We start from the raw sequence: 230,686 nt of genomic DNA, 5'->3' as shown, positions 1-230,686 counted from the left end.
GGCTCGGCACCGCGCTGCTGCCCCTGCGGGTGGCCGGCCGGACCGCCGGGCAGCGTCAGGTCCTCGCCGCGGTCGAGCAGATGGTGGTCGCCCTGCGGTCGGTGTTCGCCTGCGGGCCGCTGCCCGGCCGGATGCGAGCGCCGGTGCCCGCCGGCGCCGGGCGGCTGACGCGCGACTGCGGCAACCTCGCCGCCGTCCTGGGGCGCACCCGCGCCGAGTGCGCCCGGCGGCACGGACTGCTCGTGGAGGCGGTGCGGGCCGGGTGCGCGGGCCCGGTGGCCGATGTGCTCGCCGAGCCGTCGGGCGACGGGCGGGTGCGGGCGGTGCTGGACCGCGGGGACGGGACGCGCACCGGGTTCGAGCGGCTGGGCGACGGCGAACTGCGGTACGCGGCGCTGGCACTGGTGCTGCTGACCGGGCCCGGGGTGCTGGACGTGGACCCGGCGGGCGAGGTGCCCGCGGCCCTGCAGACGCTGACGGTGCTCGCCGACGGCTTCGACGCGGGCCTGGATCCCCGGCAGCGCCTCGGCCTGCTGCGGCTGGCGGCGCGGATGTGCGAACGCGGGCACATCCGGTTCACCGGCGCGGTGAGCGACGGTTCCTGGGCGGGTGAGGTGGGGGCGGCGCGGGTGGTAGACCTGGAGCCGTGACAGATCAGTACGACGACTCCGCGCACGCCGGGGGTTCGGAGCGGCCGGACCTGGACGGCCTGCGGCGCCGGCTCGCCGACTTCGCCGCCGCCCGGGACTGGCAGCCCTACCACACCCCCAAGAACCTGGTCGCCGCGCTCAGCGTCGAGGCGTCCGAACTGGTCGAGATCTTCCAGTGGCTGACGCCGGAGGAGTCCGCGCGGGTCATGGCGGACCCGGAGACCGCGTTCCGTGTGCGGGACGAGGTGGCGGACGTCCTCGCGTACCTGCTGCAACTGTGCGAGGTGCTCGACGTCGACCCGCTGGCGGCGCTGGCGGCGAAGATCGCCAGGAACGAACGCAGGTTCCCGGCGCCGGGCAAGCCGGAGCAGTAGCCCCCGGCGGCCCGTTCCGGCGCGCCGGAACGGGCCGCACGTTCTGCGCGCCTGTTCCGGCCCGCACGTCCCGACCCGGCGAGGCAGGCCCGGGGCCCCGGCCCGGCGGGGCAGCCCGGGGCCCCGGCGCCGTGCGTCTTTGGGCATGAGCGGTCCGGCCCCGGTCGGTTCGGCGGACGCCGGTGGCTCCGGGCGCCCCGGCCGGTTCGGCGGCGGCGACCGCATCCGGGTCGCCATGCCGATCGGGGCACCGCGAGGGCGCGACCAGTCGCTCATCACGCTCCGTAGTTGACTCATGAGTCGAAACCGAATTGTTGTCCGAAGATTTCCGTCTTGCTCTGGCTTTTTGCGTCACCTGCCTTCACTCTGGGTAGTGAACAAGGGGAGTTCGGGCGGACGTGCGAGAAGCACGTCGGGAGAGACGGGGGCAGCGCATGGACGCGGTGCGGCTCATCCTGGCGAGCAGGCGTGCCCTGGCGGGGAGCGGCGACACCCCCGCCCTCTTGGCGGAGGTGTGGCAGGCACAGGCCCTGGCGCAGGCGATCGGCAGCCGTCTGGCGGTCTCCGGGCCACCCGAACTGCGCGGCGAGGCGCTGGGGTTGACTGAACTGGCGGGCCGGGGCTGCGGAGTCCTGGACGCGCCGGACCTGGACCCCGGGGACCTGCGGGCCGCACAGCTCACCGAACTGGCCGATGCCCGCCGGACGTTGCTGTGCCTCGGCGGCCTGCTGGGCGAGGTCGGCATAGCCCTCGTCGGCGTCGCCGGCTCGGCCGTGGACGAACGCACCTACTGGCAGTGCGTGGAGGCCATCGACGCGGCCGACGAGTCGAGGGACAGGGTCCGCGAGATGCTGCGGAAACTGGCGGCCCGGGACGCCTCGGCGCTGCCCGAGCGGGAGGCTGGCTAGGGCCCGCGTCCGGCCCCGGCGGATGGGCGACCGCCGCACTCGGGTCTTCCCGCCGGCCCCTCAGGTCTTCCCGTCGGCCGGGGGACGGAGCCGGGTCAGGGCGGCGGTGACCAGGGCGCTCACGCCGGTGTCCAGGGTGGGCTGGACGACCGGTGCGAAGCGGCCGCTGTGGTTGACCGGGACGTCCTGCGCGATCGTGCCCCGCCGCTGGGCCGTCCGGTAGGTCCGAGGGTCGACGCAGCCGATGCCCCAGTAGGTGTAGGGAACGCCGAAGGCGTCCGGGAGGCGGCTGAAGTCCTCGCTGGCGCTCTGCGGCTCCGCGGTCACCGCCCGCTGCCCGAAGCGGGCGGTGAAGGCGGCGGCGACCTCCGCGGTGACCGCCTCGTCGTTCACGGTGGGCGGGAACCGGCCGCCCGGCTCGAAGTCCGGCTCACGGGTGGCGCCGGAGGCGTCGCACTCCGCCCGGACGATGCGCCGTACGTCGTCGAGCACCCGCTGCCGGCTGTCCTCGTCGTAGGTGCGGACGTTGATCAGCAGTTCCGCCGAGTCCGGGATCACATTGGCGCTGCTGCCCGACTGGATCGAGCCCACGGTCACCACGGCCGGCCTGGTCGCGGCCAGCTCCCGGGACACGATCGTCTGGAGGCGGACGACGGTCATGGCGGCCATGACCACCGGGTCGATCGCGGCCTGCGGGGCGGAGCCGTGGGCGCCCCGCCCGTGCAGGGTGACCGTCAGGTTGTCCGCCGCGGACAGGAAGGACCCGGCGCGGGTGCCCACCCACCCGGCCGGGTAGGGCAGCACATGCTGCGCGAAGGCGACGCCGGGGCGGGGGACACGGTCGGTCAGCCCGTCGGCGAGCATGCGGTCGGCCCCGTCCCCGGTCTCCTCCGCGGGCTGGAAGAGGACCACCAGGGCTCCCTGCCACGGCCCACGGCCGGCCGCCATCAGCCGGGCCGCGCCCAGCAGACAGGTGACGTGCAGGTCGTGGCCGCAGGCGTGCGCCACCGGCACCTCCCGGCCGGAGGCGTCCGTGGCCGTGACGGTGGAGGCGTACGGCAGACCGGTGTCCTCCCGCACCGGCAGGGCGTCCATGTCCGCGCGGAGCAGGACGGCGGGCTCGTCCCCGCCGGCCAGCACGCCCACCACGCCCGTCCCGCCGACGCCGGCGCACACCTCGTAGCCCCAGCCCTCCAGGTGTTCCGCCACCCGGGCCGCGGTGCGGTGCTCCTGGTGGGAGAGCTCGGGGTGGGCGTGCAGGTCCCGGTGGAACGCCTCCAGCTCGGACCGGATGTCGTCGAGACCGGTCAGGACACGGTCCGCGGCGGCCTTGGAGTCCATGACGGTGTGGTCCTCTCTCGCGATGAACCGAAGCCTTTTCCGCCGTTCAGCCGTCCTGGCGGCGCGAGCCCCCGGGCCGCCAGTCGCGGTGGTCCGGCAGCCGCCACCCACGGGACAGCGCGGCCGGCCGCAGCAGGGTGCCGGCCACGACTGAGGCGACCATCCCGACGACGGGCGCGCCGAGGCGGCTGCCCAGCACCAGCACGCCGCTGACCAGCGCGGCGACCGTCGCGTACGGGGTCCTGCCGCCGAGCACGCCGGGCGTCGCGCCGAGCAGGAGATCCCGCACCGCGCCGCCCCCGACCGCCGTGATCGTGCCCAGCAGCACCGCGGGGAGCCGGCCCAGGCCGACAGTGAGGGTCTTCTGCGCTCCGGCGACCCCCCAGACGCCGAGCGCCGTGGCGTCGAGCAGCTCGAACGCCGGACCGGAGGCGTGGCGGCTCATGGCGACGAGGAAGGCCGGCAGGGTCCCGGCGAAGGCCGCGGTGAGATACGCGTAGCCGGTCAGGGCCACCGGAGTGCCGCGCTGGAGCAGGGTGTCGCGGATGATTCCGCCGCCCAGCCCGGAGACGACACCGATGACCAGGAAGCCGAAGAGGTCGAGGTCGCGCTCGCGGGCCCGGACGCCGCCCGGCATGCCGTTGGCGAAGACCCCGGTCAGGTCCAGCGCGCGGGTGGCCTCCGTCACCTTCTCCGGCGACAGCAGACCGGCCATGGACCCGCACCTCCCTCACCCCCTCAGCGAACCATCGGGGCGGCCCGCCCGCTCGCCGAGCGCCCCCGCTGACCGCCGGAGGGGAACCCGCCCCGCCGAGGACGGGAACGCCGCCCCGGCCGGTGCGGCCGGTGGGCGCGGCGGAGTGCAGGATGGAGGCATGGATCTTCGCATCTTCACCGAGCCCCAGCAGGGGGCCTCGTACGACACACTGCTCACCGTGGCCAAGGCCACCGAGGACCTCGGGTTCGACGCCTTCTTCCGCTCCGACCACTACCTCCGCATGGGTGACGTGGACGGCCTGCCCGGCCCCACCGACGCCTGGATCACCCTCGCCGGACTCGCCCGCGAGACCAAGCGCATCCGCCTCGGCACGCTGATGACCGCGGGCACCTTCCGGCTGCCCGGTGTGCTCGCCATCCAGGTCGCCCAGGTCGACCAGATGTCGGGCGGCCGGGTCGAGCTGGGGCTGGGCGCCGGCTGGTTCGAGGAGGAGCACAAGGCGTACGGCATCCCCTTCCCCAAGGAGAAGTTCGGCCGCCTGGAGGAGCAGCTCGCCATCGTCACCGGTCTGTGGGCGACCGAGGTCGGCAAGACCTTCGACTTCCGCGGGAAGTACTACGAGCTGACCGAGTCGCCCGCGCTGCCCAAGCCCGCGCAGGGCAGGATCCCGGTGCTCATCGGCGGCCACGGCGCGACCCGCACTCCCCGGCTCGCGGCCCAGTACGCCGACGAGTTCAACATCCCCTTCGCCTCGATCGAGGACAGCGAACGGCAGTTCGGCCGGGTCAGGGCCGCGGCCGAGCAGGCGGGCCGCGGCGCCGACGACATCGTCTACTCCAACGCGCTGGTGGCCTGCGTCGGGCGGGACGACGCCGAGGTGGCCCGACGGGCCGCCGCCATCGGCCGCGAGGTCGACGAGCTGAAGGCCAACGGCCTGGCCGGCTCCCCGGCCGAGGTGGTCGACAAGATCGGCCGGTACGCAGAGATCGGCTCCCGGCGGATCTACCTCCAGATCCTCGACCTCGCCGACCTGGACCACCTGGAGCTGATCTCCGCCCAGGTCCAGTCGCAGCTGTCGTAGCGCGACGACGGCCACACGTCCCGGTCCGGGCGGCGAAGTCCGGACCGGGACACGCCCCGTCGCGGATGCTCAGGTCCACTACGAGAAGGAGGCACCGGGCACCCGGCCTTTGACCTCAGCCTTGTTCCTCGGTCTCGGCCCTCAGCCCCGGCCCTCGGCCTTGTTCCTCGGTCTCGGCCCTCAGCCCCGGCCTCCAGCCTTGTTCCTCGGTCTCCGCGCCCAGCCTCGGTCCTCGGCCTCGGCCCCCGGCCTGCGCACCGCGGTCACGGGCCCGCGAACGCAGGCCCCTCGGTCTCCGGTGCCCGGCCCCGCCCGGGGCCTGTGACAGCCCTGTGACCGGAACTGTGGCTTCCGTCACGGTCGTTGGGTCGGCGCCCTGATGGGGTGGGCGGATGCGCAGATCCGCCCCGCTCCTCCTGCCGGCCCTCGCCGCGATCCTGTTCCTCCCGGCGTGCGGAACGGAGCACTCCGGCGCCCGGGGCGGCGGCGCCGACGCGGCCGTGGCGCCGTCACGATCGGAGGTCACCGACCCGGGGGCCGACGGCGTCCGGATCACCGCCGTGACCATCCCGTCCCCGTCGCCCTCCCCGACGCGCCGCTCCTCGGTCACCGCGGAGGGCCTGCCCGCCGATTCGGGGATCTCGGCCGAGTACGAGGTCACCAACGACGGCACCGAGGCGCTGACCTACAGCGTCCTCTTCGACTTCACCTCCAGCACCGGAGGTGTGATGAGCAACAAATGGCAGACGGTGCGCGACGTCGGCCCGGGCAGCACGGTGCGCGGGACGGTCCACCTGGGGGTCCTGGCGCCCGGGGCGTCAGCGGTGACACGGGTCCGGGTCGCCCAGGTCACCAAGGTCCCCGCCGACGAGGCGCCGCCCGAGGAGGGCGTGTGCCCGGCCTCCGGCATCCGGGTCACGGCCGACCAGGGCGACGCCGCCATGGGGCTGCGCGTGGTGGGACTGCGCCTGGAGAACTGCGGAACACACGACTACACCGTCAACGGCTACCCGCGACTGGAACTGCTGGACGAGTCGTTCAAGCCGGTCGAGGGCATCAGGATCCTCCACGGCAGCGGCGACATCACCACCGCGGCGGGACCCGACGAGGCGCCCCGGCCCGTCACCCTCCGGCCCGGCGAGACGGCGAGCTCCGGCCTGGTGTGGCGCAACACCACCGAAGCGGGCACGCCCGTCGACGTCCCGTACGTCAGGGTCCGTGCCGAGGACGGCGCCGACCCGGTGACGGTGACCCCCCACCTCGACCTCGGAACCACCGGGAAGCTCGGTGTCAGGCCGTGGCAGCGGGCGGAGCGGTAGCACCGAAAATCCCGGGTGCCGGACCGCCGTTCTCGGTACGTTGAGGGGAACGCGAGCGCCTCACCAGCGCTTTCGCCCCTTCCCCGAACCTTTCGAGGCGACCCACCGTGTTCCTGACCATCACCACCACCGGCACCCCCGAACGCCCGGCGACCGAACTCGGACACCTGCTGCACAAGCATCCGGACAAGTCCCAGGCGTTCTCCACCTCCTACGGCACGGCGCACGTCCTCTACCCCGAGGCGGACGACCTGCGCTGCACGGCTGCGCTGCTGCTCGAGGTCGACGCGGTGGCGCTGGTACGGCGCGGCAAGGGCAAGGGACGCGGCGGGGCGCCCGACGCGGCACTCGCGCAGTACGTCAACGACCGTCCCTACGCGGCCTCCTCCCTCCTCGCCGTGGCGCTGAGCGGCGTGTTCTCCAGCGCGATGCGCGGGGTGTGCCGTGCCCGGCCGGAACTCCCCGCACTGCCCAGGCCGTTGCGCGTGGAGATACCGTCGCTCCCCGCCCGCGGCGGACCCGTTCTCGTACGGCGGCTGTTCGAACCGCTCGGCTGGTCGGTGACCGCCGAACCGGTCCCGTTGGACGACCGGTTCCCCGAGTGGGGCGACTCCCGCTATGTGCACCTGGTCCTGGAGTCCGGGGCCGTGACCCTCGCCGAGGCCCTGCGTCACCTGTACGTCCTGCTCCCCGTCCTCGACGACGCCAAGCACTACTGGGTCTCCTCCGACGAGGTCGACAAGCTGCTGCGGGCCGGTGCGGGCTGGCTGCCCGGCCACCCGGAGCAGAAGCTGATCACCAGCCGCTACCTGACCCGCCGCTGGTCGCTCACCCGGCAGGCGATGGAGCGGCTGGAGCTGGTGCGGCTCGCCGAGACCGACGACAGCGACGTCGAGGAGCTCGACAACGCGGTGGCGGCCGAGACCGGGACGGAGGAGAAGCCGACCCCGCTCGCCGTGCGGCGCCGCGCCGCGATCGTCGCCGAGCTGGCGGCCGCCGGTGCGGCCCGGGTGCTCGACCTCGGCTGCGGGCAGGCCCAGTTGGTGCAGGAGCTGCTCAAGGACCCGCGGTTCACCGAGATCGTCGGCGTCGACGTGTCGGTGCGCGCCCTCACCATCGCCGGACGGCGGCTGAAGCTGGACCGGATGGGCGAGCGGCAGGCCGCGCGCGTCAAGCTCCTCCAGGGCTCCCTCGTCTACACCGACAAGCGGCTCAAGGGGTACGACGCCGCCGTGCTCAGCGAGGTGATCGAACACCTTGACCTGTCCCGGCTGCCCGCCCTGGAGTACGCGGTGTTCGGCGCGGCCCGACCGCGCACGGTCCTCGTGACCACCCCGAACGTCGAGTACAACGTCCGCTGGGAGTCCCTGCCCGCCGGACACGTCCGGCACGGCGACCACCGCTTCGAGTGGACCCGCGCCGAGTTCCGCGCCTGGGCGGAGACCGTGGCGCGACGCCACGGTTACACGGTCGGGTTCACTCCGATCGGTCCCGATGACCCCGAGGTGGGGCCGCCCACCCAGATGGCGGTGTTCACACGCGGGGCCGCGAACGAGAGGACCGACGGCCGGACCGGCGCGGAAGCCGGCGAGCGGACCGGAGAGGAAGCCGGCGAGCGGACCGGAGAGGAAGCCGGCGAGCGGACCGGAGAGGAAGCCGGCGAGCGGACCGGAGAGGAAGCCGAAGAGAGGACCGGACAGGAAACCGGCGAGAAGGAGGCGGAGGCGGCATGACCGAGACCACGACCACAAGGCAGGGACGCGTCCTGCCCGTCACCGACCTCTCCCTCGTCGTCCTCGTCGGAGCCTCCGGCTCGGGCAAGTCCACCTTCGCCCGCAAGCACTTCAAGCCCACCGAGGTCATCTCCTCCGACTTCTGCCGCGGCCTGGTCTCGGACGACGAGAACGACCAGAGCGCCTCCGGCGACGCCTTCGACGTGTTGCACTACATCGCGGGCAAGCGCCTGGCGGCCGGCCGCCGTACCGTCGTCGACGCCACCAGCGTGCAGCAGGAATCCCGCCGGCACCTCGTCGACCTGGCGCGCGAGCACGACGTGCTGCCCATCGCCATCGTGCTCGACGTGCCCGAGGAGGTGTGCGCCGAGCGCAACGCGGCCCGCACCGACCGGGCCGACATGCCCCGCCGGGTGATCCAGCGGCACATCCGCGAGCTGCGGCGCTCCCTGCGCCGCCTGGAGCGCGAGGGCTTCCGCAAGGTGCACGTCCTCAGGGGCGTCGAGGAGGTCGAGCACGCCTCGGTCGTCACCGAGAAGCGGTTCAACGACCTCACCCACCTCACCGGCCCGTTCGACGTCATCGGCGACGTCCACGGCTGCGCGGCCGAACTGGAGGAACTGCTCGGCAAGCTGGGCTACGCCGACGGCGCGCACCCCGAGGGACGCACGGCGGTCTTCGTCGGCGACCTGGTCGACCGGGGACCGGACTCGCCCGGTGTGCTGCGCCGCGTGATGGGGATGGTGAAGTCGGGCACCGCGCTGTGCGTGCCGGGCAACCACGAGAACAAGTTCGGCCGTCACCTCAAGGGCCGCAACGTCCGGCCCACGCACGGACTCGCCGAGACCGTCGAGCAGATGGCGGGCGAGAGCGAGGAGTTCCGGCAGGAGGTGAGGGAGTTCATCGACGGCCTGGTCAGCCACTACGTCCTCGACGGCGGCCGGCTGGTCGTCTGCCACGCCGGTCTGCCGGAGAAGTACCACGGCCGCACCTCCGGCCGGGTCCGCTCGCACGCGCTGTACGGCGACACCACCGGCGAGACGGACGAGTTCGGCCTGCCGGTGCGCTACCCGTGGGCGGAGGACTACCGCGGCAAGGCGGCGGTGGTCTACGGCCACACACCCGTCCCGGAGGCCACCTGGCTCAACAACACCATCTGCCTGGACACCGGTGCCGTCTTCGGCGGCAAGCTGACCGCGCTGCGCTGGCCGGAGCGGGAACTGGTCGACGTACCGGCCGAGCGGGTCTGGTACGAGCCGGCCAGGCCGCTGCGCTCCGAGGCGCCCGGCGGGCACGACGGGCGGCCGCTGGACCTCGGCGACGTGCACGGCCGCCGGGTGGTGGAGACCCGCCACGCCGGCCGGGTCTCGGTGCGCGAGGAGAACGCGGCGGCGGCCCTGGAGGTCATCAGCCGCTTCGCGGTGGACCCGAGGCTGCTGCCGTACCTGCCGCCCACCATGGCGCCGACCGCCGCCTCAGAGGTCGACGGCTACCTCGAACACCCGGAGGAGGCCTTCGCCCAGTACCGGGAGGACGGGGTCGAGCGGGTCGTGTGCGAGGAGAAGCACATGGGCTCGCGGGCGGTGGTCCTGGTGTGCCGGGACGCCGAGGCGGCACGCAGACGCTTCGGGGTCGAGGGCGCCCCCGGCCCGGGCGGAGCCGCGGGCGGGCTGGGGCCGACGGGCTCCCTCTACACCCGCACCGGTCGTCCGTTCTTCGACGACCCGGCGGTCACCGAGGAGATCCTCGCCCGGCTGCGCCGGGCGGCCACCGAGGCCGGCCTGTGGGCGGAACTCGACACGGACTGGCTGCTGCTGGACGCCGAGCTGATGCCCTGGTCGCTTAAGGCCTCCGGGCTGTTGCGGTCGCAGTACGCGGCGGTCGGAGCGGCGGCCGGTGCGGTGTTCCCCGCAGCGCTGACCGCGCTGGAGAGCGCCGCGGCCCGCGGCGCCGACGTCGTCGGCCTGCTGGAACGCCAGCGTGCACGGGCCTCGGACGCCGCCGCGTTCACGGCCGCCTACCGCCGCTACTGCTGGACCACCGACGGTCTGGACAAAGTCCGCCTGGCGCCGTTCCAGATCCTGGCCGCGCAGGGCCGCAGCCTGGCCGAGCTGCCCCACGACCGGCAACTCGCGCTGATCGACCGCCTGGTGGAGCACGACACCACCGGCCTGCTCCGCACGACCCGTCGCCTGTACGTCGACGTGGCCGACCCGGAGTCGGTCCGGGCCGGCGTCGACTGGTGGCTGGAGATGACCGGCCGGGGCGGCGAGGGCATGGTCGTCAAGCCGCTCGGCGCCCTGGTGCGCAGCGCGCAGGGCCGGCTGGTCCAGCCCGGCGTCAAGTGCCGCGGCCGGGAGTACCTGCGGATCGTCTACGGTCCCGAGTACACCCGCCCGGAGAACCTGGCCCGGCTGCGGAAGCGGTTCCTGAACCACAAGCGCTCACTGGCTCTCCGCGAGTACGCCCTCGGCGTGGAGGCCCTGGCCCGGCTCGCCGACGGTGAACCCCTGTGGCGGGTGCACGAGGCGGTGTTCGCGGTGCTCGCCCTGGAATCGGAGCCGGTCGACCCGCGACTGTGAGACGACCGGAGCCCGCCGCCACCCGGTCCGGCACGAGCGGTGGCGGGCGCCAGGGCCGCCCGGGCCGCAGCGCCGCTCGTGCCGCTAGGGTAGCCGGGGCCTCGGAGATGGTCGAAAGGGCGCACGAACGTCTGTGCGGGGACGACTTCGTCCCGCGGCTCCTCCGAGGAGCGTGCGCACGGCCGTGACCGGTGGCCGCGGGAGGCGGAAACCGGCGAGCGGCGGGTGAAAGCGGGGTTCGGTGGTCAGGATGGAGGCATGGGATTCCATGTCGACTCCGAGGCCGGGCGGCTGCGCCGCGTCATCCTCCACCGGCCCGACCTCGAGCTCAAAAGGCTCACCCCCAGCAACAAGGACGCCCTGCTCTTCGACGACGTGCTGTGGGTGCGCCGGGCGCGCGCCGAGCACGACGGGTTCGCCGACGTGCTGCGCGACCGGGGGGTCGCCGTGCACCTCTTCGGCGACCTGCTGACCGAGACGATGGAGATCCCGTCGGCCCGGTCGCTCGTCCTGGACCGCGTCTTCGACGAGAAGGAGTACGGCCCGCTCGCCACCGACCACCTGCGGGCCGCGTTCGAGACGCTGCCCGCCCGGGAACTGGCGGAGGCCCTCGTCGGCGGCATGACCAAGCGGGAGTTCCTCCAGGCGCACGCGGAGCCCACGTCCGTGCGGTTCCACGTGATGGACCTGGACGACTTCCTGCTCGGCCCGCTGCCCAACCACCTCTTCACCCGGGACACCTCCGCCTGGATCTACGACGGGGTCTCCATCAACGCGATGCGCTGGCCGGCCCGGCAGCGCGAGACCGTGCACTTCGAGGCGATCTACCGCTACCACCCGCTCTTCCGCGGCGAGGGGTTCCAGGTCTGGTCCGAGGGACAGGCCGACTACCCGTGCACCATCGAGGGCGGCGACGTGCTGGTCATCGGCAACGGCGCGGTGCTCATCGGGATGAGCGAGCGGACCACCCCGCAGGCCGTGGAGATGCTCGCGCACAAGCTCTTCGCCGCCGGGTCGGCCCGTACGATCGTCGCGCTCGACATGCCCAAGAGGCGTGCCTTCATGCACCTGGACACCGTGATGACCATGGTCGACGGCGACACCTTCACCCAGTACGCCGGGCTGGGCATGCTCCGCTCGTACACCATCGAGGCGGGCTCGGGCGACAAGGAGCTCAAGGTGACCGACCATCCGCCGGAGCACATGCACCGGGCCGTCGCCGCCGCGCTCGGGCTGAGCGAGATCCGGGTGCTGACCGCGACCCAGGACGTGCACGCGGCCGAGCGCGAGCAGTGGGACGACGGCTGCAACGTCCTCGCCGTGGAGCCGGGAGTGGTGGTCGCCTACGAGCGCAACGCCACCACCAACACCCATCTGCGCAAGCAGGGCATCGAGGTGATCGAGATCCCCGGCAGCGAACTGGGCCGGGGCAGGGGCGGCCCGCGCTGCATGAGCTGCCCGGTGGAACGGGACCCGGTGGGAGGGCCCGGCGCCGCCTGAAGCGGGCGGAGGCGGCCGGACGACCCTGGCGCGTTGCATACAAATTCTGGGAATCGTATAGAATTCCATGAGTCCCTGTCCCTCACCCGTTGGAGCGCCCCCATGGCGACAGTCCCGACCGCCCTCGCCGGCCGCCACTTCCTCAAGGAGCTGGACCTCACCGGGGAGGAGTTCCGCGGCCTGATCGAGCTGGCCGCCGAGCTGAAGGCCGCCAAGAAGGCCGGGACGGAGACGCCGTACCTGCGTGGGAAGAACATCGCGCTGATCTTCGAGAAGACCTCGACGCGCACCCGCTGCGCGTTCGAGGTCGCCGCCGCCGACCAGGGCGCCTCGACCACGTACCTCGAGCCGTCCGGGTCGCAGATCGGGCACAAGGAGTCCATGAAGGACACCGCCCGCGTCCTCGGCCGGATGTTCGACGCGATCGAGTTCCGGGGCGACAGCCAGGCGGCCGTGGAGGAACTGGCCGCACACGCCGGCGTCCCCGTCTACAACGGGCTCACCGACGACTGGCACCCCACCCAGATGCTCGCCGACGTGCTCACCATGACCGAGCACTGCGCCAAGCCCCTGACCGAGACCGCCTTCGCCTACCTCGGCGACGCCCGCTTCAACATGGGCAACTCCTACCTCGTCACCGGCGCCCTGCTCGGCATGGACGTGCGCCTGGTCGCCCCCAAGAGCTACTGGCCCGCCCAGGAGATCGTCGACCGGGCGAACGGACTGGCCGCCGCGAGCGGCGCCCGCGTCACCCTCACCGAGTCGCTGGAGGAGGGGGTGCGCGGCGCCGACTTCGTCGCCACCGACGTGTGGGTCTCGATGGGGGAGCCCAAGGAGGTCTGGGACGAGCGCATCCGGGCGCTGGCGCCGTACGCCGTGACCATGGACGTGCTGCGCGCCACCGGCAACCCGGACGTGAGGTTCCTGCACTGCCTGCCGGCCTTCCACGACCTCGGCACCAAGGTCGGCCGCGAGATCCACGAGCGGCACGGCCTGACGTCCCTGGAGGTGACCGACGAGGTCTTCGAGTCGGCCCACTCGGTCGTCTTCGACGAGGCGGAGAACCGCCTGCACACCATCAAGGCGGTCATGGTCGCCACCCTGGCCTGACCGGACCCCGGCCACGGGCCACGGCGAGAACCTGACCGGCCGCCCCACCAGGCCGTATCCTGACCGGCGGTAGCGGAATCACCCATTCCGCTGCCGCCCGGCGACCCCATCCGGTCGCCCCGCACCACCAGAAACGAGCACCACCCCCCATGCCCGCTCCCCGCATCAAGTCCCCCCGGCGACTGCTCGCCGAATCCGGCGCCGACCGCGCGGGCCACGGCCTCAAGCGCACGATGGGCCTGTTCCAGCTGGTCTGCTTCGGCGTCGGCGCGATCGTCGGCACCGGCATCTTCGTCGGCCTGTCCGACTCGGTCGCCCAGGCGGGCCCGGCCGTCGTCGTCTCCTTCGTGCTGGCGGCGATCACCTGTGTGCTGACCGCGTTCGCCTTCGCCGAGCTGGGCGGCGCGATCCCGGTCTCCGGCTCGTCCTACTCCTTCGCCTACGCCGGACTCGGCGAGTCCACCGCCTTCCTGGTCGGCTGGTGCCTGCTGCTCGAGTACGGCGTGTCCGTCTCGGCGGTCGCGGTCGGCTGGAGCCAGTACGTCAACGAGCTGCTGCACAGCGTCGTCGGGTGGCAGCTCCCGGCCGTTCTGTCCGCGGGCCCCGGCGACGGCGGGATCGTCAACCTCCCCGCGGTGATCGTCATCGCCTTGGCCTCCCTGCTCCTGGTGCGCGGGGTGCGCGAGAGCGCCCGCGCGACCGCCGCGATGGCGGTGCTCAAGCTCGCCATCCTGATCGCCTTCTGCGCCATCGGCCTCACCGCCTTCAAGCACGGCAACCTCACCCCGTTCTCCCCGGCCGGCCTCGGCGGCATCGGCGCGGGCACCACCGCCGCCTTCTTCTCCTACATCGGCTTCGACGCGATCACCACCGCCGGCGAGGAGGCCAAGAACCCGCGCCGCGACATCCCGCTCGCCATCCTGGTCTGCATCGGCCTGGTCACCCTGCTGTACTGCGCGGTCGCGCTCGCCGCCATCGGCGCCATCGGCGGCGACCAGGTCGGCCACCGGGCCGCCGCGCTGAGCTATGTCGTCAACGCGGTGACCGGCTCGTCGATCGGCGGCGCGGTGATCGCCTTCGGCGCGGTCGTGGCCATCGCCTCCGTCGTGCTCGCCGTGATGTACGGCCAGACCCGCATCCTGCTGTCGATGTCCCGCGACGGCCTCGTCCCCCGCGTCTTCGAGAAGGTCTCGCCGAGGACCGCGACGCCCGTCGCCGGCACCCTCATCGTCGGCGTCGTCTTCGCGCTCCCCGCCGCCTTCGCCTCGCTGGACGCCGTGGTCAACCTGTGCACCATCGGCACTCTGGCCACCATGGCCGTGGTCAACGTCGCCGTGATCGCGCTGCGCCGCCGCGAGCCGGGCCTCCAGCGCGGTTTCCGGGTGCCGTTCTACCCCGTGGTCCCGCTGCTCGGCGTCGCCTGCTGCCTGTACCTGATGTACGAGACGGGCTGGAGCACCTGGCTCGAGTTCGCCGGCTTCCTCGCCGCCGGAGCGCTGGTCTACGTCCTCTACGGGCGCCGCCACTCGCGGCTGGCCGCCCGTCCCGAGGTCACCCCGGACGCCGCGGCCCAGGAGCTGCAAGCAGTCTGAACCACACCGCCTTGCCCGCCCCGGCAGGCCGGTGGCCGCAGGAGGAACTGAGGGCGCGGATCAGCAGCAGCCCGCGCCCGTGCTCCTGCCAGGGGTCGGGCGCCGTGAGACTCGGCCGGGTCAGATCGCCGGGCGGCGCCGGGTCGGGGTCGCGCACCTCGACGTGGCAGCCGGCCTCCAGCAGCTGGACGACCAGTTCTATCGGTCCGCCGCCCGCGGCGTGCTCGACGGCGTTGGCGACCAGCTCCGCCGTGAGCAGCTCCGCCGTGTCGCTGTCGGCCGTGCGCTCCGGCTCGGCCAGCGCCGTACGGACCAGGGCACGGGCCACCGGTACGGCGGCGGGCGTGTGCGGAAGCGCGACGCGCCACGACGACAGGGGCGGCCCGGCGTGCCGCGACGGGGGGCGGTGCCCGGACGTCGGGCGGGCGGTGGGTTCGTGCAACGTGTGTCCGTTCATGGCACAGGACGTCCCAGTGGTCATCATCAGGTGGTCCTGCTTTCGACGTGAGGAATGGTACGGGGGCCGCCGTCGCCCTCCGTGCCGGGGCCCCGGCCCCGGCACGCAGGGACTACCCACGCGAACGGCCGGCCTCCCGCCGCCACTCCCGCCGTTGCCGCGCCGTCGACGACCTGTGACGAAGCCACGGCGGGGCCACCCGCCCGGGCCACGGCGCCTCGTCCCTCTATCGCGCACTCGTGACGACGGTCACGGATGAGTGATAGCTTCATGAGGGAGAGCTGAGCGAGCAACGACAGAGGCAGTCCGCCGAGGAGGCCGTACGTCATGAGTCCCTTCACCGGCTCCGCCACCCGCACCGCCGACTGGCAGCACCTGCGCGTCGAGCTGGCCGACGGCGTCGCCACGGTCACTCTCGCCCGCCCCGACAAGCTCAACGCGCTCACCTTCGGCGCCTACGCCGACCTGCGCGACCTGCTCGCCGAGCTGTCCCGCGAGCGGGCCGTGCGCGCCCTGGTGCTGGCCGGCGCGGGGCGCGGCTTCTGCTCGGGCGGCGACGTGGACGAGATCATCGGCGCCACCCTGTCCATGGACACCGCCGAGCTGCTGGACTTCAACCGGATGACCGGGCAGGTCGTGCGGGCCGTGCGGGAGTGCCCGTTCCCGGTGATCGCGGCGGTGCACGGCGTGGCGGCGGGCGCCGGGGCGGTGCTGGCGCTGGCCGCCGACTTCCGGGTGGCCGACCCGAGCGCCCGGTTCGCGTTCCTGTTCACCCGGGTCGGCCTGTCCGGCGGCGACATGGGCGCGGCCTACCTGCTGCCCCGGGTGGTCGGGCTCGGTCACGCCACCCGGCTGCTGATGCTGGGCGAGCCGGTGCGGGCGCCCGAGGCCGAGCGGATCGGCCTGATCAGCCTGCTGACCGAGGAGGGCCACGCCGACGAGGCGGCCCGGTCGCTGGCCCGGCGCCTGGCCGACGGCCCGGCCCTCGCGCACGCCCAGACCAAGGCCCTGCTCACCGCCGAACTGGACATGCCCCTGGCCGCCGCCGTCGAGCTCGACGCCGCCACCCAGGCCCTGCTGATGAACGGCGAGGACTACGCCGAGTTCCACGCCGCCTTCACCGAGAAGCGGCCGCCGAAGTGGCGGGGGAGGTGAGGACGCGGTGACCGGCGCGGCGCACGTCGCGGTCATCGGCGGCGGCCCCGGCGGCCTGTACGCCGCCGCCCTGCTCAAGCGGCTCGATCCGGGCCGGGAGATCACCGTCTACGAACGCAACGCGCCCGACGACACCTTCGGCTTCGGGGTCGTCCTGTCCGACGAGACGCTCGGCGGGATCGAGCACGCCGACCCGGTGGTCCACCGGGCCCTCCAGCGGGACTTCGTGCGCTGGGAGGACATCGACATCGTGCACCGGGGCGTCCGGCACACCTCCGGCGGCCACGGCTTCGCCGCGCTGGGCCGGCGCCGGCTCCTGCAGATCCTGCACGAGCGCTGCCGCACCCTCGGCGTCGACCTGCGCTTTGGTACCGAGGCGCCGGATGCGGCCCGGCTGATGCGGACGCACGACCTGGTCGTCGCCGCCGACGGCGTGCACAGCGCCACCCGCGAGGCTTACGCGGACGTCTTCCGGCCACGGGTGACCGCCCACCGCTGCCGCTACATCTGGCTCGCCGCCGACTTCGCCCTCGACGCCTTCCGCTTCGAGATCGCCGAGACCGAGCACGGCGTCATGCAGCTGCACGGCTATCCGTACTCCCGTCCGTCGCCCGAGCGGCCCCCGGCGACGCCCTCCGGGCCGGAGGACCAGGGCGCCTCGACGGTCATCGTCGAGATGCGCGAGGAGGTGTGGCGGGCCGCCGGGTTCGCGGACATGGACGAGCAGGGGTCCGTCGAGCGCTGCGCCAAGATCTTCGCCGACGCGCTCGGCGGACGCCCGCTGCGCTCCAACAACTCCGCGTGGACCACCTTCCGCACGGTGGTCAACGAGCGATGGTCGCACGGCAACCTGGTGCTGCTCGGCGACGCCGCCCACACCGCCCACTTCTCCATCGGCTCCGGCACCAAGCTCGCCGTCGAGGACGCCCTCGCGCTCGCCGCCTGCGTGACGGAGCAGCCCTCCCTGCCCGAGGCGCTGGCGGCGTACCAGGCGGAGCGCGGGCCGGTCGTCGCCTCCACCCAGCGGGCCGCCCGGGCCAGCCTGGAGTGGTTCGAGAACGTGGGCCTGTACCTCCGCCAGCCGCCCCGCCAGTTCGCCTTCAACCTGCTCACCCGCAGCCGCCGGGTCACCCACGGCAACCTGCGGCTGCGCGACGCCCGCTTCACCGAATCCGTCGAGCGGGAGTTCGGCTGCCCGCCCGGCACGCCGCCGATGTTCACCCCGTTCCGGCTGCGTGGCCTGACCCTGCGCAACCGGGTCGTGGTCTCGCCCATGGACATGTACTCGGCCGTCGACGGCGTTCCCGGCGACTTCCACCTCGTCCACCTGGGCGCCCGCGCGCTCGGCGGCGCTGGACTGGTGATGACCGAGATGGTCTGCGTGAGCCCCGAAGGCCGGATCACCCCCGGCTGCGGCGGGCTGTGGACCGGCCGGCAGACCGAGGCCTGGCGGCGGATCACCGACTTCGTGCACCGGCAGGCGCCGGGCACCGCGATCGGCGTCCAGCTCGGCCACAGCGGGCGCAAGGGCTCGACGAAGCTGATGTGGGAAGGGATCGACGAGCCGCTTGTCGAGGGCAACTGGCCGCTCACGGCCGCCTCGCCGCTGCCGTACAAACCGGGCAGCCAGGTCCCGCGCCGGCTGACCCGAGCGCAACTCACCGACATCCGCGAACAGTTCGTCGCCGCGGCCCGGCGCGCCGACCGGGCCGGCTTCGACCTCCTGGAACTGCACTGCGCCCACGGCTATCTGCTCTCCGGATTCCTCTCCCCGCTCACCAACCACCGCACCGACGCCTACGGCGGCAGCCTGGACGGGCGGCTGCGCTACCCGCTGGAGGTCTTCGACGCGCTGCGCGCGGTGTGGCCCGAGGAGCGGCCGATGACGGTGCGCATCTCGGCGACCGACTGGGCCGAGGGCGGCACCACGGCCGAGGACGCGGTGGCGATCGCCCGCGCCTTCGCCGCGCACGGAGCCGACGCCATCGACGTGTCGACCGGGCAGGTGGTGGCCGAGGAACGCCCGGAGTTCGGGCGGTCGTACCAGACGCCGTACGCCGACCGCGTCCGGCACGAGGCGGGCGTCCCGGTGATCGCGGTCGGCGCCATCTCCTCCTGGGACGACGTCAACTCGCTGGTCCTGGCCGGGCGCGCGGACCTGTGCGCACTCGCCCGGCCGCACCTGTACGACCCGCACTGGACGCTGCACGCCGCCGCCGAACAGGGCTACGAGGGGCCCGCCGCCGTGTGGCCGGCGCCCTACCGGGCGGGCAGCCGGCCGCCGCGGACCGGCCGCACGGACGCTCCCCGGCCCCGTCTCACGCTGGAGAGCTGACGCCCTTCGGCGACAGATAGCCCCAGGCCCCGCAGAGCGGCCGCAGCGGTGCCGCTATCTCGTCGTCCGCCGGCAGCGCACGCCCCGGCTGCACCGTGCCGGTACGGATGTTGTCGCGCCAGTCGCCCAGGCCCCGGACCAGTTCGCCGCTCTCCTTCCTGCCGTAGCGCAGCATCGCCGGCTCGTACTCCAGGCCGAGGTGGGCGCACAGGCGGCGCATCTCCCGCTCCGGATCGGCGGTGATGTCCTCGTAGCGCACCGTGCAGCCGCCGACGCCGGCCTCGCGGACCTCCTCGACGGCCGTCATGTAGCGCAGCGCGTCGGTGACGGCCTTGTCGTACGGCCGCTTGACCGGGTCGCTCTCGTGCCAGGACCGGACGATCGACTCCGGGTGGCGCAGCAGCAGCACCAGGCGCGCGTCGGGCCAGCAGTCCAGGATGCGCCGGTACATGAAGGCGTTGGCCGGGGTCTTCTCGACGATGAAGTCCTTGCCGGACCGGACCAGTTCGCGGTGCATGACGCGGTCCCACAGCAGGTGCTCCAGATCGCCGCGGGCCAGCCCGAGGGCCTTCATCGCGCGCTCGGAGTGCCAGTTGTTGCAGATGACGTCGGTCCGGCCGAGGTGCAGTTCGTGCGGGGCGTGCAGTTGTGAGTGGGCGCCCAGCATCATGCGCAGCAGGGTGGAGCCGGAGCGGACCGAGGAGATGACGAACACGGGCCGTCGCAGCAGCCGGTCGACGGGCAGGTCCCGCTCCGACGGACGCCGGTACGCGGCCGCGGGCCCGGCGGACTTCGTGGGCTTCGCGGCGGCGGACGCCGCCGGGGCGGTCCGGGGAGCCCTCCGCACCTGGAGGCCGGTCGTGGCGGTGAGTGCCCGGTTCACGTTACGCATGAGACTCATGCGACCGGACGCTAGGTAAGGAAACTGAGAAGACGGTCGGAGCAGCCTGAGCGTTCCCTTACCCATCTGTCATGTGAGGCACATCACATGCGTGCGGGCGGCTCCGGAACGCCCGCGTAGACCGCCCCCGCCTCGTGCAGCCGCTGGTGCAGCGCCCGGAACACGGCGGCCGAGCGGGCCCCCGGCCAGTCGGCGGGCAGCAGCCGGGCGGGCAGACCGGGGTCGGCGTAGGGCAGGTGCCGCCAGGAGTCCAGGGCGAGGAGGTAGTCCCGGTAGGCGTCCTCGGGCGGGGTGTCCGCGCGCTGCTCCCAGGCCCGCAGCACGGGAGCGTGCCGGTCGAGGAACGCCTCGTGCCGCTCGGCGACGGCCGTCAGGTCCCACCAGCGCCCCACCGCCTGGGCCGTGGGAGTGAAGCCGAGGTGCTCGCCGCGGAAGAAGTCCACGTACCCGTCCAGCCCCAGCCGCCGCAGCGTGTGCCGGGTCTCCTCGTACAGCCGGGCCGGGGCGATCCACACGCCCGGCGCCGCCGTGCCGAAGCCGAGCCCGGCCAGCCGGGAGCGCAGCACGTGCCGCTTCTGCCGCTGCGACTCCGGCACCGAGAACACCGCCAGCACCCAGCCCTCGTCCCCGGGCCGCTCGGCCGCGTAGATGCGCCGGTCGCCGTCGTCGAGCAACTGCCGCGCCTCGGGCGACAGTCCGTATCCGGCCGTGCCGTGGGCGGTGCGGGCCGGCACCAGCAGCCCGCGCCGCTTCAGCCGGGACACCGAGGAGCGCACGGAGGGCGCGTCCACGCCGACGGCGGCCAGCAGCCGGATCAGCTCGGCGACGGGCACCGGGCCGGGCACGAAGCGGCCGTACGCGCCGTACAGCGTGACGATGAGGGACCTCGGGGCGGGTTGCGCGGGCTGCTCGGACACGTAGATCATTTTAGGTCGTCGGTATCACCGCTGGTCATGGCCGTCCGGATCGCGCAGCCGGAACCGCTGGAGCTTGCCGGTCGCCGTGCGCGGCAACGCGTCCGGGAAGACGATCTCGCGCGGGCACTTGTACGGCGCCAGCACGGACTTGACGTACGCGCGCAGCGCCTCGCCGTCCCGCGCCGCGCCCTCCCGCAGCACCACGTGGGCCACGACGACGTTCCCGCGCGCCTCGTCGGGCCGCCCGACGACCGCCGCCTCCACCACGTCCGGGTGGCGCAGCAGCGCGTCCTCGACCTCCGGCCCGGCGATGTTGTACCCGGCCGAGATGATCATGTCGTCGGCGCGGGCCACATAGCGGAAGTAGCCGTCGCGTTCGTGGACGTAGGTGTCGCCCGTGACGTTCCAGCCGTCGCGCACGTAGTCGCGCTGCCGCGGGTCGGCGAGGTACCGGCAGCCGATCGGGCCCTGGACGGCCAGCAGCCCCGGCTGCCCGTCGGGAACCGGCCGTCCGTCCGCGTCCTGCACCCGCGCCCGCCACCCCGGCACGGGAACCCCCGTGGTGCCGGGCCGGATGTCCGCGTCGGCCGCCGAGATGAAGATGTGCAGCAGCTCGGTGGCGCCGATGCCGTTGACGATGCGCACCCCGGTCCGCTCGTGCCAGGCGTGCCAGGTCGCGGCGGGCAGGTTCTCGCCGGCCGACACGCAGCGCCTGAGCGAGGAGACGTCGTGCTCAGCGAGTTCGAGTTCGCCGAGCATCGCCCGGTATGCGGTGGGCGCCGTGAACAGCACGGACACCCGGTGCTCGGCGACCGCGGCCAGAAGTTGCCCGGGACGGGCCTGTTCGAGCAGCAGGGCGCTGGCGCGGGCCCGCATCGGGAAGACCACCAGCCCGCCGAGACCGAAGGTGAAGCCCAGCGGAGGACTGCCCGCGAAGACGTCGTCCGGACGCGGTCCGAGCACGTGCGCGGAGAAGGTGTCCGCGATCGCCAGCACGTCCCGGTGGAAGTGGACGCAGCCCTTGGGCCGGCCGGTGGTGCCCGAGGTGAACGCGATCAGCGCCACGTCGTCCGCGGCGGTGGCCACGGCCGGGAACGGGCGGTCGGGCGCCGGACGGCGCAGCAGGTCGTCGGGGGCGTCACCGCCGTACGTCGTGAGGGCGAGCCCCGGTATCTCCGCCTTGACCAGGTCGTCCACGGCCCGGACGTCGCACAGCGCGTGCCGGACGCGGGCGATCTCGCAGATCGTGCTCAGCTCGTGCGGGCGCTGCTGGGCCAGCACGGTGACGGCGACCGCCCCGGCCTTGAGCACGGCCAGCCAGCAGGCGGCCAGCCACGGGGTGGTGGGGCCGCGCAGCAGGACGCGGTTGCCGGGGACCACGCCGAGACCGGCGGTCAGCACGTGCGCGATGCGGTCGACGCGGGCGCGCAGCTCGCCGTACGTCCACACCTCCCCGGAACCGGTACGGAACACCGGGCGCCCGGCGTCGGCCGGGCCGGCGCCGCCCAGCAGCTCGGCGGCGCAGTTCAGCCGGGCCGGGTAGCGCAGCTCCGGGAGGTCGAAGCGCAGCTCGGGCCACTGGTCCGGGGGCGGGAGGTGGTCGCGCGCGAAGGTGTCGACGTGGGCCGAGGCGGCCGGCCGCGCGACGCCGCTCCCGGAACCCTCGTCGGGGCCCTCCCCGGGGCCGCTCCCGGTGCTCTCCTCGGCGCTGTCCCTGGTGTCCTGCCCGACCGGGCCCCTCGGCTCCATGGCGGTTCGCCCCCTCGTCGTGGTGGGCTCGCACCTGGAGCGTATCGCGTTGGTGACGACAGTCAACGGTACGCGATACGGTGGGAGCGAACCCCGGTCCAGCCGGGGGAGGGAGGACCGGCGAATGCCCGCATTCTCACTCGAACCGGAACGGCTCGCGCGGTGTGCGCGGTTGCGCGCCCTGGCCGCCGACCGGCTGCGTCCGCTCGCGGAGAAGGGCGAGCCGGGCCGCGTCAACCGGGCGCTCCTCGCCGAACTGGGCCGACTCGGCCTGCTGGAGCGCCTGTTCACCTCGGGCGCCCTGGACCTGTGCCTGGTGCGGGAGTCCCTGGCGTACGCCTGCACCGAGGCCGAGACCGCCCTGGCCCTCCAGGGACTCGGCGCCCACCCCGTCCACGCCCACGGCACCCCCGCCCAGCGCACCCGCTGGCTGCCCGCGGTGGCCGACGGCAGCGCGGTGGCGGCCTTCGCCCTGAGCGAGCCGGACGCGGGCTCCGACGCGGCCGCCCTCACCCTGCGGGCGGCCCCGGACACCGCCCGGGCCGCCGGCGCCCGCCCCGGCGGCCGGCCGGGCTGGCGGCTCACCGGTGAGAAGTGCTGGATCTCCAACGCCCCCGAGGCCGACTTCTACACCGTCTTCGCGCGCACCACCCCCGGCGCGGGCTCCCGCGGCATCACCGCCTTCCTGGTACCGGCCGACCGCCCCGGCCTCACCGGCGGCGCTCTGGAGATGCTGTCCCCGCACCCCATCGGGACCCTCGCCTTCGACGGCGTCCCGGTCACGGCCGACGACGTGCTCGGCGAGGTGGACCGCGGCTTCCGGGTCGCGATGAGCACCCTCAACCTCTTCCGCCCCAGCGTCGGCGCCTTCGCCCTCGGCATGGCCCAGGCCGCGCTGGACGCGACGCTCGCCCACACCGCCCGCCGCGACGCCTTCGGCGGCAAGCTGAGCGACCTGCAGACCGTCGCCCACCAGGTCGCCGAGATGGCCCTGCGCACGGAGGCGGCCCGCCTGATGGTCTACGCGGCGGCGACGGCGTACGACGACGGCGCCCCCGACCTGCCCAAACGCGCCGCCATGGCGAAACTGCTGGCCACCGAGAACGCGCAGTACGTCGTCGACAAGGCCGTCCAACTGCACGGCGCCCGCGCCCTGCGCCGCGGGCACCTGCTCGAACACCTCTACCGCGAGGTGCGCGCACCCCGGATCTACGAGGGCGCGAGCGAGGTGCAGCGGGCAATCATCGCCAAGGAGCTGTACGCGGCGCCACGTCCGACCACGGAGGCCCCGTGACCGCCGAGCGCGTCAACCCGCCCGAGCTGTCCCCGCCCACCGGCTTCTCGCACGCCGTCGTCGCCACCGGCTCCCGCCTGCTGTTCCTGGCCGGCCAGACCGCCCTCGACGCCGACGGCGAAGTGGTCGGCGACACCCTGCCCGAACAGTTCGAGCGTGCCCTCGGCAACCTCCTCACCGCACTGCGCGCCGCCGGCGGCGCCCCCGCCGACCTGGCCCGCGTCACGGTCTACGCCACCGACATCGCCGCCTACCGCGCCCACGCGCCCCGGCTGGGCCGCATCTGGCGCGAGTCGGCCGGCCGCGACTACCCGGCCATGGCGGTCGTGCAAGTGGTGCGCCTGTGGGACGAGCGGGCCCTGGTGGAACTCGACGGCTTCGCCGTCCTCCCCTGACGGCTCCGGAACCTCCACGCCCGGAGGCGGGCACGGCCATCCGCCGGACGTACCCGTTCCGCCGGAAGCGCCCACCTCGCCGGACGGCCGCATCCCGCCGGACGCGCCCACCTCGCCGGGCGTACCCCGCTTGGTGCAGCCCGTCGGGCCGTGACGACCCGGACTCGCCACCGAAGGGGTGAGGATCACGGCCGCGCGCATGACCACCCGGTACCAGTGGAAACCCCCATACCAGTTCCCGGGAGGCCCTCATGTCCGTAGCGTCAGCGTCCCTCAGATCCGTCCGGCCCGTTCTCGGCGGCCTCTGCGTCCTCGGCATGGCCGCGGCCGCGCTGCTCCTGGCCGCACCGGAGGCCCCGGCCGCCCCCGCGGCGGTGGCCACGGCCGGGTCCACCGCCGCGGTCGAGACCGTGACCGTGGACCGGAAGGTGCGGTTGGCCAAGGACGGCACCGTCACGATCTCCGGCACCTACCGCTGCACCGGAGCCGAAGGCCCCGTCTTCGTCAGCTCCTCCATCAGCCAGGACGACTTCCGCACCAGCAACGGCATCGGCGGCACCCGGGCCGTCTGCGACGGTGCCGTGCACCGCTGGGCCAACACCGGCCGGCCCGGCCGCGCCCCGGCCCCGGGGGCGGCCCAGGTCCAGGCCACCGTCATGGAGCTCGTCCGGCACGGCATCCTGCTGCTGCCCGACTTCCATGCGATCGGCGAGCGGGACGTGACCCTGGTCAAGGCCTGACCGGGGCCGCGCCGCCTCATTCCGGCGGGCCGTCGAGGACGTCGTAGACCAGGAGCCCGTCCTCGCGCAGCCGCGCGCCGACCGTCGGGACGTGGGGGACGGTCCGCCCGTCGTGCATGAGGTGGCGGACCGGCACCCCGCGGGCGAGCACCGCGAAGTCCGCGATGAGCCGGCGGTGGCAGCGCCACCAGACCGCCTCGCCGCACATCACCGTCGTACGGGCGCGGGCCGCCTCGTCGAGCAGCCGGTCCATGGCGGCGACGAAATCGGGCGAGCGGGTGTGGGCCGCGTAGCCGCGGAAGGAGTCGTTGCGCCAGAAGGTGTCCGGGCCGTCCGGTTCCGGTTTGCGGAACCCGCCGAGGGCGGGTTCCCACCGGTAGGCGACGCCGCTGCCGGGCAGCCACTCGGCGAGCCGGTCCCGGAGCAGGTCCGGGTCGCGGCGGCTGCCCGGCGCGGTGCGTACGTCCACGACCGACGTGACACCGGCCCGGCCCAGCAGGCCGGTGATCCGCTCACGGTCCGCGGTGCCGTGCCCGAAGGTGAGCAGAGGCGTTTCCATGGGTGCCGAACCTTCACGATCGGGGAGGTACGGGTCACCAGGGCCGCCGCCGGCATGCACGGGGCCGAGCCGCCGCGCATGCCCAAGTCACGGCGGCAGCGGCCCCGGCCACGCCCGTCCTACATGTTGATCATGTGGCCGGCCAGTCCGTGCACCGCTTCCTTGACCGCCTCGCCCAGCGTCGGGTGGGCGTGGACGTTGCGGGCCACCTCGTGCACCGTGAGGTCCCACTGCTGGGCCAGGGTCAGCTCGGGCAGCAGCTCGGTCACCTCCGGGCCGATCAGGTGGGCGCCGAGCAGTTCGCCGTGGGTGGCGTCGCTGATCACCTTCACGAACCCGGCCGGCTCGCCCAGACCGTGCGCCTTGCCGTTCGCGGTGAACGGGAACTTCGCGACCTGGACGTCGAAGCCCGCCTCCCGGGCCTGCGCCTCGGTGTAGCCGAAACTGGCTATCTGCGGCTGGCAGTAGGTCGCGCGCGGGATCATCCGGAAGTCGACTTCCATGGTCTCCGCGCCGCCGATGGTCTCGACGGCGATGATGCCCATGGCCTCGGCCGCGTGGGCCAGCATCAACTGGCCCGTCACGTCGCCGATCGCGTACAGGCTGGGCACGTTGGTGCGGCCGCGCGCGTCGACCTCGATGGCGCCCCGGTCGGTCAGCCGCACCCCGGTCGCCTCCAGGCCGTAGCCGTCCACCCGGGGGGCGAAGCCGATGGCCTGGAGCACCTTGTCGGCCTCCAGGACCTGCCGGGTGCCGTTCTTGTCCACGGTCACCCGGACCGGCCGAGCCGGGTCGGAGTCGTCGATGGACTCCACGCGGGTGGAGGTGTGGACCTCGATGCCGAGTTTGCGGTAGTGCTTGGCGAGTTCCTTCGACACGTCGGCGTCCTCGGCGGGCACGACCCGGTCGGCGAACTCGACGACGGTGACCTTCACGCCGTAGTTGTGCAGCACGTACGCGAACTCGACCCCGATGGCGCCGGCACCGGCGATGATGATGCTGCCGGGCAGCCGCTCGGTGAGGATCTGCTCCTCGTAGGTGACGACGCGCTCGCTCAGCCGGGTGCCGGGCAGCAGCCGGGTGGTGGCGCCGGCCGCGATGACGCAGTGGTCGAAGGTGACCGTCCGGGTGCCGCCGTCGGCGAGTGCGACCTGGAGCGTGTTCGCGTCGCTGAAGGTGCCGCGGCCGGTGTACTCGGTGATCTTGTTCTTGCGCATCAGGTAGTGGACGCCGGCGACCCGGCCCTCCGCCACGTCGCGGCTGCGCTTGAAGGCCGCGCCGTAGTCGAACGTGATCGGGGACTCCGACCGGATCCCGTACGTGTCGGCCCGCTGAGTGACCGTGTGGGCCAACTCGGCGTTGCGCAGAAGGGCCTTGGAGGGGATGCAGCCCACGTTCAGGCAGACACCGCCCCAGTACTTCTCCTCGACCACCGCGGTGGACAGGCCCAGTTGGGCGGCACGCACCGCGGCGGTGTAGCCGCCGGGACCCGCGCCCAGGACAACGACATCGTAATGATCGCTCATGCATGTCACTCTGGACGATGACGCGGGGCTGCCGCAACGAACACCGCGCGTGACGCTGCGAACACCGGAGACGACGCGACGGACGCCAGGCGCGACGGCGCGGACGCCGGGCACGACGGGGCGAGGCTGCCACCGGGACCGCGGGGAGGGGCGGGTGCCGCGCTGCCACCGGCACGGCGGGCCGAAGGCCGGGTGCGACCGCGCGGACACCGGGCGCGGTGCCGCCGGGACCCGGTGCCGCCGGGACCCGGAGCCGCCGGGACCCGGAGCCGCCGGGACCCGGAGCCGCCGGGACCCGGAGCCGCCGGGACCCGGTGCCGGGCGCCGGCATCGGGACCCACCCCGTCCTTCCCGGCCGGGCGTCAGCCGGGCAGCATGGCGCGGCGTCCGGGCGCGGCGGAGGACTGCGTGGTCATGCCGCCGTCCACGACGAGGAGCTGGCCCGTGAGGTAGCGGGACTCGTCCGAGGCGAGGAACACCATGGTGTGGCCGATGTCCTCCGGGGAGCCCAGGTACGGCAGGGCGTTCCCCCGCCGGAGGGAGTCGACGACGTCCTCGGGCAGGTTGTTCTCCAGGGCGGGCGTCATGACGGCGCCGGGGGCGATGGCGTTGCAGCGCACCCGCTGGGGTCCGTACTGGACGGCGATCGACTTGGTGATGCTGACCACGGCGGCCTTGACGGCTCCGTAGGAGGTCTGCAGGACGTCGCCGACCAGGGCGGCCACGGAAGCGGTGTTGATGATGGACCCGCCGCCGGCGCGGATCATGTGGGGCACCGCGTACCGGGCGCCCAGCAGGGTGCTGCGCATGTTGAGGGCGACGGCCCGGTCGAACTCGGCCATGTCCATGCGCAGCAGGTCGAGGTCCCGGCGCGGGTCGGTTCCGCCGACGTGGTTGCAGAGCACGTGCAGCCCGCCGAACTCGCCGACGGCCGCTTCGATCATGCCGGCCACCGAGGTCTCGTCGGTGACGTCCACGGTGACGGGCAGGGCCCGCCCGCCCGCCGCCTCGATCGTCCTGGCGGTCTCCTCGGCGCTCGGCGTGTGGTGGTCGGCGACCACCACACGGGCGCCCTCCGCGCTCATCAGCTCGGCGGCGGCCCGCCCGATCCCGCTGCCGGCGCCGGTGATCACGGCGACCTTGTCCTTGAGGCGTTCCATCGCCGAGTCCTTCCGTCGGGGGTGCGGCGTCAGCCGCTCGATGTGCATGATGCACACGACATGCACGATACACATCGTGTGCATCATGCACAAAGACCTCCCGGGCGGGGGCGCGGATGGGCGAAGATGAGGGGGAACCGACCGGGGAAGAGGATCGAGGGCATGACTGAGCAGCAGCGCCGGCTGAGCGACCTGGAGCGGGAGCTGACCCTGCTGTCCCGGCACTTCGTCGCCGCCCGGGGACCTCGCGTCGGCCAGAGCCTGGAGCGTTCGGCGTACGTCCTGCTCACCCGCCTGGAGGTCGGCGAGCCGCTCACGCTCAAGGAGCTGGCGCACACCTTCCAGGTGGGCCTCTCCACCATCAATCGGCAGGTCAGCGCCATGCTCCGCAACGGCCTCGTCGAACGCATCCCCGACCCCGAGGGGGGCATGGCCCGCAAGTTCCGCCCCACCGCGCTCGGTCTGGAACGCCTCGAGGCCGACCGGGCGGTCAGCCGTGCGGGAACCACGCGCCTCATCGAGGCCTCCGGGTGGACGGAGGAGACGACCGGGCGGTTCCTCGGCCTGCTGATCGAGTTCAACCAGAGCATCGAGCGGCTGGAAGGGCTGACCTGGTCGCGGTCGGGCGAACCGGACGCCTCCCCGGCCGCCGACTGACCCCGGGCGGACCGGACGCCTCCCCGGCCGCGGACCGACGCCGGAAGCGGTGGGCGAACCGGCCACTTCCCGACCACCCCCTGGGCGTGGAACGGTTCATGACATCCTGTGACGTCACAGGACGTCACAGTCGCAGGATGCCGACGACAAGGGCGGGCGTCCGAAGGGTCGGGGAAGATCGATGAAACTCTGCTTCCTGGTGGAGGAGCAGTACCGCCACGACGGCATGCCGGTCGAGGTGATCCGCCAACTCACGTCCTGGGGGCACCAGGTGGACGTGCTGCGGCCGGGCGGGTCCCTGCTGCGCATGACCGAGGCGGTGCAGGCGGGCACCCATGACGCGTGGGTGCTCAAGACGGTCTCCGGCGGCCCCGGGCTCACCCTGCTCGAAGCCGCGGCCTCGGCCGGACTGACGACGGTCAACGACGCCCGGTCGATACGAGGCGTACGGGACAAGGCGCTCGCCGCGGCGATCGGCCGCGGCCGCGGGCTCCCCCTGCCGCCCACCTACGCGGCGGCGCGGCCCGAACTGCTGGCCGAGATACCGGCGTCGGAGTACCCGATCGTGGTCAAGCCCGCCGACGGCAGCTCGGGACGGGCCGTGCACCTGGTGACCTCACCGGAGCGGCTCGCCCACACGGTCGGCGAACTGGCGGGCGAGGGAATGCTCATCGCCCAGCCCTACGTGGCCAACTCGGGCGTGGACATCAAGGTCTACGGCGTCGGCGGGAAGCTGTACGCGACCGAGCGCCGCTCCCCGCTCCACCCCGAGCACCCGGTACGGGAACGGCGGGTGCCGCTGTCGGCCGAAGTGGCCGCGATAGCCGCCCGGGTCGGCGCGGTCTACGGCCTCGACCTCTACGGCGTCGACGTGGTGCTGGGACCGGACGGCCCCGTGGTCGTCGACGTGAACGACTTCCCCAGCTTCCGTCAGGTCCCCGACGCGACGGCCCGGGTGGCCCGGGCGGTGCTGGAGCTGGCGGCCCGCACGGACCGCGGGCCCGACGCGGCCGGGGCGGCCCCCGTCCGGATGCCGGAACAGCGCGGCGAAGCCGTCGACGGCGCTCAGACCCCGGTGCGTCCCGGCCCGGCGCAGGTCCCCGTGGCGGCGGGCAAGACCGGATGAGGATCGGCCTGATCACCCGCGACCCCGGCCATCCGCTGCTGGCCGGCACCACCGCCCTGCTCGCCCCCGGGCACGAGGTGGAGACGCTGGATGCGGAGACGGCGACGGACGTCCCCGGGCCGCTCGCCGACGTCTACCTGCTGAAGGCGCGTACGCCGCGCGCCCTGTCCCTGGCCCGCGCCCTGGAGCGGCGTGGCGCCCCGGTGCTGAACTCGGCCGCCGCGACCGCGCTGTGCCAGGACCGCACGGCGATGGCGGAGCGGGCCCGGCGGGCCGGCCTCCCGTTCGCCGCCACCCGCACCTGGCCCACCCTCGCCCGGCTGGCCGCCGGAGCGGAGCCGCCCTGGCCGGTGGTGGTCAAGAGCCGGCACAGCCGCAAGGACGACCTGGTGGCCCGCGTCGACGACGCCGCACGACTCCGGGAGCTCGCCGCCGCCTTTCCGCGGGAGCCGGTCGTCGTCCAGGAGTTCGCGCCGAACAGCGGCTGGGACCACAAACTGTGGGCGATCGGGGACCGGCTCTTCGCCGCCCTGCGCCGCTCCGAACTCGCACCCGGGGAGCAGGGCCCGGCCCAGCCCCTCGACCCCGGCAGCCTGCCGGAAGGCTGGTCCGCTCTGGTGCACCGGGTCGGTGAGGTCTTCGCCCTGGACGTCTACGGTGTGGACGTCATCGACGACGGCGACGGCGCCCCGCTGATCGTGGACATCAACGCCTTCCCCGGCGTCCGGGGCCAGTCGGGAGCCCCGGAGGCCCTGGCGGCCCTGACCCTGGCCCGGGCCGGGACCGGGTCGGCCGGTCGGCGTCTCGCGGCGGACGCTGTGGGCGGGACCTGAGCAGGGACGGGGCTCGCGCCGCATGACGCCGAGGGGACGGACCGTACGCCCTCCCCTCACCGGCCGATGTTCATGTCACGGCCCGCCTGGTTGATCACGGAGTTGTCCCCGGCCCGCGCGTGCATCGTCACCGTGCGGGGGGACGACGCCTCGCTCCTCGACAGGAGGGGGGTCAGCACCTCGTCCAGCACCCGCCGGAGCTCCTGGTGGACGGCGGGATCGGCGCCCACCAGCCGCTGGAGCCGCCGCTGCCAGTCCCGCACCAGCTCCTCCTCGGCCTCCAGGTCCTCGGCCTGCCGGGCCGCCAGCACCTCCTCCCGCACCTCGGCCAGCTCCCCCTCGATGGCCGGGACCCGCTCGGGCCGCACCCGCTGCCACAGGGTGAGCACCCCGTGACGCGCCTGCTCCCAGGCGTCGGTCGCCATCGAACTCACCAGGGCGCTCGCAGCCGTCATCACCAGTGGGTCCATGTCCCCTCCCCTTTCGCTGTCCCTCGTCCGCCGTCGCACCGGTGGCGCGTCGCCGCCCGGGCTCAGCCGCCCTGGTCCGCGGCGGGCTGCCAGACGACGGCGTCGAACTCCACGGTGAAGGCGAAGTCCGCATCGTTGACCTTGACGATCTTGAGCCTGGCGATGCGGTTCTGGTCGGTCCGCACGCACAGCACGGCGCCCTGCCGCAGCGGCGCCGAGGCCAGACCGGCGGCGTCGGCCGATTCGGCGCACTCGCCCTGCCCGGGCGTCGAGCCCTGACCCGTCCACTGCGCGATGGACCCGCCGTTCGCCGCCCAGGCGTCCAGTCCGTTGCCGGACAACCCGAGGGTGACGTCGGCACCGTATGCGGACGAACTCCCTCCGGGGTGAGTGCTGTCCAGATCCTTGCCCTGGGTGCCGACCACCAGGGTGCCCTGCCACTGCACAGCCGGTTCGGTGGCCGGCCGCTGCGGAGAACGGCTCGGCGGCGGTGTCTCCAGGGCGTCGGTGTCCGGCGCGCTCGGGCCGTCCGTCCTGCCCGCCACACCGGCGGCGCCCCCCTGCGCCGTCGGACCCTCGGCCGAAGCACCGCCGGACGAGAGGGAGGAGACCTGGCCGGCCGGCTTGTCCGACCGGTCGACGATGACGGCGTATCCGATCAACGCGCCGACGACGGCGACGATCACCACGGCCAGAGCCACCCACCCGGTGGAGCGGACGTTGGTGACCGCATGGAAGTTGTAGTCGCGCCCCGCCTGGTTGATCTGGCTGCCATCACCCGAGCGGGCGCCCTGACGGCCACCGGCCATGGGCGGCTGGGGCGGCCCCCATGGAGGCTTCGATCTGTCACCGGACACTGCCGCATCCCCCCGCGTCACGCTTCGTGCGTCTGGAAGCGTAAGGGATATGGGTGACGGCTGATCAGGTTTTGAACGAAGTCATTTGAAAACTCAGTGAGTTGACGCGAAACGACGGGTCCCGGTCGCACAAGGGGACCTCTGCGGTCGCGCCGCGAGACATGGACGCCCCACGTACCCGCAGACATGGACGCCCCACGTACCCGCCGACCACGGCCTCCCGGCCTCGTACGAAGCCAGGAGGCCGACGCGCGTGAACGGCCCCGCATGAGGCCGGCCGACCGACGCGCGTGCGCCGTCGACGACGAGCGGACCCGGCCGGACCCGGTTACGCTGGCGGGATCTCCGGCGCGGAACGGGCACTCGGCCGGCGCGAGCGGCTCGGCCACTCGCCAGTGCGAGCGGAGCGGCCGAGGACGCCCGCGCCTCCCGCCGGGACCGCGACCAGCCGGCCCGAGGAGAGACCGACATGTCCACCGCCGAACCGACCGTGGCCGGCCTCAGCGTCCCGGACACCAGGATCGCCCGCGCGGCCACCGAACTCATCCGGGACACCACGTCCGACCTGGTCTACCACCACTCGCGCCGGGTTTTCTGGTTCGGCGGCATGCAGGGCCGCAACCGGGGGCTGAGCTTCGATCCGGAACTCCTCTACGTCGGCGCGATGTTCCACGACGTCGGTCTGGGGGAGGCGTTCCGCACCAGCGGCCGCCGCTTCGAGGTGGACGGCGCGGACGAGGCGCGCCGCTTCCTGCGCGGCCACGGCGTCCCGGAGGACAGCGTCCGGCGCGTCTGGACCGCCATCGCCCTGCACACCACCCCGGGCATCCCCGAGTTCATGGAACCGGAGGTCGCCCTCGTCACCGCAGGCGTCGAGTACGACGTCCTCGGCATCGGGTACGACGACATCAGCGAGGCCGACCGGGCGGAGATCACCCGGCTGCACCCGCGCCCGGACTTCAAGAAGAACATCCTGCGGGCCTTCACCGAGGGCATCGCCCCCCGCCCGGAGACGACCTTCGGCAACGTCAAGGCCGACGTGCTCGAACGTTTCTCCCCGGGATACCGCCGGGAGAACTTCGTCGACGTCATCGAGAACTCCCCCTGGCCGCAATGACCACGTCAGCGGCCTGATCCGAACGGATCGAAAGAGCCCGCCCGCCGATCGAGCCCGCGGCCAGGGCACTCGCCAGAGGCGTCTCGCCCAGCCCGGCGATGCCGTCGCGCAAGGCGGTCACGAGGAAGGTCGGCGGTTGCTTGAGCAGCCACAGATACGCGTCCGTGAGGTCGGCGAACTCGGCGACCTTCAGCGTGAGCAGGGAGCCGTTCTGCACCGTCTCCGAGACGGTGAACCCTGTCGTCTCGATGCCGTCCGCATCGGGGCCTGCGAGCCGCAGCGCGTCCAGCTGGTCCGGTCCGATGTCGAAGCCGCGCAGGTCCACCGCGTACCGACCCGCCTCTTTGGCGCGGACCGCGCGCCCCACCCGCTGCCAGCGCGGCTGCTTGCCCGAGCCGCCCGTGATCGCCACCAGTTCGCCCAAGGCCGCGGTGATCTCCTCGCGCCATCCCACCCGTCGTCGCCCCCGCTCCCCGTACCGCCGGCAGATCTCGCGCCGACCCTACCCAGCGCGAACTGTCTGTGATCCCCCGGGCACCGTGCGGTACGGAGAATCCGTACCGCACGGACATGCGTGCCGGTGCCACCTCGCGGGCGCGCCCGCCGACCCGTGTCGCGAGCGGCTGGTCTCCGCCCTGCACAGCGGACCCATGGCCGCCTACGCGCAGGGCATGCGCGGCGAGGCCCATGGCCCATGGCGTGTGGAGATCGGCGATGACCCGCGAATGAGCGGATCAGACGCCCGGACCTGGCGGCACACGCGAAGCGCCGACTTGCATAGACTGACCGCGGTCTGGGCCGGCCCGCATGTCAGAGCAGCGGTCGCAGGCCACGCAGGGGGAGGCTTGGCACTGTGGAACCTTTGAGGGACGAGGACCCGAGAGCGATCGGGGGCTTCTCGCTCGTGTGCCGGATCGGGGCTGGCGGCATGGGGCAGGTGTTCCTCGGCGAGTCCGCGGCCGGCCACCAGGCCGCCGTGAAGATCATCAAGCCCTCCGTCCTCGACGAGGACACCCGCGCGCGTTTCCTGTCCGAGGTGGAGAGCCTGCGCACGGTGTACGGGCCGTTCGTCGCGGCCTTCGTCGGAGCCGACGCGGACGCCGACCGGCCCTGGCTCGCCGTGGAGTACGTCCCCGGACCTGACTTGCGCACCTTCGTCACCGAGCACGGCCCCCTCCCGCTCGCCGAGACCGCCAGCCTCGGGGCGCTGCTGGCGGAGGGCCTCGGCACGGTGCACGACGCGGGGCTGCTCCACCGTGATCTCAAGCCGCAGAACATCCTGCTGTCCCGGTACGGCCCCAAGGTGATCGACTTCGGTCTCGCCGTGCTCGCCGAGCGCCGCACCGCCCTGACGGCGACCGGCTTCGTGGTCGGCAGCGTGCTGTGCATGCCGCCGGAGCAGGCCCGCGGCGAGCACCGGCTGGAGCGGTCGGCGGACGTCTACGCGCTGGGCGCGGTGCTGCTGTTCGCCGCGACCGGGCACTACCCGTACGAGGGGCCCTCCTGGCAGGCCGTGGCCCTGAGGATCGAGGACCCCGCGACCCCTCCCGACCTGACGGGCCTCCCCGCTGAGCTCGGGCCCCTGGTCGCTGGCATGCTCGCGCCGGACCCCGACGCCCGGCCGGCTCTGCCCGACGTCACCGAGCGGCTCGTGCGGATCATCCACGACCAAGGCCTGACCGCCCTCCAGGCCAAACGCCGCCTTACCGACCTGACGCCCGAGATCGTCGTGCCCCAGCTTCCCGCACCGGCCTTCGAACCCGAGCCCGGAGTCGACACCCCCGCCTACACGCCCACCGCCGTCGACCCGGCGGCGGTGGAGGACGACGAGCAGGCGGGCGCGGCGGTACCGGCCGGGGCGGGGCAGTCCGCCGACGTCGACGACGAACCCGGCGGGGAATCCGCGAACACCGGTCCCTCCGCCCCGCGGGAGTTCGTCCCCGGGCAGGGCGGGAGCTCGCCCCGAAGCGGCGGGGCCACCGGCGTCCGCCCCGCGGCGCCCCTGCGGATCGCCGAGGAGATCCGCGCCGCGTACGCCCGCGAAGCACGCTTCTGAGCTGCCTGGCTCCGTTCGCGGAAGCCTGTACGGCTCCCTCGGCAGCCGTGACAGACTTGCGGTCGCAGGACCGCACGACGAACGGGAAGACAAAGGGGCCGCAGGTGACCGACCAGGGGGCGACCGATGACGGGACCCGGTTCCCGCCGGGGGCGCAGATCCTCGTCCGGGACGAGGAGTGGCTGGTCCGCAACACCACCACGACCGACCACGACGGGGAGCGGATCGAAGCCGTCGGCGTCTCGGAGTTCGTCCGGGACGAGGAGGCCGTCTTCTTCTCCGGGATCGACACGGTGGAGCTGCTGGACCCGGAGAAGACCCAGCTGGTCCCCGACACCTCCTCGTACTTCCGGCGCAGCCGCCTGTTCCTCGAAGCCGTCCTGCGCAAGACGCCGCTGCCCCAGTCGGAGCGGGGTCTCGCCCTCGCCGACCGCTTCCTGCTGGACCCGCTCGTCTACCAGCAGCGCCCCGCCGAGCTGGCCCTGTCCATGCGCAACCTGCGCCCGCGGGTGCTGATCGCCGACGTCGTCGGGCTCGGCAAGACCCTGGAGATCGGCCTGACCCTCGCCGAGCTCATCCGCCGCGGCCGGGGCGAGCGCATCCTGGTCGTGACCCCGCAGAGCATCCTGGAGCAGTTCCAGCACGAGCTGTGGACCCGTTTCTCGATCCCCCTCGTGCGGCTCGACTCCCTCGGCATCCAGCGCATCCAGCGGGAGATCCCGGCAGGCCGGAACCCGTTCACGCACTACAAACGCGTGATCATTTCCGTGGACACGCTCAAGAACATCGGCCAGTACCGGCACCACCTGGAGCGCATCCGCTGGGACGCCGTCGTCATCGACGAGTCGCACAACCTGATCAACCCGGGCAGCCAGCGCCGCGCCCTCGCCGAGATCCTCGCCCCGCGCACCGACGCCCTGCTGCTCGCCAGCGCCACCCCGCACAACGGCGACAAGCGGTCCTTCGCCGACCTGATCTCGCTGCTCGACCCGGCCGCCATCGCCGACCGCGACCACTACGACCCGGCCGAGGACCTCGGCCACCTCTACATCCGGCGGACCAAGATCAGCCCCGAGGTGCGCGAGGAGATGGGCACCGAGTGGCCCGACCGCGGCCCCACCGTCTCCCTGCACTGCGCCGCCACCGAGGCGGAGGAGCGGGTCTTCGCCGAGCTGGCCGAGCACTGGATCCCCGCCGCGCCGAAGAGCACGGAGTTCGGCACGGCCGGGCAGGACCCCGTCTCGGTCGCCACCGAGCCCGTCTTCGCCTACAACCTGCTCAAGACGTTCCTCTCCTCCCACGTCGCCCTCGCAGAGACGGTCGACAAGCGCGTCGCGGCCCTCGGCGAGCGCGTCCGCAAGTCCGAGGAGAAGGGACTGCGGCCCGACCCGGCCATCGCCCCCGAGCAGGCCGCCCTCGCCCGCCTGCGGGAGATCGTCGCAGGCATGGGCGACGGCACCACCCCCGGCGACTCCGCGAAACTCGACGCGCTCGTCGAGCAGCTGAAGGAGATCGGCGTCGGCCCGAGGTCCACCACCCGGGCCGTGGTCTTCTCCGAACGCGTCCGCACCCTCACCTGGCTGGCCCGGGTCGTCCCCGCCCGGCTGGGCTTCCCGGTCGCGGCCGACGGCACGACGAAGGCCGTCACCGTCATGCACGGCGGCCTCAGCGACGACGAGCAGGCCAAGGTCCTGGAGGCGTTCGGCCTGGCCGACACCCCGGTCCGGCTGCTGTTCACCGGTGACGTCGCCTCCGAGGGCGTCAACCTGCACCGCCAGTGCCACCACCTGATCCACTACGACATCCCGTGGTCGCTGATCCGCATCGAGCAGCGCAACGGCCGTATCGACCGCTACGGGCAGAAGCACGAGCCCCAGTTCCGGGCGCTGATCCTGACCTCGGCCGTCCCCGGCGCCAAGGACGACCGCACGGTCGCCGAGAAGCTGCTCCGCCGCGAGGAGGAGGCCCACAAGCTGGACGGCACGGCGGAAGCCGTGTCCGGTTTCTACCGGGCCGAGGAGGAGGAGCGCCGGCTCATCCGGGAACTGGTCCAGGGCGGCACGGTCGAGGACTTCCTCCAGCCCGGCCCCGAGGACGACAGCGCACTCGCCGACCTGTTCGGCCAGGTGGACACGATCACCGAGCAGGAGCTGCCCGCACGCGCCGAGCTGATCTCCCTCTTCGAGGGCGACACGGCCGCCTTCGTCTCCACCGCCCTCGACGAGGTCTACGAGGAGCGCGCCGCCGACCTGATCGGCCTGTCGTCCGGCGCCGACGCCAAGGGCGGCGCCTGGTTCTCGCTGTCCCCGGCCAAGGCCCCCGACCTGCTTCACCGCCTCAAGGCCCTGCCGCCGTCCTACCTGAGGGAGCAGCGGGTCGCCGAGCGGATGCTGGTCACCTTCGACCGCGCCCTCGCGCAGCGCAAGCTCACCGAGGCCAGGGACAGCAGCACCACCATGTGGCCGGAGGTGTCCTTCCTCACCGACATCCACCCGGTGGTGGAGTGGCTGACGGACAAGGTCCTCGTCGAGTTCGGCCGGCAGGAGGCCCCGGTCATCACCACCCCGCACGTCGACGGACCGGTCTTCCTCGTCCAGGGCATCCACTCCAACGCCCTCGGCCGCCCCACCGTGGTGCGCTGGATGGCGGTGACCGGGCTCGCGGCCGACGGCTCCACGACACCCGAGGTGCGCCCCATGGCGGACGCGCTGCGCGACGCGAAGGTCGGCCCGAGGCTCGCCCGCACCGGCGGGCCGGGCGACCTGGACCGGCTCCAGGCCCTCGTCCCGGCCGCCGTCGCCGCCGCCCGCGCCCACCTCGACGCGGGCAGGGCCGCCTGGGAGGAGCAGATCAGCGAGCCCCTCGCCGGCTACCGCGCGCACGTGGCCCAGTGGCGTGCCGACTCCCTGCTGCCCGGCGTCACCGGCCGCCGCGAACGCCTCGTCGAGGAGACCGCCGACGAGCTGGCCCGGCTGCTGGACCAGCTGCACACCACCGGCCGCCCGCTGCTGCGGGTCCTGGCCGTCCTCGACCGCCCCGGCGCCCCGGACGCCCCCGGCGCCGAGGACGACGACTCCTCGGGCGGGACCTTCGCATCCGACGCCCACCCGTCCGACGCCCAGGCGGAGAACTGACGTGACGTACGACTCGCTGGTCAACCACGGCGACTACCTCTCGGCCCACTACCTCGCCGAAGTCCTCCCCAAGGACCTCAAGGCTAAGGACGGCCTCCTCGCCCGCTGGGCCGCCTTCGAGGAGCGGGAACGCCGCCGGCACGCCGACGCGGTCGCCGAGGCGAAGCGCCAGGGTCTCGACCCCGGTTCCGTCCCCCCGCGCGCCCGTACCCCCCGCGAGGGGCTGCGCGCCCTGCACGGCCCCTACTTCGCGGGCCGCGCCGCCCTCGCGGCGGACGCGGCGGCGCTCGCCGAACCCGGCGCGCCCGAACCCGAGGGCTGGCGCAAGCGGGTCACCGAGAGCCACCTGGACACCCTGCACGCCCTCGGCTACACCGACGCCCACGAGCAGACCGTCACCGTCCACCGCGCCGACCACGCCCACACCCTCCAGGTCCTGCACGCCGAACCCGGCCTGTACGCCGTCTCCTGCGGCTGGACCACCGACCCGGACGCCGCCCTCGACCCGGACGACGCCGGCCGCCTGCTCCACCCCGTCGACCTGGAGGCCTCGGCGACCCTGGAGGACGCCAAGGCCCTCACCGACTTCCTCTTCGCCTGCGACGCGCCCCCGCGCCACGTCCTGCTGCTCGTCGGCGGCGTGATCGTCCTCGCCGACCGCCTCGCCTGGCCCGAGGGCCGCTACCTGGCCGCCGACCTCGACGCGGCCCTCAACCGCCGCGACGACCGCCACGGCGGCGAACTCGACACGCTGGCCGCCCTGTTCGGCGCGGACTCGCTGCGCGTCCCGGCCGAGGGCGGCACCGCACCCCTCGCCGGCTTCCTCGACAGGTCCGGCAAGCACGCCGTCGGCGTCTCCACCGAACTGCGCGAGGGCCTGCGCCTGAGCGTCGAGTGGATCGCGGGCGCGGTCCTGAAGCGCCTGCGCGACCCCGAGAACAACGTCTCTCCGGCCGACCTCGACGACCCGGCCCGCCTGGCCAAGGAACTCAGCCGCGAGGCGCTGCGCTACCTCTACCGCATCCTGTTCCTCCTCTACGCCGAGGCCAGCCCCGCCCTCGGCATCCTGCCCTCCGACTACCCCGAGTACGAGCAGGGCTACGGCCTCCAGCGCCTCGGCGACCTCGTCCTGCGCGACCTCGTCGGCGAGCGCTCCCGGCGCGGCTTCCACCTGTACGAGTCGCTGGAGCTGCTCTTCGACAAGGTCGAGCACGGCCACCGCCGCTACGGCACCGAGCCCGAGGACCTGGCCGCCGAGGCCGCGGCCCGCGAGGCCGCCGAGGCGGAGCGGGAGGCCGACGAACTGCTCGCGAGAGGCGTGATCACCCGCGCCGAGCACACCGAGCGGGTCCGCGAGGCCGACCGCGCCCGCCGCGCCGCCGCCCGCAGCACCAGCGCGGGCCTGCGCTTCGAGGCGCTGCGCTCGGAGCTGTTCACCAAGGAGGCCGTCCGCCTCATCTCCGACGACCAGATCGAGAACCCGCTGTACCGGGGCGACGAGGAAGACAAGCGCCGCCCGTTCCTGGACACCCGGCTGCGCAACGAGACCCTGCACAAGGTGCTGCGCCGCCTGATGCTCACCCAGGGCCGGGGCCGGGAGCGCGGCGGGTTCATCTCCTACGCCCAGCTCGGCATCAACCAGCTCGGCGCGGTGTACGAGGGCCTGATGTCCTACACCGGCTCCATCGCCGAGGAGGACCTGTACGAGGTCGCCAAGGGCGGCGACCCCTCGGGCGGAAGCTGGACCATCCCCGCCTCACGGGTCCAGGACTACGAGGACGGCGTCTTCGTCACCCGGACCGACGAGGAGACCGGCCGCCGGGAGCGGGTGGTCCACCCGAAGGGCACGTTCGTCTACCGCCTGGCCGGCCGCGACCGCCAGACCTCCGCCTCCTACTACACCCCGAAGGCCCTCACCGAGGTCACCGTCGAACTGGCCCTCAAGCACCGCCTCGACCAGAACGGCACCACCACCCCGGCCAAGGAACTGCTGGAGTGGAAGATCTGCGAACCGGCCCTCGGCTCGGGCGCGTTCCTCAACGAGGCCATCGACCAGGTCGCCGCCGAGTACCTGCGGCGACGCGAACGCGAGCTGGGCCGCCGGGTGGACCCCGAGCTGCGGCAGATCGAGCTCCAGAAGACCAAGGCGTACATCGCCCTGCACAACGCCTACGGTGTCGACCTCAACGCCACGGCGGTGGAGCTGGCCGAGGTCTCCCTCTGGCTGAACTCCATGCACCCGGGCATGCGGGCCCCCTGGTTCGGCCTGCACCTGCGGCGCGGCAACTCCCTGATCGGCGCGGGCCGCAAGGTCTACGAGGCGGACGTCCTCACGGACGGCGGGTGGCTGGCGAAGAAGAACACCCTCCCGCCGACCGACCTGCCCTTCCGCGACGGCCCGCTGCCCGAGGGCGCGGTGCACCAGTTCCTGCTGCCCGCCATCGGCTGGGGCGCGGTCGCGGGGGAGCCTGAGGCGAAGAAACTCGCCGAAGACCAGGCGAAGGCGCTCGGGAAGTGGCGTAAGGGCGTGCAGAGGGCGCCGAAGGGGCCGAAGCCGTTCCAGGAGCGCGGGGAGGAGACCGCCGAGGCCCGGCAGAAGCGCTACGACCGGTGGCTCAAGGCGGCGGAGAAGACCGAGGTGGGGCGGTTGCAGGGCGTGGCCCGTCGCGCCGAGTTCCTGTGGTCGCTGGTCGCCACCCGCCTCGAACTCTCCGAGCGGGCGGTGTCGCGTCGCGTCGACGTCTGGGGTGCGGACTGGCTGGAGCAGTCCTCGGAGTTTTCGGAGGCGGACGACAAACAGAAGGTCCTCGACGACCTGACCCGCGAGGGTACGCCGTACTGGCGGCTGAAGACCGTGATGAACGCGTGGTGCGCGCTGTGGTTCTGGCCGCTGGACAAGGTCGGGGAACTCGACGGTACCGATCCGGTGTACGGGACGGGCGGCGCGCTCGTCGATGAGTCGTCGGTGGTGGGGCTGCTGGGCGGGGGGCGCGCGGTGGTCGCCACGGAGGCGACGGCGGAGCCGGTGGAGCCGGCCGGCCCCGCTCCCGGTGACCAACTGTGGAGTGCGGCCGGGCTGTTCGACGATCTGGACGGCGAGCAGGGCGAGTTGGGTTCGGCGGATGAAGAAGCTGGCCTGGAGACTCGCCGTAAGCGTGGTATGGCGGGCCGCGAGGCCCGAATCACCGACCCGCGCCGGCCGTGCATCCCCTTGCAGAACGTGGGGGACTGGCTGGACTTCCTGGAGGCCCTGCTCGGCACTAGGGACCCGGAGGGGTCGCCCCTTGAAGGCATCGAGGACATGCCAGTTGACAGGGCACTGGAGTTCCTGTCAGACATCGAGGTACGCCTCGACGGCATCCTCGGCATGGACGCGCCCAGCCGCCTACCGTTCCGTTTCCCCTGGCTGAACACGGTCGAGGACATTGCCGGCACGACGGAGAAGGACATAAAGGCGGAGGACGGCCACGGCTTCTTCCACTGGGAACTGCACTTCGCGCATGTGTTCCGGGGTCCGGGGGGCGGGTTCGACCTCCAGGTGGGGAATCCGCCTTGGGTGCGGCCGGACTGGGACGAGGCCAGGGTTTTGGCTGAGTTCGATCCGTGGTTCAAGCTGAGCGAGAAGCCATCGGCCGATCGTTGGCGAGAACACAAGGACGCTGTGCTGGCAGATACCGAGCAACATAGGTCGTATTTCGCTGAACTCGCTGCGACCGTCGGAATGGCCCAGTTCCTCAGTGACCCGACGACATACACGCTTATCTCCGGCACAAGGCCAGATCTCTATCGGGCCTTTATGTGCCAAGTTTGGCGCCACTTTGGGGTATACGGAGCGGCAGGGCTTGTACACCCAGACACGCACTTTAGCGGCGTTAAAGAAGGTCCACTGCGTGAAGCCGCCTACCGGCACCTCCGGGTACACGGTCATTTCTCGAATCGACGAGGTGTATTCTCGGAGATTCACGCGAACACGGAGTTCGGTGTTCATGTTTACGGCGAGGCAGGACCGATCAGTTTTACGCATCTTAGCTGGCTTTTCGATCCATCGACTTTGCGAAACTCATTTACGCACGATGGCCAAGGTGAGGTCCCAGGCATTAAGTCGGCTGGTCAATGGGAGCTACGCCCGCATCGGGCGCGACTGATTGAGGTGGATGCGGGATTGCTTGCGCAGTGGCATCGACTCGCCGGCGAAACAACTAGCCCCCCTACCCAGGCCGCGCTGCTGTACCCGGTTACGGTAGATGAGCAGGGCGCTATCACGGTGCTCGCTGATGTAGAAGATCGGCTCGGGGCGCACGAGCCCCGAATTACCATCGGTATGTTCGAGAATCTAGCTACAAAGAAACTGGGGCTTTATCGATGGGACACCATGAAACCGGAATCACTCGACGAAGTGATCTTGCAAGGGCCGCATCTGGGTGTGGCCACGTCAGTCTTCAATAAGCAACCAAATCGAATCTGTAAGACAAATCGTGATTGGTCTAGCTGGAATCTTCCGGCGCTCGCGGTAGATGAGGTTCCGCGCACAAACTACGTGCGTGACTGTGATCGTGACAAGTTCAAGAGTGTTCAGGATCGGTGGCTCGATCACGAACGCCTGAAGTCGCCATGGACCCCTTCTCCTGGAGTGTGGGATGATCGTTTCAATGTGCTCAGCAATGACGAACTAGAGCTCTCGGAAGACAAACAAAGAGATCTGCTGCGGCGTAGACTGTGGCTTCTCCGTCCGTATACAGAGTTCTATCGGCTGGCGTGGCGAAGAATGATCCCGTTTGACACGGAGAGAAGCCTGTTCGCTGCTTTGATTCCACCGGGTCCGAGTCATGTGCATACCATCGAGTCAATGGCGTTGGTGAGCAATCTGCATACGTCGCTTAATGCCGGTTTCTGGGCTTCCTTGCCGCTGGACTATTTGTTGCGGATTACCGGACGCTCGGACCTGCAAGTGGCGGAGGCAAAGAAGATGCCGTTTGCTGATCCTAGTCACCCGCTGGCTGGACCGCTCTTGCTGCGTACTCTGCGCCTCAATTGCCTATCCGAAGAATATGCTTCTGTGTGGCAAGAACTGTATGATGACGCTTGGCGTCGTGAGGAGGAGTGGGCGGTACCTTGGCCTGGAGTATCACCCCTTGCGGCGCACTTGGAGAAGTCCTGGAAACGCGGCACCCCACTCCGCACAGAGTTTGAGCGCCGTGCGGCCCTCGTTGAGATCGATGCGCTAGTGGCCGTGTGGCTTGGCATGACCGAAAGTCAATTGTTGGCAATTTACCGATCGCGTTTTCCGATCCTCGCTGACTATGAACAAGAGATTTGGTTCGACTCCTCTGGTCGTAGAATTGCACGCAGCCATCATGTCTTCGGTTTCGGTCAGACTAAGCAAGATTATACGGAGCTGCTGGCTTATGAGGCGGGTGAACTTCCTAATCCACCGGAAGGATACGTGGCACCGTTCTACAAAGCAGAGCGGGAGCGTGAAATGCGCGCAGCTTATGCGTTTTTCGTGAGTCGGCTAGATGATTCGCGATAGCACTTTCGAGGCCACCTCGGTCGACTAGCAGGCATGGCACGCTGAAGGGTCTGCTAATGTTAGGTGTTCCGTACCAGCAATGGCCGGTACGGAACACGATGCCCTGCACGCCTGCTGAAAGATCACGAGGGATGAATCGTTGTTATGGCGAATACCAGTGATCCGACGGCAGCGGCAACCATGATGGGCTGGGTCAGCTTCTCGTGAGAGTGGGTGACGTACCCAGCGGCGATGGCGCAAACTAATATGAGCGCGAACGTTTTTGTGTCCAAAGTGACTTCCGGTAGAGTTCGTCGAGTCTCAAGGGATACGCCCTGGTGGAATCAGGGAGAGTCAGAGTGGCGAAGTTCCTGCAGGGCGACTCCTTTATCGGTGCGCCAGGCGGACCATCCATTTACAGCAACCCCCGCTGCGGCTGAGCAGGCGCCCGAGGGGGTGTCGTGCACTGTGCCGTCATCGAGACGGAGCTTTCCGTCGGCTGTCACGAACGCGGTATGTTCCTGGCCCAAATTGCGGCGGCGCCAGGTTAGAGCCTGGCCGACCATCAGCCGTCCGTCTGCAAGTAGAGGAGTAAGGGCAGCCTTTCGGGTTCGGTCGGCAGGAGTTGTGGACGCTCCTCGGTCCAGTCCGAGCAGTCGTCGGAGCACGGTGTTAGGGGTGTCGACAAGCGGTTTCGCCTCCCGGGCCAGCCGTGCGTACACCTCGTCATCAACGTCAATCGAGTGGGTGGGCATGAACCCGCCTTTCGGTCGCCTAGTCAGACAATACGACGTCCAGGCTCAGACGTCCAGGTCTCCAGGTGGTGAACTCGTGCCCTACGCCTACGACTTGGACGACACAGAGCGGGGGTGTAGCCCGAGCGCACCAGCGCCCCGCATCGAACGCATTCGATGCGGGGCGCTGGTGTCTGCGCGAAGGTCAGTCCTGCGCGGCGTAGCTGATGAAGTCGCTCCACACGGTGGGGGAGAGGGCGAGCTCGGGGCTCTGCTGGTCCTTGGAGTCCCGAACGTGAATCGCCTGCGTGCTAGCCGCGACCTCGACGCAGTCGTCGCCTTGCGAGCCGCTGTAGCTGCTCTTGAACCAGGCCAGGTCGGACGTGCTCATAGCGCTCCTCGCAATCGCTTCAGCAGGCCCAGGGAGTCCTCGGGGGTCATGGCCTGCGAGCGCAGTTTCGCATACCGCTGCTGGAGCAGGCTGATCTCTTTCCGGTCGGCGATAAGCCGTCCGTTCTGTTGCCCCTCGGAGTAGGCGAACCACTGGTTGTCCGGTGCCTCGGCCAGTCGCACCGGCCCGTCCAACCCCGCATGCGACGGCCTCCGCAGCGGCATCACCTGAAACTCCACGTTCCAGTTCCGCTCGATCAACTCCAGTAGGTGGTCGAAGAGTTCCCGCGTCACCTCCTCCCCGCCCGTCCACCGCTCCAGAACCGCCTGCTCCACGATGAAGCTGAACGCCGTCGGCGGTTTCCGCGTGACCGCCAGCAGTTCCTGTCGTGCCAGCCGCGCCGCGATCCGCTGCTCCAACTCCTCCGGGTCGGGCAGTGGCGGCACGTCCAGGGACACCGCCCGCGCGTACGCCTCGGTCTGCAACAGGCCCGGCACGACCCGGCACTCGTACGTGTACAGGCTGATCGCCGTCGCCTCCAGCCGAGCCCACTGCCGGAACCAACTCGCCAGTCCCGCCTGTCGTGTCAGCGTCGGCGCGGCCCTCCGCAGTGCCCCCGTGTTGCCGAGCGCCGCCTCCCCCCGCTCCACGAAGTCCCGGTCGGGCATCCTGCGGCCCTGCTCCACCGAGGCGACCGTGTGCTTCGAGTAGCGGACCAGGGCGGCGAACTCCTCACGGCTCAGGCCCGCGTGCTCCCGCAGGGCCTGGACGACCGCGCCGAACGTGCGCAGACTGTCCGACGTCCCCGGTTCCGCGCGGCCCGACCCCGTGCCGCCGTCCGTGCTCTCGTAGGCCACCGCCGGCCACCTCCCGTGCCACCCACCGCCGTACCGCTTCCAACTGCGACCATGGTTACTCAACGTGATGCATACTGTCCACCGAATGTGTGCGTACGCTGACCCAACGTATGCAGCACCACGCTGGTGAATCCGCTCGTTCTGGCACCACAGTGGGAATATGACACCACCGTCCACCCCTGCGACCCGTCAAGGCCTCGTTACCGTACGTGTGTTCACTCAGCGGTTCAGCTCCACCCCGCGCGGCGCCCGCCTCGCCCGCCGGCTCGTGCTGCACCAACTCGACGCCTGGGGCGTGCCGCACGGCAGCGAGGCGCCCGACACCGCCGCCCTGCTTGTCGCTGAGCTCGCCGCCAACGCCGTCACGCACGGCCGCGTCCCCGGCCGGGACTTCGAGGTCACTCTCAAGCTCCTCGGCCGTACCCTGAGCATCGAGGTCTCCGACACCCGGGGAGAGCTGCGGCCCCCGGCCCCGGAGCGCCCCGCCCCGCGCTCGGGCCGCTCACGGAGACCGGTCGGGGCTTGCTCCTGGTGGAGGCGCTCGCCGACCGGTGGGAGGTCCTGGACCGCGTTCCCGTCGGCAAGACGGTCGTCGCCGAGCTGGACCTGCGGCGCTGACCGTGCGGGTGGCCCCGGACGGTCGCGCTGACAGGCCGTCACGCCGCCTATAGGCTGGCCCGGACACGGCACCGGGCGGAGTCGAACGGCGAGGGCGACGGGGAGCATGGCGGACCTGGAGGACAGCGGCGGCGGCCCGGGGACCGGGGGGAGCCGGCCGGCGGGACCCAGGGGGTACGTCGTACCGGAGGACGTCGACGGCGGGCCGGACGCGCTCTTCCTGCCGCTGGGGCCGGCCCTGGAGATCGGGTCCGACGGTCGGCCGACCGGCGTCGAGCTGGAACTCCCCTCCGACGAGGAGGACGAGGCCTACAGCGACGCCGACGGCATCTCCGCCCCGTTCCGGCCCGACAGCATCAGGATCCACACCGAGACCACCACCGTGGACCTGTTGCTGTCCCGGCTGCGGGAGGGCATGATCGACCTCGCGCCGGACTTCCAGCGCCGGGCCGGGATCTGGAGCGACCGCGCGCAGAGCCGCCTGATCGAGTCGCTGCTGCTGCGCATCCCGATCTCGAACTTCCACATGGCCCAGGACGACGAGGACAAGTGGGCCGTGGTGGACGGCGTCCAGCGGCTCACCGCGATCGCCCGGTTCATGGAGCCCAAGCTCACCGGCCTCGGCCCGCTGACCCTCCGGGGCCTGGACTACCTCTGGAACTTCGACGGCAGCACGTACCAGGATCTGACCGGGCGGCTGAAGATCCGGCTGCGCGAGACCCAGCTCACCGTCCACATCATGCAGCAGGGCACCCCGGAGGCCGTCAAGCACAACGTGTTCTCCCGGATCAACACCACCGGCATGCCGCTGACCCAGCAGGAGCTGCGGCACGCGCTGGTGCGTGGGCCGGTCCGGGAGTTCCTCGCGGACCTCGCCGAGGACCCGTCGTTCGGCGAGGCCACCCGGTGGAGCGTGTCCAACGAGCGGATGGCCGACCGGGAGATGGTGCTGCGCTTCCTCGCGTTCCGCCTGAGCAATCCGGCCGAGCACACCGAGAAGGACTTCGACGGCTTCCTGACCGCCGCGATGTACCGGGTCAACAGCCTCGCCGAGGAGCGGCGGGCGCAGCTCACACGGGAGTTCCGGGTGGCCATGCGGTGCGCGAAGGAGCTGTTCGGCGAGCACGCCTTCCGCAAGTGGCACGGCGGGGAACGCAGTTCCCCGGTCATCAACAAGGCGCTCTTCGAGACGATCTCCGTCCATCTCGCGCTTCTCGACGATCACGAGCGGGACAGACTGGTAGCGTCTCCGGCCAGGGTGCACGACGGGTTCTTCGCGCTCATGGACGACTGGGACTTCGACCGGTCGATCTCCATCGGCACCGGGACGCCGGCGAAGATCCGCACGAGATTCCAGTACGTGGCACGGTTGTTCCGAGGGGTGGCTGAACAGTGATCGACCGTCTGACGCTGCACAACTTCAAGGCGTTCCAGCACCTGGAGTTACCGCTCGGCCCCCTCACCCTCCTCACTGGCCTCAACTCGTCCGGCAAGAGCAGCGTCCTCCAGGCCCTCGCCCTCCTGCGCCAGTCGTACGAGGCGGGCGACCTCGGTGCGGCGCGACTTCTGCCCGAGGCGAAACGGGTTGGACTCCGGCACGGCGTCGGCAACCAGGGCTTCCTGCTCAACGGCGAACTCGTCGCCCTCGGTACCGGAGTGGACGTCCTCCACGAGGACTTCACGGAGGACGAGCCCCGCATCGGCTTCGCCGTCGACGAGGGCCCGCGCCGCTACGGCTGGATCGTCGAGTACGAACCCGAACAAAACCTGCTGCCCCTTCTCGACGTGGACCTGCCGCTCACCTCCGAGGGGTCCGCTGCACCCACCGGGCCCGAGGCCGTGGCCCCGTCGTTCCTCACCGCCCCCTTCCAGTACCTGCACGCCGACCGCATCTCGCCCGCAGAGTTCTACCCGCGCGACCACCACGCGGCCATCGGCCGGGGCTTCCTCGGTGTACGTGGCGAACACACCGTCAACTACCTACGTCACCACGCCGACGACACGGTCCCAGCAGGCCTGTTGCACCACAAGCGGGCCGCGTCTGACCTGCTGCGCGACCAGGCCGCCGCCTGGATGGGCGACCTGTGTCCCGGAGTGGACATCAGGGCCGAGGCCATCGAAGGCACCGACGCCGTACGCCTGTCGTACGGATTCCAGGGCACGCTCGGCGCCACCCGGCGCCGCCGGCCCAGCCACGTCGGCTTCGGTCTCACCTACGTCCTGCCGGTCGTCGTCGCCTGCCTCACCGCACGGCCCGGCTCCCTGGTCCTCTTGGAGAACCCGGAGGCGCACCTCCACCCGCACGGGCAGACGCAGATGGCGGCGCTCTGCGCGGCCGCCGCCGCCCAGGGCGCCCAGGTGATCATGGAGACGCACAGCGACCACGTCATCAACGGCGTGCGGCTCGCCGTCAAGGATGGACGCCTGAGTCCCGGGCGGGCGGTGTTCCACTACTTCCGCGGCGACGGCACCGGCGTGGAGGTCGTCAGCCCGCGGGTCGACGCGGACGGCATGCTCGACCAGTGGCCCACCGGGTTCTTCGACGAGCTGGAGAACACGCTCGAACAGCTTCTTGACTGAAACCGCCGGGGGAGGCGGGGAAGCGCACACTTTGTCACGGAGGGGGAGACGTGCCGCAGCTTTTCCTGAATCAGAAGTCCTGCGAGACGACGGCTGATCCGGAAAGGGTCAACCGCGCCATGACCGAACTGGCAAAGGCCATCATCGCCGTCGCCAAGGAGGACCGGAGTACGGAACTTGTCATGCGGGAGTCCCTGACTGCCTTGCACCTGGCACAGGGGCACCACGTGAGCAAATGGGCGGGAACACCCAGCGCCAAGGGCGGCCTGTGGGCGTACCTGCTCAAGATGCAGACGAAGTACCCCCACCAGAAGGTGTTTCCCGACGGTGAGACGTTCTCCGACGTCACGCATCACCATGAGGGTGAGCCCGTGCCAGAGCTGGGCTATGCCCATCTGATGGATGGTGTCGGCATCTCCCTTTTGCTGGACAACCGTTGGGGTGCCGACCGGCTCACCCTTGTCCAGGAGCAGCTGGTGGGCGGCGAGGACGTCGACGTCGTGAGTACCGAGATCGAGATCCGGCACGTGGCATCCCGGGAACATGTGGACGCGCACCGCCCATGGATCCGGGAACAGGCCGAAGCCGCGCTGCGTGGCGACCTGAGCGCCGTACGGACAGGGGCCGAGCTGTGGGAGCGGCGAGAGACCTTCTTCCCGCATCTGCGGTTCCTGCCCGACGTGGAGGCACAGTTGCGCGGCCTGAAGCGGGTTTGGGTCCCGCCGGTACGCAAGCGGCTCGCCGAGATGGAGCATGCCATCGTCACCTGGGACCCGGAGGCCCGGCGGGACGGACCGCAGTGGGGGTCCTACGTGACGCCGGAACATGAGGGCCGCAAAGAGGAGTTCTGCGTGTTCATCGACCTGGACGGGGAGCCACAGTACTTCGACACTCACCTGCGCTTCACACCGGGCGCGGGGAGGCTTCACTTCCGCTTCATGGAGGCGACCGGACGGGCCCACGTCGCGCACATCGGGGACAAGCTCGACGACTGACCCGCGCCCCGCTCCACCTTCATCGTTCCGTTACGGTAAGGCGCTGAGCGGTCCTCCCGCTCGTCCCCAGCACCACCAGCACCAAGGAGGACCGCGCGTGCGTCCCACCCTCGCCGCCGACCAGGTACGGGCCAGCCTGAGCCAGTACCTCGCGACGACGTACGCGCTGGCCGACGAGAGCACCCGCCGCGCCCTGGAGAACTTCCTCGGCGACGCCGAGGACGGCATCTTCCGCGGCCCCTACCTCCGCATCCGCACCCCCTTCCGCGGCGCCGAGGGCGAGGACTGGAAGCGGCACCTGACCTGGTGGCCCCGCGGCTTCACCCCGCACCGGCACCAGGAGCAGGCCTGGGAGAGGCTGTCCACCCTGCACGGTCCGGCGCGGCCCACCCTCGTCACCACGGGCACCGGCTCGGGGAAGACCGAGTCGTTCCTGGTCCCGATCCTCGACCACTGCCTGCGGGAGCGCGAGGCGGGCCGGGACGGCGTCAAGGCGGTCCTGCTCTACCCCATGAACGCGCTCGCCACCGACCAGGCCCAGCGCATCGGCCGGCGGCTCGACGACGCCGAGGACACCCGGCTGCGCGACGCGGGCGTCCGGGCGGCGCTCTACATCGGCGACACGCCGTCCCAGGAGTTCAAGCGGGCCAACCCCGCGATCGCCGTCGACCGGGACGAGATCCGGCGTACCCGGCCGGACATCCTGATCACCAACTACAAGATGCTCGACCTGCTCCTCCAGCGGCCCGAGGACCAGCGGCTGTGGCAGGACCCCGCGCTCGCCTACGTCGTCCTTGACGAGTTCCACACCTACGACGGCGCCCAGGGCACGGACGTCGCCATGCTGCTGCGCCGCCTCGGCTCCGTCACCGGGCTCGCACGGCCCGGCCGCCCGCTGGGACCGGTCTGCCCCGTCGCCACGTCGGCCACCCTCGGCGAGAACGGCCCCGGCGCGGACGGGCGGAGCACGGCGGGGCGGGGCGCGGCCGGACAGCCGGGCGGCGGCCCCGGCATGCTGGAGGTCGCCGAGCAGGTCTTCGGCGTGCCGTTCCCGCCCGAGGCGGTCGTCGGCGAGGACCGGCGCTCCACCAAGGACTTCACCGGCGAGAGCGACTTCAGCCTGCCGTTCCCCCCGCCGCAGGAGGTCGTCGGCCTCGGCGACCCCACCCGCGACCCAGGCGCCATGGACGCCCTCGTCACCGCGTTCACCGGTTTGAGCGGACCGACCCCCGAGGAACTCGGGGCCGTCCTGCGCCGCCACCGGCTCACCGCCGCCGTCCTGGAGATCCTCGACGGCACCCCCAGGACCCTCACCGAGATCACCGAGGTGCTGCCCCGCTACGCCTACCACTGGGGCATGGCCGTGCAGCTGAGGCCGCGCGTCGCCGCCCAGGCCCTCGCCCGCTACGTCGCCCTCCTGTCGTACGCCCGCGACCCCGAGCACCCCGGACGGCCGCTGCTGTCGATCGAGGTCCACCACTGGGTCCGCTCGGTCTCCCGCGTGCTGCGCGGCATCACCGCGGCCCGCGCCGAGTTCCGCTGGGACGACGAACGGGTCGCCCCCGGCGGCGTCCTGGCCCGCACGGACCAGGGCCCGGCGGCCAGGCCGTCCCCGTACGACGGGGAGGGGCCCGCCGTGCCGCTGAACGCCGTCGAGCAGGCCGCCGTACCGGCCGGCGACAGCGCCCCGCCGCCCGCCGAGATCTTCCTGCCCGCCGTGTTCTGCCGTGAGTGCGGACGCTCCGGCTGGGCCGCCTACTCACCCGAGGTCGACCCGGCCGAACTCGACCTGACCGCCACGAAGATCCGCCGCGCCTCCATGAGCCGCGACAAGCGCCGGGTGCGCAACATGATCGCCGCGACCCCGCAGGAAGTGCACGAGGCCGCCTTCGCGGTCGGGGAGGAACGCCGGCGCGGCGGGCCCGTCGTCATGGTCCTCGAAGGCACCGGCGGACGGCTGCGCCCCCTGTCGCCCGAGACCGACTTCACCCCCGCGGCGGACGGCGCGGGACCGCGCCGGCCCAGGCTCCCGCACAACGCCGCGTTCGTCCACGTCGACCTCGACGGCGACCGGGCCGCCGAACGCGACCAGTGCCCCGCCTGCCGCACCTTCAACGCCATCCGCTACCTCGGCACCGGCCTCGCCGCGCTCGCCGCCGCCTCCATCACCCAGCTCTTCACCGGCGGCGAACTCGACAAGAGCCTCGGTGAGAACAAGACCCTCCTGTTCAACGACTCCGTCCAGGACGCCGCCCACCGCGCCGGGTACGTCGCCAGCCGCTCGTACACGTTCTCCCTGCGCGCCCTGCTCGCCAGCCGTATCGACGAGGACGAACCGATCATCCTCAACGACCTGGCCGCCGACCTGATCGCGGACGTCGTCGACAGCAAGGCGGTGCAGGCCGCCGTCATCCCGCCGGACCTGCACCTGATCCGAGGCGTGGACACCCTGCTCTCCGGCCGCAGCCGCGGTTCGAAGGCCACCTGGGAACTGATCGCGCAACGCCTGGCGTTCGCCACCGTCATGGAGTTCGGCCTGCGCTCCCGGCAGGGTCGCACCCTGGAGTTCACCCGCACCGTCGCCGCCGACGTGCCCGTCGCGGACCCCGACGCCGTCGCGGACCTCGTGGGGGAACTACTGCTCACCACCCCCGGGGAGATCGCCCTGCCCGACGGGTCCGCGCCCGGACCCGACCGGTACGTCGGCTTCGTCAAGGGCCTGCTGGAACGGCTGCGCATCCGGGGCGCCGTCCGGCACGCCTGGCTCGACCCCTGGCTCGACCAGGCCGGGGTGCGCCGGTGGGCGATCTGGGGCGGACGGGAGAACGGCATGCCGGCCTTCCCCCCCGGCGTCTCCGCGCCCGCCTTCCTGCTCGGCAGCCCCAAGCAGGGCAGCGAGGACTTCGACGTGCTCACCGGCCGGCTCGGCTGGTACCAGGACTGGGCCGTGCGCGCCCTCGGCCTGCGCCGGGAGGCCGCCGCCCACTTCCTGGCCCGGCTGCTGCCCGCGCTCGCCGACACCGGCGTCCTCTCCGCGCGCACCGCGCTCGACGGCGCCACCCGCGTCTACGGACTCCAGCCCGGCCACATCCAGGTCCGCGCCCTCGCCGACGACGTCCTGCCCGACGCCACCGCGCACTGCCCGCGCTGCTTCTGGGAACAGACCATCCACCCCGACCATGCCGACCAGTGGCACGGGCAGCCCTGCCCCCGCTACCGCTGCTCAGGCGTCCTCGGCACCGGCCGTGACCTGGACAGCGGCCTGCGGCAACGGGACTTCACCGACGACTTCTACCGGCGCATGTACCGCGAGGCCGGCGTCTTCACCATCAACACCGCCGAGCACACCGGCACCCTCAGCCGCGCCAAGCGCGAAGCCGTCGAGAAGGCCTTCCGCGAGGGCACCGACGTCCACTACGCCAACCCGCAAGTGCTGTCCTGCACCCCCACCCTCGAACTCGGCATCGACATCGGCGACCTGTCGGCCGTCGTCCTCGCCTCGCTGCCCAAGGGACCGGCCAACTACATCCAGCGCGTCGGCCGGGCCGGCCGCTCCACCGGCAACGCCTACCTGCTCACCATGGTCGACCGAGGCCCGCGCGACCGCTACTACCTCGAAGAACCCCGCCTCATGATCGCCGGGGACGTCCTGCCGCCCGGCTGCTACCTGTCCGCGGTGGAGATCCTGCGCCGCCAGTACCTGGCCCACCTCCTCGACCTCGCGGGCGCCGGGCGGCTGACCGCCCCCGACGGCACACCCCTGCGGCCGCTGCCCGGCCGCGCCACCGAACTGTTCGGGGCCTCCGCCTGGCAGGCCGAGTTCGTCGAGGCCGCGCTCGCCGACGGCGGGCGGCTCGTGGCGGACTTCCTGGACCTGTTCCCGCCCTACGACGACAGCCGCGGCACCGGCGTCAGCCCGCAGGCCCGCGCCGCCCTCGTCACCTACGCGACCGACCCCGGCGAGGACGGCCTCAAGGGCGCCCTGGAGGCCGCGGGCCGGCGCTGGGAGGAACGCCGCGCCGACCTCCAGCGCCGCACCGAGGCCATCGACCGGGCCCACGGACTGCTCGTCGCCGGCGACCCCGACCACGAACGGCAGGGGCGCGAACTGCGCGCCGAACGGCGGGACGTGGCACGCGTCGCCCGCGAGATGGCCCGCACCACCGCGCACGGCGCCCTCGTCGACCTCGGCCTGCTGCCCAACTACAGCCTCATCGACACGGCCACCGAACTGGAGGCCACCCTCACCTGGAACGAGAAGAACGCCGACGGCGCCCGCGAACACCACAGCAAGACCCTCCGCCACAGCCGCCCCGCCCGCCTCGCCCTGACCGAGTTCGCCCCCGGCAACCACTACTACGCCCAGGGCTACAAGCACCGGATCACCGGACTGGACATCGGCACCCCCGGCCGCCCGGCCTGGATCTGGTGGCGCGTCTGCCCCGACTGCGGACACGTCCGCACCCACCGCGCCGAGGACGACTCCTCGCCCTGCCCGCGCTGCCGGTCCGCGGCCATCGGCGACGTCGGCTGCCTGCACAAGGTCCTCGTGCCGCGCCGCGTCACCTCCCGCGACGAACGCGACGACGTCCGCGTGCGCGACGACCGCGACGACCGGGACCAGCGGCACTACACCGTCGTCCCGGCCGTGGACATCGACGCGGGCGACGTCGAACAGGCCTGGAAACACGAACACGCCACCTTCGGCTGGGAGTTCACCCGCCAGGCGCACATCCGCCACATCAACACCGGAGCCGTCCGGGTGGACGGCGGGACGGACACCGCCTTCGCCGGCCAGGAGGTCCGCCTCAACCCCTTCTGGGTCTGCGACGCGTGCGGCTTCGCCGACCCCGACGGCGGGCCCGCCGCGCACGACTCCGGCGACCCGGCCGCGTACGGCAAGTACCACCGGCCCTGGTGCCGCAGGCGGCGCGCCGGAGCCGACACCGCACGGCGCGGCGAGCGGGTGCTGCTCGCCCACGAGCTGCGCACCGACGCGCTGCGCATCCTCATCCCCGCCGTCACCGCGCACACCCGGGAACGGCTCGCCTCCTTCAAGGCCCTGCTGCTGGCCGGCATCGCCCGCGCCTACGGCGGCGACCCCGACCACCTGGAGGTCGTCACCGACTCCATGCCCGAGGAGCCCGGCGAGAGCGCGCACCGCCGACACTTCCTGGTGCTGTACGACACGCTGCCCGGCGGCACCGGCTACCTGCACCGCCTGGCCGGCCGGGACGGCCTGGAGGGCGTCCTGGAGGAGGCCCGCCAGGTGATCGAGACCTGTGTGTGCGTCGGACAGGGCCGGCCCGCGTGCCACCGCTGCCTGCTGCGGCACGTCACCGACAGCGAGTACGAACTCGTCTCCCGCGAGCACGCCCTCGACATGCTCGGCGACCTGTTCGGCCGCACCCCCGACCGGTGGAGCGTCGTGCCGGTCGCCACCACCCACGACATCACCCTGGTGCACCAGGTGGAGAGCGAACTGGAGGCGCTCTTCCGGCGCGGGCTGCTCGAATGGGCCGAGCGGATGGACGAGGTCAGCGTCCGCACCGCGCTCGCCGCCGACGGCACCAGGGACACGACCCTGCGCTTCACCGCACCCGACGGAACCGTCCGCGGCTGGCAGATGGAGACCCAGACCCCACTCGGCTTCACCCGGCCGGACGTGGTCTTCCGCAGCACCGACGACGACCGCCGCGTCGCCGTCTACCTCGACGGCTACCGCTACCACGCGAGCCCCGAGCACCTCGTCGCCCGGGCGGACGCGGAGCGGCGGACCCGGCTGCGCGCGGAGGGCTGGCAGGTGTTCCAGCTCACCTGGGACGACGTGCAGGCATGGACGGGACAGACCGGCCCGCCGGCCGACCCCGTGTGGAAGCCGTACCCGAACACCGCGCAGAAGACGGCCATGGACGTCCACCGGCGCATGCACGCCGGCGACACCCGTGACCTGTCGCGCCTGGTGTGGGCCAACCCGGTCGAAACGCTGATCGGTTACCTCACCGACCCGGGCCCCGAGGCGTGGCGGCGCCGCACCCAGAGCGCGCTCGCGGGCTTCGCCGCCGTGTCGGCGACCAGCAGGGCCCTGGCCGACGGCGCGGAGACCGGGCTGAGGATCGGTGAGGCGCTGCACGGGCGGCGACTGGCCGCAGGACAGGGCGCCGTCCAGGTCATGGCGACCCGGGACACCTCCGGCTGCCCGCTCACCATCGTGCTGGACCTGCGCAGGGGGCAGACCGAAGCCGTCTGGACGGCTCTGACCGTCCTCGACGACAGCGCGGACGCGGTCGCGGCCGACGAAACCGCCCACCGCAGGCGCTGGCGGGCATGGCTCTACTGGAGCAACCTGCTCCAGTTCCTCGACGCGGGCGAGGGGGAGGGGGTCCAGCTCACGGCCGGCATGCTGCCCGGATTCGACCCGGGCGAGCTGGCGGTCACCGGCGGAGCCGGATGGCTCACCTCCCAGCGGCGGGCGCACGGACCCACGGAGCACGGACCCACGGCGGACGAAGAGGAGCCGGTGGGGGGCCGGCGGCACGCCGAAGAGACCCCCGCGGCCGTGCGCGATCCCGCCTGGGACGAGGTCATCGAGTTCCTCGTCGACGATCCCGGCCTGCCGGCTCTCGCCCGGACCCTCGCCGACCGCGGCCTGCCCGCCCCGGAGGCCGGCTACGAACTGGGAGCGGCCGCCTGGCCCGCCGAACTCGCCTGGCCGGCCCGGCGAGTCGGCGTCGTCCTCGCGCACCGCCCCGACCCGGGCAGCAAACGGGACATCGACGCCGAACAACGGGACCAGGCCTACCGGGAGGCGGGCTGGCGGGTGCACACCGCGACGGAATGGGACGCCGACGAACTCGCCGGGCTGGTGAACGGCGACGCGGACGCCGGCGCGGGCCGGGCGACGAACGAGCACGAGGAGAACGAGCGATGAGGGTCACCGGCACGCCGAGGACGGGCGTGACCCTGCGCCTGCTCGACAAGGCCGACAAGGAAATCGTCAAACTGGACCGCGCGGTCCTCGGGGCGTTCTACAAGTTCCAGCACGACTTCCGCCGCAACCCCGACGCCGGCGGGCTCGACCTCAAACAGCTCGAAGGCCACGACCGGCTCTGGTCGGCACGCGTCAACCGCGAGTGGCGGGCCCTGATGATCCGCCTCGGCGGCGACGACTGGCTCCTCGTCTCGGTCAAGCACCGCAGCCACGTCCACAAGAACCTCGACCGGTTCAACTACGGCATCAACCACGTCACGGGCGCCATCGAGTACGTCGACCTCCAGGTCGTCGAGGAGAGCCTGCTGCGCCGTGAACTCGCGCCGCCCGCCGCTCCCGCCCCGGCCCCCACGCCCGTCCCCGCTCCCGGGTCCGCGGCGGAACCGGTCCGGCCGGAGCAGCCGCTCTTCGCCGCGTACACCGACGAGCAGCTCGCGGACCTCGGCGTCGCCCAACCGCTCATCCCGGTCGTCCGGAAACTCACCACGGACGACGAACTGCTCGGCCTCGCCGAGTACGCGCCCCGCCACACCGGGGAGGTGCTCCTCCGGCTGCGCGACGGCGTTCCGTACGACGCGGTCATGGAACAGGTCACCGCGCCCGTCGCCGTGTCCGAGCCGGAGAAGAACCTCGACACCGACGACTGGCAGGCGGCCGTCGACCGCTCCCAGACCGTGGTGATCACCGACGACGAGTCCCTGCAGGCCATCCTGGAGGAGCGCGACTTCGGGCGCTGGAAGATCTTCCTCCACCCCACCCAGGAGAAGCTGGTGCACCGGCGCTACTCCGGCCCGGCCCGGGTCGGCGGCGGGCCGGGGACGGGCAAGACGATCGTCGCCCTTCACCGCGTGCGCCACCTGGTGGACCACCTCCCTCCCGGCCACAACAAGCCCGTCCTGCTCACCACCTTCAACCGCAACCTCGCCGCCGACCTGCGGGCCCGGCTCCTCTCGCTCGGCGGCCCGGACGTACTCGCCCGGGTCGACATCGCCCACGTCGACCAGTTGGCCACCCGCATCGTCAGCGAGGCCGACCCGGGCAACGCCAAGCGGCGGATCGACGACACGGCGGCGCTCCGCGAGTGGCGGGAACTGCTGCTGGAGGCGGGGGAGACCCGCTGGAGCGCCGAGTTCCTCAGCGACGAGTGGAACCAGGTCATCCTCGGCCAGGCCGTGACCTCCCGGAACGACTACTTCACCGTCCGGCGCGCCGGACGCGGACGCAGCGTCACCCGAGCCGAGCGCGCCGGCATCTGGCAGCTCGCCGAACGCTTCGCCCAGCGGCTCGAGACCAAGGGGCTGGAGACCCACCGTCAGGTCGCGGAGCGGGCCGCACGGCTGGAGACGGCCCGCAAGGCCAGGATCGACCGGCTCGCGGAGGAACGCGAGGAACGGGGCGGCCTGGACAACCTCCACGTGGAGGCCGGCTCCGGCGCCTGGCTGCGCTACCGGTACCGGCACATCGTGGTCGACGAGGCCCAGGACCTCAGCGCCGCCCACTGGAAGATGCTGCGCGCCATGGTCCCCTCCGGACCCGACGACATCTTCCTCGTCGGCGACACCCACCAGCGGATCTACGACAACCAGGTCACCCTCGGCAGCCTCGGCGTCCACATCCGCGGCCGGTCCTCCCGGCTGACCCTCAGCTACCGCACGACCAGGGAGATCCTCCGCGACGCGATCCGGGTCCTCGGCGACGCCGACTACGACGACCTCGACGGCGGCGACGACACTCTCGCCGGCTACCGCTCGGTCCTGCACGGCGTGCGCCCGTCGCTGCGCGGCGCCCGGAGCTGGGACGAGGAGATGGACCTCGTCGTAGAGCAGCTGCGGGCCTGGCACGACGTGCCCCGCGAGTCCACGGCGATCTGCGTCCCCACCAACGACATGGTCACCCAGCTCGCCGAACGCCTGTCCCGGCGCGGCATCACCCCGACGGAGATCACGCCGGACGGGCCGCGCGGCGACCAGGGCGTCCACATCGGCACCATGTACCGCTTCAAAGGACTGGAGTACCGCTGTCTGGTCATCGCCGGAGTGGCCGAGGGCCTCGTGCCCCGCGCTTCCGTGGACGCCTGGGAGCATACCGACCCGAGCCGCCACCGGCGAGAGCTGCACCGAGCGCGCTCGTTGCTCTTCGTCGCGGCGACCCGCGCCCGTGACGCGCTCGCCATCACCTGGCACGGTGAACCGAGCCGCTTCCTGACGCCGCTGCTTGCGAACACTCATGGTGTTGCCCGCCCACGGACATGACCACCTCCTCGTTCGCCACCAGCAGCTTGCGGCTGGTCACCAGCACCAGGCACCCGTTCCCACCGGGGAGCTGCGGCCCCAGCTGTCGGTAGCCGGCCCGCGTTGTCGCGAATCAGCAGCGCCTTCTTGTCCGCGAGCCTGTTCCGCCCCATGGCGGCCCGGGCCTCCGTGACCGCGGGCGCACCTGGCAGCGCCGCCCTGGACGCCGTCTTCGGGTAACTCCCGAGCAACCGGGAACAGCCCGGTCCCGACCGAAAGTCCCCGAGGAGCCACCACGCCCCCTCTCGCCTCGTGTTTCATGCAGGTGAGGAGGGGGGTGGCGGCATTCACCCTGAAGGGCGTCAGATGTCCCGGAACGTCTCGATCTGCGCTCCGATCGAGTTCAGGCGCTCGGCCAGGTCCTCGTAACCGCGGTTGATGACGTACACGTTGCGCAGCACGGACGTGCCCTCGGCGGCCATCATCGCCAGCAGGACGACCACGGCCGGACGCAGCGCCGGCGGGCACATCATCTCGGCGGCGCGCCAGCGGGTCGGGCCCTCGACCAGGACCCGGTGCGGGTCCAGCAGCTGGAGGCGGCCGCCGAGGCGGTTGAGGTCGGTCAGGTAGATCGCGCGGTTGTCGTAGACCCAGTCGTGGATCAGCGTCTTGCCCTGCGCGGTGGCCGCGATGGCGGCGAAGAACGGGACGTTGTCGATGTTCAGGCCCGGGAAGGGCATGGGGTGGATCTTGTCGATCGGGGCTTCGAGCTTGGAGGGCCGGACCGTCAGGTCCACCAGCCGGGTGCGGCCGTTGTCCGCGAAGTACTCGGCCGTGCGGTCGTGGTCCAGGCCCATCTCCTCCAGTACCGCGAGCTCGATCTCCAGGAACTCGATCGGCACCCGGCGCACCGTCAGCTCCGACTCGGTGACGACGGCGGCGGCGAGCAGGCTCATCGCCTCCACCGGGTCCTCGGAGGGGGAGTAGTCCACGTCCACGTCGATGACCGGCACGCCGTGCACGGTGAGCGTGGTGGTGCCGATGCCCTCGACGCGGACGCCCAGCGCCTCCAGGAAGAAGCACAGGTCCTGGACCATGTAGTTGGAGGAGGCGTTGCGGATGACGGTGACGCCGTCGTGGCGGGCCGCCGCCAGCAGCGCGTTCTCGGTCACCGTGTCGCCGCGCTCGGTCAGCACGATCGGGCGGTCCGGCCGGACCGAGCGGTCCACCACGGCGTGGTACTGACCCTCGGTGGCCGCCACCTCCAGCCCGAACCGACGCAGCGCGATCATATGCGGCTCGATGGTGCGCGTGCCGAGGTCGCAGCCGCCGGCGTACGGCAGCTTGAAGGCGTCCGAGCGGTGCAGCAGCGGGCCGAGGAACATGATGATGGAGCGGGTGCGGACGGCGGCCTCGGCGTCGATGGCGTCGAGATCGAGGTCGGCCGGCGGCACGATCTCCAGGTCCACCCCGTCGTTGATCCAGCGGGCGCGCACCCCGATCGAACCGAGGACCTCCAGGAGGCGGTACACCTCCTCGATGCGGGCCACCCGGCGCAGCACCGTGCGCCCCTTGTTGAGCAGCGAGGCGCACAGCAGCGCCACACAGGCGTTCTTGCTGGTCTTCACGTCGATGGCGCCGGACAGCCGACGGCCGCCGACCACCCGGAGATGCATCGGGCCCGCGTAGCCGAGAGAGACGATCTCACTGTCCAGCGCTTCGCCGATCCGGGCGATCATCTCAAGGCTGATGTTCTGGTTGCCGCGCTCGATGCGATTGACGGCGCTCTGGCTGGTACCGAGCGCCTCGGCGAGCTGTGCCTGCGTCCAGCCGCGGTGCTGCCGGGCGTCACGGATGAGCTTGCCGATGCGTACGAGGTAGTCGTCTGCCATGAGGTTGAGGTTATCTCAGATATGAGATGGCACCTCTTGAGGGGGGCCATTCGGGTGACGCACGGTCAGTGACCGCCGTGGCTACGGGTTCGACGCCATCCGAAAGGTCCGGGCAAATCCATCGATGTCGTACGACGTCCGGTGCTGCTGTGGGTGTGCCGCGGGCCGTGCTTCCCGCCGGTGGTGAGGGACCAGGAGTGCTTGTTGATGTTCAGCCGCACTCCCGGCAGGATCCGGAAGCTCTTGCGGAACGTGAGCGGCATGCCGTGCCTCCTTCCGGCCGTTGCCGGTCGATCCAGGTCCCCTCCGGATACCCCGAGTTGCCGACATGATGGGTGAACCGGCCGCGGGCGGCGCACCGCTGGTCGCGGTGGGCTCGGCTCGCCGCTCCGTCCGGGGGAGGGACGGGCCCGGCGCACCGGCCGGCCCGCTCCCGGGCGCGCACCGGGCGGCGCGGAGCCGGTGCCGGCCGGTGGCGCGCGGTCGGGGCATGCCGGTGGCGCGCGGTGCTTCCGGAGGCGGGGCGGTGCCCGCTCCATCCCCGGGTGCGGCGTCCCGTCCGCGCGCGGTGACGCCCGGCGCGGCCCGGGTGGCTTCCCGCGACCGCCCGCGCGTCCGGGGCCGCCGGGGGGCGGACGGCCGGGGCGCCGGGGGTGGGCGGCCGGGCCCTCCGGGGGTGGGCGGCCGGGTCCGCCGGGTCGCACATGACCATCCGGCCCCCATGTACTAGAGTTATCTCGATATCGAGATATCTGCCGAGGGAGCACCACAGCCGCCACGCCGGTAAGGGTTACCTAACTAAGCCTTGCCTCAGCGGAATGGCCGAGATGCCGTGGCGGCAGGATCGTGGTGATACGCGCACATCAATGAAGGAGACTGTCGTGTCGGCGAACAGCTTCGACGCCCGCAGCACGCTGCAGGTGGGCGACGAGTCGTACGAGATCTTCCGGCTTGACAAGGTCGAGGGCTCGGCCCGACTGCCTTACAGCCTGAAGGTCCTGCTGGAGAACCTGCTCCGCACCGAGGACGGCGCGAACATCACCGCCGACCACATCCGTGCCCTCGGCGAGTGGGACTCCCAGGCCCAGCCGTCGCAGGAGATCCAGTTCACGCCGGCCCGCGTGATCATGCAGGACTTCACCGGCGTGCCCTGTGTCGTCGACCTCGCCACCATGCGCGAGGCCGTCAAGGAGCTCGGCGGCGACCCGGCGAAGATCAACCCGCTCGCCCCGGCCGAGCTGGTCATCGACCACTCCGTCATCGCGGACAAGTTCGGCACCAACGACGCCTTCAAGCAGAACGTCGAGCTGGAGTACGGCCGCAACAAGGAGCGCTACCAGTTCCTGCGCTGGGGCCAGACCGCCTTCGACGAGTTCAAGGTCGTCCCGCCCGGCACCGGCATCGTCCACCAGGTCAACATCGAGCACCTGGCCCGCGTCGTCATGGTCCGCGACGGCAAGGCCTACCCCGACACCCTGGTCGGCACCGACTCGCACACCACCATGGTCAACGGCCTCGGCGTCCTGGGCTGGGGCGTCGGCGGCATCGAGGCCGAGGCCGCCATGCTCGGCCAGCCGGTCTCCATGCTGATCCCGCGCGTCGTCGGCTTCAAGCTCACCGGCGAGCTGCCCACCGGCACCACCGCCACCGACCTGGTGCTCACCATCACCGAGATGCTGCGCAAGCACGGTGTGGTCGGCAAGTTCGTCGAGTTCTACGGCGAGGGCGTCGCGGCCACCTCCCTGGCCAACCGCGCCACCATCGGCAACATGTCGCCGGAGTTCGGCTCCACCGCCGCGATCTTCCCGATCGACTCCGAGACCATCAACTACATGCGCCTGACCGGCCGCCCCGAGCAGCAGCTCGCGCTCGTCGAGGCGTACGCCAAGGAGCAGGGCCTCTGGCTGGACCCGAACGCCGAGCCGGACTACTCCGAGAAGCTCGAGCTGGACCTGTCCACCGTGGTGCCGTCCATCGCCGGCCCCAAGCGCCCGCAGGACCGCATCGTCCTGGCGAACGCCGCCGAGCAGTTCAAGCAGGACGTCCGCAACTACGTCGACAGCGTCGACGAGGCGGGCAAGGAGTCCTTCCCGGCCTCCGACGCCCCCGCCGCCACCGACGGCGTGCCGGCCAACCCGTGCCCGGTCACCGCCCCCGACGGCACCACCTACGAGCTGGACCACGGCGCGGTCACCGTCGCGGCCATCACCTCCTGCACCAACACCTCCAACCCGTACGTCATGGTCGCCGCCGCGCTGGTGGCCAAGAAGGCGGTGGAGAAGGGCCTGACCCGCAAGCCGTGGGTCAAGACCACGCTGGCGCCGGGCTCCAAGGTCGTCATGGACTACTACGACAAGGCCGGCCTGACCCCGTACCTGGACAAGATGGGCTTCAACCTCGTCGGTTACGGGTGCACCACCTGCATCGGCAACTCCGGCCCGCTGCCGGAGGAGGTCTCCAAGGCCGTCAACGACCACGACCTCGCGGTCACCTCGGTCCTGTCCGGCAACCGCAACTTCGAGGGCCGGATCAACCCCGACGTCAAGATGAACTACCTGGCGTCGCCGCCGCTGGTCGTCGCCTACGCCATCGCCGGCTCCATGAAGGTGGACATCACCAAGGACGCCCTCGGCGCGGACCAGGACGGCAACCCGGTCTACCTCAAGGACATCTGGCCCTCGGAGACCGAGGTCAACGACGTCGTCGCCAACGCCATCGGCGAGGACATGTTCTCGAAGTCCTACTCCGACGTGTTCGCCGGCGACGCCCAGTGGCAGTCGCTGCCGATCCCGACCGGTGACACCTTCGAGTGGGACGCCGAGTCCACCTACGTGCGCAAGCCCCCGTACTTCGAGGGCATGGGCATGGAGCCGGCCGCGGTCGAGGACATCACCGGCGCCCGGGTGCTCGCCAAGCTGGGCGACTCGGTCACCACCGACCACATCTCGCCGGCCGGTGCGATCAAGGCCGACACCCCGGCCGGCCAGTACCTCACGGAGCACGGCATCGAGCGCCGCGACTTCAACAGCTACGGCTCGCGCCGAGGCAACCACGAGGTCATGATCCGCGGTACGTTCGCCAACATCCGCCTGCGCAACCAGATCGCGCCGGGCACCGAGGGCGGCTACACGCGTGACTTCACGCGGGACGGCGGCCCGGTCTCCTTCATCTACGACGCCTCGCGCAACTACATCGAGCAGGGCGTGCCGCTGGTCGTCCTGGCCGGCAAGGAGTACGGCTCCGGCTCGTCCCGCGACTGGGCGGCCAAGGGCACGGCGCTGCTCGGCGTCAAGGCCGTCGTCGCCGAGTCCTACGAGCGCATCCACCGCTCCAACCTGATCGGCATGGGCGTCCTGCCGCTGCAGTTCCCGGAGGGCCAGTCCGCGCTCTCCCTCGGCCTGACCGGCGAGGAGACCTTCTCCATCACCGGTGTCACCGAGCTCAACGAGGGCACCACCCCGCGCACGGTGAAGGTCACCACCGACACCGGCGTCGAGTTCGACGCGGTCGTCCGCATCGACACCCCCGGTGAGGCGGACTACTACCGCAACGGCGGCATCCTGCAGTACGTGCTGCGCAGCCTGATCCGCAAGTAACGGATCGGCGCCGCGAGGCAGTTGGGCCGCACCCCCGGTTCGCCGGGGGTGCGGCCCCCGTTTTGCGTCCCAGGCGTTTACAGCGGGTTCCGTCCGCGCTAGTTTCACCGCGGGCGAGGTGGGAGCGCTCCCAAGAGGCGGCGGACCGGAACCCGCCGCCGGGGGCGCTCCCGCCTCGCTCTCCGGGCCGGGCGGCCGGCGCGATCGCGGGCCGGAACGGGGGCCGGCCGGCGCGAGGCGTGTCGCGGGCGTGCCGGGCGCCGCGTGCCGGCGGACGACCGGGTGGACGGCCGGGTGGACCCGGTGGCCCACGAGCGGATGGCCACCGGGTCCAGGGGCCGGGCAGGCGAAGGGGGAAGGTGGCCTGTCCGGCGTCTGCGGGTACGGCTTGCGACCTCACCAGGGGGACAACGTTGTCCTGGTGATCTACGCATGACTGTACCGCCCCAACCGACAACGATGTCAAGCAAGTTGATCCCGAGCCACTCGTGTGAGGGGGAGTGCGCGCCCGTCGTGCCGGAGCGTGTTCTCCCGCGGTGCCACCGGCGCGCTGCCGTCTTTGGGGCTGGTGCGACCCGTGGTGCGCGGCCCGTCACCGGGGGCGGGCCGTGACGGCCCGCCCCCGGTCACCGCGGACTCGGGTCAGGCCAGCAGCTCCACCTCCGCGAGCGTCGACGCGCCGTCGAACACCAGGCGGTACTTCAGGTACCTGCCCGGCGAGGCGACGGTGAACGGGCGGGTCTGCCTGGCCCAGGCGAAGGACTCGCCGGAGCGCCGGTCCAGCGTCTTCCAGTGCGTGCCGTCGTCCGAGGCCTGGAGGGTCCAGCCGCTCGGGGCCCCGGTGCGGTCCGCGGCCGAGGTCAGGGTGTACTGGACCGCCTTGGTGGCGCCGGTCACCGGAAGGTCCACCGCGGACACCGTGGCGTCCGTCGACGAGGTGTCGTCGAACAGCGCGCCCTCACCCTTCAGGGCGTCGGACCGGGGCGTCGGAGCCTTGTCCCCGGTCGTGATCGACACGGGCGCGGCGTTCTTGCCCGTGCCCCACTTCGACGGCCGCGGACCCATGTCGAACTCCAGGACCCCGCCCTTCGCCAGCAGCGAGTGCGGCAGGTTCGTCGAGTTCCACGCCTTGCCGTTGAAGCGCACGCCCTGCACGTAGACGTTGCGGGCGCTGTTCTTCGGGGCCTTGACGACGAGGTCCCGGCCGTTCTCCAGGTGCACGGTCGCCCGGGTGAACAGCGGGGAGCCTATGGCGTACTCGCCGCTGCCCATGACCAGCGGGTAGAAGCCCAGCGAGGAGAAGAGGTACCACGCCGACTGCTCGCCGTTGTCCTCGTCGCCGTGGTAGCCCTGGCCGATCTCGCTGCCCACGTAGAGCCGGGACAGCACCTCGCGGATCTTCGCCTGCGCCTGCCAGGGCCGGCCGGCCGCGTCGTACATGTAGGTGACATGGTGCGCGACCTGGTTGGAGTGGCCGTACTGGCCCATCCGCACGTCCCGTGCCTCGGTCATCTCGTGGATGACGCCGCCGTAGGAGCCGACGAACTCCGGGGAGGCCGTCTCCGGGGTGGCGAAGTAGGTGTCGAGCTTGTCCGCGAGGCCCTTCTGGCCGCCGTACAGGTTGGCCAGGCCCCGGCTGTCCTGCGGGGCGGTGAAGGCGTAGCCCCAGCCGTCGGTCTCCGTGTAGTCGTAGCCCCACACGCGCGGGTCGTACGTCGCCGAGTCGACCCGCCACTGGCCCTTGGCGTCCCGGCCCTGGAAGAAGCCCGCCTCGGAGTCGAACAGCTTCACGTAGTCCTGGGCCCGGTTGAGGAAGTACCGCGCCTCCTCCTGGTAGTGCTTCTGGCCCGTCTCGCGGTAGAGGGCCTCGCCCATCTTCGCGATGCCGTAGTCGTTGACGTAGCCCTCCATCGCCCACGACAGGCCCTCGCCGGTGGCGGTGCTGGTGTAGCCGAGGAAGGGCGAGGTGCTCATGCCCTTGCGGCCCACGCCCGAGGACGGGGGCACGACCGTGGCGTTCTTCACGGCCGCCTCGTACGCCGCCTTCGCGTCCATGGGGACGCCCTTGACGTAGGCGTCGGCGAAGGCCACGTCCGAGGAGGTGCCGGTCATCAGGTCGGCGTAGCCGGGGGAGGACCAGCGCGAGGTCCAGCCGCCGTCCTTGTACTGCTGCACGAACCCGTCGACCATCTCACCGGCCTGGGTCGGCGTCAGCAGCGAGTACGCCGGCCAGGTGGTGCGGTAGGTGTCCCAGAAGCCGTTGTTGACGTACACCTTGCCGTCGACGATCTTGGCGCCGGTGTGCGTCGGCGTGTCCTGGGCGGGCATCGGGGAGAACGGGGAGGCGTACCGGTACCTGCCGCCGACCTTCTCGTAGCCCGAGTTCGGGTACAGGTACAGGCGGTACATGCTGGAGTACAGCGTGGTCAGCTGGTCGGGCGTGGCGCCCTGGACCTCGACCTTGCCGAGCAGCTGGTCCCAGGTGCGCTGGGCGCGCGTCTTGACGGTGTCGAAGGACGTGCCGTCCGGGATCTCCTGGGCCAGGTTGTCCTTGGCCTGGTCGACGCCGATGAGCGAGGTGGCCAGGCGCAGGGTGACGGTGCGGTCCCGGCCCGCGTCGAAGCGCAGGTACCCCTTGACGCCGTTGGACGACCCGTCCTCGACGGGCCTGTCGAAGACGCCGTACACGAACAGCCGGGTGGCCCCCGTCGACAGTCCGGACTTCACGTCCGAGTAGCCGGTGACGACGCCGTGCTCCTTGTCCAGGGTCAGGCCGGCCTGCTCGGTGACGTTGTCGAACAGGACGCTCGCGTCGTCGCCCGGGTAGGTGAAGCGCAGCGCGGCGGCGTGGTCGGTCGGGGTCATCTCCGCCTTGAGGCCGTTCTCGAAGGTCACCCCGTAGTAGTACGGGCGCGCGGTCTCGTTCTCGTGCCGGAAGGCGAGCGCGCGGGCGGTGCGGCCGGTGTCCGGGGTGCCGGACGCGGCGGACGGCATCAGCTGGAAGGTCTGCCGGTCGCCCATCCAGGGGCTCGGCTCGTGGCTGGCGCTGAACGCCTGGATCGTCGGCAGGTTGTCGTCGTTGTTCGCACGCGCGTATTCGTACAGCCAGCTCAGCGAGGACGCGTTGGTCACCGGCGTCCAGAAGTTGAAGCCGTGCGGCAGCGCGGTGGCCGGGAAGTCGTTGCCGCGCGAGAAGCTGCCGCTGGAGTTGGTGCCGCGGGTGGTCAGCGCGTAGTCGGACAGGTGCGCCCTGGGCTTGTCGGGCGCGGCCCGCTCGATCCGCACGTCGTCCAGCCAGCCGCGGAACTTCGCCGGGCCGGTGGGGGAGTCGTAGGCCAGCAGGATCCGGTCGACGGTCTTGCCGGCCGCGACCGAGCCGATCCGGGAGACGACGCTGTTCCACTGGTTGACGTACAGCGTCTTGGCCGCGCCCTGCGCCTGCGGGCTCAGGCCGAAGCCGTGCTGGTCGGTGGCGCCGAGCCGGCTCAGGTACGTGCCGTCGGTGAAGACCAGGTCGACGGCGACGTCGGTGGCGTCGTAGTCGCGCTCGCCGTCGGCCATCGACGGGTAGAGGAGGTACGACAGCCGCGTGTCACGGTCCACCTTGACATCGACGTCGAAGATCTTGTTGTAGGAGTAAGCGCGGCCCTTGGCGGTGTGCCGGCCGGCGTAGCGCAGCGCCCGCTTGCCCGTGAAGCCCGCGCCCGCCTTCGCGGTCGGCGAGCCGCTCGGGCCGCGGTCCACGAGGGTGAGCATGTCCTGCGGGACCGTGCCGGCGCCGTCGCCCGTGGAGAACTGGACGTCCGCGAGCTGGAGTATGCCCGAGGCGCCGTTGTTCCCCGTCACGTCGAGCCGGAAGTGCTGGTACTCGGCCGGCGCGGCGAGGTCGTACGTCTGCGTCTTGAACCGTTCGGAGAAGGACTCGCCGGAGCGGGTGTCGACGGTCTTCCACTCCTTGCCGTCGGTGGACGCCGAGAGGGTCCAGTCCTTCGGGTCCCGCTCGGCGTAGTCGTTGGCGGACGTGAGGGCGTATCGGGTGATCTTCACGGGCTTGTCGAAGTCGAACTCGGCCCAGCCGGTGGATTCGAACGTCAGCCACTTGGTGCCCGACTCGCCGTCGACGAGGTTCTCCTTGACCTCGCCCGCGCCCGTGTTCTCGCCGCTGGCCCGCACCTGCGTGACGTGGTCGTCCACGTTGCCCGGGATGCCGGCGCTGTAGCCGCCGTCCACCCCCGAGGCCCGCTTGGCTCCGTCCGGCCCGGTGTCGACCGTGCTCAGCCAGTCCGGCGCCGGATCGCCCGACTCGAACGAGGACGCGAACTCCCGGGCGGCCGCGCGTGCCTTGCCGGGCAGGGCGGTCGCCGCCCCCTGGGAACCGACGGCCACGACGAAGGCGGCCGCGAGGACGACCGCCGGGGTCCATCTGTGCCGTGTTCTGCGCTGCATACGAGGGCACCCTCCCTGGTTCCTGCACCGGACAACGTTGTCAAATTCGGCGCAAGCACCAGTAGGGAGTCAAGTGACCTGTGGTGTCAAGGGTGTTGGGTGTGGCATTCGGGCGTGAAGTCCGGGATATTTCAGGCAGTCAAGCCACAGGCGGTTCATATTTCCGTGAGGTCTCAACTCGGAAAAGACCGACAGGGAACCTTGTGTTCGATCTTGCTCCGCCGACCGGAAGTGGACTATACCTGTCGGCGTCCGCGAAGCCGTTCGACCTGACGGCAGCGGTGCCGGGGGGAGCCGGAAAGGTGGTTCGGCGTGCGAAACGCGCGGGCCTCCTTGTTTTCCCAGCGATCCCGGTGGATGACGCACGAAGTACTTCCTGCACTACCCAGCTTGGCCTACCGCGGTGCCGGTCAGGATCCGGTTCACCGCCTGAGTCCTGGAGAAGGCGAGGACTTGCGCATGGGATCCACTTCCACCGAGAACCACGGTGGCGTCGGCCGCCGTGACCTGATCAAGAGGTCCGCGGCCCTCGGTCTGATCTCAGTCCCCACGATGGGCTTCCTGTCCGCGTGCGCCAGCGGCGGCGGCGACGGACAGGACAAGGCCAAGGCGGGCAAGAAGACCGCGAAGAATCCGCTGGGTGTCAATGACACCGCGCAGATGGAATTCGTCCTGTTCGACGGAGGTTTCGGCAAGGAGTACGCCGAGGACGCCACCAAGATCTACCAGAAGGACTTCCCCAAGGCGAAGGTGAAGTTCGCCGCCACGCAGAAGATCCAGTCCACGCTCCAGCCCCGTTTCAACCAGGGCAACCCGCCGGACCTCATCGACAACTCCGGCGCCGAGCAGATGGACATGGGCGTCCTGGTCGGAAAGAACCAGCTGGCGGACCTCACCCCGCTGCTCGACGCGCCCTCCTACGACGACCCGAAGAAGAAGGTCCGCGACACGCTGCGGCCCGGCATCGTGGAGATGGGCCAGTTCGACGGCAAGCCGGTCTGGATCCTCTACTACGCCTACACGGTCTACGGCGTCTGGTACTCGCAGAAGGCCCTGGACTCGCTGGACGAGAAGTACCCGGAGACCTGGGACGAGATGATCAAGGTCTGCCAGAAGGCCCAGAAGAAGGGCATGGCCGGCTGGACCTACGCGGGCAAGTACCCGTACTACCTCCCGTTCTCGCTCTACCCGATGATCGGCAAGGTCGGCGGCCGCGAGGTCCTGGACGCCATCGACAACCTGGAGCCGAACGCCTGGAAGCACCCCGCGGTCAAGGCCTGCTTCGAGGCGTACTACGAGCTCTACAAGAGGGGTTTCATCCTCAAGGGCACTCCCGGCCTGGACCACATCCAGTCGCAGACCGCCTGGGCCAAGGGCAAGGCGCTGTTCATCCCGAACGGCTCCTGGGTGGAGAACGAGTCCGCGAACGTCATCCCGTCCGACTTCGACCTCGCGGTCTCCGCGCCCACCGGCCTGGACGGCAGCGACAAGATGCCGTTCGGCACCATCTGGGCCTCCGGCGGCGAGCCCTTCATCGTCCCGGCCAAGGCGGCCAACGCCGCGGGCGGCATGGAGCAGCTGCGCATCATGCTCAGCGAGGCGTCCTCGAAGAACTTCACGGCCAAGGTGAAGTCGCTGACCGCCTACAACGGCGGCACCACCGGCATCGAACTGACCCCCGGTCTGAAGTCCGGTGTGACGGCGCTGGACAAGGCCGGCTCCAACGTGGTGAACCCGCGTCTGCAGGACTGGTACGTGCAGCTGCAGAAGGAGAAGATCGGTGTGGCCGGTCTCGGCGAGATGATGGCCGGCCGCCTCAGCCCGACGGAGGCCATCAAGAAGATCCAGGGCTTCGCCGACGAGGCCGCCAAGGACACGTCGATCAAGCACTACAAGCACCAGTGAGGGACCGTCACCAGGGACCGCCCGGCGGCCGGACCGGCCGCCGGGCGGTCCCTGGCGGCACCGTCCGCCCTTCAGATCGGGGTCGCTAGCAATGCAGCACGGCAAGTACCGGTTCATCGTGGGGTTCCTGGCACTACCCCTGGGGCTGTACGCGCTCTTCGTCGTCTGGCCGTTCATCCAGTCCATCTACTACTCGTTCACGGACTGGACCGGGCTGAGTCCCGACTTCAAGATGGTCGGGTTCGACAACTACACGAGGATGTTCGACGACGAGATCTTCTGGAAGTCGTTGCAGCACAGTCTGCTGTTCGCCCTGGTGCTCCCGGTGGTGACGCTCGGCCTGGCGCTGTTCTTCGCTTTCATGATCAATGTCGGCGGCCGGCGCAGGAAGGGCGGGCCGGTCATCACCGGTGTCCGCGGCTCCGGCTTCTACAAGATCGTCTACTTCTTCCCGCAGGTACTGTCGATCGCCATCGTCGCGCTGTTGTTCGCTTTCGCGTACAACCCGGACAGTGGCGCGATCAACTCCCTGCTGCGCGGGATCGGGCTCGACGGCGTCCAGCCGCTGTGGCTGGGCGACCCGAACCTCGCCCTGTGGTGCGTGATGGCCGTGCTCGTCTGGTCGACCGTCGGCTTCTTCGTCGTCCTCTTCTCGGCCGGTATGGCCTCCATCCCGGCCGACCTGTACGAGGCCGCGCTGCTGGACGGCGCCAGCCGGTTCACCACCTTCTCCCGGATCACCCTGCCGCTGCTGTGGGACACCGTGCAGTCGGGCTGGGTCTACATGGGCATCCTCGCCCTCGGCGCGGAGTCGTTCGCGGTCGTACAGATCATGACGACCGGACCGGGCGGCCCCGACTACTCGACCACCGTCATGGTCCTGTACGTGTACCAGAAGGCGTTCCGTGACGGTCAGGCCGCCTACGCCACCACGATCGGCGTCGCCCTGCTGGTCGTCACCCTGGCCTTCGCGGCCGTGGTGATGCGGCTGGGCCGGCGCGAGCGGCTGGAGTTCTGACCATGAAAACGACCGAGCCCCCCGCCCCCGTACCGGCCGAGTCCGGCGTCCCCGTCGCCAAGGTCGGCGCCCCGGCCGGCGCCCCGCCCCGGGCGAAGAAGGAGGGCGGTGTCCTCAACGCCTTCTCGCACGGGATCCTGATCATCTGGGCGATCATGGTCGTCATGCCGCTGGTGTGGGCGGTGATGACGTCCTTCAAGAGCGACGGCGCCATCTTCGGCTCGCCCTGGGCGCTGCCCGACAAGCTGCACTTCGACAACTGGGCGCGGGCCTGGAACGACGCCCACATGAGCGAGTACTTCCTCAACACCGTCCTGGTGGTGGGCGGCTCGCTCGTCGGCACCCTGGTGCTCGGCTCGATGGCGGCCTACGTGCTGGCCCGCTTCGACTTCCCGGGCAACCGGTTCATCTACTACCTCTTCGTCGGCGGCATGAGCTTCCCGATCATGCTGGCGCTGGTGCCGTTGTTCTACGTCGTGAACAACATGGGGCTGCTGAACACGATCCACGGCCTGATCCTGGTCTACATCGCCTACTCGCTGCCCTTCACGGTCTTCTTCCTGACCGCGTTCTTCCGCACCCTGCCGGCCTCGGTGGCGGAAGCCGCGTTCGTGGACGGCGCCTCGCACACCCGGACGTTCTTCCAGATCATGCTGCCGATGGCCAAGCCGGGCCTGATCAGCGTGGGGATCTTCAACTTCCTGGGGCAGTGGAACCAGTACATGCTGCCCACCGTGCTCAACACCGACCCGGACAAGCACGTGCTGACCCAGGGGCTGGTCCAGCTCGCCGTCAGCCAGGGCTACAAGGGTGACTGGTCCGGACTCTTCGCCGGCCTGGTGATGGCCATGCTGCCGGTCCTGGCGGCGTACATCGTCTTCCAGCGCCAGGTGGTGCAAGGCCTGACGGCGGGCGCTCTGAAGTAGCCCCCAGGCCTTCCACGGGCCCCTCCGCATCCGAAGCCGCCCCCGTTTTCGCCGGGGGCGGCTTCCGCGCGTCCGCGCGGGGGTTCCCCGGCCCGCGCGGGCGCGGGCGTGCGCCAGGGCCCCGCTCGCGGATCGTCGGTGTGTTCCGCGCCCGGGTTCCGCGGGCCCCGGTGCGGCGGGCCGTCCGGTATGTCCGTGCGCCGGGCGGGCCGCCGGGTGCCCCTACCACGGCCCCGTCGGTGTGTCCAAGTACCCGGAAACGGTTCAACCTCTTGACGGGAGGCAACCCGAACGGCTCATCTTAGAGTTCACTTGTTGGACATGGACGGGGCCTCACCGGAGCGGCCCCGCGCTCAGGAGGTCGTCGTGGAGACTCCAGGGTCGCAGTCATCGCTGCACCGAGCCAACCTGGAGCGGGTCGTACGTGCCGTGCGTCTTGCCGGATCCCTCACCCAGGCGGAGATCGCGCGGACCACGGGTCTGTCCGCGGCGACGGTCTCCAACATCGTGCGGGAACTGAAGGACGGCGGAACAGTACAGGTCACGCCCACGTCGGCGGGCGGCCGCCGGGCGCGCAGCGTGTCCCTGAGCGGGGACGCCGGAATCGTCATCGGCGTGGACTTCGGGCACGCGCACCTGCGGGTCGCGATCGGGAACCTGGCCCACCAGGTGCTGGCCGAGGAGTCCGAGCCGCTCGACGTGGACGCCTCCTGGGTCCAGGGCTTCGACCGGGCGGAGGAGCTGGTCAACCGCCTGATCGCGGCCACCGGGGTGGACCGGGCCAAGGTGGCCGGCGTCGGCCTCGGCGTGCCCGGCCCGATCGACGTTGAGTCCGGCACCCTCGGCTCCACCGCGATCCTGCCGGGCTGGGGCGGCATCAAGCCCGCCGAGGAGCTGCGGGGGCGCCTCGGCGTGCCGGTGCACGTGGACAACGACGCCAACCTCGGCGCCCTGGGCGAGCTGGTCTGGGGCAGCGGGCGCGGGGTGCGCGACCTGGCCTACATCAAGATCGCCAGTGGTGTCGGCGCGGGGCTGGTGATCAACGGGAAGATCTACCGGGGCCCGGGCGGCACGGCGGGCGAGATCGGGCACATCACCCTCGACGAGGCCGGCCCCGTCTGCCGCTGCGGCAACCGCGGCTGCCTGGAGACGTTCACCGCGGCGCGGTACGTCCTGCCGCTGCTCCAGCCCAGCCACGGCACCGACCTGACCATGGAGGGCGTCGTCCGGCTGGCACGGGACGGGGATCCGGGCTGCCGCCGGGTCATCGCCGACGTCGGTCGTCACGTCGGCAGCGGAGTCGCCAATCTCTGCAACCTCCTCAACCCCAGCCGGGTGGTCCTCGGCGGCGATCTCGCCGAGGCCGGCGAGCTGGTGCTCGGGCCGATCAGGGAGTCCGTCGGCCGCTACGCCATCCCCAGTGCGGCGCGTCAACTGTCCATTCTGCCGGGGGCACTTGGCGGACGCGCGGAGGTGCTGGGCGCGCTCGCCCTGGCGTTGAGCGAGATGGGTGATTCGACCCTTTTGGATGGAGCGCTGTCCGCGGCCGCCCCCGCCTTCACTTAGAGAACGGATGGCACCGTTGCCATCTCGTTAAGGATTTACTTCTTGACGTCGCACGTGCGGCCGAGTTGACTTCCAGCCACCTCGGCCGCAACGACGCGGCCTCGTCAGGGAGGTTTGAAGAAGTGAACACGCGTATGCGTCGCGCGGCCTTCGCCGTTGCCGCTGGTGCCATGGCCGTCTCGCTCGCCGCCTGTGGCAGCGCCAAGGAGTCCGGCAGCAAGGACAGCGGTGAGAAGACGAGCACCACGAAGGGCGACGACATCACCGTCGGCCTGCTCCTGCCGGAGAACCAGACGGCCCGTTACGAGAAGTTCGACAAGCCGATCATCGAGAAGCAGATCGCGGAGCTGACCAACGGCAAGGGCAAGGTCGACTACCTCAACGCCAAGCAGGACCCGACCCTCCAGTCGCAGCAGATCGACACGATGATCACCAAGAAGGTCGACGTGCTGATCCTGGACGCGGTCGACTTCAAGGCCGTCGCCCAGGGCGTGAAGAAGGCCAAGGAGGCGGGCATCCCGGTCGTCGCCTACGACCGCCTCGCCGAGGGCCCGATCTCCGCCTACACCTCGTTCGACAACGAGGAGGTCGGCAAGACGCAGGGTGAGGCCCTGCTGAAGGCCCTGGGCGCCAAGGCCAAGTCCGGCAAGATCGTCATGATGAACGGCTCCGTGACCGACCCGAACGCCGCGCAGTTCAAGAAGGGCGCCCACGACGTCCTCGACGGCAAGGTGAACGTCGGCAAGGAGTACGACACCAAGGAGTGGAAGCCGGAGAACGCCAACGCCAACATGGAGGGCGCCATCTCCGCCCTCGGCAAGGACAAGATCGTCGGCGTCTACTCCGCCAACGACGGCATGGCGGGCGGCATCATCACCGCGCTCAAGGGCGCGGGCCTCAAGACCCTTCCCCCGGTCACCGGCCAGGACGCCGAACTCGCGGGCGTGCAGCGCATCGTCACCGGCGAGCAGTACATGAGCGTCTTCAAGTCGTACCCGCAGGAGGCCGAGACCGTCGCCAAGATGGCCGTCTCGATCGCCAAGACCGGCAAGGTCGACGGCTCGCTGAACACGAGCACCGTCGACAGCGGCACCGACAAGGGCATCCCGGCCGTCATCGTCCCCGTCGTCTCGCTGACGAAGGACAACATCAAGGACACGGTCATCAAGCAGGGCTACTACTCGGTCGGCGAGATCTGCACGGCCAAGTACAAGGCCGCCTGCGACAAGATCGGTCTGAACTGACGCGCTCCGGGCCGCCCCAGCGGTGGCCCCGCTGACCTGCACGGGACACCGCGTCCATCGCACGCGCGCACCCGTGTCGGCGCGTCCGGCGCCCTGCCGCCGACAGCCCCGCAGCACAACGGCGGGGCGCCGGACGAACACCCCCCTCACACTTCTTGTTCAACCTCCCGCCGGGGTCAGGCTCAGGCGGCGAAGGAGATGGTTCACGTGTCCGCTACGCCCGTGCTGGCGTTGCGCGGGGTCTCCAAGCGATTCGGTGCCGTCCAGGCGCTCACCGACGTAGAGCTTGAGGTCCACGCCGGAGAGGTGGTCGCCCTCGTCGGCGACAACGGCGCCGGAAAGTCCACCCTTGTCAAGACGATCGCCGGCGTGCACCCCATCGATGACGGTGTCATCGAGTGGGAGGGCAGGCCCGTCACGGTCAGCAGGCCGCACGACTCCCAGAACCTGGGCATCGCGACGGTCTACCAGGACCTCGCCCTGTGCGACAACATCGACGTCGTCGGCAACCTGTTCCTCGGCCGCGAGATCAAGCGCCGCGGCGTGCTGGACGAGGTCGAGATGGAGCGCCGCTCGCGCGAGCTGCTGGACCAGCTCTCGATCCGCATCCCGAGCGTCCGCATCCCGATCGCCTCGCTCTCCGGCGGTCAGCGCCAGGTCGTGGCCATCGCCCGCTCCATGCTCGGCGAGCCCAAGCTGGTCATCCTCGACGAGCCGACGGCCGCCCTCGGCGTCGAGCAGACGGCCCAGGTCCTCGACCTCGTGGAGCGGCTGCGCGAACGCGGCCTCGCGGTCATCCTCATCAGCCACAACATGGCCGATGTGAAGGCCGTCGCCGACAAGGTCGCCGTCCTCCGACTCGGCCGCAACAACGGCGTGTTCGAGGTCGAGACCACCTCGCAGGAAGAGATCATCTCCGCCATCACCGGCGCCACGGACAACGCCGTGACCCGTCGTGCGGCGCGCACCAACGCGGAGGCCCGAAAGTGAGCATCGACAAGACCCAGGCCGCCCCCGTGGACGCGCCCGCCGCCGCAGCCGACGCCGCCCCCGTCACCGACCCCCGCCTCCTCGTGCGCGAGCAGGGATTCGCCGGCTACCTCGGCGAGTTCCAGCGCAAGGTGCGCGCCGGCGACCTCGGCGCCATCCCGGTCGTCATCGGCCTCATCGTCATCTGCGCCATCTTCCAGAGCCTCAACTCGGCCTTCCTCGGCGCGGAGAACCTCAACAACATCTTCGTCGCCATGGTGGCCACCGGCATGATGTCGGTCGGCATCATCTTCGTGCTGCTGCTCGGCGAGATCGACCTGTCGGTCGGCTCCATCTCCGGCGTCTCCTCGGCGATCATGGCCGTGATGAGCGTCACCCACGGCGTCAACGAGTGGCTCGCCGTCGTCAGCGCCCTCGCGGCCGGCGCGGTCATCGGCGCCCTGCACGGCTTCTTCTTCGCCCGGATCGGCGCGCCCGCGTTCGCCGTGACCCTGGCCGGCCTGCTGTTCTGGAACGGCTTCATGCTCCAGATCCTGGGCTCCAACGGCACGATCAACATCGACGGCGACGGTGTGATCGGCAAGCTCACCACGTACTACTTCTCGGACGTGGCCGCCGCCTACCTCCTGGCCGTCGTCGCGGTCGCCGGGTACTTCCTGTCGGCCTTCCTCGGCAACCGCCGCCGCGAGGCCGCGGGCATCCCGTCCCGCCCGCTGAGCGACATCGTGCTGCGCACCGTGCTGCTCGCCATCGCCGCGTTCGCCGTCGCCATCATGTTCAACCAGTACAAGGGCCTGCCGCTCGCGGTGCTGCTCTTCGCGATCGTGCTGGTCGGCACCGACTTCGTGCTGCGCCGCACCGCGTACGGCCGCAAGATCTTCGCCCTCGGCGGCAGCGTCGAGGCCTCCCGCCGCGCCGGTATCAACGTCACCCTGGTCCGTATCTCGGTCTTCGCCATCGCGGGCCTGTTCGCCTCGGTCGGCGGCCTGTTCTGGGCCTCCAAGATCGCGGCCGCCAACCAGGGCGCCGGCGCCGGCGACCTGCTGATGAACGTCATCGCCGCGGCCGTCATCGGCGGCACCAGCCTCTTCGGCGGCCGGGGTCGTACCTGGAACGCGCTGCTCGGTGTGCTCGTGATCACGTCGATCCAGTACGGTCTCGCCCTCCAGGGCATCGCCACCCCGATCCAGTACATGATCACCGGTGGTGTGCTCCTCGCCACGGTCGTCATCGACTCGATCACCCGCAAGACCCAGAAGTCGGCCGGCCGCGCCTGAGCGCTCCCGGCACCGCACGGCCCTGCCCGGCACCCACGACGGTGCCGGGCACAGCCGTGCCTGAACCGGGGTCCCGCGGGGTACAGCCGTTCGCGTGACCTAAGACCCACCGCCCGGACACCGGCCGCCGAGGCGGAACATTAGACTCGACAAGCCCGCCGAAAGCTCGATCAGCTCTACTGCAAGGAGGCACGGGTGCCGCTGCTGACCCGCATCAGGGGACCGCGCGATCTGGACCGGCTCAGCATGGAGGAGCTGGACCAGCTGGCGGAGGAGATCCGGACCTTCCTGGTCGACGCCGTCTCCAAGACCGGCGGTCACCTCGGCCCCAACCTCGGTGTGGTGGAGCTGACCATCGCCCTGCACCGGGTCTTCCACTCGCCCACGGACAAGGTGCTGTGGGACACCGGCCACCAGTCCTACGTGCACAAGCTGCTCACGGGCCGCCAGGACTTCTCCAAGCTGAAGATGAAGGGCGGCCTGTCCGGTTACCCCTCCCAGGCCGAGTCCGAGCACGACGTCATCGAGAACAGCCACGCCTCCACCGTCCTCGGCTGGGCGGACGGCATCGCCAAGGCCAACCAGATCCTCGAACGCGACGCCCACGTCGTCGCGGTCATCGGCGACGGCGCCCTGACCGGCGGCATGGCCTGGGAGGCCCTCAACAACATCGCCGACGCCAAGGACCGTCCGCTCGTCATCGTCGTCAACGACAACGAGCGCTCCTACGCGCCCACCATCGGCGGCCTCGCCAACCACCTCGCCACCCTGCGCACCACCGACGGCTACGAGCGCTTCCTCGCCCGCACCCGGGAGGTGCTGGAGCGCACCCCGGTCGTCGGCCGGCCCCTGTACGAGACGCTGCACGGCGCCAAGAAGGGCCTGAAGGACTTCATCGCCCCGCAGGGCATGTTCGAGGACCTGGGCCTGAAGTACGTCGGCCCGATCGACGGCCACGACATCGAGGCACTGGAGTCCGCGCTCACCCGCGCCAAGCGCTTCGGCGGCCCGGTCATCGTGCACTGCCTCACCGAGAAGGGCCGCGGCTACCAGCCCGCCTTGCAGGACGAGGCGGACCGCTTCCACGCCGTCGGCAAGATCCACCCCGACACGGGTCTGCCCATCGCCACCTCCGGCGCCGACTGGACGTCCGTCTTCGGCGAGGAGATGGTCAAGCTCGGCAAGGAGCGCAAGGACATCGTGGCCATCACCGCGGCCATGCTCCAGCCGGTCGGCCTCGACAAGTTCGCCAAGGCCTTCCCCGCCCGGGTCTACGACGTCGGGATCGCCGAGCAGCACGGCGCCGTCTCCGCGGCCGGCCTCGCCCACGGCGGACTGCACCCGGTCTTCGCCGTGTACGCCACCTTCCTCAACCGCGCCTTCGACCAGGTGCTGATGGACGTCGCCCTGCACAAGTGCGGCGTCACCTTCGTCCTGGACCGGGCCGGTGTCACCGGCACCGACGGCGCCTCCCACAACGGCATGTGGGACATGTCCATCCTCCAGGTCGTCCCCGGCCTGCGCCTGGCCGCCCCGCGCGACGCCGACCAGGTCCGCGCCCAGCTCCGCGAGGCCGTCGAGGTGGACGACGCCCCGACCGTGGTCCGCTTCTCCAAGGGCGCCGTCGGTCCCGCCGTACCCGCCGTGGGCCGCGTCGGCGGGATGGACGTCCTGCGCGAGCCCGGTACCGGCACCCCCGACGTGCTGCTCGTCTCCGTCGGCGCGCTCGCCCCGATGTGCCTGGAGATCGCCGCGCTCCTCGACAAGCAGGGCATCTCCACCACCGTCGTCGACCCGCGCTGGGTCAAGCCCGTCGACGAGGCCATGGCCCCGCTCGCGGAACGGCACCGCGTGGTCGTCACCGTCGAGGACAACTCCCGCGCCGGCGGAGTGGGCTCGGCCATCGCCCAGGCGCTGCGCGACGCGGGCGTCGACGTGCCGCTGCGCGACTTCGGCATCCCGCCGCGCTTCCTCGACCACGCCTCCCGCGCCGAGGTCATGGCGGAGATCGGGCTCACCGCGCCCGACATCGCCCGTCAGGTCACCGGCCTGGTCGCCAGGCTCGACGGCCGGTTCGAACGCACGGCCGCCGAGGTGGACCAGGCGGTGCAGCCCGCGCGCGACTGAGCGGACCACCCCGGTCGCACACCCGCCGGACCGGCCCGGTCCCGCCGCCTCCCACAGGTGGCGGAACCGGGCCGCCTGCGTGAACCTGCCAGTGCGGGGGCAGACGCATCCCCAGCCCTCTCGATCATGTCGAGCCATGTCGAGGACGACGCGCGTGGGAGGTAGGCCCGTGAGCAATTCGCTGTTCCGGACGAAGAACGTCGAACAGTCGATCAAGGACACCGAGGAACCCGAGCACGCGCTGCGCAAGTCCCTCTCCGCCCTCGACCTGACCGTCTTCGGTGTCGGCGTCATCATCGGCACCGGCATCTTCGTCCTGACCGGCACGGCGGCCAGGAACACCGCCGGCCCCGCCGTGTCGATCTCCTTCGTCGTGGCGGGCGTGGTCTGCGCGCTCGCCGCGCTCTGCTACGCCGAGTTCGCCGCCACCGTCCCCGTCGCCGGATCGGCGTACACCTTCTCCTACTCCTCGCTCGGCGAGTTCCCCGCCTGGATCATCGGCTGGGACCTGGTGCTGGAGCTGGCGCTCGGCACGGCGGTGGTGTCCGTCGGCTGGTCCGGCTACATCCACTCGCTGCTCGACAACGCGGGCTGGCACCTGCCCCAGTACCTCGGCGGCCGGGACGCCGCGACCGGGTTCGGCTTCGACGTCCTCGCCGCCGCCCTCGTCCTGGTCCTCACGGCCATCCTCGTCGTCGGCATGAAGCTGTCCGCACGGGTCACCTCGGTCGTCGTCGCGGTCAAGGTGGCCGTCGTCCTCGTCGTGATCATCGCTGGCGCCTTCTTCGTCAAGAGCGGCAACTACGACCCGTTCGTCCCCAAGGCGCAGCCGGTGCCGGCGGGCGGCACCCTCAAGGCCCCCCTCATCCAGCTCATGTTCGGCTGGGCGCCCTCCGACTTCGGCGTCATGGGCATCTTCACCGCCGCCTCCGTGGTCTTCTTCGCCTTCATCGGCTTCGACGTCGTGGCGACCGCCGCCGAGGAGACCCGCAACCCGCAGCGCGACGTGCCGCGTGGCATCCTCGGCTCACTGGTCATCTGCACCGCGCTGTACGTCGCCGTGTCGATCGTCGTGACGGGCATGCAGAAGTACAGCTCACTGTCGGTGGACGCGCCGCTCGCCGACGCGTTCAAGTCCACCGGCCACCCCTGGTTCGCCGGCCTGATCAGCTTCGGCGCCGCCATCGGCCTGACCACGGTGTGCATGATCCTCCTGCTGGGCCAGTCGCGGGTCTTCTTCGCGATGAGCCGAGACGGTCTGCTGCCCCGCTTCTTCTCCCACACCCACCCGCGCTTCCGCACCCCCTACCGCCCGACCATCCTGCTCGGCGTGGTCATCGCCGTCGTCGCGGGCTTCACCAGCCTGAGCGTGCTGGCCGAGCTGGTGAACATCGGCACGCTGTTCGCCTTCGTGGTCGTCGCGATCAGCGTGATCATCCTCCGCAACACCCGCCCCGACCTGCCCCGGGCCTTCCGCGCTCCCTGGGTGCCGGTCCTCCCGATCCTGTCGGTCTGCGCCTCCCTGTGGCTGATGCTCAATCTGCCCGCCGAGACCTGGGTGCGGTTCGCCATCTGGATGGCGATCGGCTTCGTCGTCTACTTCCTCTACGGCCGCTCGCACAGCCGCCTCGCACCGGCCCGGCCGGCGGCGGGCGGGGCGCCGGGCACGGGCGGCGGGGGCGGGACCTAGCCCGCTCGCCGCCCGTTCCCGCGGCGCCCCGGCCCGTCAGCCGCGAACCGCCCGTGGGCCGGTGACCTCGGCGCCCAGTTCCGTGACCCGGCGCCGCAGCTCCCGGTCGGCCGTCACCACCACCACCGGCCGGTCGCCGGCCCGCTCGACCAGTTCGACGACACGGTCGTCCCCGCTGCCCGGCGCCGCCTCGACCCGTACCCCGGGGACCGGCTCGACCCCGCGGGCCGCGCCCTCCACCACGAGGACCAGCTCCACCGGCCCGGGGCACTCCGGCAGACCGGCCTCCGCGTACGCCACCAGCCGGTCGCGCAGCCGCTCGGCGGCCCCGCGCCGGTCGCGCCACCAGCCGTCGGGCACCGAACCGACGACGTTCGCCCCGTCCACGACGAGCAGCGGCGGCCGGGCCGCCGCGTCGCCCTCTCCCGAGGGCGTGCCGCCGTCCGCGTGCGCCGTCATGCGCTCCGTCCTGCCCGGGTCCTGATCATCCACGGCCCCAGGGTCCCACGAACCGGACCGCCGGCGGCGCGGTCACCGATCGGCCCCCGGCGGCCGGGACGGACCGGGAGCCGACGGCGGCGGGCTGCCGGGTGATCGGTGCGGATCCGGCGCCGGTCGGCCGATCTGCCGGGCGGCCGGTCACCGGTTGCCGACGGGGAGCCGGCTGCGGGCCGCCGACCGCCCGGTGGTGGGCGCGGGCCGGGGGCCGGGGCAGGGAGCGCTGTCGGCGCCGCGTAAAGTGAACCGGTGAACGGCGATTGGCTCATACGCGGCCGCGACGGCCTGCTCAGCGTCTATCTCCCCTCGGGCGACTCCCTCCTGTGCCGGGCCGAGCGGTGGCCCGGCGGCCCCTGGGACGCACCGCGCCCGGTGGGAGGGGAAATGAAGCTCCACCCGGCGTCCGCCGTGGGACAGGGCGCCGACCGCTACGCCCATCTGGTCTGCTGGCGGCCCACCGCGCCCGGCGAGGCGGCCCTGGTGCACTCCACGCACTTCCGTCCCCGGCTCGCGGCCCTGGACTGGCACCCCGTCGGACACCCCAACAAGAAGGGCGACCGCACCAGCTCGCCCGCCGTGGCGGTCGACGCCAAGGGACGCGCCCACGTCTTCGTCCGCAACAGGGGCGGCGGGGTGAGCATGGTGGCCCAGGAGGAGAAGGGCGGCTGGGCGCCCTGGTGCGACCTGAAGGGCCGTGACGTCCAGGAGCACCTGACCGCGGTCACGGGCGAGTCCGGCCGGGTGGAGCTGTACGCGGCGGTGCCCGGCGGCCTGCTGCACTGGCGCCAGACGGAGCCGGGCGGCCGGCCGGTCATGGGGGAGCGGATGGAGACCTCGGTCCGGCCCGGCACCCTGCGCGCCCTGGCCACCTCCGCCGAGGACACCACCCTCTTCTACACCGACGACTCCGGCGACGTGTGCGCCTGGCGCCCCGGCGGCAAGCCGGTCACCCTGCTGCCCGCCGCCGGCCCCGGCCCGGTGGCCGCGATCCGCTGCGAACTCGACGGCTACGACTGCACGTTGCTGGCCCAGCGTTCGGCGGCCGGCCGGGTGGCCTTCGCCGCCTATCCCACGCGGGAGGAGTCGGCGGGCGCCTGGTGGACCGAGTCGGGACCGCAACTCCCGGTGGACGCCCGGGTGTCCCTCGTCATGGACGGCAACGGCCGTGTCACCGCGGTGTCGTCCTCCCCCGCGACCGGTCAGCTCCTGCTCACCCGCCGCAAGGAGGAACCGGGGCTGGCGCTGGAGGCCTGGCGGGAGGTGTGAGCCCGGCGCCTCCCGCGCCGACGCCGGCCTGGGGCCGGCGGGCGGGCCGGGAGGCGAACGGACGGCTCGGCACGGAGGGCCCCCGCGCACCGCGGGGACCCTCCGTGCCGGTCGGGGAGCGTTACGCCGGAACCGACGCCACGCCCGGCTCCAGGAACCGCTTGCCGTTCACCCGCTCCGAGACGCCCTCACGGTCCAGGTACGGCGTGATGCCGCCCAGGTGGAAGGGCCAGCCGGCGCCGGTGATCAGGCACAGGTCGATGTCCTGGGCCTCGGCGACGACGCCCTCGTCGAGCATCAGGCCGATCTCCTGGGCCACCGCGTCCAGGACACGGGCGCGGACCTCCTCCTGGGTCAGGACGGTGTCGCCCTGCTTCAGCAGCGCGGCGACCTCCGGGTCCAGCTCGGGCTTGCCGCTGTCGTAGACGTAGAAGCCGCGTTTGCCGGCCTCGACGACCGCCTTGAGGTTGGGGGAGACCGTGAAGCGGTCCGGGAACGCCTTGTTGAGGGTCTCCGAGACGTGCAGGCCGATCGCCGGGCCGACCAGTTCCAGGAGGACCAGCGGCGACATGGGCAGGCCGAGCGGCTCGACCGCCTGCTCGGCGACCTCGACCGGGGTGCCCTCGTCGATGACGTTCTGGATCTCGCCCATGAAGCGGGTCAGGATGCGGTTCACGACGAACGCCGGGGCGTCCTTGACCAGGACCGCGGTCTTCTTCAGCTTCTTGGCCACCGCGAAGGCGGTCGCCAGCGAGGCGTCGTCCGTCCGCTCGCCCCGGACGATCTCCAGCAGCGGGAGGACGGCGACCGGGTTGAAGAAGTGGAAGCCGACGACCCGCTCGGGGTGCTTCAGCTTGGCCGCCATCTCCGACACGGAGAGGGAGGAGGTGTTCGTGGCGAGGACTGCGTGCGCCGGGGCGACCGCCTCGACCTCCGCGAACACCTTCTGCTTGACGCCCATCTCCTCGAACACGGCTTCGATGATGAAGTCGGCGTCCGCGAAGCCCTCGGCCTTGTCCAGGACGCCGGAGACCAGCGCCTTCAGGCGGTTGGCCTTGTCCTGGTTGATCCGGCCCTTGCCCAGCAGCTTGTCGATCTCGGCGTGGACGTAGCCCACGCCCTTGTCGACGCGCTCCTGGTCGATGTCGGTGAGGACGACCGGCACCTCGAGGCGGCGCAGGAAGAGCAGGGCGAGCTGGGAGGCCATCAGGCCCGCGCCGACCACGCCGACCTTGGTCACCGGGCGGGCGAGGTTCTTGTCCGGGGCGCCCGCCGGGCGCTTGCCGCGCTTCTGGACGAGGTTGAACGAGTAGATGCCGGCGCGCAGTTCACCGCCCATGATCAGGTCGGCGAGGGCCTGGTCCTCGGCGTCGAAGCCCTGCTGGAGGTCGCCGTTCCTGGCGGCGGCGATGATGTCCAGGGCGCGGTAGGCGGCCGGGGCCGCGCCGTGCACCTTGGAGTCGGCGATGAACCGGCCGCGCGCGACGGCCTGGTCCCAGCCCTCACCGCGGTCGATCGCCGGGCGCTCGACGGCGATCTCGCCCTTGAGGACCGCCGCCGTCCAGATCAGCGACTGCTCCAGGAAGTCCGCGCCCTCGAAGATCGCGTCGGCGATGCCGAGCTCGTAGACCTGCGCGCCCTTGAGCTGCCTGTTCTGGTTGAGGCTGTTCTCGATGATGACCGAGACGGCCTTGTCCGCGCCGATCAGGTTCGGCAGCAGCGTGCAGCCGCCCCAGCCGGGGACCAGGCCGAGGAAGACCTCGGGGAGGGAGAACGCCGGAAGGGCCGCGGACACCGTGCGGTAGGCGCAGTGCAGGCCGATCTCGACGCCGCCGCCCATCGCCGCGCCGTTGTAGTAGGCGAAGGTGGGGACGGCGAGCTTCGACAGCCGCTTGAAGACCTCGTGGCCGCCCTTGCCGATGGCCAGCGCGTGGTCGTGCCGCTTGAGCAGCTCGACGCCCTTCAGGTCGGCGCCGACCGCGAAGATGAACGGCTTGCCGGTGACGCCGACGCCGACGATGTCGCCGTCCGCGGCCTCCTTCTCGACCTGGTCGATCGCGGCGTCGATGTTGGCCAGCGACTGCGGGCCGAGCGTGGTCGGCTTGGTGTGGTCGTGACCGTTGTCGAGGGTGATCAGCGCGAAGCGCCCGGCGCCCAGCGGCAGGTCGAAGTGGCGTACGTGCGCCTGCGTGACGACCTCGCCGGGGAACAGCTCGGCCGCACCCTTCAGCAGCTCTGCGGTGGTGCTCACTTGTCCCCCTCGAAGTGCGGGTTCTCCCAGATGACCGTCGCGCCCATGCCGAAGCCGACGCACATGGTGGTCAGGCCGTAGCGGACCTGCGGCTGCTCCTCGAACTGGCGGGCGAGCTGCGTCATCAGACGGACGCCGGAGGAGGCCAGCGGGTGGCCGAAGGCGATGGCGCCGCCGTACTGGTTGACGCGCTCGTCGTCGTCCGCGATGCCGTAGTGGTCGAGGAAGGCCAGGACCTGGACGGCGAACGCCTCGTTGATCTCGAACAGGCCGATGTCGGAAATGGACAGGCCGGCCTTGGCCAGCGCCTTCTCCGTGGCGGGGATCGGGCCGTAGCCCATGACCTCCGGCTCCACGCCGGCGAAGGCGTAGGAGACCAGGCGCATCTTGACCGGAAGGCCGTTCTCGCGGGCGAACTCCTCGCTCGCGATGACCGAGGCGGTGGCGCCGTCGTTGAGACCGGCCGCGTTGCCCGCGGTGACCCGGCCGTGCACGCGGAACGGCGTCTTCAGGCCGGCCAGGTTCTCCAGGGTGGTGCCCGGGCGCATCGGCTCGTCGGCCGTGACCAGACCCCAGCCGGTCTCGCCGGCGTCGGGGCTGGTGCGGCGCACCGAGATCGGCACCAGGTCCTGCTGGATCTTGCCGTTGGCGTACGCCTTGGCGGCCTTCTCCTGCGAACGCACCGCGTACTCGTCGGCGCGCAGCTTGGTGATCCGCGGGTAGCGGTCGTGCAGGTTCTCCGCGGTCATGCCCATGAACAGGGCCGACTCGTCGACCAGCTTCTCGCTGACGAACCGCGGGTTGGGGTCGACGCCCTCGCCCATCGGGTGGCGGCCCATGTGCTCGACGCCGCCCGCGATGGCGACGTCGTACGCGCCGAAGGCGATGGAGCCGGAGACCGTGGTGACGGCGGTCAGCGCGCCCGCGCACATGCGGTCGATGGAGTAGCCGGGGACCGAGGTGGGCAGACCGGCGAGGATACCGGCCGTGCGGCCGATGGTCAGCCCCTGGTCGCCGATCTGCGTGGTCGCGGCCACGGCGACCTCGTCGACCTTCTTCGGGTCGAGACCGGGGTTGCGGCGCAGCAGCTCCCGGATCGCCTTCACGACGAGGTCGTCGGCGCGGGTCTCGTGGTAGATGCCCTTCGGGCCCGCCTTGCCGAACGGGGTGCGGACGCCGTCGACGAAGACGACGTCCCTGACGGTACGAGGCACGATGGCTCTCCTCCAGGGTGCGGGATGGCACTGCTGCGATGCGCAACGCTGAGCGCGCGCTCAGTCCTCATGCTACTCACGGGTAATGTAACTGCCCAGTCCCCCCGCCCCAAGCGTTGAACGTCACACGTTCCGGTGCCCCGGCACGGCCTGTCCGCAACACCGGGGCCCGCCACTGGGTTCGGGGCCGGCCGGCCCGAGCCGAACGGAGGAGTCCGCGGCCGGCGATCTGGCCGGAAAGCTCCGCCGAGAGGCGTGGCGGCGCCCGGTGCGGTGCGTGGCGAGGCGGAGCGTCGCCCTCGTACCGGATGGACCGGGGTGCTCGCGACGACGCGGTGTGGGACGCTCCCGGCCGAAGGCCGGGGGGAGCGCCGTGCCGCGTCGTCGCGAGCCGGTGAACCCTCCCGGTCGCGGAGCTAGCCGCCCTGGACCGTGAGGGCCTCCACCAGCACCGGCGTCACCTGCTCCACCTGCCACGGGCGCGCGCCGTGTCCGGCCAGCGCGGCCGCGACCGACTCGGTGTCGGCGCCCTTCGGCGGCTCCCAGCACAGCCGCCGCACCGTGTCCGGCGAGATCAGGTTCTCCTGCGGCATGTTCAGCCGTTCCGCCAGTGCGGTGACGGCGGCGCGGGCGGCCGACAGCCGGGCCGCGGCAACGGGGTCCTTGTCGGCCCACGCCCGCGGCGGCGGGGGGCCGGTCACCGGCTGCCCCGGCTGCGGCAGCGCCGACTCCGACAGGGCGCGGGCCCGGTCCACCGCCGCCTGCCACTGCTCCAGCTGACGGCGGCCCGTCCGGTGTCCGAAACCGTTCAGCGCGGCGAGCGCGTGCACGTTGGGCGGAAGGGAGAGCGCGGCCTCCACTATGGCCGCGTCCGGCAGCACCTTGCCCGGTGACACGTCCCGTCGCTGGGCGATCCGGTCCCGGGTCTCCCACAGCTCCCGCACGACGGCGAGCTGCCGCCTGCGCCGCACCTTGTGCATCCCCGACGTGCGGCGCCAGGGCTCCTTGCGGGGCTCGGACGGCGGCGCCGAGGCGATGGCGTGGAACTCCTGCAGGGCCCACTCCAGCTTGCCCTGCCGGTCCAGCTCCTTCTCCAGCGCGTCGCGCAGGTCGACGAGGAGCTCCACGTCGAGGGCGGCGTAGCGCAGCCAGGGCTCGGGCAGCGGCCGGGTGGACCAGTCCACGGCGGAATGGCCCTTCTCCAGCACGAAGCCGAGCACGTTCTCGACCATGGCGCCGAGACCGACCCGGGGGAACCCGGCGAGCCGGCCGGCCAGCTCCGTGTCGAACAGGCTGGTGGGCACCATGCCTATCTCGCGCAGGCAGGGCAGGTCCTGGGTGGCGGCGTGCAGCACCCATTCGACGCCGGACAGCGCCTCGCCGAGGCCGGACAGGTCGGGGCAGGCGACGGGGTCGATCAGCGCGGTCCCGGCGCCCTCGCGGCGCAGCTGGACCAGATAGGCGCGCTGGCCGTAGCGGTAGCCGGAGGCGCGCTCGGCGTCGACGGCGACGGGGCCGGAGCCCGCGGCGAACGCGTCGACCACCCGGGCGAGCGAGGCCGCGTCGGCGATCACGGGCGGAATGCCCTCACGTGGTTCGAGCAATGGGATCGGCGCCCCGATATCAGAAGTTCCGCCATCGTCCGGAGGGGCGCCTCCGGTGGTTCGCAGTGAGCTGTCTGCTGCGGTTTCTTGGGCGTCGGTCACCTGTCAAGGGTATCCGTGGATGGACGGCGCCCGCCGACGAAACGTTCCGTCGACGGGCGCCGAGGGGTCGTAAACCGGTCAGGTCCGCGACACGTCCGGTTCACGGCCAGTACGGGGGGACGGGCCGGCGCTTCACGGGGACGGCGCGCGGCGGGGACGGTCGACGGGACGGCGGCGTTCGGGTGACGGGACGGCGTCCGGGTGACGGGCGGGCGGTGGAGCACTCGGGGGAACGGACTGCGTGGGAGTCGGCAGGGGGTCGGCGAAGGGGCGGCGAAGGGGTCTGGGCGGTGTCGGTACGGCGAGGGGCGAATGGACCGGCGGGGCGATCAGTGGATGATGCCGGTCCGCAGGGCGACGGCGACCATCCCGGCGCGGTCGCCGGTGCCGAGCTTGCGGGCGATGCGGGCGAGGTGGCTCTTGACGGTCAGCGCGGACAGGCCCATCGAGACGCCGATGGCCTTGTTCGACTGGCCTTCGGCCACCAGCCGCAGCACCTCGACCTCACGGCCGGACAGCTCGCGGTAGCCGCCCGGGTGGCTCGGGGCACCCGGGGGGCGGCGGTGCATCCGGGCGGCGCCGATGGGGGCGGCGCCCGGCCGGGTGGGGAGTCCGACGTTGGTGCGGGTGCCGGTGACGACGTAGCCCTTCACACCGCCCGCGAGGGCGTTGCGGACGGCGCCGATGTCGTCGGCGGCGGACAGGGCCAGGCCGTTGGGCCAGCCGGCGGCACGGGTCTCGGACAGCAGGGTGAGTCCGGAACCGTCGGGCAGGTGGACGTCGGCGACGCAGATGTCGCGCGGGTTGCCGATGCGGGGACGGGCCTCCGCGACGGACGACGCCTCGATGACGTCACGGACTCCGAGCGCCCAGAGATGACGGGTGACGGTGGATCGGACGCGCGGGTCCGCCACGACGACCATGGCGGTCGGCTTGTTCGGGCGGTAGGCGACCAGGCTTGCGGGCTGCTCGAGGAGAACGGACACCAGGCCTCCTGGGGAGTGGGGGGACGGGGCCGGCTTGTGGGGGCGAAGCCGGGACGAACCGTACTTGCAAGGTCACAGTCGTTTTCGGCATCAAACCTGTTGTCCTTTAGAGAATGATCACGATCTGGTGAGTAACAATGCGAGCAATTCGGACACACTGTCGATCATCCGAAGGTCGAATCGGTTCGCTCAGGGCCGTTCGGGGTCACTACATGTCCGAAAGTGGCCGTATCGACAAAGAGACGGCAAGGAGTCGGTAAGCCGCCCCACGGCCGCGCGGCGGAGGTGCGGCGCAGGGGGCGGTGGGACGCGACGTGCTGGGCGGCCGGGCGACGACAGGTGACCGGGGCGGGGGCGCGACCGGGCCGGGGCGCGACCGGGCCGGGAGGGGGAAGCGGCGGTCGGGGACGGCGGTCGTCCAGGGGCAGCGGCGGTCCCGGGGAAGCGGCGGCCGGTCCGGCCGTGGGCCGTTGTCGGCCGCGCCCGGCGGAAGGCGGCCGCCGGACCCGGGCGGTCGGCGAGCGGCAGGCGGCCCGGGCGGGAACGTCCCGTCCGGGCCGACGGGGGAGCGGCGGGGGAAGAGCCGGCGGGGAGCCGCAGGAAAGGGAGGGAGGCGGGGAGGCGGGGGCAGTCGCCGGGCGAGGCGGGGGCAGCCGCGGGCGGCGGGACGCGGGGATGGCGGCGGAGGGGCGGGCGCGGGGGTGGCGGGCGCGGGAACGGCGGACGGAGAGGCGGGCGTGGTGGAGGCGGCGGAGAGACGGGCGCGGGAGGTGGCGGGGGCGCCGGGGAGGGGCCGGGCGTCCGCTCAGCGTGACTGCGGGCCGCGCCGCTGCGGCAGCGTCACCACCGACGCGTCGCCCGGCCCGGCCGGCGGCAGACCCGCCACCTGGGCCAGCAGATCGCACCAGGAGGCCAGGTGGGCGCCGGTGTCCGGGGCCCCGCCCAAACCCTCGCGCGGTGTCCAGGAGGCACGGATCTCGATCTGCGAGGCGGCCGGGCGTGCCGCCAGGCCGCCGAAGTAGTGCGAACTCGCGCGGGTGACGGTGCCGCTCGGCTCGCCGTACGTCAGCCCGCGCGCCTGCAGCGCCCCGGTCAGCCAGGACCAGCACACCTCCGGCAGCAGCGGGTCGGCGGCCATCTCCGGCTCCAGTTCCGCGCGCACCAGGGTCACCAGGCGGAACGTCCCCCGCCAGGCGTCGTGCCCGGCCGGGTCGTGCAGCAGCACCAGACGGCCGTCGGCGAGGTCCTGGTCGCCGTCGACGACCGTGGCCTCCAGCGCGTAGGCGAACGGCGCGAGGCGCTTGGGCGGCGGCACCTGCTCGATCTCCACCTGCGGTCGCAGCCGCGCGGCCTTCAGTGCCTCGACGGCGGCCCGGAAGGGCAACGGCGCCTGGTCCGCCCTGCTCGCATGCCCGTCCTCCTCCTTCGCCTCGTCCATTCCGCCAGCGCCGTCCGACAGTCGTCCCTGAGCCGCAGCCATGCCGGGAAGATTAAGGGGAACGGGGCCTTCGTGCAGGGCAAGACACCCCGCCGCGGCCCGCGCCGCCGTCCGGGGGCCGCACACCGCGGCCGTCGTGCTCCCGGGGGCGTGCGAGACTTGCCACCGTGAGTGCCAACGAGACGCCCGCCAGCCACCAGCCGCCGACAGCCACCTACGACTCCGCCTTCCTGAAGGCGTGCAGGCGTGAACCGGTGCCGCACACCCCCGTGTGGTTCATGCGGCAGGCCGGGCGCTCGCTGCCGGAGTACCGCAAGGTGCGCGAGGGCGTCGGGATGCTCGAGTCCTGCATGCGGCCCGAGCTGGTCACCGAGATCACCCTCCAGCCGGTCCGCCGGCACGGTGTGGACGCGGCGATCTACTTCAGCGACATCGTCGTGCCGCTGAAGGCCATCGGCATCGACCTCGACATCAAGCCCGGCGTCGGACCGGTCGTCGCGCAGCCCGTCCGCTCCCGCGAGGATCTGGCCCGCCTGCGCGACCTCACCCCGGAGGACGTCTCCTACGTCACCGAGGCGATCGGCCTGCTGACCCGGGAGCTCGGCCCGACCCCGCTCATCGGCTTCGCCGGCGCGCCCTTCACCCTCGCGAGCTACCTCGTGGAGGGCGGCCCGTCCCGCACGTACGAGAACGCCAAGGCGATGATGTACGGCGACCCCGGGCTGTGGGCCGACCTGCTGGACCGCCTCGCGGACATCACGGCCGCCTTCCTCGAGGTGCAGATCGAGGCGGGCGCCAGCGCCGTGCAGCTCTTCGACTCCTGGGCCGGCGCCCTCGCTCCCGTCGACTACCGCCGCTCGGTGCTGCCGGCCTCCGCGAAGGTCTTCGAGACCGTCGCCGGATACGGCGTGCCGCGCATCCACTTCGGTGTCGGCACCGGCGAGCTGCTCGGTCTGATGGGTGAGGCGGGCGCGGACGTCGTCGGCGTCGACTGGCGGGTCCCGCTGGACGAGGCCGCGCGCCGCGTCGGCCCCGGCAAGGCGCTCCAGGGCAACCTCGACCCGACCGTGCTGTTCGCCTCCCGGGAGGCCGTCGAGGCCAAGACCCGCGAGGTCCTGGAGGCGGCCGCGGGCCTGGAGGGCCACGTCTTCAACCTCGGGCACGGCGTCATGCCGGCCACCGACCCGGACGCGCTCACCCGGCTCGTCGAGCACGTGCACACGCAGACCGCTCGCTGACCCGGCCGTCGGTGCGAGACCCGGGCGGGCGGTCCGCCGTCCGCCCGCCCGGGATCCGTTCGCGACTCCGGCACCAGGAGTGCCGGAGCCGCCGCGCTACTTCAGTCCGTCGTTCAGCGCGGTCATCAGCGTGCCGCTCGGTGTGTCGCCGGACATCTCCCAGACGAAGCCGCCCAGCAGGCCCTTCGACTTGATCCAGGCGGTCTTCTTCCCGATCGACCAGGCGTCGTCGAAGGTCCACCACTGGCCGCCCGCGCCGGTGTAGCCGTACGTCGAGACGGACTGCTCGTCGTGGCGGACGGTCATCGTCGGGAAGCTGGTGATCAGGTTGTTGTAGCCGCGGACCCCCGCCTCGGTGTCGAACTGGCCGGGTGCCGCCCCGTTCGCGTCCTGCCACTCGCCGTTGACGCCGCCGTCGGTGACGCCCTGCCAGCCGCGCCCGTAGAACGGGAAGCCCACCGTCAGCTTGCGCGGGTTGACCCCGGCGTCGAGGTAGACCTGGATCGCGTTCTCGATGCTGAAGTGGAACGGATACGGGTCCTGCGCGTCGGCGTACAGGTTGGAGCCGTCACCGGTGCGCTTGGGCTCCCAGGAGTTGTCGCTGCCCGCGCCGTGGAAGTCGTACCCCTGCACGTTGGCGTAGTCGAGGGAGTCGAAGATCCGGCTCAGGTCCCAGCCGGCGGCGATCTTCGCCGGGTCGGCCGGGGTGAACGCGGTGAGCAGCCGGTGCTCGCCGCCGAGCGCGTCGAGCTGCTTGCGGAACTCGGCGAGCAGGGCGGTCAGGTTGGCCTTGTCCTGGCTGCCGTAGTGGTTGCCCGGGTGCCCTTCGGAGCCCGGCCACTCCCAGTCGATGTCGATGCCGTCGAAGATGCCGGCCCCCGTGCCCGGCCCGCCCGCGCCGTTGTAGACGGGCAGGTCGCCCTTGATCCACACGTCGATGCAGGACTTGACGAACTTCTCCCGGGAGGCCTGCGTGGCGGCGGCGTCCGAGAAGAACTTCGAGTACGTCCAGCCGCCGAGCGACACCACGACCTTCAGCTTGGGGTACTTGGCCTTGAGCTTCTTCAACTGGTTGAAGTTGCCGCGGAGCTTGCCCCAGCCGTCGTCGGCGACCCCGTCCACCGACTGGGCGGCCGACATGGGGCGCGCGTAGTCGGCGTCGGCGTCGCCCGCGCCGGTGCCCTCGTCGGGGTCCTGCGGGTTGCTGGAGACGCCCTTGGTCACCCCCGCCTGGCAGGTGAGGTTGTTCGGATCGAGGTTCTCGAAGGCGTAGTTGATCACGTCGAGCTTGGCCGCCGCGCCCGAGGTGTCGAGATTCTTCAGGAAGTACTGGCGCCCGTAGATGCCCCACTGCGCGAAGTAGCCCACCTTGAGCTGCTTGCCCGCCCCGGCGACGTCGTCCGTGGTGACGCTCACCGCGTTCGAGGCGGCCGACGGGTTGTCGGCGGTGTCCCGGGCCTTGACGGTGAAGGTGTAGGCGGTGGCGGGGGAGAGCCCGTCGACGGTGGCCGTCGTGGTGTCCGCGCCGACCGACTTCACCAGGGTCGGGCCGCGGTAGACGTCATAGGCCGCCACGCCCACGTTGTCGGTGGACTTGTCCCAGGCCAGCGCGACGCTGGAGGAGGTCTTGCCGGTGGAACGGAGGTTGCCGGGGGCGGTCGGCGGGGTGGGGTCGGTGGACGGGTCGACCGTCTTGACGGTCAGCGGGTCGCCGGCCGGTCCGGTGTTGCCGCGGGTGTCCTTGGCCCGCACCGTGAAGGTGTAACTCGTGGCCGGGGTCAGGCCGGTGACGGTGGCCGAGGTGCCGCTGGTGGTGGCCACGGTGTTCGAGCCGCTGAGCACCTCGTAGGAGGCCACGGGGTGGTCACCGCCCTGCGCGGCGGTCCAGCTCAGCGCGACCGAGTGCGCGGTGACCGCGGTGGCCTTCGGCGCGCCGGGCGCGGTCGGCGGCACGTCGGGCGTGCCGTCGCACTTGTCGCCGTTGACGGTGCAGCCCGTCGGGGCGCCGATCGGGCCGTTGGCGATGAACCAGTAGCTGTACGGTTCGGTGCTGCCGCCGGCCGGGACGTTGGCGTTGTAGAAGGCGTTCTTGACGGTCACGTGCCGCCCGGAGACGGTGGCGTCGCCGTTGTAGTGGCCGGTCACGGTGACGCCGGCCGGCAGGTCGAACTCCAGGCTCCAGCCGCTGACGGCGGCCGTGCCGCTGTTGCGGACGACGAAGGTGCCCTTCCACCAGGAACCGTTGTCCTGGGTGGTGAAGGCCGCCGTCAGTGTCCCGGCCGCGTGGGCCGGCGCGGCGAGCGTGGTGAGCAGCGCCAGCGGCAGGAGCAGCGCGGTGCCCAGGGCGGCGATCCGCCGCTGGAGCCGGCCGCGGCCGGGGACGCCGGGTGTTCTCGTTGCGAGCGATGGTCTGCGCCGGTGGAACATGGCTCTCCCTGTGGTCGTGGGGTGGTACAGGGCTGAGGTGAACCGTGCGTGCGCGTGCGTCCGAGCGCCCACAACGTAGAAGGTCTGGACCAATGCGTCAACGGGGCCGGGGAGTCACGGTCCCGCGGCGGCCATGGGCCCGCGGCGGCCTCGGGCGTGCGGTGGCCTCGGTTGGGGTGGCCTCGCGGGCGGGCGCGGGGGGCCTGCGGTGGTCGTGGGCGTGCGGCGGCGGTGCGTGCGGTGGCCTCGGGCGGGGGTGGGGGCCGTGCGGTAGTTGCGGGGGTGCGGCGGCGGGGCGTGCGGTGGCCTCGGGCGGGCGTGGGGGCCGTGCGGTAGTTGTGGGGGTGCGGCGGCGGTGCGTGCGGTGGCCGTGGGCGTGCGGCGGACCGGGGCGCGTGGAGGGCGCGGGACAACCCCTGCGGGCGTGTCTGGCCGGATCAGATCGCGACGTGCCGCCGGACACCGGTCCGGGGGCGACCCGTCCGGCACTGAGTCCGAACCGCTCCCCGCGGCGGATCCACGAGAGCGGGGGCACGGGTTCCCGCCGGGTTCGGCGGAAACGCGCCGCCGGGCCCCGGAACCACGGCTCCCACGGTCACCAGCCCGTGCGGGCGCGCCTGCCGAAGAGCAGGCCGCGCGGTTCCGGGGGCTGCGGGGTGCCGGGACGCAGCGGCAGGGCGATCAGCATGCCCGCGACGAAGCCGACGACGTGGGCCGTGTACGCCACCGTGCCGGCCCGGGAGACGGCGTCGCCGGCCGAGTAGAACGCCTGGAGCACGAACCAGAAGCCCAGCACGATCCAGGCCGGCAGCCGCAGCGGCAGGAAGATCAGGAACGGGACGAGGACCCACACGCGGGCCCTGGGGTACAGCACCAGGTAGGCGCCGAGGACTCCGGCGATCGCGCCCGACGCGCCGATCAGCGGCTGGGCGGAGTCCGCGTTCAGGAGCGCGAAGCCGTACCCGGCCGCGTACCCGCAGACCACGTAGAACAGGACGAAGCGGATGTGGCCCATCCGGTCCTCGATGTTGTTGCCGAAGATGAGCAGAAACAGCATGTTGCCCAGCAGGTGCAGCCAGCTGCCGTGCAGGAACATCGCCGTGAGGACGGACAGCGCGGGTGACTTGTCGTACGTCGGCGGCCCCAGGACACAGCCCGGTCCGTGCACGCCCACCCCGGTGGCGCCCGTCGGCACCAGAGAGGGCAGCAGGCCGTGGACGAGCTCCCGGGGGACCAGGGCGTAGTGCTCCGTGAACGCCTGCATGTCGCACAGCTGGGCCAGCGTGCTGTCGCCCGTCAGGGAACCGGCCATGCCGGGCGTCAGCAGGAACACCACGAAGTTCGCGGCGATCAGGGCGTACGTCACCCAGGGGGTGCGCCGCGTCGGGTTCAGATCATGGACGGGGATGACCACACGGAAGTACTGCCCGCGATGCGCCCGGCGAATCGGTGGACGCGGCCGGTGGACGCGCCCGCCTCGCCGGTCCCGCCGCCCAGGGCCACGGGGCCGGCGAGGACCACCGGGGAAGCGGGAACGGCGGGATCGGTCGGGGGAGCGGGGGCGGCGGGAACGGCCGGGGGAGCGGGGGCGGCGGGAACGGCCGGTCCGGTGGGGCGGGTCAGCGGGAACGGCCGGTCCGTCGGGGTGGGCTCAGCCCCGGGCGCCGCGGACCTTCGACGCCGCCTTCCTGGCCGCCACCAGCACGGGATCCCACACCGGTGAGAACGGCGGCGCGTAGCCCAGGTCCAGGGCCGTCATCTGCTCCACCGTCAGCCCGGCGGTGAGCGCGACCGCCGCGATGTCCACCCGTTTCGCCGCGCCCTCCCGGCCCACGATCTGGACGCCCAGCAGGCGGCCGGTGCGGCGTTCGGCGAGCATCTTGACGGTCATGGGGGAGGCCCCCGGGTAGTAACCCGCGCGGCTCGTCGACTCGATGGTGACCGTTTCGAATTGCAGACCGACCCGTTGGGCGTCCTTCTCCCGCAGGCCGGTGCGCGCGATCTCCAGGTCGCACACCTTGCTCACCGCGGTCCCCACCACGCCCGGGAAGGTGGCGTAACCGCCGCCGGCGTTGGTGCCGATGACCTGGCCGTGCTTGTTGGCGTGGGTGCCCAGGGGGATGTAGCGGTACTGCCCGGAGACCAGGTCGAGGACCTCCACGCAGTCGCCGCCGGCCCAGATGTTCCCGTGGCCGCGCACCCGCATCGCGCGGTCGGTGAGCAGGCCACCGTGCGCGCCCAGCGGGAGCCCGGCCGCCCGCGCGAGCGCCGTCTCGGGGCTCACGCCGATGCCCAGCACGACCACGTCCGCCGGGTACTCGGCGTCCTCGGTGGCCACCGCCCGGACCCGGCCGTCCTCCCCGGTGAGGACCTTGGTCACCTCCGCGTCGCCGACCATGGTGACGCCCAGGCCCTCCATCGCCTCGCGCACCAGCCGGCCCATGTCCGGGTCGAGCGTGGACATCGGCTCCGTGCCGCGGTTGACGACCGTCACCTCGAAACCGTGCCGGATCAGGGCCTCGGCCATCTCCACGCCGATGTAACCCGCGCCGACCACCACCGCCCGGCGGCCGTCCGCGCGGGCCAGGCTCTCCATCAGCGACTCGCCGTCGTCCAGGGTCTGCACCCCGTGCACGCCGGGCGCGTCCGCGCCGGGCATGTCCGGGCGGATCGGACGGGCACCGGTCGCGATCACCAGCTTGTCGTACGACGTCCAGGACTCGGCCCCGGAATCGACGTTCCGCGCCCTGACCCGGCCCGCCGCCACGTCGATCTCCGTGACCTCGGTCCGCATCCGCAGATCGATGCCCCGCGAGCGGTGCTCCTCGGGGGTGCGGGCGATCAACCGGTCCCGGTCGTCGACGTCGCCGCCCACCCAGTAGGGGATCCCACACGCCGAGAAGGAACTGAAGTGCCCCCGCTCGAACGCCACGATCTCCAGCTCGTCGGTCGTGCGCAGCCGCCGAGCCTGGGACGCCGCGGACATTCCCGCGGCGTCGCCGCCGACCACGACCAGTCGTTCCCTTGTGTCCGTCATGCGAACACGCTACGGCCGCGCGGAACCTCAGTCCCGCCCGCCCCACTCGTCACCCGATGCGGCGGCCGGCCCCCCGTCCGCCCGGGTCTCCGCCCGGCTGTCCGGCCGCCGGCTCCGCCGGCCCAGTGCCCGCCGCTCCGTCCGGCCGCGCGGGCATCCGCTCCGCCGGCCCGGTGCCCGCGGGCCCGTCCGGCGCGGGGCGGCGCGGCAGCCGGGACCGTACGGCCCGCCACACCACGACGACCAGCGCGGCGGCGACCGCGAACGGCAGCACCGCGCCCAGGGCCAGGGCGAGCCAGCGGACCACCGTGACGAACACGTGCCAGCCGCCCGTCAGCGCGTCCCCGAAGCCGGGCCCGTCGTCCGTGTCGGCGGCCTTGTGCGTGGCGGCCCCGGACAGCGACAGCGTGATGGTGGCCAGGCCGGTGCGGTCCTTCAGGGACGCCTGCTGGGCGAGCAGCGCCTCCAGGTCGGCCTCGCGGCGGCTGAGCTCGCCCTCCAGGGTGACCACGTCGCCGATCCGCTCGGCCTTGTCCATCAGGGCGCGCACCCGGGCGACGCTGGCGCGCTGCGACTTGATCCGGCTGTCGACGTCGACGACCTGGTCGGTGACGTCCTGTGCCTTGGCCGTGCGCTCCACCAGCTTGCCCGCGCCCTGGAGTCCGGCGAGGACGCCGTCGTACTCCTGCGCCGGCACCCGCAGCACCACGTGGGTCTCCTCGTGACCGTCCTCGTCGCGGGAGGTGGTCTCGTCGCCGACGTAGCCGCCGGCGTTCTCGGCGGCCGTGCGGGCCGCGCCGAGGGCCTTCGCGACGTCCGCGACCTCGATGGTCAGCGAGGCGGTGCGGATGATGTGGCCGGTGTCGAGCTTCGGCGACGCGCCGGCCTTCGCACCGGCGGCCCGGCCGCCCCCACCGCCCGGCGCGCCGCCGCCGGAGCCGTCGTGCGCCTGGCTGCGGGCGGCGCCGGCCGCGGCCTTGTCCGAGGAACCGCCGCCGGATTCCGCGCTGCACCCGGTGAGCGCGAGGGCGGCGGCGAGCAGCAGCCCGGCCAGGGCGGAAGCGGACCGGACGGAACGTCGTGCACGCATGTGGGTGTACCCCCGAGGGTCGTGGTGACCACTGACGCTCCTTCGACGCCCGGACCCCGCGCGACGTTGGCCGGAAACGGTTCCGAAGAGGTCACGGTCGGGACTCGCCGAGGACACCGGGACGCGCGCCGGGGCCGGGTGGGAGCTCCGAGGGGGTCTGAGAGAGTGGGGGGCATGAGCACAACGGGTACGGACAGCACGGGGCACGTCGTCGTCGTCGGGGCCGGGATCGCGGGGCTGGCCGCCGCACACCGGCTGCTGGAGCGCGGGGCGCGGGTGACCGTGCTGGAGGCGTCGGACCGGGTCGGCGGCAAGCTGCTGCCCGGCGACATCGCGGGCGTGCGCGTCGACCTGGGTGCCGAGTCGATGCTGGCCCGCCGGCCCGAGGCCGTGGCCCTCGCCCGCGAGAACGGCCTCGCCGACGCGCTCCAGCCGCCCGCCACCGCCTCCGCCTCGATCTGGACCCGCGGCGCCCTGCGCCCCATGCCCAAGGGGCACGTGATGGGCGTGCCCGGCACCGCCGCCGCGCTCGCCGGGGTGCTCTCCGCGGAGGGCCTGGCCCGCATCGAGCGGGACGCCGACCTGCCCCGCACCGAGGTCGGCGACGACGTGGCGGTCGGCGAGTACGTCGCGGCGCGCCTGGGCCGCGAGGTCGTCGACCGACTGGTCGAGCCGCTCCTCGGCGGGGTCTACGCCGGCGACGCCTACCGCATCTCGATGCGCTCGGCCGTCCCCCAGCTCTTCGAGGCCGCACGGCACCACGACTCGCTGACCGAGGCGGTCCGCGGCATCCAGGCCAGGACGGCCGGCGCGCAGGCGGCCGGACCGGTCTTCATGGGGATCGAGGGCGGGGTCGGCCGGCTCCCGCTCGCGGTCGCGCGGTCGGTGCGGGCCCGCGGCGGCGAGATCCTGACCGGCGCCCCGGTGACCGAGCTGCGCCGCCGGACGCCGGGGGCGGGCTGGCGGGTCGTCGCCGGGGACCGGGTGCTGCACGCCGACGCGGTGGTCCTCGCCACGCCCGCGCCCGCCGCCGCCGGACTGCTGCACGCCGAGTCCCCGCGGGCCGCGGCGGAGCTGCGGGCCGTCGAGTACGCCTCCATGGCCCTGATCACCCTCGCCTACCGCCGGAGCGACGCGGAGCTGCCCGAGGGCAGCGGCTTCCTCGTGCCCCCCGTCGACGGACGGACCATCAAGGCGTCGACCTTCGCCTCCCGCAAGTGGGGCTGGATCGCCGACGAGGACCCGGACGTGGTGGTGGTGCGCACCTCCGTCGGGCGCCACGGCGAGACGGAGGTGCTCCGGCGCGAGGACGCCGAGCTCGTCGACGTCTCCCGGCACGACCTGCGCGAGGCCACCGGCCTGGACGCCGTGCCGCTCGAGACCCGGGTGACCCGCTGGACCGACGGCCTGCCCCAGTACCCCGTCGGCCACCACGCACGCGTGGCCCGCATCCGCGAGCACATCCGCGGGCTGCCGGGTCTCGCGGTGTGCGGCGCGGTGTACGACGGGGTGGGCATCCCGGCGTGCGTGGCGAGCGCGTACGCGGCGGTGGACCAGCTCGGCGGCGACCTGGCGGCTGTGCAGGAACTCACCGCCCACCCGGTGCAGAGCCTGCACGGCGGAGCGGGAGAATAGCCGCATGAGTGACGACGCCTCCACCACCGAGTCCGGCAGGATCCCGAACAAGGGCAAGCTGGCAAAGGACCTCAACGAGGTCATCCGCTACACGCTGTGGTCCGTCTTCAAGCTGAAGGACGTCCTGCCCGAGGACCGCACCGGTTACGCCGACGAGGTCCAGGAGCTGTTCGACCAGCTCGCGGCCAAGGACGTGACCATCCGCGGCACGTACGACCTCTCCGGCCTCCGCGCCGACGCCGACATCATGATCTGGTGGCACGCCGAGACCAGCGACCAGCTCCAGGAGGCGTACAACCTCTTCCGCCGCACCCGGCTCGGCCGCGCGCTGGAGCCGGTCTGGTCGAACATGGCGCTGCACCGGCCCGCCGAGTTCAACCGCTCGCACATCCCGGCGTTCCTCGCCGACGAGACGCCGCGCGACTACGTCAGCGTCTACCCCTTCGTGCGCTCCTACGACTGGTACCTGCTGCCGGACGAGGACCGCCGCCGGATGCTCGCCGACCACGGCAAGATGGCCCGCGGCTACCCGGACGTGCGCGCGAACACCGTCGCGTCCTTCTCGCTCGGCGACTACGAGTGGCTCCTCGCCTTCGAGGCCGACGAGCTGCACCGCATCGTCGACCTCATGCGCCACCTGCGCGGCTCCGAGGCCCGTATGCACGTGCGCGAGGAGGTGCCGTTCTTCACCGGACGGCGCAAGGACGTGGCGGACCTGGTCGCCGGCCTCGCCTGATCGCCCGGAGCCGCCGGGCCGGGCCCGCCGGTCCGGCCCGGCCCGGAGAGCGCCCGAGCGGTCCCGGACGGGCGGATCACCTCGTGCCCCGGGGTCGGCCCGCCTGCCGCTCCAGGGCGTCCCGCAGCTCCCGCCCGCGCGACTCCTGGAAGGTGGGGCGGTCCGGCCGCGGCTCCGGATGCGGGGCGCAGGCCGCGCGCCGCACCGGAAGGCGTCCGGCCAGCAGATAGGCGTCCACGTAGGCGTTGACGCACCGGTTCGGGCCGTACGCGATGCCGTGCGCGCCCGCGTCCCGCTCGGTCACCAGCACCGAACCGGCCAGCCGCCGGTTCAGTTCCAGGGCCCCCTCGTACGGGGTGGCCGCGTCCCGCTCGGCGGCCAGGACGAGGGTCGGGGGGAGCTCACCCGGCCCGGTCCGTACGTCCAGCGGCCGCTGCCGGGGCGCCGGCCAGTAGGCGCACGGCAGGTTCGTCCACGCGTTGCCCCAGGTCTCGAACGGCGCCACCCGAGCGAGCCGCGTGTTGTCCCGGTCCCACACCCGGAAGTCCGTCGGCCAGGGCGCGTCGTTGCACTCCACGGCCGTGTAGACCGCCGCGCCGTTCTCCGCCTCCACGGCTCCGTCCCGGTCCGGCGCGGCCAGCGCGACCAGCGGTTTCTCGTCGCCCTTGAGATACGCCGACAGCGCCTCCGCGCTGCCCGGCCAGGAGTCGTCGAAGTACCCCGCGCCGAGGAACGCGCCCTGCAACTGCCCGGGCCCCACCGTGCCGCCCGCCGGCTTCGCGGCCAGGCGCCGCCGCGCCTTGTCGTAGGAGGCCTGCACGGCGTTCGCGGTGCGGCCTAGCCCGTACGCGTCTTCGTGCCGGGCCACCCAGTCCTTGAAGTCCGTCCAGCGGCCCTCGAACGCGGCCGACTGGGCGAGGTTGTCGTGGTACCAGACACGGGCCGGGTCGGGGTTCACCGCCGAGTCGAAGACCATCCGGCGCACGTGCGAGGGGAATAGCGTCGCGTACAGCGCGCCGAAGTAGGTGCCGTAGGAGGCGCCCATGAACGTCAGCCGCCGCTCGCCCAGCGCCGCGCGCAGCACGTCCAGGTCGCGGGCGTTGTCGAGGGACGTGTAGTGGCCGAGCGCCCCTCCCGCGCGCGCGGCGCAGCCCTTGGCGTACGCCTTGGCCGCCGCGACGCGCCGCGCCTTGTACGCCTGCGAGGGACGCGTCGGCGCGGGGGTCGGCGCCTTGACGAAGTCCCTGGGGTTCACGCAGGACAGCGGCGCGGAACGGCCGACCCCGCGGGGGGCGTAGCCGACCAGGTCGTAGGCGGCGGCGATCCGCTTCCACTCGGGCAGCAGGCCGATCAGCGGGAAGGACGTGCCGTCGGCGCCGGGCCCGCCCGGGTTGAAGACCAGGGCGCCCTGGCGGGGCACCGCGCGCCACTTGTCGCGGGGGTCCTTGCCGGTGGCCCGGACCCGGCTGACGGTGAGCCGGATCTTCCTGCCTTCGGGGCGGGCGTAGTCGAGCGGCACGGACACCGTCCCGCACCGTACGGCGGCGGGCAGGCCGCGGGCGCCCGGGCACGCGCCGAAGTCGATGCCGGCCGCCCGGGCGTGGGCCGCGGCCACGGCGGTGCCGCGCAGTTCCGCCGCCCCGCCGGGCACCCGCGCCTCCCGGGGGGCGCCGCCGGCCGGGACGGCGGCGAGGGCGGTCAGGACCAAGGACCCGGCGGCCGCGTAGACGGTGGCTGCTCTCATCGCGTATCCCTTCGGCGCACGGCGGCCGCCGCACCGCGCGTTCGCTGTGCGGCGGCGTCAGAAGGGAGTCTTGTTCGCCCGCGGAGCAAGGCAAGCACCGGCCGGCCGGTGTCGGCGTCAATGCGCCCGATGCGCCCCGAACAGGAGCGCGCGCCGGTCTCCAGCGCTCCCGCGCCCTCCCGCGGGCGCGGTCGGTCCCGTCAGGGCTGGTCGCGGTGGGCGAAGGCCGCGCGCAGCTCCGGTTCGCCGATCGCGCGGACGCCGCGTACGGCGACGGAGGCCAGGTACGCGCTCTCGTCCCCGGCGCCGTTCACTCCCTGGGCCAGCGTGCCGAGCAGCCGCTGTCCGGCCGGGGACGCCCAGCGGGAGTACGGGTGGACCTCCACCCGGGCTATGGCCAGGCAGCTCAGGGTGAGCACGAGGGGCAGCGCGAACCAGAGGGCGACCAGGCCCCGGGGCATCTGGGTCGGGCCGGGCAGCAGCAGCGCGGTCGCGCCCAGGGCGAGGACGGCCAGCGCGGCGGCCCGCACCTGACGGACCCCGGCCGCGATGGTCGACCCCGATCCCTCGGGCACGGCCAGGCCCGCGCTGACCAGGCGGTCGGCGAGCCCGCGCACCGAGTCCGCGGCGGCCGTCGCGGCCCGCACCGGCGCGATCCGGGACTGTCCCCCGGGGCCGATCGCCCCTATGACGGACCGCTCCATCTCGTCCCGGCCGCGCGGGTCGACGACCGTCGCCCAGCCGGTGTGCGCGAGCAGCAGCCGGCGCTGGCGTGCCATGGAGACCAGGGTGACGTCGGCGACCCGTGCCGGACCGCCGGAGAGGAACGCCGCCTCGTACAGCGTCAGATCGTGTCCCTGGCCCGTGGTCGCGTCGTTCGTGTCCGCGGCCGCCGCGTGTACGGCGGCCAGGCACAGCCGTGTACACGCCACGCCGGCGACGGCCCAGGCCAGCAGCAGGAGAAGGACCCAGAACATGACGCGTTTCTATGCCAGCGGCCTGGGAAACTCCATGGCCTGTTCACATTCCGGACCAGCTGTGGCCGGTAGGTGACGTTCCGTTTGTTTCGCCGGGTCAGCGGGGCCACGCCCGGGGCCGCTGGGGCGGACGGAGCACGCGGGCGGCGGCCGGCCGGTGCGGCGACGGGCGAGGTCCGCCCCGTCGGGACGGTGATCCCGGTCCCGTCGAGGACGCCCCGGCCTCCGACGGGAGGCGCGGTCGCTGTGCCTCCCGTCGCGGCGCCGCGCGTCAGCGCGCTCCGGGGGAGCGAGAAGGGGTGGCACGGCACCGCGGCCGGTGCGCCGGCCGCCCGGGCCGGCGAAGAGCGCGTGTGCACCGGGCCGGGCCGAGGCGGACTCCGGGCCGGTGCCGCGACCGGCGACGTGCGCCCCGCCGGGACGCGCGGGGTCGGGACCGCGGCGTGCGGGGCCGGTCGGCGGCGCCGGTACGCCGGCCGTCAGCGCCGCAGCAGCACGCGCCGCGCCGCACGGGCCGCCCGGACGGCGGGCCGGTGGGACCTCGGCGCGGGCCCGGACCGCTCCAGCCACCACTCCCGCAGCCTCCGCCGGGCTCCCGCGTCCTCGGGCCGCCCGGCGCGCAACAGGGACTCCGCGAACTCCATCGCGTCCCGCCGGTAGCCGCCGCCCATCGGATGCGCCTGCGCGTGGGCGAGGAACGCGGCCCGGTACCCCGCCCCCAGGATCATCGGCAGTTCCGGCGCGACCTTGGCCACGACGTCCGCCCGCTTCGACGCCAGCGCCCGGGCCTGCACCTTCAGCCGCGCCCGGTCGAAGCCCTCCGGCGCGGGCGTGCCCGCCACCAGCGCCGACAGCAGCGCGGCCTGCGCGAGCGCCAGCCGCTGCCGCGCGGGCTCGCCGTCGCCGGACCTCAGCGGCGGCCGCCCGCCCGCCCCGGAGCCGCCGTCGTCACCGTCGCGGTCACCGTCACCGGTGTGCGCACCGGCCCGGGCACCGGTGTCGCCCGCGGTACCGGCGCCGACCCGCGCGGGGGCCGTGCGGCCCCGTTCCACCGCCTCGCCGATGGCCGTCAACTCACGCTCCAGTTCCACCGGTTCGGGGAAGTTCTCGTCCCGCTCCAGCAGCACTCCCGGCGGCGGGACGCTGGACGCGAGGTCGGTCAGGATGTCCAGGACCGGCCGCGGGACCGGGTGGGCGTGGCTGTCGTGCCAGACGCCGTCGCGTTCAAAACCGCCCGCCACATGGACGTACGCGATGGCCTCCAGGGGGAGTTCGGCCAGCGCCCTGGCCGGGTCCTCGCCCTGGTTGACGTGGTTGGTGTGGAGGTTGGCCACGTCGATCAGCAGCCGTACACCGGTGCGGTCGGCCAGTTCGTACAGGAACTGCCCCTCGGTCATCTCCTCGCCCGGCCACGAGATCAGCGCGGCGATGTTCTCCACGGCGAGCGGCACGGGCAGCGCGTCCTGTGCGATGCGGACGTTCTCGCACAGCACGTCGAGGGCTTCCCGGGTCCGCGGCACGGGCAGCAGGTGCCCCGCCTCCAGCCGCGGCGAGGCGGTCAGCGCGCCGCCCGCCCGTACGAACGCGATGTGCTCCGTCACCAGCGGCGAGCCGAGCGCCCGGGCCCGCTCGGCGAGCGCGGACAGCCGGCCCGCGTCCGGCCGTTCGGCGCCGCCGAGCCCGAGCGAGACACCGTGCGGCACGACGGTCACACCGCGCGCCCGCAGCCGCCGCAACGACTCGGGCGGATGGTCGGGGCACACGTTCTCGGACACGACCTCGACCCAGTCGACGCCCGGCATCCGCTCCACGACGTCCGCGATCTCCGGCCGCCAGCCGATCCCCGCTCCCAGCCGCTCCATGGTCCTCGTCCCCCCTCGTCCCCCGCTGCCGCCCGGCAGCGCGCATGACGCGCGTGACGGGGGTATGGCCCCCGCGCCGGCCCGCGAATCCCGCGGCCCGCGCCTTCAGAGCAACATTTGAGGTTCGCGCGCGGACGCCGGCCCGCTACCGGTCTCGGCCCTGACGCAGCGCCGGATGGTCGGCGACCACCGTGCACGAGCCCGGGGCGATCTCCGTGAAGCCGGCGTCGCGGACCACCGGGAGGCCGCTCGTGGTGAGGTCCTGCCAGAGCTCCGGGGCGGCGGTGCGGACGGCGAGGGGGAAACCGGCGTCGCGCCAGGCGGTGCGCTGCTCCCGGGGCAGCTCCCACCAGGCGAGCTGGGCGCCGTGGCCCGCCTGGGCCATCGCCTTTCCGGCGGACATGTCCAGTCCGGGGTTGAGCCAGAGCACCGGCCGGCCTGGCTCGTGGCCGGCGGGCGGCTCCGGGTCGTCGAGGTCGGTGCCGGAGACCTGGAGCCTGGCCAGGTCCTTGGGCCAGCCGTCCAGCGGGACGGGCGGGAAGACCCGCACCTCCGCCGCCTTCCCGGTCACCGTGATGCCGGGCAGCGCCTCGGCCCGCCGCCACTCCGCGCCGCGCGCCCGCCGCACCACCTTGCGGATCCGGGCGTCCTGCCAGTCCCGTACCGACCGCGCCCACTCGCCGTCGCCGAGGGACCGCTCGTCGGCGAGCAGCACCAGCACCGCGCGGGCCGCCGTCTGAAGCGCGTCGGTACGGGCCGGCGGAGCGGCGCGCTCGATGCGGACGACCAGCGGCAGCACGAACTGCCGTGCCTGGTCGCGCGGGTCCGGCCCGTGCCGGAAGGGGCTGTCCTCGGGGGCGGCGGTCGCGGTGGTCTCGTCGGTGCTCACACCCCCAGTCTGCCAGCCGGGTGATCGGCTCCCCCCGGCCCGCGGGCCGGGGGGAGCCGATCCGGACCGCTCCGGCTCACCCCGAGCAGGCCGTACGCTGCGCCTCCTGCCACTCGCAGACGGGACAGAGGGTGATCCCCTTGTACGACTCCGGGTACTCCGTCGGCTCCCGGCACAGCACGCACTCCGCGTAGGGCGGGCCGTCCGCCCTGGGGGGCCTGGCCGTGTCGATCAGGCAGTAGTCGCCGTCGTCCTCGCGGCCGCCCGCGCCGTCCTCGTCGTTCTGGCTCATGGCTCAAGCGTAGAGCGGCCGGGACCGCGGGGAACGGTCACGAACGTCCCATCGTCGCACCGATCAGGTCGGACACCTTGACGAAGCGGTAGCCCTGCTTGCGCAGCCGGGGCACGACCGTCCGCACGACCTGCTCGGTCGTGGGGGCGGCGCTGCGCGTGCAGTGCATGACCACCACCGAGCCGGGCCTCACCCCGTCCAGCACCTGCCGGGCCACGGCGTCCGCGTCCTTCGCGAACGCGTCGCCGCTCACCACGTCCCACTGCACCGCGGTGACGCCGAGGCCGCTGAGCGCCCGCCGCGCCTGGTCGTCGTAGCAGCCGCCGGGGAAGCGGAAGTACGGCATCGGGTGCTCCACGCCCGCCTTGCGGAACGCCGTGTACGCGCGCTCCACGTCCGAGCGCATGCGGTCCGCCGAGACCCTGGGCAGGCCGTAGCAGTCGCCGGTGAACGCGTAGTGGCTGTAGGAGTGGTTGGCGAGTTCGAAGAGCGGGTCCCGGCCGATGGAGCGGGCCTGCTCCGGGTACTCCTCGGCCCATCGGCCCGTCATGAACACGGTGGCCGGAACCTTGAGGGCGCGGAGCGTGGCGATGAGCGCCGGATTGTCGAAGTGCTCGCCCTTCGCCGCGCGCGGCCCCTGGTCGGCGGTCATGTCGGCGTCGAAGGTGAAGGCGACCGTCTTCCCCCTGGTCCGCGGGCCGTGGGCGAAGACGGGGGTCAGGCCGCCGGGCCCGGGGGTCAGGGTGGGCGGCTTCGAGGGGGCGGTGGCGGAGGGTCTGACGGTGACGGTCTTCGAGGGGGCCGGGTGACCGAGGCCGGGGGCCTGGGCGGTGCCGCAGGCGGTGAGGGTGGCGAGGGCGGCGCTCAGGGCGCAGGCAGCGGTGATTCGTCGTACAAATGGGATCACCATATGAAGCTAGGACGATCTCCAGCCATATGAACAGCGGCGCGGCCGTCCGATCACCCGGCCGGTGGGCACCCGCGGCCGGGCCCCGCCCGGGGCACGGGCGGGACGGCGAACCGGCCGTGCCGGACCCGGCACGAGCGGCGGACCCGGACGTGCCGCGGCGCCCGGCCGGGGCGCCTGTCCCGGCCGGCGGCGCACGCGGACCCCTACTGTCCGGCCTCCGCCTCGGGGTCGATCGAGGCGGCGTCGGCGGCGGCCCGGACCGGGGTGACGGAGGCGGCCTCGGAGGCGGTGGCGCGAGCGGGAGGGGCGAAGGGCTTGGTGCCGTTGGCGAGCGCTCCGGGCGGCTCCGGTGCGGCCTGCGCCGGGTGCTGGGCCTTCTCCAGGAAGCGCAGCAGTTCGACCGGGAAGGGCAGGACCAGCGTGGAGTTCTTCTCGGTGGCCACCGCCGTCACCGTCTGGAGCAGCCGCAGTTGCAGCGCGGCGGGCGTGTCCGCCATCTGCTGGGCGGCCTCGGCCAGCTTCCTCGACGCCTGGAGCTCGGCGTCCGCGTTGATGATCCGGGCCCGCCGCTCCCGGTCGGCCTCGGCCTGCCGGGCCATGGAGCGCTTCATGGTGTCCGGCAGGGAGACGTCCTTGATCTCCACACGGTCGATCTGCACGCCCCAGCCGATGGCGGGGCTGTCGATCATCAGCTCCAGTCCCTGGTTGAGCTTCTCCCGGTTGGAGAGCAGGTCGTCCAGATCGCTCTTGCCGATGATCGAGCGCAGGGACGTCTGCGCCATCTGGGAGACGGCGAACCGGTAGTCCTCGACCTGGATGACGGCGTTGGCCGCGTCGACGACCTTGAAGTAGACGACCGCGTCCACCCGCACGGTCACGTTGTCCCGGGTGATGCCCTCCTGGGCCGGGATCGGGAGCGTGACGATCTGCATGTTGACCTTGTACAGCCGGTCCACGAACGGCACGATCATCGTGAAGCCCGGCGACCGCACGCCACCGGCGAACCGTCCGAGCCGCAGCACCACACCGCGCTCGTACTGTTTGACGACCCGCGCCGCCCCGGCGAGGTACACCAGCCCGGCACAGCCGGCGGCAATCACGGCGGTCAGTACGTCCTCGAACATGATGACGACTCCTCGACCAGTCGCCCGTGCGCCCGGATGCGGCGCCTTCCTCAACGATAGGCCCGGTCCGTCGGACCGGTCGAGCCGTCAGCTCGGTCGAGCCGTCAGCCTGGTCAGGCCGTCGGCCCGGTCGCCCCTCGGACCGGGGAGCCGGGCCTCCGGGGTCGGGCCCCACGGCCGGGCCCCACGGCCGGGCCCCACGGCCGGGCCGCCGGACCGGACGCCCCGACCGGACGCCCCGACCGGACGTCCCGACCGGACGACCGGGCCGGACGCCCCCACCGGACGACCGCGGCCGGGTGGCCCGGCCGCGGCGGGGCCGGCGAGGGCGGTCACCGGGGCGGCGCCGTCACCCTCACCGGTTCGGTGCCGGCCGCGCTGTGCCGCTCGGCCCAGTTCTCCAGCGCCGTACGGCAGGCGTGGTCGAGGTGGTGCAGCCCGGACAGGTGCAGCTCCACGGGCCGGTCCCGGGGCAGTGCCTCCAGACCGTCCAGGATCCGGGGGAGCCGAAGGAAGGTCGCATTGCCCGACAGCGCCGCCCGCACCGGGCCGGCGCCCTCGTCGACGACCTCCAGCTTCATGTGCGAGGCCTCCCAGGCGGTCTTGACCACCGACAGCGCCAGGCCGATCAGCACCCCCTCGAACATGTTCACCACGACTATGGACACGGCGGTCGCCACCAGGATCACCGCCTCGCCCGGGTGCGTCCGCCACAGCGACGCCAGCTGACGGAAGGGGATCAGCTTCCAGCCCGCGTGCACGAGGACGCCCGCGAGCGCGGGCAGGGGTATGAGCGCCAGTGCCGAGGGCAGCAGCGCCGCGAACACCAGCAGCCACACGCCGTGCAGCACCCGCGAGGCCTTGGTGCGGGCACCGGCCTGGACGTTGGCGGAGCTGCGCACGATCACGGCCGTCATCGGCAGCGCGCCGAGCAGCCCGCACACCGTGTTGCCCGCGCCCTGGGCCATCAGCTCCTTGTCGTACCGGGTGCGCGGCCCGTGGTGCAGCCGGTCCACGGCCGCCGCGCTGAACAGGCTCTCCGCGGAGGCGATGAGGGTGAAGGCGACGATGGTGCCGTAGAACGCGGGGTTCGCGAGTTCGCCGAAGGCCTCGGCCCCGGGCGGCTGGACCGCGTCGAACAGACCCCGGACCTGCACCGTGGCCACCGGCAGGCCGAGCGCGAGGGTGACGAGCGTGGCCAGGAGCACCGCGGCGAGCGCGCCCGGCACGGCATGTGCCCGCCGGGGCAGCCGCCGCCACAGCACCAGCACGGCGACGGTGCCCGCGCCGACCGCGAGCGAGGCCGGGGCCTCGGTGCCGGCCAGGGCGTCGAGAAGCGCCCGCGGCAGCCCGGCGATCTTGCCGAGACCGGAGGCCGGGGCCTTCAGCCCCGCCGCCGCGTACAGCTGGCCCGCGATGATCACCAGACCGATGCCCGCCAGCATGCCCTCGACCACCGACACCGAGATGGCCCGGAACCAGTTGCCCAGCCGCAGCGCGCCCATGACGAGCTGGAGCAGTCCCGTGGCCAGCACGAGAACACCCAGCGCGGAGAGCCCGAACTCGCGGACGGCCTCGAACACGAGCACGGTCAGACCGGCGGCCGGGCCGGACACCTGAAGGCTGCTGCCCGGCAGCAGGCCGGTGACGACGCCGCCCACGATGCCGGTGACCAGGCCGAGCTCGGCCGGCACCCCGGAGGCGACCGCCACGCCGACGCACAGCGGCAGCGCGACCAGGAAGACGACGAGCGAGGCGGCGACGTCCTGCCGCAGGAAGGGGAACCTGGCCGTCACCGTCGTCACGGCGGCGCTCACAGGGCCGTGAAGGAGTCGGACCGCGGCCGGTGCGCCAGCACGGCGCCGGTGTGCACCTCGTAGTACCAGGCGTGCAGGTTCAGCCGGCCGTCCGCCAGCTTCCGCTCGACACACGGGTACGAGCGCAGCCGCAGCAACTGTGCCAGGACGTGGCTCTGCACGGCCTCGGCGACGCACGGGTCCTCGGCGGGCCCGGCCGGCCGGGGCGTCGCGCCGGTCAGCCAGTCGCGCACCGCGGGCACGGCGTCGAGGTCGTCGCCGCGGACCAGGGCGCCGACGGCGCCGCAGTGCGAGTGACCGCAGACCACGACGTCGCTCACGCCGAGCACCTGCACGGCGTACTCGATGGTGGCCGCCTCGCCGGTGGGGAGCGTGGAGGCGTACGGGGGCACGATGTTGCCCGCGGTGCGCAGCTCGAAGAGCTCGCCGGGGCGGGCGCCCGTGATCAGGGCCGGGACGACCCGGGAGTCGGAACAGGTGATGAACAGGACCTGCGGCCACTGCCCCGCGGCGAGTGCGGCGAACTCCTCGGGGCGCTGTCCGAACGTGCGGGCGTTGTCGATGAGGGGTTGCATGGGGACTCCTCCTGGCGCGCCGTGAGGGCGCGTCGGGCTTGCACGACTGAGGTGGGGGGTGAGGATCGCTCCGCCGCTCAGCAGCGGAAGACCTGGAGCGCGGCCGGGGTACGGCCGCTCGCGGGTCTCGGCGTGCGGGAGCACCCGGCGGCGGGCGCCGCCGCTTCGCGGGCCGCGGCGCAGCCGCGCCGGAGGATGGGGCGCTCGGGGGTCTCGGGGCCGGAGTCGGTGGCCCGGTGGCGGTCGCGGGTGCGCAGCGGTCCGGTGGGGTGGTGGCCGACGGGGCCGCAGTCCCGGAACGTGGCGCGCTCGTCGCGCGGCACGGTGCCGGCGGGCGCCGTTCCGGCCCGGTCCGCGGCCTGGACGCGACCGAACGTGTGTGCTGGTGCGAAGGATGTGACCGGCGCGAGGAAAAGCAGCGTCAGCAGAGTCGTGGCGAGGAGCGCGAGCGCGGTCCGAACAGTTTTACCTCGTAACATGCGCCTCCCTCCGCACGTCGGACACCTTTTGCAACGACCAAGAATTGGTCAATGAATGGTCAAGAGATACGGTAGCCGCGCGAAGGTGTTTGCAGGGTTAACACCACGTTACGCGGCGAAGAGCGCCCGAAAAGCGCGGTGGAATGGCGTGAACCGGCTCCTGGCCGGTGGCGGAGACGGCCTCGGCCGGGCGCCCGGCCGTCCGTGGCCGGTCCCGCGGTCCGCGGCGGACCCGCCCTCGGGGGCACGGCACGGAGTGCTCGGCCCCTCGTCGGCGTCCCGGGCCGGCCGGACCGTCAGCGGGCCTCGGTGAGCGCCTTGGCGTCGCGGGCGAGCGCGGTCAGCCGGGATATCGCGCGGAAGTACTTCTTGCGGTAGCCCCCGTTCAGCATCTCCTCGCTGAACAACTGGTCGAAGGGGACCCCGGAGGCCAGTACGGGCACCTCGCGGTCGTAGAGCCGGTCGGCGAGCACGACCAGCCGCAGCGCGGTCGACTGGTCGGGCACCGGCCGCACCCCGGTCAGACACACGGCCACGACGCCGTCGGTGAGCGCGCCGTAGCGGCTGGGGTGGACCCTGGCCAGGTGCTCGAGGAGCTGGGGGAAGCCGTCGAGCGAGGCGTTGGCGGTGGCGTGCGCCGTCCTGGTCACCTGCTCGTCGGTGAACGGCGCCGGCGCCTCGGGCAGCCCGCGGTGGCGGTAGTCCTCGCCGTCGATGCGCAGCGCGCGGAAGTGCGCGGACAGCCCCTGGATCTCGCGCAGGAAGTCGGCCGCCGCGAACCGGCCCTCGCCGAGCTTGCCCGGCAGCGTGTTGGAGGTGGCGGCCAGGGCGACGCCCGCGTCGACCAGCCGGCCCAGCAGGGTGGACACCAGCACGGTGTCGCCGGGGTCGTCCAGCTCGAACTCGTCGATGCACAGCAGCCGGTGGCCGGACAGGGTCTCGACCGTCTTCTGGAAGCCCAGGGCGCCGACCAGGTTGGTCAGCTCCACGAAGGTGCCGAACGCCTTGCGCGCCGGCTCGGCCGGGGTGGCGTGCCACAGGGAGGCCAGCAGATGGGTCTTGCCGACGCCGTAGCCGCCGTCGAGGTAGACCCCGCGGGGCCCGGCCGGCGTCCTGGGGGCCCTGCTCCTGCCGAAGCCGAAGAGACCGCGCCGGGCGGAACCGCCGGCGGGCGACCCGTCGAGTCCGGCGGCGAAGCCCTCCAGGACCCGCACGGCCTCGGTCTGGCTGGGCTGGTTCGGGTCCGGGATGTACGTCGCGAAGCGCACCGAGTCGAAGCGCGGCGGCGGCACCATCTCGGCGACCAGCCGGTCCGCCGGGACGTGCGGCTCGCGGGCGCACAGGGAGAGCGGGGCGGCTTCGGTCACGGGGTTGGTCCCGGCGGCGGCTGTGGAGGACGACACGGTTCCCCATGGTAAGCGGCGTGGAACACTGCACGGCATGCGACGCCTGTTCCCTGTGACCGACGAAACAGCAGCCCAGGACCTGAAGGAGGACCGCGGCGCCGGCGGCGCGGGCACGCCCGGCGCCCTCGTGGACCGGGAGTGGACCCTCGCCGAGCTGGCCGCCGCCTACGCCTACCCCGGACCCGGACCGGCGGGCCGCGAGCCCTGGCTGCGGGCCAACATGGTCTCGACGCTGGACGGGGCGGCGCAGCACGAGGGCCGTTCGCACCCCATCTCCAGCGCCGCCGACATGCGGATCTTCGGCACCCTGCGGGCGCTGGCCGACGTGGTGGTGGTCGGCGCGGAGACCGTGCGGCGGGAGGGCTACCGCCCGGCCCGCGCGCGGGCGGAGTTCGCGGCGCTGCGCAAGGCGGCCGGCCAGGGGCCCGCGCCGGCGATCGCGGTCGTCTCCGCCGGCCTGGAGCTGGACTTCTCCCTGCCGCTGTTCACCTCGCCCCTGGTGCCCACGCTGATCCTGACCGGCGCCGCGGCCGCCCCGGACCGGACGGCGGCGGCGGAACGGGCGGGCGCCCGTGTGGTGACCGCCGGGGACGGCATGGGCATCGACCCGCCGCGAGCGGTGCGGGCCCTGGCCGAACTGGGCCACACCCGTCTGCTCACCGAGGGCGGGCCGCGCCTGCTCGGTCAGATGGTGGCCTCGGGCGTCCTCGACGAGCTGTGTCTGACCGTGTCCCCCATGCTGACGGCGGGCGACGCCCAGCGCATCGCCGGCGGGCCCCCGGTCGCCGTCCCGCACCGCTTCGTCCTGTCCTCCCTGCTGGAGGAGGAGGGCTTCCTGTTCAGCAGCTACCGGCGGGTCTGACGCCTCCGCCGGGCAGGCGCCCACCGAGCGGGTGCGCCCGAGCCGGTGCGCCTTTGCGCGCCGACGGGGCCCCGGTGCCCGAAATTATCGGAAAAGGTCGTTCCGCTTACTTCGTGACGGCTACACCGATTCCCGCGATACCTGTGCGATCACGGGGCAGGATGGTTTCTGCGGGGGCTGGTTCCGGCCCACGGAGGCAGCGAGAGGGTGTAAGGACCCTCGGAGGAGAAAGGGCGCCCGGTGTTCACAAGCGTACTGATGATCGAGAAGGCCCTGACATCCGCCGACGTCGAGTTCGTCACCACCCTGCACGGGGAGGAGCCGGTCTCCTTCCATGTGCTGCTCCAGCCGCGCGGCGACCAGGCGGACCGGCTGCTGCGGGCCATCGACGACATCGCGCTCGGCGAGATCGACGAGGCGGCCCGCGAGGGCGGCACGCCCGAGGGCGAGGCCGCCAAGGGGGAGGGGGAGCAGGCCCTGGACGTGTCCTTGAGAGCGCTGCGCGCGGCGGGCGGCCGGGCCGAGGGGCGCCTGGTCGAAAACCATCCGCTGGACGCCCTGAAGGCGCTGGTCGGCGAGGTGGGCGCCGACGAGGTGATCGTGCTGACCGACCCGCACTACGTGGAGGAGTTCTTCCACCGGGACTGGGCCTCGCGGGCCCGCCACCAGGTCGGCGTACCCGTCCTGAAGCTGTTCTCCCACAGCAAGGCATAGGCTTGGGCGGCGCCTCCGCACGGGCGGCGCGCACACCGTCGTACCGCAGCCGCACCACCTGGGGAGAAAAGCGCATGGCACCCGGCCTTCCTACCGCCATGGACCGACCGCACTTCATCGGCATCGGCGGCGCCGGAATGTCGGGCATCGCCAAGATCCTCGCCCAGCGCGGCGCCCGGGTGGCGGGCAGCGACGCCAAGGAGTCGGCCACCGCCGAGGCGCTGCGCGCGCAGGGCGTCACCGTGCACATCGGGCACGCGGCCGAGCACCTCGCGCACGACGCCGACTGCGTCGTCGTCTCCTCGGCGATCCGCGAGGACAACCCGGAGCTGGTCCGCGCGGCCGAGCTGGGCATCCCGGTCGTCCACCGCTCCGACGCCCTGGCCGGCCTGATGCGGGGCCTGCGCCCGATCGCGGTCGCCGGCACCCACGGCAAGACGACCACGACCTCCATGCTGGCCGTCTCCCTCACCGAGCTGGGCCTGAAGCCGTCGTACGCCATCGGCGGCGACCTGGACGCCCCCGGCTCCAACGCGCTGCACGGCACGGGCGACATCTTCGTGGCCGAGGCGGACGAATCGGACCGCAGCTTCCACAAGTACGCCCCCGAGGTCGCCATCGTCCTCAACGTCGAGCTCGACCACCACGCCAACTACGCCTCGATGGAAGAGATCCACGAGTCCTTCGAGATCTTCGCCGGCAAGATCGTCCCCGGCGGCACGCTGGTGATCTCGGCCGACCACGAGGGCGCCCGGGAGCTGACCCGGCGGCTGGCCGGTTCGGTGCGCACGGTGACCTACGGCGAGGCGGCCGACGCCGACGTGAGGGTGCTGTCGGTCGTGCCGCAGGGCCTGAAGAGCGAGGTCACCGTTCTGCTGGACGGCGCCGAGCTGACGTTCACGGTCTCCGTCCCCGGCCGGCACTACGCACACAACGCCGTCGCCGCGCTGGCCGCGGGCGCGGCCCTCGGCATCCCGGCCACCGAGCTGGCCCCCGCCCTGGCCGCCTACACCGGGGTCAAGCGGCGCCTGCAGCTCAAGGGCGAGGCCGCCGGCGTCCAGGTGATCGACTCCTACGCCCACCACCCGACCGAGATGGCCGCCGACCTGGAGGCGATGCGCGCGGCGGCGGGCGGCTCCCGCATCCTGGTCGTCTTCCAGCCGCACCTGTTCTCCCGCACCCAGGAACTGGGCAAGGAGATGGGCCAGGCCCTCACCCTCGCCGACGCCTCCGCCGTCCTGGACATCTACCCGGCCCGTGAGGACCCGGTCCCCGGCGTCACCAGCGAGCTGATCATCGAGGCCGCCCGGGCCGCCGGCGCCGACGTCACGGCCGTCCACGACAAGGCCGAGGTCCCGGACGTGGTCGCGGGAATGGCCAGGACCGGTGATCTGGTTCTGACCATGGGCGCGGGCGACGTCACCGACCTCGGACCGCGCATCCTGGACCGTCTCACCGAGAACTGAGGGGCTTGAGGGATCATGGCGTACGACATCGACAAGTCGGACGAGCAGTGGCGCGCGGAGCTGACCCCGGCCGAGTACACGGTGCTCCGCCAGGCCGGCACGGAGCCCGCCTTCACCGGTGAGTACACCGACACCAAGACCGAGGGCGTCTACTCCTGCCGGGCCTGCGGCGCGGAACTGTTCACCTCGGACACCAAGTTCGAGTCGCACTGCGGCTGGCCGTCCTTCTTCGACCCCAAGGACACCGACGCCGTGGAACTCCTCCAGGACCGCTCCCACGGGATGGTGCGCACCGAGGTGCGGTGCGCCCGCTGCGGGTCGCACCTCGGGCACGTCTTCGAGGGCGAGGGCTACCCCACCCCGACCGACCAGCGGTACTGCATCAACAGCATCTCGCTGAAGCTGAGGCCGACCGGGGAGTGAACCCGCGGGGCCCCGGCTCCCGGCCGCCCTCGGGCCGGGGCCGGGCCTGAGCCGGCCGCCCGCCGGCCGGCGTGGCGCTGCGCTTTGCGGCGACCCGGGACAGTGGGACACTGTGTGTCAAAGGTGACATCGGCCGTGTCACCGGACATTCTTCACTTCCCTCAGCGGAGGCAGGTGGGAAAAGACATGGGCACAGCTTCCTCCGTCGTACTCGCGGCGTCGCAGAACGGGGCCATCTTCATCTTCTTCCTCGGGCTGGTCATCGTGGTGGGCGGTCTGATCTGGGCCGTCTGGCTGGGCATCCGCGTCTTCCGCCGGGAGCCGGACCGGCCCGAGGAGTGCGACCAGCCGCACCTCCCGGTCACCGGAGCCATCGAGGAGATCAGCGAGATGCGGGAACCGGACGAGGTGCACTGCGACGACGGGACGCGCATCCTGCCGCACGAACTCCACCACGCCGGCACCCGGCGCAGCGAGGACCAGCACCGGAACCGCTGGGCTCCGGGCGGCAGCGGATCCTTCGGCAGCGGAGGCCCCGGCGCTCACTGACGCACCTCCCTCCGACACGGGGCGGGCCCTGAGAGGGGCGCGCCCCGTTCGCGTGCTTCCGGGCCGCCGTCACCCCGGGCGTCTAGACTCTGTGCGCAACGGCCCACGCGACCGTGGTGCACAGCGGGCGCAGCCGGCGCCCGAAGACCCGAAGGGTATGCGGCGTTTTGATACGCATGGACTCAGTCACCAAGCGGTATCCGGACGGCACGGTGGCGGTCGACCGGCTCTCGCTGGAGATACCGGACCGGTCGATCACCGTCCTCGTCGGACCGTCCGGCTGCGGCAAGACCACCACCTTGCGCATGATCAACCGGATGGTGGAGCCGAGCGGGGGCACCATCCTCCTCGACGGCGCCGACATCAGGGACCGGCCCGTCAACACCCTGCGCCGGTCGATGGGTTACGTCATCCAGAACGCCGGCCTCTTCCCGCACCGCACCATCGTCGACAACATCGCGACGGTGCCCCGGCTGCTGGGCTGGAGCAAGCAGAAGTCCCGTGTCCGGGCGGCGGAGTTGATGGAACGCGTCGGGCTCGACTCCGCGCTGGCCAAGCGGTACCCCTATCAGCTCTCGGGCGGGCAGCAGCAGCGCGTCGGTGTGGCGCGGGCGCTCGCCGCGGACCCGCCGGTGCTGCTGATGGACGAGCCGTTCTCGGCCGTCGACCCGGTGGTGCGCAAGGGGCTGCAGGACGAACTCCTGCGCATCCAGGCCGAACTGGGCAAGACGATCGTCTTCGTCACCCATGACATCGACGAGGCCGTCAAGCTCGGCACGATGGTGGCGGTCCTGCGCACCGGTGGCAGGCTCGCCCAGTACGCCCCGCCCGCCGAACTGCTCACCGCCCCCGCCGACGACTTCGTGGAGGACTTCCTCGGCGCCGACCGCGGCATCCGCCGGCTGTCGTTCTTCGGCTCCGGGTCACTGGAGCTGAGCGGCGACCCGATCGTCACCGCCGGCTCCACCGCCGAGCGGATCGCCGCCCGCGCCACCGCCGGCGTCCCCTACCTGCTCGTCACCGACGCCGACGGCAGGCCCCTGGGCTGGAGCACACCGGAGGACCTCACCGCCGAGCCGGCCGACTCCGCGCGGCTCATCCCCTGCGGACGGCCCTTCGAGTACGGCGTCGACTCCCTGCGCGCCGCCCTCGACTGCGCCGTGCTCTCGCCGACCGGCTGGGCGGTCGCCGTGGACGGCGCGGGCCGCGCGGTCGGCGTCGTCTCGCAGCAGGCCATCGGCGAGGCGATCCGGGGCGCCCACGCCGAGGGCCGTACCGGCGCGGGGAGCGGGAGCCGTCCCGGCGCGGAGGGGACCGGCGAGGAAGGCGGCGCCGATGACGAAGCCGGCGCCCGCGGTGCGAAGGTCACCGGATGAGCGGCTTCTTCGACATCCCGAGCGACCTCCAGCACAGCTGGCTCGGTCTGATCGGCCTGCATCTGCGCGAGGCCCTGCTACCGGTCCTGGCCGGTCTGGTCGTCGCCCTGCCGGTCGGTCAGCTGTGCGTACGCTTCCGCTGGCTGTACGCGCCCGTGCTGGGCCTGACGACCGTGCTCTACGCCGTCCCGTCGCTGGCCTTCTTCGTCGTGCTCATCGACTACACCGGCCAGACCGAGCTCACCGTGATGATCCCGCTCGCCGTCTACAGCCTGGTCGTCCTCGTCCCGGCGATCGTCGACGGCGTGCGCTCGGTGCCGCGGGAGACCCTGGCCGCCGCCACCGCGATGGGCCTGGGGCCCGTACGGCGCTACCTCCACGTGCAGTTGCCGATCGCGGTTCCCGCGATCATCGCGGGGCTGCGCGTGGCGGCCGTGTCCAGCATCTCCCTGGTCAGCGTCGGCATGCTGATCGGCAACCAGGGCGCGCTGGGCAACCTGCTCCAGGACGCGCGGGACTACCACCGGCCCGAACTCGCGGTGAACGCCGTGCTGTCCACGGCCGTCCTGGCGGTCCTCGTGGACGCCGCGCTGGTCGGCGTGCGCCTGCTGCTGACCCCGTGGATGCCGCGCGCCGCGCGCCGCGGCACACCCGAGCCCACCGAGGGCCGGCCCGAACCGGCCGTGCCCGCCCTGGAGGACACCGCCCGGTGAACGTACTCCACTTCGTCGGCGCCTTCTTCGGTGACGGCGCCCACTGGCACGGCTACGACGGCATCCCCGGACGTCTGGCCGAACACGTCGGGTACTCCCTGCTCGCCCTCGCCGTCGCCGCCGTCATCGGACTGCCGGTCGGTCTCCTCACCGGCCACTACGGGCGCGGCGGCAACACCCTCTCGCTGATCGCGACGGCCGGGCGGGCACTGCCCAGCTTCGGCCTGCTGGTGCTGATGTTCATCCTGCTCGGCTTCGGGCTGGTGCCGGTGATGATCCCGCTCGTCGTCCTCGCCCTCCCGCCGATCCTGGTGACGACGTACGAGGCGATGCGCTCCGTCGACCCCTCACCGGTGGACGCCGCGCGGGGCATGGGCATGGAGGAGTGGCGCGTCCTCCTCCAGGTCGAACTGCCCGTCGCGCTCCCGCTGATCCTCAGCGGAGTGCGCTCGGCGGCCATCCAGATCATCTCCACGGCCACCATCGCCGCCTACGTCGGCTTCGGCGGTCTGGGCCGCTACATCATCGACGGCCTCTACCAGCTCGACTACGAGAAGGTGGTGGGCGGCGCCGCGCTGGTCGCCCTGCTGGCGCTGGTGACGCTGGCGGTGTTCTGGGCGGCCGGGCGGTTCGCGGTCTCGTCCGGTGTGCGCAGGAGCAGTTGACCCTTCGTTCACAACGTGCCACGGATCGACGCCAATCGGTGACCCGGTGGCACTTGACTGATCACGAACGGGCTGGATTGGATCGGAAGGGTGACTTTCCACCCGAAGAACATCCGGTTCGGTACGAGGTTCCCCGGTGCGGCCGTCGTCGCGCTCGCCGCCGTCGCGGCGCTCGTCACGGGGTGTTCGTCGTCCTCAGACAGCAAGTCCGACAACCCGCTCTCGGGCGGGAAGGCGAGCGGTGGCACCGTCGTCGTCGGCTCCAACAACTTTCCCGAGAGCAAGCTGCTCGCCGACATCTACGGCGAGGCCCTGAAGGCCAAGGGCGTCAAGGTCGAGTACAAGCTCAACATCGGCAGCCGCGAGACCACCTACGGTCTGATCAAGAGCGGCGCCGTCACCGTGCTGCCCGAGTACAACGGCGCGTTGCTCGCCTACCTCGACAAGAAGGCCGCGCCGAAGACGGCGGCCGCGACGACGGCCGCCATCAAAGCCAAGCTCGATTCCGGGCTGACCCTCCTGGACCCCTCGCCCGCGCAGGACAAGGACTCCGTCACCGTCAACCAGGAGACGGCGGCCAAGTACCACCTCACGCGGGAGTCCTCCATCGCGGACCTCAAGGACGTCGCGGGTGACCTGGTCATCGGCGGCTCGCCGGAGTTCCAGACCCGGCAGCAGGGCCTGCTCGGCCTGCAGTCGGTCTACGGGCTCCGGTTCAAGTCCTTCAAGGCGCTGGACGCGGGCGGCGCGCTGACCCAGACCGCGCTGAAGAAGAACGTCGTGCAGGTCGCGGACCTCTTCACCACGGACCCGACCATCTCCCGGGAGAAGTTCGTCACCCTCAAGGACCCGGAGAACCTCTTCGGCTTCCAGAACGTCCAGCCGCTGGTGCACAAGTCGGGCCTGGACCAGAAGGGCGTCGACGCGCTCAACGCGGTCTCCGCCAAGCTGGACACGGCCACCTTGCTGGAGCTGGACACCCAGGTGCAGTCGCAGAAGAAGGACCCGCTGGACGTCGCCAGGGCCTGGCTGAAGTCCGCCGGTCTCGGCTGACGTACACCGGCGTCCCGGCCGGGCGGTCGTCCCCGGCCGGCTCTCCGCGCCGCCGGCGCCCGGCGGCCGACGGGGCGTGTGAACGGCGTGGGGCCCGCCCGGCCGGGCGGGCCCCACGTGTGTCCGGTGAGGATCGGCAGGCTCAGAGGTCGAACTCGTGCGGCGGCAGGTCCAGCGTGTAGCAGGCCTCGCGCACCACGGCCTGCTCGGTCTTGTCGAAGTCACCGTCCGCCCCGCCGATGACGATGCCGATCTGCACCACGGCACGCGCCTCGGCGGGCTTCTTCTTCGCCTTGGCGATCTCCTGGAGCACACTGACCTTGCCGAAGGCGAAGTCGGTCGTCAGCTTGTTCAGGTTCTCCTCGAACCGGCGGCGCAGGTCGTCCGCGGGGAAGTTCTGCAGGACCTCGTTGGTGGCGATCAACTGGGCGACACGCTGCCGTTCCGACGGGTCGACGGTGCCGTCGGCGGCGGCCACGAGCGCGCACATCGCCATGCTCGCGTCGCGGAAGGCGCCGCTCTTCAGGTCGTTCTTCTTCGCCACCAACTGGGTCTGCATCTGCGTCGCGGAGTCCTTGATGCGGTCCCACAGGGCCATGTGCTCTCCAAATGTCGTGTCGGTCCCCTCCGCACGTTCCGTACGGGGGTACGGGAGGACGGGCGGAGCGGGGTTGTTTCTACAGCACCGTAGAAACTAGCGGGGACCAGGATAAGTTCCGGCGACAGTGGTTCGCGCGGTCCGGCCGATGCCGGTGCCGCCGTCGCCGCGGGACGGGGATACGCTCGTGTGGTTGCCGGGGAGCGCCGCCGGCGCACCCGCGCCCGTCTTCGGGCGGTGGCGCGATGCGGCAACCGCGGCCGGGCCGGACGGGCCGACCGGGCTCGTACCGGAAGACGTGAGGAAGAGGAGGGCGCGGTCATGCTCCGCAACGGACTGGAACCCTGGCATCTGCTGATCGTGGCGATCGTGGTGATCGTGCTGTTCGGCTCCAAGAAACTGCCGGACACCGCGCGGGCGCTGGGCAAGTCCCTGCGCATCCTCAAGAGCGAGGCGAAGGCGATGAAGGCGGACCCCGCACCGGCGGCCGGCGCCGCCCCGGAGGCAGCCTCCGTGCGGCCGTCCGGCGCCGCCAACTGACCGTAAGGGGCGGGCGGGGGCGCTCCTCGGGGCCGCCCCGGCCCGCCCTCTCGCGTGCGGCTCCTCGCGGCGGCTCGGCACGGCCGAGCCGCCGCCGAGTGCGTCCCGTGGCCGCCTCGGGGGCCGTCGGCCGGGCCGGCCGACGCCTCACACGTGTTCGGCACCGGTCGGGAATGCCCCGCCGGACCCGGGCGGCACGGGTCCGGCGCGGTGCCGTCACCGCCCGCTCCGGAACGCTCGCGTCCGCAAAGAGGACCGCGCTCGCGGCGCCCGCGCGCTTGGCCGACGCGGCCGGCACGGTGCGCGCGACCAGGTTCGTTATCTGTTCAACCAGCCATTCGAGGCGTCCCGTTGGGTGTGACGGCCCGTGAGCTATCGTTTGTGTGCAGCAAGCAAACAGCACAACCGCTCGTCACACCCCTGGAGTGCTCTCTCCATGCCGAGGCAGTTACGCGCAGAGCAGACACGCACGACCATCATCATGGCCGCGGCCGACCTGTTCGACCGACGCGGCTACGAACGGACCAGCCTCAGTGACATCGTCGAACACGCGCGGGTGACCAAGGGCGCGCTGTACTTCCACTTCGCGGCCAAGGAAGACCTGGCCCAGGCCATCATGGAGTTGCAGTCCAGGGCCGCGCGCCAGGCGGCGCACGACGTGGACGGGCGGGACTGCTCGTCACTGGAGGCCCTGATGCGCATCACCTTCGCGCTCACCCGGCTCTGCGTGGAAGGCCCGGTCTGCCGTGCCGGCCTCAGGCTCGCCACGGGGGGAATCGCGGTGCGTCCGCCGCTGCCGCACCCCTTCACCGAGTGGCTGGAGATCGCCACGCGCAAACTCCTCGGCGCGGTCAGGGAATCCGACGTCCACCCGGACGTGGACGTGCACGCCGCCGCGCACTCCCTGGTGAGCTTCTTCGTCGGCACCCGGGTCACCGGCCGGCCCCTGGAACCGGTGGCGCGGCTGCCGCGCCGGACGACCGAGATGTGGCACCTGCTGATCCGCGGTCTGGTGCCGGTTCCCCGGCGGCCGCGCTATCTGACCCTCGCCGGACAACTGGAGCGGGAGATCCGCGTCGTGTGACGGCCGGGCGGCGGTGCGCCCCGCGCCGCTGACCGCGGGGGGCCGTGCCGTACGAGGGCGGACCGCGCAAGCCGCGTCGTACCACGGTCGGGCCGGAGGACGGTTCCCGACGGTGCGGCACGCGGGTGACGCCGCACGGGCCGCGCCGCGGACCCGGTGTCCCCGGCGGCGCCCGCCCCGCGGGGTACGGTGAGGCGCATGCCCGAGACCCCGTCCGTGCCGCCCGTGCTCGTCGGCGCCGAGCCCGGTTCCTTCCCGCACAGCGTGCTGGCCGAGCGGCACCCGGCCATCGTCCGGCAGGTGCGGGACGCCTTCCCCTACGGCCCCGAGCAGCACCGCGCGCTCGACGCGCTGCTGGCCGAGTGCACCGAGGGCGTCATCGAACCGCTCCCCGCCGACGCGCACGACCACGACCGCTGGCAGGTCTGGGGACTCGCCCAGTACACGGGCAGCTCCTGGTTCGACGTGCCCTGGCTGTGGTCCGAGAGCTACTTCTACCGCCGGCTCCTCGAAGCCGTCGGCTACTTCGCCCCCGGCCCCTGGCAGGGCATCGACCCCTTCCGGCCGGCCAAACTCGCCGAGCTCCACGCCCCGGAGACGGACGAGGAACTCGCCGCGCTCGACGCGCTGGCGGACGAGCCGGCCGGCGAACGCGCCGCCGCCCTGCTGCACGGCTCGCTCTGGGGCAACCGCGCGGACCTCGGTTTCCGGCTGTCGGCGGCCGGCGCCGGGACCGCGCGGGCCACGCCCGCCCTGGTCGCCGACGACAGCGAAGCCCTCTGGTCGCTGCTGCGGCAGGCCGGCTCCGGCACGCTCTGCATGGTCGCCGACAACGCGGGCCGCGAACTCGTCCCCGACCTGCTCCTCACCGACCACCTCCTCCAGTACGGCCACATCGAGCGGGCGGTCCTGCACGTCAAGCCGTACCCGTACTACGTCTCGGACGCCACCACCGCCGACGTCGTCGACGCCGTACGCCGGCTGACGGCGGCACCCGGCGCCGCCGCCCGGTGCGGGCGCCGCCTGTGGTCGGCGATGACCGACGGCCGGCTCGAGGTCCGCGCCCACCCCTTCTCCTGCGCCCCGCTGCCCTACGCGGACATGCCCGGCGGTCTGCGCGCTGAATTCGCCGCCGGCGCGCTGACGGTGCTCAAGGGCGATCTCAACTACCGGCGCCTGGTCGGCGACCGGCGGTGGCCGCCGACGACGCCGTTCGCGGAGGTGACCGCCTGGTTCCCCGGCCCCGTCGCGGCCCTGCGCACCCTCAAGTCCGACGTGATCACCGGCCTGGACGCCGCCACCGAGGCCGCGCTGGAGGCCGCCGGGGACCGGCGCTGGCGCACCAGCGGCACGCACGCGCTCATCCAGGTGTCCGGCGCCCCGTCGGCGCCCCCGCCGCATTGACCAACGGCCCGCTTCACAGGGCCTGTTCGGGCATCAGTTCACGCGAAGGTGTGATCGCGCCGGGGCGTACGGATGCCACCGGAGCGCGCCGGGTAGGGCCCGGCCATGACGCAGCAGCCCTTCGAACTCCCGCACTTCTACATGCCCTACCCCGCCCGGCTGAACCCGCACGTCGACGAGGCCCGGGCCCACTCGACGCGCTGGGCGCGCGAGATGGGCATGCTGGAGGGCTCCGGGATCTGGGAACAGGCCGACCTGGACGCGCACGACTACGGACTGCTCTGCGCCTACACCCACCCCGACTGCGACGGGCCCGCCCTCTCCCTGATCACCGACTGGTACGTGTGGGTCTTCTTCTTCGACGACCACTTCCTGGAGACCTTCAAACGCGGCCAGGACCGCGCCGGTGGCAAGGCGTACCTGGACCGGCTGCCCCTGTTCATGCCGCTCGACCTCTCGGCTCCCGTGCCCGAGCCGGAGAACCCGGTCGAGGCCGGCCTCGCCGACCTGTGGGCGCGCACGGTGCCGTCGATGTCGGACGACTGGCGGCGCCGGTTCGCGGTGGCCACCGAACACCTGCTGAACGAGTCGCTGTGGGAGCTGTCCAACATCAACGAGGGACGGATCGCCAACCCCGTCGAGTACATCGAGATGCGCCGCAAGGTCGGCGGCGCCCCCTGGTCGGCGGGGCTCGTGGAGTACGCGACCGCCGAGGTGCCCGCCCCGGTCGCCGGAACCAGGCCGCTCAGGGTGCTGATGGAGACGTTCTCCGACGCCGTCCACCTGCGCAACGACCTCTTCTCCTACCAGCGCGAGGTGGAGGAGGAGGGGGAGCTGAGCAACGGCGTACTCGTCCTGGAGACCTTCTTCGGCTGCACCACCCAGGAGGCCGCCGACGCGGTCAACGACGTCCTCACCTCCCGGCTGCACCAGTTCGAGCACACCGCGCTCACCGAGGTCCCCCCGCTCGCCGTGGAGCACGGCCTCACCCCGGACCAGGTCGCGGCGGTCGCGGCGTACACCAAGGGCCTTCAGGACTGGCAGTCCGGCGGCCACGAATGGCACACGCGCTCCAGCCGGTACATGAACCAGCGGGCGCGCTCGGCCGGCCCCTGGCAGCGCCCGACCGGGCCCGGCACCTCGGCGGCCGACATGGGCGCGCTGCTCGCGGCGGCCGGCGCCGAACGGCTGCGGGCCCACACCCACGTCCCGTTCCAGAAGGTCGGTCCCGCGCTGATCCCCGACCTCCGCATGCCCTACCCGCTGGAACTCAGCCCGCACCTGGAGGGCGCCCGGCTCCGGCTCGCCGGGTGGTGCCACCGCATGGGCATCCTGGAGGAGGGCGTGTGGGACGAGGACAAGCTCGCCGCCTACGACCTCGCGCTGTGCTCCGCCGGCCTGGACCCGGACGCCACCCGCGAGGCACTGGACCTGAGCGCGCAGTGGCTCGCCTTCGGCACCTACGGCGACGACTACTACCCGCTGGTCCACGGCCACCGCCGCGACCTGGCCGCCGCGAAGCTGACCACCGCCCGCCTGTCCGGCTGCATGCCCGTCGACGGGGAGGAGGCGACCGTCCCCCTGGACGCGATGGAGCGCGCGCTGACCGACCTGTGGGCGCGCACGACGGCGGAGATGACCCCCGACCAGCGGCGCACCCTGAAGCTCTCGGTCGACTCCATGACCGAGAGCTGGGTGTGGGAGCTGTCCAACCAGTTGCAGAACCGCGTCCCCGACCCCGTCGACTACCTGGAGATGCGGCGCGCCACCTTCGGCTCCGACCTGACCCTGAGCATGTGCCGGATGGGGTACGGCCCGGCCATCCCGCCCGAGGTCTACCGCAGCGGCCCGGTCCGCTCCCTGGAGAACGCGGCCATCGACTACGCCTGCCTCCTCAACGACGTCTTCTCCTACCAGAAGGAGATCGAGTACGAGGGCGAGATCCACAACGCGATCCTCGTCGTGCAGCACTTCTTCCGCATCGACTACCCGGCCGCGCTCGCCGTGGTCAGCGATCTGATGAACCAGCGCATGCGCCAGTTCGAGCACGTCGTCGCCCACGAACTGCCGGTGGTGTACGACGACTTCGAGCTGTCCGGTGAGGCCCGCGCGGCCATGCGGGGATACGTCGCCGACCTGCAGAACTGGATGGCCGGCATCCTGAACTGGCACCGGAAGGTCGACCGCTACAAGGCCGAGTGGCTGGCCGGCCGCGCGCACGCCTTCCTGCCCGGCCGCCCGCCGGCCCCGGTGCTGCCGGTCGGCTGACCGGCCACGGCTCCACGGACCACCGGTGCCCGTGCCCGTGCTCGTGCGGGAGCGGGCCGTGGTGGAGCCGGTCGTGGCGGCGGCGCCGGTGGGTGCGGTCCGGGGCGCTGTGCGGGCGCCGGGCGCGCGGCTCTCGCCGGCGGCCGCCCGCGAGACCCGAACCGCTCGGCCGGCCCGGCCCGGCGGGGAGGCGTCCGGCTCCTGCGGCGCGTCGGGCCGGCGCGGTGCGCTCCGGAGCGCGACGACCGCGCGGCCCGCGGATCGGCGGCACGGGCCCGGGGCGGCAGCCCGCGGGGGGCAGTCTCACCCTTTCGTGGGTCGTGGGGCGGAGGTCCGCCGGGTAGGCACCGGCTGGAGGAGGGATCGATGGAACAGACCGCTTTGCGTCCCAAGCCGATGCCGGGCCGGGAGCCCGGTGCGGGAGCCGTCCACGGCCACGCCCGGCATCCGCACGTCGACGTCCGGCGGCGCGGCCGACGGCTCACCGCCGCGTTGCGCGTGCTGCCCGTCGCGCTGGTCGTGCTTCTGGCGGGGATCGGACTCGGCACGGTGGGCGCCGCGGCGATCGGCCTGAGCGGGCTGGCCGGTTCGCCACGGCCGACCGCCGCGCACGGTGCGCCGCCGCCAGGACCCGGGACGGCGGCCGCGCGTCCCGCGCCGGTGCGGCCGACCGTCGGGCTCGAGGCGGTGGACGACGGCGGGGCCGGCGCCCGGGTGGTCGGCGTGCACGTCCCCGGCCCGGGCTACTCGGCCGGACTGGTCCGCGGCGACGTGCTCCTGTCCTTCGGCGGGACCCGGATCGGCTCGGCGGCCGACCTCGCCCGGGCGGTCGCCCGGGCCCGGCCGGGCCGCGAGGTGGCGCTCGCGGTACGCCACCGGAGCGGCGCTCACCAGCGGCTGACGCTCATCCCCGGGGTCGTCACATGAGGGCCGTCCGGAAGCGGCCGGTGGGCCGCCCCTCGTCGTCGAGTAGGTGACAGGCCGGTCCCGGGGGGAGCCGCCCGGTCCGGGGCCCGCCCGGCCTCCCGGGGCAGCCGCAGCGCTGCGGTCACTCAGGTGCCGGCCGCCGGACGCCGACCGGTGGTCGCCGGCGCGTCGGCGGGCCGGCCGGGGCGGATCGCGCGGTCGGTGGCGGGCGGGGGAGTGCGGTGCGACGACGAGCGCGGTCGTCCGTCTCCCGGCGAGGACGGGACCGCCGGCCGGCGGCGGGTCCGGACACCAGCGCAACGGTTCGGTGGGACCCGCCCGCCGCCGGCCGGGGAGAACACTGGTCGCACCGGCGCCCGACCGGACAGGATGAGGCCGTGTCGTGGACGGGGCCGGCCGATCGGCTCGCGCCGCCCCGCCCGTCCGGGCAGGATGCTGCCCGTAGCCCCGCACCGCAGGTCCGACCGCACAGGGAGGCATGGATGACCGGCATCTCGCCCGCGCCCTTCACCGCCGACGACTACCGGGCCCGGATGGCCCGCGCCGCCCGGGCGGCCGACGACGCCGGGCTCGCCGGACTGCTGGTGGCGCCGGGACCGGACATGGTCTGGCTCACCGGCTACACGCCCACCGCCGTCACCGAACGGCTCACGCTGCTCGTCCTCTCCGCCGGTCAGGACCCCGTGCTCGTCGTCCCCGCCCTGGAGGCCCCGGACGCCGCCCAGGCCCCCGGCGCCCCCGTCCTGACCCTGCGCGACTGGACCGACGCCAAGGACCCCTACGCCGTCACCGCCCCGCTGCTGCGGCCAGACGGCCGGTTCGGCATCAGCGACAACGCCTGGGCCATGCACCTGCTGGCCCTGCGGAACGCCCTGCCCGGCACCTCCTACGCCTCCCTCACCACGGCGCTGCCGATGCTGCGCGCCGTGAAGGACGCGGCCGAACTGGAGCTCATGGCGGCGGCCGGAGCGGCCGCCGACGCGACCTTCGAGGAGATCCGGAAGGTGCCCTTCAGCGGCCGGCGCGAGTCCGAGGTCGGAGCGGAACTCGCCGGACTGCTGAGGCTCTTCGGGCACTCCCAGGTCGACTTCACCATCGTCGGCTCCGGCCCCAACGGCGCCAACCCGCACCACGAGATGGGCGACCGCGTCATCGAACGCGGCGACATGGTCGTCCTGGACTTCGGCGGCCTCAAGGACGGCTACGGCTCCGACACCACCCGCACCGTCCACGTCGGCGAGCCCACCGACGAGGAACGCCGGGTGCACGACATCGTGCGCGAGGCCCAGGAGGCCGGCTTCCGGGCCGTGCGCCCCGGCGTCGCCTGCCAGGAGGTCGACCGGGCCGCCCGCGCGGTCATCACCGACGCCGGGTACGGCGAGTACTTCATCCACCGCACCGGCCACGGCATCGGCGTCACCACCCACGAGCCGCCGTACATGATCGAAGGGGAGGAGCAGCCCCTGGTGCCCGGCATGTGCTTCTCCGTGGAACCCGGCATCTACCTGCCCGGCCGCTTCGGAGTGCGCATCGAGGACATCGTCACGGTCACCGAGGACGGCGGCCGCCGCCTCAACGGCACCACCCGCGAGATGGTCATGGTGGACTGACCGACCGGCACCCGCACCCCCGCAACCGGAACGGCACGGCGCGACGATGACCCAGGCACCGACCCCCACCGCGGACACCGTCCGCCGACTGGTCCGCGCCCTGCTCAAGGACGGCGCGGACACCGCCGCCGGACCCGAGGTCCGGCCCGTCGCCGAGGGCGGCGGGCACTCCACCTGGTGGGTCGGCGCCCGCCATGTGATGCGCCTCGCCACCGACCGCGAGGACAGCGTGCGCCAGCGGCGCGAGCTGCGGCTGCGCGACCTGGCCAGGCCCCACCTGCCGACGGCGGTGCCGGCGAGCGTCGCGCACGGCGAGTGGGCGCCCGGACTGACGTACACGCTGGACAAGAGGATCAGCGGCGGCACGGCCGGCGGCCAGGAGGTCTCGGCCATGGGCGAGGACGACCTGGCCGGACTGCTCACCGGGTTGCGCGAGGTGCCCGTCCGGCAGGCCGGGACCCTCGGCGTGCCGCGCACCGCGCCCCGCTCCCTGGAGGCGCTGCGCCGGATGGCCGCGCACGCCGCCGAACGCCTGGGGAGGGCCGACGAGTTCGACCCCGCGCGGATGGCCCAGCTCGCGCCGCCCGCGGCGGCCCAGCTCGCCGCGCAGCCCGGCACCGCGGTGCTCGTGCACCATGGCCTGACGGCCGACCGCCTGGTGATCGGCGCCGAAGGCCGGGTGCGCGGCGTCCTGGGCTGGAACGGCGCGGTGGTGGGCGATCCCGCCGAGGACATCGCCGGCCTCGCCCGCGCCGTCGGTTCCCCCGCCGCGGTGCGGGCCGCCACCCTCGCCGGCTACGGCGCCCGACCCTGCCTGCGCGGTCTGTGGCTGGCCCGCTGCGACACCGTGATCCGCCTCGCCGACCGCGTCGAGGGCCGCGGCGAAGGCCCCCTGCCGCTCCTCAGGTCCGAACTGCGCCACGCCTGGGAGGCGATCCTGCTGGAGCGGGTCACGGAGCTGCGCGAGGACGGCGGCGGGGAGCCGTAGGCGTCAGGCCTGGAGCAGCACCACGCACGACTGCCCGGGTACGTGCAGCAGGCCGTCCGCCCCGGGCGCGGCCACCGGCTCCCACGCGGCGAGCACCCGGGCCGGCCGGGAACCCAGCGGGATCACCGCCGGCTCCTTGCCGAGGTTGACCGCCACCCGCACGTCCCCGCGCCGGAAGGCGAGCCAGCGGGCGTCCTCGTCGTAGGCCACCTTGGTGTCGGCGAGGTCGGGGTCGGTGAGGTCCGGGTGCTCGCGCCGCACGGCGGTCAGCAGCCGGTACCAGGCGAGCATCCGCGCGTGCGGCTCACGCTCCGGCTCGGCCCAGTCCAGGCAGGAGCGGTCCCGGGTCGCCGGGTCCTGCGGATCGGGCACCTCCTCCTCGGCCCAGCCGTGCTCGGCGAACTCCCGCCGCCGGCCCCGGCGCACCGCCTCCGCGAGCTCGGGGTCGGTGTGGTCGGTGAAGTACTGCCACGGTGTGCCTGCCGCCCATTCCTCTCCCATGAAGAGCATCGGCGTGAACGGCGCGGTCAGGGTCAGGGCGGCCGCGCAGGCCAGCAGCCCGGGGGAGTCCGCCAGCAGCAGGGACAGCCGGTCCCCCTGCGCCCGGTTGCCGATCTGGTCGTGGGTCTGGCTGTAGCCGAGCAGCCGGTGCCCGGCCACCCGGGTGCGGTCCAGCGGACGGCCGTGGCGCCGGCCCCGGAAGCTGGAGTACGTCCCGTCGTGGAAGAAGCCGCCGGTGAGCGTCTTGGCGAGGGCCGCGAGCGGGGCCCGCCCGAAGTCGGCGTAGTAGCCCTGGGACTCGCCGGTCAGGGCGGTGTGCAGGGCGTGGTGGAAGTCGTCGTTCCACTGGGCGTGCAGACCCAGGCCGTTCTCGGTGCGCGCGGTCACCAGCCGGGGGTCGTTCAGGTCCGACTCGGCGATCAGGAACAGCGGGCGGCCGAGGTCGGCGGCGAGCGCGTCCACGGCCGAGGACAGCTCCTCCAGGAAGTGGCACGCGCGGGTGTCCACCAGCGCGTGCACCGCGTCCAGGCGCAGGCCGTCGATCCGGTAGTCGCGCAGCCAGGCCAGCGCGCTGCCGACCAGGAAGTCCCGCACCTCGTCCGACCCGGGCGCGTCCAGGTTGACGGCGGAGCCCCAGGGGGTGTGGTGCGTGTCGGTGAAGTACGGCCCGAACCGGGGCAGGTGGTTGCCCGAGGGGCCCAGATGGTTGTGCACCACGTCCAGCACCACGCCGAGACCCAGCTCGTGCGCCCGGTCCACGAACCGCTTCAGGCCCTCGGGACCGCCGTACGGCTCGTGCACCGCCCACGGCGAGACCCCGTCGTAGCCCCAGCCCCACTTCCCGGGAAAGGGGCACAGGGGCATCAACTCCACGTGCGTCACACCCAGTTCCACCAGGTGCTCCAGCCGGCCGGCCGCCGCGTCGAAGGTGCCCTCGGGGGTGTACGTGCCGACGTGCAGCTCGTACAGCACCGCACCGGGCAGCGGCCGCCCCGCCCAGTCGGCGGTGCGCCACGCGTACCGCCCGTGGTCGACCACCGCGCTCGGTCCGTCCGGTCCGTCCGGCTGACGCCGCGACCGCGGATCGGGCAGCGGCTCGCCGCCGTCCAGCGCGAACGCGTAGCGCGAGCCGTCCCGCGCGTCGGCCTCGCCGGTCCACCAGCCCGCGCGCTCCGGATCGCGCTCCAACGCGCGCGCGGCTCCGTCGCACTGGAGCGTCACTTCGCCGGCCTGCGGTGCCCACACCTCGAACTGCACGGACGGTTCCCCTTCGTCTGCTCACCGTGATGTAGCCCGTCCATGGTGCGCCAAACGAGATCAATCCGCTTTCGAATCCGTCCTTTCGCGGCGGGTGTCGCCGGGGCACGGTCCCGCCGGCGCGCGCCGTCCGCGCTCCGGCCGGGCGCACGCGCGGGCGCTCTCGTTCGGGTGAGCCGGGCTGGGGTCACCAGGCCGCCGTGCCGATACCTCGGGAATGACCCACTTCACCAAGGCGACCACCCGGCTGCGGCGGGGCGCCGCCACCGCGGCGGTGGTCCTCCTCGCGGCGGCCCTCCCGGTCCAGGCGGCCCGAGCGGCCCAGGCGCATCCCCACGAGACCGACCAGGGCGACTGGCTCTACATCACGGTCACCCACGGCGACACCCGCACCGGCGACAGCCGCGGCGCCCTGCTGCGGTGCGACCCGCCCCGGGGCCACTCCCACGCCTCGCAGGCCTGCGCCCAGCTCCGGTCGGCGCGCGGCGACATCCGCGTCATCCCGCACAAGGACGTGTACTGCTCGATGGTCTACGCCCCCGTGACCGTCCAGGCCCGCGGCGAGTGGCAGGGGCGTGCGATCGACTACACGCAGACCTTCGCCAACGCGTGCGTGATGAGGGCCCGGACGGGGGAGGTGTTCGCGCTGGACGTGTGAGGCCGCGCGGGCCGGTGCCCGGGACGCGCGCGTCCCCGGCAACCGGCCCGCGGACGTGCGCGCGGCCGGTGGCCCGTGCGCGGCGGGCGCTCCCTGTGGCGGAACGTTCCGTCAGATCGTCAGCCCGCGGGCGTGGTGAGCCGTCGCGAGCACCGTGCGGCTCTGGTGTTCGACCTGGTGGTCCAGGGGCACCCAGCGGGCGCGGAAGCGGACCGCGAAGGCCTCGCTCCAGCTCGCCACGAGGCGTTCCAGCCCGGGCGCGGCCGGGTCGCCGGTCTCCCGCAGCACCCGCAGCAGCATCGCGGCGGCCCTGAGCGGCAGCCGGCGGCCGAACGCGTCCACGCTGCCGACGTACGCCATCGTCGTGTCCGCCGGCGGGGTGCGCACCCAGTCCGCGGCCAGGCCCGGCACCAGGCCCAGCCCCCACTTCGCCGCCCGCAGCAGCGGCCCGTCGGCGCCCTCCAGCCGGGGCAGCGCGTCGGCGAGCACGGTCTCCACCTCCCGCGCGTCGCGCAGCAGCCGGGCCGCCAGCCGCCGGGTGGCCGCCGCCGGGGCCGGGTGCGGGGCGGGATCGTCGACCAGGTCGCTGGCCCACATCGGCACCTCCACGACCGCGGTCAGACCGCCGTACCGGTGCGCGTGGTACCAGGTGCTGTGCCGGGCGTCGTCCGGCAGGCTCGGATAGGCCGGGTCCGCCCCGGGCGGTGGCATGACCCGCACCCCGGGCCCGGAGACGGGCCAGCCGGCCGCGTCGCAGGCGCCCGTCTCCACCGGTATGCGCAGCTCGGCCGCCGACTTGCCGAACGGCTCGGCGAGCCCGGGCACGTCCCGGGTCAGCTGCACCCAGCTCCCCCCCAGATCGGTGCCGTGCAGCGACACCTGGAGGTAGGGCCGCAGCGCGTCGACGACGCCGGTCAGAGCACGCGTCTCGGGCGGCAGCCGGTCCGGTGGCAGCACGGACGGCGACCACTCGGGCTGCTCGGGCCCGGCGGGCCGGAAGAAGCCGAGGTGGTAGTCGAGCAGACTGCGCGGGGCCGGCGACACGTGCAGGCTCGCCCCGTCCGGATCGGCGCACAGCAGGAAGTGCCACGAGGTGTCGGCCCGCAACCGCCGCTCGCCCACGACGCGCCGGACGAGGGCCAGGAGGGTGGCACCGCCGGTGGGTTCGTTGGCGTGGGCGCCCGCCACCACCAGGACGGCCCGCCGGGCGTGCCCGACGGACAGCAGGTGCAGCGGTCTGCCCGCGCGCGAGACGCCGACCTCCTCCAGGGCGCACAGGTCCGGCCGGCGCGCGGCCAGCTCCCGAACGGCCAGGACCAGTTCGGGAACGCTGGGATAGCGCGGCTCCGACAGCAGACTCACCCCCGTACTCGTCCGCCAGGTTTCGCATTCGCAGTACCCCACGGACGCGGTCGGCTGTCAAGGACGTGCAGGCGCCCAGGACGCCCCGGACGCCCTCACTCCGCTCCGGGCCGGTCCGCCACCCGCTCCAGCAGCGCCACCGGCAGCCGCTCGAACAGCTCCGCCACGCGCGCGTGTCCCTCGAACTCCCGCCCGGGCGTCAGCGCGTCGGCCCACCGGCCCGGCGGCAGCGGAAGCCGTGTCTCCCGCCAGCCGCCCGCCTCCGCCAGCCGCAGCGACAGCCGGGTCACGGCCGTCACCACCTCCCCGGAGCGGGTGAACGCCACGCAGTGCTCCGCGGCCGGGCCCTCGGCGTCCAGCGGAGCGTAGGCCGCCGCGGCGCCGAAGACCTCGGGCCGGCGCGCGCGCAGCCGCAGCGCGGCCGCCGTCACCGCCCCCTTGTCGCCGGGGTGCTCCGGCGGCAGCGACGCCGGGAGCCGGTTGTCCGGGTCCACCAGGGCCCGGTACTCGGCCTCCGTGCCCTGGTAGAGGTCGGGCACGCCCGGCATCGTCAGGTGGACCAGGGCCGTGCCCAGGACGTTGGCCCGGATGTGCGGCTCCAGCGTGCTGCGGAAGGCGGCCACCCGCTCGCCCGGCGTCCCGCCCGGCCCCTGGGTGACGAACCGGTCCACCGCCTCCTCGTAGGACGGCTCCTGCTCCGTCCAGCTGGTGTGGAGGCCCGCCTCGCGCACGTGCTTCAGCAGGGCCCGCCGTACCCGCTCCGGGTCCGCCGGGCCGAGCCCGAACACCGTCTGCCAGGCCGCCCACGCCAGTTGCGCGTCGGGAGCGCCGTCCCCCGCGTCGGACACCTCCGCCAGCACGTCCGCCCACCGCCGCGGGCACTGCGTCAGCACCGCCAGCGCCGCCCGCACGTCCGCGCTGCGCTTGGTGTCGTGCGTGGAGACCACGGTCCCGGTCGTGGGCCAGTCGCGCTGCACGCGCGCGCAGTACGCGTGGAAGTCCTCCGGTGCGACGCCCGGGCGCCCGGGGTCGCCGCCGACCTCGTTGGCCGACAGCAGCGGCACGTAACGGTAGTAGGCGGTGTCCTCGACGGCCTTCGCGCGCAGCGCCGAGGCGGCCTGAGCGAACCGGGTGCGCAGTTCCACGGCGTCGGGCCCCTCACCCGTGCGGCCGAGCACCAGATCGCGGACGACGTCCACGGCCTCGCCCTCCTCGGGCACCGTGAACGCCAGCCGGGCCTCGGCCGCGGCCGCCTCGGTGAGCACCGAGGCGGCGTCCACCGAGGTGTACGGCCGGTACACCTCCAGGCGGACCAGCAGCTCCTGCAACGCGGTGCGCAGCGCCCAGGGCGCGCGGTCGCTCAGCGCCGGATCGGTCGAGGTGGTGCACACCCGGTGCGCCACCCGGGTCAGCCGCTCGGTCTCAGTGGCCAGCTCGTGCGTGATCACCTGGTACGCCGCCCGCCGCGCCGTCGCCGCCCAGTCCCCGCCGCGGTCGGCCTGCGGGGCGGCGAAGCGCCGGTAGGCGGCGAGGAGTTCCCCCGCCCCGGCCGGATCGGTGAACAGGCCGTCGACGTGCCGCAGGGCGTCGTAGCCGGTGGTGCCGGCGACGGGCCAGGACGCCGGCAGGTGCTCGCCGTCGGAGAGGATCTTCTCCAGGACCGTCCACCGTCCGCCGGTCGCCCGGTGCAGCCGGTCGAGGTAGGCGTCGGGGTCGGCGAGACCGTCGGGGTGGTCCACGCGCAGGCCGTCGACCACTCCCTCGCGCAGGAGCTGGAGGATCTTGGCGTGGGTCGCCTCGAACACCTCCGGGTCCTCCACCCGCACCCCGATGAGCTGCGAGATGCTGAAGAAGCGCCGGTAGTTCAGCTCGGTGCGGGCCAGCCGCCACCACACCGGGCGGTACCACTGCGCCTGGAGCAGCTCGGGCAGCGGCAGCCCCGCGGTGCCCTCGCGCAGCGGCAGGACGTGGTCGTAGTAGCGCAGGACGTCGCCGTCCGCCTTCAGCTCGCCGGTCTCCTTGCCGACCGGGTGGCCGAGCACCGGCAGCAGCACCTTGCCGCCCTGGGCCTCCCAGTCGATGTCGAACCAGCGCGCGTACGGCGAGGCGGGCCCCTCCCGCAGCACCTCCCACAGGGCGCGGTTGTGCCGCGGCGCCACGGCCATGTGGTTGGGGACGATGTCCACGACGAGGCCGAGCCCGTGCTCCCGCGCGGTGCCGGACAGGGCGCGCAGGCCCGCCTCGCCGCCCAGTTCCTCGCGCACGCGCGAGTGGTCCACGACGTCGTAGCCGTGCAGGGAGCCCGGGACCGCCTCCAGGACGGGCGACAGGTGCAGGTGCGAGACCCCGAGCGAGGCCAGGTACGGGACGGCCGCCGCCGCGGCGGCGAACGGGAACTCGGGCTGGAGCTGGAGCCGGTAGGTGGCCGTGGGCACGACGGGTCCGGGACGCACGGGTGTCATGGAGAGTTACGTACCCCTTAGGCGACGTTTCGTGCCGCCGGCCCGCCATGTGCCCGCGGCCCCACCCGGGCGGACGCTCGGGCCCACCCGGGCGGGTGTCCGCGCCCACTCCTCCGAGTGGGTGATGTCCACTCACCCGGACGAGTGATTCCGACTCATCCCGCCGAGTCACCCCGGCCACCCGCGCGGGGGCGTCCCGCATCCCGGACGGATACGGTCCGCTCACCCGGACGGGTGACCGCTGAGACCCGCGCCTAGGCCGGCCGTCGCAGCACGGTCAGGCTGCGGTCGGTGAGCGTGAGCCGGTCGCCGGCCCGTACCTTGCGGCCGGTGCCGGCGGGGACCGGATCCGTGCGGGCCGTGTCGACGACCACCTGCCACTGCCGGCCGTGGTCGATCGGGACGACGAAGTCGAGCGGCTTCGGCGCGGCGTTGAACATCAGCAGGAACGAGTCGTCGGCGATCCGCTCGCCGCGCTGGCCCGGCTCCGAGATCGCGTTGCCGTTGAGGAACACGGTCAGCGCCGAGGCCTGCGCGGAGTCCCAGTCCCGCTGGGTCATCTCCTTCCCCTCCGGGGTGAACCACGCGATGTCGGACAGGTCGTCGTGGGTGCCCTCCACGGGTCGGCCGTGGAAGAAGCGGCGCCGGCGGAAGACCGGGTGCCGCTTGCGCAGGTCGGCCATCGCCCGTACGAAGTCCAGCAGTTCGCCGCCGTCGTCGCCGGAGCGGGGCCAGCGCACCCAGGACAGCTCGTTGTCCTGGCAGTAGGCGTTGTTGTTGCCCTGCTGGGTGCGGGCGAACTCGTCGCCGTGGCTGATCATGGGCACGCCCTGGGACAGCATCAGCGTCGCGACGAAGTTCCGCATCTGCCGCGCCCGCAGCCCCAGCACCTCGGGGTCGTCGGTCTCGCCCTCGGCGCCGCAGTTCCAGGACCGGTTGTGGCTCTCGCCGTCCCGGTTGTCCTCGCCGTTGGCCTCGTTGTGCTTGTCGTTGTAGGACACCAGGTCGTGCAGGGTGAAGCCGTCGTGGCAGGTGACGAAGTTGATCGAGGCCAGCGGGCGGCGGCCGTCGTCCTGGTAGAGGTCGGAGGAGCCGGTCAGCCGCGAGGCGAACTCGGCGAGCGCCCGCGGCTCGCCCCGCCACAGGTCCCGGACGGTGTCGCGGTACTTCCCGTTCCACTCGGTCCACAGCGGCGGGAAGTTCCCCACCTGGTAGCCGCCCTCGCCGACGTCCCACGGCTCGGCGATCAGCTTCACCTGCGAGACCACCGGGTCCTGCTGCACCAGGTCGAAGAACGACGACAGCCGGTCCACCTCGTGGAACTGCCGGGCCAGGGTCGCCGCGAGGTCGAAGCGGAAGCCGTCGACGTGCATCTCGGTGACCCAGTACCGCAGCGAGTCCATGATCAGCTGGAGCACGTGCGGGGAGCGCATGAGCAGCGAGTTGCCGGTGCCCGTGGTGTCCATGTAGTAGCGCGGGTCGTCCGTCAGCCGGTAGTACTGCGGGTTGTCGATGCCCTTGAAGGACAGGGTGGGGCCCAGGTGGTTGCCTTCGGCGGTGTGGTTGTAGACCACGTCGAGGATGACCTCGATCCCGGCCTCGTGCAGCGCCCGCACCGCCGACTTGAACTCCAGCACCTGCTGGCCGCGGTCGCCCCAGGAGGCGTACGCGTTGTGCGGGGCGAAGAAGCCGATGGTGTTGTAGCCCCAGTAGTTGTTGAGGTCCATGTCGACCAGACGGTGGTCGTTCACGAACTGGTGTACGGGCATCAGTTCCAGGGCCGTGACACCGAGTTCGGTCAGGTGCTCGATCACCGCCGGGTGCGCCAGTGCCGCGTAGGTTCCGCGCAGCTCCTCGGGCAGCCCCGGGTGCCGCATGGTGAGGCCCTTGACGTGCGCCTCGTAGATCACCGTCTCGTGGTAGCCGCGCCGCGGCGGACGGTCGTCGCCCCAGTCGAAGTACGGGTTGACCACGACCGAGGTCATGGTGTGCGGCGCCGAGTCCAGGTCGTTGCGCCGGCCGGGATCGTCGAAGTGGTAGCCGTACACCTCCTCTCCCCAGCGGACCGACCCGCTGATCGCACGTGCGTACGGGTCGAGCAGCAGCTTCGCGGAGTTGCACCGCAGGCCGCGCTCCGGGGCATACGGGCCGTGCACCCGGTACCCGTACCGTTGCCCCGGCATGACGCCCGGCACGTACGCGTGCCGGACGAACGCGTCGCTCTCGCGCAGTTCCACCGCCGTCTCCGAGCCGTCGTCGTGCAGCAGACACAGCTCTACTCGGTCCGCGGCCTCCGAGAAGACCGCGAAGTTGGTGCCGGCGCCGTCGTACGTGGCGCCGAGTGGATACGCCTCTCCAGGCCAGACCTGCATGGACACGACTCTTTCAGGTGTGCGGCGCCCCGGGTGACGCCTTGGCCCCGAGTGTCCCCGAAAGTGAGACGGCCACCTATGACTTCGGCACGGGTGCGTCGCCCCGGCCGCGGCGGGCGCACCGCGGCGGACCGGGCGTCAACACTATGAAACAGCTCACTCGGCCTCCCCGTGCCGCCCGGAACGGGCGGATGGCGTGGGGAAGTTGAGAAAGGAGCTGTGCATCCGGCTGCACCGCGGACCGCTCCCGGAGTACCCTTCCTTGATCGTTGGGACGGGGAGAGCTCGGGGGAGCGGAAGGCGGTGCACGGGTGGGCTCGGGAGGCCTGGAGCTGCCCCCTGGTGACGAGGGTCACGAGGGGAACTCCACAGACGTCCCGCCCGGCGCGGTGTCCCTCGCCCGGCCGATGGACGGCGGCGCCATCGGTCCGGAGCTGGACTGGGACGCCGACGCCTGGCACGAGGTGCGCACCCGCGCCCAGCGGGCCGGCCGGGCCTACATCTGGCTGAACCTCGTCGAACAGCGGCTGCGCGCCGTCGTCGCCGGCGTGCTGCGGCCCGTCTACGAACCCGTCCACGGCGACGACTGGGTGGTCGCCGCCGCCGGACCGGCCGGCCAGGAGTGGGCGCAGCGGGCCGTCGCCGTCCGCGAGGTCAGCCGCCGCAAGGGCTATCTGCTCGACCCGGCCGACGACAACGTCATCAGCTTCCTCACCCTGCCCCAGCTGCGCGAGCTGATGGTGCAGCACTGGCCCTGCTTCGAGCCGTACCTGGACGAGCGCCGGGACGTCGAACTCGCCCTGGACGAGCTGGAGGTGACCCGCAACGTCGTCTCCCGCAACCGCGCCCTGTCCGAGGCCGTGCTGGCCCAGGCCGAGCGCGCCTCCGCCCGTCTGCTGGAGATCCTCGGCACCGGCGGCGAGGTGCCCTCCGCCCGGCGGCTGCCGGTCGACGCGGTGGAGGACCTGGTCGGCGACCGGTACGCGGACGTGGTCGCCGTCCACCCGGACCGGGTGCGGCTGCTGCGCCAGTTCCCGGCCGAGGACATCTTCGGCGGCGCCCGCCGCCTCGACGCCATCGGCATCGGGCTCAATCTGCTGGTGCAGAACTTCTCCGGTCGCCGCCTGGTGCGGCTGGCCGAGTCCGGCTGCCGGGTGCGGCTGCTGTTCCTGAACCCGGCCTCCAGCGCGGTGAAGCGGCGCGAGCGCGAACTCGGGCTCAAGCGCGGTGAGCTGAGCCGCTCGGTGGAGATGAACATCCTGCACATGCGCCGGGTGCGCGCCCGGCTGCGCGACCCGGACGCCTTCGAGATCCAGGTCTACGACGAGACGCCGCGGGTGTCGGCCTACCTGGTGGACGGCGACGGCTCCGACGGCATCGCGGTGACGCAGTCCTACCTCCGGCGCAGCCGGGGCATGGAGGCGCCGGTGTTCGTCCTGCGCAACGGGAGCAAGGTGGTCAAGTCGGAGGAGGTCCACGAGAGCGGCCTCTTCTCCGCCTACCGCGAGGAGTTCGAGCTGATGTGGGTCGATTCGCGCCCGGTGTCGTGAAACGCCCTCAGTCGCGGGGCGGGAACGGACGGAAGCGGGCGGAACCGGACAGGAGGGGGCGGCCTGCGGGCGCCGAGCGGAACGCGGTCCGCCGTTTGTCAGTGGCGCATGCGATCGTGAGGAGCACTGGGGGAAAGCACCACTGAGAAGGGGGGCCGCCATGGGCTGGCACCGGGAGCTGCTGATCGGCTTCGACCTGGAGACGACCGGGACGGATCCGCGTGCGGCGCGCATCGTCACGGCAGCCGTGATCGAGGTCAAGGACGGAGAACCGGCCGGGCGCCGGGAATGGCTGGCCGACCCGGGGGTCGTGATACCGGCGGAAGCGGTCGCCGTGCACGGCATCAGCAACGAGCGGGCCGCCGCCGAGGGCAGGCCGGCCGACCAGGTCGCGGACGCGGTCGCCGACGTCCTGACCGGCTACTGGAAGTCGGGCGTGCCGGTCGTGGCGTACAACGCGGCCTTCGATCTGAGCCTGCTCTCCGCCGAACTGCGGCGGTACGGACTTCCGTCGCTGAGCGACCGGCTGGGCGGCGCCGAACCGGGCCCGGTCGTCGACCCGTACACCATCGACCGCTGGGCCGACCGCTACCGCCGCGGCAAGCGCACCCTGGAAGCGGTCTGCACGGAGTACGGCGTGGTGCTCGACTCCGCCCACGACGCCTCGGCCGACGCCCTCGCGGCGGCCCGGCTGGCCCGCGCGATAGCCGGCCGCCACCCCAAGGTCGCGGCCCTCGGTCCGGCGGAGCTGCACCGCCGTCAGATCGAGTGGTACGCCGCCTGGGCGGCGGACTTCCAGAGCTTCCTGCGCCGCAAGGGCGACCCGACGGCGGTGGTCGACGGCAGGTGGCCCCTGCGGGAGTCCGCGGGCGAACGGGACTGACGGCGGCCGGCCGGGCCGGGTGCTCGCACGGGGCGGGACCGGCGCTCGGCAGGGGTGCCGGGGAGGCGTCAGAAGGGGTACCAGCGCACCGACTCGTCCCCGTCCCGCAGGGACGCCACCCGGCGTTCGAACTCGGCCAGCGCCTTGGGGTTGCTCGGGGCGTGCTGGGCGACCCAGGCGCAGCTCGCCGTCTCGCGGGCGCCGCGCAGCACCGAGCAGCCCGCCCACTCCCGCACGTCCCAGCCGTACGCCGCGGTGAAGGAGTCGTACGCCCCGGCGGGCAGGCCGTAACGGTCCCGGGACAGGGCCATGACCACCAGGTCGTGCTCGCGCAGGTCGGCGGAGAAGGTCTCCAGGTCGAGCAGGACCGGGCCGTCCGGGCCGATGTGCACGTTGCGCGGCAGCGCGTCGCCGTGGATCGGGCCCGGCGGCAACTGCGGGACGAGCGCGGCGGCGGACGTCGCGAAGCCGTCGCGGCGCTCGCGCAGATAGGCCGCGTCCGCCGGGTCGATCGCGTCGCCCGCGAGCCGCAGCCAGCGCTCCACCCCGCCCAGCAGTTCGCGTGGCGGCAGCGCGAAGCCGGGCGCGGGCAACGCGTGCACCGTGCGCAGCAGTTCGGCCAGGTCCCGGGGTTCGGCGGGCCGCACCGGGTCGGGCAGCCGGTGCCACACGGTCACCGGGTGCCCGTCGACCAGCAGCGGCTCGGGTTCGGCGGCACGCACCGCGGGGACGCCGGCTCCGGCCAGCCACAGCGCGATCCGCAGCTCGCGCCGGGCGCGGTCGAGCAGTTCGGCGTCGCGGCCCACCTTGACAACGAGTCCGCCGGCGGCGAAGACCGCGTTCTCGCCCAGGGCGAGCAGCCGGGCGTCGCGCGCCGGGCCGGGCAGCACGCCCGCCTCGGCCAGTACGTCCCGCGCCCGTGCCTCGTCCATCGCCTGCCTCCGTGTCCGTGTCCGTGTCGGTGAGTCGGGCCGGCGGCCCTCGTCCGACGGCCAGTGTCGCATTCGCACAGGTGGGAGCAGGCGCGGTAAATCATTTGGACGAGACGTATCGTCTCGCTTAATGTCGTCGGCATGACCAGTCGCACCCATATCGCCATGTTCTCCGTCGCCGCTCACGGACATGTGAACCCCAGCCTGGAGGTGATCCGCGAGCTGGTCGCCCGCGGGCACCGGGTGACGTACGCGATCCCACCGCTGTTCGCGGAGAAGGTCGCCGCGACCGGTGCGGAGGTGAAGCCCTGGAACTCCACGCTGCCCACGCCCGACGACGACCCCTCCGCCTGGGGGTCCACACTGCTGGACTACGTCGAGATGTTCCTCGGCGACGCGATCCAGGCCCTGCCCCAGCTCGCCCACGCCTACGAGGGGGACGAGCCGGACCTCGTCCTGCACGACATCACCGCCTACCCGGCCCGGATCCTCGCCCACCGCTGGGGCGTGCCGGCCGTCTCCCTCTCGCCCAACCTCGTCGCCTGGGAGGGCTACGAGGAGGAGGTCGCCGAGCCGATGTGGGCCGAGCCCCGCAGGACCGAGCGGGGACGGGCCTACTACGCACGCTTCGAGGCGTGGCTGGCGGAGAACGGGATCACCGAGCACCCCGACCCCTTCGTCGGCCGCCCGGCCCGCTCGCTGGTCCTGATCCCGCGGGCGTTGCAGCCGCACGCCGACCGGGTCGACGAGCGGGTGTACAGCTTCGTCGGCGCCTGTCAGGGCGAGCGCGCCGAGCAGGGTGACTGGGAGCGGCCCGCCGGCGCCGAGAAGGTGGCGCTGGTGTCGCTCGGCTCGGCCTTCACCAAGCAGCCGGCCTTCTACCGGGAGTGCGTCAAGGCCTTCGGCGAGCTCCCCGGCTGGCACCTGGTGCTCCAGGTCGGCAGGCAGGTCGACCCCGCCGAACTCGGGGACCTGCCCGACAACGTCGAAGTACGGTCCTGGGTGCCCCAGCTGGCCATCCTGCGCAAGGCCGATCTGTTCGTCACGCACGCCGGGGCCGGCGGCAGCCAGGAGGGGCTGGCCACCGCGACGCCGATGGTCGCCGTACCGCAGGCCGTCGACCAGTTCGGCAACGCGGACATGCTCCAGGCGCTCGGCGTGGCCCGGCACGTCCCCATGGCGGAGGCGACCGCCGAGACCCTGCGGGCGGCCGCCCTCGCGCTGGTCGACGACCCCGAGGTGGCCCGACGGCTTGGGGAGATCCAGGCCGAGATGGCGAAGGAGGGCGGGACCCGGCGCGCCGCCGACCTGATCGAGGCCGAACTGCCCGCCGGCCGGCGGTGACCGGCCGAGCGGGCCGGAAGGCGGGACCCGTCGGCAGGCACGACGCCGGCGGGTCCCGCACCGGGTGAGCAGGGCTCACACCCCGAGCCGCTCGCCCTCCCGCGGCGCGACCGGGGCGGCCACCGCCTCGGGGGCCTCGTCGTGGGTGAGGTCGGGCAGCCGGTGCAGCCACTTGGGCAGGTACCAGTTGCGCTCGCCCAGCAGCGACATCACCGCGGGCAGCAGCACACCGCGGATGACCGTGGCGTCGATGAGCACCGCGGCGGCCAGGCCCACGCCCATCTGCTTCATCGACTGCATGGACAGCGTGCCGAAGATCGCGAACACGGCGACCATGATGACGGCAGCGCTGGTGACGACACCCGCCGTGGTGACCACTCCGTGCTGGATCGCTTCCCTCGTCGGCCGGCCGCGCAGCCGCGCCTCGCGGATCCGGGAGACCACGAACACGTGGTAGTCCATCGACAGACCGAACAGGATGACGAAGAGGAACAGCGGCAGCCAGGTGACGATCGCGCCGACGCCCTCGGCCCCCACCAGCGAGGCCCCCCAGCCGTGCTGGAAGACCGCGACGAGGATGCCGTAGGCCGCGCCCACCGACAGCAGGTTCAGCACGATCGAGGTGATCGCGACCGTCAGCGAGCGGAACGACAGCAGCATCAGCAGGAAGGCGAAGACCACGACGAACGCGAAGACCGGGACGACGGAACCGACGAGCTGGGCGTTGAAGTCGTGCGAGCCGGCGACCTGGCCGGTGATCGGCGCCCGGACCCCCTCGACCTTGCCGAGCGTGGCCGGGCGCACCTCGTCGCGCAGCCTCTCCAGACTCTTGCCCGCCCGGTCGAAGTCGGAGCCGCCGACCAGCGGAACGGAGACGAGGGCGACGTTCCGGTCCTCGTACGTCCGCACCTCCACCGGGCCGCGCGAGGCGCCCGAGGCGATCGCCCGGTCCTTGAACTCCGCCAGCGCCGACCGCACCTCGGGGGCCTTGATGTCCTTCGCCTCCACGACGACCTGGGCCGGCTCGGAGCCGCCCGGGAAGGCGTCGTTGACCCGGTTGTACGTCTGCACGATGGGCAGTGAGTCGCCGAACTCCTGGTCCAGCGTGAGCTGGGAGGTCTTCATGCCGAGCGCCGGCGCCGCGACGGCCAGCAGCGCGCCGGTCGCGACGACCACGGACACCACCGGCCTGGCCAGCACGCCCCGCAGCACGACGGTCCAGAACCGGCTCTCCTGGCCGCCGGTGCCGCGCCGCTTCAGGAAGGGGATGCGGCCCTTCTCCACCCGCTCGCCCAGCAGCGAGAGCAGCGCGGGCAGCACCGTGACCGAACCGACCATGGCGACCGCCACGACCATCAGCGAGGCCAGGCCCATGGCCTCGAACTCGGCGAGCCCGGTGAACAGCATGCCCGCCATCGCCACGCACACGGTGACACCGGAGACGACGATCGCCCGACCGCTGGTCGCGGCGGCGATGCGCAGCGCGGTCGCCGCGTCCCGCCCGGCGGCCCGCTCCTCGCGCTCACGGCGCAGGTAGAACAGGCAGTAGTCGACGCCGACGGCCATGCCGACCAGCAGCATCACGGAGTTGGCGGTGTCACTCATCGGCTGGAGATGGCTGACGATGCCCATCAGGCCCATCGTGGCCATGATCGCGGTGATGGCCAGCGCCACCGGCAGCAGCGCGGCCACCAGGGCGCCGAAGGCGATCAGCAGGATGCCCAGCGCCACCGGCACGGCGGAGAGCTCGGCCTGCTGGAAGTCGTCCCCGAAGGCGTCGGAGTACTGCTTCTGCATGCTCGCGCCGCCGATCTCCTCGATCCGCAGCGACGGGTGGTCCTCGCGGACGCCCCCGACGGCCTTCAGCACCGGCTCGATCCGGTCGCCGGCGGTCTCGGCGTCACCGCGCAGGTCGAACTGGACCAGTGCGCTGCGGCCGTCCTTGGAGATCGTCTCCGTGTCGTACGGCGACTTCACGCCGGTGACCCCGCCGGTCGCGCCGACGGCCCTGACCACGTCGGCGACCGCGGCCCGGAATTTAGCGTCGGTGGCCCTGGTCGCGCCGTCCCTGCCCTGGACCAGGACGGTCTCGCTCGCCGGCTGTTTGATCCCCGCGTCCTCGATGATCTTCGCCGCGGTGTGCGTCTCGCCCTTGAGCTGGTCGCTGTCCTTGACGTCCAGCCGGCCGGCGGCCGAGCCCAGTCCCATCGCCAGGACGACGAACAGCACCCATATCCCGACCGCCGCCCATCGGTGCCGCGCGCTCCAGACGCCGGCCCGCGCGGCGACGCCCCGCACCCGTGATTCCCGGTTCCCCATGACGGGCTTGCCCCCTTTGGGCCCTGTCATCAGGCCCCCCTGTGCGACGGCGGCCCCCTGCCGCCACCTTCCGCATCGAAGATATGGGCCGGATAAAGCCTTCACGTCGTGCTGACCGGTGAAGTACCGACGCCGTCGGTCCTCCCCTCGTATCCCGGCTCCTCCGCACTGGGGAGGACGGCGGCCCCTTACAACTACCCGCGCTTCTCGGGGTGGTGATCAGGGTGGGCGTTCTAGGGTGGGCGCATGACGACGTACGCGGCGCTGCTGCGCGGGATCAACGTGGGCGGCAACAAGAAGGTGCCGATGGCCGAGTTGCGCGCCCTGCTGGAGGAGCTCGGCCACGGCGCGGTCCGCACCTACCTCCAGAGCGGCCAAGCGGTCTTCTCCCACGCGGACGGGGACGAGGACTCGCTGGCGGCGGGGATCACGGCCGCGATCGAGAAGCGGTTCGGCTTCCCGGTGGCCGTGATCGTGCGCTCCCACGACTATCTGCGGGCCGTCGCCGAGGCCTGCCCCTTCCCGGCCGCCGACCTAAAGCCCAAGCAGCTCCACGTCACCTACTTCTCGGCCCCCGTCGACGCGGCACGCTTCGCCGGCATCGACCGGGCGGCCTTCCTGCCGGAGGAGTTCAGGCTCGGCGACCGCGCCCTGTACCTGTACGCCCCGGACGGACTCGGCCGCTCCAAGCTCGGCGAACAGCTCGCCAGACGCCCCCGGGCGGACAAGGGGCCGATCGCCACCAGCCGGAACTGGAACACCGTGCGCAAGCTCGTCGAGATGACCGCGCCCGCAGCCTGACACCGGCCCCGGGCCGCCGGGGGGCGGCGGCCCGGGGCGGCGGCGGGAACCGCTGCCGGGGCGGTCCGAGGGCCGGGCGGCGGAGGCGCTTCCGGTGGCGGAGCCGGCGCGGCCGGCGGACGAAGCGGGGCAGGAAAGGAGTCACTGATTGGGCCGAGATCCCGTGCCGACGGGACACTAGCGTCCACGGCATGAACGACTCCGGTCCGGACACCGCCCCGCCCACCCGCGTCGACGTCTACTTCGACCCCGCCTGCCCCTTCGCCTGGATCACCTCGCGCTGGCTGCTGGAGGTCGAGCGCGAACGCCCGCTCGACCTCCGGTTCCACGTCATGAGCCTGTACCTGCACAACATCGGCAACGAACTGCCCGCCTGGTACCGGGAACTGGTCGACAAGTCGATCGGCCCGGTGCGCGTCGCCGCGGCCGCCGCCGAGCGGCACGGCGGGGACAAGGTGCTGCGGGACCTCTACACGGCGTTCGGCACCCGGATCCACGAGCGCGGGGAGACGGACTTCGACGCGGTCGTCGCCGAGTCCCTGGCCGAACTCGGCCTCCCCGCCGAACTGGCCGGGGCCGCCCACGACCCCGCCCACGACGCGGCCGTCCGGCTGAGCCACGAGGCCGGCACCGAGCCCGGATCGGGCGGCTACGTGGGCACGCCCACCCTCCATGTCGACGGGACGGTGTGGTTCGGGCCGGTGCTGCGGGCGGTCCCGCGCGGCGCCGAGGCGGCCCGGCTCTTCGACGGCTTCCGGGTCCTGGCCGGCCATCCCGACCTCTTCGAACTCAAGCGCACCCGCACCGGCGCCCTGCGCTTCGACTGACCCCGCTCTCGTGTCACCGCGTGGTGACACGGTGACACCCGCGCCCCGCCCGGCGCCGGACGAGGTACCGGTCCCGGGCGCGCCGATGCCCGGCGGGCGACGGCGGCCGGGCCGTCCGCGGGCCGGCGCCGCAGGGGAGCGCCGGTCCGCGGACGGCCCGGTTCACGCGCCGACGGCCGTGACCGCCGGCAGCCGGGCGGCGTCGTACCGCTCCAGCAGCACCCGCGCCACCTCCGGCGCCGGGCCGAGCACATCGGCCAGGACGTCCGCCCCGGCAGCGCCGCGCGCGATGCGGTCCGGCAGGAAGCCGGGGGCCAGGACGTACGGCGCCACCGCGACCTTGGCACAGCCCAGCTCGCGAAGCTCCCGCACCGCGTCCTCGGTGCGCGGAAGGGATGCGGAGGCGAACGCGGGCCGCACGGCGCACCAACCGGTGCGCCGCCACTCCCGCGCGATTTCTGCGATCACCGCGATCGCCTCCGGGTCGGAGGAGCCCGCCGAGGCCAGCACGACCCCGGTCGAGGGCTTGTCGGCGGGGGACAGACCCGCCTCGTACAGCCGGTGTTCCAGGGCGCGGACCAGCAGCGGGGAGGGCCCCAGGACGTCGGCCTGCCGGACGCGCAGCCGGGCCGGCGCCTCCCGCAGCACCGCCGGGATGTCCGCCTTGGCGTGGAAGGCCCGGGTCAGCAGCAGCGGCAGCGCCACGACGTCGCGCACGCCCGCCCCGCTCCCGCCGTCGGCCGCGAGGGACTCCAGCACACCCCGCACCGACGGCACGTTGAAGTCCAGGAAGCCCGTCTCCACCCGCAGCCGGGGGCGCATCGCCCGCACCCGCCGCACCAGGGCGTGAACGGTCGCGGCATGCCGGGGATCACGGCTGCCGTGGGCGACGACCAGGAGAACGGGCTGCTGGGACATGGGGGGTCAGCCCTTCACGAAGAGACCGCGGCTGCGCAGCACCCACCGCTCCAGCGGACTGAAGATCAGCAGGTCGATGGCGATGCCGACGAACAGGATCAGGACGATGGCCTCGAAGACCATGGACATGGAGCTCGCGTTGCGGCCGCTCTCCAGCAGCGCGCCCAGGCCGATGCCCAGGTCGGGCGAGGAGGCGATGATCTCCGCCGCCATCAGCGAGCGCCAGGAGAAGGCCCAGCCCTGCTTCAGCCCGGCCAGGTAGCCGGGCAGCGCGGCCGGCAGGACGATGTGCCAGGCCCCCTTGACGCCCGTCGCGCCCATCGTGCGGCCGGCCCGCAGGAACAGCGGCGGCACCTGGTCGATGCCGGAGACCAGCCCGTTGGCGATGGACGGGACCGCGCCGAGCAGGATCACCGCGTACATCATCGAGTTGTTCAGGCCCAGCCAGATCACCGCCGGCGGCACCCAGGCCACCGACGGCAGCGACTGGAGACCCGACAGCACCGGCCCGATGGCCGCGCGCACGAACTTCACCCGCGCCACCAGCAGCCCCAGCGGGGTGCCGATGGCGAGGGCGAACAGGAAGCCCAGCAGACCGCGCGAGACGGACGTCCAGATGAAGCCGAGCAGGGTGCCCCGCAACCAGGCGTCCTTGAACTCGCCGCCCACGTCGGCCGGCGAGGGCAGCCTCGTCGGGTCGTCGACGATCTTGAAGCTGATCAGGGCCTGCCACGCCAGCAGGACCACCACGACCGCCACGAGCGGCGGCAGGATCTTGTTGACCAGGGTCTGCCTGAACGGCGTACGGCCGCTCTCGGCGGCCTCCAGCGCGTCGAGCCCGGCCTCGACGCCGGCCAGTCCGGCGCCCTGCGCCGTCTTCGTCTCAGTGCTGGCCATGACGGCGGATCTCCCCACGCAGTACTTCGGTGATCTCCAGGGACAGCTCCGCGACGGGCGCGTCCTCGATGCGGCGCGGCTGCGGGATGTCCACCCGCCACTCGCGGGCCACCCGGCCCGGACGCGAGGACAGCAGCACCACGCGCTGGGCGAGCCGCACCGCCTCGCGCACGTTGTGGGTGACGAACAGGACCGAGACGCCGGTCTCCTGCCAGATCCGGGTCAGCTCGTCGTGCAGCACGTCCCGGGTGATGGCGTCCAGCGCCGCGAACGGCTCGTCCATCAGCAGCAGATTGCTCTCCTGGGCGAGTGCGCGGGCCATCGCCACGCGCTGGCGCATGCCGCCGGACAGCTCGTGGACGCGCTTGCCGTACGCGCCCTTCAGCCGGACCAGTTCGAGCAGTTCCTCGGCCCTGCCGCGCCGCTCCGGCTTGGCGACGCCCCGCAGTTTCAGGGCGAGCTCGATGTTCTTGCCCGCGGTCAGCCACGGGAACAGGGCGTGTTCCTGGAACATCAGCGCGGGGCGGCCGTCCGTGGTGATGGCGCCGGCGGTGGGCCGGTCCAGGCCCGCCACCAGGTTCAGCAGCGTGGACTTGCCGCAGCCCGAGGCCCCCAGGAGGGTGACGAACTCGCCCGGGGCGACATCGAGGCTGATGTCGTCCAGGACCAGCTGCTGCCCGCCCGGAGCCGCGAAGGACTTCGAGACGTTCTCAAGGCGTGCCGCGTGCGTTACGGACTCGGCGGCCTCGGCGAAGGTCGTGGCCATGGTCGTCACCTCCTGGGAACTCTTCCGCTTCGGGCTCTACTCGGCGCCGAGACCGGCGTCGCTGACGGTGGGCCGGCCCTCTGCCTGGAGGACCTTGTTCAGGAGGGCGAGGTCGTAGATGCCGTCCAGCTTCGGCTGCTTGAGCAGACCGGCCTCGACCGCGTGCTGCGCCTCGGTGTTCAGGGTGGCGGCCAGCGGATCGTCGGTGATCCTGATCGACTTCCACGCCGGGTCCAGGACGTCGGCCGGCAGGGCCTTGCCGGAGTCGACGGCCAGCTGCTCGTTGGCCGCGGCCTTCGCCTGGTCCGGGTTGGCGTTGATCCACTTGTTGGTCTCGACGGACGCCCTCAGCACCGCCTCGACGGCCTCGGGGTGCGCCTTGAGGAACTTCTGCGACACGATGACGTTCGTGATCACGAACTTCTGGCCGGGCCACAGCGTGGACTCGTCCAGCAGCACCTTGGCACCCTCGGCGACCAGCTTGGACGCGGTCGGCTCGGGCACCCAGGCGCCGTCGAGGGAGCCGGACCTGTAGGCGTCCGGGGTGATCTTGTTGTCGGTGCGGACCACCGAGACGTCGCCCTTGCCGCTCTGCGCGTCGACCTTCCAGCCCTGCTCGGCGATCCAGTTGAGGAACGCCACGTCCTGCGTGTTGCCCAGCTGGGGCGTCGCGATCCTCTTGCCCTTGACGTCCGCCAAAGACTTGATCTTCGCCGGGTTCACCACGAGCTTGACCCCGCCCGACGCCGAACCGCCGATGATCCGCAGGTTCTTGCCCTCGGACTTGGTGTAGCCGTTGATCGCCGGGGACGGGCCGATCCAGCCGATGTCGATGGAGCCGGAGTTCAGCGCCTCGATCTCGGAGGGGCCGGCGTTGAAGACGGTGGGCTTGACGACGGTCGCCCCCAGCTCCTTCTGGAAGAAGCCCTTGCGCACGCCCACCAGCGCGGTCGCGTGGGTGACGTTGCCGAAGTAGCCGATCCTGACCGAGTCGAGCCCGTCGGTCTTCTTCGCGCCGGCGGCGATCTTCTGGGTGGCGGCGTCGTCCTTGGCGTTGGATCCGTACCCGCAGGCGGCGAGGGTGAGCAGCGGAAGGGCGGCGGCCACGGCGAGGCCGCGGCGGAGTACGGCGGAGGGTTTGGCAGGCACGGGAGGCGGTCCTCTCGGAGGCCCGGCGGTCACGGTCTCTCAGGTCGTGGCCGGGAGGTCGGCAGGTCTTCGTCGGCGGTGGCGGGTGCGGGCGCGCATGCGGTGCGCGTACGTCAGCGCACACATCGGGCCACCCCGCCCTGCCCGCTGCCGAGGGCGCCGCTGCCGACCCGGCCGCCCTCCTTGGCGAACATCGAGTAGAAGTCGTAGGAGCTCATGCCTAGAAGTCCCAGCCGTCCTCGTCGGCGGAGTCCTTGACCGGGTCCGGCGCGGCGAACGACTCGCCGACCATGCCGGCGGTGAGCGTGGTGCCGTCGCTGGGGTCGATCAGGATGAACGAGCCGGTGCGGCGCGAGTCGGCGTAGGAGTCCACCGGCAGCGGCTCGGCGGTGCGGATCTTCACCCGGCCGATGTCGTTGGCGACGAGCTGCCCCGGGTGCGGGTGCAGGGACAGGTCGTCGAGGGTGAGCCGGGACGGGATGTCCTTGACGATCGCCTTGACGGTGCGGGTGCCGTGCTTGAGCAGCACCCGGTGGCCGACGGTCAGCGGGGCGTCGGCGACGTGGCAGACGGTCGCCTCCACGTCCTGGGTGGTCGCCGGGGCGTCCTTGCTCGGCACGATCAGGTCGCCGCGCGAGACGTCGATGTCGTCCTGGAGCAGGACGGTCACCGACTGCGTCGTCCAGGCCACGTCGACCGGCTCGCCGAGCAGGTCCAGGCCGGAGATCCGCGACCTGCGGCCGGAGGGCAGGACGGTGACCTCGTCGCCGACGCGGAACGAACCGGCGGCGATCTGACCGGCGTACCCCCGGTAGTCGGGGTGCTCGGCGGTCTGCGGCCGGATCACGTACTGCACGGGCAGTCGCGCGTGGCAGTGGCTCAGGTCGTGGCTGACCGGCACCGTCTCCAGGTGCTCCAGCACGGTCGGGCCGCCGTACCAGTCCATCGTCGAGGACGGCTCCACCACGTTGTCGCCCACGAGCGCCGAGATCGGGATCGCGGTGACCTCCGGGACGCCCAGCTCGGTCGCGTACGCCGTGAACTCCTCGGCGATCCGCGCGAACACCGTTTCCCGGTAGTCGACCAGGTCCATCTTGTTCACGGCGAGGACCACGTGCGGGACCCGCAGCAGCGCCGCGATGGCGGCGTGCCGGCGGGTCTGCTCGACCACGCCGTTGCGGGCGTCGACCAGGATCACCGTCAGCTCGGCGGTGGAGGCGCCGGTGACCATGTTCCGGGTGTACTGCACATGGCCCGGCGTGTCGGCCAGGATGAACCGGCGGCGCGGGGTGGCGAAGTAGCGGTAGGCCACGTCGATGGTGATGCCCTGCTCCCGCTCGGCGCGCAGGCCGTCGGTGAGCAGCGCCAGGTCGGGGGTGTCCTGGCCGCGCGAGGCCGAGGCCCGCTCCACGGCCTCCAACTGGTCGGTGAGGACCGACTTGGAGTCGTGCAGCAGCCGCCCGACGAGGGTGGACTTGCCGTCGTCGACCGACCCGGCGGTGGCGAACCGCAGCAGGGTGGTCTCCGACAACTGTTCGACCGACAGCGGCTCGGTGGGTTCTGTGGTGCTGTTCATGGCTAGAAGTACCCCTCGCGCTTGCGGTCTTCCATCGCGGCCTCGGAGAGCTTGTCGTCGGCCCGGGTCGCGCCCCGCTCGGTGAGCCGGGAGGCGGCGATCTCGGTGATCACCTGCTCCAGCGTCACCGCGTCGGAGTCGACCGCGCCGGTGCAGGACATGTCACCGACCGTGCGGTAGCGCACCTGGCGCTTCTCTACGCTCTCGCCGTCCTTGGGCCCGCCCCACTCGCCGGCGGTCAGCCACATCCCGTTGCGCCGGAACACCTCGCGTTCGTGCGCGAAGTAGATCTCCGGGAGCTCGATGCCCTCCCGCGCGATGTACTGCCACACGTCCAGCTCGGTCCAGTTCGACAGCGGGAACACCCGCACGTGCTCGCCCGGGGCGTGCCGGCCGTTGTAGAGGTTCCACAGCTCCGGGCGCTGGCGGCGCGGGTCCCACTGGGAGAACTCGTCACGCAGCGAGAACACCCGCTCCTTGGCGCGCGCCTTCTCCTCGTCGCGGCGCCCGCCGCCGAAGACCGCGTCGAACTTCTCGGACTGGATCTTCTCGGTCAGCGGGAGGGTCTGCAGCGGGTTGCGGGTCCCGTCCGGGCGCTCCTTGAGCACGCCCCGGTCGATGTAGTCCTGCACGGAGGCGACGTGCAGCCGCAGCCCGTGCCGGGCCACGGTCCGGTCGCGGTACTCCAGCACCTCCGGGAAGTTGTGCCCGGTGTCCACGTGCAGCAGCGCGAACGGCACCGGCGCCGGCGCGAACGCCTTCAGCGCGAGGTGCAGCATCAGGATGGAGTCCTTGCCGCCGGAGAACAGGATCACCGGGTTCTCGAACTCGCCCGCCACCTCGCGGAAGATGTGCACCGCCTCGGACTCCAGCGCGTCCAGGTGCGAGAGGGCGTACGGGCTGTCGGTGCCCTCGCCTCCCTCCTTCACCCTCGCCACGGTCGTCATGCCAGTCCCCTTTCGCTGAGCAGCGCGTACACGGACGCCGCGGACTCCCGCACGCTCTGGTGCTGCGACTCGATCCGCAGGTCCGGCGACTCGGGCTCCTCGTAGGGGTCGTCGACGCCCGTCAGCCCGGTCAGCTCGCCCGCGGCCTGCTTGGCGTACAGGCCCTTCACATCGCGTACGGAGCACACCTCGACCGGCGTCGCCACGTGCACCTCGACGTAGGCGGTGCCGTTCTCCTCGTGCCGCTTGCGCACCGCGTCCCGGCTGTCGCCGTACGGCGCGATCACCGGCACCAGCGCGAGGACGCCGTTGCGGGCGAGCAGTTCGGCGACGAAGCCGATGCGCTGCACGTTGGTGTGCCGGTCCTCGCGGCTGAAGCCGAGGCCCGCGGAGATGAACTCGCGGATCTCGTCGCCGTCGAGGACCTCGACGCGGTGGCCCTCCTCGCGGAGCCGGGCCGCCAGCTCGTGCGCGATGGTGGTCTTGCCGGCGCTCGGCAGACCCGTGAGCCAGACGGTGGCTCCGGTCGTCACGTGTGTCTCCTGAATGTCTGTCATGGTCAGCCGTGCAGTCCGCACTCGGTCTTGGAGCGGCCCGCCCAGCGGCCGGCGCGAGCGTCCTCGCCCTCCAGCACCCGGCGGGTGCACGGGGCGCAGCCGACGGAGGCATAGCCGTCCATCAGCAGCGGGTTGGTGAGAACCCCGTGCTCGGCGACGTACGCTGCCACATCTTCCTGTGACCACCGCGCGATGGGGGAGATCTTCACCTTCCGCCGCTTCTCGTCCCAGCCGACGACCGGGGTGTTCGCCCGGGTCGGGGACTCGTCGCGGCGCAGCCCGGTCGCCCACGCCTGGTAGCCCTCCAGGCCCTGCTCCAGTGGCTGTACCTTGCGCAGCCGGCAGCACAGGTCCGGGTCCCGGTCGTGCAGCTTCGGGCCGTACTCGGCGTCCTGCTCGGCGACCGTCTGCCTCGGGGTGAGGGTGATGACGTTGACGTCCATCACGGCCTCCACCGCGTCGCGGGTGCCGATGGTCTCCGGGAAGTGGTAGCCGGTGTCGAGGAACACCACGTCCACGCCGGGCATGGCGCGGGCGGCGAGGTGGGCGACCACCGCGTCCTCCATGGAGGAGGTCACGCAGAACCGCTTGCCGAAGGTCTCGGCCGCCCACTGGAGGATCTCCAGCGCGGAGGCGTCCTCCAGGTCCCGACCGGCCTGCTCGGCCAGCGCCTTCAACTCCTCGGCGGTGCGCTCTTCCTGAGCCGTCGTCATATGCGGTCATCCCCTCCGTCGTCGGCGGCCTGCTTCAGTCCCCGGGCCAGCAGCCCGAGGAACTTCAACTGGAAGGCCCGGTTGCACGCCGCGCATTCCCAGGCCCCGTGGCCCTGCTCGCCCGGACGCAGGTCCTCCTCGCCGCAGTAGGGGCAGTAGAAGGGCGCGGCGCGCTCGCTCACGACAGGGCCTCCTCGGAGGCGCGCGCCGCCCAGACGGCGAACCGCTCGCCGTCCTCGCGCTCGGCCTGGAAGCGCTTGAGGACCCGCTCGACGTAGTCGGGCAGCTCCGCGGAGGTCACCTTGAGCCCGCGGACCTTGCGGCCGAAGGAAGGCTCCAGGCCGAGCGCGCCGCCCAGGTGCACCTGGTAGCCGCCGACCTGGTTGCCGTCGGCGTCGGTGACCAGCTGGCCCTTGAGACCGATGTCCGCGGTCTGGATGCGGGCACAGGCGTTGGGGCAGCCGTTGATGTTGATGCTGAGCGGCTCGTCGAAGTCGGGCAGCCGGCGCTCGAGTTCGTCGATGAGGTCGCTGCCGCGCTCCTTGGTCTCCACGATGGCGAGCTTGCAGAACTCGATGCCCGTGCAGGCCATCGTGCCGCGCCGGAACGGGGAGGGGCTGACCCTGAGGTCCAGCGCCTCCAGACCGTCGACCAGCGAGTCGACCCGGTCCTGCGGAACGTCCAGGATGATCATCTTCTGCTCGACGGTGGTGGAGACCCGGCCGGAGCCGTGGTTCTCGGCCAGTTCGGCGACCTTGGTGAGCAGCGAGCCGTCCATCCGGCCCACGCGCGGGGCGAAGCCGACGTAGAAACGGCCGTCCTTCTGGCGGTGCACGCCGATGTGGTCGCGCCACCGCTGGGCCGGCATCTCGGGGGCCGGACCGTCGATCAGCTTGCGGCCGAGGTACTCGTCCTCCACCACCTGGCGGAACTTCTCCGCGCCCCAGTCGGCGAGCAGGAACTTCAGCCGGGCCCGGTTGCGCAGCCGGCGGTAGCCGTAGTCGCGGAAGACGGAGGTGACGGCCTCCCAGACGTCCGGCACGTCCGACTCGGGCACCCAGGCGCCCAGCCGCTCCCCGAACCGGGGGTTGGTGGACAGGCCGCCGCCGACCCACAGGTCGAAGCCGGGGCCGTGCTCGGGGTGGACCACGCCGACGAAGGAGATGTCGTTGATCTCGTGGGCGACGTCCAGCAGCGGGGAACCGGAGACGGCCGTCTTGAACTTGCGCGGCAGGTTGGAGAAGCGGGGGTCGCCGATGTAGCGGCGGACGATCTCCTCCAGCGCGGCGGTGCCGTCGATGATCTCGTCCTCGGCGACCCCGGCGACCGGGGAGCCGAGCATGCCGCGCGGGCAGTCGCCGCAGGCCTCCGTGGTGGACAGGCCGACCGACTCCAGGCGCTCCCAGATGGCCGGCACGTCCTCGATCCGCACCCAGTGGAACTGGATGTTCTGCCGGTCGGTGATGTCCGCGGTGCCCCGGGCGTAGGTCTCGGCGACCTCGCCGATCACCCGCAACTGCTCGGTGGTGAGCCGGCCGCCCGTGATGCGGACGCGCATCATGAAGTACTCGTCCTCGAGCTCCTCGGGCTCCAGCAGACCGGTGCGGCCGCCGTCGATCCCGGGGCGGCGCTGGGTGTAGAGGCCCCACCAGCGGAAGCGTCCCCGCAGGTCGTTGGGGTCGATGGAGTCGAATCCGCGCTTGGAGTAGATCGTCTCAATGCGTGTCCGCACATTGAGACCGTCGTCGTCCTTCTTGAACTGCTCGTTGCCGTTGAGCGGGGTCAGGTGCCCCACGGCCCACTGCCCCTCGCCGCGGTGACGACTCACCTTGCGGCGGGGCGCGACGGGGTTCTGCGAAGAGGCGGCCATGGTCGATACGTCCTTCGGGACAGCGGGGTATGCGGCTCTGACCTGCGCGGATGCGGGCGCATGGGCAGACAGGCAGGCATGCGCGTCATTGCGCGGAGGCAGGGGAGAACAGAAGATCCGGTGAGGCTGGGCCGACGGCCCAGGGCCACTGCGGGCGGATCAGCTCGCCGGACAGATGGCGCTGGACATGCGGCCGTGGTCGACGTGCCGTCGGCTCACCAAGGCGGTTCCAGTTCCAGACATGACCGCAGCGTGGCACGGCGATCTGGACACAGTCCAGCATTATCCAATATGTGGACACCCTTGTCTCGCAGAGCAAGACAAGGGTGTCTTTGATCACACGTCCGGCGGTTGGACGGTTCCCACTGCGACCGTCCGGTGCCGACCGCGTTCCCCACGACCGCGCGGGAGCGTTCGGGCGATGTTCGAGGTCACTTGGACCGGCGGATTCCGGACATCTTCCGCCGGTTGGGCCGTGTGCGCGTAAGGCACGCGCCCGCGGGACGGGGGCGGGTCCGTGGGGCCCCGGGGCGACGGGCCGGGCCCCGGGGGCGGCGGTTACGGGTCGGGTCGGGCCGGGGTCGCGTGGGCGGGTTCGGTCCGGTCGGGCCGGGATCGCGCGGACTGGTTCCGGCCGGGTCGGGGGTCGGGCCTTGACGGGATCCCGGCCGCGCGGGTCAGGCCGCGTACGCCCCCGGCCAGGGGCCAGGAGTGGCCGTTTCCGCCTCCTCCTCGACCTTGGTGTCGAAGAGCTTGAAGCCGCGGCGCCGGTAGTTGTCCATCGCGTGCTCGCCGTCCTTGCTGCAGGTGTGCAGCCAGACCCGCTTCGTCGTCGCCAGTCCCGGCCAGCGGTCGGCGAGGTCCCAGGCGCGGGCGGCTCCGTACGACAGCAGGTGGCCGCCGATCCGCCGGCCGCGGAAGGCCGGGACCAGCCCGAAGTAGACGATCTCCACCACTCCGTCGTCCTGCGCCTCCAGCTCCAGGTAACCCGCGGGCGTGCCCCGGTCGTAGGCCACCCACGTCTCGACCCCCGGACGCTCCAGGAACTCCCGCCACCGCGCGTACGACCAGCCGAGCCGGTCGGTCCAGCGGATGTCGCCGCCGACCGACGCGTACAGGAACCGGCTGAACTCGGGCGAGGGCACCTCGGAGCGGACGATCCGGACGTCCCCCTCCGGAGCGGCGGCCGGGAGGAGGTCGGCCGGGGCGGTCTGCTCCAGGGACCAGGTGGTCACGGCGATGTTCGTCATGCCGGCCAGGGAATCATCCGGCCCGGGCCCGTGTCGATCGAGGGTGCCCGGACTCACGTGGAGCGGGCCGCGCAGCTCGCGGGCGCTGCGGTCGGGGAGACGTTCACGAGTCCGTGCGGCGTCCGCCCCGGGGGTCTACCGCAGGGCCCGCTCGACCGAGGACAGGGGGACCGCGAACAGGGTCCGCCCGGACAGCGACCAGACCTCGCCGGTCTGCGCCCAGTAGGCGAGGGAGCCGGTGCCGTCGCCCCAGCAGCGGCGGGTGTCGTCGGAGGAGCCGCACTCCGTCGCCCCGGCGCCCCGCAGGTCCTGCCGCCACAGGGTGCCGTGCCCGCTGTCGGGGCCGGCGGCCCGGGCCAGGTACCAGACGGGGCCGGAGGCGCCGGTGCGCCGGGTCAGCACGCCCCGCACCCCGTCCACCTTCGTCTCGTACGCCTCCCGCGCGGTGACGGTCCCGGCCGGGTCGGTGGCCAGCAGCCCGGCGCGGTCCGGGTCCGTGCTGAAGGAGTACCGCCACAGACGGGTGTGCCGCCCGCTGCCCCGGGGCGCCGTCTCGCTCGCCACCAGACTGCCCGGCGCGGAGCCCCGGTCCAGTGAGAGCCCGGTCGGACAGGGGGCGGCCGCGATGGGAGAACCGGCCGGAGCGGCGAGACCCCCGTCATCGGCGGAGTCCGCCTGAGCCGACGGCGTGTCGGCCCGGGCGCAACTGCCCTCCACCGGCCGGTAGGACGCGACCGCCGGCAGCACCCAGCGGTACCCGTGCGCCGACCAGCCGCCCGGCACCCGGCCGACCGCGTCGCCGGCGACGGTGGCGCGCTGGATCCGGCGCAGGTCGTAGACGTACAGCGCGTCGCGCTCACCGCCGGAGGTGGTGACCAGGAGCTTGTCCCGGTACCAGACCATTCCCGACACGCGCGAGGCCAGGCCGCGGTAGTCACGTCCGCCGTCGACCGGGACGGCGAGCAGCGCCCAGGTGTAGGTGAGGTGGTCCGGATCGTCGGCGTCGACGAAGGCCACCCGCGCCAGGTCGCTGCCGGCCTCGCCGCCGTGCCGGGACCAGCCGGAGAGGATCACGCGGTGCGTGCCCCACCGGCCGTCGTCCGCGGCGTCCCCGGACGTGGCCACCGACTCCGGCTGCCACTGGCGGGTGGCGGCGTCGGCGGCGTTCCAGCAGTACGCGCGGGTGGCCGCCGGTTCGACCGGCAGCGACTCCTTCTCCTCGGCCGTGCAGCCGTCCGCGTCGCGCAGCGTCCGGTCGGCGCTGTCCAGCACCGCTCCGGCGTCGACCGGCCGGCCCATCGCCGCCGCGAGCCGGGCCAGTGACCGTGCCGGGACCGGCTGTTCCGTCAGCCGCAGCCGGTCCAGCCGGGCGGACGAGGTGAGCGGCTTCAGGGCTCCCGGGTCGTCGGCGACCGTGGCCTGCGAGGTGCTGATCAGGGTGGCGGCGGCGGTCAGCGAGAGGCCGGCCCCGGCCAGGGCCGCGCGCAGCGCACGGCCCTGCCTGCGCCTGCGGTGTCTGCCGCGTTGCTTCATCCAACCCCCCAGTTCAGGGCTCGGTCCGCCGCCGGGGCGCCCGCCGGCCGGGGCGGGCCAACTGCGTCGCGCGAGCCGAGCGTTGACCAAGAAGCACATGGGGCCACCCGCAAGGGATGCTACGGCAGTCCGGGGCGCCGCAGGACGAAGACCCCGCAAACAAGGGGAAGATGCCCCGCAGCGCCGGCTCGGGCCGCTCCGCCGCGACCGCGCTCCCGGCCGGGCGGGCGCACCACCGCCGAAGTGCCCACGCCGTCCGTCCCGGCCGCCTCCTCGCCCCGGCCGGAGCCGAGTTCGAGGCCCGGCCCGGCCGCCTCGCGCGGCACCGGGGGACGCCCTCTGCCACCACAGCACCGGGGCCCCTCGCCGACGACCACCATGATGGGGTGGGCGGCGTCCGCGACGGACGACAGCCCGTGGCGCGCCGCGGGCAGCACCTGCCGCGGCCGGTACGCCGTCCGCCGCCGCTCCACCACCTCACGGGTCGGGCGGCCCGGTGCGGACGTCGTGCTCCGGGCCGACTCCGGTGCGCGGCACCGGCGTTCAGGACCGGCCGGCCGGCCGGTCACCGGGCGCGGCGGCACGCGCGTGCGCCGGGCGGCGAGGGTCGTGGAGCCCACCTCGTCGAGCACCCGCACCGTCGCCGTCGGGTCGCCGTGCCGTCGCCGTCAGGCCGCCGTGTCGACGGCGGCGAACCGCGTCGCGTCCACCGGTGCCCGAGCCACCGGGGCCTCCCGTGGGAAAGGGCCGCCGGGCCACCGGCGGCCGGTGGCCCCGGAGCGTTCCGGCCACGTGCCGGCGACCTTCCCGGCTGTCCGGTTGGGAGTGCCTCCCGCCGGGGCGGGCAGGGACCGGCCGGTCACGGGGACGCGGGGCCGGACCTTGTCGAGACCCTGGTGATCAGGGGGAGGTCTGGTCGAGACTTGTCCGACGCCGCTCCGTGCGGCGTCCCCGGCCCGCCACGGGCCGGTGGCGGGGGTGGTGCCGTGTCGGCGCGGCACCACCCCGCGCCGTAGCCGGAAACCACACCGGCGTCAGACCACCGGCCGCGCCCGGTCCACCAGTGACGCCAGGTCAAGTGTGTGCGGCAGGGTGCCGAAGGCCGCGCCCCAGTCGCCGCCCAGCCGGGAGGCGCAGAACGCGTCCGAGACCTCGGGCGGCGCGTACCGCACCAGCAGTGCCCCCTGGAGCACCAGCGCGAGCCGCTCCACCAGGCGGCGGGCGCGCGCCTCGACGCCGTCCAGGTCGGCGAACTCGGTGAGCAGGTCCTTGATGGCCGCGTCGAGGCGGTGGTCGGCGCCGCGTGCCCGGGCGACCTCCCGCAGATAGGCGTCGAGCACCTGCGGCTCCCGCCGCAGCGCCCGCAGCACGTCCAGCGCCTGCACGTTGCCGGCGCCCTCCCAGATCGAGTTGAGCGGCGACTCCCGCACCAGCCGGGGCATCTGGGAGTCCTCCACGTACCCGTTGCCGCCCAGGCACTCGGACGCCTCCACCGCGAGCGGCGCACACCGCTTGGTCACCCAGTACTTGGCGGCCGGCACCGCGATCCGCAGGAACGCCCGCTCCTGCTCGCCCCCGTCGTCGTAGGCCGCCGCGAGCCGGAGCCCGAGCGTCGTCGCCGCCTCCGACTCCAGTGCGAGATCGGCCAGCACGTTGCGCATCAGCGGCTTGTCGACGAGCCTGCCGCCGAACGCCTCGCGGTGGTCGCAGTGGTGCACCGCCTGCGCCACCGCCTGCCGCATCAGCCCGGCCGAGCCGAGCACACAGTCCAGCCGGGTCGCCGCCACCATCTCCATGACGGTGTGCACCCCGCGCCCCTCCTCGCCGACCCGGCGCGCCCAGGTGCGGTCGAACTCCACCTCGGCGGAGGCGTTCGACCGGTTGCCCAGTTTCTCCTTCAGCCGCTGGACCAGGAACACGTTCCGCGTGCCGTCCGCCAGCACGCGCGGCACCAGGAAGCAGGTGAGCCCGCCCGGAGCCTGGGCCAGCACCAGGAAGCCGTCCGACATCGGCGCCGAGCAGAACCACTTGTGCCCGGTCAGCTCGTAGGCGCCGGCCTCGGCGAGCGGCCGCGCGGACGTGGTGTTGGCGTGTACGTCGCTGCCGCCCTGCTTCTCGGTCAGGCCCATCCCGAACAGCGCCCCGGCCTTCAGGTGCGCGGGCCGCAGCTCGCGGTCGTAGACCATGGAGGTCAGCCGGGGCACCCACTCGGCGGCCAGCTCCGGGTCGGTGCGCAGCGCGGGCACCGCCGCGTGGGTCATCGACAGCGGGCAGCCGTTGCCCGCCTCGACCTGCGTCCAGACCACGAACGCGGCCGCGCGCCGCACATGCCCCGCCGGGCGCGTCCAGGCGGCCGTCAGGCCCGCGGAGACGCCCTTGCCGAGCAGCCGGTGCCAGGCCGGGTGGAAGTCCACCTCGTCGATCCGGTGGCCGTAGCGGTCATGGGTGCGCAGGGCCGGCGGGTTGTCGTTGGCCTGCGCACCCCACTCCTGAAGCTGGGCGGAGCCCGCGGACCGGCCGAGGGCCGCCAGCTCGCCGCGCACCTCCGTGAGCAGTTCCGCGTCGACGTGCCGGTCGACCGCCTCGGTCAGGGCCCGGTCGGCGCCGTAGACGTCGTAGCCGAGCAACGGCGGCGCCTGATTGGTCACGGTGTGGGTGCTGGCTGCCATGTCACGGAACCTACCCGCGGCACGGCGGGTCACCACACGGCTTCCGGCCGTCCGCGCCGGCCGGACCGCACGGGGGCCTCCCGGTAGGTGACGGAGCCGGGTCCCGGCAGGGATACCTTTAGGTCGTGCAGCCAGCCAGTGAGACCCCCGACAGGCCGACCGGCCGTTTCCACCGGGCCAGAGCCCTCTACCGGAACGTGTCCAAACGCAGGACCGCCTGGCTGCTGCTCAAGGACACTGTCAACTCGTGCATGGAGTACCGGATCCTGGGGCTGGCCGCCGAGGCCGCGTTCTTCTCCCTGCTGTCCGTCCCGCCGCTGCTGCTCAGCCTGATCGGACTGCTGTTCTACGTCGACTCCTGGACCGGCGCGCACACCATCGCCAGCCTGGAGCGCAACATCCTGGACGCCTCCCGCACCGTCCTGTCCGACCAGGGCGTCAAGGAGATCACCCAGCCCATCCTGCGGGACGTGATGAAGGGCGGCAGGCCCGACGTCATCTCCATCGGGTTCGTGTTCGCCCTGTGGTCGGGCTCCCGGGCGGTGAACGTGTTCATCGACACCATCACCGTGATGTACGGCCTCGACGGCGTGCGCGGCATCGTCCGGACCCGTCTGATGGCGTTCGCGCTGTTCGTCGTGGCGCTGCTGATCGGCTCGATCGCGCTGCCGCTGATGGTGGCGGGCCCGGACGCGGTGGTGCGGATCGTGCCCTGGTCCACGACGGTCGTCCAGGTCCTGTACTGGCCCGTGGTGATCGTCCTGTCCATCGCCTTCCTGACCACGCTCTACCACGTGTCCGTGCCCGTGCGCTCCCCGTGGATCGAGGACGTGCCCGGCGCCCTGGTCGCGCTCGCCATGTGGGTGGTGTGCAGCTTCCTGCTGCGCATCTACCTCACCAGCACCGTAGAGGGCCCCACCATCTACGGCTCCCTGGCCGCGCCGGTCGCCGTGCTGCTGTGGATCGGCGTGTCCGCGTTCGCGGTGCTCGTCGGGGCCGCGGTCAACGCAGCGATCGACCGGGTCTGGCCGGCCGCCGCGACGGCGTCGGCCCGCGCCGCCAACGAGCGGGTGCGCGAGGCGCAGATCGCCGAGTACGTCGCCCGGGCCGCCGCCGCCCGGGAGAGCGAGCCCGACGACCCGGACGACCCCGACATGCCCTCCGAGTTCCCCGAGCGATGGTCGCGCTTCCTGCCGCCCGAGGACGTGACCGCGCGCCTGCGCGCCCACGCCAGGAGCGCCCAGGCGCGCGGCCCGTACAAGGAGGAGGGCAACGGCGCCGGTCCGCCACCGGGCCAGTGACCCCGCATACCGCGCGGGATCGGCGACCCCCGGACACCGCGGGGTCGGTGATGCCCGGATGCCGCAGGGCGGGTGACCCCGGCGACCGCGGGGTCGGTGACCCCCGGACACCGCCGGTGGACGACGCCCGGGTCCCGTCGGCCGGTGAAGGCGGGGCCGCCACCGAGGTGGTGACCCCTGCGCCACCGCTCTCCCGAGGCCGGCCGACTTCCCGGCGCGGCGGGGGAACGTCGCCGAACCGGCCATCCGCATGCGCGCGCGTCTACGCTGACCCCATGGACGCACTCGCCGGTCTGCTGAAGGGCCCGCGCGCCCGCGGCGCCTTCGTGATCCGCGCCTGCCTCGAACCGCCGAGGGCCGTGCGCGTGGAGGACCGGATGGCGTACCTCACCGGCCGGCGCCTCGCCCTGGCCGTCGACCGGCCGTGCGACAGTGACGACGACACCGTGGCCGCCGTCGCCCGCGAGGTCGGCTTCGGCAGCGCCTTCGCCCCGTCCACCGCCTTCAAGCGCGTCCACGGCGTCAGCCGCCAGGGGCACCGCACCGGGACGGGACCGGCCGTGGTCCAGGGCCCGCCGCCCGGACCGGACCGGACAGCGCATGCCCGGCCCTAGCCCTGCGCGGGCGGCCGCCGGGACACCCGCGCGGGCGGCCGGGTACGCGGAACGGCCCTCCCGGCTGCCCGGTGCGGTGGTGTGGACGAAGTCCCCGGTCGGGCCGGGGGCCGGACTCGTGCTGCCCGACGGATGCATGGACCTGTTGTGGAGCGAGGGGCGGCTGCTGGTCGCGGGGCCCGACACGCGGGCGTACCACCCCGATGGGCCGCCCGCGCACTGGGCGGGCGTGCGCTTCTTCCCCGGCACGGCGCCCGGCTACCTCGGCGTGCCCGCGCGCGAACTGCGCGACCGGCGCGTAGAACTGGCCGAGCTCTGGCCCGCCGCGGCCGTACGGCGGCTGCGCGAGCGCGTGGCGGCGGCGCCGGTCGCCGCGACCGCGTTGGAAGCGGCGGCGCTGGAACGGGCGGCGCGGACCGGTCCGCCCGACCCGCTGCTGGGGCGGCTCGTCGCGGCCCTGGAGGCCGGCCGCCCGGTCGCCGCCACCGCCGACGAACTCGGCCTCGGCGCCCGTCAGTTGCACCGGCGTTCGCTGGCCGTCTTCGGCTACGGGCCCAAGACGCTGGCCCGCGTGCTGCGGCTGCGGCGGGCGCTCGCGCTGGCGCGCGCCGGGGTGCCGCACGCCGAGTGCGCGGCCCGCGCGGGCTTCGCCGACCAGGCGCACCTCGCGCGGGACGTGCGGGAGTTCACGGGCACGACGCTGGGGCGGCTACTGGCCGGCCGGGGGTAGGACGGCGAAGAGGTCGACGCCGTTGCCGTCGGGATCGTGCACGACCGCGTACCGCATGCCCCAGACCGCGTCCCACGGCTTGAGCTCGCCGTGGTACCCGGCGCCGACCAGGTCCTCGTACAGGGAGTCGACGCCGGCGGGCGTGTCGCAGCGGAAGGCGAGCGAGACGCGGCCACCGCCGGCCGGGGGCCGCCAGTCGGCGTGGAAGGAGCGGATGGTCTCCTCGGTGTCCAGGGCGAGGGTCGGCCCGCCGGGCAACTCGGCCTCGACGTGCGGCTGTCGTTCGGCGCCCTCCGGGAAGACCAGCCCGAGGCGGCGGTAGAAGGCGAGCGAGGCGGCCAGGTCGGAGACGACGAGGCCGAGCACGGCGAATCGTGGAGTCGGGGAAGTCATGCCCGCACATTAGGACGGCCGTGCCCGCCGGTCTTGAAGGAATCGGACCGCCCTCGGCCCGCCGCCCGGGAACCCGCCGACGAGTGGTACGACTTGGAAGCCGGTCCCCGCGGCGGGACGCGGATCCCCGCCCGTGCCGGCGGGTTCTCGTTGTGGCGCCGGGGCGGGGCGGGGGCGCCGGCCGCCCGCCGGTCCGGTGCCCCGAGCAGGGCCGGGGCCGGGTGTTCCGCACCGCCCCCGAAGACGCTCCCGGAAGACGCTCTCGGGCATCCCTTCGAAGACGCCCTCGGAAGACGCCTCCGGAGACACCCTCGGACGCGCTTCCGGAAGACGCCCTCGGACGCGTCCCCGGGCTCGACGCCGGCCCCGGTTTCCGCGCTCACCTGCGCGATCGCGTCGACCGGGTGACTCGACACGCCGATCAGTGACGTTTCTCCGGTGAAGCCGTTACGCCATTGGAGTGAGTAAAGAGCGTCCCATGGCAATGCCTGGCGGAAACCCAGAGAACCTTTTGTCTTGGCAAAGGGTCGTTGTGTCGCGGACCGCCGTTCGTCCGGTGGTCCTCCTGGCGTCGCGCGTCCCACGGGTGCTCCGCGTTCCAGCGGCGCGCCGCGTGCCCCACCCCCACATCGGAGGAGACACGCCTTGACCTACGGAAAGAAGCTGCGCGAGCAGATCGCCGGACCGGGGACCACCCCGCTGATCGGTGTCTACGACATGTACTCGGCCTCCATCGCGGCCGAACACTACGACGGGATGTTCGTCTCCGGCTTCGGCTTCGCGGCGTCGTACTACGGACTGCCGGACATCGGCTTCATCGCCTGGCCGGACATGGTGGCGTTCGTCCAGCGGCTGCGGGGCGCCTTCCCCGCCCACCACCTGCTGGTCGACATCGACGACGGCTACGTCGATCCCGAGGTCGCCTGCCACGTGGTGGAGGGCCTGGAGCGGATCGGGGCCTCCGGTGTGATCCTTGAGGACCAGAAGCGCCCTCGCCGGTGCGGGCACGCCGACGGCAAGCAGGTGCTCCCGCTCGACGAGTACCTCGCCAAGCTGGAGCAGGTGCTGGCGACCCGTCAGGACCTGGTCGTGGTGGCCCGGACCGACGCCACCGACGAGGCCGACATCCTGCACCGGGCCAAGGAGCTCGCGGGCACCGGGGCCGACGTGATCCTGGTCGACGGCATCCGCAGCGTGGAGTGGCTCCGCCGGGTGCGCGACGTGGTCGGCGACAAGCCGCTGCTGTTCAACCAGATCGCCGGCGGCAAGTCCCCGCGACTGTCGCTGGGCGAGCTGTCCGAACTCGGCGTGGACGTCGCGATCTACAGCACCCCGTGTCTCTTCGCCGCACACGAGGCGATGGACACCGCGCTCACCGAACTCCGGCAGGCCGACGGCCGGTTGCCCGCGGTGGACCCGGCCCGCGGCATCGGCGTGCGGGCCGCGACCAGCCTGCTGGAGCGCAACCTGGCCCACCGGCGGCCCGAGCGCGCGGGCGTGGGCGGGTGAGCGGGGCCCTGCCCCGGCTGCGTACGGCGGCCGTCCTGGCGGCGGCCCTGCTGGCCGGGGCCGCACCCCGGGCGGCGGCCGGGACCGGTGGTCTGATCACCGTCATCGACAACTCCAACGCCGACTCGATCCTCGAGGTCGACCGCACGGCCAACGTCCAGACCGGCAGCGGCACGGCCGGCAGCGATCACGACGGCAGCGCCGTGGATCTGATGGAGGCCCTGGTGGGGGCCGACCGCGGCGGAGCGGAGGACGGCGGCTGACATGGTGAACGGCCGGGCGCCGCCCGGCCGTTCACTCCCGTCGTGACGTCGGGGACGGTGGTCGTCGCGGCCGGTCCGACGGCGCTCACGCCACCCGGGTCAGGTCCGAGTGCCGTACCTCGTGGGCCGGTGGCAGGCCCGCGGCCAGGAGGTCCAGCTCGTCGGCGACGATCCGGCCCAGGCGCTCCAGTTCGTTACCGAGCGAACCCGCGAGGTGCGGGGTGAGGAAGACGTTCGGCAGCCGGTACAGCGGCGAGCCGGCGGGCAGCGGCTCGGGATCGGTGACGTCCAGGACCGCCCGCAGGCGGCCGGAGACCAGCTCCTCGGTGAGGGCCGCGTGGTCCACCAGCGCGCCCCGCGCGGTGTTGACCAGCACGCCGCCGTCCCGGATCAGACCCAGCCGGTGGCGGTCGAGCAGGTGCCGGGTCCCGGGCAGGTCCGGTGCGTGCAGGCTGACGATGTCGCTGCGGCGCAGCAGTTCCTCCAGCGGCACCGGCTCGGCGCCCAGCGCGGCGGCTTCGGCGGCGTCGACGTAGGGGTCGTGGAGCAGCACCTCGAAGTCGTACGGCCGCAGCAGCTCCAGCAGTCGGCGGCCCACCCGGGAGGCGCCGACGACCCCGACCCGGCGCCCCAGGTTGCCGATGGCGGCCGTCTCGTCGGGGGAGGGGTGGGCGTGCGTGACACGGAAGCGCTCACGATGGGTGAACACGTCCTTCCCGGCGAGCAGGATCATCGCGAGCGTGTACTCGGCGACCGGCAGCGCGTTGCCGGCGGCCGCGCTGGACACCACGATCCCGCGCTCCCACAGGGCCTCGCCGGCCAGTGGCCGGACGGATCCGGCGGAGTGCAGCACGGCGCGCAGCCGGGGCAGCGCGGCCAGCGCCGCCGCGTCCAGAGGGGGGCAGCCCCAGCCGGTGACCAGCACCTCGACCTCGGAGAGCCGGCCGGCCGCGGCAGGGTCGGCGAAGTCCCGCACGACGAACGCGGGATCGAGACCGGCCGTCCGTCGCAGCCGCGTCATCAGGTGCGGCGGGAAGAGCCGGGGCAGGTGCACCGGATCCATGGCGAACACGGCTTGGAGCGGCTGGGCGCTGGGCATGGTCCTCCTGGGCGGTGAACGCGGGAGACATAGGCGGAAAGCGTTTTCTGGACGGCTGAACGGTAGATCCGGTGCCGAGGGCCGGTCAATCGTCCGACGGACGGTGGACGGCGGACCCGGGGTGCGCGGCGCGGCCGGGGACCGGCCGGGCGCCCGGCGTGCGGGCGTGCGGCCGGGCTCGATCGGACGTACTGATGTTCGAATGCGGGGGTGTCCGGCCAAGGTCGGCCCGGCGTGCGGGCGTACGGGGGTGACGGGCGTGCGGGGGTGACGGGTGGCCGGGTGGGCTCCGGCGTCTGATCGGACGTACGTGCGAGCGCAGGGAGGTGGCCGACCGGGCCCCGGAGCCGTCGGGTACGCCGTACGGCCCCATGTCGGACCCGTGCGGCGGAATAGCGCGCGCTCCTGTGGTGCTCTGGTGACACCGGTGCACGAGAGCGCAGGAGCGTACACGCGGGACGGGCACGGAGAGCGAGCGCCGAGGGCGTGCGCGGCGAAGGGCTGGTGGGCGCATGACGGCAGACCAGACGGACCCCGTGGTCAGAACGCCTCATGGGGCGGTACGCGGAAGGTACGAGCACGGGGTGGCCGTGTTCCGCGGGATTCCGTACGCGGCGCCCCCGTTCGGCCCGCGCCGTTTCGGGCCGCCGGAGCCGCCCGAGCCGTGGGACGGGGTGCGCGAGGCGGCCGCCTACGGGCCGACCGCGCCGAAGCCGCCGTACTCGGAGGCCTTCGCCCAGTACTTGTCCGACCCCGTCGTGCCCGGCGACGACTGCCTCAACCTCAACGTGTGGACGCCCGATCCGGCGGCGGGCGCCCGGCTGCCCGTCCTGGTGTGGCTGCACGGCGGCGCGCTCACCCGCGGCTCGTCGGCCGTCCCCGTGTACGAGGGGTACGCCTTCGCACGTGACGGAGTCGTCCTCGTCTCCGTCAACTACCGGCTGGGCGTGGAGGGCTACGGGCTGTTCCCGGACGCCCCCGCCAACCCCGGACTGCGCGACCAGCTCGCCGCGCTGCGGTGGGTTGACGAGTCCATCGCGGCGTTCGGCGGGGACCCCGGCCGGATCACCCTGTGCGGCCAGTCGGCCGGCGCCATCAGCGTCGGCGCGCTCATCGCCGCCCCGCAGGCACAGGGGCTGTTCCGGCGCGCCGTTCTGCAGAGCGGACCGCCGGAGGCCGTCGAGCGGGACAAGGTGCGGCGGATGGTACGCCGGATGGCCGCCCGGCTGAGGGTGCCGGCCACCGCCGAGGCGTTCTCCGCCGTCGACCGTGAGCTGCTGCTGCGCACCCAGGCCGAGGTCGGCCGGCTCAGCAGCCCGGTCCTCGGCGGTCCGGCCTTCGGCATCGTCGTCGACGGCGACCTCGTGCCCCGCGACCCCCTTCAGGCGCTGGTGGACGGGGCTGCGGCGCGGGACGCCGACCTGCTCATGGGGTGGACCCGCGACGAGTACCGGCTGTGGCTGGTGCCGGGCGGTCTCCTCGAACGCGTGGACCGGCTCGGCCCGGTGGCCCTGGCCGGCGCCATGGCCCGCTGCCACTGCGGGCACGAGGTGGTCCGCGGCTACCGGTCCCTGCGGCCCCGGGCCGGCGCCGCCGAGACAGTCGGTCAACTGGTCACCGACCACCTGCTGCGCCGCCCGCTGCACCGCCTGGCCGACGCCCGTCCCGGCTCCTCGTACGTCTACGAGTTCGCCTGGCCCTCGCTCCTGCCCGACCTCGGCGCCTGTCACGCCCTGGAACTCGGCTTCGTCTTCGACACCGGCGACGTCCCGGACTCCCGCAGACTCGCCGGTGAGGGCGCCCCGCAGGAACTGGCGGACGCCATGCACGCCGCCTGGGTCCGCTTCGCCACCGACGGCGACCCCGGCTGGCCGGCCTGGGACCCGACCCACCCGGTACGGATCTTCGGCGACGGCCCCCCGCACACGGTCCACGGGCCCCGGGACGCGGAGATGGCCCTGTGGACGGCCGAGCCCGCGCCTCGTCCGGCACCGGCCGGCAGGTCCTCGGGTCCGGCCGACGCCTCCCCCGCCCGCGCCGCGGAGCTCCGCGCGGTGATCCGCCGCCTGCGCCGCACGGGCGGCGTCCACGACACCTGACAGGGGCCGCTGGCGCCGGGCCGGCGGCGGCAGGGGTGCGCGGCGCCCGGGGACGCCCGGTCGCGGCGGCGCGGTCCGCCGGCGACCGGAGGGCGGTCACGACCGCGTCAGCGTCCGGGCGATCTCCGCGATGGTCTCCGGGCCCACCCGGCAGCAGCCGCCGATCAGCCGGGCGCCGCGGGCGCGCCAGCGCTCGACCCGGGCGGGGGTGAAGGTGGAGCGGCCGTTCCAGGAGCGGGCCGCGGCGTTCCAGGTCTCGCCGCTGTTGGGGTAGACGACGACCGGCTTGCCGGTCACCCGTGACGCCGTCGCCACGGCGGCGTCCGCGTCCTCGGGCACGCAGCAGTTCACGCCGACCGCGATCACCTCCTCCGCGTCGGCGGCCGGCGCGAACGCCTCCTGAAGCGGCTGCCCGGCGCGGGTGCGCGGACCGTCGACCGTGTACGAGAGCCAGGCGGGCACGCCGAGCCCGCGCACCGCCCGCAGCAGGGCCCTCGCCTCGTCCGCGTCCGGGACGGTCTCCAGGGCCAGCACGTCGGGGCGGGCGGCGGCCAGCGCCTCCAGGCGCGGCCGGTGGAAGCGTTCCAGCTCGTCGACGGTCAGCCCGTAGCGGCCCCGGTACTCGGAGCCGTCCGCGAGCATCGCGCCGTAGGGTCCGGCCGACGCGGCCACCCAGAGCGGCCTCGTGACGCCCCGCGCACGCGCCTCGCGCACCGCCTCCCGGGCCAGCTCCACGCTCGACCCGATGAGTCCGGCGGCCCGCTCACGGCCGATCCCGCGTCCGGCGAACCCTTCGAAAGTGGCCTGGTAGCTGGCCGTGATCGCCACGTCCGCGCCCGCCGTGAAGTAGGCGAGGTGCGCCTCGACGACCGCCTCGGGGCGTTCGGCCAGCAGCCGCGCCGACCACAGCGCGTCGCCCAGGTCGTGCCCGGCCGACTCGAGCTGGTTGGACATGCCGCCGTCGAGCACGACCGGCCCGGCGGCGAGGGCCGACGCGAGGGCGGGGGCACGGTCGCTGGTCATGCGACCGACGGTAGTCGACCGGCCGCCGGTGCGGGACGGCCGTCCGACGCGCCCGGGGCCGCCCGGAGTCCCGTCGGCAGGCATTCGGCGCCCGGCGGCAGGGTACGTGGGGGAGGGCACGGTCGAACGAACGCACACGGATGAGCCCCTGGGGCGCCCCGTCCGGAACCGGGGCGCCCCAGGCCCGCGCCGGAAGGGAACCGCCGCCGACGTGGCTGCCGCCGCCCGGCCGCGGCCTCGGCCCGCGGCGCGGTGGCGGTGCGCGCCCATCCGGTGGCGGGCGCGGCCCCCGGTGCACCGGTGCCGATCACCGGGTGGCCGCGGCTGCGGGCGTACGAGCCGAACTCGCCCCCGCGCAGGACCTGTCGGATCCGCGGCCGGAGACGGAGCGGCATCCGAAAGCAGCGGTCGCAGTCACCGAGTCGGGCACGCACCGAGCCGGGGGTCCGGGGCCGGGTGCCCGGGGCGCCGCGGGAGCCGGCGGGCTCGGCGGTGAAGGGCGCGACGCTCGTCGTCGCCCTCGCCCTCGTCCGGCTCACCGGGGAACCGGACGCCGTGCCCCTCGCGGCCCTGGTGCCGGTCGTGGTGGAGGAGGTCCAGAATGCCGAAGCAACCGTCACCGCGAACGAGTTGAGCGTGTACTGGGTCACGGGACCCGCCGCGCGCTTCCGGCTCACCGTCTCGGGCGGCCCTGGCACAATCCCCGCATGACTTCAGCCATTCGCCATGTGACGATCGACTCCGCCGACGCCTACGCGCTGGCCGGTTTCTGGTCGCAGGTCCTCGGCCTGCCCGTGCACGAGGACTGCGGGCCGGGCTACGAGGAGGCGCTGATCGAGGGCGCCGGCCTGCTCTTCATCGCCGTGCCGGACACCAAGACGGTCAAGAACCGCATCCACCTCGACCTGCAACCGCAGGACCGCACCCGCGACGAGGAGGTCGAGCGGCTGCTCGGCCTCGGCGCCGCACTGGTCGACGACCGCCGCAACCCGGACGGCACCGGATGGGCGGTGCTCGCCGACCCGGAGGGCAACGAGTTCTGCGTGGAGCGCAGCGCGGGGGAACGGAAGGACTGACGACCGGGGCCGCCGGCGACACTTCGGCCGGCGCCGAAGTGATCGGCTCCTAGCGTTGCCGGTATGAGCGAGACCACGCACGACACCCCCGCCCGGATCCCGGCCGGCCGGCCGGACGCGCCCGCCGCGGGACGACCCGGCCACTCACCGGGCGGGGGCCGGGACTCCGGCGAACCCGTCCGTCACCCCGCCGGGCCCGCCGTCCGCGCCGACGCCGTGGGCGGCCGGTCATGACGGCCTTCGCCGACCTGCACCACGCCGGGTCACCCCTGTTGCTGCCCAACGCCTGGGACCACGCCTCCGCCCTGGCCCTCGCCGCCGCCGGCTTCCCGGCCGTGGGCACCACCAGTCTCGGGGTGGCCGCCTCCGCCGGGCTGCCCGACGGAGCCGCCGCGACCCGCGAGCACACCCTCCGGCTCGCGCTCGCGCTCGGCTCGCAGCCGTTCTGCCTCTCCGTCGACGCGGAGGGCGGGTTCAGCGACGATCCGGACGAAGTGGCGCACTTCGCACGCGAGTTGTGGGAGGCCGGTGCGGTCGGCGTCAACCTGGAGGACGGCTGCGGACCGACCGGGCGGCACGCCGCGAAGATCGCCGCCGTCAAGGCCGCCGTGCCCGGCCTGTTCGTCAACGCCCGTACGGACACGTACTGGCTGGGCCGCCCCGAAACGGTGACGGAGACGCTGAGCCGCCTCGACGCCTACCAGCAGGCGGGCGCCGACGGCGTGTTCGTGCCCGGACTCGGCGACCCGGAACCGATCGCCGCCCTGGTCGAACGCGTCGAGGTGCCCCTCAACGTCCTCTACGCGCCGGCCGGCCCCACCGTCGCCCAGCTCGCGGACCTCGGCGTACGCCGGGTCAGCCTCGGCTCGCTGCTGTACCGGCGGGCGCTCGGCGCCGCCGTGGAGACCATGACCGATGTCGCGGCCGGCCGAGTCCCGCGGGGCGCGGCTCCCTCGTACCAGGAGGTGCAGGCGCTCAGCGGCGCCGGAGACTGACCGGGGCCGGCGACGGGGCCGGCGCCCGCTCAACGCGTGGACGCCGCCTCGCGGGGCCAGTGGGTGAGTGCCGTGCGCAGGGCCTCGACGGCCTTGTCCCACGACTTCCACCCGGCCGGGACGGCGGCCGCTCGGACCGCCGCCGCACCACCGGGCGCGGACCGTCGTCGTACCGGCGCGCCCCGCCCGGGCCGCGAGCCGGCGGCCCCGGGGCGCGCGGGCCGTGGGATCCGGGGCGCGCGGGCCGTGGGATCCGGGGCGCGCGGGCGGTGTGATCCGGTGAGGGGGCCGGAGGAAGGCCGGCCGGGCGGGTCAGCCGCCGAGCAGGTCTCCTACGAACGCGTTGGTGAACTTCCCCGCCGGGTCCAGCTCGCCCACCAGGGCCCGGAAGTCGTCCAGCCGCGGATACCGCCCGCGCAGCGCGGCGGCCGGCACGGCGAACACCTTGCCCCAGTGGGGGCGCGGGCCGAAGGCGTCCAGCACCTCTTCCAGCCGCCGCACCACCGGCAGCACGGCCGCCACATCGTCGATCCAGGTGAAGTGCAGCGCGACCGTGTCCCGGGCGTGGCTCGGGCTCAGCCACTGCGGGTCGGCGGCGACGGTGCGCACCTCGCAGATCTGGAGCACCGGGGCGACGCTCTCCCGGACGAGGCGCACCGCGTGCAGCGCGTCGAGCGCGTGCTCGCGCGGCAGCAGGTACTCCGACTGGAGCTCGGCGCCGCTGCTCGGGGTGAACTCCGCGCGGAAGTGCGGCAGCCGCTCGTGCCACGGTCCGGGCACGCCGAGCTGCTCGGTGCAGTTCTCCGCGGGCATCCCGGGCACCGGGTGCAGCGCGACCTTCGCGGGCACCGCCCACGGGAAGCGGGGCAGCGGCTGGTCGGTGCGCCGCTTCAGCCACACTTGCCGGAAGCCAGGGTCCCGCCAGTCGGTGAACAGGCTGACGCTGTACGCGGCACCCGCCACGGCCTCGAAGTCCAGCCCGTCCAGCGGCAGTTCCGTGAACAGGTGCTGCTCCACCCCAAAGGCCGGTTCCAGGTCCAGGGTGAGCGCGGTGACGATCCCGAGCGCGCCGAGGGAGGTGACCGCCCCGTCGAACCGGGCGTCCCCGCGTGCGATCGTCACCGTCGATCCGTCCGCCGTGACCAGCTCCACCTCGCGCACGGCCGAGGCGAGCGGCCCGTTCGTCACGCCCGAGCCGTGGGTGCCGGTCGCCACCGAGCCGGCCACCGAGATGTGCGGCAGGGAGGCCATGTTGGGCAGCGCCAGCCCGTGCGCGTGTACCCGCCGGGCCAGCTCCGCGTACCGGACCCCGCCGCCGACCCGGACGGTGCGCGCAGACGTGTCGACGTCCACCTCGGGCGGCAGCGCGGCCGTCGAGAGCAGTACGCCGTCGGCTCCCGGGTCGGCGATCTCGTTGAAGGAGTGCCCGCTGCCCAGGGCGCGCACCTTCGCGCTGGCGGCGACCAGTGCCCGCAGCGCCCCGGCCGACTCCGGCCGGCGCACCTCACCGGCGGTGTAGGTGATGTTGCCGGCCCAGTTGGTGACGGTCCCGGTCATGTCGTCGTACCTCCCCATGGGTGTCGCCGGGCTCCGCCCGTACCGCGGGGGAGCCCATCCGACGACCGGCGGTCTGCCGGAATTTGTAAAGTGACAATACTAATGTCGGCGGGTCGTGTCGCGTGCCCGTAGGGGGACCCGGCACGGCCGGTCCCCGGGCGGGGGCATACCGTGAGGAGTCGTACGTACGAGCCGGGAGGAGAGACGGGATGGGCAGCCGTACCGCGCTGGTCGAGGATCTGATGGAGCGCTTCCCGCATGTGCCGCGGGAAGCGGTCTTCAAGGAGGACCTGCTGCGGGGTGGGGTGGCCTTCGACCCCTCCGCGCTCAGTGACAACGAGGGCGGCGAGGTCAAGCCGAAGTCGTACTTCATCTTCTCCTTCGACCACGGCACCCTGCCGGAGCTGGGCGAGGCGGCGCTGCGCCGCCCGCCGGAGGAGATCATCCTCACCGGCGGCCCCTACGACCTTCGGCGCACCGTGGTCTCCGTGCGGGTGAACCCCGCCTCGCCGTACCGGGTGGCCGCCGACGAGGAGGGGGTGCTCGGGCTCTACCTCGACGGGAAGCGGATCGCCGACGTCGGTGTGCCGCCCATGCCCGAGTACTACCGGCACACCCTCTCCAACGGGAAGTCCGTGATGGAGGTGGCCCCCACCATCCAGTGGGGCTATCTGATCTACCTCACCGTCTTCCGGGTGTGCCAGTACTTCGGCGCCAAGGAGGAGTGCCAGTACTGCGACATCAACCACAACTGGCGCCAGCACAAGGCGGCCGGCCGGCCGTACACGGGGGTGAAGGACGTCGAGGAGGTCCTCGAGGCCCTGGAGATCATCGACCGGTACGACACCCAGAAGGCGTCGACCGCCTACACCCTCACCGGCGGCGCCATCACCAAGACGGTCGCCGGGCGCGACGAGGCCGACTTCTACGGCCACTACGCCAAGGCCATCGAGGAGCGCTTCCCCGGCCGCTGGATCGGCAAGGTCGTCGCGCAGGCGCTGCCGAAGCCGGACGTGCAGCGGTTCAAGGACTACGGCGTGCAGATCTACCACCCCAACTTCGAGGTGTGGGACCGCCGTCTGTTCGAGCTGTACTGCCCCGGCAAGGAGCGCTACGTCGGCCGGGACGAGTGGCACCGGCGCATCCTCGACTCCGCCGACGTCTTCGGCGCGCGCAACGTCATCCCGAACTTCGTGGCGGGCGTGGAGATGGCCGAGCCGTTCGGCTTCACCACCGTCGACGAGGCCATCGCGTCCACCACCGAGGGCCTGCGCTTCTTCATGTCGCACGGCATCACGCCCCGCTTCACCACCTGGTGCCCGGAGCCCACCACCCCGCTGGGGAAGGCCAACCCGCAGGGCGCACCGCTGGAGTACCACATCCGGCTGCTGGAGGCCTACCGCGCCACCATGGACGACTTCGGCCTCTCCTCGCCCCCCGGCTACGGCCCGCCCGGACCGGGCCGCGCGGTCTTCTCGGTCAGCTCCTTCATGGACAGCCTCCCGGCGGACGAGACGGCCGGCGACGCGACGGGCGGGGGAGTGAAGCAGACGGCGGCCGAGAGCGCGTAGGGGGCGGTGCGCGGGAAGGGCTGAGGAGGCTCGAAGGGCGGAAGAGGCGCAGGAGCGCGGGAAGGGTGCGCGGGAGGCGCGAACGGGCCGGGGACGGTGTAGGTTTCCGGACACCGTGAGCCGGGGGCGGCGCCGGTCCGCATCACGGAGCGGAGCCGGGTGACCCGGTCCGCGTCACGGCATCCGAGGGCGAGCCTTGTCAGTTGTGCAGAAGGCGTGAAAGGCTCGGGCTCCGCCGAGACGCTCACCCAACTGCTCCTCTCGCGCCGCCAGTTGCCTCTCGCCCGTGGACGCAGGAGAGCCATGCCCGACCAGCCGAGCCCCCAGGACGCCACCGAGGCCGCGCTGGCCACCGAGTGCTGGGACGCGGTGCTCTCCTACGCCGACCTGTGCACGGCCGGTTCCACCGCGGCGCACCGACTGGCCACGGAGGCGTTCGCGCTCGGCGTGCGGGACCTGCGCTCCGCCGGCGACGCCGCGGCCCGGGGCCGTCGTACGCCCCGGCTGCCCGCCATCCCGCTGATGCTGACCGCGGTGCGCACCACTGCCGCGTCCTGGGAGACCGAGGGCCTGGGCCACCGGCTCGATCCGGATCTGCGGCTGTGGCTCAATTCCGACAGGGCCGCCCGTTACCCCGGCCCGCCGCCGCACCGCCCGCTGGCGCTGCGCGCCCTGCGGGACCTTCAGGAGGCGGACGCCGCGCTGCTGTGGCTGACCGAGGTGGAGGCGCTGCCGCCGGCCGTGGTGGCCCGCCGGCTCGGCCTCGACCCGGCGGCCGTCTCCGGGGAACTGGAACAGGTGCGGGTCCTGTTCCGGGACCGCTGCCACCGCAACCACCTCGACACCCCGATGGACGCGGGGTGCCGCAGCTACGCCCGGCTGCTGGACGCGGTCGCCCGGTCCGCCCCCGCCGCCGAGGCCCCCGAGGACCTCTCCCGGCACCTGGCCACCTGCGCGGAGTGCGCGGAGGCCGCCGCCTGCCTGCGGCTGCACGGCGGCGGGCTGCCCGCCGCGCTGGCCGGCGGTGTGATCGGCTGGGGCGGCCTCGCCTACCTGGAGCGCCGCCGCCGGGCCGCCGAGGCGCGCCTGGGCGCGAGCCGCCCCGCGGCCGGGACGGAGAGCGGCGAGCCGCGGGAGGACGGCGCGGGCCGGGCCCGAGTGGTGCGCGGCAGCCTGCTCGCGGCGGCCGTCGCGCTGTCCGCGCTGGCGCTGACCGTGTCCCTGATGCCGTTCGGCGGCTCGGCGGGCGACACCGCCCAGGGCGACGCCGGACGGCAGCCGGTCGCCGACCCCGGCGTCCTCCTGCCGTCCGCCGTTCCCTCGCCGGACCCGGACCCCGGCGCGGACCGGCACCCGGGCACGACCCCGGCGTCCACCCCCGCACCCCGGCAGCCGTCCACGGGCGGTACGGCGCCGGACGGCGACCGCGACGACCCCGCCCCGGAACCGCAGGGCGCCTCCTCGCCGACCGCCGACGGCGGGGACGCGACCGGCCGGGCCACCGGCGAACCGGCGGCCTGCCGGGTCCGCTACGACGTCGTCAGCCAGTGGACCGACGGCTTCCAGGCCACCGTCACCGTCACCACCGGCCGGTCCCTGGACGCCTGGCGGGTGGCCTGGTCCTTCCGCGACGGCCAGCACGTCGGCCAGATGTGGGACGCGTCCGTCGCCCAGAACGGCTCCAGGGTCACCGCCACCGCCGCCGGCTACAACGGGTCCGTGCCCGCGGGCGGCTCCCTCTCCTTCGGTTTCACCGGCTCCTGGCACGGCAGGAACTCCGCGGCGTACGACTTCACCCTCAACGGGCACGGCTGCCCCACGGCCTGACCGCGCGCCTCCCACGTCCTGACCGCGCGTCCCCCACGGCCCGAGCGCGCGCCTCCCACGGCCCGCTCCGGACGCGCGTGGTGGCGGCGCCGTGCCGGGGCGCCCCGCGGTCCGACGCGCGCCGCCGCCGCGGCCCCACGGCGTACGGCTCCCGTACGCCCCATCGCCCACCGACGAGGAGGCCCCGGGCCCACGGAGCGCGCCCCACCCGGCGGTGGCCCGGGATCCAGCCCGGGTGTCGGCCCGCGGTCCGGCCTCGGGGGCCGGTGCGTGCGCAGTCGTCGCGGGGTGCGGTCCGGCCGCCCGGTCCCGGAGGGTGACCCGAACGGCCCTGTCGGGTACCCGGGCGGCCACCGGAAGGTGGAGGGTGTGCCACGTGGGTGTGCCACGGGGCACGCGCTCGCAGCACCTTCGTCGCCGCTTCCCACCAGGAAGGAACCTCGATGTCCGCCGAGACCCAGCAGGCGCCCGCCGGACTCACGGACGAGGAGCTCGCCGGCCTGGACGCCCACTGGCGTGCAGCGAACTACCTCGCCGTCGGTCAGATCTACCTGATGGCCAATCCGCTGCTGACCGAGCCGCTGCGCCCGGAGCACGTCAAGCCGCGGCTGCTCGGCCACTGGGGCACCTCGCCCGGCCTCAACCTGGTCCACACGCACCTCAACCGCGTCATCAGCGCCCGCGACCTGAACGCCCTGTGCATCTGGGGCCCCGGCCACGGCGGCCCCGCCGTACTGGCCAACTCCTGGCTGGAGGGCACGTACACGGAGACGTACCCGGACGTCACCCGGGACGCGGCCGGCATGGCGCGGCTGTTCAAGCAGTTCTCGTTCCCCGGCGGGGTGCCCAGCCACGTCGCCCCCGAGACGCCCGGCTCCATCCACGAGGGCGGCGAGCTCGGCTACGCGCTCTCCCACGCCTACGGCGCCGCGTTCGACAACCCCGATCTGGTCGTGGCCTGCGTCATCGGCGACGGCGAGGCGGAGACCGGCCCGCTGGCCGCGTCCTGGCACTCCAACAAGTTCCTCGACCCGGTCGACGACGGCGCCGTCCTGCCGATCCTGCACCTCAACGGCTACAAGATCGCCAACCCGACGGTCCTGGCCCGGCTCCCCGAGGCCGAACTCGACGACCTGCTGAGGGGCTACGGCCACGACCCCCTCCACGTCACGGGCGACGACCCGGCCGCCGTCCACCGCGCCATGGCGCAGGCCATGGACACCGCCCTGGACCGCATCGCCGCCGTCCAGCGGGCCGCCCGCGAGGAGGGGGCCGCCGAACGGCCCCGCTGGCCGATGATCGTGCTGCGCACCCCCAAGGGCTGGACCGGACCGGCCGAGGTCGACGGCCTGCCCGTGGAAGGCACCTGGCGCGCCCACCAGGTCCCGCTCGCCGCCGTCCGGGACAACCCCGAGCACCTGCGGCAACTGGAGGCGTGGCTGCGTTCCTACCGGCCCGAGGAACTGTTCGACGAGCACGGCGCCCCGCGCGCGGCCGTACTGTCCGGCATCCCGCACGGCACCCGCCGGCTCGGCGCCACCCCGCACGCCAACGGCGGGCTCCTGCTGCGCGAACTGCCCCTGCCCCCGCTGGACAAGCACGCCGTCGCGGTCGACAAGCCCGGCGCCGGCCTGCACGAACCCACCCGCGTCCTCGGCGATCTGCTCAAGGACGTCATGCAGGCCACCGCCGGCCGACGGGACTTCCGCCTCGTCGGCCCCGACGAGACCGCCTCCAACCGCCTCCAGTCCGTGTACGCGGCCAGCGGCAAGGCCTGGCAGGCCAGGACCCTCGACGTCGACGAACACCTCGACCCGCACGGCCGGGTGATGGAGATCCTCTCCGAACACACCTGCCAGGGCTGGCTGGAGGGCTACCTGCTCACCGGCCGGCACGGACTGTTCTCCTGCTACGAGGCGTTCGTGCACATCGTCGACTCCATGGTCAACCAGCACATCAAGTGGCTGCGCACCACCCGGCGGCTGCCCTGGCGCGCCCCCGTCGCCTCCCTCAACTACCTGCTCACCTCGCACGTGTGGCGCCAGGACCACAACGGCTTCTCCCACCAGGATCCCGGCTTCGTCGACCACATCCTCAACAAGAGCCCGGAAGCCGTCCGCGTCTACTTCCCGCCGGACGCCAACACGCTGCTCTCCGTGGCCGACCACGCGCTGCGCAGCCGCGACTACGTCAACGTCATCGTCGCCGGCAAGCAGCCGTCCTTCGACTGGCTCTCCATGGAGCAGGCCACGGTGCACTGCGCACGCGGTGCGGGCGTCTGGGACTGGGCGGGCACCGAGGACGGCACCCGGGAGCCCGATGTCGTGCTGGGCTGCGCCGGCGACGTGCCGACCCAGGAGGTGCTGGCCGCCGCCCAGTTGCTGCGGCGCCACCTGCCCGAGCTGGCCGTGCGCGTGGTCAACGTGGTCGACATCGCCCGGCTGCTGCCCGCCGAGGAGCACCCGCACGGCATGAGCGACTTCGAGTACGACGGCCTGTTCACCACCGACAAGCCGGTGATCTTCGCCTACCACGGCTACCCGTGGCTGATCCACCGCCTCGCCTACCGGCGCGCCGGCCACCGCCACCTGCATGTGCGCGGCTACAAGGAGATCGGCACCACCACCACGCCGTTCGACATGGTCGTCAGCAACGACCTCGACCGCTACCGCCTGGTCATGGACGTCATCGACCGCGTCCCGGGCCTCGGGGTGCGCGCCGCGGCCGTACGCCAGCGGATGGAGGACACCAGGCTGCGCCACCACGCCTGGATCCGCGAGCACGGAGTGGACCTGCCCGAGGTCGCCGACTGGTCCTGGGACGGCTGAGGAGGGACCGGGGCGGCCCGCCCGGCGCGGGCCTCCTGCCCGGCGGGCGGGGCTCCTGGTCCGCGGCCCCGCCCGTCGGCACCGGAGGCGGCCGGGGGCGGCGCGCCGAACCGGGGCCGGAGCGTGCTCCCGGCCGGACCGGCGCAGGCCGTCACCGGCCCGGAAGAGGTGCGCCGGCTGGAGGAACAGGTGTTCTCCGCACCGTGGGCGGGCGGTCGGCGCACCCTGTGGGCGCGGATCGCCCCGCCCGGTTGACGGGCCGCCGGATCACCCCGGCCGAACCGTGGGACGCACCCGGTCGGCGGCCCGGTCGCCGAGCGGCTCCGGGCCGCTCCCGCTCACCGGCATCCGCTGCCGTAGGGGGCGTACAGGTCCAGCAGCCGGACCCGGGCGGCGTGCAGCCGGTGGGCGGCCACCCGGCCGACCCAGCAGGCGACCGCGCGGCCGAACTCGGGGTCCCGCGCGCACAGGGTCCGCACGGTGTCCGCGTCGAACTCGAACGCCCGTACCGGGGTCACGGCCTCGGCGCCCAACTGCCAGACGTACGGGGGGAAGTGCCAGGAACAGCCGACCAGTTCGCCGTGGCCCAGCGATTCGATCACGGCGGCCCGCCGGCCGGGGACGTGCAGGTCGAGGGCGACCGTCCCGGTCCGGACGATCCAGAACCGGTCGGCGTGCCGGCCCTCGTCGAACAGCCGGGTGCCGATCTCGAAGGACACCTCGCGGGCGAGACCGGTCAGCCGAGCGCGGTGTTCCGCCGGCAGTGCTCCGGTCAGCGTCGTGGTGGACGTCATCGCTGCCACTCCTTCGTTCTCCCTCGATCCCGTGTCGGACGCGGACCGCTGCCTACAGACTGCGTTCGCGGGCCGGGGCGGGCCACGGGCCGCAGGGCCCGCGGACGGGGACCTTCGGCCCCGCGGCGACAGCCCGGCGACGACACCGACCGGCAGGGGACGCCGCCGACCGTCAGGGGACGGCGCCGACCGTCAGGGGACGGCGCACGGCGGGGCGGCGGTCCCGGAGTCGGGGCGGTGGGGCGATGGGGCGGCGGCGCGGTGTGTGCCGGGTGCGCCGGGTCCGTCGACCCGACGGACCCGGCGGCCGCCCGCCCTCACGCCAGCGACAGGAACAACTTCTCCATACGGGCCCGGACCAGCGCGGCGTCCTCGCCGTTCGTCCGGCCGGACTCGATGTCGGCCACGCACTTCTGCAGGCCGGTGGCGATGATGGCGAAACCGGCGCGGTCCAGGGCACGGGAGGCGGCGGCGAGTTGTGTGACGACCTCCTCGCAGTCCCGTCCCTCCTCGATCATCCGGATCACCCCGGAGATCTGGCCCTGCGCGCGGCGCAGCCGGTTCAGCACGGCCTTGAGGTCGTTGCCCTCGAGCTCCAGATCCACGATCACTCCTCGCGAAATACCCCTGGGGGTACTGTACGTCCCGGTTCGGGACGACGTCGACCACCTGCCGCCACGCCCCGACCCCTCGATGATCCCCGCCCGCACCGACACCCGCGGTACGGCCGGCCTGCTCGGGAGGCCGCCCGCGACCGGCCGCGCTCGGCCCGGTCCGACGCCACGCCCAAGGCGCCGCGCGGCGGGTGAGCAGCCCTCGTCGAGGATTCTCCTCGCCCGCCCGCGCCTCCGCGGCCCTCCTCGCGCCCGTTCTCCCGCTCCGGCCGGGACGAGGGCCGGTCGCGGCTACTGGCCGGCCGTGGTGCGGCGGCCGCCTCGACGGTCGCCGCCGCGGCCACCGGAGCCGCCCTTGGCGCCGTCGGCCGTCGTACGCCGACGGGATCCGCGGGCGTCCTTGCCGGCCGGGGCGCCGTTCGCCGTACCGGCCGCGGCTCGGCGGTCGCCGCCGCGGCCGCCCGCCCCGACGGCACCCGCGGCCCCGGCCGCTTTCGCGCGGGGCGCGGAGCCGCGCCCGCCGGCCGCGGAGGTGCGACCGGTCGCCGTCGTCCCGGTGGTGGCCCGGGGGCCCGAGCCGCGGCCGGCCGTCACCGGGGCGGCATCCGTCACCGCTCCGGGGCCGCCGCCGGTTCGGCGTCGGCGGCCGGACCGCCTGCCGCGCTCGGTGCCGGCCTTCCGGTCCGGGCGGGCCGCCGCCGGAGCCGCCGGCTGGGGGATCTCGATGGTGACGGGCACACCGGAAGGCTCGCGGGCGCCGGTGATGGTGGCCAGTTCCGCGTCGCTCGACCTGACGCGGGCCGTTCGGGGGCGGACGCCCGCGTCCGACATGAGCCGGGTGACGTCCCGTTTCTGCTCGGGCAGGACCAGAGTGACCACACTGCCGGAACTGCCGGCGCGGGCCGTGCGTCCGCCCCGGTGCAGGTAGTCCTTGTGGTCGGTGGGCGGATCGACGTTCACGACGAGGTCGAGGTCGTCGACGTGTATGCCCCGGGCCGCGACGTTCGTCGCCACCAGCGCGGTGACCTGGCCGTTCTTGAACTGTTCCAGGGTGCGGTTGCGCTGCGGCTGGGAGCGGCCTCCGTGCAGCGCCGCCGCGCGGACACCGACGGACAGGAGCCGTTTGGCGAGCCGGTCGGCGGACCTCTTGGTGTCGAGGAACAGGATGACCCGGCCGTCACGGGCCGCGATGCGCGTGGTGACCGCCTTCTTGTCGGTCTCGTCCTGGACGTGGAGCACATGGTGCTCCATGGTGGTCACCGCCCCCGCGGACGGGTCCACGGAGTGCACCACGGGGTCGCTCAGGAACTGCTGCACCAGGCGGTCGATGTTGCGGTCCAGGGTGGCCGAGAAGAGCATGCGCTGTCCGTCGGGCCGTACCTGCCGGATCAGCTTGGTGATCTGCGGCAGGAAGCCCATGTCGGTCATCTGGTCGGCTTCGTCCAGCACGGTGATGCGCACCTGGTCGAGCACGCAGTCCCCGCGTTCCACCAGGTCGTTGAGCCGGCCCGGGGTCGCCACGAGCACCTCGGCGCCGCGCCGGAGCGCATCGGCCTGCCGGGTGAGGGACAGCCCGCCGACCACGGTGGCCAGCCGGAGGCCGACCGCCGTCGCGTAGGGGGTCAGCGCGTCGGTCACCTGCTGGGCGAGTTCACGGGTGGGCACCAGCACGAGGACGAGGGGCGCCTTGGACCGCGCGCGCAGTCCGGCCGTGCGGGCCAGGAGCGCGAGTCCGAACGCGAGGGTCTTGCCGGAGCCGGTGCGTCCCCGTCCCAGCAGGTCACGGCCGGCGAGCGAGTTGGGCAGCGTGGCGGCCTGGATGGGGAAGGGGGTGGTGACGCCCTGCGCGGTGAGGGCCTCCAGCAGCCCCGCGGGCAGGCCCATGCCGGCGAAGTCCTCCACGCCGGGGAGTGCCGGGGTCGTGCTCTCCGGGAGCCGGAATTCCCTCGGCGACGACGCGGGCGGTGGAGATGACGAGGCACGCCGGTTCGGCTTCTGGGGCCTGCGGGACATGTGGGTTCTCTGCCTTCCTGGAAACAGCACAAACCGGGGTCCGCACCATGACGGTGCGGACCCCGGTGAGCGGATACGCGTCCGGCGATCAGGCGGGGACGATGTTCTCCGCCTGCGGGCCCTTCTGGCCCTGCGTGACGTCGAAGGAGACCCGCTGGCCCTCCTGGAGCTCACGGAAGCCCTGCGTCGCGATGTTCGAGTAGTGGGCGAAGACGTCGGGGCCGCCGCCGTCCTGCGCGATGAAGCCGAAACCCTTTTCAGAGTTGAACCACTTCACGGTTCCCTGTGCCATGACCTTCTCCGTTCTGTAGGCAGAGGCCCCATCCGGAGATGCCGGAAAACAAATAATGCGCCTGAAGGGAAAGCATTCCTGTCAGGCGCACATAGGTTCATGGGTACCACAACTGCAACTCCGCCACCGTAACACAACTCGGCGGGCCGCGGGTGGATCACCCGTGCCGTGCGGGGACTCCCCGGACCCGTCGGGTGATCGTGACGTCCGCCCGGCCGCCGCCTCCGCACGCCCGGGGCGCGAGGCCGGGCGGGCGCGGGGCGCGGGGAGTGGGGTCGGGCGGGCGCGGGGCGCGAGGCCGGGCGGGCGCGGGGCGCGGGGAGTGGGGTCGGGCGGGCGCGGGGCGCGGGGCGCGAGGCCGGGCGGGCGCGGGGCGCGGGGAGTGGGGCCGGGCGGGCGCGGGGCGCGAGGCCGGGCGGGCGCGGGGCCGTGCGGGCGCGGGCGCGTAAATCGGTGGCACTCGCGGGCGGACCGCTCTACGGTGAGGACCGCTTCGCACGGCGGCCGTCGGCCGCCGCTGTCGACCGGGCGAGGAACGGGAGGTGTGACCGATGGCTGTCTCCGCGATGGGCGCTGTCCGCGACCAGAAGACCATCCACTCCACCTCCGTGGCCTCCGGCTGACCTCTACCACGGCGCACACGTGCGCGGAGCCGGGGCCGTCCTCGTGAAGGGTCCCCCTTGAACCTCTCTTCTCCTCCGGCTTCTTCCGCTTCGTCCCACCCCCTGGCCCCGTACGGCTGGGACGCGGGCTGGGAATCCGAGTTCGCCCCCCACGCCGAGCGGGGTCTCCTGCCCGGCCGTGTCGTCCGCGTCGACCGCGGCCAGTGCGACGTCGTCACACCGGGCGGCGTCGTCCGTGCCGACACCGAGTTCGTCGTCCCCCGTGACCCCATGAGGGTCGTGTGCACGGGGGACTGGGCCGCCCTCGACCCCGAGGGCGGTGATCCGCGCTATGTGCGGACGCTGCTGCCGCGGCGCACCGCCTTCGTGCGGTCGACCTCGTCCAAGCGGTCCGAGGGGCAGATCCTCGCCGCCAACGTGGACCACGCGGTCGTCGCGGTGTCCCTCGCCGTCGAACTCGACCTCGGTCGCATCGAGCGGTTCCTGGCGCTGGCCTGGGAGTCGGGGGCGCAGCCGCTGGTCGTGCTGACCAAGGCGGACCTCGTCGCGGACGCGGTGGGACTGTCGTACCTCGTCCAGGACGTGGAGACCACGGCGCCCGGGGTGCCGGTGCTGCCGGTGAGCGCCCTGACCGGGGACGGACTCGACGTGCTCGCCGCCACCGTGGCCGGCGGGACCTCGGTGCTGCTCGGGCAGTCCGGGGCCGGCAAGTCGACCCTCGCCAACACGCTGATCGGCGCCGACGTGATGGACGTCCGGCACAACCGGGACGTCGACGGCAAGGGCCGGCACACGACCACCACCCGCAACCTGCTCGTCCTGCCGGGCGGCGGCGTGCTGATCGACACGCCGGGGCTGCGCGGGGTCGGCCTGTACGACGCCGGGAACGGGGTCGGGCAGGTGTTCGCCGAGATCGAGGGACTGGCCGAACGGTGCCGGTTCCAGGACTGCGGCCACGACAGCGAGCCCGGATGCGCGGTGCTGGCCGCCATCGACGCCGGTGAGCTGCCCGAGCGCCGGCTGGAGAGCTACCGCAAGCTGGTGCGCGAGAACCAGTGGATCGCCGCCAAGACCGACGCGAGGGTGCGCGCGGAGATCCGGCGGGACTGGAAGCGCAAGGGCGCCGAGGGCCGCGCCGCCATGCAGGCCAAGCGGGGCCGGTGGCACTAGCCGGACGGGCCGCGCAACCTGGCCCGGCGCCCGGCCGGGCTCCCCTCGGCCGGGCGCCGGGTGCCGGGCTCCTGGGCTGGTCCGCGGGGCTCTCCGGCCGGTCCGCTGAGTGTCTGGGCTGATCGCGGGGTTCCCCGGCCGGCGCCCGGGATCCTCGGCGGCCCGCCGGGTTCCCCGGCAGCGCGCGGGGCCCTTCCGTGGTTCGGCTCTCCGTGGGGCTCCTCCGGGCCGTCGGCGGATCCCTGCCGTCGTCAGCGCCGTGTCCGATTTCCGCCAGCGACGCCCCCGGCGAGGGCGGACACTGGACAGCGTGATGGACGAGGACAGCAGGTACGAGGCGGTGCGCAGCCGGGACGGCCGGTTCGACGGGGAGTTCTTCTTCGCCGTCGAGACCACCGGCATCTACTGCCGTCCCAGCTGTCCCGCCGTGACACCGAAGCGGCACAACGTGCGCTACTTCGCCACGGCCGCCGCCGCCCAGGGCGCGGGGTTCCGCGCCTGCCGGCGGTGCCGGCCGGACGCGGTGCCCGGCTCCGCCGGGTGGAACGTGCGCGCGGACGTCGTCGGACGGGCCATGCGGCTGATCGGGGACGGCGTGATCGACCGGGAGGGCGTCTCCGGGCTCGCCGCGCGGCTCGGCTACAGCGCGCGGCAGGTGCAGCGGCAGCTCACCGCCGAACTCGGCGCCGGGCCCGTCGCGCTGGCCCGGGCCCAGCGGGCGCACACCGCGCGCGTCCTGCTGCAGACCACCCGGCTGCCGGTGACGCAGATCGCTTTCGCGGCCGGGTTCGCCAGTGTGCGGCAGTTCAACGACACCATCCGCGCCGCCTACGCGGCGACCCCGAGCGAACTGCGGGCCGCCGCGCCCCGCACCCGCCACCGCCGGGCCGCCGCACCCACCGCCGGGATACCGCTGCGGCTCGCCCACCGGGGCCCGTACCAGGCCGGTCCCGTCTTCGACCTGCTCCAGCGCGAGGCCGTGCCCGGCGTCGAGGAGATCGACGGCGCACCCGGCCGCCGGACGTACCGGCGCACCCTGCGGCTGCCCTACGGCACCGGGATCGTCGCCGTCCACGAACGTCCCGGAGCGCCGAGGGCCGGGCCGGGCACCCACCCGGGCGGCTGGCTGGAGGGCCGGCTGCACCTGACCGACCCGCGTGACCTGACCACGGCCGTGCAGCGGCTGCGGCGGCTGTTCGACCTCGACGCCGACCCGTACGCCGTCGACGAGCGGCTCGGCGCGGACCGCGGGCTGGCGCCGCTGGTCGCGGCCCGCCCGGGACTGCGCTCGCCGGGCGCCGCGGACCCGGAGGAGGCGGCGGTACGGGCACTGGTCGGCCCGGCGCCGGCGGGGGAGCTGGTGCGGCGCTACGGGAAGGCGCTGGACGCCCCCTGCGGCACCCTCACCCACCTGTTCCCCGAGCCCGCCGTGCTCGCCGAGGCCGAGCCGCACGGCGCCCTGGGCGCCCTGGCAGCCGCCCTCGCCGACGGCACCGTCCGGCTGGACCCGGGCGCCGACCGGGACGACGCGCGGCGGGCGCTGCTCGCCCTGCCCGGCCTGGACGCCGCCACGGTCGCGGCCATCCGCACCCGCGCCCTCGGCGACCCCGACGTGGCCCCGCCCGACGCGGACGCCCCGGACAGTTGGCGCCCTTGGCGCTCGTACGCCCTGCACCACCTTCGTGCCGCAGGGGAGTTGGAGATCAGATGACCATGACCACCGAAACGACGACGTACTGGACGCGGCTCGACAGCCCCCTCGGCGCGCTGCTCCTCACCGCCGACGGAGCGGGCGCCCTGACGTCCCTGTCCGTGCCCGGCCAGAAGGGCGGGCGCACGGTCAAGGACGGCTGGCGGCGCGATACCGGCCCGTTCCGGACGGCCGAGGAACAGCTTCGGGCCTACTTCGCCGGTGAACTCAAGGACTTCACGCTGCCGATGAGCAGCGCCGGCACGGAGTTCCGGGAACGGGTGTGGGCCGCCCTGGACACCGTTCCGTACGGGGTGACCACGACGTACGGCGAGATCGCCGCGAGGATCGGCGCCTCCCGCGCCGCCGTACGCGCCGTCGGCGGCGCCATCGGCGCCAACCCCCTCCTGGTGCTGCGCCCCTGCCACCGGGTGATCGGCGCCGACGGCTCGCTCACCGGCTACGCGGGCGGCCTGGAACGGAAGGTGCGGCTGCTCGCCCTGGAGGGGGCGCTCGCCGCCGCCGTCCCCCTGGAGTTGCCGGAGCTCCCGGAGTCCGCGGACCGGTGAGCGCGGAGCGGGTGGTCGGTGCCGCCGTTACCGTGCCACCCAGCCGCGTTCGTAGGCGTGCCAGCCCAGTTGCAGCCGGGTGGCCACCCCGGCCAGCTCCATCAGCCGCTTCACCCGGCGCTGCACGGTCCGCAGGCCCAGGTCGAGCTGTTTGGCGACGCTCGCGTCGGTCAGACCGGCCAGCAGCAGGGACAGCACCTCCAGGTCGGTGGCGTCGGGGGCGTCCGCACCCTGCTCGGTGACGCCGGACGTCCCCAGGCGCAGCGGCAGCCCCGCCCGCCAGACCGACTCGAACAGCCCGGACAGCAGCTCCAGCAGGCCGCTGGCGTGCACGACGAGCGCGGCCGGCTCCGCGGAACGCGTAGTCAGCGGCACCATCGCCAGCGCCCGGTCGGCGACCACGAGCTTGGTCGGCACCTCGTCGACGACCCGCACCTGTTCGTCGCGGCCGAGCGCGGCGGTCAGCTCCGTGATGCCCTCCGGCTGGTCCAGCACCGCCCGTTCGACCACCACCCGGTAGCGCACCCCGCGGCCCGCCGCCTGCTCCTCGGCGTCGTTCTCCGTCCCGGAGACGACGACCGGGTCGCCGGTGACCAGCGCGCACACCTCCTCGGTCGCGCCGAGCTGGAGCTGGAGGAAGCGCTGCGCGACCGCTGAGGCGCCGGTGACCACCTCCACCAGGTCGTGCACCGCGGGCTCGGCCGCCGCCGCCCGGTACTCCTCGGCGAGCAGCGCGGCGGCCAGTTCGGCCTTCTCCAGTTCGTGCCGCCGCTGGGTGAGCAGCGCGCCCAGCGCCACTCCGGGCGGCGCGGCGACCCAGCGGCCGGGACGGGCCGAGGACTGGGCGGCGAGTCCGTGCCGTTCCAGCCGGCGCAGGGCGTGTTCGGTGTCCCGCTCGCCGAGCGTCAGCCGCCGGGCGAGATCGGGCACCTCGGCGGCGCCCACGGACACCAGCGCCCGGTACGCCGACTCGTGTCTGTCGTCCAGACCTATCGCTGCCAGCATCAGCTGCCGTTCCTCCCCATCCCGGACCCCGGCCACACCTTCACGCGGCGCGTCGGCGGTGGCGGGAAACGGCCACGGCGCAAACCCGCCTCCCGACATCATCGCCGTACCCGCGGTCACCCTGACAAGGTGGCCCCACCGAAGCACCGGTGTGCCGCCCCGACGCCCGCCCAGGAGGCCGTGGCCGCGCGGCCGCGAATCGAGGTGCGGCGGCCGTCCGGACGTGACCCGCGACCGGGTCACCCAGGTGTCGCCGGGCGGTTCTCCCGTGGGGGGTGGGACCGCCCGGCGGCTGTTGTCCGGACGGGCGTGCGAGGGATCACCCGACGGGTTCGTTCGAGGGGCGGACGCACGCCGGATTTTCCGGATGCCCCGTTCTCATCCGGCCCGTGCGGTGGACAATCGGGGGCATGAGCGAACAGGGGGGAAGGCCCACCGGTCATGAGGACGACTGGTGGGGGCAGTTGTACGACGACTCCACCCAGGACACCGGTCCCACGGGCGCGGCCGATTCCCTGGACGACCGCTTCGCCTCGGCCGCCGACGCCCTGGAAGGAGCCCCCGGACCCGCCCGAGCGGAGGAACCGGCCCCGCCGGAGCGGGCCGACGACCGCTCCGGCCCCCGGGCCGGCGGCCGCACGGACGACCTGACCGGCGGTCAGACCGACGACCGGGCCGATCCCCGGACCGATCCCCGGGCCGATCCCCGCGCCGACGGCTGGGCCGACGACCTGACGGACGACCTGACGGACGAGCTGACCGATGATCTGTCAGGTGGCCTGTCCGACGACTGGACCGTCGGACGTTCCGGCGCTCGCACGGACGGTCGGACCGGCGGTCAGGCCGGCGGCCGCCCCGATCCCCGGGCCGATCCCCGCGCCGACGGCTGGGCAGACGACCTCACGGACGACCAGGCCGACGACGTGGCCGACGACCTCGCCGATGGTCTGACCGACGACCTGTCCGACGACTGGGCCGTCGGACGTCCCGGCGCACGTGCCGAGGATCCGGTCGGGCCCTGGGGCGAGGACCCGGCCGGGCCCTGGGGCGAGGACTGGTTCTCGTTCGAGGACCGACCGCCTCCGCCCGAAGCGGCCGTACCCGCGCCGCGCGCCGGCCGCCCGACCTCCGAACCACCGGCCCGTCCCCCCGTCGGCGAGGCCGCCGGCCCGGCCCCCGAGCCGCCGGACCGTCCGCCTGCCGAGCCGCCCGGCCGTCCGACCGCCGAGTCCCCCGACGTCCCGGAGGAGACCGGCCCCGGCCCTCGGGCCCGGGCGACCGCACAGCCTGCCGGGCCGCCGGACACGTACCCCGCCCCGTCCCGCGACGACGCACCCTCGCCCCACGGGCCGGACTGGTGGCGGCGGGCGCCCCGGGAAGCACCGCCGGCCACCACCTACGGCCCGACGGTCTTCCCGCCCGAGCCACCCCCGCCCGAGCCACCCCGCGCGGACCCGTCCGTCGGCACCGACACCGGTACCCGCGCCCTCGCCCGTCCCCCGGCCGGCAGCCCCGCCCCGGACGACCCGGCGGCCCCGCCCGTCCCCCCGCCGCCGCTCACCGGTCCGTTTGCCCCTGCGTCGCGTCCGGCGCCCCCACGGCCCGCCACGCCCCCGGATCCCGCCACGCCCCCGCGGGCCACCGCCGCGGTGGACGGCCCGGCCGCGCACGAGCGGCACACCGGCGCGCAGCCTTCGCCGCCCACCGTCGCCCACGTCGGGTCCGGACCGCCCACCTACGACGCCGAGCCGACCGCGCTACCGGTCGCCGACCCGGAGGAACTGGACGACCTGGTGCCGGACACGGTGCTCGACGGAGCACGCCACGGGGCCTGCACCCTGCGTGCCGTGTCCGTCCGGGGGGACTCCCCGCGCTACCGGGGCGAGCCGCGCCGGGACGCGATGCTGACGGCCCGGTTCGGCACGGGCGAACAGGCGCTGGTCCTCGTCGCGATGGCGACCGGCGCCCGCGGCGCCCCGGGGGCGCACCGGGCGGCGGCGGAGCTGTGCCAGTGGATCGCGCGGGCCGTGGGCCGCAGCCACACCCGTCTGGCGGAGGACATCAGGGCCGCCCGGCGCGGCGAGCTGAAGGCCGGGCTGCACCGCCTCACCGACCGCGGCCTCGGCAGACTGCGCGCCGGCGCCGTCGAACGGGGCATCGACCCGGAGGAGTACGCGGCCACCCTGCGCTGCCTGCTGCTGCCCGCCGACCCCGAGTGCCGGGTACGGGTCTTCTTCGGCGTCGGCGGGGGCGGACTGTTCCGGCTGCGCGACGGCGAGTGGCAGGACATCGAGCCCGCCCTCCCCGAGGAGGCCGGGCCCGCCGCACCGGTCGGGCCCGCTGGGACGGCCGGGCCCGCCGCACCGGTCGGGCCCGCTGGGACGGACGAGGGCGACCGGCTCAGCACGGCCCCCGGCATTCCCGCCCCGCCGAGCCCCTACGCTCCCGCGCCCCCGTCCCCGCCCCGGCCGCCTCGCGAACCCTTCCGCTTCCGGGCCTCCCTGGCCCGTCCGGGTGATGTGCTTCTGATGTGCACGGGCGGCCTGGCCGACCCCCTGCGCGGCGAGCCGGAACTCGGCGCGCACCTCGCCCGGCGGTGGTCGGACCCCGCCCCGCCGGGCCTCGCCGCGTTCCTGGCGGACGCGCAGGTGCGGGTGAAGGGCTACGCGGACGACCGCACGGCCGGGGCCGTCTGGGAGGCGTGAGCGCCGACGCTGTGAATTCATGGACCCGAGGGATCCGCAGCGGACCGCCCAGGACGGCGGACGCACCGCCCGCGAACGGCGGCCGGACCGCAGGCGACCGAAGGGCGTCCACAAGCCATGGCCAAGCAGAACGTCGCAGAGCAGTTCGTCGACATCCTCGTCCGCGCCGGGGTCAAGCGCCTGTACGGCGTCGTCGGGGACAGCCTCAACCCGGTCGTCGACGCGGTGCGCCGCAACGCCGCCATCGACTGGGTCCACGTCCGGCACGAGGAGACCGCCGCCTTCGCGGCCGGCGCCGAGGCGCAGATCACCGGCAAGCTGGCGGCCTGCGCCGGTTCCTGCGGGCCCGGCAACCTCCACCTCGTCAACGGCCTGTACGACGCCCACCGGTCCATGGCCCCGGTCCTCGCGCTCGCCTCGCACATCCCGTCCAGCGAGATCGGTCTCGGCTACTTCCAGGAGACCCATCCCGACCGGCTGTTCCAGGAGTGCAGCCACTACAGCGAACTGATCTCCAGCCCGAAGCAGATGCCCCGGCTGCTGGACACCGCCATCCAGAACGCGGTGGGCCGCAGCGGGGTCAGCGTGGTCGCCCTGCCCGGCGACATCGCCGCCGAGCCCGCCCCCGAGAGGGCCGCCGAGACCGCGATCGTCACCTCGCGGCCCACCGTCCGGCCCGGCGACGCCGAGATCGACGAGCTGGTACGGATGATCGACGAGGCCGGCAAGGTCACCCTGTTCTGCGGCAGCGGCACGGCCGGCGCGCACGCGGAGGTGATGGAGTTCGCCGGGCGGATCAAGGCGCCGGTCGGGCACGCCCTGCGCGGCAAGGAGTTCATCCAGTACGACAACCCGTACGACGTCGGCATGAGCGGGCTGCTCGGTTACGGCGCCGCCTACGAGGCCACGCACGAGTGCGACCTGCTGATCCTGCTCGGCACCGACTTCCCGTACAACGCGTTCCTGCCCGACGACGTGAAGATCGCGCAGGTCGACATCCGGCCGGAGAACCTCGGCCGCCGCTCCCGGCTGGACCTGGCCGTGTGGGGCGATGTGCGCGAGACGCTGCGCTGCCTCATCCCGCGGGTGAGGGAGAAGAAGAACCGTCGCTTCCTCGACCGGATGCTCAGGAAGCACGCGGACGCGCTGGAGGGGGTCGTCAAGGCGTACACCAGGAAGGTGGACCGGCACGTGCCGATCCATCCGGAGTACGTGGCCGCCGTCCTGGACGAAGTGGCCTCCGACGACGCCGTGTTCACCATCGACACCGGCATGTGCAACGTCTGGGGCGCCCGTTACATCTCGCCCAACGGCCGCCGCCGCATCATCGGTTCGTTCTCGCACGGCTCGATGGCCAACGCGCTGCCCATGGCGATCGGCGCGCAGTTCACCGACCGCCGTCGGCAGGTCGTCTCCATGTCCGGGGACGGCGGTTTCACCATGCTGATGGGCGACTTCCTGACCCTGGTGCAGCACGACCTGCCGGTGAAGGTGGTGCTGTTCAACAACTCCTCGCTCAGCATGGTCGAGTTGGAGATGCTGGTCGCCGGACTGCCCTCCTACGGCACGGCGAACAGGAATCCGGACTTCGCCGCGGTGGCCCGCGCCTGCGGCGCCCACGGTGTCCGGGTGGAGAGGCCCAAGGATCTCGCCGGGGCGCTGAAGGACGCGTTCCGGCACCGGGGCCCGGCCCTCGTGGACGTCGTCACCGACCCCAACGCCCTGTCCATCCCGCCGAAGATCAGCGCCGAGATGGTGACCGGGTTCGCCCTGTCGGCGTCGAAGATGGTGCTGGACGGCGGTGTGGGCCGGATGGTGCAGATGGCCCGGTCGAACCTGCGCAACGTGCCGCGGCCCTGAGCGGGCCCGGTGTCACGAGGCCCCGCCGCGGCCGGGAGAACGTCGTACTCCGGCCAACTTCACCGCGCCGCCGACCCGCCCCTCGTCGGTCGGCCGGGGGCGTCGGGGGCGCCGCGGGGCCCGGCGGGGCGCCGTGGGTTGGTCCTGTCGGGCCGCGGACACGGCCGCGTCGGGCCGCGGACACGGCCGCGGCCGGCCGGACGGCGGGTCCGGCGCCTCGGCCGCCGTTCGGGGCGCTACGCGCAGTTGGCCGAACACTTGGTCGTTGACGATTCGACATGACTGCCGTGTGTCCCATTGGGCATGGATCCCCGTGAACGTGTTCGAGCTGGAGGGGAACCGACATCGGCACGCGGGCGGGGGAGATGAAGAGTCAGGCACGAGGGGGCGGTCCCGGGACGATCGGGGCCTCCTCGGCGGGAACGGCCGGGGAAGAGACCGACGGAGTGACGGCACGGTTACCGGGAACCCAGCTCAGGCGCCGGCTGGGACGGGCGGACCTGCGGGCGGTGCCCGAGGCGCGCCGGGCGCTGCGCGAACTGCTGCGTCACTGGGAGCGGCCGGACGCCTCCGACGTCGCGGAACTGCTCACCAGCGAACTGGTCACCAACGCGCTCGTGCACACCGACGACGACGCGATCCTCACGGCCACCGTCTCGGCGCACGGACTGCGGGTCGAGGTACGGGACTTCGTGGCCCGCAGACCCCGTCCGCGGGTGCCGGAGGCCGGGACCGACACCAACGGCAGGGGCCTGGTCCTCGTCCAGTCCCTCGCGGACGCCTGGGGCGTGTGCGCCCACGAGGTCGGCAAGTCGGTCTGGTTCGAGCTGGGGGCGGAGGCCGCCTGAACGGGGAGGGGGAGGCGCGGACCGCGCCTCCCCCTCCCCGTGACGGTTCGCCGGCCGGCGGCCGGACCGGGACGTCAGCCGAACTGCTGCTCGAGGTCCTTGAGCTTGCGCTCCAGCGAGTCCAGGCGGGGCAGTGCCTGTGTGTCGTCCTCCGCGGTCAGGTCGACCGTGATGGCCTCAGACCCTTTGCGGACGGGCTGGAGGGAGTGGCGCGAGGCCACCGGCAGCGACTCAGCCGGCGATATGGCAGGCTCCGCGGTGACCTCGACGGAGCCGCGCTCCAGGGCCTGCGTCTCGACCTGCCGGCCGCCCCGGCCGACGAAGCCGCGGTGGCCCCGGCTGATCGCCTTGAGCTGCGCGCGCTCCACACGCTCCTGCTCGCGCCGCAGCCGCTGCCGCTCCTCCTTCTGGCGCTTGTCCTCGCGCACCTCCTCGACGGCCTCGTCCAGGCTGCGCACGCCTTCCAGCAGCATCAGCGACCAGGCGCGGTACGTCTCCCGGGGCGCCCGGACCCAGCGGACGATGCGGATCTGCGGCAGCGGACGCGGGACCAGGCCCTGCTCGCGCAGCGCGGCCCGGCGGGTCTGCTTCAACGCGCGGTCGAAGAGCACCGCCGCCGACAGCGACATGCCGGCGAAGAACTGCGGCGCGCCCGCGTGGTCGACGCCCCTGGGCGCGTGCACCCAGTTGAACCAGGCCGCGGCGGCGGCGAACAGCCACACGAGCAGCCGGGAGCCGAGCGCCGCGTCACCGTGGCTGGCCTCGCGCACCGCGAGCACGGAGCAGAACATCGCGGCGCCGTCGAGGCCGAACGGCACCAGGTACTGCCAGCCGTCGGTCAGGCCGAGGTTCTGCTCGCCGAAGCCGACCAGGCCGTGGAAGGAGAGTGCGGCGGCGACCGCCGCACAGCAGAACAGGAGCACGTAGGAGGCGGTGCCGTAGACGGCCTCCTTGCGCCTGCGGCGCTCCTCGCTGCGCTCCCACGAGTCATCGGAGCTCGTGTTCCCCTTGGACCGCTTGCCGCGCGCGAGCACCGCCACCGCCGCCAGCACGCCCAGGAGCAGCACGGCGCCCGGAAGCAGCCAGTTCAGCGATATGTCGGTCAGTCTCATCTAGGGTCCCTTGCATTGGGATAGGGCGTAACGCCCGCCATAGTGGCCCAATCCCACCGGCCCTCAGGGGGTTTCGGGGCAAGAGGCCGCCAAGGAGGTGCAAGGGGATGCCCGGAGACGGCGTTCTGCTCGAACTGCCGCATGAGGGGCGGGAGTTGAGTTCGAATAAGACTACCCGTACGGGTGGTTCCGCGGAAAGTTCCCGCGACGGGTGAGGGAGTTGTGAATCCCCCGCGCCCGTATGGGGTCCCAGTCGTGGATGATCTTACGGGACGTCGGGCGGCGTTCCGTACATTGTGACGATCCGTCAGGAGGCTCAGGCCGCAGCGGCGGTGACCGTGACGGCCGCCCTGGCGGCGCGGTCCGCTTCGCAGGTGCGCGGGCAGGTGGCGCAGGTGTCCTCGGGGCGTACCGTGTAGAACATGCAGCAGCTGACCCGGTCGCGGGTGGGCAGCGGCCCGCCGTCCGGTCCGGTCGGCTCGCGGAACGCGGCCGAGCCGACGTAGGGCCGGGTCGCCCCCGGCAGCAGCAGCTCCAGTTCGCGCATCGCCCGCTCCTCCTCGCCGAGCAGATGGGCGACGTACCACAGGCCCTCGACGACCTCGTCGGTGGCCATGCCCCACAGGGCCCGGCCGCGCCGCCGCATGCGCGGCCCGAAGCCGCCGAGCACCGGTTCCAGGTGCTCGGCCACGGCCGCCCGCACCTCGGCGCGCAGCGCCTCCTCGTCGCGCACCACGCGCGCGCCGGGCAGTGCGGCGGCCGGGTCGCCCGGCAGGCAGGCGAAGGAGGCGGTGCGCACGGCCATGCGGCCGGCGGTGCGGTCGAAGGAGACGTCCGCCGCGGGCAGACGGGGCACCCGGCGGTGCAGGAACCACGGCACGGTGAACAGCAGGCAGGCGGGCCAGGCGTAGCGGTGCAGTCCGAAGCTCGCCACCACGTCCGGGCGGGCCCGGGTCCCGTAGTCCCGCAGCACCTGTGCGTCGTCCCAGGCCAGGAACGCGTCCAGCTCGGGGCCGCCCGCGGCCAGGGAGGCCGCGGCGACCCAGGCGCCGCCCCGTGGCGCCCGCTCGCCGGGGGTCAGCTCCGTCACGGTGAAGCCCGGGAAGGCCTCGCTGAGGCGGGTGTACGCGTCCGCTGTGGCCGAAGTGAGCACAGGCATGCCGGAACCACCGATTCACGCTCGACTGAAGGGGCGATTGAAGGTAAGGCTTACCTTACTTCACTTCGACGGAATGTGAACCCATGGCCTCTTGTGTCTAAGGTGCTTGACGCACGAGCAGCAACCAGCCGTAATGACCCCAAGCACACCCAAGCCCGGAGGAGGACCGTGAACCAGGGCGCGCAGGACTCCGGGACCGCCGGGGCCGCCGGTTCCGCCCGGGCCGGGGCTCCGCGGGGCGGTCCGGACGACGGCGCGGCACGCCTGCCCAGGCAGCCGCGCCCCGCACCGGCGGGGTGGGGACGGGACAGCCAGGCGGCGGGCGGCGGCCCCGGCGAGCCCGCCGCCCCCCGCCCTCCGGTGCGGCGCTCCTCCGTGCGCGGCCAGGTCCTCGACGCCCTGCGCACCGCGCTGGTGACCGGGGAGCTGCGCCCCGGGGAGGTCCACTCCGCGCCGGCGCTCGGCGAGCGGTTCGGGGTGTCGGCGACCCCGGTGCGCGAGGCGATGCAGCAGCTCGCGCTGGAGGGCGCCGTCGAGGTCGTGCCCAACCGGGGTTTCAGGGTCGTCGAACGCGGCGCCCGCGAACTGGCCGAGCTGGCCGAGGTGCGCGCCCTGATCGAGGTCCCGGTGCTGATGCGGCTGGCCGCCACCGTGCCCGTCGAGCGATGGGCCGCGCTGCGGCCCCTCGCCGAGGCCACCGTGCGGGCCGCGTCCTCCGGGTGCCGGGCCGCCTACGCCGAGTCCGACCGCGCATTCCACCGCGCGATGCTGGCCCCGGCCGGCAACGAGCAACTGCTGCGGATCGCCGGGGACCTGCACCGCCGGGTCCAGTGGCCGCTGGTCGGCGGGTCCGGCCGGCCGGCCCGTGCCGGGCTGGTGGCCGACGCCGCCCAGCACACGGCGCTGCTGGACGCGCTGATCGCGCGTGAGCTGGACACGGTGCGGGCGCTGGTGGACGCCCACTTCGCCGCGGCGCTCTGACGGAGGGCCGCCCCTCTCGGTGGCGGCCGCCCGTCAAGCCGTGGCCGGCGCCTCCGTCGTCGGTGGCGCCAAGTGCCGCGCCAGCCAGGTGGGTACGCCGCCCAGCAGCCGGAACAGCCGCCGCGCCTCCTCCCGCAGCCGGGACGCCTCCGGTTCCCCTGCCGTGTCCGCCAGGGAGACCAGCGCCGGGGCCGTGCCGACGAGATAGCCCAGTTCCTCGCGGATCCGCAGCGACTCGGCGAAGCCGTGCCGGGCGTCGGCCAGCTCCCCGTCCCGCAGGGCGAGTCCGGCCAGGTGCCGCCAGGTGAAGGACAGCAGCAGCGGATCGGAGTGGGCGGTGGCGCCCGCGTGGGCGCGGCGGTAGGCGGCGCGCGCGGCCTGGGGGGAACGGGTCAGGTTCTCCGCGATCAGCCCGCGCCGGAAGTCCAGCAGGGCGCGCCCCGGCGATCCCGGCGGGATCAGCGCCGCCGCCCGGCCCAGCGCCGAGCGCGCCTCGTCGGCCCGGTCCCGTACGCCGTGCAGCGTGGCCGAGTAGGCGAGGTACCCGCGTTCGCAGGCGGCGGCGCCGCGCTCCTCGTCGGTGTGGGCCAGCGCCTCGGCGGCGCGCAGCGCGTCCTCCGCGTCCTGCCAGCCCGCCTCGGTGTACAGGCACCGCTCCACCAGCAGCGCGGTCCGCTGCAGCGCGGCGGCGGCGGTGGCCGATGGCAGCAGTGCCGCCGCGTCGGCCCAGCACGCGCGCGAGCGCAACCGCCATACCGCGGTCTGGAGTGGATCGTCACCTGGGGTCGTTCCGTTACCAGACATGGCGGTATGCGCCACGTTGCCCTCCCCGAGCACGTCTTCGAGCTTTGAGTGGTGCCGGAATCTCAGCACGAATCCCACAGCCCGGCCAAGAGGGTGGGTGAAGGATTTCACAAAGTCGTGGGACGGCGGCGGCGACCCGGGGCGGCCGCCGTCACCCGTCCTGACCTCAGCTCATGCGCAGGGCGAGGAAGAAGTCCAGCTTGTCCTCCAGGCGGGAAAGGTCCCGACCCGTCAACTGCTCGATCCGCCCGACCCGGTAGCGCAGCGTGTTGACGTGCAGGTGGAGCCGGGTCGCGCACCGGGTCCAGGAGCCGTCGCAGTCGAGGAACGCCTCCAGCGTCGGGATCAGCTCGGCGCGGTGCCGGCGGTCGTAGTCCCGCAGCGGGTCCAGCAGCCGGGCGGTGAAGGCACGGCGCACGTCGTCCGGGACGAAGGGGAGCAGCAGGACGTGCGAGGCCAGCTCCTGGTGGCCGGCCGCGCAGACGCTCCCGGGGCGGGCCGCCGCGACCCGCCGGGCGTGCCGTGCCTCCTCCAGCGCCCCGCGCAGCCCCTCGGCAGAGTGCACGGCCGCGCTGACGCCGAGGGTGAGCCGCCCGTCGTCGTCCAGACCGGCCGACAGGGGGCCGCGCACGGACTCCAGGAGCGCGTCGGCCAGGATCCCGGTCCCCGGGCCGTCGTGCTCGGTGGCGACGGCCGGCAGCGGGACCAGGGCGACGGCCTCGCCGCCGGTGTGGGCGACCGCTATGCGGTCGGACGGTTCGGGGCCCGTGCTGAGGGGGTCCACCAGGATCTCCTCCAGCAGCGCCTGGGCGACCGGACCGCCGTCGGCCGGCGAGCCGTCCCACTCGACGCGGGCCACCACCACCTGCCAGTGCGGGGCCGTGCCGAGGCCGGGCAGCAGCACCGGCGCCGCGACCCTGAGCCGGGCGGCGATCTCGGCGGGCGGCGCGCCGGTCTGCACCAGCTCCAGCACCTCCTGGGCGAGCCGCCTGCGCACCGTGCGCGCTGCGTCCCGCCGGTCCCGCTCGACCGCGATCAGCTGGGTGACGCCCTGCAGCAGGTCGAGGCGCTCCTCCGGCCAGTCGCCGGCGTCAGCCTCCACGGCCAGCAGCCAGTCCGACAGCACCGTCCCGCGCACGTCCGGCGCGGCCTGCGCGGCGCGTCCCGCCGGGACCGGGCGGTGGCCGCCGCGGATCGGGAAGAGGGAGTACGTCGTGCCGTCCAGCGTGACCCGGTGCGGGCCGCGCCGGCCGGTACGGCCGGCCGTCAGGTGCTCGGCGGCCAGCCGGGCGCAGGTGCCCGCGGGCAGCGCCGGGCCGCCCACCTTGGGCCCGGCGATCAGCCGGCCGGTGGGGGAGAGCAGCCAGGCCCGCAGGTCCAGGTCGGAGCCGAGCAGGTCCAGCACCACGTCCGGGCCGCCGCCGGCCGGACCGGAGGTCATCATCCGGCGGTGCCGGTCCACCACGGCCGCGAGGTCCCCGGCGCGCTCGCCGGACACCTGCCGCACGACGTGCTCGGTGATCGTCGCGAACGCCACCGACTCGTTGACCGCGAACAGCGGCATCCGGTGCCGGGCGCAGGCGAGCACCAGGTCCTCGGGCACGCTGCCCAGCTCGGCCTCGCCGGCGGCCAGCGCGACCACGCCGGCCTGCACCAGGATCCGTACGAACGGCTCGGAGTCGGCGGCGTCGCGGCGCCAGGCCAGTCCGGTCAGCACCAGCTCGCCGCCGGAGAGGTACCGGCTGGGGTCGCGCAGATCGGTGGTCATGACGCCCCGGACGGTGCGGTCCAGTTCCTCCTCACCGCCGAGCAGCTTCAGGCCCAGCGCATCGGTGTCCAGCAGTGCGCGCAGCCGCATCTCTCGTCGCCGCCGTTCTTTGTCTCGAAAACTACGATGAATCCCGGGGCGGGGGCCCGGCCGGAAGGCCGGTCAGCAGCGCCGTGGGAGGTCCGTGACCTCTGTTTCCAGGGAAACGGAAGACGTCGCCGAGGACTTCCGTTCATACGAATCTACAAGATGCTCGGCTTGGCCAGCCAAACGCTTCATGGTTTCGGTGACTGACCCCGTCGGAGTACCGGGCGGTGTACTGACTCCACTCCGCGTGAACACCACATGAACGACGAACGAGCCGGGCCCGCCGCACACGGATTGGCTCAATCTGTACGACTCACAAGACGAAGAAGAGAGCCGGTCATGGACTTCCTTCGCCCCGCCAGCTGGGAGGAGGCGCTCGCCGCGAAGGCCGAGCACCCCACCGCTGTGCCGATTGCGGGTGGCACCGACGTGATGGTCGAGATCAACTTCGACCACCGCCGGCCCGAGTACCTCCTCGACCTGAACCGCGTCGGCGACCTCTACGAGTGGGAGGTCGGCGAGGACAGCGTGCGGCTGGGCGCCTCGGTCCCCTACACCAAGATCATGGACAATCTCCGTGCCGAGCTGCCGGGCCTGGCGCTCGCCTCGCACACGGTCGCCTCCCCGCAGATCCGCAACCGCGGCGGCGTCGGCGGCAACCTCGGCACGGCCTCTCCCGCCGGTGACGCCCACCCCGCCCTGCTCGCCGCCGGCGCCGAGGTCGAGGCCGAGTCGGTGCGCGGTTCCCGCCGCATCCCGATCGACGAGTTCTACACCGGAGTCAAGCGCAACGCGCTCGCCCCCGACGAGCTCATCCGGGCGGTGCACATCAAGAAGGCGGACGGACCGCAGCAGTACTCCAAGGTCGGCACCCGCAACGCCATGGTCATCGCCGTGTGCGCCTTCGGCCTGGCCCTGCACCCCGAGACCCGCACGGTGCGCACCGGCATCGGCTCGGCCGCGCCCACCCCGGTGCGCGCCAAGTCCGCCGAGGAGTTCCTGAACGCGGCCCTGGAGGAGGGCGGCTTCTGGGACAACGGGAAGATCATCACCCCCTCGGTCGCCAAGCAGTTCGCCGAGCTCTGCTCCGCCGCCTGCAACCCGATCGACGACGTCCGGGGCACCGCGAGCTACCGCCGCCACGCGGTCGGCGTGATGGCCCGCCGGACGCTCACCTGGACCTGGGAGTCGTACCGCGGCGCCCGCAACGCCTCGGAGGGAGCTGCGTAATGCGCGTCAACTTCACTGTCAACGGACGTCCGCAGGAAGCCGACGACGTCTGGGAGGGCGAGTCCCTTCTCTACGTCCTGCGCGAGCGCCTGGGCCTGCCGGGCTCCAAGAACGCCTGCGAGCAGGGCGAGTGCGGCTCCTGCACCGTGCGCCTGGACGGCGTGCCGGTCTGCTCCTGCCTGGTCGCCGCCGGACAGGTGCAGGGCCGCGAGGTCGTCACCGTCGAGGGCCTGGCCGACTACGCCAAGCAGCGCGCCTGCGGCACCGACTCGTGCGGCACGAAGGGCGCCTCGCTCGACGAGGCCAAGCGCTGGCAGGCCCAGGGCACCGACTCGCAGACCGGCGAGGGCACCGAACTCTCGCCCGTCCAGCAGGCGTTCATCGACGCCGGCGCCGTCCAGTGCGGCTTCTGCACACCCGGCCTGCTGGTCGCCGCCGACGAGATGCTGGAGCGCAACCCGAACCCGACCGACGCGGACATCCGCGAGGCGCTGTCGGGCAACCTGTGCCGCTGCACGGGCTACGAGAAGATCATGGACGCGGTCCGCCTGGCGGCCGCCCGGCAGTCCGAGGGGGTCTGAGCATGGCTGCCACCGGTGCACCCACGAAAATCACCCAGGGTTCCAAGACCAAGGGCGGTATCGGCGAGTCCACGCTCCGCCCGGACGGCACCCTCAAGGTCACCGGCGAGTTCGCGTACTCGTCCGACATGTGGCACGAGGACATGCTGTGGGGCCAGATCCTGCGCTCCACGGTCGCGCACGCCGAGATCGTCTCGATCGACACCTCCGAGGCCCTCGCCACGGCCGGCGTGTACGCGGTGATGACCTACGACGACCTGCCGACCGAGGTGAAGCACTACGGCCTGGAGATCCAGGACACCCCCGTCCTCGCCCACGGCAAGGTGCGCCACCACGGGGAGCCGGTCGCCATCGTCGCCGCCGACCACCCGGAGACCGCGCGCCGCGCCGCCGCCAAGATCAAGGTGGAGTACCGGGAGCTGCCCGTCATCACCGACGAGGCCTCGGCGACCGCCCCGGACGCGATCCTCGTCCACGAGAACCGCGACGACCACCACTCCGGCCACGTCCCGCACCCCAACATCGTCCACCGCCAGCCGATCATCCGCGGCAACGCCGAGGAGGCCGCGAAGAAGGCCGACTTCGTCGTCGAGGGCGACTACTACTTCGGCATGCAGGACCAGGCCTTCCTCGGCCCCGAGTCCGGCCTCGCGGTGCCCGAGGAGGACGGCGGGGTCCACCTCTACATCGCCACCCAGTGGCTCCACTCCGACCTGCGCCAGATCGCGCCCGTGCTCGGGCTGCCCGAGGACAAGGTCCGCATGACGCTGGCCGGCGTCGGCGGCGCGTTCGGCGGTCGCGAGGACCTGTCGATGCAGATCCACGCCTGTCTGCTGGCGCTGCGCACCGGCAAGCCCGTCAAGATCGTCTACAACCGGTTCGAGTCCTTCTTCGGGCACGTCCACCGTCACCCGGCCCGGCTGCACTACGAGCACGGCGCCACCAAGGACGGCAAGCTCACCCACGTCAAGTGCCGCATCGTGCTGGACGGCGGCGCGTACGCCTCCGCGTCCCCGGCGGTGGTCGGCAACGCCTCCTCGCTCTCCATCGGCCCCTACGTGGTCGACGACGTCGAGATCGAGGCGATCGCCCTCTACAGCAACAACCCGCCCTGCGGCGCGATGCGCGGCTTCGGCGCGGTCCAGGCGTGCTTCGCCTACGAGGCGCAGATGGACAAGCTCGCCGACGCCGTCGGCATGGACCGGGTGGAGTTCCGGCAGCTCAACGCGATGTCCCAGGGCACGATCATGCCGACCGGGCAGCCGGTCGACTCCCCGGCCCCGGTCGCCGAACTCCTGCGCCGCGTCAAGGCGATGCCGCTGCCGCCCGAGCGCCAGTGGGAGTCCAGCGAGGGCGCGGACGTCCGGCAGCTGCCCGGCGGTCTGTCCAACACCACGCACGGCGAGGGCGTCGTCCGCGGGGTCGGCTACGCGGTCGGCATCAAGAACGTCGGCTTCTCCGAGGGCTTCGACGACTACTCCACCGCCAAGGTGCGCATGGAGGTCGTCGGCGGTGAGCCCGTCGCCACCGTGCACACGGCCATGGCGGAGGTCGGCCAGGGCGGTGTCACCGTCCACGCGCAGATCGCCCGCACCGAGCTGGGCGTCGCCCAGGTGACCATTCACCCGGCCGACACCCAGGTCGGCTCGGCCGGCTCCACCTCCGCCTCCCGCCAGACGTACGTCACCGGCGGCGCCGTGAAGAACGCCTGCGAGCTGGTGCGCGAGCAGGTGCTGGAGCTCGGCCGGCGCAGGTTCGGCAGCTACCACCCCGCCTGGGCAACCGCCGAACTCCTGCTGGAGGGCGGCAAGGTCGTCACCGACGGCGGCGAGGTCCTGGCCGACCTGGTGGACGTGCTGGAGGACGAGGCCGTCGAGATCGAGGCGGAGTGGCGGCACCGGCCGACCGAGCCCTTCGACCTGCGCACCGGCCAGGGCAACGGCCACGTGCAGTACTCCTTCGCCGCGCACCGCGCCGTCGTCGAGGTCGACACCGAGCTCGGCCTGGTGAAGGTGGTCGAGCTGGCCTGCGCCCAGGACGTCGGCAAGGCGCTCAACCCGCTCTCCGTCATCGGGCAGATCCAGGGCGGCACCACCCAGGGCATGGGCGTCGCCATCATGGAGGAGATCATCGTCGACCCCAAGACGGCGAAGGTCAGGAACCCCTCCTTCACGGACTACCTGCTCCCCACCATCCTCGACACTCCGACCATCCCGGTCGACGTGCTCGAACTCGCCGACGAGCACGCCCCGTACGGGCTGCGCGGCATCGGCGAGGCCCCCACCCTGTCGTCCACCCCGGCCGTCCTCGCGGCGATCCGGAACGCGACCGGGCTGGAACTCCCGCGCACGCCGGTACGGCCGGAGCACCTGACCGGCCGGGCGTGAGCCAGGACCTCCCGAGCGGACCGGCGCCCCAGTCCGGCCCGGTCCGCGCGGGAGGCCCCGAACCCTCCGGGCGGCGCACCGGAACGTCACACACCCCGCCGCGCCGCCCGGAGCACTCCCCTCTTTGAGTTCCGTACCGCTCGCGGTCCTTGAAGTACCAGCAGTCAGGTTCGTCTCGGGCCGTCCCCCGGGTCGTCCATTCCCAAATCCCGTGCCCACAGGGGAACACGCACGGGTGCCCCTTTGAACCTTGGGAGATGGCCCCATGACCCAGCAGTCCGTGGAGCCGAGGACCACCGCCGAAGACGCGGGCGCGGGAACCCGCGTCCCGGCGGGACGGTCCTGGCTCGACCGGTACTTCCACATATCCCGGCGGGGATCCACGGTCGCGCGCGAAGTGCGCGGCGGCGTCACCACCTTCATGGCGATGGCGTACATCCTGCTGCTCAACCCGCTCATTCTGTCCGGCAAGGACGTCGCCGGCGACACCCTCGGCCAGAAGGCCCTGATCACGGCGACCGCGCTGGGCGCGGCGTTCACCACCCTGCTCATGGGCTTCGTCGGCAAGGTGCCGCTCGCCCTGGCGGCCGGGCTCTCCGTGTCCGGTGTCATCTCCACCCAGGTCGTGCCCCAGATGACCTGGCCCCAGGCCATGGGCATGTGCGTCGCCTACGGCGTCGTGATCATGCTGCTGGTGGTCACCGGGCTGCGCGAGATGATCATGAACGCGATCCCGCTGCCGCTCAAGCACGGCATCACCATGGGCATCGGACTGTTCATCGCCTTCATCGGTCTGGTCAAGGCCGGTTTCATCGGCCGCAACCCGGCGCCCGGCGGCGGCCCCGTCGTCCTGGGCCCCGGCGGCGAGCTCTCCGGCTGGCCGGTGCTCCTGTTCGCCGTCACCCTGCTGCTGATCTTCGCCCTCCAGGCCCGCAACATCCCCGGCGCCATCCTCATCGGCATCGTGGCCGGCACCGTCGTGGCGGCGATCCTCAACGCCGCGGGCGTCATCGACGCCAAGCAGTGGGTCAACGGCGCCCCCGAGCTGCACGGCAGCCCGGTGTCGATGCCCGACTTCTCGCTCTTCGGCCACGTGTCCTTCGGCGGCTGGGGCGACGTGGGTGTCATGACGATCACGGTGATCGTCTTCACCCTGGTCCTCGCCGGCTTCTTCGACGCCATGGCCACGATCATCGGCGTCGGCACCGAGGCCGACCTCGCCGACGACAAGGGCCGTATGCCGGGCCTGTCCAAGGCCCTGTTCATCGACGGCGCCGGCGGTGTGGTCGGCGGGGTCGCCGGCGGCTCCGGCCAGTCAGTCTTCATCGAGTCCGCGACCGGCGTCGGCGAGGGCGCCCGCACCGGCTTCTCCTCGGTGATCACCGGCCTGTTCTTCGCGGCCTGTCTCTTCTTCACCCCGATCACCGCGATCGTCCCGCAGGAGGTCGCCTCCGCGGCCCTGGTCGTCATCGGCGCGATGATGATGATGAACGCGCGGCACGTCGACTGGGGCGACCGCGCCACCGCGATCCCGGTCTTCCTGACCGTGGTGATCATGCCGTTCACGTACTCCATCACCCCGGGCGTCGCCGCCGGCGTCGTCTCGTACACCGTCATCAAGCTCGCACAGGGCAAGGCGCGGGAGATCGGGGCCTTCATGTGGGGCCTGACGGCGATCTTCCTCGTCTACTTCGCCCTGAGCCCCGTCGAGGGCTGGCTGGGCGTGCACTAGCCCGCCCGGGAAACCCGAACGCCGCCGCACAACCGCTGTTAAGGAGACCGACAGATGCTGGACATCGCCGAGGAACTGAACCGGTGGGTCGAGCAGGGCCGTGACTTCGCCGTCGCCACCGTGGTGGCGGTCGGCGGCAGCGCCCCGCGCCAGCCAGGCGCCGCCCTCGCGGTGGACGCCGACGGCACCGCGATCGGCTCGGTCTCCGGCGGCTGTGTGGAGGGCGCGGTCTACGAGCTGTGCCAACAGGCTCTGGCGGACGGCGAGAGCGTCCTGGAGCGCTTCGGCTACAGCGACGAGGACGCCTTCGCCGTCGGCCTCACCTGCGGCGGCGTCATCGACATCCTGGTCACACCGGTACGGGCCGGATCCACGGCCCGTCCGGTGCTCGCGGCCGCGCTGGCCGCCGCCGCCACGGGGGAGGCGGCGGCGGTCGCGCGGATCGTGTCCGGGCCCGCCGAACTGCTGGACCGGGCCCTGCTGGTGCGCCCGGACGGCTCCTGGGAGGGCGGTTTCGCGGCCCACCCCGAGCTGGACCGCACCGTGGCCGCCGAGACGTCCGCCTTCCTGGACGCCGGCCGCACCGGCACCCTGGAGATCGGCGAGCAGGGCTCGCGCTGCGGCGCCCCCCTCACGATCCTCGTCGAGTCCTCGGTGCCGGCGCCCCGGATGATCGTCTTCGGCGCGATCGACTTCGCCTCGGCGCTGGTGCGGGTCGGGAAGTTCCTCGGCTACCACGTGACGGTGTGCGACGCCCGCCCCGTCTTCGCCACCCGGACCCGCTTCCCGGAGGCCGACGAGATCGTCGTCGAGTGGCCGCACAAGTACCTGGCGGGCACGGACGTGGACGCCCGCACCGTCCTGTGCGTCCTCACCCACGACGCGAAGTTCGACGTGCCGCTGCTGAAGCTGGCGCTGCGGCTGCCGGTGGCGTACGTCGGCGCGATGGGCTCCCGCCGCACCCACCTCCAGCGCAACGAACGCCTGCGTGAAGTCGGCGTGAGCGAGCTGGAGCTGGCCCGCCTCAGGTCCCCGATCGGCCTCGACCTGGGCGCCCGCACCCCGGAGGAGACGGCCCTGTCCATCGCCGCCGAGATCGTCGCCGCCCGACGCGGCGGCACCGGCCTCTCCCTGACCGGCGCCCACACCCCGATCCACCACGAGCCGGTGTCGACGCCGGCCCGGCGGATCGGGTCGGTGGCCTGAGGGACGCACCGGACCGGGCGCACTCGGCGGCCGCCGGTACGGTGAGCGGCTCCGTAACCCGGGCGGGGACCGCCACAGGCCGCCCGCAGGCCGCCGACCGTCCGGCCCGATCCCGTCTGAGCCGGGGCGGGCGAGTTGCCGTGACGGCGCATCGGGGTACCGCTGTTCCGGTGGTCGTGGCGGGGCTTGGAGCCCACCGGAGCCGGCCAAGGCCGGTCGGCTGCCGTCGGCCGGGTGTCGCGGGTCGCTCGGCCCGGTCCGGTCGGATCCAGGGCCGGGGCGGTGCGTGCTGCCCCAACGGCGCGTCGGCTTACCGCTGTTCCGGCGGCACCCGCGGGGCCTGGAAGCCACCGGAGCCCGCCGGGGTCCGCCGGCTCCCGTCGGCCGGACGGGCGGAGCGGAGCCGAACGCCCTCGCCGGGGGGCGCGTCACGCTCGCCGCAGCAGCTTGTTCACCGCCCGTCCGTACATCGCGCGCGCCACGCGTTGAAGGACGGGATCGAAGGCGGCGGGCAGGAACCGCACCCCGATCTCCTCGCGCCACACCATCCGGGCACGGCCGCCGGGCCCGGGCCGCACCTCGATCTCGGCCCAGCCCAGGACCACCCGGCCCCGTTTCTCCAGTCGGCACAGGCCCGGTTCCCCGTCGGTCGGCGGACGCCAGACCGTGACCTCCATGCGGTCGTCGAAGCGGAGCGGGCCGATTCCGGTACTGGCCACGAAGCGCGTGCCCTCGCGGGTCGGCGCGGAGGTGACCACGGTGATCCGGGTCAGCGGGACCACGTCGGCGTGGCGGGGCCACCGTGTGAGCCGCCGCCAGGTCTCGTCGAGGGGGAGCGGCGGTGTGCGTTCCAGGGAGAAGAAGACCACGGGACGATCGTAGGCAGTCGGGGCCGCCCCACCGCGTGTTCGCGCCCGGGGCACCCCCGGGTGGCCGTACGCCCCCGCTCACCGTGCGGCCGGTGTTCGTCCGCACCCCACCGCGGAACTCGCGCCTCGACCATCGAACCGGGCCGGTCCGCCGGACGGGCTGACGTCCGCACCTGGACGTGCGGGGCGTGCGGGGCGGTCCTCGACCGGGACGTGAACGCGGCAGTCAACGTCGCCAAGGCCGCCGGATGGGCGGTGACAGCCAGTGGAGCGCAGGTGAGACGGGCATCCGTGCCCGCACCGCGTGACGAAGCAGGAACCCACCCGAAGCGGCCCACACAACCTGTGGGAGCAGGCGGGAATCGCGGGCCTTCAGGCCCGGGTGGATGTCAAGGGCGGTACACCTTCCCCGGTACCGGCTTGCCCGGCGCGAGCAGTTGAGGCACCGTCACGAAGACGTACCCCCGCGCCTTCAGCGCGTCGATGACCCCGGGCACGGCCGGCACCGTGCCCCGGTAGATGTCGTGCAGCAGGATGATCCCGTCCCGGGACACCTGGTCGAGGACGCGCTTGGTGATCAGCGCGGAGTCGTCGGTGGTGTAGTCCTTGGCCGTCACGCTCCACAGGACCTCGGACATGCCGAGTTCCTCGCAGATCCGGTGCACGGTGTCGTTCGTACGGCCCTGGGGCGGGCGCATCAGCGTCGGCCTGTGCCCGATCAGGCGCTCTATCGCGTCGTTCGGGCGCTGGATCTCGTCGCGTATCTGCGCCTCGGATATCCGCGTCAGGATCTTGTGGTCCCAGGTGTGGCTCGCCACCTCGTGGCCCTCGGCGGCCATCCGCTCGACCAGTTCCGGGTACTTCTCGATGTGCCGCGCACCGAGCAGGAAGAAGGTCGCGGGGACCTGCTTCTCCTTGAGGATGTCGAGCAGTCGCGCGGAGTTCTCGCTCGGCCCGGCGTCGAAGGTGAGCGCGACGCACTTGGCCTGCCGGCAGTCGACCGTGCCGAACCGGCCCGGCGCGCCCGCCGCGGCCTGGGCGCGCGCGGCGCTCGGCGTGGTGTCGCCACGCCCGCAGCCGGCCAGCGTCAGCACCAGAGCGGCGGCCGCCGCGAGCGCGGCCGTACTGCGCAACCCCGTCCCCGTTTTCGTCATCTTCCTGGTCACAGAAGGCATGCGCGGACTCTACAGAGCGGGTATAGACGCAGTGTATAGCGGGGTCGAATAAACGATCACCGAATACCAGGTCGATGAATATGCCCCATGTGTGCCGTTCTGGCGCCGGGTTACTCAAACCGACACGCAAGTGAAGGCGAGAGGGAGGAGAGTCCGGTGAGCGGACACACCTGGCGCCGGGCACTGGTGACCGGCGGAGCCGGCTTCGTGGGCTCCCATCTCTGCGCGCGCCTGCTCGACGCCGGCGCCGCCGTCGTGTGCCTGGACAACCTGTCCACCGGCGCGCACGCCAACGTGGCCGAGCTGGAACGCCACGGCGGCTTCCGGTTCGTCCGCGCCGACGCCACCGACCCCGACGCCGTACGCGGCCTGCCCGGCGCCTTCGACCTGGTCCTGCACTTCGCGTGCCCCGCCTCGCCCGCCGACTACCTGCGGCTGCCGCTGGAGACCCTCGACGCCGGCAGCACCGGCACCCGCGCCGCCCTGGAGCGCGCCCGCGCCGACGGCGCCCGTTTCCTGCTCGCCTCCACCTCCGAGGTCTACGGCGACCCCCTGGAGCACCCGCAGCGCGAGAGCTACTGGGGCAACGTCAATCCCGTCGGCCCGCGCAGCGTCTACGACGAGTCCAAGCGGTTCGCCGAGGCCCTGGTCACCGCGCACCACCGGGTCCACGGCACCGACACCGCCATCGTCCGCATCTTCAACACCTACGGCCCACGGATGCGCACCGGCGACGGCCGCGCGGTGCCCACCTTCATCGCGCAGGCCCTGGACGGCGCTCCGCTCACCGTCGCGGGCGACGGCGGCCAGACCCGGTCGCTGTGCTACGTCGACGACACGGTCGACGGCGTCCTCGCCCTGGCCGCGGCCCGCGAGACCGGACCGGTGAACATCGGCGGCGGCGACGAGATCACCGTGCTCGCGCTGGCCCGGCGGATCGTGGAGCTCACCGGCTCCGCCTCCCGCATCCGGTTCGTCGACCGGCCCGTCGACGACCCCGGCCGCCGCCGCCCCGACACCCGGCTGGCCCGGGAACGCCTCGGCTGGCGGCCGCGCGTCGACTGGAACGAGGGCCTGGAGCGCACCATCGGCTGGTTCGCCCGCGCGGCGGCGGCCTGACGGCCCCGGCGGCGCGCGCGAGGGCCGGCGCCCCGGACCGGCAGCACCCCGGATCGGCAGCACCCCGGATCGGCTGGTCGGCAGGACCGCTCCGCCGACCGGGAGGATCCCTCCGTTCGCCCGACGCGACTGGTCCGTCCGGCATCAGGGCCGGTCCGTCCGGCATCTGGACCGGTCCGTCCGGGGCCAGGTCCGGCCTCAGTAGACCGCGGTGTCCTGAACCGTACTGTGCCGCCCCCGCCAGGCATCGTCACCGTGGGTGAACAAAGCACTATACGTGCTGAAAATCTGGTCTTTGTCGTGGTCAGTTGACTTCACGTGTTTGAGACAGCCGCAGCGCGGCACCCAGATGCCTGAAGTGCGTGATGTGCCCGGTGTGACCTGTGGACCCCATACGCCGCACACCCGCCCGACGGGACGGAGCCACCCCCATGCGCATCCTTGGTATCAACGCCCTGTTCCACGACCCGGCCGCCGCGCTCGTCGTCGACGGCACGACGGTCGCGGCCGGCGAGGAGGAGCGCTTCAGCCGCCGCAAGCACGGCAAGCGCCCGGTGCCGTTCTCCGCCTGGGAACTGCCGGAACTCTCCGCCCGCTGGTGCCTCGAACACGCGGGCCTGCGGCCGGCGGAGCTGGACGCGGTCACCTACTCCTTCGACCCCGCCCTCGCTCGGCCCGCCGCCGACCTGGGCCTGTTCGACCCATGGGACCCGCTGCGCCTGGAGTACGCCCGCCGCGCCCCCGAGTTCCTCGCCGAGGCGCTGCCCGGACTCGACCCCGCGAAGGTCGTCTTCGTCCCGCACCACATCGCGCACGCGGCCTCCGCCGGTCCCGCCTCCCCGCACCCGGACAGCGCCGTCCTCGTCCTGGACGGCCGCGGCGAGGCCGCCTCCCACCTCGCGGGCCGCTTCCACGACGGCAAGCTCGACACCCTCGCCGCCCAGGCGCTGCCCGACTCCCTCGGTCTGTTCTACGAGGAACTGACCGAACACCTCGGCTTCCTGCGCAGCAGCGACGAGTACAAGGTCATGGCGCTCGCCTCCTACGGCGAGCCCCGCTTCCTGCCCCGGCTGCGCCAGTACGTCCACCCCACCGGTGACGGCGGCTTCCGCGCCCACGGCGTCGACTGGGCCGCCCTCGCCCCACCGCGCGCCGGGCACGAACCGTGGAGCCGGGACCACGCCGACCTCGCCGCGAGCTGCCAGGCCGTCCTGGAGGAGGTGCTGCTCGAACTCGTGCACTGGCTGCACCGCGAGGCGGGCGGCGAAGCCCTCGCCATGGCCGGCGGCGTCGCCCTCAACTGCGTCGCCAACTCGAAGATCGCCGCGAGGGGCCCGTACCGCCACGTGTGGGTGCAGCCGGCCGCCGGTGACGCCGGAACCGCGCTCGGCGGCGCCCTGTACCTGGCCGCGAGCGAGGGCGCCGCGCCCGAGCCCATGTCCGGCGCCGACCTGGGGCGCGGCTGGAGCGACGAGGAACTGCGCCACTGGCTCCAGGAGGCCGCCGTACCGTACGAGCGGCCCGCCGACATCGCCGAGACGGTCGCCGCGGAACTGGCCCGGGACGGTGTCGTCGCCTGGTTCCAGGGCCGTGGCGAGTACGGGCCGCGCGCCCTCGGACACCGCTCGCTGCTCGCCCACCCCGGCCGCGCCGAGAACCTGGAACGGCTCAACCGGGTCAAGGGCCGAGAGGAGTTCCGGCCGGTCGCGCCCATGGTGCTCGCCGAACGCGCCCACGAGCTGTTCCACGGGCCGCTCCCGAGCCCGTACATGCTCTTCGTGCACGACGTCCACCGCGACTGGCGGGACCGCGTCCCGGCCGTGGTGCACGTCGACGGCACCGCCCGCGTCCAGACCGTCGACGAGCGTCAGGAGCCGCTGGTCGCCCGGATGCTGCGCGGCTTCGAGCGGCGCACCGGGCTGCCCGTCGTCGTCAACACCAGCCTCAACACCGCCGGCCGGCCCATGGTCGACGACCCGCGCGACGCCCTGGAGTGCTTCGGCTCCGCGCCCGTCGACCTGCTCGCCATCGGCCCGTACGCGGTGCGCAGGGGAAGGGCGTACGCATGAGCCGCACCGACGAGGGCCGGCCCACCGGGACCGGCCGCACCGACGAGGCGCGGTCCGCCGGGCCCCCTTACGCCGTGGTGATCCCCACCCTCGCCCGGGACAGCCTGGCCGACTGCCTGGCCGCACTCGCCGCCGCGCACGGCCCCGGGCCGGAGGAGATCGTCCTCGTCGACGACCGGCCCGATCCCGAACCGGGCGCGCTGCACCACCCGTTGAACGTGCTGGGCGACCTGCGGGCCCGCACCACCGTGCTGGCCGGCGGCGGCCGCGGCCCCGCCGCCGCCCGCAACACCGGTATGCGCGCGGTCACCACGCCCTGGGTGGCGTTCCTCGACGACGACGTCCAGGTCGGGCCGCACTGGTGCGACCAGTTGGCGCAGGACCTGGCCGAGGCGAGCTCCGACACCGGGGCCGTCCAGGGCGTCATCGCCGTGCCGCTGCCCGGCGAACGCCGCCCCACCGACTGGGAGCGGGGCACCGCCGGGCTCGCCCGGGCCCGCTGGATCACCGCCGACATGGCCTACCGCACCGACACGCTCAAGCAGGTGGCCGGCTTCGACGAACGCTTCACCCGGGCCTTCCGCGAGGACGCGGACCTGGCGCTGCGCGTCCTGGACGCCGGCTGGCGCATCCGCCAGGGACGCCGCACCACCCGCCACCCGGTCCGCCCCGCCGACCGCTGGGTCTCCCTGCGCGCCCAGCGCGGCAACGCCGACGACGCCCTGATGCTGCGGCTGCACGGACCCGACTGGTGGCGGAAGGCGGTCGCCCCGCGCGGCCGGATCCGCTCCCACCTGGCCGTCACCGCCGCCGGGGCCGCCGCCTGTCTCCTCGCCGCGGCCGGCCGGCCCCGGGCCGCCGCCGGCGCCGCGCTCGGCTGGGCGGCGGGCACCGCCGAGTTCGCGTGGGCGCGGATCGCCCCCGGACCGCGCACCCGTGACGAGGTGGTCACCATGGCCGTCACCAGCGTCCTCATCCCGCCCGCCGCCACCTGGCACTGGCTGAGCGGACTGTGGCGCCACCGGTCGGCCCCCGCCTGGCGGGAGGTGTCCCCGTGAATCCGGTCAGGGCTGTGCCCCGGGCGATCAGGGCCGTGCTGTTCGACCGCGACGGCACCCTCGTCGAGGACGTCCCCTACAACGGCGACCCCGATCGGGTACGCCCGGTCGCGGACGCCCGGGAGGCCGTGGAACTGCTGCGGGCCGAGGGCATCGGCACCGCGGTCGTCACCAACCAGTCGGGCGTGGCCCGCGGTCTGATCCGCGCCGCCGACGTCCGCCGCGTCAACGAACGCGTCGACGCGCTGCTCGGCCCCTTCGACGCGTGGGCCGTCTGCCCGCACGGCCCCGAGGACGGCTGCCCCTGCCGCAAACCGCGTCCGGGCCTGATCCACCGGGCCGCGGACCGGATGGGGGTCAGGCCCGGGGACGTCGTCGTGATCGGCGACATCGGCGCCGACATGGAGGCCGCCCGCCGCGCCGGCGCCCACGGCATCCTGGTCCCCACACCGGTCACCCGCCCCGAGGAGACCGCCGCCGCCGGCCATGTGGCGCCGAACCTGCTGACCGCCGTCCGGGCCGTCCTGTCCGGACCGCCGTGGGGCGTGGTCCTGGCCGACCAGCGTCCGATCCGGGCGGCCTACCGCCAGGGCCGCCCGTTCGAGCCCGCCCGGACCACCGAACCCACCCGGTCCGCCGGCCGCGCACGGTCCGCCGACCGCGCCGGACCCGTCCGATCGGTCACCCCGGCGCGGACTCCCGGTCGTCCCGCGACCGCACCCGCCCACGACGACGGCCGGAGGTCCAGATGAAGGCTCTCGTCACCCGGCTCGACAGCTTCGGCGACGTGCTGCTCGCCGGGCCCGCCGTGCGTGCTGTCGCCGCCCGCGCCGACCGGGTCGCCCTCCTGTGCGGACCACGCGGCGAACCCGCCGCACGCCTGCTGCCCGCGGTGGACGAGATCCTGGTCTGGGACGCGCCCTGGGCCGGCTTCGAGCCGCCACCCGTCGACCGCGCCGAGATCGAGGAACTCCTCGACGCCATCGGCGCCCTCGCCGCCGACACCACTCTCGTCCTGACCTCCTTCCACCAGTCCCCGCTGCCCACCGCCCTGCTGCTGCGCCTGGCCGGCGTACGGCACATCGCCGCGGACAGCGTGGACTACCCCGGCGCCCTGCTCGACGTACGCCACCGCCGCGACCCGCACGCCCACGAGGCCGAGGCCGCCCTCGACCTCGCCGAGGCCGCCGGCTTCCCGTGCCCCGACGACGGACGGCTCCGTGTGCTGCCGCCGCCGGACACCAGCGGTCTGACCGGCCCGCGGCCGTACGTCGTGCTGCACCCCGGGGCGAGCGTCCCCGCCCGTGCCTGGAGCCCGGAGCGCTGCGCGCAGACCGTACGGGTACTCACCGCGGCCGGGCACCGGGTCGTCGTCACCGGCGGCCGGGGCGAGAAGGACCTGACCGCGTGCGTCGCCGGCGGGCACGGACTCGACCTCGGCGGACGCACCGCGGCCGCCGAGCTCTCCGGCGTGCTCGCGGGCGCCCGCGCGGTCGTCACCGGCAACACCGGTCCCGCGCACCTGGCCGCAGCCGTGGGCACCCCCGTCGTCTCCCTGTTCGCGCCGGTCGTACCGGCCGAGCGCTGGCGCCCCTACGGCGTCCCCCACGTGTTGCTCGGCGACCAGCGGGCGCCGTGCGCCGGCAGCCGCGCCCGGGACTGCCCGGTGCCCGGCCACCCCTGTCTGGAGTCGGTGACGGCCGACGACGTGCTCGCCGCGGTGGAGAAGGTGATGCGGTCGTGAGGATCCTCATCTGGCACGTGCACGGCTCGTGGACGACCGCGTTCGTCCAGGGCCCGCACACCTACGTCGTCCCCGTGACCCCCGACCGGGGGCCCGACGGCCTCGGCCGCGCCCGCACCTTCGACTGGCCCGGGTCGGTGGTCGAACTCCCGCCGGAGCGACTGCGCGACGCCGGCATCGACCTGGTGGTGCTGCAACGACCGCACGAGCACGCCCTGGTACGGCGGTGGCTGGGCCGTACGCCGCCGATGGTGTACCTGGAGCACAACGCCCCGCACGGCGACGTCCCCGACACCCGGCACCCGGCCGCCCAACTGCCCGGCGACGTCCCGCTCGTGCACGTCACCCACTTCAACCGGCTGATGTGGGACGCGGGGAGCACCGAGACCCGCGTCATCGAACACGGCATCGTCGACCCCGGCCCGCGCTGGACCGGCGAGCTCCCGCACGCGGCTGTCGTCGTCAACGAGCCGGTGCGGCGCGGCCGTACGACCGGCACCGACCTGCTGCCCGCGTTCGCGCACGCCGCCCCGCTCGACGTCTACGGCATGCGCACCGACGGCCTGGCCGGCCACCTCGGCCTGCCGCCCGGGCGCTGCCGCTCCCACGAACTGGTCCAGGCCGACCTGCACACGGAGATGGCCAGGCGCCGTCTGTACCTCCATCCGGTCCGCTGGACCTCCCTGGGCCTGTCCATGCTGGAGGCGATGCACCTGGCCATGCCCGTGGTCGCCCTCGCCACCACCGAGGTCGGCGATGCCGTGCCGCCGGGCGCCGGGGTGGTCTCCAACCGGATCGACGTACTGACCGACGCCGTACGGGACTTCGTCGCCGACCCGCTGTACGCCCGCTCGGTCGGCGAGGCGGCGCGCGCCGCCGCGCTCGCCCGCTACGGGCTGACCCGCTTCCTGGACGACTGGGAGCGGCTGCTGAAGGAGGTCACCCGATGAGGATCGCCATGGTGTCCGAGCACGCGAGCCCGCTCGCCGCGCTCGGCGGGGTCGACGCCGGTGGCCAGAACGTCTACGTCGCCCGCCTCACCGAGGAGTTGGCGCGCCGCGGACACGACGTCACCGTCTACACCCGGCGCGACTCGGCCGAGCTGCCCGACCGGGTGCCGCTGCCCGGCGGCGCCGTCGTCGAGCACGTGCCGGCCGGGCCGCCCGAGGTCATCTCCAAGGACGACATGTTCGAGCACATGCCCGCCTTCGGCGCGTACCTGGCCCGGGTCTGGCACCGCGAACGGCCCGACGTCGTGCACGCGCACTTCTGGATGTCCGGCATGGCCTCCCTGCTCGGCGCCGGACCGCACGGCGTCCCGGTCGTCCAGACCTTCCACGCCCTCGGCACCGTCAAGCGCCGCCACCAGGGCCGGGAGGACACCAGCCCGCGCGAACGCATAGGCATCGAACGGCAGATCGCCCGCACCTGCGACCGGGTCCTGGCCACCTGCACCGACGAGGTGCACGAACTCGCCGCCATGGGCGTCTCACCGCGCCAGGTGTCCGTCGTCCCCTGCGGCGTCGACGCCACCCACTTCCATCCCGGCGCGGACCTTGCCACCGCCCCCGCCCGCCGACAGCGCCACCGGCTGCTCTCCTGCGGCCGGCTGGTCCGCCGCAAGGGTTACGACCGGGCGATCCGCGCCCTCACCCGGGTCCCGCACACCGAACTCCTGGTCGCCGGCGGGCCGCCGCCCGGCCTGCTGCGCACCGAACCCGAGGCGCGCCGGCTGCTGGGACTGGCCGAGGCGGAGGGCGTCGCCGACCGGGTCCGGCTGCTGGGCGCCGTCGACCCGGCCCGGATGCCCGCCCTGATGCGCAGCGCCGACCTGGTGCTGTGCACACCCACCTACGAACCCTTCGGGATCGTGCCGCTTGAGGCCATGGCGTGCGCGGTGCCCGTCGTCGCCACCGACGTGGGCGGCCACCGCGACTCGGTCGCCGACGGGCGCACCGGCCGGCTCGTGCCCGAGGGCGACCCGGCGGCGCTCGCCGCCGCCGTCCGCGACCTGCTCGGCAGCGACCGGACCCGCCGCCGCTACGGAACGGCCGGCCGCGAACGCGTCCTCGCCCGCTTCACCTGGCGGCGCGTCGCCCACGGCGCCGAACAGGTCTACCGGCGGGCCGCGGCCGGCCAGGCGGTGGGCTCGGAGGTGGCCTGATGGCAACCGACTTCCCGGAGGTGACGTCATGACCGTGGGAACACCGGCAGTGGCCGGACACTGCGACGAACTCCTCGTCGCCCTGGGCCGGTTCCGCGCGTCCGCGCACATCACCCAGCGGTGGGGCGAACGGCTGGCCGCCGTGCTCGGCGGCGGCGGCCGGCTGCTGGCCGCGGGCAACGGCGGCAGCGCCGCCCAGGCCCAGCACCTCACCGCCGAACTCGTCGGCCGCTACCGTGACGACCGCCCGCCGTTCTCCGCGATAGCCCTGCACGCCGACACCTCCAGCACCACCGCCATCGCCAACGACTACGGCGTCGACGAGGTGTTCGCCCGCCAGGTCCGCGCCCACGGCCGCCGGGGAGACGTGCTGATGCTGCTGTCCACCAGCGGCGCCAGCGCCAACCTGCTCTCCGCCGCCGACGCCGGGCGGGCGGCCGGCCTGCGCGTCTGGGCGCTGACCGGACCGGCGCCCAACCCGCTCAGCGCCGGCAGCGACGAGGCGCTGTGCGCGGCCGGGGCCTCCACCGCCACCGTGCAGGAACTCCACCTGGTCGCGGTGCACATGGTCTGCGCCGCGTTCGACGCCGCGCTGGAACGGCACGGGAGGTGACATGACGGGCAAGGCACCCCTGGTCGTGGTCGGCGACGCCCTGCTGGACCGCGACCTCACCGGACACGCCGACCGGCTGGCGCCCGACGCACCCGTACCGGTCGTCGCCGACTGCGACGAGCGGGTACGACCGGGCGGCGCCGCCCTCGCCGCGTACCTCGCCGCCCGCGACGGCCGCGACGTCACCCTGATCACCGGCCTGGACGACGGGCCGGCCGGCCGCGAACTGCGCGGGCTCCTCGAGAACCGGCTGACCCTCGTCGCCCTGCCGATGGCCGGCGAACTGTCGCAGAAGACCCGGGTGCTGGCCCAGGGCCGTCCGGTGGTCCGCCTCGACCGGGGCGACGGCCGGGCCCGGGAGGCCACCGCCGAGGCCCGGGCGGCGCTCGCCGCCGCCTGTGCCGTCCTGGTCTCCGACTACGGCCGGGGCACGGTGGACGCCCTGCGCACCGAGCTGTCCGGACGTCCCCCGGTGGTCTGGGACCCGCACCCGCGCGGCGGCCCGCCCGTGCCGGGGGCCCGGCTGGTCACCCCGGCCCGCTCGGAGGCCCATGCCTTCGCGTCCGCGCTGCCCGCCGGAGCGGCCGGGGACCCGGACGGCACCACCCGCGCGAGCGGGGACGGATCCGTGAACGGCCCGGGCGGTGCCGAGGGCCCGAACAGCCCGAACAGCCCGAACAGCCCGAACAGCCCGAACAGCCCGAACAGCCCGAACAGCCCCAGCGGTCCCTGCGGCAACGAACTGCGCGCCGTCGCCCGGGAGGCCTGCGCCCTGGTCCGGCACTGGCGGGTCGCCGCCGTCGCGGTCACCCTCGGCGCGCGCGGCGCGCTGCTGTCGTACGGGGAGCACCCGCTGCTGGTCCCGGTGGCCGCCGCGCACCACGGTGACCCGTGCGGCGCCGGCGACCGCTTCGCCGCCACGGCGGCCGGGCTGCTCGCGGACGGCGCGCTCGTGGGGGAGGCCGTGGAGGGCGCCGTCACCGCGGCGACCGCCTTCGTCGGCGCGGGCGGAGCGGGCGGTGTGCTCGGCGCCGAGCACACCCCGGACACTCCGCTCCCGGGCGAGGACCCGGCCGCCCTGATCGCCCGGGTCCGGGCGGCCGGCGGCACGGTCGTCGCCGCGGGCGGCTGCTTCGACCTGCTGCACGCCGGCCATGTCGGTCTGCTCCAGGCCGCCCGGCGGATCGGCGACTGCCTGGTCGTCTGCGTCAACTCGGACTCCTCCGTACGGCGCCGCAAGGGCGGGGGCCGGCCGGTCAACCCACTGGCCGACCGCGTGCGCGTCCTGCACGCCCTGGCCTGCGTCGACGCCGTCGCCGTCTTCGACGAGAACACCCCCGAACGCCTGCTGGCCGAGCTCCGCCCCGACGTCTGGGTCAAGGGCGGCGACTACGCGGGCGCCGAGCTCCCGGAGGCGGCCCTGCTGGAGGAGTGGGGCGGCCAGGCCGTCCTGCTGCCCTACCTGGACGGCCGCTCCTCCACGGCCCTCATGGCCAGGGCGGCGGAGGGCGCCCGGTGAGCACGGACCGGGGCGCCGCGCGACGCCCGAGGCCCGCCGCACACCCCCCGCGACATCCGGCGACCACGACCGCCGGGAGCGGTGGGAGCGGTGGGAGCGGGGGGACGCCGGGCGCGGGACGGGGGCCGGCCGGAGCCGGGGGTGCGTCGCGCGGCCCGGGCCGGTCGGTCTCCGCCGTCGAGGCGGCCGATGCCGTGGCTTGCGCGAGCACGGTCGCCGGTGGCGGACGGGGCGGGTCGCCCGGCTTCCTGGACCCGCCGGGCGGTAGGGCGTACGCGAATGAGGGGTGGGGGGCGGCCGCGGCCGGGGGCGCGTCGCGGGGCCAGGGTCGGCCGGTCTCCGCCGTCGCGGCGTCCGGTGCCGTGCGTTCCGTGAGCGAGGACAGCGATGGTGGGCCGGTCGGGACGGGCGGCTTTCCGGACCCGCCCGGCCGTGCGGCGGCGTATGCGAGTGCGGACGCGGAACGGGGCGGGGCGGCGGGGGCCGTTCCCCGTCTGCTCGTCCTGCGTGCCCTCGGGCTCGGGGACCTGCTGGCCGGAGTGCCCGCGCTGCGCGCCCTGCGGCGGGGGTTCCCCGGCCACGAGGTGGTGCTCGCCGCGCCGGCCGGGCTGGCGCCGCTCGCCCGGGCGAGCGGCGCCGTCGACCGGCTGCTGCCCGCCGCCGCGCCCGGCCGCGCCGTACCGGCCGCACTCGACTGGACCGGCCCGCCCCCGGACATAGCCGTCGACCTGCACGGCAACGGGCCGCCCAGCCACCGGCTGCTCGCGGACCTCGGCCCCGGACGGCTGTTCGCCTTCGCCCACCCCGGGACACCCGGCGTCGAGGGCCCGCGCTGGTACGCCGACGAGCACGAGCGGGACCGCTGGTGCCGGCTGCTGCGCTGGTACGGCCTCGACGCCGACCCCGCCGACCTGCGGCTGCCCCGGCCCACCGCACCCTCACCGGCTCCCGGCGCGGTCGTCCTGCACCCCGGCGCCGGATCGCCCGCCCGCCGCTGGCCCGTCGACCGGTTCGCCGCCGTCGCCGCGGCCCTGCGCGCCCGGGGCGGGCGCGTGGTCGTCACCGGCGGAGCCGACGAGAGCGGCCTCGTCGCCCGCCTGGCCGAGCGGGCGGCGCTCCCCGGCACCGACGTGTTCGGCGGCGGCCTGCCTCTCGACCGGTTCTCGGCGCTGGTCGCGCACGCCCGCGCCGTCGTCAGCGGCGACACCGGCATCGCGCACCTCGCCGTCGCCCACGCCACCCCCTCGGTGACCCTCTGCGGCCCGGTCGCGCCCGGCCGCTGGGGCCCGCCCCCCGACGATCCCCGCCACCGCGCCCTGTGGCACGGCCCCGAGGGCGACCCGCACGGCCGCCGCCCCGACCCGGCACTGCTGAGGATCACCGCCGCCGAGGTCCTGGACGCCCTCGACGCGCTCCCCGAGCCGTCGAGCTGACCCGAGGGGACCAGCACCATGCAACGCTCACCCGTAGGCGTGGTCATCGCCACCCGCGACCGCTCCGCCGGCCTCGCCCTCACCCTGCGCCACCTGCTCGCCCTGCCCGAGCGGCCCGAGATCGTCGTGGCCGACAACGCCTCCACCGACGACACCCGGGCCCTGCTCGCCCGCGACTTCCCACAGGTCCGCGTGCTGGCCCTGCCGTTCAACCGGGGCGCCCTCGCCCGCACCCACGGCGTCCGCGCCCTGCGCACCCCCTACGTCGCCTTCAGCGACGACGACTCCTGGTGGGAGCCCGGCGCGCTGGCCGAGGCCGCCCGCCTCTTCGCCGTCCACCCCCGGCTCGGCCTGCTCGCCGCCCGCACCCTGGTCGGCCCCGAGAACGAACCCGACCCGCTCAACAAGGTCCTCGCCGACTCACCGCTCGGAACCGCCACCGACCTGCCCGGCACCCAGGTCCTCGGTTTCCTCGCCTGCGCCTGCGTGGTCCGCCGCACCGCCTACCTCGACGCGGGCGGCTTCCACCCCCTGCTCTTCTTCGGCGCCGAGGAGACCCTGCTCGCCTACGACCTGGCCGCCCGCGGCTGGGGCGTCACCCACTGCCCCGGCGTGGTCGCCCACCACCACCCGGCGCCGGGCCCGCGCACCGACCGCCCGGCCGTCCAGCGCCGCAACGAACTCCTCACCGCCTGGCTGCGCCGTCCCCTGCCGTACGCCATGGCCCGCACCCGCGCCGTGGCCGCCGAGGCCCGCCGCGACCCGCACGCCCGGCGCGCGCTGCGCGAGGCGGCGGCCCGGCTGCCGGGCGCCCTGCGCGCCCGCCGGGCCCTGCCCCCGTACCTGGAGCGCGCCGCCCGCCTGCTCGACACCGACACGGGCGGCACCGCGGGCACCGACCCCGGAGGCCCCGTATGACCGACCCCCGCACCACCGTCGTGGTCATCACCCACAACCGGCGCCCCGAGCTCCTGCGCACCCTGGACCGGCTCGCCGAACTCCCCGAGCGGCCCGAGGTCGTCGTCACCGACAACGGTTCCACCGACGGCACCTCCGCCGCCGTGGCCCGCCGCCACCCCCGGGTACGGCTGCTGACCCCCGGACGCAACCTCGGCGCCGTCGGCCGCAACCTCGCCGTGCGGCACGTCCACACCCCCTACGTGGCCTTCTGCGACGACGACTCCTGGTGGGCGCCGGGCGCGCTGTCCGGGGCCGCCGATCTGCTCGACCGGCACGCCGCGCTCGGCGCCGTCACCGCCCGCATCCTCGTCGAACCGGACGGCACCGAGGACCCGATCGTCGAGGAACTGCGCGACTCGCCCGTGCCCGGGCCGCGCTGGCTGCCCGGACCGGCCCTCGGCTCCTTCCTGGCCGCGGCGACCGTCCTGCGCGCCGACGCGTTCCGGCGCGCGGGCGGCTTCCACCCGCGGCTGTGGCTCGGCGGAGAGGAGGAACTGCTCGCCGCGGACCTGGCGGCGGACGGCTGGTGGCTGACCTACGCCGAGCACCTGACGATCCATCACCAACCCTCCGCCGTACGGGACGCCACGCGCCGACGACACGACGGCATCCGCAACACCCTGTGGTTCACCTGGCTGCGCCGACCGCTGCGGCCCGCCCTGCGCCGCACGCTGCACCTGGCCCGCACGGTTCCACGCGACACCACGTCCCTGCGCGCCTTCGCCGAGGCGGCCGCCGCCCTGCCGTGGGTACTGCGCGAGCGCCGGGTGCTGCCGCCCGCGGTGGAGGCACGGCTGCGGCTGCTCGAGGAAAGCCAGCGCCGGTCGAAGGCCCGCCGCTACACGGGGTGATGCCGCGATCCTCAAGGCCGCCCCACGCGGCAGCGCGTCCATCGGTGAGCCATCGCCGGCCCCGCCGTTCGTCACAACGGCGGGGCCGGCGGCGCTCGACCGCCGGGCTCGTACCGGACATCGGGCGGGTGGCCCGTCGGGCCGGCTGGGGGAGAGCGGCTCGGCGGGTCGGCTGGGAAGAGCGGCTCGGCAGGTCGGCTGCGGGGCGAGGGCGGCTGGGGTCCCCGTGGCCCCGTACGGGCCAACACGTCGCCGGTCGGCCACCGGCGGCACTCCGGCGGTGCCGGCCCTCGACGCGCGACACGGCCTGTTCGCCCGTGGTGACCGGCCTGCCCTCGACTCGCGACGGGTCGGTCCGCGACCGGCGGCATCCTGGTACGGCCGGTGATACGGCCGGTGCCCGGCCCTCGACGCGCGGCGCTGCCGGTGCGCGACCTGCGGCCGCGGGCCCGCGGGCGGGCTCAGCCGGCCCGCATCCGGCGGCACAGCAGCCGGAACGCGGCGTACAGGGTCAGCGGCCACACCGCCGCGAAGGCCCAGATCACCCCCGGCCGGGAGGTGACGGCACCGGCCGTCAGGAGGGCCGCGGCGACCGCCAGCAGCACCACCACCGTCCACGGCCGCGGCGCGTAGGCCGCCACCCGGGAGAGGTCGGGACCGCGCCGGCGGCGCCGCACCGTGCGCAGCCGGCGGACCAGCCGGCGGTCACGGCTGAGGGCGCGCTCTATCTCGTCCAGGATCCGCTGCTCGTGTTCGGGGAGTCGGTTTGTCGACACTGTTGCTCCTACGGGGGGACCGACCTGTCTGCCGCATCGTGTCCCGGGTGCCCGGACCGGCGTTGGCTCAACCGGCGCGCAGGGGGCGCAACGCGGCCGCCAGTTCCTCCGCCCCGTCCCGCCCCGTGCCCGCCGCGAACTCCTCGCGCAACTGCCGTGCGGCGACCCGCCCGGAGGCCAGGCACCACCGCCACCAGCGATCCAGTTCGGCCGTGCCCAGCCGCTCCAGCCGTTCGGCGCGCACCAGCGCGGGCCAGCCGCAGGCCCGCGCCTGCGCGGTCACCTTCGCGCCGCCCGCCACCGGGTCCACCGCCAGCGCGGGCGTGCCGGCGCGCAGCGCGAGCACCAGCCCGTGCAGCCGGTCGGTGACCACCAGGTCCAGGCGCAGCAGTACGGCTTCCAACTGCGCGGGGGTGGCGCACAGCCGCCAGTCGTGCGTGTCGAGCCGTGTCTCCAGCTCCAGGCGCGCGCAGTCCTTGCCGCGCAGCCATGCGGTCACCTCCCGGGCGACCGCGTCGTGCCGCCGGGCCCGCCCGTACTCGTGCTGCCCGTGGGTGAGGATTACCCCGACCACGGGCCGGGCGGGCAGGGCGGGGGCCCGGGCCGCCAGGTCCCGGGCCGGTTCGGCGGTCGGGGCGTCCCGGGCGAGCACCCGGTGGAAGCCGGTGACCGCGGGATCGTCCGGGTCGATCACCGAGGTGCCCACCGCGATCCGCGCGCAGTGCGAGAACCGGCGGTGCAGTTCCTCGATCTGCGGCCCGTGCAGCGGACCGCACACGAAGACCAGCCGCTCGTAACGCTCGGGCGGCACGTCGGCCAGATGCAGGGCGCCGGGCCGGAAACCGGGGCTCCAGGCGACGTCGTAGGTCAACCCCGCCCGGCGCAGCACGTCCTCCACCCGCCGCAGCGCCAGCACGTCCCCGGCGGTCGCCTCCCCGTCCGGGAAGCTGAACCAGCCCGTGAGCAGAATCCGTGACGCGTGTGGTTCCTGGTGCACAGTGCGCCCGGGTGCCCGCCCGTGCGCGGGCCATGCACCCACTCCTCCCGGCCGGGCGGCGGGCCCGCCCGGCGACCGCCGCGTCCGCGGGCCGACCGCCGCGTCCGCGGGCCGGCCGTCGGGGAATCGCCCCTTTGGTCGTCGTCCGTCCGCCCCGGCCTCTTCCGGCCATGCGTCAGGCGTCAGGCTTCCTGCTCGTCCTCCGCTCCGATACTGAACTCGACGTCGACGACCCCCTCGTCGCGGAAGAGTTCGGACGCCAGACGTCCGGCGTCGGCCGTGCCCTCCAGGCGCAGCAGCACCCGGGCGGCCGCGTCCGTGCGGCCGGGCAGCCGGTCGGCCCGCACGGCCAGGATGCGAAAACCCCGCCGGGTGCACGCCTCCATCAGGCGCGGCAGCAGGGCCCGCCCGGTCAGATAGGTCAGCCGCACCTCGATCGTGGCGGGCACAGCGCCGGGGACGAGCCGGCCGGAGAGCCGCGGATAGCCGCGTACGACGAGGAAGTGCAGCGCGGTGGTGGCCAGCGCCAGGATCGGCAGACCGCCCCCGCAGGCCATGCCCACGGCGCAGGTCAGCCAGATCGTGGCGGCCGTGGTCAGACCGCGCACCGCGTCCCGCCGTACGAAGATCAGACCACCGCCGATGAAACCGATGCCGGAGACGATCTGGGCCGCAACCCGGGACGGGTCGAAGGACACGTTCGTCAGGCCCAGCACATTGGTGAACCCGTGCTGGGACACCTCCATCATCAGCGCGCTGGCGACCCCGACCAGGGTGTGGGTGCGCAGTCCGGCGCTCTTCTGGTGGGCCTCCCGCTCCCAGCCGATCAGGCTCGACAGCAGCAGCGCGAGCCCCAGCTCGGCCAGCTGGCGCAGACCCTGCCCATTGGCCACGTCCCACAGCGGAACAGCGAGCAACGGCATGCGTCTCCCTTCGTCGGCGGCACCTCGCCCCGTCGCCCATTGTGTGGCCGACCGGGTCCCGGCGGGGTACCCGGCGCGGGACACGGACACGCAGCGGAGCAGGAGACACAGGAGACAGGAGTCACGCCCGTGCCCCGGATGGAGCCCGACCAGGCGCGGCGCCGGTTCACGGCCGCCCGGGTGGCCCGGCTGGCCACCGTGGACGAGGCGGGACGTCCCCACCTGGTGCCGGTGGTGTTCGCCGCGGCGGGCGAGGACGCCCTCGTGACGGCGGTCGACCGCAAGCCCAAGCGCACGACCGATCTGAAACGGCTGCGCCACATCGCGGCCGCCCCGTCCGTGTGCCTGCTGGTGGACGCCTACGACGAGGACTGGGAGCGTCTGTGGTGGGTCCGGGCCGACGCCACGGCCGCGATCGTCCGGCCGGACGCGCCGGACGCCGCCGTACGCGAACGGTACGCGGCGGCCGTCGCCCGGCTGTGCCGCAAGTACCCGCAGTACCGCGCCGACCCGCCGGACGGCCCGGTGGTGGCGATGGACGTCCACCGGTGGAGCGGCTGGCAGGCGGCCCCGCCGCCGGACGCCCGCCCGGCCGGGTGAGGCGTGACGGCGGGTCGGGTGGGGCGTGGCGGCGGGCCGGGTGAGGCGTGGCGGAGGGTCGGGTGGGGCGTGGCGGAGGGTCGGGTGGGGCGTGGCGGCGGGTCGGGTGGGGCGTGGCGGCCCGGTCGGGTGCGGTGCGGGGACCGGTCGGTCAGGCGTGGCGGCCGGCCGGGTTGTTTGGGGCGGCCGGATACGGTTACGCGGCGCGCGACCGGTCGTCCACGGATCCGGGAGGTGCCCCATGACCCGGCGAGTACGCGACGTGATGTCCCCCGGCGCGGTGGCCGTCGAGCCGATGACCACGCTGGAGAGCGCGGCCCGCGTGATGCGCGAGCAGAACGTCGGTGACGTCCTGGTGGCCTACGACTGCGACCTGTTCGGCGTCCTCACCGACCGCGACATCGTCGTCCGGGCCGTAGCCGACGGCGACGACCCGCACACCACCACCGCCGGCTCGGTCTGCACCAGGCCCCCGGTGGTCACCCTGACCCCCGAGGACACCACCGACCACGCGGCCGAGCTGATGAGCCAGTACGCCGTACGCCGCCTGCCGGTCGTAGAGCACGGCGGCTGCCCGGTCGGCATGGTGAGCCTCGGCGACCTCGCCACCACGGAGGACGTGCACTTGGCGCTCACGGACATCAGCAAGGCCGACCCCAACCGCTGAGGACGTCCCGGCTGAGGGCAGGGGATCGGCCGGCCGCCGCCCGGATCCGTGGAAGGCGCCGGCAGCGCGGGGGCACGACGGAGGGAGACGACCGTGTACAACGACGCGCCACGCAGCGGCACCGAGCCGCGTACCGCGCGCAGCCCGCTGCGCCTGCGGCGGTTGCTGGCGGGCGTCTTCCTGCCCGTCTTCGCCGTCGCCGCCGCCCTCCTGGCCTACTGGGCCACCCGTTCCGGCCCTGGTGACAGCCCGGGAAGCACCGTTCTGTCCGTGCTGGCCGGCGTCTGCGCGGCCCTCGCCCTGGTCACCGCCGTGGACCTGGCGGTCGTCGCCCGCCGCCTGGGTACCCGGCGGGCCGGATCCGTCTGACCGGGCGACCGGATCCGCGCGAGCGGACGGCCGGATCCGTGCGAGCCCGACCGGCTCCGTACGATCAGGGGCCCGCATCGCGGACAGAAGCTGTCCGCGAGCGGCGTTAGCGTGCGGGCATGAGGAAGACGACGACCACGACGGTCCCCGTACTGGGCGTGCGCGCGCTGAACCGGGCCACCCTTGGCAGGCAGCTCCTGCTGCGCCGCTCGGCACTGGAGCCCAAGGCCGCCGTCGAGCACCTGCTCGGTCTCCAGGCGCAGAACGTCCAGCCGCCGTACTACTCCCTCGCCGCCCGCCTCGACGGTGGTGCGCCCGAGCGGCTGTCCCGGCTGATGGCCGACCGTGAGGTGGTCCGCATGGTCACCCTGCGCTCGACCATCCACACCCACACCGCCGCCGACTGCCGCGTCGCGCGCCCGCTCGGCCGGGCCGCCCGCGAACGCGAACTCGGCCAGTTCCGCCGGGGCCTGGCGGGTGTCGACCTCGGCCGGCTGGCCGAACTCGCCCGCGACCTCGTCGAGGCCGAGCCGCGCACCATGCGGCAACTGCGCGAGGCGCTCTCCGCGAGGTGGCCGGAGGCCGACCCGCGCGCCCTGGCCCTCGCGGCCCGCTGCCGCCTCCCGCTCGTCCAGGTCACCCCGCGCGGACTGTGGGGAAGCGGCGGCCAGGTCGCCCTCACCACCGTCGAACACTGGCTCGGCCGCCCCGCCGAGCCGGAGCCCGCTCCGGAGGCCGCCGCCGACGCGGCCGTCCTGCGTTACCTCGCCGCCTTCGGGCCCGCCTCCGTCAGGGACATGCAGACCTGGGCCGGTCTGACCCGGCTGCGCCCCGCCTTCGAACGTCTGCGCCCACGCCTCATCACCTTCCAGGACCCCAACGGCGTCGAACTGTTCGACCTCCCGGACGCTCCCCGCCCCCATCCGGACACCCCGGCCCCGCCCCGCTTCCTGCCCGAGTACGACAACCTGCTCCTCTCCCACGCCGACCGCGCCCGCGTGGTGCCGCCGCGGTACCGGGGCCGCAACCGGCAGGGCAACCAGGCCCACCGCACCCTCCTCGTCGACGGCTTCCTGGCCGGCGTGTGGCGGCTGGAGAGCGACGCACTCCTCATCGAGACGTTCGGCGAGCCGACCCGGGCCCAGCGGGCGGAGGTGACCGCCGAGGGCGAGCGGATGCTGACCGTCATGCACCCCGGGACGTCGTACGACATCCGGTTCGGGACCGTCACGGACGTCACGGGGCCGTGACGCCGCTCGGCGCATCGCATCCGCATCCGCATCCGCCTCCGCACCCGGGGCCCTCCGTCCGGACCAGGATGTACCGGTCCGGATCAGGCTGCGCCGGCCTGGACCGTGATGCCCCGGGCCGCACCACGCCGGACCGGGCCCGCGCACCCGGCGGGACAGGACTCGAACGCGTGACCCTAGAGTCGGGGCCATGGAACTGCGGCAGCTCGCCTACTTCGTCACCGTCGCCGAGGAGTTGCACTTCGGACGGGCGGCCGGGCGGCTGCACATCGTGCAGTCGGCGGTAAGTCAGCAGATCCAGCGGCTCGAACGGGAGCTGGGCGCCGAACTGTTCGACCGCTCGCCGCGCCGGGTGCGGCTGACGGCGGCGGGGGAGAGGCTGCTGCCCGAGGCGCGGGCGGTGCTCGCGGCGGCCGACCGGGCACGCGCGGCCGTCGCGCCGCCGGCGGGGCTGCGGATCGGGACCAGCACGGGGCTCGGGGCGCACCTGGACCGGGTGCTGACGGCGTTCGCCGAGCACGCGTCCGACGTGCCGG

183 protein-coding genes and 1 pseudogene (2 of these 184 only partly in view) are annotated in these 230,686 nt (G+C 73.3%); 107 read left to right on the top strand and 77 right to left on the bottom strand.

Annotated features, from left to right (window positions below):
- From ACF061_RS19365 to ACF061_RS19355, 3 genes are all read left to right on the top strand, one after another.
- Positions 1–650, top strand: the 3' portion of a protein-coding gene (locus tag ACF061_RS19365; protein WP_392268104.1) for an AAA family ATPase. The gene continues 568 nt to the left of window position 1, outside the view; only the last 650 of its 1,218 coding nucleotides appear in the window; its start codon lies off the left edge, out of view; the stop codon is at positions 648–650.
- The gene (locus tag ACF061_RS19360) at positions 647–1,024 is read left to right on the top strand and encodes a nucleotide pyrophosphohydrolase (RefSeq protein WP_392268103.1); all 378 of its coding nucleotides are present in this window, start codon (positions 647–649) and stop codon (positions 1,022–1,024) included. Before ACF061_RS19365 ends, ACF061_RS19360 begins: the two co-directional genes overlap by 4 nt.
- A 434-nt stretch (positions 1,025–1,458) precedes the next feature.
- On the top strand, positions 1,459–1,932 hold the full coding sequence (locus ACF061_RS19355) for a DUF6099 family protein (RefSeq protein WP_392268132.1): 474 nt from the start codon (positions 1,459–1,461) through the stop codon (positions 1,930–1,932).
- Positions 1,933–1,992: 60 nt separating this feature from the next.
- Here ACF061_RS19355 and ACF061_RS19350 read toward each other — a convergent pair whose 3' ends face one another.
- Together ACF061_RS19350 and ACF061_RS19345 are read right to left on the bottom strand one after the other, a co-directional pair.
- A complete protein-coding gene (locus tag ACF061_RS19350) occupies positions 1,993–3,273 on the bottom strand; it encodes an amidohydrolase (RefSeq protein ID WP_392268102.1) in 1,281 nt (426 codons plus the stop codon).
- 46 nt (positions 3,274–3,319) lie between these two features.
- Positions 3,320–3,988 carry a trimeric intracellular cation channel family protein gene (locus ACF061_RS19345; protein ID WP_392268101.1) on the bottom strand — a complete coding sequence of 223 codons (669 nt, stop codon included), beginning with the start codon at positions 3,986–3,988 and terminating at the stop codon, positions 3,320–3,322.
- 160 nt (positions 3,989–4,148) lie between these two features.
- Between ACF061_RS19345 and ACF061_RS19340 the strand changes: the two genes are divergently transcribed.
- From ACF061_RS19340 to ACF061_RS19310, 7 genes are all read left to right on the top strand, one after another.
- Entirely contained in the window at positions 4,149–5,072 is a 924-nt protein-coding gene (locus tag ACF061_RS19340) for an LLM class F420-dependent oxidoreductase (protein WP_392268100.1), read from the top strand.
- A 392-nt stretch (positions 5,073–5,464) separates the two neighbouring features.
- Positions 5,465–6,391: a DUF4232 domain-containing protein gene (locus ACF061_RS19335; protein ID WP_392268099.1), complete on the top strand. Its 927-nt coding sequence runs from the start codon at positions 5,465–5,467 to the stop codon at positions 6,389–6,391.
- 107 nt (positions 6,392–6,498) lie between these two features.
- Positions 6,499–8,124: a 3' terminal RNA ribose 2'-O-methyltransferase Hen1 gene (locus ACF061_RS19330; RefSeq protein ID WP_392268098.1), complete on the top strand. Its 1,626-nt coding sequence runs from the start codon at positions 6,499–6,501 to the stop codon at positions 8,122–8,124.
- Positions 8,121–10,706, top strand: a complete 2,586-nt coding sequence (locus tag ACF061_RS19325) for a polynucleotide kinase-phosphatase (RefSeq protein ID WP_392268097.1) — start codon at positions 8,121–8,123, stop codon at positions 10,704–10,706. The genes ACF061_RS19330 and ACF061_RS19325 overlap by 4 nt, the downstream gene beginning before the upstream one ends.
- Before the next feature lie 258 nt (positions 10,707–10,964).
- Positions 10,965–12,206 (top strand): arginine deiminase, encoded by a 1,242-nt coding sequence (locus tag ACF061_RS19320; RefSeq protein WP_392268096.1) that lies wholly within the window; start codon positions 10,965–10,967, stop codon positions 12,204–12,206.
- A 102-nt stretch (positions 12,207–12,308) separates the two neighbouring features.
- Positions 12,309–13,316: an ornithine carbamoyltransferase gene (gene argF, locus ACF061_RS19315; protein ID WP_392268095.1), complete on the top strand. Its 1,008-nt coding sequence runs from the start codon at positions 12,309–12,311 to the stop codon at positions 13,314–13,316.
- A 149-nt stretch (positions 13,317–13,465) separates the two neighbouring features.
- Positions 13,466–14,908, top strand: a complete 1,443-nt coding sequence (locus ACF061_RS19310; protein WP_392268094.1) for an amino acid permease — start codon at positions 13,466–13,468, stop codon at positions 14,906–14,908.
- Here ACF061_RS19310 and ACF061_RS19305 read toward each other — a convergent pair.
- Complete coding sequence (locus ACF061_RS19305; RefSeq protein ID WP_392268093.1) at positions 14,868–15,392, bottom strand: ATP-binding protein; 525 nt, start codon at positions 15,390–15,392, stop codon at positions 14,868–14,870. The genes ACF061_RS19310 and ACF061_RS19305 overlap by 41 nt on opposite strands.
- 300 nt (positions 15,393–15,692) lie before the next feature.
- Between ACF061_RS19305 and ACF061_RS19300 the strand changes: the two genes are divergently transcribed.
- On the top strand, positions 15,693–16,520 hold the full coding sequence (locus ACF061_RS19300) for an enoyl-CoA hydratase family protein (RefSeq protein WP_392268092.1): 828 nt from the start codon (positions 15,693–15,695) through the stop codon (positions 16,518–16,520).
- A gap of 7 nt (positions 16,521–16,527) precedes the next feature.
- The gene (locus ACF061_RS19295) at positions 16,528–18,855 is read left to right on the top strand and encodes a bifunctional salicylyl-CoA 5-hydroxylase/oxidoreductase (protein WP_392268091.1); all 2,328 of its coding nucleotides are present in this window, start codon (positions 16,528–16,530) and stop codon (positions 18,853–18,855) included.
- Here the strand turns inward: ACF061_RS19295 and ACF061_RS19290 are convergent.
- The 3 genes from ACF061_RS19290 to ACF061_RS19280 all read right to left on the bottom strand — a co-directional run bounded on the left by ACF061_RS19290 (position 18,839) and on the right by ACF061_RS19280 (position 22,422).
- Entirely contained in the window at positions 18,839–19,756 is a 918-nt protein-coding gene (locus tag ACF061_RS19290) for a sulfotransferase family protein (RefSeq protein ID WP_392268090.1), read from the bottom strand. The genes ACF061_RS19295 and ACF061_RS19290 overlap by 17 nt on opposite strands.
- Before the next feature lie 83 nt (positions 19,757–19,839).
- Complete coding sequence (locus ACF061_RS19285; RefSeq protein WP_392268089.1) at positions 19,840–20,682, bottom strand: PaaX family transcriptional regulator C-terminal domain-containing protein; 843 nt, start codon at positions 20,680–20,682, stop codon at positions 19,840–19,842.
- Between the two features lie 15 nt (positions 20,683–20,697).
- Complete coding sequence (locus ACF061_RS19280) at positions 20,698–22,422, bottom strand: AMP-binding protein (protein WP_392268088.1); 1,725 nt, start codon at positions 22,420–22,422, stop codon at positions 20,698–20,700.
- A 124-nt stretch (positions 22,423–22,546) separates the two neighbouring features.
- Here ACF061_RS19280 and ACF061_RS19275 point away from each other — a divergent pair, with 124 nt between their 5' ends.
- The 3 genes from ACF061_RS19275 to ACF061_RS19265 all read left to right on the top strand — a co-directional run bounded on the left by ACF061_RS19275 (position 22,547) and on the right by ACF061_RS19265 (position 24,851).
- Positions 22,547–23,716, top strand: coding sequence for an acyl-CoA dehydrogenase family protein (locus ACF061_RS19275; protein ID WP_392268087.1), 1,170 nt, complete (start codon positions 22,547–22,549; stop codon positions 23,714–23,716).
- A complete protein-coding gene (locus ACF061_RS19270; RefSeq protein WP_392268086.1) occupies positions 23,713–24,111 on the top strand; it encodes a RidA family protein in 399 nt (132 codons plus the stop codon). The genes ACF061_RS19275 and ACF061_RS19270 overlap by 4 nt, the downstream gene beginning before the upstream one ends.
- A 251-nt stretch (positions 24,112–24,362) precedes the next feature.
- A complete protein-coding gene (locus tag ACF061_RS19265; RefSeq protein WP_392268085.1) occupies positions 24,363–24,851 on the top strand; it encodes a DUF6299 family protein in 489 nt (162 codons plus the stop codon).
- A 16-nt stretch (positions 24,852–24,867) separates the two neighbouring features.
- Here ACF061_RS19265 and ACF061_RS19260 read toward each other — a convergent pair whose 3' ends face one another.
- The 3 genes from ACF061_RS19260 to ACF061_RS19250 all read right to left on the bottom strand — a co-directional run bounded on the left by ACF061_RS19260 (position 24,868) and on the right by ACF061_RS19250 (position 28,096).
- Positions 24,868–25,410, bottom strand: a complete 543-nt coding sequence (locus ACF061_RS19260; protein WP_392268084.1) for a DUF488 family protein — start codon at positions 25,408–25,410, stop codon at positions 24,868–24,870.
- A 119-nt stretch (positions 25,411–25,529) separates the two neighbouring features.
- Positions 25,530–26,936, bottom strand: coding sequence for a dihydrolipoyl dehydrogenase (gene lpdA / locus ACF061_RS19255; protein WP_392268083.1), 1,407 nt, complete (start codon positions 26,934–26,936; stop codon positions 25,530–25,532).
- A gap of 362 nt (positions 26,937–27,298) precedes the next feature.
- The gene (locus ACF061_RS19250) at positions 27,299–28,096 is read right to left on the bottom strand and encodes an SDR family NAD(P)-dependent oxidoreductase (RefSeq protein WP_392268131.1); all 798 of its coding nucleotides are present in this window, start codon (positions 28,094–28,096) and stop codon (positions 27,299–27,301) included.
- Positions 28,097–28,258: 162 nt separating this feature from the next.
- On the opposite strand from ACF061_RS19250, the gene ACF061_RS19245 reads away from it, so the two are divergent.
- From ACF061_RS19245 to ACF061_RS19235, 3 genes are all read left to right on the top strand, one after another.
- The gene (locus ACF061_RS19245; RefSeq protein WP_392268082.1) at positions 28,259–28,753 is read left to right on the top strand and encodes a MarR family winged helix-turn-helix transcriptional regulator; all 495 of its coding nucleotides are present in this window, start codon (positions 28,259–28,261) and stop codon (positions 28,751–28,753) included.
- A gap of 181 nt (positions 28,754–28,934) precedes the next feature.
- A complete protein-coding gene (locus ACF061_RS19240; RefSeq protein ID WP_392268081.1) occupies positions 28,935–29,879 on the top strand; it encodes a RimK family alpha-L-glutamate ligase in 945 nt (314 codons plus the stop codon).
- Positions 29,876–30,712 (top strand): RimK family alpha-L-glutamate ligase, encoded by an 837-nt coding sequence (locus ACF061_RS19235; RefSeq protein WP_392268080.1) that lies wholly within the window; start codon positions 29,876–29,878, stop codon positions 30,710–30,712. Before ACF061_RS19240 ends, ACF061_RS19235 begins: the two co-directional genes overlap by 4 nt.
- Before the next feature lie 56 nt (positions 30,713–30,768).
- Here ACF061_RS19235 and ACF061_RS19230 read toward each other — a convergent pair whose 3' ends face one another.
- On the bottom strand, positions 30,769–31,182 hold the full coding sequence (locus ACF061_RS19230; RefSeq protein ID WP_392268079.1) for a hypothetical protein: 414 nt from the start codon (positions 31,180–31,182) through the stop codon (positions 30,769–30,771).
- Positions 31,183–31,244: 62 nt separating this feature from the next.
- Positions 31,245–31,991, bottom strand: a complete 747-nt coding sequence (locus ACF061_RS19225) for a hypothetical protein (RefSeq protein ID WP_392268078.1) — start codon at positions 31,989–31,991, stop codon at positions 31,245–31,247.
- Positions 31,992–32,508: 517 nt separating this feature from the next.
- Between ACF061_RS19225 and ACF061_RS19220 the strand changes: the two genes are divergently transcribed.
- Positions 32,509–33,156: an HD domain-containing protein gene (locus ACF061_RS19220; protein WP_392268077.1), complete on the top strand. Its 648-nt coding sequence runs from the start codon at positions 32,509–32,511 to the stop codon at positions 33,154–33,156.
- Here the strand turns inward: ACF061_RS19220 and ACF061_RS19215 are convergent.
- Positions 33,128–33,580, bottom strand: a complete 453-nt coding sequence (locus tag ACF061_RS19215) for a hypothetical protein (RefSeq protein ID WP_392268076.1) — start codon at positions 33,578–33,580, stop codon at positions 33,128–33,130. The genes ACF061_RS19220 and ACF061_RS19215 overlap by 29 nt on opposite strands.
- Positions 33,581–34,084: 504 nt before the next feature.
- Between ACF061_RS19215 and ACF061_RS19210 the strand changes: the two genes are divergently transcribed.
- The 3 genes from ACF061_RS19210 to ACF061_RS19200 all read left to right on the top strand — a co-directional run bounded on the left by ACF061_RS19210 (position 34,085) and on the right by ACF061_RS19200 (position 43,876).
- Positions 34,085–35,212 (top strand): serine/threonine-protein kinase, encoded by a 1,128-nt coding sequence (locus ACF061_RS19210; protein WP_392268075.1) that lies wholly within the window; start codon positions 34,085–34,087, stop codon positions 35,210–35,212.
- 104 nt (positions 35,213–35,316) lie between these two features.
- A complete protein-coding gene (locus ACF061_RS19205) occupies positions 35,317–38,346 on the top strand; it encodes an SNF2-related protein (protein ID WP_392268074.1) in 3,030 nt (1,009 codons plus the stop codon).
- A gap of 1 nt (position 38,347) precedes the next feature.
- Positions 38,348–43,876, top strand: a complete 5,529-nt coding sequence (locus ACF061_RS19200) for a class I SAM-dependent DNA methyltransferase (protein ID WP_392268073.1) — start codon at positions 38,348–38,350, stop codon at positions 43,874–43,876.
- Positions 43,877–44,199: 323 nt separating this feature from the next.
- Here the strand turns inward: ACF061_RS19200 and ACF061_RS19195 are convergent, their stop codons facing one another.
- The 3 genes from ACF061_RS19195 to ACF061_RS19185 form a co-directional block, all read right to left on the bottom strand.
- Positions 44,200–44,610 carry a hypothetical protein gene (locus ACF061_RS19195; protein ID WP_392268072.1) on the bottom strand — a complete coding sequence of 137 codons (411 nt, stop codon included), beginning with the start codon at positions 44,608–44,610 and terminating at the stop codon, positions 44,200–44,202.
- A gap of 184 nt (positions 44,611–44,794) precedes the next feature.
- Positions 44,795–44,980, bottom strand: coding sequence for a DUF397 domain-containing protein (locus tag ACF061_RS19190; protein ID WP_392268071.1), 186 nt, complete (start codon positions 44,978–44,980; stop codon positions 44,795–44,797).
- Positions 44,977–45,837: a Scr1 family TA system antitoxin-like transcriptional regulator gene (locus ACF061_RS19185; RefSeq protein WP_392268070.1), complete on the bottom strand. Its 861-nt coding sequence runs from the start codon at positions 45,835–45,837 to the stop codon at positions 44,977–44,979. The genes ACF061_RS19190 and ACF061_RS19185 overlap by 4 nt, the downstream gene beginning before the upstream one ends.
- 160 nt (positions 45,838–45,997) lie before the next feature.
- On the opposite strand from ACF061_RS19185, the pseudogene ACF061_RS19180 reads away from it, so the two are divergent.
- From ACF061_RS19180 to ACF061_RS19155, 6 genes and pseudogenes are all read left to right on the top strand, one after another.
- Positions 45,998–46,455 (top strand): annotated as a pseudogene (locus ACF061_RS19180) (ATP-binding protein).
- Between the two features lie 106 nt (positions 46,456–46,561).
- Positions 46,562–47,851: a DUF262 domain-containing protein gene (locus ACF061_RS19175; protein ID WP_392268069.1), complete on the top strand. Its 1,290-nt coding sequence runs from the start codon at positions 46,562–46,564 to the stop codon at positions 47,849–47,851.
- On the top strand, positions 47,848–49,035 hold the full coding sequence (locus ACF061_RS19170) for a DUF3696 domain-containing protein (protein ID WP_392268068.1): 1,188 nt from the start codon (positions 47,848–47,850) through the stop codon (positions 49,033–49,035). The genes ACF061_RS19175 and ACF061_RS19170 overlap by 4 nt, the downstream gene beginning before the upstream one ends.
- A 50-nt stretch (positions 49,036–49,085) precedes the next feature.
- Positions 49,086–50,030 (top strand): hypothetical protein, encoded by a 945-nt coding sequence (locus tag ACF061_RS19165; RefSeq protein WP_392268067.1) that lies wholly within the window; start codon positions 49,086–49,088, stop codon positions 50,028–50,030.
- A gap of 97 nt (positions 50,031–50,127) precedes the next feature.
- Positions 50,128–56,961, top strand: a complete 6,834-nt coding sequence (locus ACF061_RS19160; RefSeq protein ID WP_392268066.1) for a DEAD/DEAH box helicase — start codon at positions 50,128–50,130, stop codon at positions 56,959–56,961.
- Positions 56,958–59,273 carry a UvrD-helicase domain-containing protein gene (locus ACF061_RS19155; protein WP_392268065.1) on the top strand — a complete coding sequence of 772 codons (2,316 nt, stop codon included), beginning with the start codon at positions 56,958–56,960 and terminating at the stop codon, positions 59,271–59,273. Before ACF061_RS19160 ends, ACF061_RS19155 begins: the two co-directional genes overlap by 4 nt.
- 341 nt (positions 59,274–59,614) lie before the next feature.
- Here the strand turns inward: ACF061_RS19155 and ACF061_RS19150 are convergent, their stop codons facing one another.
- Together ACF061_RS19150 and ACF061_RS19145 are read right to left on the bottom strand one after the other, a co-directional pair.
- A complete protein-coding gene (locus ACF061_RS19150) occupies positions 59,615–61,144 on the bottom strand; it encodes a helix-turn-helix domain-containing protein (protein WP_392268064.1) in 1,530 nt (509 codons plus the stop codon).
- Between the two features lie 65 nt (positions 61,145–61,209).
- Positions 61,210–61,407: a DUF4236 domain-containing protein gene (locus ACF061_RS19145; protein ID WP_392268063.1), complete on the bottom strand. Its 198-nt coding sequence runs from the start codon at positions 61,405–61,407 to the stop codon at positions 61,210–61,212.
- A 618-nt stretch (positions 61,408–62,025) separates the two neighbouring features.
- Here ACF061_RS19145 and acnA point away from each other — a divergent pair.
- Positions 62,026–64,740, top strand: a complete 2,715-nt coding sequence (gene acnA, locus ACF061_RS19140) for an aconitate hydratase AcnA (protein ID WP_392268062.1) — start codon at positions 62,026–62,028, stop codon at positions 64,738–64,740.
- 642 nt (positions 64,741–65,382) lie between these two features.
- Here the strand turns inward: acnA and ACF061_RS19135 are convergent.
- A complete protein-coding gene (locus ACF061_RS19135; protein ID WP_392268061.1) occupies positions 65,383–69,186 on the bottom strand; it encodes a GH92 family glycosyl hydrolase in 3,804 nt (1,267 codons plus the stop codon).
- 459 nt (positions 69,187–69,645) lie between these two features.
- Here ACF061_RS19135 and ngcE point away from each other — a divergent pair, with 459 nt between their 5' ends.
- From ngcE to ACF061_RS19090, 9 genes are all read left to right on the top strand, one after another.
- On the top strand, positions 69,646–71,091 hold the full coding sequence (gene ngcE / locus ACF061_RS19130; protein WP_392268060.1) for an N-acetylglucosamine/diacetylchitobiose ABC transporter substrate-binding protein: 1,446 nt from the start codon (positions 69,646–69,648) through the stop codon (positions 71,089–71,091).
- Positions 71,092–71,182: 91 nt separating this feature from the next.
- Positions 71,183–72,109 (top strand): carbohydrate ABC transporter permease, encoded by a 927-nt coding sequence (locus tag ACF061_RS19125; protein WP_392268059.1) that lies wholly within the window; start codon positions 71,183–71,185, stop codon positions 72,107–72,109.
- 2 nt (positions 72,110–72,111) lie between these two features.
- Entirely contained in the window at positions 72,112–73,035 is a 924-nt protein-coding gene (locus tag ACF061_RS19120) for a carbohydrate ABC transporter permease (RefSeq protein ID WP_392268058.1), read from the top strand.
- A gap of 366 nt (positions 73,036–73,401) precedes the next feature.
- Positions 73,402–74,601 carry an ROK family protein gene (locus tag ACF061_RS19115; protein WP_392268057.1) on the top strand — a complete coding sequence of 400 codons (1,200 nt, stop codon included), beginning with the start codon at positions 73,402–73,404 and terminating at the stop codon, positions 74,599–74,601.
- A gap of 122 nt (positions 74,602–74,723) precedes the next feature.
- Positions 74,724–75,845, top strand: coding sequence for a sugar ABC transporter substrate-binding protein (locus ACF061_RS19110; RefSeq protein WP_392268056.1), 1,122 nt, complete (start codon positions 74,724–74,726; stop codon positions 75,843–75,845).
- 198 nt (positions 75,846–76,043) lie between these two features.
- On the top strand, positions 76,044–76,835 hold the full coding sequence (locus ACF061_RS19105; RefSeq protein WP_392268055.1) for an ATP-binding cassette domain-containing protein: 792 nt from the start codon (positions 76,044–76,046) through the stop codon (positions 76,833–76,835).
- Positions 76,832–78,112 (top strand): sugar ABC transporter permease, encoded by a 1,281-nt coding sequence (locus ACF061_RS19100; protein ID WP_392268054.1) that lies wholly within the window; start codon positions 76,832–76,834, stop codon positions 78,110–78,112. The genes ACF061_RS19105 and ACF061_RS19100 overlap by 4 nt, the downstream gene beginning before the upstream one ends.
- A 195-nt stretch (positions 78,113–78,307) precedes the next feature.
- Positions 78,308–80,239 (top strand): 1-deoxy-D-xylulose-5-phosphate synthase, encoded by a 1,932-nt coding sequence (gene dxs, locus ACF061_RS19095; RefSeq protein ID WP_392268053.1) that lies wholly within the window; start codon positions 78,308–78,310, stop codon positions 80,237–80,239.
- Positions 80,240–80,408: 169 nt separating this feature from the next.
- The gene (locus ACF061_RS19090) at positions 80,409–81,929 is read left to right on the top strand and encodes an amino acid permease (RefSeq protein ID WP_392268052.1); all 1,521 of its coding nucleotides are present in this window, start codon (positions 80,409–80,411) and stop codon (positions 81,927–81,929) included.
- A gap of 36 nt (positions 81,930–81,965) precedes the next feature.
- Here ACF061_RS19090 and ACF061_RS19085 read toward each other — a convergent pair whose 3' ends face one another.
- Entirely contained in the window at positions 81,966–82,388 is a 423-nt protein-coding gene (locus ACF061_RS19085; RefSeq protein ID WP_392268130.1) for an NTP pyrophosphohydrolase, read from the bottom strand.
- Positions 82,389–82,676: 288 nt separating this feature from the next.
- Between ACF061_RS19085 and ACF061_RS19080 the strand changes: the two genes are divergently transcribed.
- A complete protein-coding gene (locus ACF061_RS19080) occupies positions 82,677–83,693 on the top strand; it encodes a hypothetical protein (protein WP_392268051.1) in 1,017 nt (338 codons plus the stop codon).
- 121 nt (positions 83,694–83,814) lie between these two features.
- Here ACF061_RS19080 and ACF061_RS19075 read toward each other — a convergent pair whose 3' ends face one another.
- From ACF061_RS19075 to ACF061_RS19055, 5 genes are all read right to left on the bottom strand, one after another.
- Positions 83,815–85,944 (bottom strand): 3-hydroxyacyl-CoA dehydrogenase NAD-binding domain-containing protein, encoded by a 2,130-nt coding sequence (locus ACF061_RS19075; protein ID WP_392268050.1) that lies wholly within the window; start codon positions 85,942–85,944, stop codon positions 83,815–83,817.
- A complete protein-coding gene (locus ACF061_RS19070; RefSeq protein ID WP_392268049.1) occupies positions 85,941–87,158 on the bottom strand; it encodes a thiolase family protein in 1,218 nt (405 codons plus the stop codon). Before ACF061_RS19070 ends, ACF061_RS19075 begins: the two co-directional genes overlap by 4 nt.
- A gap of 416 nt (positions 87,159–87,574) precedes the next feature.
- Positions 87,575–88,864, bottom strand: coding sequence for an HRDC domain-containing protein (locus ACF061_RS19065; protein ID WP_392268048.1), 1,290 nt, complete (start codon positions 88,862–88,864; stop codon positions 87,575–87,577).
- 329 nt (positions 88,865–89,193) lie between these two features.
- Positions 89,194–89,850, bottom strand: coding sequence for a LuxR C-terminal-related transcriptional regulator (locus ACF061_RS19060; protein WP_392268047.1), 657 nt, complete (start codon positions 89,848–89,850; stop codon positions 89,194–89,196).
- 805 nt (positions 89,851–90,655) lie between these two features.
- Positions 90,656–91,330 carry a DUF3000 domain-containing protein gene (locus ACF061_RS19055; RefSeq protein ID WP_392268046.1) on the bottom strand — a complete coding sequence of 225 codons (675 nt, stop codon included), beginning with the start codon at positions 91,328–91,330 and terminating at the stop codon, positions 90,656–90,658.
- Positions 91,331–91,455: 125 nt separating this feature from the next.
- On the opposite strand from ACF061_RS19055, the gene hemE reads away from it, so the two are divergent.
- Positions 91,456–92,526: a uroporphyrinogen decarboxylase gene (gene hemE, locus ACF061_RS19050; RefSeq protein ID WP_392268045.1), complete on the top strand. Its 1,071-nt coding sequence runs from the start codon at positions 91,456–91,458 to the stop codon at positions 92,524–92,526.
- 96 nt (positions 92,527–92,622) lie between these two features.
- On the opposite strand, the gene ACF061_RS19045 is transcribed toward hemE, so the two are convergent.
- The 4 genes from ACF061_RS19045 to ACF061_RS19030 form a co-directional block, all read right to left on the bottom strand.
- On the bottom strand, positions 92,623–94,953 hold the full coding sequence (locus tag ACF061_RS19045) for a glycosyl hydrolase family 18 protein (protein WP_392268044.1): 2,331 nt from the start codon (positions 94,951–94,953) through the stop codon (positions 92,623–92,625).
- A gap of 595 nt (positions 94,954–95,548) precedes the next feature.
- Positions 95,549–96,367 (bottom strand): rhomboid family intramembrane serine protease, encoded by an 819-nt coding sequence (locus tag ACF061_RS19040; RefSeq protein ID WP_392268043.1) that lies wholly within the window; start codon positions 96,365–96,367, stop codon positions 95,549–95,551.
- A gap of 237 nt (positions 96,368–96,604) precedes the next feature.
- The gene (locus ACF061_RS19035; protein WP_392268042.1) at positions 96,605–97,990 is read right to left on the bottom strand and encodes an FAD-dependent oxidoreductase; all 1,386 of its coding nucleotides are present in this window, start codon (positions 97,988–97,990) and stop codon (positions 96,605–96,607) included.
- Between the two features lie 49 nt (positions 97,991–98,039).
- Entirely contained in the window at positions 98,040–99,080 is a 1,041-nt protein-coding gene (locus ACF061_RS19030; RefSeq protein WP_392268041.1) for a DUF4349 domain-containing protein, read from the bottom strand.
- Between the two features lie 174 nt (positions 99,081–99,254).
- Between ACF061_RS19030 and hemG the strand changes: the two genes are divergently transcribed.
- Positions 99,255–100,715: a protoporphyrinogen oxidase gene (hemG, locus tag ACF061_RS19025; protein WP_392268040.1), complete on the top strand. Its 1,461-nt coding sequence runs from the start codon at positions 99,255–99,257 to the stop codon at positions 100,713–100,715.
- Positions 100,716–100,719: 4 nt separating this feature from the next.
- On the top strand, positions 100,720–101,451 hold the full coding sequence (gene hemQ, locus ACF061_RS19020; RefSeq protein WP_392268039.1) for a hydrogen peroxide-dependent heme synthase: 732 nt from the start codon (positions 100,720–100,722) through the stop codon (positions 101,449–101,451).
- A gap of 76 nt (positions 101,452–101,527) precedes the next feature.
- Here hemQ and ACF061_RS19015 read toward each other — a convergent pair whose 3' ends face one another.
- From ACF061_RS19015 to zapE, 11 genes are all read right to left on the bottom strand, one after another.
- Entirely contained in the window at positions 101,528–103,195 is a 1,668-nt protein-coding gene (locus ACF061_RS19015; protein WP_392268038.1) for an alpha/beta hydrolase, read from the bottom strand.
- 200 nt (positions 103,196–103,395) lie between these two features.
- Complete coding sequence (locus ACF061_RS19010; protein WP_392268037.1) at positions 103,396–104,172, bottom strand: TIGR04222 domain-containing membrane protein; 777 nt, start codon at positions 104,170–104,172, stop codon at positions 103,396–103,398.
- 479 nt (positions 104,173–104,651) lie between these two features.
- Positions 104,652–106,034, bottom strand: a complete 1,383-nt coding sequence (locus tag ACF061_RS19005; RefSeq protein WP_392268036.1) for a DUF692 domain-containing protein — start codon at positions 106,032–106,034, stop codon at positions 104,652–104,654.
- Between the two features lie 145 nt (positions 106,035–106,179).
- Complete coding sequence (locus ACF061_RS19000) at positions 106,180–106,923, bottom strand: aminoacyl-tRNA hydrolase (protein ID WP_392268035.1); 744 nt, start codon at positions 106,921–106,923, stop codon at positions 106,180–106,182.
- A gap of 76 nt (positions 106,924–106,999) precedes the next feature.
- Positions 107,000–107,215, bottom strand: a complete 216-nt coding sequence (locus ACF061_RS18995; protein WP_392268034.1) for a hypothetical protein — start codon at positions 107,213–107,215, stop codon at positions 107,000–107,002.
- Between the two features lie 37 nt (positions 107,216–107,252).
- Positions 107,253–108,122: a polysaccharide deacetylase family protein gene (locus ACF061_RS18990; protein WP_392268129.1), complete on the bottom strand. Its 870-nt coding sequence runs from the start codon at positions 108,120–108,122 to the stop codon at positions 107,253–107,255.
- Positions 108,123–108,328: 206 nt separating this feature from the next.
- Positions 108,329–109,249, bottom strand: a complete 921-nt coding sequence (locus ACF061_RS18985; RefSeq protein ID WP_392268033.1) for a slipin family protein — start codon at positions 109,247–109,249, stop codon at positions 108,329–108,331.
- A gap of 332 nt (positions 109,250–109,581) precedes the next feature.
- Positions 109,582–111,054 (bottom strand): SulP family inorganic anion transporter, encoded by a 1,473-nt coding sequence (locus ACF061_RS18980; RefSeq protein ID WP_392268032.1) that lies wholly within the window; start codon positions 111,052–111,054, stop codon positions 109,582–109,584.
- A gap of 8 nt (positions 111,055–111,062) precedes the next feature.
- Positions 111,063–111,641, bottom strand: coding sequence for a carbonic anhydrase (locus ACF061_RS18975; RefSeq protein WP_392268031.1), 579 nt, complete (start codon positions 111,639–111,641; stop codon positions 111,063–111,065).
- 77 nt (positions 111,642–111,718) lie between these two features.
- On the bottom strand, positions 111,719–112,120 hold the full coding sequence (locus ACF061_RS18970) for a hypothetical protein (protein ID WP_392268030.1): 402 nt from the start codon (positions 112,118–112,120) through the stop codon (positions 111,719–111,721).
- 296 nt (positions 112,121–112,416) lie between these two features.
- Positions 112,417–113,523 (bottom strand): cell division protein ZapE, encoded by a 1,107-nt coding sequence (gene zapE, locus ACF061_RS18965; protein WP_392268029.1) that lies wholly within the window; start codon positions 113,521–113,523, stop codon positions 112,417–112,419.
- Positions 113,524–113,560: 37 nt separating this feature from the next.
- Here zapE and ACF061_RS18960 point away from each other — a divergent pair, with 37 nt between their 5' ends.
- The 9 genes from ACF061_RS18960 to ACF061_RS18920 all read left to right on the top strand — a co-directional run bounded on the left by ACF061_RS18960 (position 113,561) and on the right by ACF061_RS18920 (position 121,347).
- The gene (locus ACF061_RS18960; RefSeq protein WP_392268028.1) at positions 113,561–114,388 is read left to right on the top strand and encodes a pyrimidine reductase family protein; all 828 of its coding nucleotides are present in this window, start codon (positions 113,561–113,563) and stop codon (positions 114,386–114,388) included.
- Positions 114,389–114,628: 240 nt separating this feature from the next.
- Positions 114,629–115,102: an indole-3-glycerol phosphate synthase gene (locus ACF061_RS18955; protein WP_392268027.1), complete on the top strand. Its 474-nt coding sequence runs from the start codon at positions 114,629–114,631 to the stop codon at positions 115,100–115,102.
- Between the two features lie 74 nt (positions 115,103–115,176).
- A complete protein-coding gene (gene murC, locus ACF061_RS18950; RefSeq protein ID WP_392268026.1) occupies positions 115,177–116,568 on the top strand; it encodes a UDP-N-acetylmuramate--L-alanine ligase in 1,392 nt (463 codons plus the stop codon).
- Positions 116,569–116,583: 15 nt separating this feature from the next.
- Positions 116,584–116,991, top strand: coding sequence for a peptide-methionine (R)-S-oxide reductase MsrB (gene msrB, locus ACF061_RS18945; protein ID WP_392268025.1), 408 nt, complete (start codon positions 116,584–116,586; stop codon positions 116,989–116,991).
- A gap of 186 nt (positions 116,992–117,177) precedes the next feature.
- Positions 117,178–117,540, top strand: a complete 363-nt coding sequence (locus ACF061_RS18940; RefSeq protein ID WP_392268024.1) for a DUF6479 family protein — start codon at positions 117,178–117,180, stop codon at positions 117,538–117,540.
- A 167-nt stretch (positions 117,541–117,707) separates the two neighbouring features.
- Positions 117,708–118,916, top strand: coding sequence for an ABC transporter ATP-binding protein (locus tag ACF061_RS18935; RefSeq protein WP_392268023.1), 1,209 nt, complete (start codon positions 117,708–117,710; stop codon positions 118,914–118,916).
- On the top strand, positions 118,913–119,629 hold the full coding sequence (locus ACF061_RS18930) for an ABC transporter permease (RefSeq protein ID WP_392268022.1): 717 nt from the start codon (positions 118,913–118,915) through the stop codon (positions 119,627–119,629). The genes ACF061_RS18935 and ACF061_RS18930 overlap by 4 nt, the downstream gene beginning before the upstream one ends.
- Positions 119,626–120,294: an ABC transporter permease gene (locus tag ACF061_RS18925; RefSeq protein WP_392268021.1), complete on the top strand. Its 669-nt coding sequence runs from the start codon at positions 119,626–119,628 to the stop codon at positions 120,292–120,294. The genes ACF061_RS18930 and ACF061_RS18925 overlap by 4 nt, the downstream gene beginning before the upstream one ends.
- Before the next feature lie 90 nt (positions 120,295–120,384).
- Positions 120,385–121,347 (top strand): ABC transporter substrate-binding protein, encoded by a 963-nt coding sequence (locus tag ACF061_RS18920; RefSeq protein WP_392268020.1) that lies wholly within the window; start codon positions 120,385–120,387, stop codon positions 121,345–121,347.
- A gap of 142 nt (positions 121,348–121,489) precedes the next feature.
- Here ACF061_RS18920 and ACF061_RS18915 read toward each other — a convergent pair whose 3' ends face one another.
- Positions 121,490–121,945 (bottom strand): tellurite resistance TerB family protein, encoded by a 456-nt coding sequence (locus ACF061_RS18915; RefSeq protein ID WP_392268019.1) that lies wholly within the window; start codon positions 121,943–121,945, stop codon positions 121,490–121,492.
- A 321-nt stretch (positions 121,946–122,266) separates the two neighbouring features.
- Between ACF061_RS18915 and tatA the strand changes: the two genes are divergently transcribed.
- The 7 genes from tatA (at position 122,267) to ACF061_RS18880 (ending at position 130,766) form a co-directional block, all read left to right on the top strand.
- Positions 122,267–122,485, top strand: coding sequence for a Sec-independent protein translocase subunit TatA (gene tatA, locus ACF061_RS18910; RefSeq protein WP_392268018.1), 219 nt, complete (start codon positions 122,267–122,269; stop codon positions 122,483–122,485).
- A 436-nt stretch (positions 122,486–122,921) separates the two neighbouring features.
- Positions 122,922–123,569 carry a ScbR family autoregulator-binding transcription factor gene (locus ACF061_RS18905; protein WP_392268017.1) on the top strand — a complete coding sequence of 216 codons (648 nt, stop codon included), beginning with the start codon at positions 122,922–122,924 and terminating at the stop codon, positions 123,567–123,569.
- 198 nt (positions 123,570–123,767) lie between these two features.
- The gene (locus ACF061_RS18900; RefSeq protein WP_392268016.1) at positions 123,768–124,973 is read left to right on the top strand and encodes a damage-control phosphatase ARMT1 family protein; all 1,206 of its coding nucleotides are present in this window, start codon (positions 123,768–123,770) and stop codon (positions 124,971–124,973) included.
- A 105-nt stretch (positions 124,974–125,078) separates the two neighbouring features.
- Positions 125,079–127,241 carry a germacradienol/geosmin synthase Cyc2 gene (cyc2, locus tag ACF061_RS18895; RefSeq protein ID WP_392268015.1) on the top strand — a complete coding sequence of 721 codons (2,163 nt, stop codon included), beginning with the start codon at positions 125,079–125,081 and terminating at the stop codon, positions 127,239–127,241.
- A gap of 366 nt (positions 127,242–127,607) precedes the next feature.
- Entirely contained in the window at positions 127,608–128,168 is a 561-nt protein-coding gene (locus tag ACF061_RS18890) for a PDZ domain-containing protein (RefSeq protein WP_392268014.1), read from the top strand.
- 482 nt (positions 128,169–128,650) lie between these two features.
- Complete coding sequence (locus ACF061_RS18885; protein ID WP_392268013.1) at positions 128,651–129,778, top strand: aminopeptidase P family protein; 1,128 nt, start codon at positions 128,651–128,653, stop codon at positions 129,776–129,778.
- A 46-nt stretch (positions 129,779–129,824) separates the two neighbouring features.
- On the top strand, positions 129,825–130,766 hold the full coding sequence (locus tag ACF061_RS18880) for an aminoglycoside phosphotransferase family protein (RefSeq protein WP_392268012.1): 942 nt from the start codon (positions 129,825–129,827) through the stop codon (positions 130,764–130,766).
- Positions 130,767–130,769: 3 nt separating this feature from the next.
- Here the strand turns inward: ACF061_RS18880 and treZ are convergent, their stop codons facing one another.
- On the bottom strand, positions 130,770–132,524 hold the full coding sequence (gene treZ / locus ACF061_RS18875) for a malto-oligosyltrehalose trehalohydrolase (protein WP_392268011.1): 1,755 nt from the start codon (positions 132,522–132,524) through the stop codon (positions 130,770–130,772).
- 217 nt (positions 132,525–132,741) lie between these two features.
- Here treZ and ACF061_RS18870 point away from each other — a divergent pair, with 217 nt between their 5' ends.
- A complete protein-coding gene (locus tag ACF061_RS18870) occupies positions 132,742–133,182 on the top strand; it encodes an SSI family serine proteinase inhibitor (RefSeq protein WP_392268010.1) in 441 nt (146 codons plus the stop codon).
- Between the two features lie 111 nt (positions 133,183–133,293).
- Here the strand turns inward: ACF061_RS18870 and ACF061_RS18865 are convergent, their stop codons facing one another.
- The 3 genes from ACF061_RS18865 to glgX all read right to left on the bottom strand — a co-directional run bounded on the left by ACF061_RS18865 (position 133,294) and on the right by glgX (position 139,378).
- Entirely contained in the window at positions 133,294–134,544 is a 1,251-nt protein-coding gene (locus ACF061_RS18865; RefSeq protein WP_392268009.1) for a M14 family zinc carboxypeptidase, read from the bottom strand.
- A 95-nt stretch (positions 134,545–134,639) separates the two neighbouring features.
- Positions 134,640–137,006 (bottom strand): malto-oligosyltrehalose synthase, encoded by a 2,367-nt coding sequence (treY, locus tag ACF061_RS18860; protein WP_392268008.1) that lies wholly within the window; start codon positions 137,004–137,006, stop codon positions 134,640–134,642.
- 254 nt (positions 137,007–137,260) lie between these two features.
- Complete coding sequence (gene glgX / locus ACF061_RS18855; protein ID WP_392268007.1) at positions 137,261–139,378, bottom strand: glycogen debranching protein GlgX; 2,118 nt, start codon at positions 139,376–139,378, stop codon at positions 137,261–137,263.
- A gap of 311 nt (positions 139,379–139,689) precedes the next feature.
- Between glgX and ACF061_RS18850 the strand changes: the two genes are divergently transcribed.
- Both ACF061_RS18850 and ACF061_RS18845 read left to right on the top strand, forming a co-directional pair.
- The gene (locus tag ACF061_RS18850; RefSeq protein WP_392268006.1) at positions 139,690–140,928 is read left to right on the top strand and encodes an SAV2148 family HEPN domain-containing protein; all 1,239 of its coding nucleotides are present in this window, start codon (positions 139,690–139,692) and stop codon (positions 140,926–140,928) included.
- A gap of 160 nt (positions 140,929–141,088) precedes the next feature.
- Entirely contained in the window at positions 141,089–141,811 is a 723-nt protein-coding gene (locus ACF061_RS18845) for a 3'-5' exonuclease (RefSeq protein ID WP_392268005.1), read from the top strand.
- A gap of 68 nt (positions 141,812–141,879) precedes the next feature.
- Here the strand turns inward: ACF061_RS18845 and ACF061_RS18840 are convergent, their stop codons facing one another.
- The gene (locus ACF061_RS18840; protein ID WP_392268004.1) at positions 141,880–142,743 is read right to left on the bottom strand and encodes a phosphotransferase enzyme family protein; all 864 of its coding nucleotides are present in this window, start codon (positions 142,741–142,743) and stop codon (positions 141,880–141,882) included.
- Between the two features lie 141 nt (positions 142,744–142,884).
- Between ACF061_RS18840 and mgt the strand changes: the two genes are divergently transcribed.
- Positions 142,885–144,087 carry a macrolide-inactivating glycosyltransferase gene (gene mgt / locus ACF061_RS18835; protein WP_392268003.1) on the top strand — a complete coding sequence of 401 codons (1,203 nt, stop codon included), beginning with the start codon at positions 142,885–142,887 and terminating at the stop codon, positions 144,085–144,087.
- A 75-nt stretch (positions 144,088–144,162) separates the two neighbouring features.
- On the opposite strand, the gene ACF061_RS18830 is transcribed toward mgt, so the two are convergent.
- Positions 144,163–146,406 (bottom strand): MMPL family transporter, encoded by a 2,244-nt coding sequence (locus tag ACF061_RS18830; RefSeq protein WP_392268002.1) that lies wholly within the window; start codon positions 146,404–146,406, stop codon positions 144,163–144,165.
- A gap of 246 nt (positions 146,407–146,652) precedes the next feature.
- Here ACF061_RS18830 and ACF061_RS18825 point away from each other — a divergent pair, with 246 nt between their 5' ends.
- Both ACF061_RS18825 and ACF061_RS18820 read left to right on the top strand, forming a co-directional pair.
- On the top strand, positions 146,653–147,207 hold the full coding sequence (locus tag ACF061_RS18825) for a DUF1697 domain-containing protein (RefSeq protein ID WP_392268001.1): 555 nt from the start codon (positions 146,653–146,655) through the stop codon (positions 147,205–147,207).
- A 191-nt stretch (positions 147,208–147,398) separates the two neighbouring features.
- Complete coding sequence (locus ACF061_RS18820; protein ID WP_392268000.1) at positions 147,399–148,034, top strand: DsbA family protein; 636 nt, start codon at positions 147,399–147,401, stop codon at positions 148,032–148,034.
- A gap of 162 nt (positions 148,035–148,196) precedes the next feature.
- Here ACF061_RS18820 and ACF061_RS18815 read toward each other — a convergent pair whose 3' ends face one another.
- The 13 genes from ACF061_RS18815 to ACF061_RS18755 form a co-directional block, all read right to left on the bottom strand.
- Complete coding sequence (locus ACF061_RS18815; RefSeq protein WP_392267999.1) at positions 148,197–148,952, bottom strand: sirohydrochlorin chelatase; 756 nt, start codon at positions 148,950–148,952, stop codon at positions 148,197–148,199.
- Positions 148,953–148,958: 6 nt separating this feature from the next.
- The gene (locus tag ACF061_RS18810) at positions 148,959–149,849 is read right to left on the bottom strand and encodes an ABC transporter permease (RefSeq protein WP_392267998.1); all 891 of its coding nucleotides are present in this window, start codon (positions 149,847–149,849) and stop codon (positions 148,959–148,961) included.
- Entirely contained in the window at positions 149,836–150,615 is a 780-nt protein-coding gene (locus tag ACF061_RS18805; protein WP_392267997.1) for an ABC transporter ATP-binding protein, read from the bottom strand. Before ACF061_RS18805 ends, ACF061_RS18810 begins: the two co-directional genes overlap by 14 nt.
- 36 nt (positions 150,616–150,651) lie before the next feature.
- On the bottom strand, positions 150,652–151,764 hold the full coding sequence (locus tag ACF061_RS18800) for an aliphatic sulfonate ABC transporter substrate-binding protein (RefSeq protein WP_392267996.1): 1,113 nt from the start codon (positions 151,762–151,764) through the stop codon (positions 150,652–150,654).
- 220 nt (positions 151,765–151,984) lie between these two features.
- Positions 151,985–153,340 (bottom strand): sulfate adenylyltransferase subunit 1, encoded by a 1,356-nt coding sequence (locus tag ACF061_RS18795; RefSeq protein WP_392267995.1) that lies wholly within the window; start codon positions 153,338–153,340, stop codon positions 151,985–151,987.
- 2 nt (positions 153,341–153,342) lie between these two features.
- Positions 153,343–154,287: a sulfate adenylyltransferase subunit CysD gene (gene cysD / locus ACF061_RS18790; protein WP_392267994.1), complete on the bottom strand. Its 945-nt coding sequence runs from the start codon at positions 154,285–154,287 to the stop codon at positions 153,343–153,345.
- Positions 154,284–154,820: an adenylyl-sulfate kinase gene (gene cysC / locus ACF061_RS18785; RefSeq protein WP_392267993.1), complete on the bottom strand. Its 537-nt coding sequence runs from the start codon at positions 154,818–154,820 to the stop codon at positions 154,284–154,286. The genes cysD and cysC overlap by 4 nt, the downstream gene beginning before the upstream one ends.
- Positions 154,821–154,846: 26 nt before the next feature.
- Entirely contained in the window at positions 154,847–155,557 is a 711-nt protein-coding gene (locus tag ACF061_RS18780; protein WP_392267992.1) for a phosphoadenylyl-sulfate reductase, read from the bottom strand.
- On the bottom strand, positions 155,554–155,739 hold the full coding sequence (locus ACF061_RS18775) for a hypothetical protein (protein WP_392267991.1): 186 nt from the start codon (positions 155,737–155,739) through the stop codon (positions 155,554–155,556). The genes ACF061_RS18780 and ACF061_RS18775 overlap by 4 nt, the downstream gene beginning before the upstream one ends.
- The gene (locus ACF061_RS18770; protein WP_392267990.1) at positions 155,736–157,427 is read right to left on the bottom strand and encodes a nitrite/sulfite reductase; all 1,692 of its coding nucleotides are present in this window, start codon (positions 157,425–157,427) and stop codon (positions 155,736–155,738) included. Before ACF061_RS18770 ends, ACF061_RS18775 begins: the two co-directional genes overlap by 4 nt.
- Positions 157,428–158,104: 677 nt before the next feature.
- Positions 158,105–158,677 carry a GNAT family N-acetyltransferase gene (locus tag ACF061_RS18765; protein ID WP_392267989.1) on the bottom strand — a complete coding sequence of 191 codons (573 nt, stop codon included), beginning with the start codon at positions 158,675–158,677 and terminating at the stop codon, positions 158,105–158,107.
- A gap of 135 nt (positions 158,678–158,812) precedes the next feature.
- A complete protein-coding gene (locus ACF061_RS18760; protein WP_392267988.1) occupies positions 158,813–160,210 on the bottom strand; it encodes a hypothetical protein in 1,398 nt (465 codons plus the stop codon).
- Positions 160,211–161,244: 1,034 nt separating this feature from the next.
- Positions 161,245–162,879 carry an acyl-CoA dehydrogenase family protein gene (locus ACF061_RS18755; protein ID WP_392267987.1) on the bottom strand — a complete coding sequence of 545 codons (1,635 nt, stop codon included), beginning with the start codon at positions 162,877–162,879 and terminating at the stop codon, positions 161,245–161,247.
- A 125-nt stretch (positions 162,880–163,004) separates the two neighbouring features.
- On the opposite strand from ACF061_RS18755, the gene ACF061_RS18750 reads away from it, so the two are divergent.
- From ACF061_RS18750 to ACF061_RS18740, 3 genes are all read left to right on the top strand, one after another.
- Complete coding sequence (locus ACF061_RS18750) at positions 163,005–164,180, top strand: YihY/virulence factor BrkB family protein (protein ID WP_392267986.1); 1,176 nt, start codon at positions 163,005–163,007, stop codon at positions 164,178–164,180.
- Positions 164,181–164,455: 275 nt separating this feature from the next.
- Positions 164,456–164,794, top strand: a complete 339-nt coding sequence (locus ACF061_RS18745) for a hypothetical protein (RefSeq protein ID WP_392267985.1) — start codon at positions 164,456–164,458, stop codon at positions 164,792–164,794.
- On the top strand, positions 164,781–165,524 hold the full coding sequence (locus ACF061_RS18740) for a helix-turn-helix domain-containing protein (RefSeq protein ID WP_392267984.1): 744 nt from the start codon (positions 164,781–164,783) through the stop codon (positions 165,522–165,524). Before ACF061_RS18745 ends, ACF061_RS18740 begins: the two co-directional genes overlap by 14 nt.
- On the opposite strand, the gene ACF061_RS18735 is transcribed toward ACF061_RS18740, so the two are convergent.
- Positions 165,504–165,917: a VOC family protein gene (locus ACF061_RS18735; protein ID WP_392267983.1), complete on the bottom strand. Its 414-nt coding sequence runs from the start codon at positions 165,915–165,917 to the stop codon at positions 165,504–165,506. The two genes, ACF061_RS18740 and ACF061_RS18735, sit on opposite strands and share 21 nt — an antisense overlap.
- 645 nt (positions 165,918–166,562) lie before the next feature.
- On the opposite strand from ACF061_RS18735, the gene ACF061_RS18730 reads away from it, so the two are divergent.
- Both ACF061_RS18730 and ACF061_RS18725 read left to right on the top strand, forming a co-directional pair.
- Positions 166,563–167,426 (top strand): oxaloacetate decarboxylase, encoded by an 864-nt coding sequence (locus ACF061_RS18730; protein ID WP_392267982.1) that lies wholly within the window; start codon positions 166,563–166,565, stop codon positions 167,424–167,426.
- Positions 167,423–167,689 (top strand): hypothetical protein, encoded by a 267-nt coding sequence (locus ACF061_RS18725; RefSeq protein ID WP_392267981.1) that lies wholly within the window; start codon positions 167,423–167,425, stop codon positions 167,687–167,689. Before ACF061_RS18730 ends, ACF061_RS18725 begins: the two co-directional genes overlap by 4 nt.
- 85 nt (positions 167,690–167,774) lie before the next feature.
- Here ACF061_RS18725 and ACF061_RS18720 read toward each other — a convergent pair whose 3' ends face one another.
- Complete coding sequence (locus ACF061_RS18720) at positions 167,775–168,788, bottom strand: hydroxyacid dehydrogenase (RefSeq protein WP_392267980.1); 1,014 nt, start codon at positions 168,786–168,788, stop codon at positions 167,775–167,777.
- Positions 168,789–169,300: 512 nt separating this feature from the next.
- Here ACF061_RS18720 and ACF061_RS18715 point away from each other — a divergent pair.
- Positions 169,301–170,887: a carboxylesterase/lipase family protein gene (locus ACF061_RS18715; protein WP_392267979.1), complete on the top strand. Its 1,587-nt coding sequence runs from the start codon at positions 169,301–169,303 to the stop codon at positions 170,885–170,887.
- Positions 170,888–170,983: 96 nt separating this feature from the next.
- Here ACF061_RS18715 and mmuM read toward each other — a convergent pair whose 3' ends face one another.
- Entirely contained in the window at positions 170,984–171,910 is a 927-nt protein-coding gene (gene mmuM / locus ACF061_RS18710; protein WP_392267978.1) for a homocysteine S-methyltransferase, read from the bottom strand.
- Positions 171,911–172,366: 456 nt separating this feature from the next.
- Here mmuM and ACF061_RS18705 point away from each other — a divergent pair, with 456 nt between their 5' ends.
- The 4 genes from ACF061_RS18705 (at position 172,367) to ACF061_RS18690 (ending at position 173,981) form a co-directional block, all read left to right on the top strand.
- Positions 172,367–172,621, top strand: coding sequence for a hypothetical protein (locus ACF061_RS18705; protein WP_392267977.1), 255 nt, complete (start codon positions 172,367–172,369; stop codon positions 172,619–172,621).
- Positions 172,618–172,986, top strand: coding sequence for a VOC family protein (locus ACF061_RS18700; RefSeq protein WP_392267976.1), 369 nt, complete (start codon positions 172,618–172,620; stop codon positions 172,984–172,986). The genes ACF061_RS18705 and ACF061_RS18700 overlap by 4 nt, the downstream gene beginning before the upstream one ends.
- 63 nt (positions 172,987–173,049) lie before the next feature.
- Complete coding sequence (locus ACF061_RS18695; protein WP_392267975.1) at positions 173,050–173,220, top strand: hypothetical protein; 171 nt, start codon at positions 173,050–173,052, stop codon at positions 173,218–173,220.
- On the top strand, positions 173,217–173,981 hold the full coding sequence (locus tag ACF061_RS18690; RefSeq protein WP_392267974.1) for an isocitrate lyase/phosphoenolpyruvate mutase family protein: 765 nt from the start codon (positions 173,217–173,219) through the stop codon (positions 173,979–173,981). The genes ACF061_RS18695 and ACF061_RS18690 overlap by 4 nt, the downstream gene beginning before the upstream one ends.
- A 312-nt stretch (positions 173,982–174,293) precedes the next feature.
- Here the strand turns inward: ACF061_RS18690 and ACF061_RS18685 are convergent, their stop codons facing one another.
- Entirely contained in the window at positions 174,294–175,538 is a 1,245-nt protein-coding gene (locus tag ACF061_RS18685; RefSeq protein ID WP_392267973.1) for an FAD-binding protein, read from the bottom strand.
- Between the two features lie 209 nt (positions 175,539–175,747).
- Between ACF061_RS18685 and ACF061_RS18680 the strand changes: the two genes are divergently transcribed.
- From ACF061_RS18680 to ACF061_RS18670, 3 genes are all read left to right on the top strand, one after another.
- Complete coding sequence (locus ACF061_RS18680) at positions 175,748–177,109, top strand: radical SAM protein (RefSeq protein ID WP_392267972.1); 1,362 nt, start codon at positions 175,748–175,750, stop codon at positions 177,107–177,109.
- A 303-nt stretch (positions 177,110–177,412) separates the two neighbouring features.
- The gene (locus ACF061_RS18675) at positions 177,413–178,936 is read left to right on the top strand and encodes a cellulose binding domain-containing protein (protein ID WP_392267971.1); all 1,524 of its coding nucleotides are present in this window, start codon (positions 177,413–177,415) and stop codon (positions 178,934–178,936) included.
- A gap of 443 nt (positions 178,937–179,379) precedes the next feature.
- Positions 179,380–181,764: a phosphoketolase gene (locus ACF061_RS18670; protein ID WP_392267970.1), complete on the top strand. Its 2,385-nt coding sequence runs from the start codon at positions 179,380–179,382 to the stop codon at positions 181,762–181,764.
- A gap of 338 nt (positions 181,765–182,102) precedes the next feature.
- On the opposite strand, the gene ACF061_RS18665 is transcribed toward ACF061_RS18670, so the two are convergent.
- The 4 genes from ACF061_RS18665 to ACF061_RS18650 form a co-directional block, all read right to left on the bottom strand.
- Positions 182,103–182,558, bottom strand: a complete 456-nt coding sequence (locus tag ACF061_RS18665; RefSeq protein ID WP_392267969.1) for a Crp/Fnr family transcriptional regulator — start codon at positions 182,556–182,558, stop codon at positions 182,103–182,105.
- A gap of 317 nt (positions 182,559–182,875) precedes the next feature.
- Positions 182,876–183,163: a metal-sensitive transcriptional regulator gene (locus ACF061_RS18660; RefSeq protein ID WP_392267968.1), complete on the bottom strand. Its 288-nt coding sequence runs from the start codon at positions 183,161–183,163 to the stop codon at positions 182,876–182,878.
- Between the two features lie 300 nt (positions 183,164–183,463).
- Positions 183,464–185,185 carry a DEAD/DEAH box helicase gene (locus ACF061_RS18655; protein WP_392267967.1) on the bottom strand — a complete coding sequence of 574 codons (1,722 nt, stop codon included), beginning with the start codon at positions 185,183–185,185 and terminating at the stop codon, positions 183,464–183,466.
- 88 nt (positions 185,186–185,273) lie between these two features.
- On the bottom strand, positions 185,274–185,477 hold the full coding sequence (locus tag ACF061_RS18650; protein ID WP_020943502.1) for a cold-shock protein: 204 nt from the start codon (positions 185,475–185,477) through the stop codon (positions 185,274–185,276).
- 680 nt (positions 185,478–186,157) lie between these two features.
- On the opposite strand from ACF061_RS18650, the gene rsgA reads away from it, so the two are divergent.
- The 3 genes from rsgA (at position 186,158) to ACF061_RS18635 (ending at position 189,529) form a co-directional block, all read left to right on the top strand.
- On the top strand, positions 186,158–187,270 hold the full coding sequence (rsgA, locus tag ACF061_RS18645; protein ID WP_392267966.1) for a ribosome small subunit-dependent GTPase A: 1,113 nt from the start codon (positions 186,158–186,160) through the stop codon (positions 187,268–187,270).
- 313 nt (positions 187,271–187,583) lie between these two features.
- Positions 187,584–188,981 carry a DNA-3-methyladenine glycosylase 2 family protein gene (locus ACF061_RS18640; RefSeq protein WP_392268128.1) on the top strand — a complete coding sequence of 466 codons (1,398 nt, stop codon included), beginning with the start codon at positions 187,584–187,586 and terminating at the stop codon, positions 188,979–188,981.
- Complete coding sequence (locus tag ACF061_RS18635; protein WP_392267965.1) at positions 188,978–189,529, top strand: methylated-DNA--[protein]-cysteine S-methyltransferase; 552 nt, start codon at positions 188,978–188,980, stop codon at positions 189,527–189,529. The genes ACF061_RS18640 and ACF061_RS18635 overlap by 4 nt, the downstream gene beginning before the upstream one ends.
- Positions 189,530–189,556: 27 nt before the next feature.
- Here ACF061_RS18635 and ACF061_RS18630 read toward each other — a convergent pair whose 3' ends face one another.
- Positions 189,557–190,534, bottom strand: a complete 978-nt coding sequence (locus ACF061_RS18630; RefSeq protein WP_392267964.1) for a helix-turn-helix transcriptional regulator — start codon at positions 190,532–190,534, stop codon at positions 189,557–189,559.
- 410 nt (positions 190,535–190,944) lie between these two features.
- Between ACF061_RS18630 and ACF061_RS18625 the strand changes: the two genes are divergently transcribed.
- From ACF061_RS18625 to ACF061_RS18615, 3 genes are all read left to right on the top strand, one after another.
- Complete coding sequence (locus ACF061_RS18625) at positions 190,945–193,239, top strand: protein phosphatase 2C domain-containing protein (protein ID WP_392267963.1); 2,295 nt, start codon at positions 190,945–190,947, stop codon at positions 193,237–193,239.
- A gap of 117 nt (positions 193,240–193,356) precedes the next feature.
- On the top strand, positions 193,357–195,099 hold the full coding sequence (locus tag ACF061_RS18620; protein ID WP_392267962.1) for a pyruvate dehydrogenase: 1,743 nt from the start codon (positions 193,357–193,359) through the stop codon (positions 195,097–195,099).
- A 365-nt stretch (positions 195,100–195,464) separates the two neighbouring features.
- The gene (locus ACF061_RS18615) at positions 195,465–195,947 is read left to right on the top strand and encodes an ATP-binding protein (protein ID WP_392267961.1); all 483 of its coding nucleotides are present in this window, start codon (positions 195,465–195,467) and stop codon (positions 195,945–195,947) included.
- A gap of 74 nt (positions 195,948–196,021) precedes the next feature.
- On the opposite strand, the gene ACF061_RS18610 is transcribed toward ACF061_RS18615, so the two are convergent.
- Positions 196,022–197,059, bottom strand: a complete 1,038-nt coding sequence (locus tag ACF061_RS18610) for a DUF2637 domain-containing protein (protein ID WP_392267960.1) — start codon at positions 197,057–197,059, stop codon at positions 196,022–196,024.
- A gap of 316 nt (positions 197,060–197,375) precedes the next feature.
- Positions 197,376–198,218, bottom strand: a complete 843-nt coding sequence (locus tag ACF061_RS18605) for a (2Fe-2S)-binding protein (RefSeq protein ID WP_392267959.1) — start codon at positions 198,216–198,218, stop codon at positions 197,376–197,378.
- Between the two features lie 168 nt (positions 198,219–198,386).
- On the opposite strand from ACF061_RS18605, the gene ACF061_RS18600 reads away from it, so the two are divergent.
- Positions 198,387–199,199 carry a GntR family transcriptional regulator gene (locus ACF061_RS18600; RefSeq protein WP_392267958.1) on the top strand — a complete coding sequence of 271 codons (813 nt, stop codon included), beginning with the start codon at positions 198,387–198,389 and terminating at the stop codon, positions 199,197–199,199.
- A gap of 33 nt (positions 199,200–199,232) precedes the next feature.
- Here the strand turns inward: ACF061_RS18600 and ACF061_RS18595 are convergent, their stop codons facing one another.
- Positions 199,233–200,003: a hypothetical protein gene (locus ACF061_RS18595; RefSeq protein ID WP_392267957.1), complete on the bottom strand. Its 771-nt coding sequence runs from the start codon at positions 200,001–200,003 to the stop codon at positions 199,233–199,235.
- A gap of 166 nt (positions 200,004–200,169) precedes the next feature.
- Positions 200,170–201,861: a PucR family transcriptional regulator gene (locus tag ACF061_RS18590; RefSeq protein WP_392267956.1), complete on the bottom strand. Its 1,692-nt coding sequence runs from the start codon at positions 201,859–201,861 to the stop codon at positions 200,170–200,172.
- Between the two features lie 336 nt (positions 201,862–202,197).
- Between ACF061_RS18590 and ACF061_RS18585 the strand changes: the two genes are divergently transcribed.
- The 5 genes from ACF061_RS18585 (at position 202,198) to ACF061_RS18565 (ending at position 208,994) form a co-directional block, all read left to right on the top strand.
- On the top strand, positions 202,198–203,088 hold the full coding sequence (locus ACF061_RS18585; RefSeq protein ID WP_392267955.1) for an FAD binding domain-containing protein: 891 nt from the start codon (positions 202,198–202,200) through the stop codon (positions 203,086–203,088).
- Positions 203,088–203,669: a (2Fe-2S)-binding protein gene (locus tag ACF061_RS18580; protein ID WP_392267954.1), complete on the top strand. Its 582-nt coding sequence runs from the start codon at positions 203,088–203,090 to the stop codon at positions 203,667–203,669. The genes ACF061_RS18585 and ACF061_RS18580 overlap by 1 nt, the downstream gene beginning before the upstream one ends.
- Before the next feature lie 2 nt (positions 203,670–203,671).
- Complete coding sequence (locus ACF061_RS18575; RefSeq protein ID WP_392267953.1) at positions 203,672–206,056, top strand: xanthine dehydrogenase family protein molybdopterin-binding subunit; 2,385 nt, start codon at positions 203,672–203,674, stop codon at positions 206,054–206,056.
- Between the two features lie 265 nt (positions 206,057–206,321).
- Positions 206,322–207,788: an NCS2 family permease gene (locus ACF061_RS18570; RefSeq protein WP_392267952.1), complete on the top strand. Its 1,467-nt coding sequence runs from the start codon at positions 206,322–206,324 to the stop codon at positions 207,786–207,788.
- Between the two features lie 54 nt (positions 207,789–207,842).
- Positions 207,843–208,994, top strand: coding sequence for an XdhC family protein (locus ACF061_RS18565; RefSeq protein ID WP_392267951.1), 1,152 nt, complete (start codon positions 207,843–207,845; stop codon positions 208,992–208,994).
- Positions 208,995–209,422: 428 nt separating this feature from the next.
- Here ACF061_RS18565 and ACF061_RS18560 read toward each other — a convergent pair whose 3' ends face one another.
- Positions 209,423–209,863, bottom strand: coding sequence for an SRPBCC family protein (locus ACF061_RS18560; RefSeq protein WP_392267950.1), 441 nt, complete (start codon positions 209,861–209,863; stop codon positions 209,423–209,425).
- Between ACF061_RS18560 and ACF061_RS18555 the strand changes: the two genes are divergently transcribed.
- Positions 209,783–210,304 carry a zinc ribbon domain-containing protein gene (locus ACF061_RS18555; protein WP_392267949.1) on the top strand — a complete coding sequence of 174 codons (522 nt, stop codon included), beginning with the start codon at positions 209,783–209,785 and terminating at the stop codon, positions 210,302–210,304. The two genes, ACF061_RS18560 and ACF061_RS18555, sit on opposite strands and share 81 nt — an antisense overlap.
- On the opposite strand, the gene ACF061_RS18550 is transcribed toward ACF061_RS18555, so the two are convergent.
- A complete protein-coding gene (locus ACF061_RS18550; RefSeq protein WP_392268127.1) occupies positions 210,253–211,017 on the bottom strand; it encodes a polysaccharide deacetylase family protein in 765 nt (254 codons plus the stop codon). The genes ACF061_RS18555 and ACF061_RS18550 overlap by 52 nt on opposite strands.
- Before the next feature lie 177 nt (positions 211,018–211,194).
- Here ACF061_RS18550 and ACF061_RS18545 point away from each other — a divergent pair, with 177 nt between their 5' ends.
- The 12 genes from ACF061_RS18545 to ACF061_RS18490 all read left to right on the top strand — a co-directional run bounded on the left by ACF061_RS18545 (position 211,195) and on the right by ACF061_RS18490 (position 224,568).
- Positions 211,195–212,157: an SDR family NAD(P)-dependent oxidoreductase gene (locus ACF061_RS18545; RefSeq protein ID WP_392267948.1), complete on the top strand. Its 963-nt coding sequence runs from the start codon at positions 211,195–211,197 to the stop codon at positions 212,155–212,157.
- A gap of 431 nt (positions 212,158–212,588) precedes the next feature.
- On the top strand, positions 212,589–214,226 hold the full coding sequence (locus ACF061_RS18540; RefSeq protein ID WP_392267947.1) for a carbamoyltransferase: 1,638 nt from the start codon (positions 212,589–212,591) through the stop codon (positions 214,224–214,226).
- Positions 214,223–215,284 (top strand): glycosyltransferase family 2 protein, encoded by a 1,062-nt coding sequence (locus ACF061_RS18535; RefSeq protein WP_392267946.1) that lies wholly within the window; start codon positions 214,223–214,225, stop codon positions 215,282–215,284. The genes ACF061_RS18540 and ACF061_RS18535 overlap by 4 nt, the downstream gene beginning before the upstream one ends.
- Positions 215,281–216,036, top strand: a complete 756-nt coding sequence (locus ACF061_RS18530; RefSeq protein WP_392267945.1) for a D-glycero-alpha-D-manno-heptose-1,7-bisphosphate 7-phosphatase — start codon at positions 215,281–215,283, stop codon at positions 216,034–216,036. Before ACF061_RS18535 ends, ACF061_RS18530 begins: the two co-directional genes overlap by 4 nt.
- Entirely contained in the window at positions 216,033–217,028 is a 996-nt protein-coding gene (locus ACF061_RS18525) for a glycosyltransferase family 9 protein (RefSeq protein ID WP_392267944.1), read from the top strand. The genes ACF061_RS18530 and ACF061_RS18525 overlap by 4 nt, the downstream gene beginning before the upstream one ends.
- A complete protein-coding gene (locus ACF061_RS18520) occupies positions 217,025–217,978 on the top strand; it encodes a glycosyltransferase (RefSeq protein WP_392267943.1) in 954 nt (317 codons plus the stop codon). Before ACF061_RS18525 ends, ACF061_RS18520 begins: the two co-directional genes overlap by 4 nt.
- Positions 217,975–219,192, top strand: coding sequence for a glycosyltransferase (locus tag ACF061_RS18515; protein WP_392267942.1), 1,218 nt, complete (start codon positions 217,975–217,977; stop codon positions 219,190–219,192). The genes ACF061_RS18520 and ACF061_RS18515 overlap by 4 nt, the downstream gene beginning before the upstream one ends.
- Positions 219,193–219,220: 28 nt before the next feature.
- The gene (locus ACF061_RS18510; RefSeq protein ID WP_392267941.1) at positions 219,221–219,805 is read left to right on the top strand and encodes an SIS domain-containing protein; all 585 of its coding nucleotides are present in this window, start codon (positions 219,221–219,223) and stop codon (positions 219,803–219,805) included.
- A 1-nt stretch (position 219,806) separates the two neighbouring features.
- Positions 219,807–221,324, top strand: coding sequence for a D-glycero-beta-D-manno-heptose 1-phosphate adenylyltransferase (gene rfaE2, locus ACF061_RS18505; protein ID WP_392267940.1), 1,518 nt, complete (start codon positions 219,807–219,809; stop codon positions 221,322–221,324).
- A 494-nt stretch (positions 221,325–221,818) separates the two neighbouring features.
- Positions 221,819–222,757, top strand: coding sequence for a glycosyltransferase family 9 protein (locus ACF061_RS18500; protein ID WP_392268126.1), 939 nt, complete (start codon positions 221,819–221,821; stop codon positions 222,755–222,757).
- Positions 222,758–222,775: 18 nt separating this feature from the next.
- Positions 222,776–223,675: a glycosyltransferase family 2 protein gene (locus tag ACF061_RS18495; protein ID WP_392267939.1), complete on the top strand. Its 900-nt coding sequence runs from the start codon at positions 222,776–222,778 to the stop codon at positions 223,673–223,675.
- Positions 223,672–224,568, top strand: a complete 897-nt coding sequence (locus ACF061_RS18490; RefSeq protein ID WP_392267938.1) for a glycosyltransferase family 2 protein — start codon at positions 223,672–223,674, stop codon at positions 224,566–224,568. Before ACF061_RS18495 ends, ACF061_RS18490 begins: the two co-directional genes overlap by 4 nt.
- A 461-nt stretch (positions 224,569–225,029) precedes the next feature.
- On the opposite strand, the gene ACF061_RS18485 is transcribed toward ACF061_RS18490, so the two are convergent.
- The 3 genes from ACF061_RS18485 to ACF061_RS18475 form a co-directional block, all read right to left on the bottom strand.
- Positions 225,030–225,344 carry a DUF3040 domain-containing protein gene (locus ACF061_RS18485; protein WP_392267937.1) on the bottom strand — a complete coding sequence of 105 codons (315 nt, stop codon included), beginning with the start codon at positions 225,342–225,344 and terminating at the stop codon, positions 225,030–225,032.
- 67 nt (positions 225,345–225,411) lie between these two features.
- On the bottom strand, positions 225,412–226,341 hold the full coding sequence (locus ACF061_RS18480) for a polysaccharide pyruvyl transferase family protein (RefSeq protein WP_392267936.1): 930 nt from the start codon (positions 226,339–226,341) through the stop codon (positions 225,412–225,414).
- 182 nt (positions 226,342–226,523) lie between these two features.
- Entirely contained in the window at positions 226,524–227,264 is a 741-nt protein-coding gene (locus ACF061_RS18475; protein WP_392267935.1) for an MgtC/SapB family protein, read from the bottom strand.
- A gap of 129 nt (positions 227,265–227,393) precedes the next feature.
- On the opposite strand from ACF061_RS18475, the gene ACF061_RS18470 reads away from it, so the two are divergent.
- From ACF061_RS18470 to ACF061_RS18450, 5 genes are all read left to right on the top strand, one after another.
- Entirely contained in the window at positions 227,394–227,864 is a 471-nt protein-coding gene (locus tag ACF061_RS18470; RefSeq protein WP_392267934.1) for a TIGR03668 family PPOX class F420-dependent oxidoreductase, read from the top strand.
- Between the two features lie 241 nt (positions 227,865–228,105).
- Positions 228,106–228,531: a CBS domain-containing protein gene (locus ACF061_RS18465; RefSeq protein WP_392267933.1), complete on the top strand. Its 426-nt coding sequence runs from the start codon at positions 228,106–228,108 to the stop codon at positions 228,529–228,531.
- 93 nt (positions 228,532–228,624) lie between these two features.
- Positions 228,625–228,900: a DUF6343 family protein gene (locus tag ACF061_RS18460; RefSeq protein WP_392267932.1), complete on the top strand. Its 276-nt coding sequence runs from the start codon at positions 228,625–228,627 to the stop codon at positions 228,898–228,900.
- A gap of 119 nt (positions 228,901–229,019) precedes the next feature.
- The gene (locus tag ACF061_RS18455; RefSeq protein WP_392267931.1) at positions 229,020–230,150 is read left to right on the top strand and encodes a winged helix DNA-binding domain-containing protein; all 1,131 of its coding nucleotides are present in this window, start codon (positions 229,020–229,022) and stop codon (positions 230,148–230,150) included.
- 190 nt (positions 230,151–230,340) lie between these two features.
- Positions 230,341–230,686: the 5' end (the start) of a LysR substrate-binding domain-containing protein gene (locus ACF061_RS18450; RefSeq protein ID WP_392267930.1), read on the top strand. It continues 521 nt past the right edge of the window; the window shows 346 of its 867 coding nt (coding positions 1–346); it begins with the start codon at positions 230,341–230,343; the stop codon falls past the right edge of the window.

Source organism: Streptomyces sp. NPDC015220 (assembly GCF_043079345.1).
GTDB lineage: Bacteria > Actinomycetota > Actinomycetes > Streptomycetales > Streptomycetaceae > Streptomyces.
This window is presented reverse-complemented; position numbering and strand designations above follow the sequence as displayed.

Bases quoted from the DNA above. Each gene is read 5' to 3' on its own strand.
- msrB (WP_392268025.1), top strand. From the start codon at position 116,584: ATGGCGTACGACATCGACAAGTCGGACGAGCAGTGGCGCGCGGAGCTG.
- ACF061_RS19210 (WP_392268075.1), top strand. From the start codon at position 34,085: ATGGGGCAGGTGTTCCTCGGCGAGTCCGCGGCCGGCCACCAGGCCGCC.
- glgX (WP_392268007.1), bottom strand. From the start codon at position 139,378: ATGCAGGTCTGGCCTGGAGAGGCGTATCCACTCGGCGCCACGTACGAC.
- ACF061_RS18720 (WP_392267980.1), bottom strand. From the start codon at position 168,788: ATGCCCAGCGCCCAGCCGCTCCAAGCCGTGTTCGCCATGGATCCGGTG.
- ACF061_RS18765 (WP_392267989.1), bottom strand. From the start codon at position 158,677: ATGACGAACATCGCCGTGACCACCTGGTCCCTGGAGCAGACCGCCCCG.
- ACF061_RS18580 (WP_392267954.1), top strand. From the start codon at position 203,088: ATGCGCGTCAACTTCACTGTCAACGGACGTCCGCAGGAAGCCGACGAC.
- ACF061_RS19235 (WP_392268080.1), top strand. From the start codon at position 29,876: ATGAGGATCGGCCTGATCACCCGCGACCCCGGCCATCCGCTGCTGGCC.
- cysD (WP_392267994.1), bottom strand. From the start codon at position 154,287: ATGACGACCGTGGCGAGGGTGAAGGAGGGAGGCGAGGGCACCGACAGC.
- ACF061_RS19030 (WP_392268041.1), bottom strand. From the start codon at position 99,080: ATGCGTGCACGACGTTCCGTCCGGTCCGCTTCCGCCCTGGCCGGGCTG.
- ACF061_RS19290 (WP_392268090.1), bottom strand. From the start codon at position 19,756: ATGAGTCTCATGCGTAACGTGAACCGGGCACTCACCGCCACGACCGGC.
- mgt (WP_392268003.1), top strand. From the start codon at position 142,885: ATGACCAGTCGCACCCATATCGCCATGTTCTCCGTCGCCGCTCACGGA.
- ACF061_RS19245 (WP_392268082.1), top strand. From the start codon at position 28,259: ATGACTGAGCAGCAGCGCCGGCTGAGCGACCTGGAGCGGGAGCTGACC.
- ACF061_RS19250 (WP_392268131.1), bottom strand. From the start codon at position 28,096: ATGGAACGCCTCAAGGACAAGGTCGCCGTGATCACCGGCGCCGGCAGC.
- ACF061_RS18540 (WP_392267947.1), top strand. From the start codon at position 212,589: ATGCGCATCCTTGGTATCAACGCCCTGTTCCACGACCCGGCCGCCGCG.
- ACF061_RS19345 (WP_392268101.1), bottom strand. From the start codon at position 3,988: ATGGCCGGTCTGCTGTCGCCGGAGAAGGTGACGGAGGCCACCCGCGCG.
- ACF061_RS19265 (WP_392268085.1), top strand. From the start codon at position 24,363: ATGTCCGTAGCGTCAGCGTCCCTCAGATCCGTCCGGCCCGTTCTCGGC.
- ACF061_RS18885 (WP_392268013.1), top strand. From the start codon at position 128,651: ATGACCGGCATCTCGCCCGCGCCCTTCACCGCCGACGACTACCGGGCC.
- ACF061_RS18755 (WP_392267987.1), bottom strand. From the start codon at position 162,879: ATGGCAGCCAGCACCCACACCGTGACCAATCAGGCGCCGCCGTTGCTC.
- ACF061_RS19125 (WP_392268059.1), top strand. From the start codon at position 71,183: ATGCAGCACGGCAAGTACCGGTTCATCGTGGGGTTCCTGGCACTACCC.
- ACF061_RS19225 (WP_392268078.1), bottom strand. From the start codon at position 31,991: ATGGCCGGTGGCCGTCAGGGCGCCCGCTCGGGTGATGGCAGCCAGATC.
- ACF061_RS19220 (WP_392268077.1), top strand. From the start codon at position 32,509: ATGTCCACCGCCGAACCGACCGTGGCCGGCCTCAGCGTCCCGGACACC.
- ACF061_RS18605 (WP_392267959.1), bottom strand. From the start codon at position 198,218: ATGCCTGTGCTCACTTCGGCCACAGCGGACGCGTACACCCGCCTCAGC.
- lpdA (WP_392268083.1), bottom strand. From the start codon at position 26,936: ATGAGCGATCATTACGATGTCGTTGTCCTGGGCGCGGGTCCCGGCGGC.
- ACF061_RS18745 (WP_392267985.1), top strand. From the start codon at position 164,456: ATGGACGCACTCGCCGGTCTGCTGAAGGGCCCGCGCGCCCGCGGCGCC.
- ACF061_RS18680 (WP_392267972.1), top strand. From the start codon at position 175,748: ATGGGCAGCCGTACCGCGCTGGTCGAGGATCTGATGGAGCGCTTCCCG.
- ACF061_RS19145 (WP_392268063.1), bottom strand. From the start codon at position 61,407: ATGCCGCTCACGTTCCGCAAGAGCTTCCGGATCCTGCCGGGAGTGCGG.
- ACF061_RS18915 (WP_392268019.1), bottom strand. From the start codon at position 121,945: ATGGCCCTGTGGGACCGCATCAAGGACTCCGCGACGCAGATGCAGACC.
- ACF061_RS19015 (WP_392268038.1), bottom strand. From the start codon at position 103,195: ATGAGAGCAGCCACCGTCTACGCGGCCGCCGGGTCCTTGGTCCTGACC.
- ACF061_RS18770 (WP_392267990.1), bottom strand. From the start codon at position 157,427: ATGGCCGCCTCTTCGCAGAACCCCGTCGCGCCCCGCCGCAAGGTGAGT.
- ACF061_RS18635 (WP_392267965.1), top strand. From the start codon at position 188,978: ATGACCATGACCACCGAAACGACGACGTACTGGACGCGGCTCGACAGC.
- ACF061_RS18820 (WP_392268000.1), top strand. From the start codon at position 147,399: ATGAACGACTCCGGTCCGGACACCGCCCCGCCCACCCGCGTCGACGTC.
- hemG (WP_392268040.1), top strand. From the start codon at position 99,255: ATGAGCACAACGGGTACGGACAGCACGGGGCACGTCGTCGTCGTCGGG.
- mmuM (WP_392267978.1), bottom strand. From the start codon at position 171,910: ATGACCAGCGACCGTGCCCCCGCCCTCGCGTCGGCCCTCGCCGCCGGG.
- ACF061_RS18565 (WP_392267951.1), top strand. From the start codon at position 207,843: ATGCTGGACATCGCCGAGGAACTGAACCGGTGGGTCGAGCAGGGCCGT.
- ACF061_RS18690 (WP_392267974.1), top strand. From the start codon at position 173,217: ATGACGGCCTTCGCCGACCTGCACCACGCCGGGTCACCCCTGTTGCTG.
- ngcE (WP_392268060.1), top strand. From the start codon at position 69,646: ATGGGATCCACTTCCACCGAGAACCACGGTGGCGTCGGCCGCCGTGAC.
- cyc2 (WP_392268015.1), top strand. From the start codon at position 125,079: ATGACGCAGCAGCCCTTCGAACTCCCGCACTTCTACATGCCCTACCCC.
- ACF061_RS18625 (WP_392267963.1), top strand. From the start codon at position 190,945: ATGAGCGAACAGGGGGGAAGGCCCACCGGTCATGAGGACGACTGGTGG.
- ACF061_RS18960 (WP_392268028.1), top strand. From the start codon at position 113,561: ATGCGACGCCTGTTCCCTGTGACCGACGAAACAGCAGCCCAGGACCTG.
- ACF061_RS19035 (WP_392268042.1), bottom strand. From the start codon at position 97,990: ATGACGGACACAAGGGAACGACTGGTCGTGGTCGGCGGCGACGCCGCG.
- ACF061_RS19010 (WP_392268037.1), bottom strand. From the start codon at position 104,172: ATGTTCTGGGTCCTTCTCCTGCTGCTGGCCTGGGCCGTCGCCGGCGTG.
- ACF061_RS18740 (WP_392267984.1), top strand. From the start codon at position 164,781: ATGCCCGGCCCTAGCCCTGCGCGGGCGGCCGCCGGGACACCCGCGCGG.
- ACF061_RS19305 (WP_392268093.1), bottom strand. From the start codon at position 15,392: ATGATGACCACTGGGACGTCCTGTGCCATGAACGGACACACGTTGCAC.
- ACF061_RS18640 (WP_392268128.1), top strand. From the start codon at position 187,584: ATGGACGAGGACAGCAGGTACGAGGCGGTGCGCAGCCGGGACGGCCGG.
- ACF061_RS18455 (WP_392267931.1), top strand. From the start codon at position 229,020: ATGAGGAAGACGACGACCACGACGGTCCCCGTACTGGGCGTGCGCGCG.
- ACF061_RS18655 (WP_392267967.1), bottom strand. From the start codon at position 185,185: ATGTCCCGCAGGCCCCAGAAGCCGAACCGGCGTGCCTCGTCATCTCCA.
- ACF061_RS18665 (WP_392267969.1), bottom strand. From the start codon at position 182,558: ATGACGTCCACCACGACGCTGACCGGAGCACTGCCGGCGGAACACCGC.
- ACF061_RS19005 (WP_392268036.1), bottom strand. From the start codon at position 106,034: ATGGAGCGGCTGGGAGCGGGGATCGGCTGGCGGCCGGAGATCGCGGAC.
- ACF061_RS19340 (WP_392268100.1), top strand. From the start codon at position 4,149: ATGGATCTTCGCATCTTCACCGAGCCCCAGCAGGGGGCCTCGTACGAC.
- ACF061_RS18495 (WP_392267939.1), top strand. From the start codon at position 222,776: ATGCAACGCTCACCCGTAGGCGTGGTCATCGCCACCCGCGACCGCTCC.
- ACF061_RS18700 (WP_392267976.1), top strand. From the start codon at position 172,618: ATGACTTCAGCCATTCGCCATGTGACGATCGACTCCGCCGACGCCTAC.
- ACF061_RS19175 (WP_392268069.1), top strand. From the start codon at position 46,562: ATGGCGGACCTGGAGGACAGCGGCGGCGGCCCGGGGACCGGGGGGAGC.
- ACF061_RS18685 (WP_392267973.1), bottom strand. From the start codon at position 175,538: ATGACCGGGACCGTCACCAACTGGGCCGGCAACATCACCTACACCGCC.
- ACF061_RS18840 (WP_392268004.1), bottom strand. From the start codon at position 142,743: ATGGACGAGGCACGGGCGCGGGACGTACTGGCCGAGGCGGGCGTGCTG.
- ACF061_RS18620 (WP_392267962.1), top strand. From the start codon at position 193,357: ATGGCCAAGCAGAACGTCGCAGAGCAGTTCGTCGACATCCTCGTCCGC.
- ACF061_RS18845 (WP_392268005.1), top strand. From the start codon at position 141,089: ATGGGCTGGCACCGGGAGCTGCTGATCGGCTTCGACCTGGAGACGACC.
- ACF061_RS18590 (WP_392267956.1), bottom strand. From the start codon at position 201,861: ATGCGGCTGCGCGCACTGCTGGACACCGATGCGCTGGGCCTGAAGCTG.
- ACF061_RS18715 (WP_392267979.1), top strand. From the start codon at position 169,301: ATGACGGCAGACCAGACGGACCCCGTGGTCAGAACGCCTCATGGGGCG.
- ACF061_RS19150 (WP_392268064.1), bottom strand. From the start codon at position 61,144: ATGGCAGACGACTACCTCGTACGCATCGGCAAGCTCATCCGTGACGCC.
- ACF061_RS19055 (WP_392268046.1), bottom strand. From the start codon at position 91,330: ATGGCTGCGGCTCAGGGACGACTGTCGGACGGCGCTGGCGGAATGGAC.
- ACF061_RS18890 (WP_392268014.1), top strand. From the start codon at position 127,608: ATGGAACAGACCGCTTTGCGTCCCAAGCCGATGCCGGGCCGGGAGCCC.
- treY (WP_392268008.1), bottom strand. From the start codon at position 137,006: ATGACACCCGTGCGTCCCGGACCCGTCGTGCCCACGGCCACCTACCGG.
- tatA (WP_392268018.1), top strand. From the start codon at position 122,267: ATGCTCCGCAACGGACTGGAACCCTGGCATCTGCTGATCGTGGCGATC.
- ACF061_RS18610 (WP_392267960.1), bottom strand. From the start codon at position 197,059: ATGAGACTGACCGACATATCGCTGAACTGGCTGCTTCCGGGCGCCGTG.
- ACF061_RS18550 (WP_392268127.1), bottom strand. From the start codon at position 211,017: ATGACGAAAACGGGGACGGGGTTGCGCAGTACGGCCGCGCTCGCGGCG.
- hemQ (WP_392268039.1), top strand. From the start codon at position 100,720: ATGAGTGACGACGCCTCCACCACCGAGTCCGGCAGGATCCCGAACAAG.
- ACF061_RS18810 (WP_392267998.1), bottom strand. From the start codon at position 149,849: ATGGCCAGCACTGAGACGAAGACGGCGCAGGGCGCCGGACTGGCCGGC.
- ACF061_RS18940 (WP_392268024.1), top strand. From the start codon at position 117,178: ATGGGCACAGCTTCCTCCGTCGTACTCGCGGCGTCGCAGAACGGGGCC.
- ACF061_RS18570 (WP_392267952.1), top strand. From the start codon at position 206,322: ATGACCCAGCAGTCCGTGGAGCCGAGGACCACCGCCGAAGACGCGGGC.
- ACF061_RS19240 (WP_392268081.1), top strand. From the start codon at position 28,935: ATGAAACTCTGCTTCCTGGTGGAGGAGCAGTACCGCCACGACGGCATG.
- ACF061_RS19190 (WP_392268071.1), bottom strand. From the start codon at position 44,980: ATGAGCACGTCCGACCTGGCCTGGTTCAAGAGCAGCTACAGCGGCTCG.
- ACF061_RS18825 (WP_392268001.1), top strand. From the start codon at position 146,653: ATGACGACGTACGCGGCGCTGCTGCGCGGGATCAACGTGGGCGGCAAC.
- ACF061_RS18760 (WP_392267988.1), bottom strand. From the start codon at position 160,210: ATGAAGCAACGCGGCAGACACCGCAGGCGCAGGCAGGGCCGTGCGCTG.
- rfaE2 (WP_392267940.1), top strand. From the start codon at position 219,807: ATGACGGGCAAGGCACCCCTGGTCGTGGTCGGCGACGCCCTGCTGGAC.
- ACF061_RS18780 (WP_392267992.1), bottom strand. From the start codon at position 155,557: ATGACGACGGCTCAGGAAGAGCGCACCGCCGAGGAGTTGAAGGCGCTG.
- ACF061_RS18510 (WP_392267941.1), top strand. From the start codon at position 219,221: ATGACCGTGGGAACACCGGCAGTGGCCGGACACTGCGACGAACTCCTC.
- ACF061_RS18490 (WP_392267938.1), top strand. From the start codon at position 223,672: ATGACCGACCCCCGCACCACCGTCGTGGTCATCACCCACAACCGGCGC.
- ACF061_RS19120 (WP_392268058.1), top strand. From the start codon at position 72,112: ATGAAAACGACCGAGCCCCCCGCCCCCGTACCGGCCGAGTCCGGCGTC.
- ACF061_RS19355 (WP_392268132.1), top strand. From the start codon at position 1,459: ATGGACGCGGTGCGGCTCATCCTGGCGAGCAGGCGTGCCCTGGCGGGG.
- ACF061_RS18475 (WP_392267935.1), bottom strand. From the start codon at position 227,264: ATGCCGTTGCTCGCTGTTCCGCTGTGGGACGTGGCCAATGGGCAGGGT.
- ACF061_RS18985 (WP_392268033.1), bottom strand. From the start codon at position 109,249: ATGTTCGAGGACGTACTGACCGCCGTGATTGCCGCCGGCTGTGCCGGG.
- ACF061_RS19280 (WP_392268088.1), bottom strand. From the start codon at position 22,422: ATGGAGCCGAGGGGCCCGGTCGGGCAGGACACCAGGGACAGCGCCGAG.
- ACF061_RS18575 (WP_392267953.1), top strand. From the start codon at position 203,672: ATGGCTGCCACCGGTGCACCCACGAAAATCACCCAGGGTTCCAAGACC.
- ACF061_RS18595 (WP_392267957.1), bottom strand. From the start codon at position 200,003: ATGTCTGGTAACGGAACGACCCCAGGTGACGATCCACTCCAGACCGCG.
- ACF061_RS18870 (WP_392268010.1), top strand. From the start codon at position 132,742: ATGACCCACTTCACCAAGGCGACCACCCGGCTGCGGCGGGGCGCCGCC.
- ACF061_RS19285 (WP_392268089.1), bottom strand. From the start codon at position 20,682: ATGATCTACGTGTCCGAGCAGCCCGCGCAACCCGCCCCGAGGTCCCTC.
- ACF061_RS19325 (WP_392268097.1), top strand. From the start codon at position 8,121: ATGACCGAGACCACGACCACAAGGCAGGGACGCGTCCTGCCCGTCACC.
- ACF061_RS18630 (WP_392267964.1), bottom strand. From the start codon at position 190,534: ATGCTGGCAGCGATAGGTCTGGACGACAGACACGAGTCGGCGTACCGG.
- ACF061_RS18615 (WP_392267961.1), top strand. From the start codon at position 195,465: ATGAAGAGTCAGGCACGAGGGGGCGGTCCCGGGACGATCGGGGCCTCC.
- ACF061_RS18905 (WP_392268017.1), top strand. From the start codon at position 122,922: ATGCCGAGGCAGTTACGCGCAGAGCAGACACGCACGACCATCATCATG.
- ACF061_RS19135 (WP_392268061.1), bottom strand. From the start codon at position 69,186: ATGCAGCGCAGAACACGGCACAGATGGACCCCGGCGGTCGTCCTCGCG.
- argF (WP_392268095.1), top strand. From the start codon at position 12,309: ATGGCGACAGTCCCGACCGCCCTCGCCGGCCGCCACTTCCTCAAGGAG.
- ACF061_RS18975 (WP_392268031.1), bottom strand. From the start codon at position 111,641: ATGCAACCCCTCATCGACAACGCCCGCACGTTCGGACAGCGCCCCGAG.
- ACF061_RS19105 (WP_392268055.1), top strand. From the start codon at position 76,044: ATGGTTCACGTGTCCGCTACGCCCGTGCTGGCGTTGCGCGGGGTCTCC.
- ACF061_RS19045 (WP_392268044.1), bottom strand. From the start codon at position 94,953: ATGTTCCACCGGCGCAGACCATCGCTCGCAACGAGAACACCCGGCGTC.
- ACF061_RS19320 (WP_392268096.1), top strand. From the start codon at position 10,965: ATGGGATTCCATGTCGACTCCGAGGCCGGGCGGCTGCGCCGCGTCATC.
- ACF061_RS18900 (WP_392268016.1), top strand. From the start codon at position 123,768: ATGCCCGAGACCCCGTCCGTGCCGCCCGTGCTCGTCGGCGCCGAGCCC.
- ACF061_RS19155 (WP_392268065.1), top strand. From the start codon at position 56,958: ATGAGGGTCACCGGCACGCCGAGGACGGGCGTGACCCTGCGCCTGCTC.
- ACF061_RS18930 (WP_392268022.1), top strand. From the start codon at position 118,913: ATGAGCGGCTTCTTCGACATCCCGAGCGACCTCCAGCACAGCTGGCTC.
- ACF061_RS18795 (WP_392267995.1), bottom strand. From the start codon at position 153,340: ATGAACAGCACCACAGAACCCACCGAGCCGCTGTCGGTCGAACAGTTG.
- ACF061_RS18735 (WP_392267983.1), bottom strand. From the start codon at position 165,917: ATGACTTCCCCGACTCCACGATTCGCCGTGCTCGGCCTCGTCGTCTCC.
- murC (WP_392268026.1), top strand. From the start codon at position 115,177: ATGGCACCCGGCCTTCCTACCGCCATGGACCGACCGCACTTCATCGGC.
- ACF061_RS18805 (WP_392267997.1), bottom strand. From the start codon at position 150,615: ATGGCCACGACCTTCGCCGAGGCCGCCGAGTCCGTAACGCACGCGGCA.
- ACF061_RS19310 (WP_392268094.1), top strand. From the start codon at position 13,466: ATGCCCGCTCCCCGCATCAAGTCCCCCCGGCGACTGCTCGCCGAATCC.
- ACF061_RS19335 (WP_392268099.1), top strand. From the start codon at position 5,465: ATGCGCAGATCCGCCCCGCTCCTCCTGCCGGCCCTCGCCGCGATCCTG.
- ACF061_RS19350 (WP_392268102.1), bottom strand. From the start codon at position 3,273: ATGGACTCCAAGGCCGCCGCGGACCGTGTCCTGACCGGTCTCGACGAC.
- ACF061_RS18465 (WP_392267933.1), top strand. From the start codon at position 228,106: ATGACCCGGCGAGTACGCGACGTGATGTCCCCCGGCGCGGTGGCCGTC.
- ACF061_RS18995 (WP_392268034.1), bottom strand. From the start codon at position 107,215: ATGAGCCAGAACGACGAGGACGGCGCGGGCGGCCGCGAGGACGACGGC.
- ACF061_RS19230 (WP_392268079.1), bottom strand. From the start codon at position 31,182: ATGGACCCACTGGTGATGACGGCTGCGAGCGCCCTGGTGAGTTCGATG.
- ACF061_RS18525 (WP_392267944.1), top strand. From the start codon at position 216,033: ATGAAGGCTCTCGTCACCCGGCTCGACAGCTTCGGCGACGTGCTGCTC.
- ACF061_RS19195 (WP_392268072.1), bottom strand. From the start codon at position 44,610: ATGCCCACCCACTCGATTGACGTTGATGACGAGGTGTACGCACGGCTG.
- ACF061_RS18695 (WP_392267975.1), top strand. From the start codon at position 173,050: ATGAGCGAGACCACGCACGACACCCCCGCCCGGATCCCGGCCGGCCGG.
- ACF061_RS18535 (WP_392267946.1), top strand. From the start codon at position 214,223: ATGAGCCGCACCGACGAGGGCCGGCCCACCGGGACCGGCCGCACCGAC.
- ACF061_RS18650 (WP_020943502.1), bottom strand. From the start codon at position 185,477: ATGGCACAGGGAACCGTGAAGTGGTTCAACTCTGAAAAGGGTTTCGGC.
- ACF061_RS18585 (WP_392267955.1), top strand. From the start codon at position 202,198: ATGGACTTCCTTCGCCCCGCCAGCTGGGAGGAGGCGCTCGCCGCGAAG.
- ACF061_RS18515 (WP_392267942.1), top strand. From the start codon at position 217,975: ATGAGGATCGCCATGGTGTCCGAGCACGCGAGCCCGCTCGCCGCGCTC.
- ACF061_RS18970 (WP_392268030.1), bottom strand. From the start codon at position 112,120: ATGTTACGAGGTAAAACTGTTCGGACCGCGCTCGCGCTCCTCGCCACG.
- ACF061_RS19300 (WP_392268092.1), top strand. From the start codon at position 15,693: ATGAGTCCCTTCACCGGCTCCGCCACCCGCACCGCCGACTGGCAGCAC.
- ACF061_RS18675 (WP_392267971.1), top strand. From the start codon at position 177,413: ATGCCCGACCAGCCGAGCCCCCAGGACGCCACCGAGGCCGCGCTGGCC.
- ACF061_RS19085 (WP_392268130.1), bottom strand. From the start codon at position 82,388: ATGACGGCGCACGCGGACGGCGGCACGCCCTCGGGAGAGGGCGACGCG.
- ACF061_RS18880 (WP_392268012.1), top strand. From the start codon at position 129,825: ATGACCCAGGCACCGACCCCCACCGCGGACACCGTCCGCCGACTGGTC.
- ACF061_RS18815 (WP_392267999.1), bottom strand. From the start codon at position 148,952: ATGTCCCAGCAGCCCGTTCTCCTGGTCGTCGCCCACGGCAGCCGTGAT.
- ACF061_RS18670 (WP_392267970.1), top strand. From the start codon at position 179,380: ATGTCCGCCGAGACCCAGCAGGCGCCCGCCGGACTCACGGACGAGGAG.
- ACF061_RS19260 (WP_392268084.1), bottom strand. From the start codon at position 25,410: ATGGAAACGCCTCTGCTCACCTTCGGGCACGGCACCGCGGACCGTGAG.
- ACF061_RS19275 (WP_392268087.1), top strand. From the start codon at position 22,547: ATGCCCGCATTCTCACTCGAACCGGAACGGCTCGCGCGGTGTGCGCGG.
- ACF061_RS18830 (WP_392268002.1), bottom strand. From the start codon at position 146,406: ATGGGGAACCGGGAATCACGGGTGCGGGGCGTCGCCGCGCGGGCCGGC.